General features: G+C 29.8%; 190 protein-coding genes, 1 tRNA gene, 3 pseudogenes, 1 CRISPR repeat array and 1 other annotated feature. Of the genes and pseudogenes, 157 read left to right on the top strand and 37 right to left on the bottom strand.

Translation table 11 applies throughout. The features are described 5' to 3' along the window. Nucleotides 1–866 (top strand): annotated as a pseudogene (locus B2S02_RS02980) (collagen-like protein); the annotation flags it as partial. Between the two features lie 121 nt (nt 867–987). Further along, the gene (locus B2S02_RS02975) at nt 988–2,073 is read left to right on the top strand and encodes a glycosyltransferase (RefSeq protein ID WP_346846652.1); all 1,086 of its coding nucleotides are present in this window, start codon (nt 988–990) and stop codon (nt 2,071–2,073) included. Nucleotides 2,074–2,275: 202 nt separating this feature from the next. On the opposite strand, the gene B2S02_RS02970 is transcribed toward B2S02_RS02975, so the two are convergent. Beyond that, nucleotides 2,276–3,388 (bottom strand): DEAD/DEAH box helicase, encoded by a 1,113-nt coding sequence (locus B2S02_RS02970; RefSeq protein WP_346846653.1) that lies wholly within the window; start codon nt 3,386–3,388, stop codon nt 2,276–2,278. Between the two features lie 202 nt (nt 3,389–3,590). Here B2S02_RS02970 and B2S02_RS02965 point away from each other — a divergent pair, with 202 nt between their 5' ends. Further along, the gene (locus B2S02_RS02965) at nt 3,591–4,313 is read left to right on the top strand and encodes a DUF434 domain-containing protein (RefSeq protein WP_346846903.1); all 723 of its coding nucleotides are present in this window, start codon (nt 3,591–3,593) and stop codon (nt 4,311–4,313) included. Between the two features lie 277 nt (nt 4,314–4,590). Here B2S02_RS02965 and B2S02_RS02960 read toward each other — a convergent pair whose 3' ends face one another. Next, on the bottom strand, nt 4,591–5,247 hold the full coding sequence (locus tag B2S02_RS02960; RefSeq protein WP_346846654.1) for an HAD family hydrolase: 657 nt from the start codon (nt 5,245–5,247) through the stop codon (nt 4,591–4,593). A 522-nt stretch (nt 5,248–5,769) separates the two neighbouring features. Here B2S02_RS02960 and abc-f point away from each other — a divergent pair. The 10 genes from abc-f to B2S02_RS02910 all read left to right on the top strand — a co-directional run bounded on the left by abc-f (nt 5,770) and on the right by B2S02_RS02910 (nt 20,410). Continuing rightward, nucleotides 5,770–7,422, top strand: a complete 1,653-nt coding sequence (gene abc-f / locus B2S02_RS02955) for a ribosomal protection-like ABC-F family protein (RefSeq protein ID WP_346879973.1) — start codon at nt 5,770–5,772, stop codon at nt 7,420–7,422. Between the two features lie 87 nt (nt 7,423–7,509). Continuing rightward, nucleotides 7,510–7,740 (top strand) — a binding site (T-box leader). 63 nt (nt 7,741–7,803) lie between these two features. Then, nucleotides 7,804–9,711: a threonine--tRNA ligase gene (gene thrS, locus B2S02_RS02950; protein WP_346920275.1), complete on the top strand. Its 1,908-nt coding sequence runs from the start codon at nt 7,804–7,806 to the stop codon at nt 9,709–9,711. A gap of 608 nt (nt 9,712–10,319) precedes the next feature. Then, nucleotides 10,320–11,045, top strand: coding sequence for an MBL fold metallo-hydrolase (locus B2S02_RS02945; protein WP_346920274.1), 726 nt, complete (start codon nt 10,320–10,322; stop codon nt 11,043–11,045). Between the two features lie 489 nt (nt 11,046–11,534). Continuing rightward, entirely contained in the window at nt 11,535–12,206 is a 672-nt protein-coding gene (hypB, locus tag B2S02_RS02940) for a hydrogenase nickel incorporation protein HypB (RefSeq protein ID WP_346846659.1), read from the top strand. Nucleotides 12,207–12,237: 31 nt separating this feature from the next. Further along, nucleotides 12,238–14,928 carry an FAD-dependent oxidoreductase gene (locus B2S02_RS02935; RefSeq protein WP_346920273.1) on the top strand — a complete coding sequence of 897 codons (2,691 nt, stop codon included), beginning with the start codon at nt 12,238–12,240 and terminating at the stop codon, nt 14,926–14,928. 94 nt (nt 14,929–15,022) lie between these two features. Further along, nucleotides 15,023–15,364, top strand: coding sequence for a hydrogenase maturation nickel metallochaperone HypA (locus B2S02_RS02930; RefSeq protein WP_346920272.1), 342 nt, complete (start codon nt 15,023–15,025; stop codon nt 15,362–15,364). A gap of 178 nt (nt 15,365–15,542) precedes the next feature. After that, nucleotides 15,543–17,300 carry an arginine--tRNA ligase gene (argS, locus tag B2S02_RS02925; protein ID WP_346920271.1) on the top strand — a complete coding sequence of 586 codons (1,758 nt, stop codon included), beginning with the start codon at nt 15,543–15,545 and terminating at the stop codon, nt 17,298–17,300. Nucleotides 17,301–17,445: 145 nt separating this feature from the next. Then, nucleotides 17,446–19,101: a GH3 auxin-responsive promoter family protein gene (locus B2S02_RS02920; RefSeq protein WP_346920270.1), complete on the top strand. Its 1,656-nt coding sequence runs from the start codon at nt 17,446–17,448 to the stop codon at nt 19,099–19,101. Between the two features lie 82 nt (nt 19,102–19,183). Next, nucleotides 19,184–19,774 carry an HDIG domain-containing metalloprotein gene (locus B2S02_RS02915; RefSeq protein ID WP_346877185.1) on the top strand — a complete coding sequence of 197 codons (591 nt, stop codon included), beginning with the start codon at nt 19,184–19,186 and terminating at the stop codon, nt 19,772–19,774. A 282-nt stretch (nt 19,775–20,056) separates the two neighbouring features. After that, a complete protein-coding gene (locus B2S02_RS02910; protein WP_346846663.1) occupies nt 20,057–20,410 on the top strand; it encodes a hypothetical protein in 354 nt (117 codons plus the stop codon). Between the two features lie 97 nt (nt 20,411–20,507). Here B2S02_RS02910 and B2S02_RS02905 read toward each other — a convergent pair whose 3' ends face one another. Further along, entirely contained in the window at nt 20,508–20,936 is a 429-nt protein-coding gene (locus B2S02_RS02905; protein ID WP_346846664.1) for a MarR family winged helix-turn-helix transcriptional regulator, read from the bottom strand. Nucleotides 20,937–21,090: 154 nt separating this feature from the next. On the opposite strand from B2S02_RS02905, the gene B2S02_RS02900 reads away from it, so the two are divergent. From B2S02_RS02900 to thiI, 20 genes are all read left to right on the top strand, one after another. Then, nucleotides 21,091–21,594, top strand: a complete 504-nt coding sequence (locus B2S02_RS02900; RefSeq protein WP_346876882.1) for a CarD family transcriptional regulator — start codon at nt 21,091–21,093, stop codon at nt 21,592–21,594. Between the two features lie 111 nt (nt 21,595–21,705). Further along, complete coding sequence (gene recA, locus B2S02_RS02895) at nt 21,706–22,728, top strand: recombinase RecA (protein WP_346920269.1); 1,023 nt, start codon at nt 21,706–21,708, stop codon at nt 22,726–22,728. Between the two features lie 151 nt (nt 22,729–22,879). After that, nucleotides 22,880–23,710 (top strand): endonuclease VIII, encoded by an 831-nt coding sequence (locus tag B2S02_RS02890; protein ID WP_346920268.1) that lies wholly within the window; start codon nt 22,880–22,882, stop codon nt 23,708–23,710. A gap of 281 nt (nt 23,711–23,991) precedes the next feature. Further along, the gene (locus tag B2S02_RS02885; protein WP_346877184.1) at nt 23,992–24,462 is read left to right on the top strand and encodes a MarR family transcriptional regulator; all 471 of its coding nucleotides are present in this window, start codon (nt 23,992–23,994) and stop codon (nt 24,460–24,462) included. Between the two features lies 1 nt (nt 24,463). Then, nucleotides 24,464–25,009, top strand: coding sequence for a cyclase family protein (locus tag B2S02_RS02880; protein ID WP_346920267.1), 546 nt, complete (start codon nt 24,464–24,466; stop codon nt 25,007–25,009). Nucleotides 25,010–25,175: 166 nt separating this feature from the next. Beyond that, nucleotides 25,176–25,544: a GntR family transcriptional regulator gene (locus tag B2S02_RS02875; RefSeq protein WP_035135482.1), complete on the top strand. Its 369-nt coding sequence runs from the start codon at nt 25,176–25,178 to the stop codon at nt 25,542–25,544. Continuing rightward, a complete protein-coding gene (locus B2S02_RS02870; RefSeq protein WP_035135480.1) occupies nt 25,544–26,245 on the top strand; it encodes an ABC transporter ATP-binding protein in 702 nt (233 codons plus the stop codon). The genes B2S02_RS02875 and B2S02_RS02870 overlap by 1 nt, the downstream gene beginning before the upstream one ends. Then, the gene (locus B2S02_RS02865) at nt 26,239–27,009 is read left to right on the top strand and encodes an ABC transporter permease (RefSeq protein WP_346846670.1); all 771 of its coding nucleotides are present in this window, start codon (nt 26,239–26,241) and stop codon (nt 27,007–27,009) included. Before B2S02_RS02870 ends, B2S02_RS02865 begins: the two co-directional genes overlap by 7 nt. 55 nt (nt 27,010–27,064) lie before the next feature. Beyond that, nucleotides 27,065–27,259: a hypothetical protein gene (locus tag B2S02_RS02860; protein ID WP_346846671.1), complete on the top strand. Its 195-nt coding sequence runs from the start codon at nt 27,065–27,067 to the stop codon at nt 27,257–27,259. A 146-nt stretch (nt 27,260–27,405) separates the two neighbouring features. Then, nucleotides 27,406–28,425 (top strand): MerR family transcriptional regulator, encoded by a 1,020-nt coding sequence (locus tag B2S02_RS02855; protein ID WP_346879153.1) that lies wholly within the window; start codon nt 27,406–27,408, stop codon nt 28,423–28,425. A 598-nt stretch (nt 28,426–29,023) separates the two neighbouring features. Beyond that, entirely contained in the window at nt 29,024–30,133 is a 1,110-nt protein-coding gene (locus tag B2S02_RS02850; RefSeq protein ID WP_346879152.1) for a peptidase S41, read from the top strand. 153 nt (nt 30,134–30,286) lie between these two features. Further along, complete coding sequence (locus tag B2S02_RS02845; RefSeq protein ID WP_346920266.1) at nt 30,287–31,480, top strand: phosphoenolpyruvate hydrolase family protein; 1,194 nt, start codon at nt 30,287–30,289, stop codon at nt 31,478–31,480. A gap of 157 nt (nt 31,481–31,637) precedes the next feature. Beyond that, entirely contained in the window at nt 31,638–32,846 is a 1,209-nt protein-coding gene (locus tag B2S02_RS02840; RefSeq protein WP_346846675.1) for a Tm-1-like ATP-binding domain-containing protein, read from the top strand. A gap of 38 nt (nt 32,847–32,884) precedes the next feature. Continuing rightward, a complete protein-coding gene (locus B2S02_RS02835; protein ID WP_346920265.1) occupies nt 32,885–33,715 on the top strand; it encodes a phosphoenolpyruvate hydrolase family protein in 831 nt (276 codons plus the stop codon). A 215-nt stretch (nt 33,716–33,930) separates the two neighbouring features. After that, nucleotides 33,931–34,920 (top strand): GNAT family N-acetyltransferase, encoded by a 990-nt coding sequence (locus B2S02_RS02830; RefSeq protein ID WP_346876876.1) that lies wholly within the window; start codon nt 33,931–33,933, stop codon nt 34,918–34,920. Between the two features lie 42 nt (nt 34,921–34,962). Beyond that, complete coding sequence (locus B2S02_RS18230) at nt 34,963–35,088, top strand: hypothetical protein (protein WP_414632272.1); 126 nt, start codon at nt 34,963–34,965, stop codon at nt 35,086–35,088. Nucleotides 35,089–35,365: 277 nt separating this feature from the next. Then, nucleotides 35,366–35,854 carry a helix-turn-helix domain-containing protein gene (locus B2S02_RS02825; RefSeq protein WP_346846678.1) on the top strand — a complete coding sequence of 163 codons (489 nt, stop codon included), beginning with the start codon at nt 35,366–35,368 and terminating at the stop codon, nt 35,852–35,854. A gap of 14 nt (nt 35,855–35,868) precedes the next feature. Then, nucleotides 35,869–36,231: a DUF4180 domain-containing protein gene (locus tag B2S02_RS02820; protein WP_346876875.1), complete on the top strand. Its 363-nt coding sequence runs from the start codon at nt 35,869–35,871 to the stop codon at nt 36,229–36,231. Between the two features lie 303 nt (nt 36,232–36,534). Then, a complete protein-coding gene (locus B2S02_RS02815) occupies nt 36,535–37,668 on the top strand; it encodes a cysteine desulfurase family protein (protein ID WP_346920264.1) in 1,134 nt (377 codons plus the stop codon). Nucleotide 37,669: 1 nt separating this feature from the next. Continuing rightward, nucleotides 37,670–38,818: a tRNA uracil 4-sulfurtransferase ThiI gene (gene thiI, locus B2S02_RS02810; protein WP_346920263.1), complete on the top strand. Its 1,149-nt coding sequence runs from the start codon at nt 37,670–37,672 to the stop codon at nt 38,816–38,818. A 155-nt stretch (nt 38,819–38,973) separates the two neighbouring features. Here thiI and B2S02_RS02805 read toward each other — a convergent pair whose 3' ends face one another. Further along, nucleotides 38,974–41,034 (bottom strand): catalase, encoded by a 2,061-nt coding sequence (locus tag B2S02_RS02805; RefSeq protein WP_346846682.1) that lies wholly within the window; start codon nt 41,032–41,034, stop codon nt 38,974–38,976. 256 nt (nt 41,035–41,290) lie between these two features. Between B2S02_RS02805 and B2S02_RS02800 the strand changes: the two genes are divergently transcribed. The 3 genes from B2S02_RS02800 to B2S02_RS02790 are packed head-to-tail and all read left to right on the top strand — an operon-like array spanning nt 41,291 to nt 44,007. Continuing rightward, nucleotides 41,291–41,866: a class I SAM-dependent methyltransferase gene (locus B2S02_RS02800; RefSeq protein WP_346920262.1), complete on the top strand. Its 576-nt coding sequence runs from the start codon at nt 41,291–41,293 to the stop codon at nt 41,864–41,866. After that, nucleotides 41,863–42,726, top strand: a complete 864-nt coding sequence (locus tag B2S02_RS02795; RefSeq protein ID WP_346846684.1) for a methyltransferase domain-containing protein — start codon at nt 41,863–41,865, stop codon at nt 42,724–42,726. Before B2S02_RS02800 ends, B2S02_RS02795 begins: the two co-directional genes overlap by 4 nt. A gap of 39 nt (nt 42,727–42,765) precedes the next feature. Beyond that, nucleotides 42,766–44,007, top strand: a complete 1,242-nt coding sequence (locus B2S02_RS02790) for a radical SAM protein (RefSeq protein WP_346890651.1) — start codon at nt 42,766–42,768, stop codon at nt 44,005–44,007. Nucleotides 44,008–44,047: 40 nt separating this feature from the next. Here the strand turns inward: B2S02_RS02790 and B2S02_RS02785 are convergent, their stop codons facing one another. Both B2S02_RS02785 and B2S02_RS02780 read right to left on the bottom strand, forming a co-directional pair. Beyond that, complete coding sequence (locus B2S02_RS02785; RefSeq protein WP_346846906.1) at nt 44,048–44,683, bottom strand: chloramphenicol acetyltransferase; 636 nt, start codon at nt 44,681–44,683, stop codon at nt 44,048–44,050. Between the two features lie 232 nt (nt 44,684–44,915). Further along, a tRNA-Met gene (locus B2S02_RS02780) sits at nt 44,916–44,991 on the bottom strand. Nucleotides 44,992–45,163: 172 nt separating this feature from the next. Here B2S02_RS02780 and B2S02_RS02775 point away from each other — a divergent pair. Next, the gene (locus B2S02_RS02775; protein WP_346892952.1) at nt 45,164–45,475 is read left to right on the top strand and encodes a hypothetical protein; all 312 of its coding nucleotides are present in this window, start codon (nt 45,164–45,166) and stop codon (nt 45,473–45,475) included. Nucleotides 45,476–45,696: 221 nt separating this feature from the next. Here the strand turns inward: B2S02_RS02775 and B2S02_RS02770 are convergent, their stop codons facing one another. Further along, a complete protein-coding gene (locus B2S02_RS02770) occupies nt 45,697–46,401 on the bottom strand; it encodes a DUF421 domain-containing protein (RefSeq protein WP_346846687.1) in 705 nt (234 codons plus the stop codon). A gap of 277 nt (nt 46,402–46,678) precedes the next feature. On the opposite strand from B2S02_RS02770, the gene B2S02_RS02765 reads away from it, so the two are divergent. Then, nucleotides 46,679–47,071: a hypothetical protein gene (locus B2S02_RS02765; RefSeq protein WP_346846688.1), complete on the top strand. Its 393-nt coding sequence runs from the start codon at nt 46,679–46,681 to the stop codon at nt 47,069–47,071. Nucleotides 47,072–47,391: 320 nt separating this feature from the next. After that, nucleotides 47,392–48,231, top strand: a complete 840-nt coding sequence (locus B2S02_RS02760; protein ID WP_346846689.1) for a hypothetical protein — start codon at nt 47,392–47,394, stop codon at nt 48,229–48,231. Between the two features lie 31 nt (nt 48,232–48,262). On the opposite strand, the gene B2S02_RS02755 is transcribed toward B2S02_RS02760, so the two are convergent. Next, complete coding sequence (locus B2S02_RS02755) at nt 48,263–49,612, bottom strand: DUF4317 domain-containing protein (protein ID WP_346920261.1); 1,350 nt, start codon at nt 49,610–49,612, stop codon at nt 48,263–48,265. Nucleotides 49,613–49,655: 43 nt separating this feature from the next. Continuing rightward, nucleotides 49,656–49,814 carry a hypothetical protein gene (locus B2S02_RS02750; RefSeq protein WP_346920260.1) on the bottom strand — a complete coding sequence of 53 codons (159 nt, stop codon included), beginning with the start codon at nt 49,812–49,814 and terminating at the stop codon, nt 49,656–49,658. Between the two features lie 169 nt (nt 49,815–49,983). On the opposite strand from B2S02_RS02750, the gene B2S02_RS02745 reads away from it, so the two are divergent. The 3 genes from B2S02_RS02745 to B2S02_RS02735 all read left to right on the top strand — a co-directional run bounded on the left by B2S02_RS02745 (nt 49,984) and on the right by B2S02_RS02735 (nt 53,394). Next, complete coding sequence (locus tag B2S02_RS02745) at nt 49,984–50,937, top strand: GNAT family N-acetyltransferase (RefSeq protein WP_346846692.1); 954 nt, start codon at nt 49,984–49,986, stop codon at nt 50,935–50,937. Between the two features lie 193 nt (nt 50,938–51,130). Then, nucleotides 51,131–52,396, top strand: coding sequence for an alkaline phosphatase family protein (locus tag B2S02_RS02740; RefSeq protein WP_346920259.1), 1,266 nt, complete (start codon nt 51,131–51,133; stop codon nt 52,394–52,396). 170 nt (nt 52,397–52,566) lie between these two features. Then, nucleotides 52,567–53,394 (top strand): class I SAM-dependent methyltransferase, encoded by an 828-nt coding sequence (locus tag B2S02_RS02735; protein WP_346920258.1) that lies wholly within the window; start codon nt 52,567–52,569, stop codon nt 53,392–53,394. Between the two features lie 173 nt (nt 53,395–53,567). Here B2S02_RS02735 and murC read toward each other — a convergent pair whose 3' ends face one another. Then, nucleotides 53,568–54,983, bottom strand: coding sequence for a UDP-N-acetylmuramate--L-alanine ligase (gene murC, locus B2S02_RS02730; RefSeq protein ID WP_346876864.1), 1,416 nt, complete (start codon nt 54,981–54,983; stop codon nt 53,568–53,570). 566 nt (nt 54,984–55,549) lie between these two features. On the opposite strand from murC, the gene B2S02_RS02725 reads away from it, so the two are divergent. From B2S02_RS02725 to B2S02_RS02700, 6 genes are all read left to right on the top strand, one after another. After that, complete coding sequence (locus B2S02_RS02725; protein WP_346920257.1) at nt 55,550–55,867, top strand: helix-turn-helix transcriptional regulator; 318 nt, start codon at nt 55,550–55,552, stop codon at nt 55,865–55,867. Further along, nucleotides 55,855–56,301: a GyrI-like domain-containing protein gene (locus tag B2S02_RS02720; protein WP_346920256.1), complete on the top strand. Its 447-nt coding sequence runs from the start codon at nt 55,855–55,857 to the stop codon at nt 56,299–56,301. Before B2S02_RS02725 ends, B2S02_RS02720 begins: the two co-directional genes overlap by 13 nt. A gap of 13 nt (nt 56,302–56,314) precedes the next feature. After that, complete coding sequence (locus B2S02_RS02715) at nt 56,315–57,139, top strand: GNAT family N-acetyltransferase (RefSeq protein WP_346920255.1); 825 nt, start codon at nt 56,315–56,317, stop codon at nt 57,137–57,139. Nucleotides 57,140–57,464: 325 nt separating this feature from the next. After that, entirely contained in the window at nt 57,465–59,696 is a 2,232-nt protein-coding gene (helD, locus tag B2S02_RS02710; protein WP_346920279.1) for an RNA polymerase recycling motor HelD, read from the top strand. A 218-nt stretch (nt 59,697–59,914) separates the two neighbouring features. Then, nucleotides 59,915–60,253 carry a DUF6054 family protein gene (locus tag B2S02_RS02705; protein WP_346846699.1) on the top strand — a complete coding sequence of 113 codons (339 nt, stop codon included), beginning with the start codon at nt 59,915–59,917 and terminating at the stop codon, nt 60,251–60,253. Nucleotides 60,254–60,275: 22 nt separating this feature from the next. Continuing rightward, a complete protein-coding gene (locus tag B2S02_RS02700) occupies nt 60,276–60,953 on the top strand; it encodes a class I SAM-dependent methyltransferase (RefSeq protein WP_346846700.1) in 678 nt (225 codons plus the stop codon). 120 nt (nt 60,954–61,073) lie between these two features. Here the strand turns inward: B2S02_RS02700 and B2S02_RS02695 are convergent, their stop codons facing one another. Both B2S02_RS02695 and B2S02_RS02690 read right to left on the bottom strand, forming a co-directional pair. Beyond that, nucleotides 61,074–61,310: a hypothetical protein gene (locus B2S02_RS02695; protein ID WP_346846701.1), complete on the bottom strand. Its 237-nt coding sequence runs from the start codon at nt 61,308–61,310 to the stop codon at nt 61,074–61,076. A gap of 9 nt (nt 61,311–61,319) precedes the next feature. Then, nucleotides 61,320–62,561 carry a DNA polymerase thumb domain-containing protein gene (locus B2S02_RS02690; RefSeq protein WP_346920254.1) on the bottom strand — a complete coding sequence of 414 codons (1,242 nt, stop codon included), beginning with the start codon at nt 62,559–62,561 and terminating at the stop codon, nt 61,320–61,322. A 141-nt stretch (nt 62,562–62,702) separates the two neighbouring features. Between B2S02_RS02690 and B2S02_RS02685 the strand changes: the two genes are divergently transcribed. Further along, complete coding sequence (locus tag B2S02_RS02685; RefSeq protein WP_346920253.1) at nt 62,703–63,407, top strand: XRE family transcriptional regulator; 705 nt, start codon at nt 62,703–62,705, stop codon at nt 63,405–63,407. Between the two features lie 302 nt (nt 63,408–63,709). On the opposite strand, the gene B2S02_RS02680 is transcribed toward B2S02_RS02685, so the two are convergent. Continuing rightward, on the bottom strand, nt 63,710–63,982 hold the full coding sequence (locus B2S02_RS02680) for a DUF3795 domain-containing protein (RefSeq protein WP_346920252.1): 273 nt from the start codon (nt 63,980–63,982) through the stop codon (nt 63,710–63,712). A 622-nt stretch (nt 63,983–64,604) separates the two neighbouring features. Here B2S02_RS02680 and B2S02_RS02675 point away from each other — a divergent pair. From B2S02_RS02675 to B2S02_RS02655, 5 genes are all read left to right on the top strand, one after another. Further along, nucleotides 64,605–65,072, top strand: coding sequence for a MarR family transcriptional regulator (locus B2S02_RS02675; RefSeq protein WP_346878952.1), 468 nt, complete (start codon nt 64,605–64,607; stop codon nt 65,070–65,072). Then, a complete protein-coding gene (locus tag B2S02_RS02670; protein WP_346920251.1) occupies nt 65,056–65,910 on the top strand; it encodes a DUF6544 family protein in 855 nt (284 codons plus the stop codon). Before B2S02_RS02675 ends, B2S02_RS02670 begins: the two co-directional genes overlap by 17 nt. Nucleotides 65,911–66,289: 379 nt before the next feature. Further along, complete coding sequence (locus B2S02_RS02665) at nt 66,290–67,453, top strand: MerR family transcriptional regulator (RefSeq protein WP_346920250.1); 1,164 nt, start codon at nt 66,290–66,292, stop codon at nt 67,451–67,453. Between the two features lie 129 nt (nt 67,454–67,582). Beyond that, the gene (locus B2S02_RS02660; RefSeq protein ID WP_346846713.1) at nt 67,583–68,068 is read left to right on the top strand and encodes a hypothetical protein; all 486 of its coding nucleotides are present in this window, start codon (nt 67,583–67,585) and stop codon (nt 68,066–68,068) included. Nucleotides 68,069–68,107: 39 nt separating this feature from the next. Beyond that, entirely contained in the window at nt 68,108–68,251 is a 144-nt protein-coding gene (locus tag B2S02_RS02655; protein WP_346878949.1) for a hypothetical protein, read from the top strand. A 124-nt stretch (nt 68,252–68,375) separates the two neighbouring features. Here the strand turns inward: B2S02_RS02655 and B2S02_RS02650 are convergent, their stop codons facing one another. Then, on the bottom strand, nt 68,376–70,466 hold the full coding sequence (locus B2S02_RS02650) for a peptidoglycan-binding protein (RefSeq protein ID WP_346920249.1): 2,091 nt from the start codon (nt 70,464–70,466) through the stop codon (nt 68,376–68,378). A gap of 407 nt (nt 70,467–70,873) precedes the next feature. On the opposite strand from B2S02_RS02650, the pseudogene B2S02_RS18225 reads away from it, so the two are divergent. From B2S02_RS18225 to B2S02_RS02625, 4 genes and pseudogenes are all read left to right on the top strand, one after another. Beyond that, nucleotides 70,874–72,153 (top strand): annotated as a pseudogene (locus tag B2S02_RS18225) (serine hydrolase domain-containing protein). Nucleotides 72,154–72,459: 306 nt separating this feature from the next. After that, nucleotides 72,460–72,915 carry a LytTR family DNA-binding domain-containing protein gene (locus tag B2S02_RS02635; RefSeq protein ID WP_346920246.1) on the top strand — a complete coding sequence of 152 codons (456 nt, stop codon included), beginning with the start codon at nt 72,460–72,462 and terminating at the stop codon, nt 72,913–72,915. A gap of 1 nt (nt 72,916) precedes the next feature. Then, entirely contained in the window at nt 72,917–73,615 is a 699-nt protein-coding gene (locus B2S02_RS02630) for a LiaF transmembrane domain-containing protein (protein WP_346846717.1), read from the top strand. A gap of 634 nt (nt 73,616–74,249) precedes the next feature. Further along, nucleotides 74,250–75,431 carry a GNAT family N-acetyltransferase gene (locus B2S02_RS02625; RefSeq protein WP_346878946.1) on the top strand — a complete coding sequence of 394 codons (1,182 nt, stop codon included), beginning with the start codon at nt 74,250–74,252 and terminating at the stop codon, nt 75,429–75,431. A 200-nt stretch (nt 75,432–75,631) separates the two neighbouring features. Here B2S02_RS02625 and B2S02_RS02620 read toward each other — a convergent pair whose 3' ends face one another. Continuing rightward, nucleotides 75,632–76,225, bottom strand: a complete 594-nt coding sequence (locus tag B2S02_RS02620; protein WP_346846719.1) for an ATP-dependent Clp protease proteolytic subunit — start codon at nt 76,223–76,225, stop codon at nt 75,632–75,634. Between the two features lie 406 nt (nt 76,226–76,631). Between B2S02_RS02620 and B2S02_RS02615 the strand changes: the two genes are divergently transcribed. Continuing rightward, a complete protein-coding gene (locus B2S02_RS02615) occupies nt 76,632–77,312 on the top strand; it encodes a DUF5680 domain-containing protein (protein WP_346876855.1) in 681 nt (226 codons plus the stop codon). A gap of 31 nt (nt 77,313–77,343) precedes the next feature. Then, the gene (locus B2S02_RS02610; protein WP_346920245.1) at nt 77,344–78,213 is read left to right on the top strand and encodes a methionyl aminopeptidase; all 870 of its coding nucleotides are present in this window, start codon (nt 77,344–77,346) and stop codon (nt 78,211–78,213) included. A 138-nt stretch (nt 78,214–78,351) separates the two neighbouring features. Here the strand turns inward: B2S02_RS02610 and nfsB are convergent, their stop codons facing one another. Next, entirely contained in the window at nt 78,352–79,005 is a 654-nt protein-coding gene (gene nfsB / locus B2S02_RS02605) for an oxygen-insensitive NAD(P)H nitroreductase (RefSeq protein ID WP_346920244.1), read from the bottom strand. A gap of 177 nt (nt 79,006–79,182) precedes the next feature. On the opposite strand from nfsB, the gene B2S02_RS02600 reads away from it, so the two are divergent. The 3 genes from B2S02_RS02600 (at nt 79,183) to B2S02_RS02590 (ending at nt 81,369) form a co-directional block, all read left to right on the top strand. Beyond that, a complete protein-coding gene (locus B2S02_RS02600) occupies nt 79,183–79,536 on the top strand; it encodes a helix-turn-helix domain-containing protein (RefSeq protein WP_346920243.1) in 354 nt (117 codons plus the stop codon). 56 nt (nt 79,537–79,592) lie between these two features. Then, nucleotides 79,593–80,072 carry a DNA-deoxyinosine glycosylase gene (locus tag B2S02_RS02595; protein ID WP_346920242.1) on the top strand — a complete coding sequence of 160 codons (480 nt, stop codon included), beginning with the start codon at nt 79,593–79,595 and terminating at the stop codon, nt 80,070–80,072. Between the two features lie 409 nt (nt 80,073–80,481). Further along, nucleotides 80,482–81,369 carry a hypothetical protein gene (locus B2S02_RS02590; protein ID WP_346920241.1) on the top strand — a complete coding sequence of 296 codons (888 nt, stop codon included), beginning with the start codon at nt 80,482–80,484 and terminating at the stop codon, nt 81,367–81,369. A 128-nt stretch (nt 81,370–81,497) separates the two neighbouring features. On the opposite strand, the gene B2S02_RS02585 is transcribed toward B2S02_RS02590, so the two are convergent. The 4 genes from B2S02_RS02585 to B2S02_RS02570 all read right to left on the bottom strand — a co-directional run bounded on the left by B2S02_RS02585 (nt 81,498) and on the right by B2S02_RS02570 (nt 85,078). Further along, nucleotides 81,498–82,490: a choloylglycine hydrolase family protein gene (locus tag B2S02_RS02585; protein ID WP_346920240.1), complete on the bottom strand. Its 993-nt coding sequence runs from the start codon at nt 82,488–82,490 to the stop codon at nt 81,498–81,500. A 180-nt stretch (nt 82,491–82,670) separates the two neighbouring features. Further along, nucleotides 82,671–83,111, bottom strand: coding sequence for a GyrI-like domain-containing protein (locus B2S02_RS02580; RefSeq protein WP_346879940.1), 441 nt, complete (start codon nt 83,109–83,111; stop codon nt 82,671–82,673). Nucleotides 83,112–83,177: 66 nt separating this feature from the next. Beyond that, complete coding sequence (locus B2S02_RS02575; protein ID WP_346879939.1) at nt 83,178–84,074, bottom strand: YafY family protein; 897 nt, start codon at nt 84,072–84,074, stop codon at nt 83,178–83,180. 92 nt (nt 84,075–84,166) lie between these two features. Continuing rightward, nucleotides 84,167–85,078, bottom strand: coding sequence for an AraC family transcriptional regulator (locus tag B2S02_RS02570; protein WP_346879938.1), 912 nt, complete (start codon nt 85,076–85,078; stop codon nt 84,167–84,169). Nucleotides 85,079–85,327: 249 nt separating this feature from the next. On the opposite strand from B2S02_RS02570, the gene B2S02_RS02565 reads away from it, so the two are divergent. The 10 genes from B2S02_RS02565 to B2S02_RS02520 all read left to right on the top strand — a co-directional run bounded on the left by B2S02_RS02565 (nt 85,328) and on the right by B2S02_RS02520 (nt 97,367). Continuing rightward, nucleotides 85,328–86,614 (top strand): Gfo/Idh/MocA family oxidoreductase, encoded by a 1,287-nt coding sequence (locus tag B2S02_RS02565; RefSeq protein WP_346879937.1) that lies wholly within the window; start codon nt 85,328–85,330, stop codon nt 86,612–86,614. A gap of 74 nt (nt 86,615–86,688) precedes the next feature. Next, nucleotides 86,689–87,534 carry a sugar phosphate nucleotidyltransferase gene (locus tag B2S02_RS02560; RefSeq protein WP_346876847.1) on the top strand — a complete coding sequence of 282 codons (846 nt, stop codon included), beginning with the start codon at nt 86,689–86,691 and terminating at the stop codon, nt 87,532–87,534. Further along, on the top strand, nt 87,524–88,597 hold the full coding sequence (locus B2S02_RS02555; RefSeq protein WP_346876846.1) for an aminoglycoside phosphotransferase family protein: 1,074 nt from the start codon (nt 87,524–87,526) through the stop codon (nt 88,595–88,597). The genes B2S02_RS02560 and B2S02_RS02555 overlap by 11 nt, the downstream gene beginning before the upstream one ends. Nucleotides 88,598–88,780: 183 nt before the next feature. Then, the gene (locus B2S02_RS02550; protein ID WP_346920239.1) at nt 88,781–89,785 is read left to right on the top strand and encodes a GNAT family N-acetyltransferase; all 1,005 of its coding nucleotides are present in this window, start codon (nt 88,781–88,783) and stop codon (nt 89,783–89,785) included. 271 nt (nt 89,786–90,056) lie between these two features. Further along, nucleotides 90,057–90,992, top strand: coding sequence for a nucleotidyltransferase domain-containing protein (locus B2S02_RS02545; RefSeq protein ID WP_346920238.1), 936 nt, complete (start codon nt 90,057–90,059; stop codon nt 90,990–90,992). Between the two features lie 35 nt (nt 90,993–91,027). Next, nucleotides 91,028–93,877, top strand: coding sequence for an excinuclease ABC subunit UvrA (gene uvrA, locus B2S02_RS02540; RefSeq protein ID WP_346920237.1), 2,850 nt, complete (start codon nt 91,028–91,030; stop codon nt 93,875–93,877). 69 nt (nt 93,878–93,946) lie between these two features. Beyond that, a complete protein-coding gene (locus B2S02_RS02535) occupies nt 93,947–94,954 on the top strand; it encodes a D-cysteine desulfhydrase family protein (RefSeq protein WP_346920236.1) in 1,008 nt (335 codons plus the stop codon). 135 nt (nt 94,955–95,089) lie between these two features. After that, a complete protein-coding gene (locus B2S02_RS02530; protein WP_346846737.1) occupies nt 95,090–95,854 on the top strand; it encodes a MerR family transcriptional regulator in 765 nt (254 codons plus the stop codon). Between the two features lie 51 nt (nt 95,855–95,905). Further along, entirely contained in the window at nt 95,906–96,637 is a 732-nt protein-coding gene (locus tag B2S02_RS02525; RefSeq protein ID WP_346846738.1) for an ABC transporter ATP-binding protein, read from the top strand. Then, nucleotides 96,624–97,367, top strand: a complete 744-nt coding sequence (locus tag B2S02_RS02520) for an ABC transporter permease (RefSeq protein WP_346878974.1) — start codon at nt 96,624–96,626, stop codon at nt 97,365–97,367. The genes B2S02_RS02525 and B2S02_RS02520 overlap by 14 nt, the downstream gene beginning before the upstream one ends. Before the next feature lie 161 nt (nt 97,368–97,528). Here B2S02_RS02520 and B2S02_RS02515 read toward each other — a convergent pair whose 3' ends face one another. Continuing rightward, complete coding sequence (locus tag B2S02_RS02515) at nt 97,529–98,938, bottom strand: YncE family protein (protein ID WP_346920235.1); 1,410 nt, start codon at nt 98,936–98,938, stop codon at nt 97,529–97,531. A 255-nt stretch (nt 98,939–99,193) separates the two neighbouring features. Between B2S02_RS02515 and B2S02_RS02510 the strand changes: the two genes are divergently transcribed. The 5 genes from B2S02_RS02510 to B2S02_RS02490 all read left to right on the top strand — a co-directional run bounded on the left by B2S02_RS02510 (nt 99,194) and on the right by B2S02_RS02490 (nt 102,902). Then, complete coding sequence (locus tag B2S02_RS02510; protein WP_346878941.1) at nt 99,194–99,541, top strand: TIGR04076 family protein; 348 nt, start codon at nt 99,194–99,196, stop codon at nt 99,539–99,541. A 209-nt stretch (nt 99,542–99,750) separates the two neighbouring features. After that, nucleotides 99,751–100,221 carry a DUF6323 family protein gene (locus B2S02_RS02505; protein ID WP_346878973.1) on the top strand — a complete coding sequence of 157 codons (471 nt, stop codon included), beginning with the start codon at nt 99,751–99,753 and terminating at the stop codon, nt 100,219–100,221. Nucleotides 100,222–100,229: 8 nt separating this feature from the next. Further along, nucleotides 100,230–101,477 (top strand): DUF6179 domain-containing protein, encoded by a 1,248-nt coding sequence (locus tag B2S02_RS02500; RefSeq protein WP_346920234.1) that lies wholly within the window; start codon nt 100,230–100,232, stop codon nt 101,475–101,477. Nucleotides 101,478–101,566: 89 nt separating this feature from the next. Then, nucleotides 101,567–102,190, top strand: a complete 624-nt coding sequence (locus tag B2S02_RS02495) for a class I SAM-dependent methyltransferase (protein ID WP_346846742.1) — start codon at nt 101,567–101,569, stop codon at nt 102,188–102,190. Between the two features lie 157 nt (nt 102,191–102,347). Next, entirely contained in the window at nt 102,348–102,902 is a 555-nt protein-coding gene (locus B2S02_RS02490) for a Type 1 glutamine amidotransferase-like domain-containing protein (RefSeq protein WP_346920233.1), read from the top strand. Nucleotides 102,903–103,375: 473 nt separating this feature from the next. Here the strand turns inward: B2S02_RS02490 and B2S02_RS02485 are convergent, their stop codons facing one another. Further along, the gene (locus tag B2S02_RS02485; protein WP_346920232.1) at nt 103,376–103,828 is read right to left on the bottom strand and encodes a VOC family protein; all 453 of its coding nucleotides are present in this window, start codon (nt 103,826–103,828) and stop codon (nt 103,376–103,378) included. 127 nt (nt 103,829–103,955) lie between these two features. Between B2S02_RS02485 and B2S02_RS02480 the strand changes: the two genes are divergently transcribed. From B2S02_RS02480 to B2S02_RS02425, 12 genes are all read left to right on the top strand, one after another. Beyond that, nucleotides 103,956–104,894, top strand: coding sequence for a YafY family protein (locus B2S02_RS02480; RefSeq protein WP_346920231.1), 939 nt, complete (start codon nt 103,956–103,958; stop codon nt 104,892–104,894). Nucleotides 104,895–105,105: 211 nt separating this feature from the next. After that, complete coding sequence (locus B2S02_RS02475) at nt 105,106–105,426, top strand: PadR family transcriptional regulator (RefSeq protein WP_156964363.1); 321 nt, start codon at nt 105,106–105,108, stop codon at nt 105,424–105,426. Between the two features lie 15 nt (nt 105,427–105,441). Further along, nucleotides 105,442–106,170, top strand: a complete 729-nt coding sequence (locus tag B2S02_RS02470; protein WP_346920230.1) for a DUF2812 domain-containing protein — start codon at nt 105,442–105,444, stop codon at nt 106,168–106,170. A 237-nt stretch (nt 106,171–106,407) separates the two neighbouring features. After that, entirely contained in the window at nt 106,408–106,854 is a 447-nt protein-coding gene (locus B2S02_RS02465) for a GNAT family N-acetyltransferase (RefSeq protein WP_346920229.1), read from the top strand. A gap of 243 nt (nt 106,855–107,097) precedes the next feature. Further along, entirely contained in the window at nt 107,098–107,796 is a 699-nt protein-coding gene (locus B2S02_RS02460) for a GNAT family N-acetyltransferase (protein WP_346920228.1), read from the top strand. Nucleotides 107,797–107,880: 84 nt separating this feature from the next. Beyond that, the gene (locus tag B2S02_RS02455) at nt 107,881–108,738 is read left to right on the top strand and encodes a GNAT family N-acetyltransferase (RefSeq protein WP_346920227.1); all 858 of its coding nucleotides are present in this window, start codon (nt 107,881–107,883) and stop codon (nt 108,736–108,738) included. Nucleotides 108,739–109,170: 432 nt separating this feature from the next. Continuing rightward, a complete protein-coding gene (locus B2S02_RS02450; RefSeq protein WP_346892968.1) occupies nt 109,171–110,154 on the top strand; it encodes an effector binding domain-containing protein in 984 nt (327 codons plus the stop codon). A 314-nt stretch (nt 110,155–110,468) separates the two neighbouring features. Beyond that, nucleotides 110,469–111,224, top strand: a complete 756-nt coding sequence (locus B2S02_RS02445) for a PHP domain-containing protein (RefSeq protein ID WP_346920226.1) — start codon at nt 110,469–110,471, stop codon at nt 111,222–111,224. A gap of 167 nt (nt 111,225–111,391) precedes the next feature. Beyond that, on the top strand, nt 111,392–111,904 hold the full coding sequence (locus tag B2S02_RS02440) for a DUF3189 family protein (protein WP_346920225.1): 513 nt from the start codon (nt 111,392–111,394) through the stop codon (nt 111,902–111,904). Nucleotides 111,905–112,132: 228 nt separating this feature from the next. Beyond that, entirely contained in the window at nt 112,133–113,068 is a 936-nt protein-coding gene (locus B2S02_RS02435; protein ID WP_346920224.1) for an AraC family transcriptional regulator, read from the top strand. A gap of 89 nt (nt 113,069–113,157) precedes the next feature. Then, entirely contained in the window at nt 113,158–115,446 is a 2,289-nt protein-coding gene (locus tag B2S02_RS02430) for an excinuclease ABC subunit UvrA (protein ID WP_346920223.1), read from the top strand. A 5-nt stretch (nt 115,447–115,451) separates the two neighbouring features. Then, nucleotides 115,452–116,432, top strand: coding sequence for a serine hydrolase domain-containing protein (locus B2S02_RS02425; protein WP_346920278.1), 981 nt, complete (start codon nt 115,452–115,454; stop codon nt 116,430–116,432). Nucleotides 116,433–116,620: 188 nt separating this feature from the next. On the opposite strand, the gene B2S02_RS02420 is transcribed toward B2S02_RS02425, so the two are convergent. After that, complete coding sequence (locus B2S02_RS02420; protein ID WP_346920222.1) at nt 116,621–117,208, bottom strand: flavodoxin family protein; 588 nt, start codon at nt 117,206–117,208, stop codon at nt 116,621–116,623. Next, nucleotides 117,175–118,407 carry a glycosyltransferase gene (locus B2S02_RS02415; protein WP_346920221.1) on the bottom strand — a complete coding sequence of 411 codons (1,233 nt, stop codon included), beginning with the start codon at nt 118,405–118,407 and terminating at the stop codon, nt 117,175–117,177. The genes B2S02_RS02420 and B2S02_RS02415 overlap by 34 nt, the downstream gene beginning before the upstream one ends. A gap of 125 nt (nt 118,408–118,532) precedes the next feature. Here B2S02_RS02415 and B2S02_RS02410 point away from each other — a divergent pair, with 125 nt between their 5' ends. The 23 genes and pseudogenes from B2S02_RS02410 to cas2 all read left to right on the top strand — a co-directional run bounded on the left by B2S02_RS02410 (nt 118,533) and on the right by cas2 (nt 145,202). Then, nucleotides 118,533–119,102 (top strand): TetR/AcrR family transcriptional regulator, encoded by a 570-nt coding sequence (locus B2S02_RS02410; RefSeq protein ID WP_346878929.1) that lies wholly within the window; start codon nt 118,533–118,535, stop codon nt 119,100–119,102. 456 nt (nt 119,103–119,558) lie between these two features. Continuing rightward, nucleotides 119,559–120,458: an Rpn family recombination-promoting nuclease/putative transposase gene (locus B2S02_RS02405; RefSeq protein ID WP_346920220.1), complete on the top strand. Its 900-nt coding sequence runs from the start codon at nt 119,559–119,561 to the stop codon at nt 120,456–120,458. 236 nt (nt 120,459–120,694) lie between these two features. Continuing rightward, complete coding sequence (locus B2S02_RS02400) at nt 120,695–121,453, top strand: NERD domain-containing protein (RefSeq protein WP_346920219.1); 759 nt, start codon at nt 120,695–120,697, stop codon at nt 121,451–121,453. A gap of 192 nt (nt 121,454–121,645) precedes the next feature. Further along, nucleotides 121,646–122,170 carry a GNAT family N-acetyltransferase gene (locus B2S02_RS02395; protein WP_346876834.1) on the top strand — a complete coding sequence of 175 codons (525 nt, stop codon included), beginning with the start codon at nt 121,646–121,648 and terminating at the stop codon, nt 122,168–122,170. 115 nt (nt 122,171–122,285) lie between these two features. After that, nucleotides 122,286–123,068, top strand: coding sequence for a GNAT family N-acetyltransferase (locus B2S02_RS02390; RefSeq protein ID WP_346920218.1), 783 nt, complete (start codon nt 122,286–122,288; stop codon nt 123,066–123,068). A 65-nt stretch (nt 123,069–123,133) separates the two neighbouring features. After that, nucleotides 123,134–123,304, top strand: coding sequence for a DUF4351 domain-containing protein (locus tag B2S02_RS18220; protein WP_414632885.1), 171 nt, complete (start codon nt 123,134–123,136; stop codon nt 123,302–123,304). A 177-nt stretch (nt 123,305–123,481) separates the two neighbouring features. Beyond that, the gene (locus tag B2S02_RS02385) at nt 123,482–124,678 is read left to right on the top strand and encodes a hypothetical protein (protein ID WP_346920217.1); all 1,197 of its coding nucleotides are present in this window, start codon (nt 123,482–123,484) and stop codon (nt 124,676–124,678) included. After that, on the top strand, nt 124,659–126,551 hold the full coding sequence (locus B2S02_RS02380) for a phospholipase D-like domain-containing protein (protein ID WP_346920216.1): 1,893 nt from the start codon (nt 124,659–124,661) through the stop codon (nt 126,549–126,551). Before B2S02_RS02385 ends, B2S02_RS02380 begins: the two co-directional genes overlap by 20 nt. Beyond that, nucleotides 126,514–129,483 carry a DEAD/DEAH box helicase gene (locus B2S02_RS02375; RefSeq protein ID WP_346920215.1) on the top strand — a complete coding sequence of 990 codons (2,970 nt, stop codon included), beginning with the start codon at nt 126,514–126,516 and terminating at the stop codon, nt 129,481–129,483. The genes B2S02_RS02380 and B2S02_RS02375 overlap by 38 nt, the downstream gene beginning before the upstream one ends. 237 nt (nt 129,484–129,720) lie before the next feature. Then, nucleotides 129,721–130,950 carry an HNH endonuclease domain-containing protein gene (locus B2S02_RS02370; protein WP_346920214.1) on the top strand — a complete coding sequence of 410 codons (1,230 nt, stop codon included), beginning with the start codon at nt 129,721–129,723 and terminating at the stop codon, nt 130,948–130,950. A 222-nt stretch (nt 130,951–131,172) separates the two neighbouring features. Continuing rightward, nucleotides 131,173–131,943, top strand: coding sequence for a hypothetical protein (locus B2S02_RS02365; protein ID WP_346920213.1), 771 nt, complete (start codon nt 131,173–131,175; stop codon nt 131,941–131,943). 486 nt (nt 131,944–132,429) lie between these two features. Beyond that, the gene (locus B2S02_RS02360) at nt 132,430–133,947 is read left to right on the top strand and encodes a PIN-like domain-containing protein (RefSeq protein WP_346920212.1); all 1,518 of its coding nucleotides are present in this window, start codon (nt 132,430–132,432) and stop codon (nt 133,945–133,947) included. Between the two features lie 163 nt (nt 133,948–134,110). Further along, nucleotides 134,111–134,404 (top strand): hypothetical protein, encoded by a 294-nt coding sequence (locus B2S02_RS02355; RefSeq protein ID WP_346920211.1) that lies wholly within the window; start codon nt 134,111–134,113, stop codon nt 134,402–134,404. A 274-nt stretch (nt 134,405–134,678) separates the two neighbouring features. Next, nucleotides 134,679–134,861: a hypothetical protein gene (locus B2S02_RS02350; protein ID WP_346920210.1), complete on the top strand. Its 183-nt coding sequence runs from the start codon at nt 134,679–134,681 to the stop codon at nt 134,859–134,861. 142 nt (nt 134,862–135,003) lie between these two features. Next, complete coding sequence (locus B2S02_RS02345; RefSeq protein ID WP_346920209.1) at nt 135,004–136,734, top strand: hypothetical protein; 1,731 nt, start codon at nt 135,004–135,006, stop codon at nt 136,732–136,734. 588 nt (nt 136,735–137,322) lie between these two features. After that, complete coding sequence (gene cas6, locus B2S02_RS02340) at nt 137,323–138,045, top strand: CRISPR-associated endoribonuclease Cas6 (protein ID WP_346920208.1); 723 nt, start codon at nt 137,323–137,325, stop codon at nt 138,043–138,045. Nucleotides 138,046–138,060: 15 nt separating this feature from the next. Then, a complete protein-coding gene (gene cas8a1, locus B2S02_RS02335) occupies nt 138,061–139,707 on the top strand; it encodes a type I-B CRISPR-associated protein Cas8b1/Cst1 (RefSeq protein WP_346920207.1) in 1,647 nt (548 codons plus the stop codon). Then, nucleotides 139,707–140,579, top strand: coding sequence for a type I-B CRISPR-associated protein Cas7/Cst2/DevR (cas7i, locus tag B2S02_RS02330; protein ID WP_346920206.1), 873 nt, complete (start codon nt 139,707–139,709; stop codon nt 140,577–140,579). The genes cas8a1 and cas7i overlap by 1 nt, the downstream gene beginning before the upstream one ends. Nucleotides 140,580–140,588: 9 nt before the next feature. Further along, a complete protein-coding gene (gene cas5b, locus B2S02_RS02325; RefSeq protein ID WP_346892994.1) occupies nt 140,589–141,332 on the top strand; it encodes a type I-B CRISPR-associated protein Cas5b in 744 nt (247 codons plus the stop codon). Nucleotides 141,333–141,376: 44 nt separating this feature from the next. Continuing rightward, complete coding sequence (gene cas3, locus B2S02_RS02320; protein ID WP_346920205.1) at nt 141,377–143,692, top strand: CRISPR-associated helicase Cas3'; 2,316 nt, start codon at nt 141,377–141,379, stop codon at nt 143,690–143,692. Then, entirely contained in the window at nt 143,692–144,222 is a 531-nt protein-coding gene (gene cas4, locus B2S02_RS02315; RefSeq protein WP_346892998.1) for a CRISPR-associated protein Cas4, read from the top strand. Before cas3 ends, cas4 begins: the two co-directional genes overlap by 1 nt. After that, a pseudogene (gene cas1 / locus B2S02_RS02310) lies at nt 144,215–144,924 on the top strand (CRISPR-associated endonuclease Cas1). The gene cas4 and the pseudogene cas1 overlap by 8 nt, the downstream one beginning before the upstream one ends. A gap of 14 nt (nt 144,925–144,938) precedes the next feature. Beyond that, complete coding sequence (gene cas2, locus B2S02_RS02305) at nt 144,939–145,202, top strand: CRISPR-associated endonuclease Cas2 (RefSeq protein ID WP_346893002.1); 264 nt, start codon at nt 144,939–144,941, stop codon at nt 145,200–145,202. A 190-nt stretch (nt 145,203–145,392) separates the two neighbouring features. Then, nucleotides 145,393–146,011: direct repeats of the CRISPR family, unit length 29 nt; unit sequence GTTTTTCATTAACTATGTGGTATGTAAAT. Nucleotides 146,012–146,461: 450 nt separating this feature from the next. On the opposite strand, the gene B2S02_RS02300 is transcribed toward cas2, so the two are convergent. After that, nucleotides 146,462–146,899 (bottom strand): GNAT family N-acetyltransferase, encoded by a 438-nt coding sequence (locus B2S02_RS02300; protein ID WP_346893004.1) that lies wholly within the window; start codon nt 146,897–146,899, stop codon nt 146,462–146,464. A 583-nt stretch (nt 146,900–147,482) separates the two neighbouring features. Here B2S02_RS02300 and B2S02_RS02295 point away from each other — a divergent pair. The 4 genes from B2S02_RS02295 (at nt 147,483) to B2S02_RS02280 (ending at nt 151,484) form a co-directional block, all read left to right on the top strand. Next, nucleotides 147,483–147,917 carry a DUF3788 family protein gene (locus B2S02_RS02295; protein ID WP_346879393.1) on the top strand — a complete coding sequence of 145 codons (435 nt, stop codon included), beginning with the start codon at nt 147,483–147,485 and terminating at the stop codon, nt 147,915–147,917. 260 nt (nt 147,918–148,177) lie between these two features. Next, on the top strand, nt 148,178–148,615 hold the full coding sequence (locus B2S02_RS02290) for a helix-turn-helix domain-containing protein (RefSeq protein WP_414632274.1): 438 nt from the start codon (nt 148,178–148,180) through the stop codon (nt 148,613–148,615). A 26-nt stretch (nt 148,616–148,641) separates the two neighbouring features. Next, nucleotides 148,642–149,397 (top strand): ABC transporter ATP-binding protein, encoded by a 756-nt coding sequence (locus tag B2S02_RS02285; RefSeq protein ID WP_346893008.1) that lies wholly within the window; start codon nt 148,642–148,644, stop codon nt 149,395–149,397. Between the two features lie 113 nt (nt 149,398–149,510). After that, nucleotides 149,511–151,484 carry an ABC transporter permease gene (locus B2S02_RS02280; RefSeq protein ID WP_346920204.1) on the top strand — a complete coding sequence of 658 codons (1,974 nt, stop codon included), beginning with the start codon at nt 149,511–149,513 and terminating at the stop codon, nt 151,482–151,484. 199 nt (nt 151,485–151,683) lie between these two features. Here B2S02_RS02280 and B2S02_RS02275 read toward each other — a convergent pair whose 3' ends face one another. From B2S02_RS02275 to B2S02_RS02255, 5 genes are all read right to left on the bottom strand, one after another. Further along, nucleotides 151,684–152,652 (bottom strand): site-2 protease family protein, encoded by a 969-nt coding sequence (locus B2S02_RS02275; protein WP_346920203.1) that lies wholly within the window; start codon nt 152,650–152,652, stop codon nt 151,684–151,686. Then, entirely contained in the window at nt 152,645–153,361 is a 717-nt protein-coding gene (locus B2S02_RS02270) for a flavodoxin family protein (RefSeq protein ID WP_346876808.1), read from the bottom strand. The genes B2S02_RS02275 and B2S02_RS02270 overlap by 8 nt, the downstream gene beginning before the upstream one ends. A gap of 14 nt (nt 153,362–153,375) precedes the next feature. Next, nucleotides 153,376–156,429, bottom strand: a complete 3,054-nt coding sequence (gene lanM, locus B2S02_RS02265) for a type 2 lanthipeptide synthetase LanM (protein WP_346920202.1) — start codon at nt 156,427–156,429, stop codon at nt 153,376–153,378. Nucleotides 156,430–156,587: 158 nt separating this feature from the next. Then, complete coding sequence (locus tag B2S02_RS02260) at nt 156,588–156,776, bottom strand: lichenicidin A2 family type 2 lantibiotic (RefSeq protein WP_346846774.1); 189 nt, start codon at nt 156,774–156,776, stop codon at nt 156,588–156,590. Between the two features lie 21 nt (nt 156,777–156,797). Next, on the bottom strand, nt 156,798–157,019 hold the full coding sequence (locus B2S02_RS02255) for a lichenicidin A2 family type 2 lantibiotic (protein ID WP_346846775.1): 222 nt from the start codon (nt 157,017–157,019) through the stop codon (nt 156,798–156,800). A gap of 426 nt (nt 157,020–157,445) precedes the next feature. On the opposite strand from B2S02_RS02255, the gene B2S02_RS02250 reads away from it, so the two are divergent. From B2S02_RS02250 to B2S02_RS02225, 6 genes are all read left to right on the top strand, one after another. Further along, nucleotides 157,446–159,617 (top strand): peptidase domain-containing ABC transporter, encoded by a 2,172-nt coding sequence (locus B2S02_RS02250; protein ID WP_346876806.1) that lies wholly within the window; start codon nt 157,446–157,448, stop codon nt 159,615–159,617. A 156-nt stretch (nt 159,618–159,773) separates the two neighbouring features. Further along, on the top strand, nt 159,774–160,421 hold the full coding sequence (locus tag B2S02_RS02245; protein WP_346876805.1) for a TetR/AcrR family transcriptional regulator: 648 nt from the start codon (nt 159,774–159,776) through the stop codon (nt 160,419–160,421). 78 nt (nt 160,422–160,499) lie between these two features. Beyond that, nucleotides 160,500–161,222 carry an ABC transporter ATP-binding protein gene (locus tag B2S02_RS02240; protein WP_346876804.1) on the top strand — a complete coding sequence of 241 codons (723 nt, stop codon included), beginning with the start codon at nt 160,500–160,502 and terminating at the stop codon, nt 161,220–161,222. Beyond that, on the top strand, nt 161,222–161,971 hold the full coding sequence (locus B2S02_RS02235; RefSeq protein WP_346876803.1) for a hypothetical protein: 750 nt from the start codon (nt 161,222–161,224) through the stop codon (nt 161,969–161,971). Before B2S02_RS02240 ends, B2S02_RS02235 begins: the two co-directional genes overlap by 1 nt. A 1-nt stretch (nt 161,972) precedes the next feature. Then, complete coding sequence (locus B2S02_RS02230; protein ID WP_346920201.1) at nt 161,973–163,211, top strand: MFS transporter; 1,239 nt, start codon at nt 161,973–161,975, stop codon at nt 163,209–163,211. Nucleotides 163,212–163,425: 214 nt separating this feature from the next. Then, a complete protein-coding gene (locus B2S02_RS02225; RefSeq protein WP_346920200.1) occupies nt 163,426–164,229 on the top strand; it encodes a RelA/SpoT domain-containing protein in 804 nt (267 codons plus the stop codon). Between the two features lie 231 nt (nt 164,230–164,460). On the opposite strand, the gene B2S02_RS02220 is transcribed toward B2S02_RS02225, so the two are convergent. After that, on the bottom strand, nt 164,461–164,805 hold the full coding sequence (locus B2S02_RS02220; RefSeq protein WP_346876800.1) for a hypothetical protein: 345 nt from the start codon (nt 164,803–164,805) through the stop codon (nt 164,461–164,463). A gap of 781 nt (nt 164,806–165,586) precedes the next feature. Here B2S02_RS02220 and B2S02_RS02215 point away from each other — a divergent pair. The 18 genes from B2S02_RS02215 (at nt 165,587) to B2S02_RS02130 (ending at nt 177,638) form a co-directional block, all read left to right on the top strand. Continuing rightward, nucleotides 165,587–165,988, top strand: coding sequence for a sigma factor-like helix-turn-helix DNA-binding protein (locus tag B2S02_RS02215; protein ID WP_346920199.1), 402 nt, complete (start codon nt 165,587–165,589; stop codon nt 165,986–165,988). Between the two features lie 80 nt (nt 165,989–166,068). Then, nucleotides 166,069–167,604 carry a virulence-associated E family protein gene (locus B2S02_RS02210; protein ID WP_346920198.1) on the top strand — a complete coding sequence of 512 codons (1,536 nt, stop codon included), beginning with the start codon at nt 166,069–166,071 and terminating at the stop codon, nt 167,602–167,604. A gap of 184 nt (nt 167,605–167,788) precedes the next feature. Then, nucleotides 167,789–168,151: a sigma-70 family RNA polymerase sigma factor gene (locus tag B2S02_RS02205; RefSeq protein WP_346876798.1), complete on the top strand. Its 363-nt coding sequence runs from the start codon at nt 167,789–167,791 to the stop codon at nt 168,149–168,151. A gap of 158 nt (nt 168,152–168,309) precedes the next feature. After that, nucleotides 168,310–168,609 carry a hypothetical protein gene (locus B2S02_RS02200; protein ID WP_346876797.1) on the top strand — a complete coding sequence of 100 codons (300 nt, stop codon included), beginning with the start codon at nt 168,310–168,312 and terminating at the stop codon, nt 168,607–168,609. Between the two features lie 184 nt (nt 168,610–168,793). Continuing rightward, complete coding sequence (locus tag B2S02_RS02195) at nt 168,794–169,276, top strand: GNAT family N-acetyltransferase (RefSeq protein WP_346846787.1); 483 nt, start codon at nt 168,794–168,796, stop codon at nt 169,274–169,276. A 105-nt stretch (nt 169,277–169,381) separates the two neighbouring features. Beyond that, nucleotides 169,382–169,825 carry a GNAT family N-acetyltransferase gene (locus B2S02_RS02190; RefSeq protein ID WP_346846788.1) on the top strand — a complete coding sequence of 148 codons (444 nt, stop codon included), beginning with the start codon at nt 169,382–169,384 and terminating at the stop codon, nt 169,823–169,825. 271 nt (nt 169,826–170,096) lie between these two features. Then, nucleotides 170,097–171,014, top strand: a complete 918-nt coding sequence (locus tag B2S02_RS02185) for a hypothetical protein (protein WP_346920197.1) — start codon at nt 170,097–170,099, stop codon at nt 171,012–171,014. A 122-nt stretch (nt 171,015–171,136) separates the two neighbouring features. Continuing rightward, the gene (locus tag B2S02_RS02180) at nt 171,137–171,616 is read left to right on the top strand and encodes an NUDIX domain-containing protein (RefSeq protein ID WP_346920196.1); all 480 of its coding nucleotides are present in this window, start codon (nt 171,137–171,139) and stop codon (nt 171,614–171,616) included. A 108-nt stretch (nt 171,617–171,724) separates the two neighbouring features. Continuing rightward, nucleotides 171,725–172,144: a GNAT family N-acetyltransferase gene (locus B2S02_RS02175; protein ID WP_346846791.1), complete on the top strand. Its 420-nt coding sequence runs from the start codon at nt 171,725–171,727 to the stop codon at nt 172,142–172,144. A gap of 174 nt (nt 172,145–172,318) precedes the next feature. Further along, a complete protein-coding gene (locus B2S02_RS02170) occupies nt 172,319–172,564 on the top strand; it encodes a hypothetical protein (RefSeq protein WP_346846792.1) in 246 nt (81 codons plus the stop codon). A gap of 374 nt (nt 172,565–172,938) precedes the next feature. After that, nucleotides 172,939–173,649, top strand: coding sequence for an HAD family hydrolase (locus B2S02_RS02165; RefSeq protein WP_346920195.1), 711 nt, complete (start codon nt 172,939–172,941; stop codon nt 173,647–173,649). Nucleotides 173,650–173,724: 75 nt separating this feature from the next. Then, nucleotides 173,725–174,237, top strand: a complete 513-nt coding sequence (locus tag B2S02_RS02160) for a GNAT family N-acetyltransferase (protein WP_346876792.1) — start codon at nt 173,725–173,727, stop codon at nt 174,235–174,237. 282 nt (nt 174,238–174,519) lie between these two features. Then, on the top strand, nt 174,520–175,155 hold the full coding sequence (locus B2S02_RS02155) for a class I SAM-dependent methyltransferase (RefSeq protein WP_346876791.1): 636 nt from the start codon (nt 174,520–174,522) through the stop codon (nt 175,153–175,155). Between the two features lie 229 nt (nt 175,156–175,384). Then, a complete protein-coding gene (locus tag B2S02_RS02150; protein WP_346876790.1) occupies nt 175,385–175,711 on the top strand; it encodes a hypothetical protein in 327 nt (108 codons plus the stop codon). A gap of 219 nt (nt 175,712–175,930) precedes the next feature. Then, nucleotides 175,931–176,389: a GNAT family N-acetyltransferase gene (locus B2S02_RS02145; protein WP_346878886.1), complete on the top strand. Its 459-nt coding sequence runs from the start codon at nt 175,931–175,933 to the stop codon at nt 176,387–176,389. Nucleotides 176,390–176,660: 271 nt separating this feature from the next. Next, nucleotides 176,661–176,849, top strand: a complete 189-nt coding sequence (locus tag B2S02_RS02140) for a hypothetical protein (protein ID WP_346876788.1) — start codon at nt 176,661–176,663, stop codon at nt 176,847–176,849. Nucleotides 176,850–177,115: 266 nt separating this feature from the next. Continuing rightward, a complete protein-coding gene (locus B2S02_RS02135; protein ID WP_346846800.1) occupies nt 177,116–177,331 on the top strand; it encodes a hypothetical protein in 216 nt (71 codons plus the stop codon). Nucleotides 177,332–177,335: 4 nt separating this feature from the next. Next, complete coding sequence (locus tag B2S02_RS02130) at nt 177,336–177,638, top strand: spore coat protein (protein ID WP_346846801.1); 303 nt, start codon at nt 177,336–177,338, stop codon at nt 177,636–177,638. A 329-nt stretch (nt 177,639–177,967) separates the two neighbouring features. Here B2S02_RS02130 and B2S02_RS02125 read toward each other — a convergent pair whose 3' ends face one another. Continuing rightward, on the bottom strand, nt 177,968–178,297 hold the full coding sequence (locus tag B2S02_RS02125) for a hypothetical protein (protein ID WP_346876786.1): 330 nt from the start codon (nt 178,295–178,297) through the stop codon (nt 177,968–177,970). 366 nt (nt 178,298–178,663) lie between these two features. Between B2S02_RS02125 and B2S02_RS02120 the strand changes: the two genes are divergently transcribed. The 3 genes from B2S02_RS02120 to B2S02_RS02110 all read left to right on the top strand — a co-directional run bounded on the left by B2S02_RS02120 (nt 178,664) and on the right by B2S02_RS02110 (nt 181,949). Next, the gene (locus tag B2S02_RS02120; RefSeq protein WP_346846803.1) at nt 178,664–179,134 is read left to right on the top strand and encodes an NUDIX domain-containing protein; all 471 of its coding nucleotides are present in this window, start codon (nt 178,664–178,666) and stop codon (nt 179,132–179,134) included. A gap of 211 nt (nt 179,135–179,345) precedes the next feature. Continuing rightward, complete coding sequence (locus tag B2S02_RS02115) at nt 179,346–181,250, top strand: S41 family peptidase (protein ID WP_346846804.1); 1,905 nt, start codon at nt 179,346–179,348, stop codon at nt 181,248–181,250. Nucleotides 181,251–181,469: 219 nt separating this feature from the next. Continuing rightward, entirely contained in the window at nt 181,470–181,949 is a 480-nt protein-coding gene (locus B2S02_RS02110) for a GNAT family N-acetyltransferase (RefSeq protein ID WP_346893035.1), read from the top strand. A gap of 217 nt (nt 181,950–182,166) precedes the next feature. Here B2S02_RS02110 and B2S02_RS02105 read toward each other — a convergent pair whose 3' ends face one another. Both B2S02_RS02105 and B2S02_RS02100 read right to left on the bottom strand, forming a co-directional pair. Then, nucleotides 182,167–182,433, bottom strand: a complete 267-nt coding sequence (locus B2S02_RS02105) for a hypothetical protein (protein ID WP_346920194.1) — start codon at nt 182,431–182,433, stop codon at nt 182,167–182,169. Nucleotides 182,434–182,463: 30 nt separating this feature from the next. Next, nucleotides 182,464–182,586: a hypothetical protein gene (locus B2S02_RS02100; protein WP_346846807.1), complete on the bottom strand. Its 123-nt coding sequence runs from the start codon at nt 182,584–182,586 to the stop codon at nt 182,464–182,466. 511 nt (nt 182,587–183,097) lie between these two features. Between B2S02_RS02100 and B2S02_RS02095 the strand changes: the two genes are divergently transcribed. The 5 genes from B2S02_RS02095 to B2S02_RS02075 all read left to right on the top strand — a co-directional run bounded on the left by B2S02_RS02095 (nt 183,098) and on the right by B2S02_RS02075 (nt 185,720). After that, on the top strand, nt 183,098–183,550 hold the full coding sequence (locus B2S02_RS02095; RefSeq protein ID WP_346920193.1) for an NUDIX hydrolase: 453 nt from the start codon (nt 183,098–183,100) through the stop codon (nt 183,548–183,550). 235 nt (nt 183,551–183,785) lie between these two features. Beyond that, a complete protein-coding gene (locus B2S02_RS02090; RefSeq protein WP_346846809.1) occupies nt 183,786–184,313 on the top strand; it encodes a GrpB family protein in 528 nt (175 codons plus the stop codon). A 117-nt stretch (nt 184,314–184,430) separates the two neighbouring features. After that, nucleotides 184,431–184,757: a hypothetical protein gene (locus tag B2S02_RS02085; protein WP_346920192.1), complete on the top strand. Its 327-nt coding sequence runs from the start codon at nt 184,431–184,433 to the stop codon at nt 184,755–184,757. Next, nucleotides 184,757–185,092, top strand: a complete 336-nt coding sequence (locus B2S02_RS02080) for a Type 1 glutamine amidotransferase-like domain-containing protein (protein WP_346920191.1) — start codon at nt 184,757–184,759, stop codon at nt 185,090–185,092. Before B2S02_RS02085 ends, B2S02_RS02080 begins: the two co-directional genes overlap by 1 nt. Before the next feature lie 127 nt (nt 185,093–185,219). Then, a complete protein-coding gene (locus tag B2S02_RS02075) occupies nt 185,220–185,720 on the top strand; it encodes a GNAT family N-acetyltransferase (RefSeq protein WP_346920190.1) in 501 nt (166 codons plus the stop codon). 404 nt (nt 185,721–186,124) lie between these two features. Here the strand turns inward: B2S02_RS02075 and B2S02_RS02070 are convergent, their stop codons facing one another. The 3 genes from B2S02_RS02070 to B2S02_RS02060 all read right to left on the bottom strand — a co-directional run bounded on the left by B2S02_RS02070 (nt 186,125) and on the right by B2S02_RS02060 (nt 188,230). Continuing rightward, a complete protein-coding gene (locus B2S02_RS02070) occupies nt 186,125–186,610 on the bottom strand; it encodes a hypothetical protein (protein WP_346846812.1) in 486 nt (161 codons plus the stop codon). Nucleotides 186,611–186,741: 131 nt separating this feature from the next. After that, nucleotides 186,742–187,533: a CPBP family intramembrane glutamic endopeptidase gene (locus B2S02_RS02065; protein WP_346846813.1), complete on the bottom strand. Its 792-nt coding sequence runs from the start codon at nt 187,531–187,533 to the stop codon at nt 186,742–186,744. 226 nt (nt 187,534–187,759) lie between these two features. Continuing rightward, on the bottom strand, nt 187,760–188,230 hold the full coding sequence (locus tag B2S02_RS02060) for a hypothetical protein (protein ID WP_346878882.1): 471 nt from the start codon (nt 188,228–188,230) through the stop codon (nt 187,760–187,762). A 387-nt stretch (nt 188,231–188,617) separates the two neighbouring features. On the opposite strand from B2S02_RS02060, the gene B2S02_RS02055 reads away from it, so the two are divergent. The 8 genes from B2S02_RS02055 to B2S02_RS02020 all read left to right on the top strand — a co-directional run bounded on the left by B2S02_RS02055 (nt 188,618) and on the right by B2S02_RS02020 (nt 194,782). Next, nucleotides 188,618–189,106 (top strand): topology modulation protein, encoded by a 489-nt coding sequence (locus tag B2S02_RS02055; RefSeq protein WP_346920189.1) that lies wholly within the window; start codon nt 188,618–188,620, stop codon nt 189,104–189,106. Nucleotides 189,107–189,227: 121 nt separating this feature from the next. Further along, nucleotides 189,228–189,986 (top strand): APH(3') family aminoglycoside O-phosphotransferase, encoded by a 759-nt coding sequence (locus B2S02_RS02050; protein ID WP_346920188.1) that lies wholly within the window; start codon nt 189,228–189,230, stop codon nt 189,984–189,986. 73 nt (nt 189,987–190,059) lie between these two features. Continuing rightward, nucleotides 190,060–190,443, top strand: coding sequence for a hypothetical protein (locus B2S02_RS02045; RefSeq protein ID WP_346920187.1), 384 nt, complete (start codon nt 190,060–190,062; stop codon nt 190,441–190,443). A 64-nt stretch (nt 190,444–190,507) separates the two neighbouring features. After that, nucleotides 190,508–191,077, top strand: coding sequence for a GNAT family protein (locus tag B2S02_RS02040; RefSeq protein WP_346876777.1), 570 nt, complete (start codon nt 190,508–190,510; stop codon nt 191,075–191,077). A gap of 201 nt (nt 191,078–191,278) precedes the next feature. Beyond that, nucleotides 191,279–192,403, top strand: a complete 1,125-nt coding sequence (locus B2S02_RS02035; protein WP_346878878.1) for a DUF4037 domain-containing protein — start codon at nt 191,279–191,281, stop codon at nt 192,401–192,403. A gap of 223 nt (nt 192,404–192,626) precedes the next feature. Then, nucleotides 192,627–193,085: a GNAT family N-acetyltransferase gene (locus B2S02_RS02030; RefSeq protein WP_346878877.1), complete on the top strand. Its 459-nt coding sequence runs from the start codon at nt 192,627–192,629 to the stop codon at nt 193,083–193,085. Nucleotides 193,086–193,377: 292 nt separating this feature from the next. Further along, nucleotides 193,378–194,037, top strand: a complete 660-nt coding sequence (locus tag B2S02_RS02025) for a UDP-N-acetylglucosamine pyrophosphorylase (protein WP_346878876.1) — start codon at nt 193,378–193,380, stop codon at nt 194,035–194,037. A 154-nt stretch (nt 194,038–194,191) separates the two neighbouring features. Next, on the top strand, nt 194,192–194,782 hold the full coding sequence (locus tag B2S02_RS02020; RefSeq protein ID WP_346878875.1) for a GNAT family N-acetyltransferase: 591 nt from the start codon (nt 194,192–194,194) through the stop codon (nt 194,780–194,782). Nucleotides 194,783–194,840 lie beyond the last annotated feature (58 nt).

Here is a 194,840-nt window from a genome sequence, read left to right as displayed (position 1 = left end):
CAGGAGCAACAGGAGCAACAGGCCCAACAGGACCACAAGGGCCACAAGGAGCAACAGGAGCAGCGGGGGCAACTGGTTCTACAGGCCCACAAGGACTAACAGGAGCAACAGGAGCTCAAGGTCCAACAGGTCCACAAGGACCGATTGGAGCAACGGGAGCAACAGGAGCAACAGGAGCTCAAGGCCCAACAGGCCCAATAGGACCAATAGGGTTAACTGGAATTCAAGGTCCAACAGGACCGCAAGGAGCAACAGGAGCAACAGGAGCTCAAGGCCCAACAGGCCCACAAGGACCGATTGGAGCAACAGGAGCGACAGGGCCACAAGGAGCAACAGGAGCTCAAGGTCCAACAGGCCCACAAGGACCGATTGGAGCAACAGGAGCGACAGGGCCACAAGGAGCAACGGGAGCACAAGGGCCAACAGGACCACAAGGACCAACAGGCCCTACTGGTGGAAATTCACAATTAAGAGGACTTCAAGTTTCTAGAAATCTTCAACAAGAAGTTCTAGCAAATGCTCCAATCATATTTGATGCTATTAATGCAAATTATGATGGAGATTTAGTTTGGAATACAAACACAACTATTACTATTAACAGAGCAGGAATTTACTACATTAGTTGGTGGGTTTCTTATGAGAGAACAACAGCAAGTTATGTTTCTTTTGCAGTCTTGCAAAATGGGTCCATACAGGGGCCAGCAAGTAATCCTAGTAATGTAAGAGATCAAATTTCTGGATTTGTAATAATAAATGGAGCTGTTGGAGATACAATTAACTTAACCAATATAAGTACGAGTTCAGTATTGCTGGCTACAGACGCAAATGTTCGTGCATCTTTATCAATAGTTAGCGTACACCTATAAAATTTACTCAGCTGGGGTTATAATAACCCCAGCTAAATTTAAAGATAGTAATAGAAATACTTAAAGATTATAAAAATAAATGTATAAATTGTAAAGATTTTAGAGCATAGTGAGGTGTTTTATGATGAATTCATATAAAATTTGTGTATATGCAATATGTAAAAATGAAGAACAGTTCGTAGAAAGATGGGTAGACTCAATGTCTGAAGCTGATAGTATAATAGTTTTAGATACTGGTTCAACAGATAATACAGTAAACAAGCTGAAAGAATTAGGAGTAAATGTATATAAAGAAATTTTTAATCCATGGAGGTTTGATGTAGCAAGAAATAAATCGTTAGAACTAGTGCCAGAAGACACTGATATTTGTGTATGCACAGATTTAGATGAGGTATTTGAAAAGGGTTGGAGAGAAAAGGTTGAGAATGCATGGAAAGAGAATACTCAACAGTTACGATATAGATATACTTGGAATTTTGATGAAGATGGAAATGAAGGATATGTATTTTTATACGAAAAAATTCATGCACGTAATGGCTTTAAATGGGTTCATCCTGTTCATGAAGTTTTGAATTATTATGGTGATCAACAATATATTGTTAGTACTGAACCCAAAATACAACTAAATCACTATCCCGAAAAATCAAAATCTAGGGCACAATATTTAGGTCTTCTTGAATTGTCGGTACAAGAAGATCCAACTGATGATAGAAACTTACACTATTTAGGTAGAGAATATATGTACATGGAGATGTGGGATAAATGTATTAGTACATTATTAAAGCACCTAGAATTACCAACAGCATTATGGAAAGCTGAACGTTCTGCTTCTATGAGATATATAGCAAAATCTTATATGGAGAAAGGAGATATTAGTAAAGCTAAGGAATGGTTTGCCAAATCCATTTTAGAGGAACCTAATTTGAGAGAACCCTATGTAGATATGGCAAATTTATTATATAGATTACAAGAATGGTCAGGGGTGCTTTATATGATAGAATGTGCACTTAAAATAGAAGATAGACCGTTATCTTATATTAATGAACCAGGACCATGGGGTTCAGAACCATATGATCTTGCTTCCATTGCTTGTTTTAATTTACAACTTTACAAGAAGTCATATTATTATATAACAAAAGCAGTTGAAATATCACCTAGTAATAAGCGTTTAAAGAATAACCTTGATTTAATAAAAAAATTTATCTAATAATAATTATTAGAGATAGATGAAGTTATATACAATATGATTAATAATAAAAATAGAAACCTTTATTTTTGATGTTAACCATTTGAAAAATGTGGAATTAAACTTGGGTTAATATAAATGTAAAAAATATAATTTAAAGATAGGTACTGAGGGAAATAAATCCCCTAGTACCTTATTATTTTATATCATGTTAAATTTCAAGTTACACTAAATCTATATTTCTTCTAGAAATTTTAAATCCTATTTTTTCTTCAATTTTTTCAAGTAAATAGGTATCTTTTGGGTCCATAAAACAGCAAGTATAACCACTTTCACCAGCTCTAGCTGTTCTACCAATTCTATGAATATAGCTTTCTGGAGATTCTGGAATGTCATAGTTATATATGTGAGTAATACCAGAAATGTCAATACCTCTTGCAGCTACATCCGTTGCAATTAGATATTGAATATCCGCATTTCTAAAGGACTTCATGATTCTTTCTCTTTTATTTTGAGGAACATCGCTATGAATTTTCTCGCAATTAAATTTTCTTTTACCCATAGCCATTTCAAGAGCATCGGCTCTTCTTTTAGTTCTGCAGAAGATTATTGCCATAAATGGGTTATCTTCTTCAAGAGCTTTGAAGAGAGAATCTTGCTTTAAGCGATCTGTAGTTTCAACGATTTCTTGATTTATAGTAGAAAGAGTTATGCTTTCTTTTTTTACAGACACCACAATAGGATCTTTCATATATTTATAAGCAAGTTTTTTAACAGAAGAATCCATAGTAGCAGAAAAACATAATGTTTGATGGTTTTTAGGGGTATGCTTAATTATATTTTCTACTTCATTTTTAAAACCCATAAGTAGCATTTGATCTGCCTCATCAAGAACAAAGGTTTTAAGCTTAGATAAATTGATTGATTTTCTCTCAAGATGGTCAAGAAGTCTTCCAGGGGTAGCTATTATTAAGTGAATGCTTCCCTTAAGCTTATTTAATTGGGAACCTATATCTTTTCCACCATAAGCAGCTAAAATATTTATGTTTACGCTCTCAGCTAATTTAGAGGCCTCGTTAGTAATTTGAATGGCTAACTCACGGGTTGGAGTCAGTATTAACACTTGTGTAGCATCAAGGTTCGGATTAATATTTTCAAAAATGGGCAATAGAAATGCTAAAGTTTTACCTGTGCCAGTTTGAGCTTCAGCTATAAGGTCTTTTCCATCTTTAATATATGGAATACTTTCTCTTTGAATATCAGTTGGATCTTTTATCCCAGACTTATTTAATATATCTATTATATTTGTACTAATTCCTAATTCTTTAAAATTCATTTACTCATACCTTTCATCCTTTATTCAACGCCTAATAGTAACACATATTAAAGTATTTATCAATTTAATAGATTCCATACAAATGAGATGAATAATCCTTATAATGTGGAGCATAATGAATGGTGAAAAAGAAAGGTAGTAGAAAAGGCCATTGCAAGGTAATAACACGAAATATATTACTGTTGAAAGTAAGGTGAAGATATTGAGTAAAACTACTAGAAGAGGATATGTCCCAAGGGATGAAAAGGAATTTGGAGATGAATACAGATGTAAATTACAAAAGGCAGGAGAAGAGCTTTTGTTTCTATTAAATAGGGGATATAACATAAAGGGAGCATCAACTTTTATAGGAAATCACTATCTTTTATCTGAAAGGCAGAGGCTTGCATTAGTCAGGGGAATTTCTAAAAGTGAAGATGTTACAAATAGAAAATCTAAAGAAGTTACTGATTCTTTATCTGGTAAAACAGTTAACATAGATGGTTTTAATACAATAATAACTCTAGAAGTTGCACTTTCTAATTCACTAATTATAAAGTCAATGGATGGTACAATAAGAGATTTAGCAGGACTTCGAGGTACATATTCAGTCATAGATAAAACAGATATAGCAATTAAACTACTAGGTGAAAGATTAGGACAATATAAAGTTAATAAAGCTATATTCTATTTAGATAAACCAGTTTCGAATTCAGGGAGACTGAAGATGAGAATCTTAGACTTGCTAGGAAATTTACAATTTGAAGTGGAGGTTGAGATTATTAACAATGTGGATAGTATATTAGAAACAAAAGAAAATGTAGTATCTAGTGATGCAATTATCATTGGTAAATGTAACAGTTGGATAAATATGAATAATAATATTATTGAGGATAAGAAGTTAGGGGGTAATTGTGTGGATTTTAGTAAATTTTATTTTTTGTAAGGATGTATGAACGCATAAGTAAAAACATTACTGTTTTGTATAAATCAACAGGTAAAAGAAGGGAAGCAATTTTGGAACCAAACGTAGTAAAAAGACGCATAAAAAAGCTGTTGAGGGAGTGAGTAAAATTCTACCTACTAGATAGTAGCAAAATAAATACTTCTGCCATAGTTATTTGGCAGAGGTATTTATTATTTTATTATAATACAGTACTGAAAAAAAGTTCCATGTACACCTTCTGGAAAGAGATATCTATTCATTAACTTTTGGATTAATGTTATTCAAATAAAAACTTTTCAAGTTCCTCAACCTTATTAAAATAATAATCACAGTTTTTTTTCATAAATTCTATAATTAAGCTATTTGTGTGTGACCATCCAGCACTAGCAAAATCTACATTACAACTCTTTGCCATATCAAAGCCTGGCTTTAAATCATCAATCATTATAAGTTCATTAGGTTTAAGATCATATTTACGCATAATTTCCTGAAGAGGATATGGATTAGGCTTACGCTCTTCTTCACAGCGTTCCCATCCGAAAATCATGTCTGGAGCAAGACTACAATTCTCTAAATAATCACGATTTATGTTTTCACTGTAGGAATGAGAGACAACACAAACTAGTCCATCTTCTTCTTTTTGCCTTTGAATAATTCTTTCGAATCCAGTATAGAAAGCAGGTACATTGTTTTTTACGTACTCATTCCATGTAGTAAGTTGATATTCCATTTCCTCCTCTGTAAACTTCAAAATATCAAAGCATAAAGAATTAAATCCAGGATCAAAACAATACATCATAAATTCATCTAGAGTTATTTCTGTATTTGGACGAAGTTTAAATAAGGTATTTTTAAATACTGGAAAATGTATTTCAGGTGTACTTCTAACAACGGTATCGTCATGGTCAAGGACTAAACATTTATATTTCAACATAGCTGACTCCTTTTATATTTTTATATTTTGGAATTTAATTTTTAACTTGTTAATATTATAAATACAAATGTATATTAACTAATATATATTATACATGAATATGAAAATATTTTGGAGATATTTTCATATAGATTGCAGAGATAGGTTTGGAATTAAATAAGTTGACATATCAATGAGTCATTTATATAATTATCATTGAGTAGTTTAAAACTCAATTTTAAGAAAGGCAAGGTATTTGCAGACATGAGAATATAATTCACTTTTATTTATGAGAAATCAAAATTAGAATGAGGCCTCAAGAAAGGCTTTGTTGTTATGCATTTTATTTGATTTTGTGAGTGGATAGTATTTTTGTAACTGTTGATGGTTTGTCAATATAGTGTGTTATTAACCTTAATTAAGACTTTGAATCCTAATATATACTGATTTTTTTGTATATATTTTAAGGTTTTATTTAGTGCAGATTAAAGGTTATGATATAGTTGCGATGCTATCCTCTCCAGGTTATAAGGAGGGGATTTTTTGTTATTAGTTGAATGTAGTAATATTAAAAAAAGTTTTGGTGATAGATCCATCTTGGATATAGAAAATTTAAAGGCTTGTTCCCAGGATAGAATAGGTGTTGTAGGTGTAAATGGAGTAGGTAAAACTACATTAATTAATATATTGTGCCAAAGATTGCATCCAGATGAAGGCCATGTTAAGTTATATGGAACATACTCATATATATCACAGTTAGAAGAACCAGAAAGTATATCAATAACTAGTGAAATGGCTTCTAGATTTAATGTAGAAAGTATTTGGAATGAGAACATGAGTGGAGGAGAAAAGACTAGATTTAAACTTGCTTATGCACTAAGTCAGAATAGCCAGTTGATATTTGCAGATGAGCCTACTAGCAATATGGATATAGAGGGCATTGAGCTTATGGAAAAAAGTTTTGAAAAATATAAAGGAGCTCTAATTCTTATATCCCATGATAGAAACTTCTTAGATAGGTTATGTAATAAGATTTTAGAAATAGAGGATGGAAGAATAAAAATATATTATGGTAATTACAGTGATTATGCTGCTTTGAAAGCTAAGGAGAGAGACCGAGCTGAATTTGAATATGAGGAGTATAAAAAAGAAAAGAAGCGACTTCAAAGTGTAATTATCCATGCAGAACAAAGGGTGAAAGGTATAAAAACTACTCCTAAACGAATGGGAAATTCTGAGGCTAGGCTTCACAAGATGGGAGGTCAAAAGGCCAGGGCAAACATTGAAAGAGCGGTGAAAAATATTGAAAAGAGAATAGATCACCTTGAAGTTAAAGAGAAACCCAAAGAACAAGTGGACATAAAGCTAGACATTGAGGATTCAAATAAGCTCCATAGTAAAATAGTTATAGAGGGTAAAAATATAACTAAGGCATTTGACAAGAAGATGATACTAGATAATGCTGAATTTAGCATATATAACACCTCAAAGGTAGCACTCATTGGTCCTAATGGATGTGGAAAAAGTACTTTAATAAAGATGATAATGGACAATGATAAATCTATTAGAATTGCTAAAGGAGCAAATATAGGATACTTTAGTCAAGCTATTGACATTTTAAAAGAAAATTATACTATTATAGAAAATGTAATGGAAAGTAGCATATATGATGAAACTTTCGCTAGGATACTACTAGCAAGATTATTATTTAAAAGAGAAGATATTTATAAAAAAGTAAGTGTATTAAGTGGAGGAGAACGAGTTAAAGTATCCTTTGCAAAAATGCTATTACAAAATATAAATCTTCTTATATTAGATGAGCCCACTAATTATATGGATATAAACTCTCTTGAGGTTGTAGAAAATGTACTTAAAGATTATTATAGCACTTTATTGTTTGTATCCCACGATAGAAGATTTGTAGAATCTATTGCAGACAATATAATGACTATAGAAAATCATAAAATTAAGATGTTTAAAGGTAATTATAATGAGTATTTAGAAAGCAAAAATAAAAATAAATATAATGATAAAGAAAAAATTGAAAATGAAATTTTCATATTGCAAAATCGTCTTTCAGAAGTTGTTGGAAGGTTATCCATGCCATCAAAAAAGGATGATGTAGTTGAACTGGATGAAGAATATAATGAATTATTGGGTAAATTAAAAACGTTAAAAACAAATTTATCAAAATAGTAAGAAAACTCTTTACAACATATTGCAAAAGTGATATTATTGTTTTCAATAAGAGGAAGTGCACAGAGCTCTTTAAAATTAAAAATAAAATGAACAATGAAAGGGACGAGTATTATAGAGTACAATTTATAGAGAGGGAGTGTTTTGGGCTGTAAACATTCCTAAATATGACTATAAGAAAACTAACCCTAGAGTTATGGCTGATTAGCTAATATTAGTAAAATGCCATCGGTAAATACCGTTATAAAATTTGAGATGAATTGAGTTATTTTAATTCAATTTGGGTGGAACCATGGATGTTATGCATTCGTCCCAAGGTGGGACGGATGCTTTTTGTCGTATAAAAGTAATTCAATAATTTTTGTTAAGGAGGGGATAAGTATGATAAGTATAAAACTTAAAGATGGTTCAATAAAAGAAATTTGTGATGATTCTAATGTTTATGATCTTGCAAGTTCAATCAGCAAAAATTTAGCTAAATCAGCAATAGTAGGTGAAGTAAATGGAACCTTGGTTGATTTAAGTTGCAAATTAAAAGATAATGACCAGGTAAATATTTTAACCTATGATGATGAAAATGCTGTTGAGGTAATTAGACATTCAACTGCACATATTATGGCTCAAGCAGTAAAAAGAATTTATAGTAATTCGAAACTTGCTATAGGACCTTCCATAAAAAATGGTTATTATTATGATTTTGATATTAAAAGTCCCTTATCTGCTGAAGATATAGATAAGATTGAAATAGAAATGAATAACATAATTAAAGAAAATTTAAAATTTCAGAGAATAGATGTTTCTAGAGAAGACGCAATTAAGCTAATGGAGGAAAAAGGGGAAACTTATAAAGTTGAACTTATAAGAGACTTACCGGAAGGAGAGAAAATTTCCCTATATAAGCAGGGAGAGTTTATTGATCTTTGTAGAGGACCTCATATACCATCTACAAAGTATGTAAAAGCCTTTAAACTAACAAGTGTAGCTGGGGCATATTGGAGAGGCAATGAAAAAAATAAGATGCTACAGAGAATATATGGTGTTGCCTTTGCAAATAATACATTACTTGAAACTCATTTGCATAATGTAGAGGAGGCTAAAAAAAGGGATCACAGAAAATTAGGCAAAGAACTAAAATTATTTAACTTTGTTGATGAAGGCGTAGGATTTCCATTTTTCTTACCTAAAGGAGTAGTTCTTAAAAACACTTTAATTGATTTTTGGAGGACTTTGCATGCAGAAGCAGGTTATGTTGAGATCGAGACTCCAATAATGCTTAATAAAAGATTATGGGAAGTTTCTGGGCACTGGGATCATTATAAAGAGAATATGTATACTTCAATTATTGATGATGAGGAATTTGCATTAAAGCCAATGAATTGTCCAGGAGGAATGTTAGTATATAAATCTGAAGCTCATTCCTATAGAGATTTTCCAATGAGAGTAGGTGAACTTGGTAGAGTTCATAGACATGAACTTTCAGGAGCATTACATGGACTTATGAGAGTAAGAGCTTTTACACAGGATGATGCTCATATATTTATGTTACCAAATCAAATAAAGTCAGAAATTAAAGGGGTAATAGAGCTCATTGATAAAGTTTATTCAAAATTTGGATTTAAGTATAATCTCGAGCTTTCTACAAGACCAGATAATTCCATGGGAAGTGATGAAGACTGGGAATTAGCAGAAGACTCCTTAAAAGGGGCTTTAGATGAATTAAGTTTAGACTATAAAATAAATGAAGGTGATGGAGCATTTTATGGTCCTAAGATAGATTTTCATCTTGAGGATAGTATAGGAAGAACATGGCAATGTGGAACAATTCAATTAGATTTTCAATTACCTCAAAGGTTTGAATTAGAGTATATTGGAAGTGATAATGAGAAACATAGACCAATAGTTATTCATAGAGTAATATATGGAAGTATAGAAAGATTTGTAGGTATATTAATTGAACACTTTGCAGGAAAGTTTCCAACATGGCTTGCTCCGGTTCAAGTAAAGGTACTGCCTATATCAAATAAATTCAATGAGTATTCAGAGAGTATTAAAAAGAAGCTAAGTGAAAATGGAATAAGAGTTGAAATGGACTATAGAGATGAAAAGATAGGCTATAAAATAAGAGAAGCTAGAAATGAAAGAATACCTTATATTATTGTTGTAGGAGAAAAGGAAGAAAAAGAAAATACAATTTCACTACGTAGTAGAAAAAATGGAGATGAAGGAACTTTTAAATTAGAATCTTTAATAGAAAGAATCAGTAATGAAATAAGGAATAAAGAATTATAAACAGAGTTCTTAGCTTCTATGAAGCTTTAGAAATCGTTATCCAGGGACATAACAGCTCTTTAGTCCCACTTTGAAGAAGATGGGAGTATTAGAGCTGATAGTCATCGGATAAAATAAGGTAAATATATAAAATAACATCCTGAAAATGGATGTTATTTTGTGTTTTTAACAAAAAGGGTATATTACTGTAAGAACTACAAATAAAGATGATATTCTTATTATATTTATTAGAGCAAGAGGAATTGATGAAATTGAATTAAAGATAAAAAAAGCTACCACAACGGCTCGTACATGCAATTTCAATAAACTACTTATTCAAACTTTGATGATGTGATTGACAACTGATAATAAGACTATACCTGCTGTTATTTATAGAACATAAAATATTGAGGTATGTTTTAAACTTAGGAGATAAGAAAATAAACATATAAATAATATTGTTCGTGTGGATATTATGCTATAAAATGTAAGTATGTATATCATAAATTTCAAATAAGATAATTAAAGCTTATTTATATTAATTACACGTAGATATGCCTCAACTGCTATTATACCTAACTAAATATAAAGTACTTTTTAATAAGTAAGAAAGAAGAGGAAGTTAGTTTATGGAATTAAAAAAAATATCTAATAGAATTTATTACTTACCTGCAGAAGAAGAAACTGATAGACCAGTTATTGGATATATCAAAGGAGATAAATATTCATTGGCTATCGATGCAGGTAATTCATCTAAACATGTAGAAAAATTTTATTGTGAATTAAATAATGCAGGTTTGAACTTACCAGATTATACAGTGATTACCCATTGGCATTGGGATCATACATTTGGCATGCATTCAGTAGTAGGAAAGACAATTGCTGGACAATTGACAAATAAAAAATTGAAAGAAGTTGCAACATGGCAATGGTCTGATGATGATATGAAAAGTAGACTTGAAACAGGTAAAGATATTGAAATGTGTGACAAATGTATTAAATTAGAGTATTCAAACAGACAAGATATAAAAGTAACTTCTGCAAATATAGAATTTAGCGGAAGTTTAAAAATTGATTTGGGTGGAATTTATTGCGAAATAACTGAAATTGAAGCACCTCATTCAGAAGATTCGGTATCGATTTATGTACCCGAAGAAAAAGTGGTGTTTATTGGTGATGCAGATTGTGAAGATCACTATGATAATAATGGCCAATATGATAAGGATAAGTTAGGGTGTTTTATTAAGCTAATTAAAGAAATTGATTTTAATACTTATGTTCTGGGACATGATAAACCTGGAACAAAGGAAGAAGCAATTTCATATTTAATGGAAGAATTAAAAAAGTTAAGTTGAGACATAAAGAGAGGAATCGTACCATAAGTAGGTGCGATTTTTTTGTTAGTTTAAGTGGTGAGTTGAAATTGAATATATATTAGTATTAAAAGAGAATTTTAGATGATTAAGATAATATATGAATAGGAACTTTGCAAAGGAGTATTAACACATGAGAGAGATAGTAATATGAATGATTGAATTATCAGTGAAGATATAAATTATATAGAAAAGTAGGTTTTACATATATGCGAGCCAACCATAACCATGGTGAAATATCGTCAATAGTCCACGGAGATAAAATGTTCAAAGTTTTGGTAGTAATCATGCTACAAAATTTTTAAATAATCAAAGAGAAAATAACAGATAGTATATAGTAAGATATATCATATTAAAGCATATATGGGAATATATTTCATTAATATGGATTACATGATACAATTTTATTGTAAGTAATATTTTTTATGTTTTAATGTAAAAAAGAAAAATTAAATGGGGGTGTAAAATAGTATGGATATGTATAAAGTTATCGAGATTAAGCAAAATGTTTTCGAAAACAATGATAAACAAGCAGAACTACTTAGAGAAGATTTAAAAAAAGATAAGACTTTTTTGTTAAATTTAATGTCATCACCAGGGTCAGGGAAAACAACAACTGTTTTAAGAACAATTGAAGCTTTAAAAGATGAAATGAGTATTGGGGTCTTAGAAGCTGATATTGACTCAGATGTGGATGCTAATACTGTTTCAAAGACTGGTGCAAAGGTAATACAATTGCATACCGGTGGCATGTGCCATCTGGATGCAGATATGACTAAACAAGGACTAAATGGATTGGGAACAGAAGATATTGATTTTGTAATATTAGAAAATGTAGGAAACTTAGTATGCCCAGCAGAATTTGATACTGGTGCATCAAAAAATGCAATGATACTAAGTATACCAGAGGGAGATGACAAGCCCTTAAAATATCCTTTAATGTTTTCCATTGTTGATGTTTTATTAATTAACAAGATAGATGCAATAGATTATTTTGACTTTGATTTAGAAGCAGTGAAAGAGCGTGTGAAAAAATTGAATCCCAATATTAAGGTCATCCCAATCTCTGCTAGAACTGGTGAGGGAATTGATGACTGGGTTAACTGGATACGTAATGAAGTAAAAGATTGGAATAAAAAATAGGGTATATTGAAAAATTATTGGGGGAATGGGTATGGTAAAAGTAAAAGTATTAGAACTTGCCAATCATATAAGTAAGATAAAGCCTGGTTCGAAAAATGAAATAAAGCCTAAAGATCCAGAATATAAAATTTTGGAACCAGTTGTTACAGAAGAAATGGCAGAAGTAGGACTTTGCGTTGAATTCCGTAAACCAAAGAGCGCAGAAGAAGTTGCTGCTTTATGTGGAAAATCTTTAGAGGAAACAAAGAGAATTCTATGGGAACTAGCCCTTGCTGGTGTTTGCTTCGTTGGTAAAGAAGATGGCATTGATAAGTATTGGTTTGAGATTTGGGTTCCAGGACACATGGAAATGATAGTTAACCACCCGCATAAGGAAAGTGTTGAGAATTATAAGCAAATTGCCGAGGCTTTTGAGGCCTATGGAAGAAAAAAAGCACCTATAACAGCAGGCATTTTTCCAGTTGGAACAGGTCCTATGCGTGTTATTCCTATAGAAACATCAATTCAAGGTGAAACAAAAAGAGCATCCTATGAGGAAGTTTCTAAATATCTCAATGAAAATACTGTTTTCTCCGTTTCGGATTGTTCTTGTCGTACATCAAGAGAAGCTATGGGAGAAGGTTGCGGCCACTTGAAGGAAGATATGTGTATTCAGCTTGGTCATGCTGCTGAATACTATATCCGAACAGGAAGAGGTAGAGCAATTACCCGCGAAGAAGCTTTTGAAATCATTAAAAGAGCCGAAGAAAATGGTTTAATGCACCAAATGCCAAATGCAGATGGTCCAGGAAAAACTCATGCCATTTGTAACTGTTGCGGCTGTTCATGTTACGCTACGAGAATTGCAGGAATGTTCTTAAATAATGATATGGTGCGTTCAAATTATGTATCAAGAGTTGATAAAGACAAATGTGTTGGTTGTGGAGAGTGTGTTCAAGTTTGTCCAGTTAATGCATTGAAATTAGGTCAAAAATTATGTGCTAAAACACCAATTATTGAGAAGAAGAGAGTTGACTTTGCCCACAATACAGAGTGGGGTCCAGATAAATGGAATGTAGATCATCGTATCAACAAGAAAAATGTTGTTGATACAGGTACAAGTCCTTGTAAAACACAATGTCCAGCACATATTTCTGTTCAAGGCTATGTTAAGCTAGCATCTCAAGGAAGATATAAAGAAGCGCTTGAACTTATTAAGAATGAAAATCCATTTCCAGCAGTATGCGGACGTATTTGTCCAAGAAAATGCGAATCTGCTTGTACTAGAGGCGATATTGATGAACCAGTCGCTATAGATGAAATCAAAAAATTCATTGCTGAACAAGATTTAAAAATGGATACTCGTTATGTACCAAAATTAAGACATGAATACGGTAATAAAATTGCAGTTATAGGTGCTGGTCCTTCAGGTCTCTCTTGTGCTTTTTATTTAGCTCTTGATGGTTATAAGGTAACGGTATTTGAAAAGCAAAAGGTACTTGGTGGTATGCTTACCCTTGGTATTCCTTCTTATAGATTAGAAAAAGAAGTTATAAATGCAGAAATAGATATTTTAAGAGAACTAGGAGTAGAATTTAAAACTGGTATTGAAGTAGGTAAAGACATAAGTCTTAAATACTTAAGAGGTCAAGGATATGAAGCATTCTATATTGCAATCGGTGCCCAGTTAGGCAGAAACCTTGGTATCCAGGGTGAAGATTCAGAAGGGGTTATTACAGGGGTTGATTTCTTGCGTAATGTAAACTTGGGTAATGAGGTAAACCTTGAAGGAGACGTGGTTGTAATTGGTGGCGGTAACGTTGCTATTGATGTTGCAAGAACAGCTACAAGAGTTGGAGCTTCAAAGGTTAACATGTTCTGTCTTGAAAGTCGAGAGGAAATGCCAGCCCTTGAAGAAGAAATTGAAGAAGCATTATCAGAAAGCATTGAAGTTAACAATTCTTGGGGTCCAAAGCGAATCCTTGAAGAAAATGGGAAAGTTATAGGCATAGAATTTAAAAAGTGTCTTTCAGTTTTTGATGATAATGGGAAATTTAGTCCTATATTTGATGAAGAGATCACTAAGATTGTGAAGGCAAATCATGTTCTAATTTCAGTAGGTCAAGGAATGGATTGGGGTAGATTACTAGAAGACAGCAAAATAGAATTGAATCCAAACAAAACAGTGAAAGCAGATTCCTTCACTCTACAGACAGGGGAGCCAGATGTATTTGCTGGTGGGGATGTATTAACAGGTCCTAAGTTTGCTATTGATGCCATTGCTTTGGGTAAAGAAGGTGCAATTTCAATTCATCGCTATGTTCAACCTGGACAGAGCTTAGTTCTTGGAAGAGATAGAAGACAGTACTCTGCACTTGATAAAGAAAACTTAACATTACAAGGATATGACCGCATACCAAGGCAGAAAGTAGACCATGTAGATGGAACGAGATCAAAAGAAACTTTTAAGGATTTACGCCCTACATTTACTGAAGAGCAAGTGATGAAGGAAACAGAACGTTGCCTTGGCTGTGGTGCTACAATTACAGATGAATATCAATGTATAGGCTGTGGTGCATGTACTACTAGATGTAAGTTTGATGCTATTACACTTTTTAGAAAATATGATGCACAAAGTGTACCACTTGAAAAGCTTAAACCTATAATTGTTAAAAATATAATTAAGCGTAAAGGTGTAATCACAGCTAGAAAGATTAAAAAGTTATTCACAAAAGATTCTTAAAAATAAAACGAAATAATTGACATATTACAGGAGAAAAGGTGAGGGAACATATAGTTGCCTCCACCTTTTTACCTAGATTAGAAGGGTGATTTTAATGCATGAATTAGGTGTAGTAATTGAAGTGGTTAAAACTGTTGAAAATTTCGCAGAAAAGAATGGATTAAAGAAAATAGATACAATAGTTTTACAAATTGGAGAACTTTCTTCAATGATTCCTAAATATATTGAATCTTGTTATCCAGTAGCAGTAGATGGTACAAGATTACAGGACACAAAATTAAAGATTGAAATATTACCAGGTAATGCAATCTGTAGAAAATGTAGAAAAGTTTTTAATATCATTGAGAATAGTAGTAAGTGTCCAAGCTGTACAAGTGAAGAATGGGAGCTATTATGTGGAAAAGAGTTTATGATAAAGGAAATAGTTGCTTTTTAAGGTAAGACTTAAAAGATAAGAGATGAGATAGAAATACGTATAAGATATTTTACTAGGGGCATAATATGGACAAGCGATTAACATTTAATGAGGATACTAGCATTTATTATAAATGGCAATGTTTTAAATGTTTATGACACCATAGATTTATATTTAGTAAGAAAATAGGAGGTATAGTGTGAAGATATTTATTGATGAAATAAGTGATGTAGTAAAAAGTACTTTTGAAGAGCTAGGATATGATAAAGAATCAGGAAAGGTAACTGTATCTAATAGACCAGATTTATGTCAGTATCAATGCAATGGTGCTTTAGCTAATGCTAAGAAATACAAAAAGGCACCCAGTGTCATAGCGCAAGAAGTTGTTGAAAAATTGAAAGAAAATAAGTTTTTCTCTAAATTAGAAATTGCAGGACCTGGGTTTATTAATATAACGGTTAATGATAAATTAATAATTGACTATGTAAATAAGATGAATAATGATGAAAAGTTTGGAACTTCATCTGCTACAAAAGTTAAAAAAATATTTGTAGATTATGGTGGAGCAAATGTTGCAAAGCCCTTACATATAGGTCATTTAAGATCAGCAATAATTGGAGAAAGTATAAAAAGAATTGCTAAGTTTATAGGTCATGATGTAATTGGAGATGTTCACTTAGGTGATTGGGGTCTTCAAATGGGTATGGTTATCTCTGAAGTTGAAAGACGTAATCCCAAATTACCTTATTTTAATGAAGGTTTTACTGGAAAGTATCCAAAAGAAGCTCCATTCACAATAGATGAATTAGAAGAAATATATCCTTATGCTAGTAGCCTTGCTAAAAATGATGAAAAAGTTATGAATGCAGCAAAACAAGCTACCGTTGAGCTTCAACAAGGTAGAAAAGGATATCTAGCATTATGGAAACACATATTAAATGTTTCTGTTAATGATTTAAAGAAAAATTATGGTGCATTAAATGTTGACTTTGAATTATGGAATGGTGAAAGCGATGCACAAAAGTTTATTCCGGATATGATAAAATATTTAAAGGATAATGGATATTGCTATGAAAGTGAAGGGGCCTTAGTTATTGATGTAAGTAAGGAAGAGGATAAGAGTGTACTTCCACCATTACTATTATTGAAATCAGATGGAGCATCACTATATGGAACAACTGATTTGGCTACAGTTGTAGAGAGAGTTAGAAACTATGAGGCTGATGAAATAATATACTTAGCTGATAAAAGACAAGGACTTCACTATGAGCAATTCTTTAGAGCAGCTAAAAAATCTGGAATTGCAGGTGAGAATGTAGAATTAGATTTTATAGGCTTTGGAACAATGAATGGAAAAGATGGAAAACCATTTAAAACTCGTGAAGGTGGAGTAATGAGGCTTGCAGATTTAATAAATTTAATTAAAGAAGCGGGTAAAGAAAAGCTTAAAGGTAATAAAAATATATCAGCAGGAGATGTTGAAGAAATCTCATCAAAGGTAGGTTTAGCAGCTTTAAAATATGGTGATTTATCAAATCAAGCTTCAAAGGATTATATATTTGATATAGATAGATTTGCTTCCTTTGAGGGAAATACAGGACCATATATTTTATATACAATAGTAAGAATTAAATCTATTTTAAATAAAGCTAACACATCTGAGTTAACGGAAAATGTATTAGAACCACAAAGTGATACAGAAAGAAACCTAATGTTACAATTAATTAAATTTAATGAAGTAATTGAGCTGAGCTTTAGAGAACGTGCACCACATAAGATATGTGAATACGTTTATGAATTATCAAATAACTTTAATAAATTCTATAATGATACAAGAATATTATATGAAGAAGATGAAAATAAAAAAATTTCTTGGTTAGTTCTTATTACTTTAGTTAAAGATTTATTAGAACAATGCTTAGATTTATTAGGCATGGAAAGTGTTGAAAAAATGTAATATACTGCAGTCCTTTTTTTAGTCATGGATGGGATTTAAAGCAATTCGCCTCCATCAAGGTGTAACATCATTTTATATTTTTTCATACATTAGATATATACAAATACTTAGGAAGTGTGTTATTACGAGCTTTATAAGCAAAGTCTTGTACAAAATCGCCATTGAAGGTGGGGGATTAGTTAAAAAGAAGTTTGATAAAGAAACTAGTAATTGCAAAAAAGTCAATGCAGAAGTGTTATTGAAAATATTAAGAGAAAATTGCAAAAGTGAAATCGGAATTAAGTTTAATTTTCGAGATATCAACTCCATAGATGATTTTAAAAAACATGTTCCATTAACCCAATATGATTATTACGAAAATTATATAAGACGAATGTCAAATGGTGAAAAGAATATTTTAATAAGTGAAGGTGTAGAATACTTTGGTCATACATCAGGAACCACAGGAAAGCAAAAGTTAATTCCATCTACTAAAACAAGTAGAAAACTTGCTTCAAAATATATGGCATTACTTACCAATAAGTTTTATTATGATAACTTTAGAGAAAATTGGAATTATGGAAGAGGCTTAATGATAGCTGATATAGTAATGACAACTTATACCCAAGGAGGAGTACCAATATGTTCTGCTACTTCTGGAGGGATGAATGGTATAAGATTTATATTACCATACTTATATACTTCACCAATAGAAGTCATGAAAATAAAAGATAAGGAATCCTCCCTTTATCTTCATCTGCTATTTGCATTAAAAGAAACTAATCTTTTATATATTAGTGGAGTTTTTATATCTAATATATTGGATTTATTTAGGATATTAGAAAGTAAACATCAGGATTTAGTTAGAGATATAAGGAGAGGATTTATAAGAAATACTTTGAATATTGATGAAAACACTAGAAAAAGGTTAAATTCACTTCTTTCTCCTGATGCTAGTAGAGCTGATAAATTAGAGTATGAATTTGGAAAAGGATTAAAGGGTATAAGTAGGAGAGTATGGCCTAATTTATCATATATTGCCACAGTAACTGGAGCAAACTTTTCTATATATGATGATAAAGTAAATTATTATACTGATTCATTGCCAATTTATTCACCAGCCTATGCAGCTACTGAGGCTATGATTGGAATTAATCCTTATGCAAATAAGATAAGATATGTAATTATCCCTGACACTGCATTTTATGAATTTATTCCACAAAAGGAAGGAAAAGAAGATAGTCAGAACACCCTTTGTTTAGAAGAGCTAGAAATAGGGACAAAGTATGAAATAGTTATTACTAATTATGCAGGCCTTTATAGATACAGAATGGGTGATGTTATTCAGGTAGTGGGATTTTATAATAATTGTCCTGAAGTGGAGTTTTTATATAGGAAAAATCAAGTGTTGAATATGGTATCTGAAAAAACTAATGAAGAACATTTAACTAATTCTATAAAAAGTACAATAAAAAAATTAAATTTAAACTTAGTAGACTATACTACAATGCCTGATAACTCAATTACACCTGGAAGATACACGTTTTACTTTGAATTTAAAAATAGTATATCTAATTATAAGATTAAATTATTAGCGGAAACCTTGGATAAGGAGATTAGAAGTTCTAACTTAGCCTATGATAGAGCTAGAAATAACAAGAATTTATCTATGGTAAAGGTAATACTTTTACAACCAAATACCTTCAATACAATTAAGGAATCTTTATATAAGAAGGGAATATCAAAAAATCAAATTAAAATTCCAAGGGTTATTTCTAATAATAGGAGTATATTAAATATTATTAATAGAAATAAGATATGATATACTTCTTTAATATTATTTGTATTTGTAATATTCTTAAAATATAATATTATTAATAAAGTTTTTATAGGAGGATATTATGATGATAACAAGAGAGGAAGCGTTGGAACTACTTACCGAATACAATAAAGAAGGATTTCATATTCAGCATGCATTAACAGTAGAAGGTGTTATGAATTACTTTGCAAAGAAACTTGGATATGAAGATGAAGCAGAGTTTTGGTCTAGAGTTGGATTGCTTCATGATTTAGATTTTGAAATGTATCCAGAACAACATTGTAGCAAAACTCAAGAAATAATGAGACAACGTGGTCTTGATGAAAGATTAATAAGAGCAGTAGCTAGCCATGGATATGGACTTTGTGCAGAAGAACAACCGAAACCAGAACATGAGATGGAAAAAATATTATTTGCGGTAGATGAACTTACTGGTTTGATTGGTGCAGCTGCAAGAATGCGTCCATCTAGGAGTGTTATGGATATGGAACTTTCAAGTCTTAAGAAAAAGTTCAAAGATAAGAAATTTGCTGCTGGATGTTCAAGGGATGTAATTAGACAAGGAGCAGAAATCCTTGACTGGGAATTAGATAAATTATTTGAAGAAACAATTCTAGCTATGCGTTCTTGTGAGGATTTCATTAATAAGGAAATGGAATTATATAACAATTGGTAGATTATATTGGATAATTTTTATACTTATGTAACCATATGGGTAAGTAAATTTGACAAGTAAAAGTAAAAATGATATTATTATATTGTCAGTGTGTATGAAAACTCAAGACCATCTGAAGGTGGTTTTGAGTTTTTTTATAATAAGGTTTCTTACAAAGATATGAGTCGTTGGTTTATGCCATAGGTAATGATATTTTAAAAGAAAAAATATCATGAAAGAAGAATGGCTGAAAGTAAAAATTATTAAAACACTAGTTTGAAATTAGAGAGGAGACGGTCAAGAATGAATATAAAAAATGAGCAAGTTAATCATATTAAATTCGGATCAGGAGTTATAACAGAGGTAGAGGGCGATAAGATATTAGTGCAATTTCAAGATGACCTTGGAGTAAAAGCCTTCGCATATCCAGAAGCATTTAAAATGTTTCTAGAAGCAGCAAATGAGGAAGTTCAGAATAGTATATTAGAAAAATTGTATATAAAGCAAGAGCAGTCAAAAGCTGAACTAGAAGAGAAAAGAAATGAAGAAAAACAGGAAAAAGAAATACTTGAAAAAGCTGCAAAGGAAGAGAAAAAAATATTACTTGCAGAAAAGAGAGCAGCAGCAAAACTTGCAAAAGCAAAAGATGCAAAATAATCAGTAGTTTTTGATAAATATAGAGTCATTGCATAGCCTTATGATTCTAAAGATATAATAAAAACACATTAGCAGAGGCATAAGGCTATTTTATTAGCTATATGTCCCATTCTAATTTTAACATATCTTTAAGTATTTCTACCTTATCAGTTCCAATTTTCTCACATAGTGTTTGCTCTATGGCTGCCTTTTGAGATAAATTTATCTCATAACATTCTTCACCTAAGGGAGTCAACTGCAAACATTTATCCCTATTATTGTTTGTTGAATTTGTAATTTCAATTAAGCCCTTTGCTTCAAGATTTTTTACAAATTTATGAGTTGCCTGTCTAGAGATATCAACATGTTTTGTAACGTAAGATAGAGTTGGTTTTTTATTATATATTCTTGCCATGATATACCATTCAGAGTTTGAAATATGTATATCACTACTATCATTCCATGATTTTTCACATATTCTACGAAGTAGAACGTGACGCTCACTTATTAAATCAATTAAATGTAAGTTTTGTAATTCAGAATTCAATGGCTTCACTCCAATCGTTATCTTTGCTAAAATAATATACAAATAATATACATAATTCATTAAGAATTGTCAATTTAATTGACAATTTGTTTAATTTAATGTACAATGAAATTAGTCAACTTAGTTGACAAAGTACAACAAGGGAGAAATTGAAATGTTTAATATTGGAGAATTAATAATTTATTCGGCCCATGGAATTTGCCGTGTAGATGACATATTTGAACAAATAATAGGGGGTAAAAAAAGAAATTACTATAAATTGCACCCAGTGGACGATAGTTCATTAAGTATAAGTGTCCCAGTTGAGAGTGATAAGGTAGCCATGTTACAGCTTGTAAACAAAGAAGAGGCAGAAGAACTTTTAGAATCCTTTAGGGAACCAGGTGTAGAGTGGATAGAAGCTAGTACTGAAAGAAATCAAGTATATTCTAAGGTTGTAAAGAATGGAGATCGTAAAGAAATCTCTAAGGTAATAAGTACTTTAATGAGAAAAAAGCTTAAAATTGAAGCAGAAGGAAGGAAATTTCATCAGCAAGATATCAAACTTTTATCTAATGTTCAAAGTATATTGTTTACAGAATTGGCATTCAAATTAAACACAACTTTTGAAGTAATAAATAGAAAAGTTGCTAGATTAATTAATGAAAATGACTACTAAATATGCTCATAATAGAAGTGTATGTTAAAGAGGGCTGTTTTACTCAGTAGAAGTTAAAAAAGTGAGACATAATTTAAGCTATAAGGGCTTTTGAAAGGGTAGTTGATAAAAATGAATATAAGTAATGATAGAAGTATGGCCATAGAAACAGTTATGAACCATATAGAAAAACAATTTGGAAAAGGTTCCGTAATGAAGCTTGGAGGAACCTCAACAATGGATATAGAAGCTATCCCAACAGGATGTCTTGCTTTAGATATAGCCCTTGGCGTTGGAGGAGTTCCAAAGGGTAGAATAGTGGAGATATATGGACCAGAATCTTCTGGTAAAACAACAGTAGCACTACATATAGTGGCAGAAGCTCAAAAAAGTGGTGGTGCAGCGGCGTATATCGATGCTGAACATGCTTTGGATCCATCCTATGCAAAAAAACTTGGTGTTAATACTGATGATCTGATTATTTCTCAACCTGATACTGGAGAACAAGGCCTGGAAATAGCTGAAGCGCTTGTAAGATCAAATGCTTTAGATGTCCTTGTGGTTGACTCTGTTGCTGCCCTTGTTCCAAAAGCTGAAATAGAAGGTGACATGGGGGATTCTCATATAGGATTGCAGGCAAGGTTAATGTCACAAGCCTTAAGAAAACTAACTGGATCAATTAATAAATCTAAATGTGTTGTTATATTTATAAACCAACTAAGAGAAAAAATAGGTATTATGTTTGGTAATCCTGAAACAACAACAGGTGGAAGAGCGCTGAAGTTTTATTCATCAGTTAGGCTTGATATAAGGAAAATAGATATTATAAAAGTAGGGGAAGATATTCTTGGAAGTAGAACAAGGATAAAAGTAACCAAAAATAAGGTTGCTCCGCCTTTTAAGCTAGCTGAATTCGATATAATGTACAACGAAGGAATTTCAAAGGAAGGTGCACTTATTGATATAGCAGTTAAGGAAGATATAGTTGAAAAAAGTGGAGCTTGGTTTTCTTATAAAGATGCTAGACTTGGTCAAGGAAGAGAAAATTCTAAGTTATATCTAAAAGAAAATCCTGAAATAGCTCTTGAAATAGAAAATATAATAAGAGAAAAATATAATCTTAAATTAGTAAAACAGACTAAGGAAAATGAATAAATGTTTTAAATATAAAAGAAAGAGAATCATCATATTATGGAGATTCTCTTTCTTTTATTTTCTTTACGATAAGTATATAATGGAATAATAAATAATAATTGGAAAAGCTAAATTTAGATAAACTATGTCTTAAATAATTGGAGGGATAACAATGATTGAGATACCGGAAGCTTTAACACTTGCAGGGCAGATTAACAATACAATTAGGGGAAAGAAGATTGTGAATGTTGTTGCTGCTCATAATCCACATAAGTTTGCGTGGTATCATGGAGATCCACAAAAATACCATGAAATACTTGTAGGAAAGACTATTAATATGGCAACTGCCTACGGAGGTATGGTTGAAATTAGTGCTGATAATACATCAATATTAATTGGTGATGGGGTAGGATTTAGATATAGGCGCAGTGGTGAAAAACGTCCGGTCAAACATCAACTTCTGTTAGAGTTTAATGATTCATCTGAAGTTAGTGCATCAATTCAGATGTATGGAGGAATATGGTGTTTTAATACCAAAGAAGGGTTTCCCAATAATTATTATCAGGTTACAAAGGAAAAACCATCTCCACTTTCTTATGAATTTAATGAAACTTATTTTGATAAACTGATATCCACACAGGATTTACAGAAGCTAAGTATAAAAGCATTTCTTGCTACAGAGCAGCGAATACCTGGCCTTGGAAATGGAGTGCTACAAGATATATTATGGCAGGCTAAAATTTATCCAAAACGAAAAATTAATACATTAAAGGATGAAAATAAGGAAGTTTTATATACTTCCATTAAAACTGTTCTTTCTAAAATGACAGAACTTGGTGGAAGAGATACAGAAAAGGATCTATATGGAAACAATGGTGGATATAAAACTATGATGAGCAAAAATAGTGTAGGCTCTTCTTGTGTTTCTTGTGGTGAAATTATAAAAAAAGAAAATTATTTAGGTGGTAGCATTTATTACTGTGAGAATTGCCAGTTACTTTAACTCAATATGATAAAATTAATAATGTACTTTTATAGTTAGATATAGAAAAAGTATATAAAGGCTAGTATAAAAATTAATAAGGAGTAGAGCTTTTAATTAGATGAGGTTTTACTAAAATATATAAAATGACCTAAAAGAAGCTATAAGAAGAATTATGCTTATGGCTTCTTTTATTAAATTATATTAATAATGGAATTATAATAGTAAATTAGTGCTTGTGCAAAATTGTTGACATGGAAACAAAAAGATGATAGTATTGTTTACAAGGAAACAATATGGAGGTGTTTAAAGTAGATAATATCAATATTATTATGAAAAGTTTTAAAGAAATATATGAAAAGGAAGAGATTTTAGGTAAGTTGGCTTTGGGTAGTGAATATGAAAATTATGGGGTTTCAGAAATACACTGTATAGATTTAATAGGGAAAATAGAAAATCCTAATGTTACTAAAATATCCCAAAGTATGAATATGACAAGAGGTGCTATTAGTAAGATAACTAAAAAGCTTCTTAATAGTAATCTTATTGATAAATATAAAAATCCTAATAATGATAAGGAGATATATTTCAAATTAACGGAGTCAGGTGAAGAGTTATATAAATATCATGAAATAAAGCATAAGCAATGGGAAGCAAGAAATAGGATATTTTTTAAAAATGTAGATAAGAAGGAAGAAAAAATTATAACTAATTTCTTGATTAAATTTAATAGTTATTTAGACGAACTAATAGAAACAGAAGGAGAAATATAATATGAATTTACACTTAACAGATTTTAACATTCCGGCAGAAATATTAAAGTGGGGAGACTCACAGCCGACACACCAAAGGCAACATATAGGAACTCATATAGATTGCTACAATCTATCCAATATAGAATTACCACCACAAATAGATGTTAAGGTAATAGATGCTAGGAAAATAGATATTATAGACGTTAACATATTAGAAAACTTATCAATTAAAGCAGGTTCTTTTGTAATATTTAGAACGGGTTACTTAGAAACCTATGGATATGGAAGTGATGAGTATTTTAATTCTAAGCCTAGTCCATATTTAACTAATGAGCTTATAGATAGATTATTAGACTGTAATGTAAAATTAATAGGCATTGATCTAAGTGGAATACAACATGGAAAAGATCACGTAGCAATAGATAAATATGTTGAAAATAAAGGATCCTATGTTATAGAAAATATATGTAATTTACATAAGGTTACTACAGAATTCAAGGCGAATTTAAAATGGATTCAACTAGAAGGTGCTACAGCAATAAAAGTTGAGATTGAAACTATATAAATTTATATATTATAAAGTAAAGATTAAAATTCAGAGAAAGATTAAACTTCCTCTGGATTTTATTTTTGATATTTATGTAAAAAACTATTGACAAGAATATTTGCAAGTTGTATTATTGTATTAAGATGTTAGTACAACAACACAATAATACAAGAGAGGTGATTAGATGGCATGGGAATTTAAGGACCAAAGGCCTATATATATTCAATTAATTGAGCAGATTAAACTAAAGATAATTTCAGGAGAATACAAGCCAGGACAAAAGTTTCCAACGGTAAGAGAGCTTGCTGAAGAGGCATCAGTTAATCCTAATACTATACAAAAGGCTTTAGCAGAGTTAGAACGGTCAGGGTTTGTTTATAGTCAAAGGACTAGTGGAAGATTTATCACGGAGGATATAGATATGATAAAAGAGATTAAACTGGATATAGCTAAAGACCAAGCAGTAAATTTTCTTAAGAGTATGAAAAGTTTAGGACTTAGTAATGAGGATATCATGGAATTTCTAGGGAAAATGGCAAAGGAGATGAAGTAATGGGTGAACCAATTTTTCAGTGTAAGGAATTAGTTAAAAAATATGACAATAAAGAAGCACTTAAAGGTATTAATTTAACTTTAGAAAAAGGTAAAATAGTTGGACTTTTAGGTCCTAATGGTAGTGGTAAAACGACTTTAATAAAGCTAGCTAATGGGTTGTTAAAGCCAACGTCGGGAGAAGTAAAGATAGCGGGACTTCCTCAGGGCATAGAAACTCAAAAAATAGTTTCTTACCTCCCTGAAAGAACCTATCTTAATGATTGGATGAAGGTATCTGATATTATAAATTTTTTCAAAGACTTCTATGAGGATTTTGATGAAAAGAGAGCCTATGATATGCTAAGCAAGTTAAATATTGAATCAAATGTTAAGCTTAAGACCTTATCAAAAGGAACAAAAGAAAAGGTTCAACTTATTTTAGTTATGAGTAGGCAAGCAGAGTTATACTTTTTAGATGAGCCTATTGCAGGGGTAGACCCAGCAGCAAGGGACTATATTTTAAATACTATAATAAGCAATTATAACGAAAATGCAACTGTAGTAATTTCAACTCATCTAATAGCAGATATAGAGAAAGTTCTCGATGATGTTGTTTTTATATCAAATGGAGAAATAATGCTACAAAAAAGTGTAGATGAAATAAGAGAAAGTAGCGGAAAGACAGTAGATGAATTATTTAGGGAGGTATTTAGATGCTAAGAAAATTAATAAAATATGAATTTAAGGCTACAGGCAGAATAATGCTACCTCTTTATGGAGCTTTGCTTGGATTTTCAATTATTAATAAGATATTTATTGGAACTAATATGGCTGAGGTAAATATGGATTTTTTAGGTGGAATTCCTGCCATTATAACAATGATAGGATATTTCGTAACTATGGTGGCAGTTTTTGTGGGAACACTTTTTATAACTGTACAAAGATTTTATAAAAACCTATTTGGTGATGAAGGATATTTAATGAATACTATCCCAGTAAAAAGTTCTCAAAATATAGTTAATAAATTAGTAGTATCTATGGTATGGACTATAATAAGTGGTTTCATAGCTGCAACATCTATATTTGTAATGGCCTATGAACCAGGGGTATTAAAAGAAGCAATTAGAGAATTTAAAAATATTTACTCTGAAATTGGATTAAATATTTTCGGTATAATAGAATTTACAATATTTGGAATTGTATCTTTAGCTCATCAAATTATGATGCTTTATGCATCACTTTCTATAGGTCAGTTGTTTAAATCAAAAAAATTATTAGGAGGATTTGCTGGATTTATGATATTAAGTATTGCTCAACAATCAATAATAGGAATAGGTATGACTATATTAGTTGCAAGTGATAGTTTTATTTATCTATCTGCACACTATGCAATACTTTGTGGAATTATAGTTTGTTTAATTTTCTTCACAATTTTATTCTGTATAACTAACTACATTATGAAGAATAAACTTAATCTAGAATAATAAAAAAATTTAAAGCGTCAGTTTTAGTAATAAACTTAAACTGGCGCATATTTTTATGTATATACAAATAATTCATTTACCGCATCTATGCGTTCTTTTAGTATGGTTTCCTAATTATGGTCATTGGGTAGTTTATTATAATGGAAAATTTTACGATCCAGAATTCGGCCTTATGGATGAATGTGCTCCAAATGGAAGAATAGGAGCATATCTTTCAGTTTATTTAGATGAAAGGAATGAAAATGAATAAATTCTTAAAACTGCTTAACTATGATACAGAACTATAATCTAATGAACAATAGTAAGAGTATTGGTAGTATCTAATAAATTATAACAATCAGTATTGACTCTAACCAAAGGTTAGGATTTAAAATAATATTGAAAGGGGTGTGAATCTTGAAGATTGGTGAGTTTGCTAAAAGATCAGGGGTAACTGTAAAAACATTGCTTCATTATGATAAGATTGGGCTGTTACAGCCATCTTTAAAAACGCAAGCTGGTTATAGAATTTATTGTGATGAAGATTTCATCAAGCTACAACAGATTATTACTCTTAAGTTTATTGGGTTGCCACTTGAAGAAATAAAACAACTTATAAATGAAAAGAATCAAAATATAGAGAATATAATAAGTGTTCAAACAAGAGCATTAGAGGAAAAGAAGAAACATATTGAGACAGTTATTACTGCTCTAAATAAAGCCGAAAAGCAAATACAAAATAATAGTTTTTTGGAAGTTCAACAACTTATTGATATTATCAAGATAACGAATATGGAAACAAGAGCAAAACAAAGATTCAATGACGCAAGTAAACAATATGTTACGGACAGCTATCACTGGAGGTCTAAAACTGCAGAACTAATAAATGAATTGATTAAACCTAACATAAATGATATTGTACTTGATTTAGGGTGTGGAACTGGAAAGCAAATTATTGAGATATCACGAAAAATAAAATTAGCAATTGGTGTAGATATTAGTGATGGAATGCTTAAACAAGCTAAAGAAAATATAGAAAATGAAAGAGCACATAATATTGAACTATATATAGGAACATTTGAAGAGCCTGAATTAAGTGTAGATTTACGAAAAAAATGTATTACAAAAATTATTTCTAATTATGCATTACATCATCTAACTACAATATATAAGCAAAAAGTAATAGAAAAAATGATTAATATAGGTGGAGAAAATTTGCAAAGTATTATTATTGGTGATTTAATGTTTTTTGAAAATCCTAATGATTATAAGGATGAATTTTCCTTAGTAGGATATGGACCAGAAGTAGATTTTCCATCCAGCGTGGAAGAGTTAAAAAATTGCTTTTTAAATTTTGATTTTACTGTTGAAGTACACAGATTGCATCCACTTGTAGGAGTTGTGGTTGCTAATAGAAATAAAGTGGATAATCTGTAATAATAAATAAGTTCTTATAATACGCAACAGCTATAAATCAAATAATTTCTTTAACTACTGTACATGCAGAAATAAATATTCGGTATTCTTATTAGAAGTAGTTTAAGACTATATCTAAAATCCAAATTTTAAGCCAATTAATAAAAATCCAACGGTTTAACCGGTGGATTTTTTACGCTATTCAATATTATGTTAAAACATTTAGTTAAAATTCTAATGAAGCTATTCATTTTAAAAACCAATTTTACATCTGAAAAAAATTATACTTTTAGCTAGTTCAAATATATACATAGGAATATATTAAGCTATTTATATAGATAACTATTAAACTATAAATATATGAACCTATTTAACTATTTAACTATTTAACTATTTGTTGTAGCCATGCGGGTTTCAGGGGTTTTCCTATTTTGAAAGTTAGATTAAGTATACCTAAATAAAAAGATGTGACAATGGAGTAAAAATGTGATTCAATATAGGAATCATATTTTAAAATATAATTGTTTAAGCATTAGATTTTATGTTAAAGTCTTAGTAACATGATTAATTTAGAAATTATTTACTAAGGGGACATAAATAAAGAGGTGAGCGTGATATTATGAAAAGTCAATGGGAAGAAAAATGGGTAGAAGATATTGAGTTTTTGAGGGAAAATCTCATAGAAAAGCATAAAAATTTATTTTTTAATATAAGTAGGGAAGAGTTTGATAGTAGGATAGATAAATTAAAGTCAATGATAGGTGACTTTGATTATGAAGAGATGAAGGTAGAGATTTCAAGGGTGGTTGCCTCGATTGGAGATGCCCATACATCAGTTGCATTTCCTGCTAATAAGTATTTGCCTATTATGTTTTATTGGTTTGAGGATGGGATTTATATTATAAGAACTAGTGAAGCTTATAAGAACTTATTATTTAAGAAAGTTATAGCAATTGAGGATGTTAGCATGGATAAAATTCTTCATGAACTTTCAGAAATCATATCTTTTGAAAATGAATATTTTTTTAAGGCTCAGAGTATGAAGTATATGCAGGTTGCAGAAGTTTTATATGGATTATTGATATCAGATTCTGTGGATAATATAAAAATAACAACAGAACACAATACAGTTAAAGTTAAAACAGTTAATATTAATGAATTAAAATACTTAGATAGTCAATTACCTTTATATGCAAGAAGACCTAATGAAAATTTGTGGTATGAATATTTAGAAGATAAAGAGGAACTTTACATAAAGTATAATTATTGCAGGGAAGACGGAAATAAAACAATTAGCACAAAAATAACAGAGATTATAGACTATATAGAGAAAAATTCTATTGATAAAATCACTATAGATTTAAGAAATAATCTTGGTGGTGATTCTAGATTATTAGGATCGTTATTATGCTATATAAAGAATAATCCTAGAATTAACAATAAGGAAAGGCTAAAAATAATAATAGGAAGAGAGACTTTTTCCTCAGGATTACTTAATGCTTATGAATTCAAATTTGAGACAAACTGTGTTATTTGGGGTGAACCTTCAGGAGGAAAACCTAATTGTTATGGGGAGATATTAAGATTTGTTTTACCAAATAGTAAATTTAGTGTTAGCTACTCAACTCGATATTATAAATTGATAGATGATGATAGTATCATGTCTCTATATCCAGATAAGACCTTACATGAAAAAATTGAGGATTATATAAATTTGAGAGAGATATAAATGAATAAATAAGATATACTATTTAAAAAATGAAGAGGGCGTGTTTAGTTATCGTAGTGAAGTAATGTTAATGAAAAAAAGCCTTTACCATTGAAATTTATCCGGGCTGTTTCTTTATAAAGAGTTTAATGAAAAAATAAGAGGTTCGAAAGTATGAAAAGAAAAAAGTTATTAGAGAATATTAATATACAAATAAAGAATGGAAATCATATTATTGGTGTAGCAACAGGTACAGGAATGACAGCAAAATATGCTGAAAAGGGTGGAGCTGATTTTATTTTAGTGCTAAATTCGGGTAGATTTCGGCAAATGGGGAGAAGTTCATTGGCAGGTTATTTACCATTTTGCAATAGCAATGATATGGTAATGGACTTTGCTTCAAAAGAGATAATACCATTGGTAAAAGATATGCCTATTATATTTGGATTCAATGCAACGGACCCTCTAAAGAATATGGAAAGTTATATAGATAAAATAAAGAATATGGGATTTTCAGGTATTAATAACTATCCTACAGTTGGACTTATAGACAGTCAGTTCGGTGAAGCTCTTGAAGAAGAAGGATGTAACTATTTAATTGAAGTAGAAGCAATAAGAATAGCCCATGAAAAAGACATGTTTACAGTTGCCTTTGTATTTAATGAATTACAAGCGGAGCAGATGATTATTGCAGGTGCTGACGTTATTTGCGTACATTTAGGTCTAACAGGAGGAGGATTGTTGGGAGCAAAAAAAGTCTTCTCACTAGAAGCTGCAAAGGTTAAAGCAGAAAAGATATTTAATAGATGTAATGAGTTAAAGCCACAGGTTATTAAATTAATATATGGTGGACCTGTAAAAACACCAATTGATGTTCAGTACATGTATAGTAATATTGAAGACTTAATGGGATATATAGGGGGATCAACATTTGAAAGAATTCCATCGGAGAAGTTCATTACAAACATAACAAAGGCTTTTAAAGTTTCAACTCAGTTAGATGAAGATGATTTAATGATTAAAATGTTAGATGGCATTACAAAGCACTATAATTATGTTGAATTTGTAAAAGAGTACGTTGCCCAAAATTATATGAATGATATTTCATTTCTAGATTTAGCCAAAGTAGCTCATATATCTAGAGGATACTTAAGCAGTTTATTTAAAAAAGAAGTTGGTTGTAGTTTTCCAGAGTATCTAGTTAAATTTCGTGTAAATAAAGCAGCAGAAATTATAAACAAAGAGAATATCCAATTGTCAGACTTAGCATCATTAGTTGGTTATAAAGATTATGTGCAGTTTAGCAAAATGTTTAAAAAGTATAAGGGATGTTCACCAAAACAATATAAATTTAGAAATATGACATAAACACAAAAATATAGTACATAGCAACGTTTACATAAAGAGATGAAAAAAGTATGATTAACTTATAAATATCATACGTTTTATAAGACGATTATCTTAGTCATTTATCTAATATTGTACAGACTAGATAAAAGAAAATTTATGTAGGGAGATTAAAGAAATGAAGACAATCGCTATTGCAGGAACATTTGACACTAAAGGCACTGAATATTTATACGTAAAAGAACTAATTGAAGGTTTGGGTTTATGTACTTTTACCATTCATACCGGTGTATTTGAGCCAGCTTTTGAACCAGATGTATCAAACAATGAAGTTGCAAAGGCAGCAGGCTCAGACATAGAAACTCTAGTTTCCAAAAAAGATAGGGCATTAGCAACAGAAGTATTATCAAAAGGCATGGAGAAGTTATTACCTGAATTATATAAACAGGGTAAGTTTGATGGTATTATATCCTTTGGTGGAACTGGAGGAACTTCATTGGTAACTCCAGCTATGAGGGCACTGCCTATAGGTGTGCCAAAGGTTATGGTTTCAACGGTTGCTTCAGGCAATACTGAACCTTATGTAGGTACCAGCGATATTATTATGATGCCTTCTGTGGTGGATGTTGCAGGTCTTAACTCGATTTCAACAAGGATCTTTACAAATGCAGTATTTGCAATTGCAGGTATGCTTAAGTTTGAAAATACAAAAGTCGTAGAGAAAAAGCCATTAGTTGCTGCAACTATGTTCGGCGTAACAACTCCATGTATAACAGCTGCAAGGGAATACCTTGAAAAGAGAGGTTATGAAGTTCTTGTATTTCATGCAACAGGTGTAGGTGGACGTTCAATGGAAGCACTTATCCATGGAGGCTTTATTGAAGGCGTATTAGACCTTACTACCACAGAATGGGCAGATGAAGTTATCGGTGGTGTTTTAAATGCAGGACCTCATCGTTTAGAGGCAGCAGGCAAAAATCAAATACCACAGGTTGTATCAGTAGGTGCCATTGATATGTGTAATTTTGGACCATATGAAACAGTTCCTGAGAAGTTTATAACACGTAACTTATATAAACATAACCCTTCAGTAACGCTTATGAGAACAAACAAAGAGGAAAATGAAGCAATTGGTATGAGACTAGTTGAAAAATTAAATCTAGCTAAAGGAAAAACAGCTTTATTCATACCTCTAAAAGGAGTATCTGCTATTGATGTAGAAGGTCAGCCTTTTTACGGTCCAGAAGAGGATGAAGTATTATTTAATATATTAAAAAATGGTGTAAACAGAAATGTTGTAGAAGTAGTAGAAATGAATTGCGCTATTAACGAAGTAGAGTTTGCAGAAGCAGCAGCACAAAAATTAATAGATATGATGAAAAAATAGTGAATAATAAATTTAAATAATAGAAGGAGGCTTTATTGATGAATACAATGACAAGAAACGAAATTATGACAAAGTTCAAAGAACAGGTTAAAAATGGGCAAACATTATTAGGTGTAGGAGCTGGTACAGGTATTACGGCTAAATTCAGTGAAGCTGGTGGAACAGATATGCTTATAGTTTACAATTCAGGCAGATACAGAATGGCAGGAAGAGGTTCTCTCGCAGGATTACTATCCTATGGAGATGCTAATCAGATTGTAGTTGAAATGGGAGCAGAAGTACTTCCGGTTGTAAAAAATACTCCAGTTCTTGCTGGTGTTTGTGGAACTGACCCATTCAGAGTAATGGAGATTTTTCTTAAGCAATTAAAAGCACAAGGTTTTGCAGGGGTTCAAAACTTCCCTACAGTAGGGTTAATTGATGGTGTATTTAGACAGAACCTAGAAGAGACTGGAATGGGTTATGATTTAGAAGTTGAAATGATAAGAAAAGCACATGAACTGGATATGCTTACAACTCCTTATGTATTTGACCCTGATCAAGCAAGAGCAATGGCAGAAGCTGGTGCTGATATATTAGTTGCACACATGGGATTGACTACAAAAGGTACAATAGGAGCACAAACAGCACTTACACTTGATGACTGTGTAGAGAGAATTGAAGCTATTATTAAAGCGGGAAGAGAAGTTAACCCTGATATTATGGTAATCTGTCATGGCGGACCTATTGCGGAGCCAGAAGATGCTGCATATGTAATAGAAAAAACAGAAGGAATTGACGGTTTCTTTGGTGCTTCAAGCATTGAAAGGTTTGCAGCGGAAAAAGGTATAAAATCACAAACAGAAGCGTTTAAAGCAATAAGTAAATAATAAATATAACATCACATCCACCACCTGTAATGGCTTAAATAGTTATTTATAGGTGGTGGTACTTTTTGCTGAGAGATGTTAACTTCTATTTATATTAGTAAAATTATTTTAAAGTAAGTGTATAGTAAATTTGATCTACAAAATGTATTGTTTACCTCAAATAAGTATGCTAAAATGTTATATATTGGTAAAAATCAAAAATGTGGAGGGTAGAGATGATGTATAAAATTTATAAAATTGACTCCAATAATTTGACAGCAGATGAAGTTGAAAACTTATATTTAATCAATAAGAATATAACAAAAAAATATAATTTTTTAGACCCATATAAAAGTAATGATGACTATAAAGCTCTATATTTATCGTCTTTTAATGGAAGTGATAATGAGCTATTTGTACTTGAAAAGAATTCTTTAATTTGTGGAATGATTAATTGTGGTAAGGCTGCTGACTGTAATGGAAATGAACAATATAAATTAAACATCACTTTATGCGATTTATCAATTGATGAACTTATGATTAAGGCTATAAATCAATTGGTTCAAGAGAAACTAGCTCAACATGGTGAAATTGTAATGGTTACATATAATTATGAATTAAATGAATTAATGAATCAATACAATAATAAGGTAAGCTTAAGGGCTAATTATTACACTTTAAAAAGAGAAGACATTGATATAGACATGCTTAATAAATTCATGAAAGAATTGGAAGCAAAAAATTCAGATCTTTCTATTAAATATACTGATATCATCTCAGAGAGCTATATCAAACAATATTGTGATTTGTTTACAGAAACTATGAAAGATATGCCGGATGTTATGGAAGAGGGGTATGTACAGTTTATTATAAATCCTGAAAAACAAAGGCAAATTAATGAGTCTAATAAGAAAAGAAATATAACTCATAATTGTTATATGATTTTTAACTCAAATAATGAAATGATTGCTAAATCAAATGTATCTGTCAATAATAACGACCCTGGTTTTCCTTACCAATTTATGATTGGAGTTAAAAGATCCTATAGGGGAAGGAATTTAGGAAAATGGCTTTATGCATCTATGTATAAGAGATTATTCGAGACTGTTAATTTTGACAGGGTGATTGTATGTCATCATCCTGCAAACAAACATGCAATTAATGTTAGTGAATGGGTTGGATATAAATTCAACTATTTAATGACAGCTCATATTTTATATAAATAACAAATATTTCACTATTATGATAGCCATCAGTTTACTAAACTGATGGCTACTATTCTTAAACCTATTGCCACAATCTCAAAGTACCTAGATTATTCATCCCAGAAATATTTTTCACGTGCATTTGTAACTTTTTATGGTATTTCACCCTATGAATATAGAAAAAAATAGTTGCCAATTTCAAAATAATAGTTGATAAAATACATTAATAAAATCCTCCGAAGTAATGCTAAGAGTTTTTGTTTTGTGCTCAAATAGTTGATAGAGTCATCAAAAGTTAAAAATTTTATAAGTAAATAGGTATTTTACAATATGTAAATAAAATAAAAAGCTGAACAAATAGAAACAAAATACAATAAAGTTAAGCAAAATACAACAAAATACTTTACAAGTGCAAAGAGAACTATTATAATTTAATCATAAACTAATTTTGAAAGGGTAGATTTTTATGGAAAATCAATTTTATACAATAGATAAAATCGCAGAAATATTAGGTATGCATCACAAAACTATAAGAAAATTTATAACAGAAGGGAAGCTTGGAGCAAATAAAGTTGGAAAGCAATGGAGAATTTCAGGTCATGATTTAAGTGTTTTTATGGAAAAAAATAATGTTAGTATTAATAATAAAAAGATTAGTGAAGAGTCAAATATTGATTTTGTTACTAATGGAGAAGTGAAAGATACTATAAAGCAAAAGGTAAATGTATCTACTGTTGTGGATATTAATGATGTAGATAAAGAAGAATATTTTAGAATATCAAATACTCTTATAGCACTAATGAATTGTAAAGATTCCGGAATGGAAAAATCAACAATTAATATGAAATATGATGAAAAAGTAAACAGACTAAGGGTTTTGTTATGGGGAAATGTAAGCTTTATTGAAGGTATGCTAAGTTCAATTTCTATGCTTGTGGAACAAACCAATTTATAAGGAGAGTGAATACTTTGAATTACAGAGTAGTAAACAAAAATAACAATAAATATATTGAATTTATTTCTGATTTGAGGAAACTTTCTTCAGAGCAAGATGTGCTAGATTACATATCTAAATGTATGGAAAATGACATTTATACAATAATACTGCATTCTAATGTATTATCTGAAGACTTCTTTAATCTTAAAACTGGACTCGCAGGCATGGCATTGCAAAAATTTATAAACTACAATGTAAAAGTCGCTGTTATTATTGAAGATGAAGAAAAGCTTAATGAGCGATTTAAAGAAATGATTATGGAAGCTAACAAAGGAAATCATTTCAGAACATTTAAGAATATTGCAGATGCTGAAATTTGGATTTCGAAATTATAATATAACAATGGCATGTATGTAAGTTATAACTCATATGGTTGTCATTACAAAGAGGTCTATTAGGGAGAAATATTTTTCAATAGGAGAGATATCTAAACTATCTATTATGAAAATACACATTATTTTCAGACTGTAATAAGATGTAATCTTATTACAGTTTTTTGCTTTAAAAAATTATGGTAGTCTTTTCTCTAACTATTTAATGTGCCAATATTAATGCTCTATCACACTTTTTTCAAAAGTTTGTTGCGGTGGAGGAATTATTTGATATAATAAGTAGAATAATAGATTAGGAGTGGTTTTATGCAAGTGTATTTTGATAATAGTGCCACCACTGAGCCTTATGATGAGGTAATAGATGCTGTGGTACATACAATGAAAAATAATTTTGGAAATCCTTCATCCGCTCATGGTTTAGGCCTTAAGGCAGAAATAGCTCTTAATGAATCAAGAGATAAAATAGCTAAGACTATCAATTGTACCAAGGATGAAATAATATTTACTTCTGGTGGAAGTGAAAGCAATAATTTTTTAGTAAAAGGTTTTACTGGGGTAGGTGCGCACATAATAACTAGTGAAATTGAACATCCTAGCGTACTTAATACCTTCAGGGATTTGGAGGCAGCAGGGGCTAAGGTTACTTATTTAAAGGTTGATAATAAGGGTCGTATATCTCTAGAAGAATTAAAAAACAGCATAAATAGTGACACTAGATTAGTGAGCATAATCCATGTTAATAATGAGCTGGGAGTTGTACAGGATATAGAAGCTATAGGGACATTAATAAAAGGAAAAAGTCCTAGAGTTAAGTTCCATGTAGATGCGGTCCAAAGCTATGGAAAGTTTAAAATAGATGTAAAAAGAGCTCAAATAGATTTGTTATCCGTCAGTGGACATAAAATTCATGGTCCTAGAGGAGTTGGTTTTTCTTACATAAAAAAAGGATTTAATCCTAAGGCTTTAATAAGCGGTGGTGGACAGGAGAGAAACTTTAGATCAGGCACAGAAAATTTACCAGGTATTATAGGCTTTGTAAAGGCTTCAGATATTATATATAATAATGTTCAACTTAATTATTCAAAGGTAAGTGAGCTTAAAGAATATTTTATAGAAAGACTTAGAGATATAAAAGATATAGTGATAAACAGTCCTTGTGAGGATTGCTTCAGTCCTTATATTTTAAGTGTTTCATTTAAAGGTGTAAGAGGCGAAGTACTACTACATCTTTTAGAGGAAAAGGGAATATATGTATCTACTGGTTCTGCCTGTTCCGCAAAGAAACAAGGAGATAGCCATGTGCTTAAAGCTATAGGCCTTAATACTCAGGAAACAAAGGGAACCATAAGGTTTAGCTTTAATGAGTTTAATACAAAAGAAGAAGTAGATTACACTATAGAAGTACTAGAAAAAAGTTTGAAATTTTTAAGGAGAAAATAATATGAGAAAACTATTACTTATTAAATATGCATCGGAAATTTTTTTAAAGGGATTAAATAGAAGAATCTTTGAAAAAAAGCTCATGAAGAATATAGATTCAGTACTTAAGGGATGTAGCTATGAATTTATAAGCGATCAAGGAAGGTGGTTCCTCTATAGTGAAGATTTGGAGGAGGTAATGTCAAAAGTAAAAAGGGTTTTTGGCGTTTCTGAAGTTTGTTTAGTTACTGAAGTAGAACCTACCATGGAAGCTATCAGTGCTCAAGCGGTTGTGGAAGCTGAGGATTTTGGAGAAACTACCTTCAAGGTTCAAAGTAATCGAGCAAATAAAGCCTTCCCTCTAAATTCTATGGAGATGAGTCGTGAAATTGGTGCTGTAGTATTAAACGCTGTAGAAGGATTAAGGGTAGATGTTCATAAACCACAAAGAATAATAAATGTGGAAGTAAGAAAAAGGGCATATGTATATTCTAAAAGGGTAAAAGCTGTTGGAGGAATGCCTTACGGCACAAATGGTAGTACTATGCTTATGCTTTCTGGTGGTATAGATTCTCCTGTTGCTGGATATTTGATGGCAAGACGTGGGGTAGAATTAAACGCTATTTATTTCCACAGCCATCCTTACACTAGTGAAAGAGCTAAAGAAAAGGTAAAGGACTTGGCAAGATTACTAAAGGGCTACACTGGGAAAATCAATCTTTACGTGGCACCTTTCACTGATATTCAAATGGATATAATAGAAAAATGCCCTGAGAATGAGCTTACTATAATAATGAGAAAATTTATGATGAGAGTTGCCTGTGCTGTAGCGGAAAAATATAATATAAACTCTGTAACCACCGGGGAAAGTATAGGCCAGGTAGCAAGTCAAACTATGGAGGGACTAATGGTCAGCAATGACGTGGCAGATAGGCCAGTGTTTAGACCTCTTATCGCCATGGATAAAATAGATATCATGGATATATCTAGAGATATTGGAACCTATGAAACATCTATACTTCCTTATGAAGACTGCTGTACAATATTTGTACCAAAGCATCCAAAAATAAAACCTAGAGTGGACTTAATAAGAAATTCTGAAAGTATACTGGATATAAATAGACTTGTTCAAGAATGTATAGATAATATGGAGATATACAACGATCTTTAATAATTGATGCCTAAATAAATAAAAGGATGCAGTAATTCTAAACTGCATCTTTTTTTAGATGAAAATTTGGCTAAACATAGTCAAATGTTGTTATATAATTAGAAATATCAAAACACATATGGAATGCTGTTGCTGCAAGTTTAATAAAATATCTATTATATAGTAATATTTCTATCCCAATGTCTATGAGCTGAAATATCAGTTATGAATTTATTTGTAAACTTATCCTTAGAATCCCCAACTGTAACTCCAGGTTGATCTTTCATCTCTGGCTTTAATAGCATAGTCATTGATTGTGAAACTAAAATTGGCTTGAAATGCTTATAGGTTTCTTCGATAAACATCTTAGTGCGCATTTTGAAGTCAGGGTCAACATTGCCTGAGCCAAGAACGCAGATAGCATCAAACAGTACGGGGTCTGCAGATAGCAAGGAATGTTTAGGTAGCTGACTTGTGCCATCAGAACCCTTTATTGGGCTTAAGTTACAACCTATTATTTCTGGCATAGTTTTTGCTGCGTTTAAAGCTTTTATCATTGTGTTAAATTCATCTGAATTATATCCTTCTGATAATATTATTCCAACTTTTAATGTATCCGATTTTTTAATAGTATTTTCTTGACTCAGTGCTGGTGATACTTTGTTATATTTTGATGCTTCACCTTTAGGAAGGTTAGCTCCGAGATATTGTGCTACTTGAGTCATCATGTTAATATTTACATTACCAAACATATCAATTATTTGTTGCCTAATATCTTTATTGTTTACCTTAGAAAGTTCAAATTTAAATGCATCAATGATATGCTTTTTCTCCACATCACTCATGCTATTATAAAACATTGCTGCTTGAGAAAAATGATCTTCAAAACTTTTACTTCGTGAGCGAACTATATTTCCTTCTACCTTTTCTTGGTAATTAGCAAAACCACCTTGGTCTTCACCTAGGGTTTTAGGAGTGTTGTTAGATAATGAATTATTATGGTAGCTCACATTAGTAGTATTTATTGTCTGCCTTGAATGTCCATCTCTTTGATTATTATGGACGGTGACTACAGGTCTGTTTATAGGAATCTCATGGAAGTTAGGTCCACCTAGTCTTGTAAGTTGAGTATCTGTATATGAGAATAACCTACCTTGGAGTAGTGGATCATTTGTAAAATCAATTCCTGGAACTAAATGACCGGGGTGAAATGCCACTTGTTCAACTTCTGCAAAGAAATTATCTACATTTTTATTTAAGGTTATTTTTCCTATAATCTTTACTGGAATATCCTCTTCTGGCCAAATTTTTGTAGGATCCAGTATGTCAAAATCTAAACTGAATTCTTTATCTTCTGGCAATAATTGTACACCTACTTCATATTCCGGATAATTGCCTGTATTGATAGCTTCTTGCAAGTCCTTTCTATTGAAATCTGGATCCTTTCCAGCTATTTTTTGAGTTTCATCCCAAACTAAAGAATGGACTCCAAGGGCAGGTTTAAAATGCACTTTAAAGAAAGTAGATTTACCACTTTCATTAATAAATCTAAAGGTATGTATGCCAAAGCCTTCCATCATACGGTAACTTTTCGGAATTGCTCTATCGGACATAGCCCACATAACAGTATGAGCAGATTCCTGATTATTTGCAACAAAGTCCCAAAAGGTATCGTGAGCACTAGAGGCTTGAGGAACTTCCGTATCTGGCTCAGGTTTCACTGCATGAACAAAATCAGGGAATTTAATTGCATCTTGAATAAAGAAAACAGGAATATTATTTGCAACTATATCATAATTGCCTTCTTGAGTATAAAACTTTACTGCAAAACCTCTTATATCTCTAACTGTATCTGCAGAGCCTCTAAATCCAGCTACTGTAGAGAATCTTACAAATATAGGAGTTTTTATAGAAGGATCTTGTAAAAATCCTGCTTTAGTATATTCCTTCATTGATTCATATAATTGAAATTCTCCGTGTGCTCCAGTACCTCGTGCATGGACAACTCTTTCTGGAATCCTTTCATGGTCAAAATGAGTAATTTTTTCTCTGAAATGGAAATCTTCCATTAAAGTTGGCCCTCTATCCCCAGCCTTTAATGAAAACTCATCCTGTGACATTGTAAGACCTTGATTTGTAGTAAGATTTTTTCCTTGGTTATCCACTTTAAATTCATCTAGTTGTTTCTCTTTTGCATTTTTTATCTGGTTATTTTCATTGTTGTTTTGATTTCCCATGGTATTCTCCTTTCAAAGTATCAACTTTAAAGTTAAAAATGTTGTTTACTATAATATTGTCAACTAAAAAGTATTTATACTACTAAGTGATAACTAAGTTTTATTATATTGAATTTGTGCATTATGATATGTTTTTTAAACAGAGTTTTAATAAAAGGTTTTGATTACCTTATAAGTTAATTGTTGTGTAATAGCTGGTGTAAGAATGTTATAATATATTTAGTAAATATTTTTCATGCTGAAGGGCAGGGTGTCTATGGGAAATACTAAGGATTTTGATAAGGTTTATAAATATTATGATAAGTTTATGGCTACTTTTAACTTATATAAGATTAAAGATATAGAAGATGCAGCCGGTATTAATGAGGATGAAGTGGTTGTAGATATAGGGGGAGGCACTGGCTTTTTGGCTAATCATATTTGTAATAGCTGTAACACTGTATATGTCATTGATGAAAGTGAGAAGATGCTTTCAAGAGTAGAGGAAAGAGGTAATGTTAAAGTTATAAAAGGTAATGCTTTAAGTACGCCATTTCACAGCGGTTCTATAGATACAGTTATAATGAGTGATGTTTTTCATCATATCAAAGAACAAGAGGAGCTCATTGCTGAAATAAGTAGGATACTAAAGGATAGTGGAAAAATAGTTATTATGGATTTCCATAAAAATCATATAAGAACCAGGTTGTTAAGATTATTTGAATTTATTCTCTTTGGAAGATTGTTTTTTGGAACTAAAGATGAAATTAAGGTTTTGCTTGAAGAACATTTTCATATAAGTAAAGTTTATGATAAGGGCTATTATTTTATATTTGTAGGTGAGAAAATATGATAAATAAAATGGTATTTTACTTAAAGGTTGGCTATAAACTCTTTAAAAAAGAAGTTGTAAGCAAAGAAGATTATAGAGCAGAGTATGATAAAGTTTCTGATACCTATAATCATTGGCTCGAAGAAATGGGAACACATTCTGATAATATTATTCATTCAAAGTATATAGATCCAAATAAGGAATTGAAAATACTAGATTTTGCTTGTGGAACAGGATATATAACTAAGGGTCTTTTAGATAAATCTGAAAAATATAAAATCACAGCTGTAGACCAATCAAGTAAAATGCTTGAGAAGTTAAACGCTGTTAATAAGGATAAGGTTACTATTATTAATAGTGATGGTATTGAATTTTTGAAAAAATCTAATGAAAAATTTGATGTGATATTTTTTGGTTGGGCACTTTCTTATTTCAATCATCATGAATTATTTAAGCTCTTTAATAATGCTTTAAAACCCCAGGGTATATTAGCTATAATTACAAATGTTCATGGAACTTTAGATAAGATAGAAGAAATATTTCTAGAAGTAATGAGAGAGAAGGAAAAGGAAGTAATTAAACCTATGGATATAAGATTAAATTTACCAAAGGGGAAGAAAGGCTTAGTTAAATGGTGCAGGCAGTACAATTTTAAGGTTTTAGAAGTAGATGAAGGTGAAGTGTTTTTTAGATTTAAGGAGCCAGAGGAACTTATGGAGTGGTTAAATATAACTGGTGCATTGGCAGGCACTAAGAAGATCTTTAATGATTATAATGAAGTTGAACCTCTTATAGTGGAAAAAATAAAGAAAGAGAAATATAAAAATGAAGATTATGAAATAAATCATAAATTTGCCTATGGGGTATTTAGAAAGGAATAGAAATGGATGAGCATAAATAATTTAAAAATCATGTCTCAAATGGCTATTGATAAAAATGTTATAAGGAGTATATTTGACATTTACAATATTCTAAGGGAAGATAAGCAGTTTAATCTATTAAAATATATAAAAATGATGAGAAGTTTTATAAAGGGTGAAAAACTAGTGAAGCATGAGGACAAGTATATACTGAGTACATTTTTACCACCCTTTCCATCTAAGTCCTTTGTACAAAATGTACTAGCAGTTGATGGGTCTAAAAACATATTTACAAAGCAAATCTATGCAGAGAGAACTGCACCTATTTCTATGTATTTATGTATAACACATAAATGTCCTAATAATTGTGTTTATTGTAGTGCAAAAAGTAGACAATTAGGAGAAGAGTTAACAAAGGAACAATGGATTAAGGTTATACAGGAGCTTCAAGAAATGTGCACTCCTATTATTGGAATTACAGGAGGAGAGCCCATGGCACGTGAAGATATATTTGATATAGTAAGAAGTATAGATAATAGAAGTACATCTATTTTATTTACCAGTGGTTTTAATCTAAGCTATGAAAAAGCAAAAAAGTTAAAGGATAGTGGTCTATTTGGCATTGGAATAAGTTTAGATTCTTATGAAAAAGATGTACACAATAAAAATAGAAATAATGAAAATGCCTTTGATTATGCTATTGAAGCTCTTAGAAATGCAAATAAAGCAGGATTATATGTAATGGCACAAACCGTTATATTGAAAGAAAATCTTGATGAGGAAGAGTTATTTAAGTTATTCAAATTTGCTAAGGATAATGGGGCCCATGAAGTTAAGATACTTGAACCTATCCTAAGTGGCAATCTTTTAACAGAAAAACAATTAAGTAGTGTAATGTATAGTGAAAGTGATAGAGAAAAGCTTATAAAATTGCAACATAAGGCAAATAAAAGAAGTGATTTACCTAAGATAAGTACCTTTGCTTATACAGAAAGTGAATTAAAATTTGGTTGTGGAGCAGGAAATCAACATTCCTATATAAGTGCTTCGGGAGAATTATATCCCTGTGATTTTGTGCCTATGAACTTTGGAAATGTAAAAAAAGAATCTGTAAAAAAACTATGGATTGAAATGAAAAATCATATAGGCAAGCCTAAAATTGGATGCTTTGCTCAAAAAGTAAATAGGGAAGTATTTAAGCAATCAGAAGGGATACTTCCACTTAATAAGGAAAAGGCAATAAATATCTGTAATAAGAATAAAAGTAATAGATATCCTAAATATTATAGGGATTTACAATAAGGAAATTAAAGGGGCTTTTGAAAAGCTCCTTTAACATGTTTTATAAATATTTTGAAGGATTATCTAAAATCTCTTGAATTACACTAAAATATTGTCCTACATGTAAGCCATCAACTAAGGCGTGGTGTACCTGAACAGACAGTGGCAACTTAACTTTACCATTTTCTTCAAAGTATTTACCCCAGGCTATTCTTGGAATACTGTCAACAGGATTCATCTGAATTGGGTGGGCTACACCAGTAAATGAAACCCAAGGAATACTGGTCATATATAAGAGATCATCACAATCAGATTCATCTTTAATAATGATATTATTTTTTATTTTATCTATTTCTTCAGATGCACTAATTTTAAAATCATTGAACTCATTTATGAATTTTGCTCTACAAAAACTAAATACTTCATCTTGTACCATTACAGTAAAAGCAGGGTTTATATATTCATGCTCAACTACCTTATCTTCTCTTATCCTATATCTAAATTCTTTTATATCATTGGCTGCTTTTGTAGCTACATATACAAAGGATATAAAAAATGGGATTTCATTTTCTTTAATATAACTATAAAATTTTGTAATATCTACATTACCGCAAATATTAAAATGTGGGTAATTAAAGCTCTTAAAAAAATTATAGTGGTCTTTTCTTTTCCAGTTTTCTATATCTATAAATTTCATTAATATATCACTCTCCATAAAAATAGTAAATTCCCTGATAAAATACCGGAATTTCCATTTTGTAAAATTAGCATTATGAACACTTAAAAATCTCATAGTTAACTTTTAAACTAAATTACAATGCATAACATTACAATTATATCATTTATACCACTAAGTTTAAATTAAGAAGTTAGACTTAAATATAATTCATAAATAAAAAAGATTCTATATTAAATATAGAATCTTTTTATGGTTGCGGGAGCAGGACTTGAACCTACGACCTTCGGGTTATGAGCCCGACGAGCTGCCAACTGCTCCATCCCGCGATATTAAGTTCTTAAGAGATTTCCTTAAGCTTCTTATTCAGTATAGTATTAATAGTGAGATAAGTCAATGGTATTAGCAAAAGAAATATTATATTTTTACGTGTATAATTTAATGAAGATATTTCATTAAGATTTATACATCTAAATAGCCATATTTAAAGGGGAGAAGGGCATGTTAGATTCATTAATAAAATCATCATTTATATTAGTACCATTGATGTTAAGTATGATAGTTTACCATAACTTTGATAAGGAATATGCCATAACTGATAAAATTAGTGCAAAAATAAAAATGGACAAGAAATGGCAACCTTTTTTAGTAGTATGTTCTGCTTTTGTATTGCAGATAATTATTGGAATTATAGGTATATATTTAATAGATATTCCTACTAATGTATTCTTCATATTTAGTGGTTTGATAACGGGGATAGCAACAGGGTTTTCAAATAAACTTCAAAATCAAATTAAAGACAAAGAAATATAAAATAATTTAAATTTATATAAGTGTACCATATGAAGTGTTAAGAGATACATTGAGTAACTTCAATGAGCTACTATTAGTATATAGCTTGTTGGAAAAATTAAATTAATATGGATGTTAATAGATATAAGTCAGTTAAAACGTGCTATAATAGGGAGTTTTTTAAATAAAAAGAGGCTTAAACGTATCTATAATATTAATGGATATGCTTAGTCCTCTAGGAATTATTTATATAAAAAAACTTTTAGGTTATCTTTATTGTCTAAGGTGGCAAGTAGAACGTTTTTTATATCAGTTTGATATAACTTTTTTAATTTGGAAACAACCCAACCTTCATCTTTATTAGTTTGCTTTAGCTCCTCGTAATTAATTCTACCATCCTTAATGATTGTCCTAGGCAAATCAAAGGCTTCTGTTTCCATTTGATAGAATGAAGGAGTAATAGGTTCATATTTTGGGTCTAAAAAAACAGAAAATTTTCCATCAGCTTCCCAAATCGCTAATGCTACTTTTTTTATATCTTCTACTTTTTCTTCACGTAATTCTTCTAATAACACATCAAGAGATATTCTTGCTTTTTTTAATCCTTTATAAATAATTTCTCCGTCTTTGATAATTGTGATTGGTTTATGATTAATAAGTATTTTTATAAATGGAAATTTTAGAACACAAAATACTCCAGCAATATATAGGACAACTAATACAATTGTTGAAATGACAGATCCCTTTAACCCAAGGTTTTCATCAGATAATGGATGAGCAATAATATTTCCAATTACTAAAGCAATGACAAAATCAAGGAGTCTTAATTGGGAGATGCTACGTTGTCCTAAGACTTTTGCAACAATAACTAAAAAGAAAAAAGCAATAATAGCACGTAAAGCCCACTCCATGATAGTAAGTGTTTCCTGACCTTGTAAAAAATCCATAATGATATCTCCTTTATACTAAAAATCTAATATGTAGTTTATCGTTGATGTTATTTTAACCAATAATTAATGAAAAAATTAGAATGAAAGTTTTTAATAATAAACTAAACTATTTTTAGATAAAAAAGGATAAAACTACTTACACATAGATATCACTAGGGCAGGATATATGTTATAATTAGGTAAAATAAAATTTTTGTAATATGTACAAGTAAATGGAATTATGAAATTCAGAATTGTTTCATTTAAGATTACTTTATAAAATAGGGGGTATAAAATGAATTTAAATGAAATAAAATTAGAACTAGTAAACATAGAATCAAAGGAAAAACTGGAGAATTTGATGAGTATATATTTACATGATTTATCAGAGTTTGCAGATGATTCAAAAATTAATGAAGATGGAAAATTTGAATATGATGGATTAGAAATGTATTTTAAATCAGAAGATTTAACTCCTTATTTTATAACATATCAAGGGGAAGTGGCAGGTTTTGTTCTTTTTAATACTGGGAAATATGTTCCAAAAGATATTGATTATGTTGTTCATGAGCTATTTCTATTAAAGAGTTTTAGAAAGAAAGAAGTAGGTAATGCTGCAATTAGAATTTTGTTAGATACAAGGGTAAATATAAAATTGAGCAAATATCAAGTAATAAGCCTGCGGTGAATTTTTGGAGAAAATTTTATGAAAAACAAGGCATTAAATATATAGAATCAAAAGAAAGAAACTATGATTTAGAATGTAGCGTTCAGATATTTAATATATAACTAAAAAGGAGATACCATCTTTAAGGGGGTATCTCTTTTAAGTTTATCTAAAGTTACAATGGCATTAGAGTTTTATCTTTTATAATCACTAATTTATTAATTCGGATTGTAATTGAAAACATAAACTGTAAATTTATGCTAGTTATGTTTAACTATACTATGTAATATATATAAGTATAGGATTATTTGTTACAATATTTAAAAGAGGAGATGTATAATATGAATATTCCTGTTTGGGAATATGTACTTTCCATGGGAACTTATTTTATTTTACTTTTATTCATGATTGAATATATGAGGAAACATCACAAATTTGCAGCTATCTTCTGGGTTGTATCTTTATTTACTTTTCCACTTTGGCTTATGGGAGGCATAAATGGTTGGTTTCGTTGGGCAAAAACATTCAGTGCTATATTGCCACTTATAATAGGTGGATTTTTCCGTGTAGCTGATCAGGAACAATATAAAGGAAAGTTCTGGGACTTTATGAGAAAGGATTGGATCGTTTGGTTCATTTATGCGGTACTATTCTTAAATATTGCAGAAGCTACTATAAAAGATGTTACTTTAAAAAACTATGGCAATGCGCTTTGTGGATTATTATTATGTTTTACTATTCCATTCCCAAATGGACGAAAATTCTTTAAATTAAGTGCTGAAGATAATAGTATGTTTATAGCTTATACAACTATAGCTTGGAATTTATTATATACAACTTGGAATTTATGCTTTGTTTATGGTGAAACTGGTAAATACTTTGCTAGCTCTATATGCATATTATTGGCGGCAGAAATATATCCAATTATTAAAAGAAAACCTGAACTTTATATAGCAGCTCGTATATATACCTTATCTGCTCACGTATTAATTAGAGCTTGTTTACCTAACTTATTCCCAGCTGTAATGGATGCATCATCATGGTTTAATGCAGATATATTATATGGATGGGGAATATTTAACGGTCTAATAATAATTCCTTATGCTTTCTGGTATATATGGCAACTACATTCAGGTAAGGCTGAAGTAAGCTTCATTAGAAGTAATACTTCAGCAATGTAGGTAAGTAAATCTATATTTATCCTTAGATACCTTAAACTAAATGATCTAAGCCATTAACTGCAGTTTGCTCATTCTCATTAATAGGAATAACTATGCATTTTTGACCATCAATTATTTGAGATTTTATTTGAGGTATCTTTTCAGGTTTTACTTGAAGTATAACGTCATAGTCAGGAGCATTCTTATTATCTTCTGAATTTATATCCAAATCTTTCTCTAAATTAGTTTCTAAAGTTTCTTCTAAAATTATATTATCTTCACTAACTTCTGTAGATGAGGGAGTTTCACTATCTACAGAAGTTTCTTGTTTAACTTCATCCAGTTTAGTTTGAAGTATTTCTACTTGTTTTTGAAGGTGTTCTTCCTTCTTTCTTTGGGCATTTACCTTAAGTGCCTTTGAATCAATTAAATTTTCTGCTAAAGGAAGATCATCACCAAAGTTTTCTACATAGGATTCTTCAATCTTAGAAGTGATTTCTTCAGGAACCCCACTTTCTATTAAAAGGTTTTGTATATCCTTCTTTGTTAAGCTTATAGGTTCACAATCTGCATCATCATATATAGCATTGTATTCCTCTACCATAGCACTTAGATTTTCTTGTACTTCCATAAAAATTTTATCAGCCTTCTTTTCTTCAGTACTAAAAGAATCTTTAATAATTGACTCAAATGTTTCTTTTTGCAAGGTAGCAGTTTGTTTTGAATAACAACCCAAAGCATTTTCCATTAATTCAGGATGGGTATCCTTTGCATTTTTCGTGTAATACATAATAGAGTTGACATCTGAACTACGCTCAATAAAAGCAGGAAACACAAAGCCATTAGTTGGAGCATCAACTACCCAATCTCTAATACGTGCTTTTATTTTATTTTCTTCTTCAAAGTATCTAAGACCAGGCTCAGAAAGTGAAACAGGGCATATTGCACATAACACATATTCATATACTTCTTCAGATTCATCTAACTTTGCATTATCAGTGGTTTTAGTAATAACATCATAAGCGTCATGAAAAATAAGTATTATAAAATTACCGGTAAAATCATAATTATCAATAATTAAATCATAAAAATTATCAAGGAGAGCATCATCTTTTAATTGACTTTTTTTAAGTTGCATAAGAGAAATTTGTCTTTCATTCACATAGTCTTCATTAATTGGAAAGTTAAGTTCTAAAATATTATTTCCAATAGTACCAGACAGTACTTTTTTAGCAATTTCTAAGTACTTAAAGTATTCATCCTCATCTAAATTTAGAAATGATTCTCTAAATTTTAAAATGATATTTTTTTCTCCATTAACATAGCAACCACACAACTTAGTGAAGGTGCAATGATCTTTTTTTAAACGTCTTTTTAACTCAAGTATATCTTTTTTTCTCATATATAAACTCCTCAATCTAGTATTTTTCTATTTGTAGGTATTATTAATCATAGAGAAAGGCATCTCTATATTCATTCCAATAAACAGAGTTCTTAGTATCAGTATTTTCCATACTTAGAACTCCTTGTCCCTTAGGATAAATAAGTCCATGTAAGCCAAACCAAAGATTTGGACACTCACTTAAGTATAATATTTTTTTCATCTTAATTAAAGGGTTTATTAGGTAAAGTAAATACAGATGATATGAAAATAATAAGCATACCTAGAATGTATCTGGTATAATAAGGGTATGATTCCATATAGAAGGTTAGTGGCAGAAAAACTAAAACAGGATTTTACTAAATAAGTTATATATTAAGAGGGGTAAGAGAATGGTATTTGAAAAGTTAAATGAAAAGTATTTAGAGGATGCAGTTAAGCTTGCACAAAAACAATATAATATGGAGCAGAAATATATAGAAGCCTTAAATGATAAAGACTATAAAGAGGTTCTTACTGATTTATTGAGTGATATTTTTAAGAATAATCATGGAATGGTAGCTATTGAAAGAGGAAAAGTATTAGGGTATTTAAGTTTTTGGAAAAGTGTAAACGGTCATTTTGGCAATGTTAAAGGTTCATTTTCTCCATTATTTGCAAATGCTTATGGCGGAGAAAATAGGGGTAAAATAGCATCACTTCTTTTTCAATATGTATCAGAAGAAATGATTAAGGAAGAAATTTTAAGTTATGCAATTTGTCTATATAGCCATGATGCTCAAGTTATGAAATCTTTGACAATGAATGGATTTGGCATAAGGTGTGGAGATGGAATCAGAAATGTTAACAAGCCGCTCAATATTGAAATTAACACAGAATATTCTTATGAAGAAGTACATTATAGCAAAGCAGGATGTTTGTTATCGTTAAGCAATAGTTTAGTAAGGCATATGAGAAAGAGCCCTACATATTTTCTGAATGAAGAGCTTTCAGAAGGGGAATTTGTAGAGAGATGCAATAATAGACAATCACGTTTCTTTATTGCCAAGGATAAATCAGAAATAATAGGATATTTAGAAGTCACAAATGATGGAGAAACATTTATCACTGAAGAACCAGACTATTTGCATATCTGTGGGGCATATTTGAAAGATAGCTATCGTGGGAAGAATATAATCCAGAGTTTACTTTCCGTTGTTATTGAAACATTAAAAAGGGATGGTATAAAGAGATTAGGTGTGGATTTTGAAACAATTAATCCAACTGCGTTAAGATTTTGGGAAAAGTATTTTGATAGTTATACGTATAGTCTTGTTAGAAGAATTGATGAAAGAATTCTTAGATAAAAACTAGAAGCAAATGCTGATTTCTATATACTCTAATATGGTATCCCGTTATTAATATATAATTACGTATTAATATATAGTGATATTTGCAGAAATCGGTTTCTATAATGTAGAAATAAGATGCATAGAGCTTGAAAGAAATAAATGGAAGTTTTAAAATATATTTGTAAACTCAAAGTTGAGAGGTGAGTATATGATAAATACAAATTCAATAAACCAAGTTAATAAAAGTAATATTAGTGGACTGACAATTCCTTTATATGATAGTTACTGTTTTTCTAATATTTGTGGAACTATAAAAGATTTATTTAATATTGATTCAGATAAAAAACTTCCTAGTGATGTTATCGGAAATAGCAATGAGAAACCTAATAAAATAGTATTTTTTCTAACGGATGCTTTTGGATGGTGTTTTTACGATAAATATAAAGAGCATTCTAAATTTTTATGTAAATTAGAAAAGAGCGGTGTAGTTTCAAAATTAACTTCACAATTCCCATCTACTACAACAGCACATGTAACAACAGCATTATCTGGTGAATCAGTTTATGAACATGGACTTTATGAGTGGTTTTATTATGAACCAAAAGCTGATGATATAGTAACATCATTTTTATTTAAGGAAGCAAGAAATAAATATAATGAAACCTTAACAAGGAAAAATATAAAACCCAGTGACTTTATACCACAAAAAAGCTTTTTTAAAGAATTATTAAACCATGGAATAAAGAGTACTGTTTATCAACCTAGTCATATAAATAATGGTACCTATACTAGATTCACATGTAGGGATGCTAATTTAAAGGGTTATGACACAAATGAAGATTTGTTTAAATCATTATCAAAGGATTTATTAAAGAATGATGATAAAGAATATTTTTATGTTTATTTACATGACATTGATGCTATAGCTCATGCAAAAGGAAATCAATCAGAAGAATTTAAAATAGTTATGGGTAATTTATTTAAAAATTTAGATAGGTTTTATGAAGAAGGAAAAGATAAGTTTAGTAATACTGCTATTATAATTTCTGCAGACCATGGTCAAATTGATATTGATCTAAAAAATCCATATTATATTAATAAACTAATTCCTGATATAGAGAAGTATTTAAAGAAAAATAAAAACAATGATATCATGTCACCGGCAGGATATTGTAGAGATTTATTTCTGCATGTAGAGGAGAAATATTTGATAGAGTTAAAGACTATTCTTGAAAAGGAGTTATATGAAATAGCACAAGTATATCTATTTGAAGATTTAAAAGATAAAGGCTTATTTGGAGTTCCTAGTGAAAAGTTATTAGAGAGAGTTGGAAATTTAGTTATATTGCCTAAAGAAAATAATACTGTTTGGTGGTATGAAAAAGATATATTTGAAGTTACATTCCTAGGAATGCATGGTGGAGCAAGTAAAGAAGAGATGGAGATACCATTTCTATTTTATATGTTTAAATAATATTGTAGTAACCTAAGTTACAAGCTACTTCGAAAAGTCCCCAGGGAGACATAAACAAGTTATGAACACAATCTGATTGTATCTGCCTGATGGAAAGGGGGGATGAATGGGAGAGGCTGTAATGACAAAGGTCAGGTTTTAATGTTGAATGATAGGAATGGAGTGATTATGTGTCTAGAGCAAATAACAGAGATATAGTTAGGGGACAGTATAATTCAGATAAGAATTTAAAAGCCAGACAAGCTTTACATGATGGTTTTAGTACAAATAAATATGGATGGTTTAATTGGGTATTTGATCAATATAAGTTTAAGCCTAATGATAAAGTTATTGAATTTGGATGTGGGAATGGAAGTACATGGGCTAATAATAGAAATAGGATACCAAAGGATATCCAGGTGATTCTCACAGATTTGTCTGAAGGTATGTTGAGATCAGCAAAAGATAACCTTTTTGGAATTGATGAAGTATTTGATTATTCTGTTAGTGATATACAAAATATTGAATATGAAGACAATTCATTTCAGTGTGCCATTGCAAATCATATGCTTTACCATGTGGAAAATAGAGATTTAGCAATCAGTGAAATTGCCCGTATACTTAAGGCAGATGGAACTTTTTATGCTACTACCAATAGTCTTTATAATATGAAGGGACTAAAAGACTTAGTGAGAAATTTTGATTCTCAACTTGATTATGAATCCTTTTCTGTTGCAAAGGAATTTGGTATAGAAAATGGGGCAGAGCAGTTATCAAAGCATTTTGATTCTGTTGAAACTTTAGTATATGAAGATTCCCTTCATATAACAGAAGCAAAGCCTTTAGCGGATTATGTTCTATCATTAGATGAACATGTGAACATACAGGATATAATGACGGAGAGCAAAGTACAGGATTTTTACAGATATTTGGAAGATATAATTTTAAGAGAAGGAAGTATTGATATACCTAAATCTAGCGGAATGTTTATAGCTAAGAATCCTAAGAAAGTGTTATAAAAGGAATGATTGCTATATTTGAACGCATATGAGTAGAGTTACATTTGAGTTATGCTTCAAATTTCATATTTAATTAGTAGAACTTACTCAGCGAACGCATATGAGTTGAGTTATAATTAAAGCAAATAGGGCGTGTAATAAATTATGTTGAATTTATTACACACCTTATTATTTTATTCTTTTAATACATTAATAATTTTTCTAGATAATTTATAAGATTCACCCGCTCCAAAAACTATAATTATATCTCCACTTTTAGCTTCATTAAGGAGTTTACTACATATTTTATCAGAGCTTTTTATATACTCAGCTTTATTTATATCTATTTCACTACATAGCATATCTAAATTAACTGGCTCTATGTTTTTATTTGCTTCTCGTCCTAAGAAGGGATTTGTAATAATAACTCTATCTGCCTTTTTTAATGCTATAGCAAACTCATTAAAAAACAGCTTTGTTCTTGAAAGTTGATGTGGTTCAAAGACAGCGAAAACCTTTTTTCCTGGATAACTAAGTTTAATTGAATCTAAGGTAGTTGCTACTGCTGTAGGATGATGAGCAAAGTCATCAAAAATCTTAATATCATCAATATCTGCTACTAATTCTAGTCTTCTTCCTATTCCTTTGAAATTTTTAAATGAATTCTTTATTGCATCTATATCAACACCTAACTCTAGGGCAGTAATTAACACCCCTAAAGAGTTTTCAACGTTATGCTTACCGATAAGTCCAAGGTTAAAATTATATTCTTTATCTCCATTTACTACTTTAAAGGAGGAATATTCAGGGGTGTTTGAAGTCAATTCTGCTTTATACTCCATGTAGAAAGGGAATTCGAGCTTATTATCTATATAATATCCAATAACTTTTACTCCTTCTTCATTTAGCCAATGTCTTAACTCACATAATATTTCTCTAATAGCTGTACTATCTTCATTAACAACTAAAATTTTTGGACCTTTAAGCCTTTCTATAAAGTTTTTAAAAGAATCCTTAACATGATTTATATCCTTGAAAAACTCTGGATGATCCATTTCCACATTGTTTATTACAGCTATTGAAGGACTATAATTTAAAAAATTATTATTGAATTCATCAGCTTCACATACAAAGTAATCTGACTTTCCTAACCTGTATCCACCACCCCAATTCTTAAAGGTTGTTCCGGCTTCAACAATTGGATCTAGACCACCATTTTCCAAAACAAGTCCCATTAAAATTGTAGTTGTAGATTTACCATGGGTACCTGCAATGGAAACAACAAACTTTTCATTTTGCACATATTTAGCTGAAAACTCCTGCCATGTCATTAAAATTCCTCTTCTTTTAGCTTCAAGTATTTCTGGATGATCCGGTGAAATATCTAAAATGGCAGGTGATATAGCTAAGATATCAATATCCTGTATATGGCTTGAATCGTGACCTTTTAAAATATCTATATTATTTTGTAAAAGAGCATCTTTATAATATCCTGATATATTCAAGTCACATCCTGAAACATCAAACCCCATGTTCTTTGCAATAATTGCTATAGGTGCAGCACCACTTCCGCATATACCCATGAAATGCACTTTTATTTTATTTTCCAATATAATTCACTCCTATCATAATGTAATTTAGATTAAGAATATGTTTTAGAAAAGCCTTTGTTCTGATATTTATTCAAAATAAAGTTGATTCACATTAAATTACAATTTCAAATTAATTATAACATGAATTTACTATTGTTTTCCAATGGGTGAAAAAGAAATGATTATAGACTTGTCACATGAAGCTCAAGAAACCATTCAATTCAATTTTAAAGTAATGTATAATAAGAATTAAGTAAAAATTTGATAATATGTGAAAAATTAAGTTGTATTTAAAATATAAATAAGAAGTTAAATTTAATGAATTTTTTCATCTTTGGCAAAGAACTAACAGAATATAAGGTAATTAATAAATTAATATAATCAAATTAGTATGGACAAAACAAAGCACAGTAAGACGGGAATAAAATCCTTTGTTACTATATACTTTAATGGAGGTTAGAATTTTGGAAATAATTAAGGATATTAATAATGCAATTGAATATATTGAAGATAATTTAGGTTCAAATATAAGTATTGATGAAATAGCGAAGGTTGCATTTACATCACGTTACCATTTTTAAAGAATGTTTCATGCATTAACTGGGGTTACTTTAACAGAATATATTAGAAATCGTAGGCTAACACTTGCTGGTGAAGAGTTATCTTCTAAAAATGTAAAGATTATTGATGTAGCTGCTAAATATGGTTATGAAAGTCCAGATACGTTTACTAAAGCTTTTCAAAGACTTCATGGTTCAACACCTTCTATGATAAAAAAGGGCAATACAAGACTTAAATCATTTACAAAACTCTCATTTCAAATATCAATTAAAGGGGAATGCGAAATTAATTATAGAATAGTTAAACAAGATGAATTTAAATTTTTGGAGTGGATTTTTTAACTACATTAATAGATAATGCATTGTATAAAGAGATACCAGAATTTTGTGATAAAATTTGGGAGGATGGAACCCATCTTAAGATTAATGAATTTTTAGGATATTCTAAAATGAATATACTTTATGGAATTCATTATGATTTTAAAGAAGATGGAAGTAGAAAATATATGATGGGGTGGAAAGTTCCTGATAAAGATATACCTAATGAATATAAAATAGTAAACATACCTTCATGTACATGGGCTGTTTTCGATGGCAGGGGAGATAACTTGAATACCCTTGCCATAGCAGATTTATGGAGGCTAATATATTCAGAATGGTTTCCATCATCAGGATTTGAACAAATAGAAGGACCATGTATAGAAAAGTATTTTTGGGATGATGATCAATATATTAATTATAGTTGTGAGTTATGGATTCCAGTAAAAAGAAAATAAAATGGGGGATAAAATGAGTATTGAAATAAAAAATCCAAAGGAAGATCAGTACGGTAATAGTAAAGAAAATATTTTTTTAGCCTTTAGTGATGATGGAAGCTATTTGGGAAGTGCCTATACATATCCTAATATAAATTATCATCAGGCCCATGAAACACCATACCTTATCTTTATAGATATTTATATAGAATCTAATATAGACAAGCTTTTAAAAGATGAAGTTAAACAAAAATTATTTGATAAGGTATTCCTAAGGGCTAAAGAGCTTCAGAGGGAAAGACCAGACTTAAAAGCAAGAATATATTCTGGATTTGGATATAACAATGAGAAGCTTGATTTCTATATTAAAAATGGTTTTGATGAAAACTACAGTATAATTATGGAAGCAGATATTGAAGAGAATCCTAAATATACATTCACTGAAGTGGAAGTAACTGAGATAAATTTAAGTTCTCAGAAGGAGCTTATGGAGTATAGTGCAATATATAATGAAATCTTTATATCACCCTTAGATGTAGATGCACTTTTAGAACAAAGTAAGGAAAAGCATTTTAAAAATCTATATTTTTTAGTTGATGGAAATATACAAGGTGGTTGCACAATCTTTGAAAAGGATGGTTACGGCTATATTGAAACTTTATATGTTTTATCAGAAGCACGTGGCAAAGGAATATCAAAAATTATAATTAAGTATATATTTAATTATTTCTTGTCAAAAAATTTAAATAAAACAAAGCTAGAAGTATGGGAACTTAATAAACGTGCTATAAATTTATATAAATCTTTTGGATATAATGAGGTTGAAAAGAACTTCATGTTTCCAGGTATAACTATTTAATTATGTAGAATAAATATAGGGAGGTTAAATGGAAAACACAAATTATAATAGTTAGGGTGAAGTGTATCTGTTGAGAAACAAAATAAATAAAAAGAAAAATTAGTATAGTGAGAAGAAATGATAAAGAGTGAGAAACTTCATATAAATGGAGTTTTTCACTTTTTACTATTTTTAAGCTAGAAAGTTTTAATATACTATCTCTACACTTTAATTATACCATATATAACAAAGTAATTATAGACTGGTAATTTAAGGTACATGTGATAAAATAGCAATGTTAATTCTAAAATGCTAAAGCTTATTACAAGGAGGAGATATTTTGTTAATAAATAAATCTGAATGGCTAGTAGAAATGGAATGGTTAGAAAAGGTGCTTAGGGAAGTAAAAAAGCAATTAAAAGAAAAGCAAAACTCCAAAGATAATTTTAAAAAGGAAGCTATTGAAACCCAAAGAGAATTATGGGAAAATCTTGGGGCTGTTTCAGTAGAAAATGGTATGCAGCATATAGGAGATTTTATGCAGTTTATTAATACCATGAAAATTCAAAAGAGGAACCATGAGTTTGAAAGAAAGCTAGTTGATAAATATGAGAAGATGATTTCATCTCCTTATTTTGCAAGAATGGATTTTGAGGAAGAGGGAGAAGAAAAAGCTGAAAAGTATTATGTTGGAATTTCTAATTTAATTGATGAAGACTTTAATTTCTTTATATATGATTGGAGGGCACCAGTTTCTAGTATGTTTTATGATTATGAAATTGGAAGTGCTAATTATAAATGTCCTGATGGGATTATAAATGGCAAAATATCAATGAAAAGGCAATATAAAATTAGTGATGGCAAGATTGATTATATGTTTGACAGTAATATAAAAATAGATGATGAAGTATTACAAGATATATTAAGTAAAAGTAGCGATAATAAAATGAAGGCTATAGTGACTACAATTCAAAGAGAGCAAAACAAGGCAATTCGTAATGAAAAATATAAAAATTTAATTGTTCAGGGGCCTGCAGGGAGTGGAAAAACTTCTGTTGCTCTTCATAGGATTGCATATTTATTATATAAGCATCGAGATACCATAACATCTAAAAACATAGTTATATTTTCCCCAAATAATATTTTTAATGATTATATTTCCAATGTTTTACCCCAGCTTGGGGAAGAGAATATGCTTCAAACTACATTTAAAGAATATATGCATAAAGTTCTAGAGGAGGTAGGAGATAAAGAAGATTATTGTGCAATGATGGAGACAATTTTTGGTGATAAGAGTGAGCAGTCTTATGATATTAGGGTTAAAAGCTTGAAGTTTAAGTCATCTGCTGAGTTTGTTAATTTATTAAAGATATATATAAAGCACTTAGAAAAAATAGGTAGAGATTTTAAAGATATTACTTTAAGAGGGAAAACTATAATTTCAGCAGTGGAAATACAGGAATTATTTTATAAGGACTATAAGAGGCTTCCTCTTAAGAGAAGGTTAGAAAAGCTAAAGCAAAGAATTCTATATGTTATAGAACCTTATGAAAAAACATTGGTTGATAAAGCAGTAAAAGAAATGGAAGAATCCGGTGAACACTTAGATAAAGATGAAATAGTTAAAAGAAGTAAATCTTTAGTAAATAGAGACATTAATTCTATAGTTAATGAGGTGAAAGAAAAAACTAAATTTGATTTGATGGATTGCTATAAAGCCTTTTATGAAGATTTAGAACACTTCTTAAAGATGGTAAATATTAAATATGATAATGAAAGTATTAGAGAAATTAAAAGATATACATTAGAGAATTTAGGGGTTAAAAAGATAAATTATGAAGATCAAATAGCTTTATTATTTATAAAAGGAGCTGTAGGTGATATTCTAAAAACAGAAGAAGTGAAGTATGTAATTATTGATGAGGCTCAAGATTACTCACCATTACAGTATGAAATCTTTAATCAGTTATTTAACAAAGCCAATAAAACAATCCTTGGCGATATATCTCAATCCATTAATCCTTATATGAATGTTAGAAGTTATAACAATGTTGTAAATATACTTAAACCTGAGGATACTTCTATAATAAATTTAACTAAAAGTTATAGATCAACAATGGAAATAACTAAATTTTCTCGAAAAATATTAAGTGATGAAATTCAAGATGAATACGTGGAAAGAAGTGGGGAGTGGCCTAAATTAACTGGTCTTTTAGATGAAGAAGATATAAATGAAAGAATAGTTGAAGAGGTAAAAGTTCATAAGGGTGATGGGCATAATTCCATAGGAATAATAACAAAAAATGTTGATGAGGCACAGAGGGTTTACAATCATTTGAAGGATAGGATTAATATTAAAATGATTATAAGTGAGGATGATGAGTATGTTAATGATATTTTAGTTATTCCTGCATATCTTGCTAAGGGTTTGGAATTTGATGTGGTTATGATATATAATGCCAGTGATTTAAAGTATAAAGATGAAGAGGATAGATTGCTACTTTATACAGCTTGTACAAGAGCCCTACATGTTTTAGATATATTTTATTTAAGGAATGTATCATCATTATTAAAGTGAAAAGAAATAAGGTAGACTGAAAAAGTCTATCTTTTTTTATATGAAAATGTAATCAAAACTTGAATCTGAAAATTAATTACAAAATATGTTATAATAAAAGGGAAAGATAACTATAAGGCATTAGATAAATAGGAATTTAAGGGTAGTGGTTTTTCATAAACATATAGTAGAGCAAATACAAATTGAATTAATTAAATATTTTATGGGAGACGAGTATTATGGCTGGAGATAATTTTAATGTTAATTTAAGCTTAAGTGAAGTAGCTGAATTATTAGATAAAGGAATAGTAAATGAAAGTATTACAGGTGAAAGGATAGATTATCATGTTGTAAATATTGATGATATTCATGCTATGATTGTAATAGTCTATGAAAAACATTTCTATAGGGCAGGGAACAGGCTTACATTAACAGTATGCATAAATAATGTTCATGATGTTACACATGTTCACTGCATAGGTGCCGGTGGTGGTGAAGGACTATTTAGATTTGACTGGGGAGCAAGTGATAAATTTACTAATTCTCCAAGAGAAATATTAAAAAATTATATAATATAAACAGTAATTGGGAGGTGTATTTGTGTATAATTACTATGAACAAAGTTTAAATTCTACAAAATTGTTTAAGGTTTATGATTCAAAATATCCAAGAATTAAGCGTTATTTAGGTGAAGAAATCAAATTTGTGGGTGAAAATTTACAGGGTAATGAGAAGGTGTTGGAGGTTGGAACAGGCTATGGACGTATAATTAAGGAACTGGCACCTTTTGCATCAAAGCTTGTAGGTATTGATATTTCAAAGGACTCTGTAGAACTTGGTAGGAATTATATAAAAGAAAGCCCTAAATGTAGTATTGAAGTTATGGATGCCCACGACCTTAAATTTGGTGAAGAATTTGATGTGGTATTATGTTTACAAAATGGTTTATCAGCTATGAAAGGATACCCTATGGATTTAATTAGACAATGTATGAAAGTGCTTATTCCTGGAGGAAAGGCTTATTTTAGCACATACAGCCCTAAATTTTGGAATCATCGTATAGCCTGGTTCTATGAACAGGCGGATAAGGGGCTACTTGGAGAAATTGATTTGGAAAAAACTCATGATGGTATGATTGTGTGTAAGGACGGATTTGTTGCTAATACATTTTCTGAAGATGAACTTAAAAAGTTTGGTGAGGAATTCGGTAGTGATTATAGCATTGAAGAAGTAGATGAGTCTAGTCTATTTCTTATTATTAAAAAGTCCATAGATTAATTTTAGTCTATCCTTAATTTTCATAAAAAAATATCATATTGAGATTTAGGTAGGGAGCATTTTACATTCATCCATGAAACCCTTCATAATACATTTCTATGTTATGAAGGGTTATTTTATCTACTTTCCCTCTACAAACCATTTGTAATTTGATTCGTAAAATACGTACTTTTCACGGCCTTGAATTTTGCAAGTGTATCTAATTCCGGCTCCTCCAGCTTTTAAGCTAGCAGCTGGTCTTATGTCTATTATTTTGTCTACTTCATAGTGGCGGCCATCTTCCCAAATTATTTCTCTGGGTTTTAATACACCTTCCTTTGTAAACTCTGCTAAAACATCCACATAAATCTTTGACATAATTACCTCCTAAAAATAACAATGAGGATGTATTGTATGATCCTCACAAGGATTAATCCTTGATAAATTCCTATCTGTATACATAATAGCTCTATGAATACTCTTATATCCAAAACGTCTTCTAATTTGGTCTAAAGCCTCATCTATTTTTTCCAGTTTAAGTCTTTTTTCATTGTCCATAAATAAATCTGTCTGTACTGGCATTGTATCAATTACAAGGTCAGCACCTCTTACACCAATACTTCTTACGGGATTTTTAAAGCTATAATTTTCTTTAAATAGCTTAAAGGCTGCCTGGGCAACTTCCTTGGTTATATTGGTAGGAGTTAGAAGTTTCCTTTGCCTTGAAAAACTGCAAAGCTTGGTATCTCTAACTGATATTTCAACTACGGTACATTTTAATCCATTTTCTCTAAGTCGTTTTGTAAAACTTTCAGCTAAAACTATTATAATAAGCCATACATCTTCATCACAAACTAAATCCCTAGGCGTAGTAGTGCTATTACCTATAGATTTTATGGGAGCACTATAACTTTCAACTAGTACTTCTGAAGTGTCATAACCGTTGGCGAAAGAATGTAGAATAAGTCCCATTTTCCCTAGATGCCTTTTAAGAAAATCAGGATGGGTTTTGGCTATATCTCCAATAGTATTTATGTTTATGCTTTTAAGTTTTGCATTGGTGCTTCTACCAACATATAAAAGGTCTGAAGCTGGCAAAGACCAAGCTATGTTCTTATAATTTTCCTTTGAAATTGCAGTTATAGCATCAGGCTTTTTATAATCAGAGCCTAGCTTTGCAAATATCTTATTCCATGAAACTCCTATACTAACTGTTATACCTAATTCTTCCTTCATTCTATTGCTAATTTGCTTTGCTATTTCAAAGCCATTGCCAAAAAGCCCACAGCTCCCTGTTACATCTAGCCAGCTTTCGTCTATTCCAAAAGCCTGCTGCATATCTGTGTAATGCCCATATATTTCATGGGCCATTCTAGAAAATCTTAGATAAAGATCCATCCTTGGTGGCAAAAATATAATTCCAGGACATAGCTGTTTTGCCTGCCACAAAGGCATTCCTGTTTTCACCCCAAATTTTTTAGCTATTTCATCCTTAGCAAGGACAATTCCATGACGAGCTTCAGGGTCTCCACCAACTGCCACTGGTTTTCCTTTTAGCTCGGGATGATGCAAAAGTTCAATACTTGCATAACAAGAATTAATATCTGAATGTAAAATTACTCGTTCCAAATAAAACCATCTCCATATATGATATATTAATATTATATATCATTATATGATAAGTAAATAGTTTTATATATCATATAATGATATTTTTCTATTGTAATTATCATTCCACTAATATACAATTAACATAAGGAGGTGTCTACTATGAAAAAGACCCTAGGAGAAAAAATAACAGCTGCAAGGGAAGCTATAGGTTTATCCCAATATGAAGTAGCTGAGTTTATAAAAAACAAAGGTATAGATGTGACGAATCAAAAGGTTAGTAAGTGGGAAACTAATTATACTACTCCCAATGCTTATCAGTTTTTAGCTCTTTGTGAAGCACTAAAGGTTAGTGATGTACTGGGAACCTTTGGGGATTGCAGTGTAGACTCACCTTTATCTAATCTAAATCAAGAGGGGAAAAATAAGGTAGAAGAATACATAACGCTCCTTATTGCCAGCGGTATGTATAGTAATGAGGTTAAAGAAGAAAAAGTAATATATATGAGAAAGCTTCCTCTTTATGATTTACCGGTATCTGCAGGAACTGGTAGATATCTAGATGACAACTCCTGTGAAATCATTGAAGTAGGTAGTGATGTTCCTATGGAAGCAGACTTTGGAGTTAGAATTTCAGGAGATAGTATGGAGCCTCGTTTTGTGAATGGCCAAATAGTTTGGATTCATAAACAGGACATTTTGGAGGATGGAGAAATTGGAGTATTTGCCTTTGAAAATAACTCCTACTGTAAAAAGATTTCTATTTGTGGAGATGGAATTAAGCTTATTTCCCTTAATGAAAAATATGCGCCTATAAGTGTTCCAAGAAATGTAGAGTTTCATTGCTTTGGGAAGGTTGTAGAGTAATAAATTTTTTATAGATACTCAAATCAATTAAGGGAATTCTTTTTAAGAGTTCCCTTAATTGATTTGAGTAGGAAACTATTTAACTATAAAAATATGAACCTATTTAACTATAGAAATATATAACTATTAAAATAGTTGTTGTGGTCATGCGGGTTTTAGGGAATTTCCAATTTTGAAGTTAGGATTAAGTATGTAAAAATATGAAAAATAAATAGCAATAGAATTATACTAAACTTTAATATTTACTTTGTAAATGTTGGAGAAGAATGAGTTTGAAAAAAATATAAGTTAACGCATCATGCCTATTTTTTAGTGATTTTCTTTGTTGCTTTCCATTGCAACCATCTGGTATCTAAAACAGTTGCCTTATCTCTTGTCATTATTTCATTGCATGGAAATTTATCGCAAGTTCCACAAAATTCTATTTTATGTATATCCACACAATCAAAAGTATAACAATCTCCTTTTTTATGTGCTGTACGGCAACCAGTACAATCTCCTTGAATATAATCTGGACAACTACCACAATAAAAGCCACATTTCCCTATCAGACTCATAACCTGTTTATTATCCATCGAAACTTATCCCCCTGTATGTTTTATACACAATAGTATTTAACTATAATCTAATAAATTATAGACTATTTACATACAAATTATAGCATTAATTGTAAAAAATCAATATAATTTCATAATTATGCTGATTTTTTATGTAGCCATAGGTTAAATAAGGGAAAATTTATTTAATATGATATGAATTACTGAGGTAGTTAATATATATGGTATAATATGGGAATGAGGTGATGTTGTTTATAGCGGGGATTAATAATGAAAAATATATATTATAATTAACAACAGTATTATAAAGCATCACAACAGTAATATATTGTGAGAATAAAAGGACGTGTATATTTATGAATTGGGAAACAGCATTGATACATGGATTGATTTGTTTTCTGCACTTGGCAACGTAAGTTCATTGTATTACCTGGTAGTGAGGGAAATAAAGTATACAACAATTATATTTATAAGTTTAAGATATTAGAGAAAGACTATAATAAAATTAAGTATACATTATCTCTTTGTAAGTATTGACACAAAGATAACTAGTTACGTATAATTATATATGTAACTAGTTACCTTTATGTTGCAATAAATAAATATTGGTTAATATAATTTTTATGGAGTGTGATGAATAGTGGATAAAAAAGAGGATAAGAAAATGGAGGCTTATATATATGGAGGTATATTTGCTTTATCTAATAAATTACAACTACTAGGAGATAAATTCGATTCTAATATATCTACAAAGCAATGGTTTTTGATTGCTATTATAGCTAGCTTTAAATATGAAGCTCCAACAATTTCAATGACTGCGGAAAGAATGGGGACTTCAAGACAGAATGTTAAAAAGATGGCTAGTATATTAGAAAGAAGAGGCTTCTTAGTAATAGTTAAGGATAAAGAGGATGGTAGAATACAAAGATTAGAATTAACAAAGTACTGTACAGACTATTTTGAACAAAGAATGGAAAGTGAAGAAAGGTATATTGAAAATTTGTTTGCAGATTTTGATGAAGAAATGTTATTAGGTGTATTTAAAGGAGTAAAGCAATTAGAGAAAAATATTATGGTATTGGAGAAACAAAATGAAGAGGAGAGTTAAGAGAAAAATGGGGTTAATTTTAGGCGCAATTTTATTATTAGTATCTATATTAGTTATTTATTTCAATGTACCTTATTCAAGATTAAAAACAAACTTTAAGGATTATTTAGTTGAAAGTGAAGAAAATATTAATGAAAATAAAAAAGCTGCTAAATATACATTGGAGGATTTACCACAATCCATGCAGAATTTTTATAGCTATACTAAGCTAGTTAATAAGGTTAGTAGTAACCATGTGAGTTTTAATTTTAAGGATGCTGATTTTGTAAATATAGAGATGAATAAAACATTGAAAATAGATTATTCAGAGCATATTTTTGGAGATGTTCCAACTAGATTTGCTTTTATAGATTCATCACTTTATGGCATACCATTTCAAGGCTTGGACTCATTTATTAATGGTGAAGGTGGGATGAAGGGAGTAGTAGCAAAAAATATTACTCTATTCAATCAACGTGGGAAAGAAATGAATAAAGCAGCCTTAGTGACCTGGCTTGCTGAAATTATATTTATGCCGTCACAGTTATTAAGTGGAGATGTAGACATAAAAGAAATAGATAAAAATACAGTGGGTGTATCAATAACATATGATAACATAAAGGCAAGTGGAATTTATAAATTCTTAGACAGTGGAGAGCTTGTTGAATTTATAACTGATGATAGAGCACTTACCTATAATGATGGAAGATTAGAACATAGAAAATGGTCTGCGCTATATGAAGATTATAAGAATAATGGTGATTTACTATTACCTAATAGATTAAAATCTAAGTGGCATTTTGATAATGAAGATATAATATATTTTGATGGTACTGATATAGAATATACATTCTATTAGTAGATTGGTAGTTACAGTAGATATGGTTTGAATCTATAGGTGGAAACTCTTTTCCTAAAATTATTATATGAAAATATAATATTATAAGTTTTACATTAGAGGTTCAAATATAGGGGAGAGTAGACAGACTTGTGAAACAGAGGTTGTGACAAAAGTATGAAAATACTTTGTCACAGCCTCTTTTCTCATGAGCTTTCTTTGCTTAAACTTGAAAAACAAGAAAACTAAAGAGTCTGTAAATTCTTTTATAAAGCGTTGACCCTAACACCACGTCATAGTGTAATATAAAAATATAGCTCGAATATATTAACCAAAACTCATAGCCGGCTGAGTATTAGATAATATTGATAGCTGTAAAATCAAACTTTGAGGTGTAGCAATGAGAACAGTAAAACAAGTTTCGGATTTGACAGGAATAAGTGTGCGCGCACTACATTACTATGATGAAATAGGATTATTAAAGCCAAGTGAGATTACAGAGGCAGGATATAGACTTTATGATGATGAAGCCCTTAAAACTCTACAGCAAATTTTATTTTTCAAAGAGCTTGATATACCTTTAAAAGATGTTAAAGAGATAATGTCGAGTCCATACTTTGATAAAATGCAAGCACTAAAAAATCAAAAAAAGCTGCTTATGTTAAAACGCAAGAGATTGAATGGCTTAATAGAGCTTATAAATAAAACCTTAAAAGGAGAAAGCACAATGAATTTTAAAGAATTTGATATGAGTGAATATTTTAATGTATTGGAAGAATTTAAAACAGAACACGAGGATAAGGTAATTGAAATTTATGGTAGTGTAGATAAATATAATGACCATATTGAAAAATGTAAATCCAAGGAAGATGAAATTGCTAAAATGGCTATAAAGAAATATGGAAGTATTGAGAAATATGCTATGGCTTTAAAGAAAAATCTTAACAATAGTGCTACGTTTACTTTAGCAGAACAATATGATGAGTTTAAAAGAGATTGCTTGGAAGATAAGCACCCTAAATTAAAAGAACTATTTAAAAAGCTTACATCTGACTTAAGTAAAGATACTTCTTCAAAGGAGATTCAAGAAATTGCTGAAGAAATAACAGATATAGCTAAAAAAGATTATGAAATTTTCAAAATGGATAATGGGAATGATCATTGGTACTATATGGTGCAAATTTATTTGGTATATCCTAAGTGGATAGAAGAAGTGGATAAGAAATATAGAAATGGTGCATCTAAATTTATCGGAGAAGCTCTAAAAAATTATTTGGGAGATAGGCAGCCTAAATTAGAAAAGCTATATAAAAAGCTTACATCGGACTTAGGTAAAGATCCTTATTCAAAAGAGGTTCAACAAATTGTTGAAGAAATATCAGATGCAACTAAAAAAAGTCAAGGATTTTACAAAGTAGATGAGGGAGAGAATCATTGGAGTTATACAGCAGAGCTTTATTTATCAAATTCCACATGGATAAAAGCCATTGATAAACAATATGGAAGTGGAGCATCTAAATTTATGGGGGAAGCTTTAAAGTTTTATGCTGAAAATAGTAAGTAATGAATTAAAAACTATGAAGGATTTGCCATATAGAAAGAAGGTTACAAGTATTAACGTATATTGGCGCTAGGATATATGTTATAATTAGGTAAAATAAAATTTTTGTAATATATACAAGGAGATGGAATTATGAAATTTAGAATTGTTTCATTACCACCGTTTAAAGCTGCTTCATCAGGGGTTGATAAAAATTTTGATTTTTCTGCAGAAGGAATATTGGGAAAGTTTGATGCATATTTTTCTGATATTAAGCCATTACCACGAGATGACTTTATGCCACGAGATTTTTTATTTTTTGATCCTGTCGAACAAGGTATGGTTTGGTGGTGGGCGCTAAATGATGACATGGATAGCGGTAGTAACGATGTAGTTGACTTTGATGGCGGGTATTATCTTACTTACACATATAGAGACGGTGATGAAGAAATGAGTAGTAAATTGTATAATGAGGCTATAGAATACATTAATAAATCAGAATTGTTTGAATTGGATGAACGCAATAATCATTATAGTATGGGACATATTATTACTCCTAAGGATATTATCAAGGCACAGGGATGGGCACAGATGGAAACATTTATACCAATTAAGCTAAGAATGAAATATGATAGATAAACAAAGCACGAAGTTGTTAATGATAAAGAAACTTATGATGTGATAACCTTTGGACCACTTTGTGTGGAAACTGATTTACAGAACACAGGTATTGGTGGTTTATTATTAGAAACAACAATGCAGCTTGCTAGAGAAGCAGGGTATAGGACAATTATATTTATTTTCCCAATCAGAAGATTATAATTTTATTAAAGTTTAATTTAGGTTAAGAGAGAGTAGGTAAATTTGTGTAAATACAAATTTACCTACTCTCTTTTTGTTGAAGTTAGCTGTTTTTCCATAGCTATATAAATTTTAAGAATGGACCTTACCTTCTACCAGTGAAGAAGTCGTTATAGGTTGATGCGATTTTTTCCCAGGTTATTCTATCCACAACTCCAGTTCTCCTTAGGTAAAATACCTTTTGAAGACTCTTAACATTTCTTTCCGTTGCTAAGTCAAATATATTATCTATAGGTAGAATTCTTATGTTATATCCGTTTTTAGCTAAAACATTCATATACTCTTTAAGAACAGCAACATACCCATTGTTATCTCCAAGTTTTAGTTCAAATGGGAATGGGAAAAGAATATATGAGGTATTTATATCCCTACCAGAGTCTAATGCCAAATATACAAATACAATATTCCTCCAAGTATTAATATCCACCTCGCCATTTTGAACTAATCCAAAGGTTCTTTGAAATCTTAACACAGCATTTTGTGTTCTTCCATCAAAATCTCTATCAACATTAACTTCTGGTATCTCTTTATATAATGTAGATATCTTTCTAAGCATTGTTTTAAGTCTTCTTACATCTTTATTGCTAAAATTTTTCCTTAAAACATACCCTGGATATCTAGTTAAGTCCTCTACTGAGTAAATGTCTTCTAAATCTACATAGGCACAGTATATAGTATTCCAAAGCCTTCTATCAACTGATTTTAAAATAGGCAAATTAAATGCCTTTTGAAATTCCATTAAGGTTTCCAGAGTTTCATAATCAAAAATACCAGTTATAGCATTTTTCTTTAATCCATAAGCCTCTGCTAGGGTACTTAAATATACTTGTAGCTCCCTTACTTTTCCTCCTTTAGAACCATATTTTAATCCTCCTAATGGATAATCTCCATCAAAACTTCCATCTAATTCTTCAATAATCATATTTTCTTCTGCTTCTTGATCTAATTCAGCTAATCTTTTTACAGCAGTATAAATTGCTGATAATTTATACCAGGTTGCTCTTCCCACTATTCCATCTTGAACTAAATTAAATATTCTTTGAAATACTTTAACGGATGCTTCAGTGTTAGGTCCAAAGATTCCATCTACAGGAATTAACTTAGGAATAGCAGGATAATTTTGTGATATTCTATTTAACTGTTGTTGTATTATAGTTACATTGGAGTTTCTATCGTTTCTCCTTATTGCTGATCCAGGATATGACTCAACTAACCCAGCAATTATTGGAGTTCTTTTTAGTATTTTATCATTACCATAATAATACTGTAATATTTCAAAAGCATTTCTACCACCATTTGCTAAGTCTACAGTTCCCCACTGAGATAACCCATTACATTTAGCTGTTGTACCATTGCAATATTGTGTAAAATATGGTGCATTACTATTAACTATAGAAAAATATTCATTAAAAATAGAATCTACAATTTCGCTTACATTCTCAAATACATTTCCTCCATATACAAAATATTGATCATAGGCTGTAGAATTTGTTATTTGAAATGAATAACCTCTACTTACATACCATTCTGTATAAACTCTGTTAAGGGCAAAGGTTATTTGGGCATAAATGTTGGCTCTTAGGGATTCTTCAGGCCATGTTGGGTAAACTTCATGGGAAGCAACATTTTTAATATAATCTACAAACCTGACAGTGACATTTTGCGCCCATGCACTAGGAGCTCCAAGGTGTACTGTAATATACTCTGGTATATATACTTCTCTTAATACAAAAGGTTGAGATAACACTCCAGTTTTCTGATCTCTTTGAACATCCAATAATAATTGATGAGGAGGTATAACAATCCTATTTTCCGTTGTGTTGTAAAATGCAGCTGCACCAACTTTAACTATCTCAGTTAATGATACATTTTGAATAGAAGTAGTTTCATCAAAAATACTAACACCTTCTATTAGTACATTATTATATCCTTCTGCCGTTACTAACACATCATATCTAGCATAAGGAATATATGTTTTATTCATTGGTTCTAATGACAAATTTTTATCGGGAGCATCTAACTCAATAATCTCACTTCTGCCACTTTCATCTACACCACTGTCTGTCTCAAAAATAACCTCTTTTGTTTTTTGATCTCTAATTTTTATCTTTGCACTTGTGATAGGTAAGGCTTCTTGTTCTTTTGAAAGTTGAACTATTATATATCCTTTTCCCATTTTACACCACTAAATATTACTCTAATATATTATATTGATGGATATTTGTTTTGATACTGTCACATTGCGGTATAAAAAATAATTATATTGTAATCAGCTATTAATGCTAAACTGTCCTAAAGGATAAGACTGCCTAAATTGATATTTGTTCATTGAGGGATAAAGATTAGGGTGATACAAGAAAGGTATTATTAAGTCTTATACATTTAAAAATAAGAGTATTAATACATAAAGGAGAAAATTATGATAGAAATTTTTAGGTTAAAGCTACTACTCTTATAATAGGTGGTAGCTTTATGTAAAAAATGATATAGAAATATTTTCTACTATTGTAATATAATTTTATTAACTCTAAAATTATATTAAATAGAACTAAAAAATAAAGAATGTAAGTAAGGAGTATAGTAATGAACAGTTTACTAGCAACAAAAATAAATGATTTTATGGAATTATACTGCAATACATGGGCATTTAGTGGTTCCATATTAGTAGCTGAAAAGGGTGAGACTATCATTAAAAAAGGCTATGGAAAGGCTTCTATAGAACATAGTATTCCCAATACATCACAAACAAAGTTTAGAATTTGTTCTATAACAAAACAATTTACCGCTATAGCAGTGATGATGTTACAAGAAAAAGGCTTATTAGATGTTAATGAAAGCATTACTAATTATTTTCCTGAATTTCATCAATTTGATAAAAGAATAACTATACATCATCTTTTAACTCATACTTCCGGTCTTCAATATTTATTTGGACCAAACTTTCCAATAATGTATAGTAAATCAAAGCATACACATGAAGATATGTTTAATATATTTAAAGATAAACCTCTTTTGTGTGAGCCAGGGGAAAGGTGAATTACTCTAATTACGGATACTATTTGCTTGCATGTATTATTGAAAATGTTTCAAGTGTGACCTATGATGAGTTTTTAAGTAAGAACATTTTTCAGCCTTTAAATATGAAGAATACTGGTATTGAAAAAAATAAAGCAATTATACCAGGGCTAGCTAATGGGTATTATCTAAATGATAATGATTTAATCCATACTGATTATGTAAACATGGATGTAACATTTGGATCAGGGGAAATCTATTCTACAGTTGAGGACATGCTAATATGGGATCAAGCTTTATATAATGGAGGCCTTGTTTCAGAGGAAACACTGAATACTATATTTTCACCATATGCAAATTCCGGAGAAAGAGGAACTGAGGATAATGATTATGGATATGGATGGTTTATAGATGAAATGTACGGACGCAAGAGGATAAGTCACGACGGCGGTGGATTGGGGTTCACAACTGGATTTGACAGATACATCAATGAACAAGTAAGTATTATTGTATTAAGTAATTATGGATTTACAGCAGTTTGGCGTATTACAGATATTCTTGCTGCTATAATGTTTCAAGAGGAATATCAATTTCCAAGTAGACCACTCGAATATGCTTTAGATTCCAAAATATATGAAGAATATATAGGGATATATAAAGGGGACGGCGAGAAACTCACTGTTGGAAGGGCCAAAGAAAAAATGTTTTTTGTTCTAGATGATGAATATATTATACCCATGTATCCAATATCAGAAACTGAATTTCATCATACTTGGATTGATGAGAGTTATGCCTTTTATAAAAACAAGAATGGAGAAATGTACTTTTGGGGAGCTAAAAAACAATAATTGATACACTTCAAAGCTTAAAGAGAATTATTTCATATAAAAATATAAATTGCTTGTTTAGAATTCAAAAAAGCAGTCTGAAAAAGGCTGCTTTTTTAAATTTAAAATGTTTTCTATTTACCTGGAACAAGTATTTTAGCAATAGGGTAACTTCTATATCAATACAGATAAACTTCTTATTTTATATATTTTAATATAACATATGTATAAAAACATACCACTTATAGACAATAACTAACCACTTACTGTTGTTATATTTACAAGGGAAAAAATAGTTAATATAATAAAAATATGGGGAGTGAAAATATGAAAATACGAATTGAGGTAGATAATAAAATAAGCGAAAATGAAGTTATTATTAGATGTAGTGAACTTAATGAAGACATTAAAAATATTCAAATTATGTTTCACGATATGCTATCATGCAAGAAATGTATAACTTTTTATAGAGGTAATACCGAATATTATCTTTCTTTGGAAGAAATAATATTTTTTGAAACTGAAGGAAATAGGGTTTGTGCACATACTATAGACAATATATATAACGTGAAATACAAGCTTTACGAACTTGAAGAGTTTTTGCCAGGATATTTTATGCGAGTTTCAAAATCAACAATTCTAAATACAAATCATATTTACTCCATAACACATAGTCTATCATCATCAAGTAAGGTCGAATTTCAAAATACTCACAAACAGGTGTATGTTTCAAGATATTATTATAAACCACTAAAAAATAAATTATTAGAAAAGAGGAGATAAAATGGATAACAGTAGACTTTCGGGAGGACTTTCTCTTATACTATGTGGAATTGCTTTAATTATCTATAAACTTGGATATTTTTCAGATACAAATATTTTTACAATTTTATTTACAATTTTCTTAGTTGGTATCATTATAAAGAGTGTATTAAAAGCTAATTTCGCAGGCATTTTATTCCCAATAGCACTCATTTGTATTGATTATGATGAACAGCTTGGTATAACAGCTATCACTCCATGGACAGTATTAATAGCAGCATTACTTGGAAGTGTCGGTCTTTCTATGGTTTTTAATAAACATCCTAAGTGGTCTCGCAGAAAAAGTAATTGGGATTCTTCTAAATTTAATACTATTGATACGGAAGATGAAAGTCATATAAAGTTAAAGACCTCATTTGCTGGAAGTATTAAGTATATAAATACAGATAAATTTGAACAAGCAGATTTAAAGTGTAGCTTTGGAGCAATGAAAGTGTATTTTGATAATGCTGTTCTTTATGAAGGAAAAGGATATGTTAATATAGAAGCTTTTTTTTCTGGTGTAGAGTTATATATACCTAGAAATTGGACTGTTGAAAATATATCTACTACATCTTTTAGTGCAATAACTGAAAAAAATAGAAATGAAGGAACAGCAGATAATATTCTAACTATATGTGGATGTATAGATTTTTCAGGAGTAGAAATAATTTATATCTAAATAAATATAATACCTATGCACTCTATGCATAGGTATTATATTTTAAATAGTATGTCTTATAACTGTTAGGGAGAAGCGTGTACTATAGGTAAATCTGTTTTTTAGCTAGAATGAAAAATTGCTCTAGCTAAAAGTACTATAAAACTAGGTAATTAGGAACACAATATGTTTTGCTACCTTAAAAATTTTCTTGACAACATAATTGTATATGTATATAGTTTACATATAATACATTATAAGGGGTAGGGTTAATGGATTTATTGTTACAGGTACACTATAAAGAAAAAAATAATCCTGATGTGGAAACATCAAGGTTTATTAATATTTTACTAAATACTTTAACCAAGAAAGAATATACGAAATTGAGAATTTTATTTTATATATTAAGTTTAATTAGCATAATAGCATTGATATATTTTATGTGGATTATGAATAATATTATAATTTCTATGTATGTCGTATGTGTTCTAGGATTTATAGTAATTTTTCTCCCAAACCTACACTTAGCAGTACGATTAATGTACATGTTAATAATATGTTATACAGCGATTGTTGAATTAATTAGAAGAATAGGACTTAAAAAAACATAGAAAATAAATATAATTGAAAGTATGAAAAGTTGGGGGTAAATACTATGGAATATGAAATTATACATTTAGCAAAGGATAAATGGAAGGAAACTATAATCCCGATAGGTTATACTACAGATAAATATTATGATGTTGTAGTAAATGAAACGGATAAAGGCTTTACTATTGATATAGAAAAGAAAGACTTTAGCGAGCCAGTAACCCATACACCAGAAGAGTATGATTTTCCAGATAAGTTATATGAAGACCACTGGGAGAATGCTTATGCTTGGGGAGTGTTAGTTAAAGATAAATTAATTGCTGCAATTGAAACAGATCAAGAACTATGGTCTAATCGTCTCAGAATTACAGAACTTTGGGTAGCAGAAGAATATCAAAAGAATGGAATAGGACATGCATTAATTCAGGTTGTAAAGGAACAAGCAAGAAGAGAACGTCGTAGAGCTATTATACTAGAAACACAGTCTTGCAATGTTAATGCAGTGGATTTTTATCAGCATGAAGGATTTACTTTGATTGGTATGGATGCTTGCTGCTATAGAAATAATGACTTACAAAGAAAAGAAGTTAGATTAGAATTTGGATGGTTTCCAGAAGAAAAGAAAAAGTTAAATGGTGAAGAGGTAGAAATTAGAATGGAAACAGAGGATGATTGGTACAATGTGGAGCTGATGACACAACATGCTTTTTGGAACAAACATCATCTTGGCTGTGACGAACATTACCTAGTGCATAAATTACGTAAGAATAAAGACTATCTTCCAGAGCTCAGCAGAATAGCAGTAAAGGATGGTAAAGTAATAGGATGTATAATGTATTCAAAGGCAAAGATTGTTGATGGTGTAGATACCCATGAAATTATAACCTTTGGTCCTCTTTGTGTAGAGCCTAAATGGCAAGGAAGTGGAGTTGGTGAGCTGTTATTACGGGAAACAATGAAGCTAGCTACAAATAAAGGGTATAAAGGTATTGTAATTTTTGGAGAACCAGATTATTATCCTCGAATAGGATTTAAAACCTGTGATAATTTTAATATTACGACTGCTGATGGTAAAAACTTTGATGCATTTATGGGAATTGAATTAGCAGAAGATAGTATGAAAGATATAAAAGGTAAATTCTACGAATCGGAAGTTTTTGAAAATCTACCTAAGGTAGAAGTTGAAGAATATAATAAAAAATTCCCAAAGCTACAAAAATTAAGATTTCCAGGTCAATGGGATTGATTAAATATTAAAGGATAAGGCAAAATAATATTAATACAAAAGGTAGATTGGCAGAAATGAATAAAGGAGTTAAGTTAGTTCAATATGTTGAGAAGAATAATGGAATATAAAGCAAAAACCTCAGATATAACTGAGGTTTTTATAAGTTTTAAATTAAACTTCTAAAGGATCTGTGGAGCCTGTGAAAAAAACTCTGTAAATTACTTCAAATCAGAATGATTTGATATTATTTTATTGACTATACCATATGTTATAGCATCATCAGAACTTAACCAATAGTTTCTATCAGTGTCTTTTTCAACTCTTTCTAGTGGTTGACCAGTAGCTTCACTTATAATTTTATTAATTCTTTTACGAACTCTTAATATTTCTTCAGCTTCAATACCGATGTCTGTAGCTGGACCATTAAATCCTCCTAATGGTTGATGAATCATATATCTTGTATTAGGAAGAGAATATCTATTTTCTTTATCAGCTGCAAGATAAATTGTTATACCAGCACTTGCTACCCAACCTGTACCTATCATTATAACTTTTGGTGTAATGAACTTTATCATATCATGTATTGTATCTCCAGCTTCAACATGCCCTCCTTGACTATTTATAAATATTTTAATAGGGTCATTTCCCATTTCTTCAAGGATTAAAAGTTGAGTAACTACTTTTTCTGCTAAAGATTGATTAATCTCACCAGAAATAACTATAGTTCTTGATTTCAATAATTTTTCCATGACTATATTGGGTGTGTCTTTTGAAATTTCCTCTTTTTCGCTCTCTTTACTATAAAAAATCATATTATTTTCCTCCTATAATCTTAAATATATTTAAGTTATGAATATATAGCTGTATATTTCTATAACCTAGTAGTTGGATTTAAATTGATTAATACGAAAAAATTGCCACTATATTATGAATCCGTTTTTATAATTTACTATATTTACTATATTTGTTTTAGTAATAACTATACTAACACTAATTTAATTTTTTTACAATATAGTTAAAATAATTGGTAAATTATAGAAAATAAATATATATTATAGAAACTAAATATATATTATAAAAGTAATAGGAAAGATATGATTTAACAGTATTAAAATTACCTTTTTATTTAAAGCAACTTTAGGTTGTCAAATTTGTTATACTTAATTGGTAGAAACATGATAATATTATCAGTATACTTATATAAGAGGTGATTAAACAATGAGTTTTCAAGAACAATTGCAAACACTTAGAAAAGCAAAGGGTCTATCACAAGAAAAGTTAGCTGAAGTTTTAGGGATATCAAGGCAAGCAGTTGCAAAATGGGAAGTGGGTCAATCTTATCCCGATATAGCTAGACTGATTGCACTAAGTGATTATTTTAAAGTAAGCATTGATAAACTAGTTAATGATTATGAAGAAAATTGCCGCTTATGTATAGAAGAGCATAGCGATAATCATATAAATGAAAATATAATTGATTTCTTATGTAGGGCTAAAAAAGCTACATATGCTGGAGAGGGGACAGAGAGTGAATCTTCAAGACCAAATTCTCATGATTTAAAATATGTAGAAGGAAACTTGAAATATATTGATACATATTTAGGTGGAGAGAGGTTCGCAGGAGAGGAAGCACTATGGCAAGATGATATTCCATTTTGGTCAATGAATTATATTGGGAGAGTTTTAGATGAAAGATTTTTAGGGAGCTTTTTAAAGGAAGCCTTGAGTTTAGTAACTAAGGAGAATCCATATAGAGGTCCTATTATTTATCAAAATGGGCAGTATAAATATCATTGTATAATAAATGGAGAATTTAAGTGGTTTCAAGGACATGAGGAAATATATTTTGACCATATTAAGGTTTATGAATGTCATTTCCATGGAGGATCAGTTAAATAATTAAAATGAATATATGAGAGAGGAAAAGATTATGAAATTAAACAGAAATAATTTATGTTGGTGCAAAAGTGGATTAAAATATAAAAACTGTCATTTAGAATCTGATGAAAAGTTAAGTGATTTAAAAAGAAAAGGTCATATAGTACCAACTAGAAACCTCATAAAAACAAAAGAGCAAATTGAAGGAATAAGAAAGAGTGCTGAGATTAATAATGGTCTTTTAGACTTAATTAGTGAAACCATTAAGGAAGGCATGGCAACAGAAGAAATAAATAAATTGGCACATGACTATACAATATCCAAAGGTGGAATTCCAGCTACTCTTAATTATGATGGATTTCCTAAAAGTATTTGTGTATCAATAAATAATGTTGTATGCCATGGAATACCTAGTAAAGATGTAATTCTAAAGAATGGTGATATTGTAAATGTTGATGCAACAACTATACTTAATGGATATTACTCAGATGCATCAAGGATGTTTATGATTGGTGAAGTAGATGAAGAAGCTAAGAAATTGGTTGAAGTAACTAAAAAATGTTTGAATAAAGGCTTAGAAGCAGTTAAACCTTGGGGGTTCTTAGGAGATATTGGAGCTGCAATTCAAGAATATGCAGAAAGTAATGGTTATTCAGTAGTTAGAGAATTCGGTGGACATGGAGTAGGCTTAGATATTCATGAAGAACCATTTGTTTCTCATTTGGGAAAAAGAGGAACAGGTATGGTTTTAGTACCTGGTATGGTATTTACCATTGAACCAATGATAAATGCTGGAAGTAATGAAATATTTATAGATGAAGATGACGGGTGGACTGTTCTTACCGATGACGATTCTCTTTCAGCACAATGGGAGCACACAATTCTTGTAACTGAAGATGGAATAGAAATAATTGCTAGATAGATCATGTGATAAAAGCCTGTAGGAAAAGAAACGTAAAATGAAATCTATTATAAAAGAAAGCTAATAAAATAATGGGGAATCTTTTGTATTAGCTTTCTTTAAATCTAGAGTAAGTTATATTAATGAGGGGATAATTAATTAAATTGTAGTAAATACTTCTTCTTCAGAAAGTCTTGATTTAGGTAATTGTGCATTGAAATCATCATTAGCTTTGTATCCTAAAGGAACTAATGCTACAGCGGTGAATCCTTTTTCAGTTAATCCTAATTCTTCATTTAAAACTTTAATATCAAATCCTTCCATAGGTACTGCATCTATTCCAAGAGCAGCAGAACCAAGTAATAAGCTACCCATATTTAAGTAAACTTGTTTATCCATCCAATATTGTAAGTCATTGTAGTCATTTTTATGGAAGTTAACAAATGTACTACGTCCTCCATGCATACCATTTTTGATTTCTTCGTTAGCAAAACGTCCATCTTGATCTTCTTTTTCTAAGATATGTTGTAAGTAATCTTCATCCATTGAAGTTCTTGCACAAAGTACAACTATATCTGATGCAGTAAGTACTTTTTCATCATTAAAAGCGTAGAATCCTTGAGTACTTTTGCTTATTTGTTTTTTCCCTTCTTCACTTGAAGCTATTATAAAATGCCATGGTTGAGTATTAACGCTTGAAGCACTAAGTCTTAAAAGTTCTTTAATTTGTTTCATATCTTCTGCTGAAATTTTTCTTGTATTATCAAATTTTTTAGTTGAGTAACGTCTTTCCATTATTTCTATTAAGTTCATATTATATATCTCCTTTTAATTCAAAAATAGTTTATATTAATTTTATAAATTTTCAAAGGCTTACTTGTTTGCCGCCCTTGTATGCTATAATAATATCAACATACTGTTATATGAACAAGTATGCACTTAAAAGTAAGTACTATCTAAAAGGATAGTGATATCAAAAAGGAGAGTTGTATGAATAATAAAGAAATAGAAATAAAAAATTGTAGTGAACTGTGCCCTATGGAATTTGCAATGACTCAGATATCAGGGAAATGGAAACTAGTTATTTTATGGCATATTTATGATAGTGAAGTTATGAGATATGGTGAATTAAAAAGAGCTGTAAGTGGAATTACAGATAAAATGTTAAGTAATCAGTTGAAAGAGTTAGTTAGTGATAACATAATACATAAGGAAGTTTATGAAGAGATTCCGCCAAAGGTAGAATATACTTTAACTGAATATGGAAAATCATTAATACCTATAATGGAAATGTTATTTAAGTGGGGAAAAGAACAATTAATAAGATTAAATAATTATAAATAGCTTTTAAGTAAAATTGATAATAATAATTTTAAAAGTTAATTATAAAGGAGAGAGTTATGAAGCATGTAGAGCATACCTTTGAAGCTGTATTTGATAAAAATTCAAAAATTCTTATTTTAGGAACATTGCCATCTGTTAAATCAAGAGAGGTGGATTTTTATTATGGTCATCCACAAAATAGATTTTGGAAAGTTATTGGAGCAATAACTCGATGCTCTGAATATAGAACTATTGAGGAAAAAAAGAAAATGTTATTAGAAAATAATATTGCAATATGGGATACAATAGCTTCTTGTGATATCATAGGTTCAAGTGATTCTAGTATTAAAAATGTAGTCCCATCAGATTTAACTAGTATTTTAGATAATAGCAATATTAAAAAGATATATGTTAATGGTGGCAAGGCATATCAACTTTATAATAAATATTCATTAAAAAAAACAGGAATAGAAGCTATTAAACTTCCATCAACTAGTCCTGCAAATGCAAGATATAGTCTTGATAAGTTAATAGAAGAATGGCAAGTGATTGTTTAATGAATACCACTGGTTATACTGGTGGTTCAAAAAGCTTTTAGCTATAAGTAGAAAAAAAGAACCCTCTTTGATAAATAGAAGTAGGTTTGCCAACCACATCTAAAATCAAGGAGGGATATCCAAGCGGATAATAAGGAATATGTAGAAGCAGTAGAATTTTAGAATTCTGCTGTTTTTTTATTGTAGGTACATGCTAAATAAAGGGAATATTTTGTTAATATGGTATAGATTTATTGAGCAGTGGAGAGTGAGGTGATACAATAAAGATGTTATTGATTAAATTTAAATAATAAGGATAAGGTAAAGTAATATCAAGACAAAAGGTACATTGTTATAAATAGAATAATAAAATTGAAAAAGATGAAGGAGTAATATTATAAATATCAATTATAATAAAGGAGGAGCTTAAATGAAAATTGTTAAATTAATAAAATATATAGCTATAGTTATTATTTGTTCTATACTTGATATGACACTTCATGGAATAACTTCGGAGATTAGTCCTTTTCCTAAAATTGCAAACTTCAGTTTTCTTGTTAAAACTATTGGAGCTGTTGGAGCAGCTACGGTATGGATTCTGGTTGCTTTTTCCAGTGTAGCCTATGTGTTTTATAGATATGAAGATAAAATTCTAGGAATAAAGATTGGAAAAGGACTGCGATATGGTAGTGCAATAGGTTTATTGTGGTTATGGGGTATGATGGAAGGTGTTTCTTTATCGGGTAATACTTTAACACATGAAATTGTAATGGGAATTTGTGATGCTGCACCGATAGTATTGATGGGATTATTATTAGGTAAATTTACAAGTGACTCCAGTCATATTAAACAAAAGAAGAGGCCTTTTAATAGCGGTAACATATTTTTATCTATTTTCATTTTTTCTATAATCTTTTTATTTGGACGTTACTTTTTCTATTTTACAAAAATTATAGATTCAGGTTATGAGAAAAGACCTTATTTTACTTTTATTTGGACTTTATTAATGGGTACATGTATAGGTATCGTATATCTATTATTAGGTAATACTACTAAATCACAATCAAAGCCTTTAGGTGCAATAAAATTTGGGATTACAATATTCGGGATTAATTGGTTTGCCTTTATTATTTTTATCCCAATTATATTTTCGGGGGCGTTTATTGATACACTTCTAAGACTTGGTATTGATATATTGCTAGTTAGTTTAAGCTGTTATTTATCTGAAACCTTAATAAAAACTAACTGTTATAAAAGGAAAGTTCATAGTAATTTACACAATTTGGAATTGTATGATGGTGCTGACGAAAGGGAATAGCAAGAGCACTATTAATTAGAAAAAGAAAGAGGTCTAAACTTACTCCATTAATGGTATAGGTTTAGACCTTTCAAGTTTAGGAAGAACCTAATCTAACAAAGGTATTAGGTAGGGCAAAAAAGTAAATTCTAAAGCTTTTCAAAGGTAACAGGACGTTTTAAATTACCAAGGTAGATAGGATGTGTACAATTTTTATAATCACTAATTAGTCTTGTAGTCGCTATTTGACTGTTATCATAGGTTTTAAAGTAATATTCACAGGTGTTTGTGTTTATAAATGCAGTATATTTAGTGTAATCAAAAGTACCTTTATCTGTAAGAACAATTCCCTTTGGAATTGAAACACTCTCCACAATGTGGAAACAAGTCATTATTGCATCGACTCTATCTTTAGGTACTTGACTATGGGTTTTTAGAAAGGCTGTTCTAACAAATCGTTCTGGAGAGGTGTATCCACCAGGTAATAACATTGTTCCACCAGCCTGACCAAAGGGTGTTAACTCAACATTCTCCCAACAGGTTTTCTTTTCTTGGATTGTAGATAATTCCATATAATTTCTTAGATTAGTCATATGCCACATAAAATCTGGACTATTAGTCATAACTCCTATAGGATTATCAAATATCTCAAGCCCATTTCTTGTTTGCTCAATAACTACACATTTGCCACTTTTATCAGTTGCAATCCAATGAAGAGGAGCAGCCGTTTTAGTAACAGGATCGGGAAGACCTATGACACATATATTTTTCAGTATCATACCTAGTTCATCTACTGAAGCACAGCGCCCTAAAATATAATGTAGAAAATCCAATGATGCAATAGGCTCTTTATTCTTATCCTCTACTGGTATATCATAATCGGCATAACCCGCAAAGTATAGAGCTGCGGCAGCAAAGCCTCTTTCATTTACCCCATCAAAAAAGCCTAGCACATTATCAGCTTCTTGCCCGATACCTATAAAGTTATAGCAATCATTATGCTTTTTCATGGTAATAGGATTATACCATGGGTTATTTCTAGGTATTATAAAAAATCCAGGTTCTATATCGTAAGAAAAATCCATAGTCCTACAAAACAAATTTTCCATCTGTAAAGATTTTAAAGTAAACGCTGTACACATATCTACACCTTCTTTTTTATATATCTATACTATAGTATTTACAACTTTATAATTTTTATAATATTATAATATATGTTTAGAATATGTTAAAGTTACGATACTTAGTTTATTTAGATCACTGGAATGTTGCAACTCAGTAGAATTAACTTAATTAGCTAAATATGATGAATCTTATCACTGTTATTTTAATGCTATATAAATATCAATATCTGCATTTTCAAAGTCACTATTTAGGTATTCCTCAAAGTCACCTGTAAAGCTTCTGTCTAAGTCCATTTTCCAAATTTTGTCCCAAGCTTTTGCTACTGCTGTTTCCATGTGTCCATGGACAGAGAATTTTGCATATTTCCCCGCAGGAATGATTTTTGTTGTAAACTCACTGTTTTCTGATTTTGATACTTCGTTGCCTGCGGTAACAAGATAACTGTTTTCTGTATAATCGGAATAAAGTCCAATTGCATATTCATTTACCTTATTCTTGATGTTTGCATTGATGCCACTTTGATATAAATCAACCCAAAGCTTGCCGATTTTCTCACCCATTTTAGGGTCTTCGTTGCTCGTTGTCACACTTACACCAACAATAATTTTTTCTTCAAGATTTACAATTTCATAGTTCATTTTAACTACCTCCATATATTTGATATATTTATAATAAATCAAATAATATGTCAACAGTATGTCATATTATAAATAATTGTTCATCATTTTTTGTATTTCTTCTTTTATGGAGTTTCTTATGTCCAATGGTTCTAATACCTCGCAATGGCTACCAAAAGAAGCTATATAAGGAAATAGCCATTCACCCATAGGATAAATTGTTTCAGTTATAAAACTGTCGTCAACTTCTTTAGTATAATTATCAAACTCGTCATATACTCGAAAAGCCATTTGGGGAGACAGTTTTAATTTCAAAGTGATATATTGCTCATTAAACATGTTGTCCTTCTTAAATATAGGTTCCATAACTTTTCGATGAAAATGTTTATCTGTAACCACAATATCCTTTATACGACTTAGTTTGAAAAATCGAAAATCCTGCCTTAAAGTACAATAGGCATATAAATAACGTGCCATACCTTTAAAACAAAGCTTTAAAGGTTCTACATCTCGTGTAGTTCTTTCGCCTTTTCCGCTTGAATAAGTAAAACTCATTATTTTCTTAGATAGGATTGCTGATTTAATATCATTAAAGAATTTAGATTCGTTCTCTGAATTGTACCAGGATGAAAAATCCACTTCAATCCAATCGGAGTTATTCTCTCCAAATAGGCTGCCTAATTTTTGTAATGCAGAATCTGTTTCATTAAAATTGATTGCACCAACTGCTTGTAGTGAGGATAAAATATCAGACTTTTCTTCTTCGGTTAATACAGCTTTGTTCAGCACAAATTCATCTAAAATAGATATTCCGCCACCTTTGCCTTTGGTCATATAAACAGGAATACCTGCTGATGATAATGTTTCAATATCACGATAAATGGTTCTACTAGAAACTTCAAACTTCTCTGCAAGTTCTCTTGCCGTAACAGTTTTTTTATCAAGAAGTATATATATTATTTCAAACATTCGGTTGATTTGCATATTTTCACCTCTATCATATTATAGCACATGAACATGACATCACTATGTCATATTTATATACTGTCAAATAAGGAATGGCAGCCACATTATGGCTACCACTTATAAGTTTGAGAAATCCCCTTTACAGATGAGATGTATTCCGTTGGTGACATTCCAGTTAACTTTTTAAATTGTTTGGAAAAATGCTGCAAAGAATTATAAGAAAGAAAATATGCGATTTCAGTGATATTCATATTCCCATCACGAATAATTTCCTTTGCGCGCTCAATCTTCATATATATGAAATAATCAATTACTCCACAGTTTTTATTTTTGTGGAAGAGTGAATGTAAGGTAGAACGGCTGATAGAAAATTCATTGCAAATATCTGAAATTTTAATTTGCTCACAAATGTGTAGCTGCAAATAATGCAAAATTTGTTCAAATACATAGGATTTATTAGAGCTATCCCAAGACTGTTTTGTAACAGAAGGTAGGTTTTTAACTTTTTCATCATCACAATGATGCCTCTTTATATGAATTAGAAATTGTTCCAGATATAACAAAATCAATTGTTGTGAGCCAAAAGGTGCACTAGTAGAGAGTTTTACTTGTTCAATGGAAGGGATATGGAGTGGAGTTGAAAATGCAGCGCGCGCTTCTGAAATAATTTTTGCAATTAAAGTTTTTTCTATAGAAGACAGAGTGGTAACTTTACCAGTAAAAAAATCCATTGATGGGGAATTGCACAAAAATGAAATTGCCACTAAATTAGGCGATTTCCTTCCTATTGCCTTCACAGCGTGAAATTCATTTGGTCTATGAAAAATCATATCTCCAGCATAGAGCTGATAATGCTCAGAGGCTGCTTGTACCATAACTGTTCCTTTGTCTACATATAGGAATTCCCAAAAATCATGAGACTCACCATGGAAAACAAAATCTTTCAAGTATTCAAAATAGTGAATGGTGATGATTTCAGTGATTTCAAATTCTTTTTTTAATCTAGTACTGATATAAGCCATACAACCAACTCCTTGCTTATGAATTATTATCAATTTATTTTAGCAAATATAACAAAAGAATACAATTTAACAAATAGATATTTTGGATGATATAACAATTATACTGGATGATTGTATAAGCTAAATTTTAAAAAAAACTATACAATATATGTAACAGTATGGAAGTTATAGAAAAGGTCTTCTCTATGCACATAGAAATACCTTTTAAAATATGAATGGAGAAAATAGAAATAAATAGGAGGAAATAAAATGAGTAAAAAATTAAAGGTAGCATTAGCTGGACTTGGTAGTAGAGGAAAAGACACCTATGCATTAACTGCTAAATTATTCCCAGAGAAAATTGAAATTGTAGCAATTGCAGACATTGATCCTGCAAAGGTAGAAGATGTGGCAAGGGAGTATAACATTCCGAAAAGGGCATGCTTTTACAGTGCAGAAGAACTAATTGCTCAGGATAAGCTAGCAGATGTTATGTTTATTACTACTCAGGACAAGGAACATGTAAGACAAGCAATCCCGGCCCTTAGAAAAGGCTATCATCTGTTATTGGAAAAGCCAATTTCACCAGACCTTGATGAGTGTAGGGAAATTGTAAAAGTAGCAAATGAATGTGACAGAAAAGTGGTTGTATGTCATGTGTTGCGTTATACACCATTCTATACAAAATTAAAAGAAGTAATTGACAGCGGTATAATTGGAGAAGTAGTTTCTGTTATGGCAATTGAAAATGTGGGATATTGGCATCAAGCACACAGTTTTGTACGTGGAAACTGGAGAAACTCAAATACTACTAGCCCTATGATATTACAGAAATGTTGTCATGATATGGACTTGTTATTATGGCTCACAGGTAAAACTTGTAATTCTGTATCTTCCTTTGGAAGCACCTATTTATTCAAAAAAGAAAATGCACCGGAAGGAGCAACGAAGCGTTGTATGGATGGATGCAAAGCAAAAGCAAATTGTCCCTTTGATGCAGAAAAGATTTATATAACAAATGAAAAAACTGGTGTGGCAAAGGGGAATACAAAGTGGCCTGTTGATGTATTGACCCTTCATCCTACTGTAGAAAGTATTACAGAAGCAATTCAAAGTGGACCTTATGGAAGATGTGTATATTACTGTGATAATAACGTAGTAGATCATCAGGTTGTAAACCTAAATATGACAGATGGTGCCACCATTTCATTGACAATGAGTGCATTCACTGCTACAGGTTCACGTTATCAGAAGATTATGGGGACAAAAGGAGAAATTGTTGCAGATTTGTCTGAAAAAACTATTAAAGTAACACCTTTTGGAAAAGAAACTGAAGTAATGGATATATCTAAGCTATCAACGGATTTTTCTGGTCATGCAGGGGGAGACAATCGTATGGTGGAGGAATTCATTGATATGATTGCAGAGGATGGAGAACCGACTAATGCCATTACATCAGTAGATAAATCCGTAGAAAGTCATTATTGCGCAATGGCAGCGGAACAATCTAGGCTGGCAGATGGCGTTGTGGTTGATTTGGATACTCTAAGAAAATAAAATGGCATGTAGTAATTAAGTAATGAATTTAACATAGATTAATATAAAGAAAGTATTGAAATATAGGTGGTAATATGAATGAAACAACATTAGTAGTAATGGCAGCTGGTATGGGAAGTCGTTTTGGGAGTTTTAAACAGCTAGAGCCTGTGGGTCCAAATGGGGAAATAATACTTGATTTTTCAATATATGATGCAGTAAAAGCAGGCTTTTCAAAGGTAGTTTTTATTATAAAAAAAGAAATGGAAAAGGATTTTAGACATGTTATCGGCAAGAGAATTGAAAAGATAATAGATGTAGATTATGCTTTTCAAACACTAGACAAAATTCCTAAGGGGTGTTCTATCCCTAATAATAGATATAAGCCATGGGGAACAGGGCATGCTGTGATTTGTGCTAAAAGTGAAGTTACCACTCCCTTTATGGTAATAAACGCAGATGATTACTATGGTAGCCATTCCTACAAAATAGTTGGGGATTATTTATCTCAAAATAAAGGTATGTGCATGGCTGGGTTTAGACTAAAAAATACACTAACTGAAAATGGCATGGTAAGCAGAGGATTATGCGAAATAGAAAAAGGGTATTTAAAAAGTGTGGTGGAGCATACATCTATTGATAAAAATAGTGGAATACCTCTTGATACTATAGTATCTATGAACATGTGGGGGTTTGACATTGATATATTTAATGTCCTTGAACAGGACTTCACTCTGTTTTTAAATGATTTAAAAAATCCATTAAAGGATGAATTTTATCTTCCGTCAGTAGTTGATAATATGATTAAAACACAAAGTGCAAAGGTGAAAGTACTTGAGACATTAGATAAGTGGTATGGAGTTACATACAAAGAAGACTTGTCTATAGTTAAAAATGCTATAAACCGAATGATTAGAGAGGGATTATACCATGGAATATAAATTGCATCAGGTTTTAAAACAGTTTAATATTAACACTGAAATGAGCTCTTATGGTAACGGATATATAAATGACACATATATTGCAAAACCATATATATTGCAAAGAATCAATAGTAATGTGTTTAAAAATCCTGAGGGTTTAATGGAGAATATTGCAGCTATAACAGAGCATCTGAGAAAGAAAATCCTTCTTAGTGGAGGAAATCCTGACAGGGAAACACTAACAATAATAAAAACTAAGAATGGTGAAAAGTACTATAAAACCAATGAAAATGATTATTTCAGGGTATATAAATTTATAGGTAATGCAGTGACCTACGATCAGGTTGAAGATCCTATGCAATTTTATTATGGCGCCAAGGCCTTTGGTAAGTTTCAAAATATGTTGTCTGATTTTCCAGCAGGTAAATTATATGACACAATACCTAATTTTCATAATACAGCCACAAGGTTTGAGGATCTGTTAAAAGCAATTGAAGATAATAAATGTGGCAGATTAGAAGAAGTGGGAAAAGAAATTGAATTTGTAAAAAAACGCAGAAGAGATGTGAGCATTATATTAGATGCAATGAAAGATGGAAGCATTCCTCTAAGGGTAACACATAATGACACTAAGCTGAATAATGTTATGATAGATATAGATACAGGTGAAGGGGTATGTGTAATTGATTTAGATACAGTAATGCCAGGGTCACTTCTCTATGACTACGGCGATGCACTGAGATATGGAGCTTCTAGCGGAAGGGAAGATGAAACAGATTTATCAAAAATATGGTTTGATATGAATCTGTTTAAGTATTTTACAAAGGGATATTTTCATGAAGTATTACCTATACTTGTGCCAAAAGAGATTGAACTTATGGCGTTTTCTGTGAAACTTATGACCTTTGAATGTGGTATAAGATTTTTAACGGATTATTTAAATGGAGATACCTATTTTAAAATTCACAAGGAGAAACACAATCTGCATAGAGCAAGAACACAGTTTAAGCTGGTTAGTGATATTGAAGGGAAAATGGATATTATGAATAAGATAATAGGGGAACTTATAGAGGGTAATTAGAATGATAGCCACTTTAGGATAGGTTGCTTATTAATAGGCGCTGAGAATCTATGTAATGAATAATACAGAATTGTTTTTTACATATTTAATGATAATTTACTATGTTAGAATATGTAATATAAATTTATTGAGAAAAGGATAGCCCTTAGTGGCCATATCATTATTATACTAGGAGGTACAGAAATGAAGAGATGTGAATTTAGAAAAATTACTATTGATGATATACCTGCAATGTCTGATTTGTTAATATGTAGGCAAAACCTTGAGAGTAAGTCATTTCCGTCCTTGAAGAACAGTTGTCTTAATGCAAAATATATAACGAGTTTACTTGAGAATTTGTTTGTTAATAGAAAAGCAATTGGAATAGGAGCCTTTGCTAATGATGAACTAGTAGGTTATTTATTTGGTGAGATGAAAATTGACGATAGAGGCAGACATATATGGGTGCCCTATGAGGGAATAGCAATTAGAATGGATCAATCCTCTGAGCTTATAAGGGAGCTCTATACAAAGGTTTCTGTTTTATGGCTTGAACATGGCTACTTTAGCCACCATACATTTGTACCTCTAGGAAATCAGGTGTACTATGAAGCCTTCCAAAGATTAAGTTTTTTTATTGATCATGTATATGGAATAATGAATATGGAGGATTACAAGGCTTTTGAAAACTTATCTGATGCAGAGATTAGATTTGCTAACAAAAATGATAGTGAAATAATGGGTAATATGTCTAGTATAATCTTATCATGCCTCAATTCAGCACCTACCTTTTTACCTGTAAAACCTGAACTTGTAATGAATATAAATGCTGGGTATAAAAGTTTAGTAGAGGATAATGATTCGATGATTCTTATTGCAGAAAAGGATATGAAGGAATTAGGATTTCAAGTATATGAGCCTATTACTCCAGATTTGATGGCACCTGATAATGGGGTAGAACTACATATTGCGGGCACTCACCATTCCCAAAGAGGAAGAGGTGTTGGTAAAAAGTTAATGAATGAAAGCTATAGGATTATGAAGGAAAAGGGATATAGTAGCATAATAACAGATTGGAAAATAACAAACCTTGGTGGTTCAAATTTTTGGCCTAAGTGTGGGTTTAAGCCAATAGCTTACAGAATGGTTAGAAATATTGACAATAATATAGCATGGGCAAACTTTAATAACCCAAGTATTATTTTGTAGTAGCTTAGAGCATTAGAAAAGTTAAAGCAGTATCTTTAATTAAGGCAATATCTTCTATAAAATTAGTAAATTTAAAACACATAGGAGCAGTAGAATTTCAGAATTCTACTGTTTTTTGTAGTTATTATTGAATGTGTAAACAATATTATTATAAATATGTAAAACATTTAATATTATTGTTCAGTTTGGAAATAAAGTATATAATTTAAAGTATGAATTTAGAGGTTAATATTTTAAGAGAGGAAGAGATTTAGTAATTATGAATACAAATATGTCATATATTAAAAAAAGGTATAATAGTGCCTTAGAGAAGTTTATTGAAAAGGTTAGAAGGGACAGTAACATTATTGCTGTCTTTTCCTATGGAAGTATTACAAATGATAATTTATGGGAAAAGTCTGATATAGATATATGGTTAATATCAAAGGAAAACAGCAAGAAGGTATATAATCAGTATTCACTTGTAGAGGATGATATAGACTTCCAAGTGGAACTATATAGCAGAAATTATTTTATTGAATTGATAGATAGTCCCCAAAATCAAAATTTTTTTAGAACAGTTTTAAATGAAAGTAATTTATTATTTTCAACTGATGAAACAATAGAACAGCTTTTTAATGGAGATAAATTCTTAGGTGATAGAGACAAAGAGGAGAATTTATTAAAGTCAGCAATCTATGGAATTATATGTATAAAAAAAGCAGAAAAGCTATTAATGGTTGAAGAAGGGCTTGTTGATGGATTCAGTTTAATTCAAAAACTAGTATGCCATATAGCATGTATAGAAATAGCATTAAATAATGAGTTTAGGGGCAGAGAAGTAATAAGTCAAGGATTAAATCTCAATCCTGATTTTTTTAATTGCACCTATATGACTTTGATTAAAAATGAAGTAACTATTTTAAGTTTAGTTAAAATATTAGAATTGTGTAAAGAGTATATAGAAGAGAGAAAAGATGTTCTTTTTCATCCTATTGTCAGATGGATGAAAGAAGAAGGTGAAATAAGAGGCGTATCAATGATTAATGAATACTTGAAAAAGAAATATAATATTAGTAATGATGGCAATGAACTTACAGATACTTATAATTGGCTTGCAGAAAGAGATGTACTAATTAAGGTTAGTGAATCAATAAAACTTATGGAAAAAAGCAAGGTTACCTTTGAAGAAGCGGCATATTATTATAATTTTGACAGTGATATATAACTTAGAAGCTATTTAGAAAGTAAAGGAGAATACAATTGATTAGAAAAAGTATAAGTATAAAAGGAGCAAGAGAGAACAACCTAAAAAATATTGATTTAGAGATACCTAGAGATGCTTTCACTGTAATTACTGGGGTAAGCGGTTCAGGAAAATCGTCTATTGCTTATAACGTATTATATGCAGAAGGACAAAGAAGATTTTTACAGTCTCTATCATCATCTTCTAGATCTAATATAATGAATATGGAAAAACCTGATGTAGATATGGTCACAGGGTTATCCCCAGTAATATCAATTCCACAGAAGAGAGGTATTAAGAATCCCCGTTCATCAGTTGCAACTATGGCTGACTTGTCAAACCATATTAGACTATTATATACAGTTTTAGGAACTCCACATTGTCCTATATGCCATAAGGAAATTCAGTGTTTGTCAACCAGTCAAATAGCTGAGCATATATTGAGTCTCCCAGAAGGTACTAGAATTGAAGTACAAGCTCCTGTTAATAAAATATTTGATAAAAGCTATGATTATTTATTAACTGAACTTAGAAGTAGAGGCTATAGAAGATTTGTGATCAACAATGAAGTATTTGATATTAAAAATAATATAGATTTAGATGAGACTAAAGCTTATAAAATTGAAGTAATAGTAGATGAGGTTTCAGTATATAAAAAGAATTACGAACAAATAGTTAGCGCAATAGAAAGAGGATTGGAAGTAGGGCAGAATTTTATAAGACTCCAGATCCTAAGCAAGGAGATTTCAGAAGATGAAGTAAGAAAGTTTACTAAGGGGTTTATTAACTGTGAACATAATATTATTACAGGGAAATTCCTCCCTAAATATTTTTCACCAAATGATGTCAGTGGAGCATGTCCTACATGTCAGGGACTTGGAACCTATAAAATGACAGAACCCTATCTTTTGATTAAGGATGAAAAGAAGAGCATGAGAATGGACCCACTTTATGTATCTCAATTCAGTTTAAGTGATAAAAATGGTGCAGCAAGATTACATAGCCTTGCAGCACATTATAATTTTAGTATTGATACTCCTTTTAATGAGCTCCCAGAGAAAATAAAAGATATTTTTTTCTATGGAACTAAAGGTGAACGTTATGAACTGCTGAAGACAACAGGAGAGAGAGAAATAGAAGGAAGACGAAGGTACGTAAGTTATGAAGGGCTAGTGAACTATATAACACGTCTTTATAAAGATAATTTAGATAAAGGAACAAAGAACAGGGATAACGAAAAACTCTTTGCCAGTCACATTTGTCCAGACTGTAAGGGGAAAAAGCTAAAAAAAGAAAGATTATTAGTAAAGATAAACGGAATAGACATAAATGAGTTTGGGAACATGCAGATACAAAAACTAAAGAAATTTATATCGGCCTTAGAAGTGGTGGAGTCTAAAAGGGAAGTTGCACAGCAGATTATTAATGAAATGATAGTAAAGCTAGAGCTTCTGGAAGAAATAGGACTTGAATATTTGAGCTTGGGGAGAAGTTCGGATACTCTCTCTGGAGGAGAAACTCAAAGAATACGTTTATCTTCACAAATCGGATCAAATCTAATGGGGATGATGTATATATTAGATGAACCAAGTATAGGACTTCATGAGAAGGATACATTTAAAATAATTAATACATTAAAAAAGCTAAGAGACATGGGTAATACTGTAGTTGTAGTTGAACACGATATGGAGACTATTGGGAACGCAGATTATATAGTAGAATTAGGACCAGGTGCAGGAGCAAATGGCGGCGAGATAATTGCAAGTGGAAATATTAAAGAGATTATTAATACAGAAAGATCTATAACAGGACAATATTTGGCTGGAAAGAAGAAAATTGTTATTCCTAAAGGAAGACGCTTAGGCATAGGAAAACATATAAGAATACATGGTGCAAGAGAAAATAATCTTAAGAATCTTAACCTAATCATACCCTTAGGAACCTTTATTTGTATTACAGGTGTATCAGGGTCTGGAAAAAGCAGTTTGGTAAATGAGATATTATACAAGAGCATATACTCAAAGCTGCATGATTCTAGAGTTAAGCCAGGACTCAATGATGGAGTTGAGGGCATTGAGAATATTAGTGATGTTAGATATATTGATCAATCACCAATTGGAAGAAGTTCACGTTCAAATCCAGCAACCTATATTAATATTTATGATAAAATAAGAGATATATTTGCAGGAACAGAAGAAGCAAAAGCTAGAGGGTATGACATTTCAAGTTTCAGTTTCAATAATAAGGGCGGTAGATGTGAGACTTGTATGGGAGAAGGAAATATTGTAACTGAGTTGCAATTTATGCAAGATATCATAACCATATGCCCAGTATGCAAAGGTAAAAGGTATAGAAGCGAGATATTAGAGATCAAATATAAAGAAAAAAACATAGCTGATATTCTTGAACTAACAATTGAAGAAGGAGTGGAATTTTTCAAGGATGTAAACCTAATACATTCTAAATTAAATGTATTAAACAAGCTAGGATTAGGATACCTAAAATTAGGACAATCCTCATCTACACTGTCTGGGGGAGAAGCTCAAAGGTTAAAGCTAGGAAGAGAACTGGGAAAAATTAAAAAAGAGAAGGACAATCTATATATCTTAGATGAACCAACCACAGGATTGCATATTAAAGATATTGAGAAATTGTTACTATCTCTTAATGAACTTGTTGATTTAGGAAATACTGTGCTGGTAATTGAACATAATTTGGATTTGATAAAAACCGCAGACTATATAATAGATATGGGCCCTGACGCGGGAGAAAATGGTGGTCATATTGTAGCAGAGGGAAGGCCTGAAGATATTATAATGTGTGATAAATCCTATACAGGAAAATATCTGAAAAAATATATCGAATGAAATATTATACCCTGGGTTTATGTATAATTACGTTCCAATCTTATAATTACTAAAGGAGATGAACAAAATATGAATAATATTTTAAACAAAATTCAAATTCCAGAAAGAATAGAACTTTCAAATATACCAACTAAAATTGAAAAACTTGAGAGGTTTTCTAAAATGTTAGGTGGACCCAATATTTATATAAAGAGAGATGATCAAACTGGACTTGAAGTATCAGGAAACAAAATTAGAAAATTAGAATTTACAGTAAAAGATGCTATTAATAAAGGGGCTTATGTGCTTATAACTTGCGGTGGAATCCAATCAAACCATTGTAGAGCAACGGCAGCAGTAGCAGCGAGGCTTGGGATAAAATCAGTACTTGTTTTAAGAGGAAGCAGCAGTATTGAATCTGATGGAAATTTATTTATAGATAAGCTTTTAGGTGCAGATATTCGTTTTATTACCGCAGAAGAATATAAAAATTCAAGATTAGAAATTATGGAACAGATTAAGACGGAATATGATAAAAAAGGTTATATGTCCTATATTATTCCAGAAGGTGCTTCAAATGTAATAGGCACATTTGGATATTATAATGCAATGAAAGAAATTATTGAGCAGGAACAGCAGTTAGGTGTTCATTTTGACAAAGTTATACTCGCCGTGGGATCTGGAGGTACTTACGCAGGAACTTTTTTAGCAAATAAAATATCAGAAAACAAGTGTGATATTTTAGGTGTTAATGTTTGTGATGACAGTGAATATTTTAAAAATCGAATCTACGAAATAGTACAAGATACCATGAAGTATATTAATGTAGATTTGGAATTGTCTAAAGATGAAATAAGAATTATAGATGGATATGTAGGAAATGGATATGCTTTAAGTAGAGAAGAAGAAATAAATTTCATTAAGGAATTTGCAAAATTAGAAGGAATAATTTTAGATCCTGTTTATACAGGTAAAGCTATGTATGGATTAAGTGAAGAAATAAAAAAAGGAAACTTTAAAAACAATGAAAATATTTTATTTATCCATACTGGTGGGGCTTTTGGAATATTTCCTCAAAAGGAGCTATTTAAATACTAACATATTGAATTTATCCTGTAATATTAGAAGATGAAAATGAGATAGCAAAAACTAAATAAGAATTAAATAGAACTCTACACTATATCACCAGACTTTCCATAAGTGTTATTATAATAACATGGAGGTGCACATAGTATGGATAAGGTATATAAAACATCAGAAGTAGCTAAAAGAGTTGGTGTACATTCCAACACTGTACGTTTGTACGAAAAGCTTGAATTAATACCAAAGGTGAATAGATTACAAAATGGTTATAGAGTATTTACTGACTATCACATAGAGCAATTTAATCTTGCTAGAACTGCCTTTAAAGTAGAGGTTCTACAAAATGGGCTAAGAAAAAAGATAATCAATGTTGTTAAGTTATCTGCCAAGGGGGAGTTTCAAGAAGCAATTAACTGTACAAATGATTATATAAGTCAGATAAAGCAAGAACAAAAAAATGCAGAGGAAGCTATAGACCTTTCAAAGAAGCTTTTATTAGATACGGATGCTCAAGATAATTATATATTTTTTACGAGAAAGCAAACAGCAGACTATCTTAAGGTCACAATGGACACATTAAGAAATTGGGAGATGAATGGTTTACTTACTGTTAAGAGAAGGCATAATGGATATCGAGTTTATACTGAAAGTGATATTAATAGACTTAAAATAATACGTACTTTACGTTGTGCTAATTATTCTCTTTCAGCAATTTTAAGAATGATTAATTCAATGTCAGAAAGTATAGAAATTGATATTAGAGAGGTAATTGATAAACCAAAAGAAGATGAGGACATTGTTACAGCATGTGATAAGCTTCTTACTTCCTTAAGTGATGCAGAAAAAAATGCAAAAATTATATTAAGGCAATTACAATTTATGAAAAACAAATTTAATACAAACTCTACACTTTAACACCAGACTTTGTGCTGGTGTTATTCTTTTATCAAAAGGAGGGAATAACACATGGAAGTAATAAAAGTTCATAATCTCTATAAATCCTATGGGGATGCTCAAGTGGTGAAGAGTGTTAGTTTAACAGTAAAGAAAGGTGAGGTATTTGGATTGATAGGTGCCAATGGGGCAGGGAAAAGTACTACCATAGAGTGTATTTTAGGTACAAAGAATTTTGATCATGGTCAGGTATCTATCCTAGGCATGAATCCTCAAAAAGAAAGAAAACAGCTATTTCAAAGGGTTGGGGTTCAGTTTCAAGAATCTAATTATCAAGATAAAATAACAGTGAAAGAGTTGTGTGAAATAACTGAGGTTCTTTATAAAAATCCATTAGATTGCAATAAATTATTAGAAGAATTTGACCTTCAAGATAAGGGGAAAAATTTAGTAAGTGAATTATCAGGAGGTGAAAGACAACGATTATTTATTATCCTAGCCTTAATTCCTAACCCAGAGGTAGTATTCCTTGACGAGCTTACAACAGGATTAGATGTAAAGGCTAGAAGAGATGTGTGGAAGTGCTTATTAAAATTAAAGAAGCAAGGACTCACAATCTTTTTAACATCTCATTTCATGGATGAGGTTGAGGTTCTGTGCGATAAAATATGTATTTTGAAAAATGGAGCAATAGATTTTTATGGAACAGTTGAAGAAGCAGTGGAACTGAGTCCATATGAAAAATTTGAGGATGCCTATTTATGGTTTGTAGATGAGGAGGATTTGGATGATGAGAGCATTTAAAGCAATGTTAAAAACTGAATTAAAATTATCACTAAGAGGCATGGATATGTTCATCTTTGCAATCTGTATGCCAGTGGTTATAACTATTATTTTAGGTATTATTTATGGAAATAAACCCGCGTTTCCTGAAGCAGACTTTACATTCATGGAACAATCCTTTGCAGCTGTATCAACTATTGCAATATGTGCAGGTGGTTTCATGGGATTACCATTAGTATTATCTGAGTATCGTCATAGAAAGATATTAAAAAGATTTAGAGTAACGCCAGTTAGCCCAGCTATGATTTTAGTAGTTCAAGGAATGATTTATACTTTATATGCCATTGTTTCATTAATACTTATTTATTTAACAGCAAAAATATTTTTCAAGTTTCAATTTAGAGGCTCATGGATAAACTTTTTAGGAGCTTATACATTAGTAATGGCATCAATGTTCAGCATTGGATTTATGGTGGGTGGAATAGCGAAAAATAATAAAATGGCAAGTGTTATTGCAAGTATTTTATACTTTCCTATGCTTATATTTTCAGGAGCAACATTACCCTATGAGGTTATGCCAACATCCCTTCAAAAAGTGGCAGATATCTTACCATTAACTCAGGGAATAAAGCTTTTAAAAAGCGCATCACTTAACTTAAGCATAGATAACGTAATGATACCAATTTTAGTTATAAGTATACTTTCTGTGATATGCATTTGGGTATCTATTAAGTTTTTTAGGTGGGAATAGTTTAAAACTGATAAAGAAATAGTGATAGTCTAAGCAATTAAAACAAATAAGTAATGGAATTGTAGCTAGTAAAAATATGATAAGTTTTACTAGCTACTTTGCATAAAAATATAGATGGTTGAATTTTATATATTTTTAGTTATGCAGTTATTAGAATAACATTAATTTGGTTCACAAGATCTTAAAACTGGTACTTCAATTTGAACAAGCTTTTGAGATTTAACAGTAGCAGTTACCTTTATAGTACAGCATAAATTTTTATTATGGCACCCAATTGAGTAGTTACTTGGTTGCATGCATGAACAAGTTACATTATTAATAGAGCAATATACATCAGCACCTTCAGGTTTTATAAGATTAACATTTTTATAAAAGCATACTACTTTTTTAAATAAATAACAATCTGGATAGTTACTTGTAAAATTAATAATTACTTTTATTTGCAACTTTACATTTACTAAATTAGTTTGTTTGTTTATTGTAGTTATATTTAATATATTACATCTAGTTTCTCCAACATCACATTGGATGTGTTCAGTATTATATAATGGTGGAAGTTTAAAGGTCTCTTTAAGTTCTTCTTCAAACTTATTTGAATCAAATATTCTTGTTGTTTCAATGCACATTCTATTTAAAGGTGTTGGGCATGGAAAATCAACATTTGCTATTGCTATACCAAGTGGTAAAGGAATATTAGGGATGGTATTTACCACTGTATTTGTATTTATATCAATTATAGAAATATCATTAGTACAGGAGTTTGTAACATAGGCAAAGCTACCATCTGGTGTAATTGCTATATCAAAAGGGCAATTTCCAACAGGGATAGTATTTACTACTGTATTTGTATTTGTATTAATTACAGAGACATTATTAGTAAAGACATTTGTGCCATAAGCATAATTTCCATCCGGTGTTATTGCTATATAACTAGGACCAGTACCAACAGTTATGGTATCTACCAATGTATTATTGGTTAGATTTATTACAGATACAGTGTTTGAGAAGGCACTTTGTCCTTGATTTGCAACATAGGCAAGGGTACCATTTGGAGTTATTGCTATGCCTTGTGGAAAATCTCCTACAGTTATGGTGTTTACTATGGTATTTGTAGTTGTATCTATAACTGATACATTATCTGATTTTGAGTTTGTAACATAAGCAAAGTTGCCATTTGGTGATATTGCCACAGCAATGGGATTTCTACCAACAGTTATAGTATTCACAATTGTATTAGTATTGGTATCTATGATTGATACTGTTCCTGAGGGAGAGGTTGCAAGGCCAGAGTTTACTACATAGACATATTTACCATTTGGGGTTACCGCAATGCCTGTTGGGGAAGTGCCAACTGTTATTGTATCTACTAACGTATTGGTGCAAGTATTTATAACTGCTACCAGGTTTGAAAGGTTTGTAACATAGGCAAAGCTACCATCTGGTGTTAGTGCAATAAATTTTGTTATATCACTTGGAGATAAAATTGGAATGGTATTTATTACCGTATTTGTACTTGTATCTATAACTGAAATTTTATTATTGTCATTTGCAACATAAGCAAAAATAGACATGTTTATCTACTCCTATATTTTTTTATTATTATAATATGAGGGAGTTTAGCAATAAGTTAATCTGTAGGTGGAGAAGTTTAAACTTTTTACTTGTGGTGCGGTGAAGGGTATCTGTGTATAACCAAACTTAAAAGGAATTTGTAAAGTATTTAAATTAAGCCAATGATATTAAAAGTGTCATTGGCTTGTGTTATAATTACGTTATTAAGCTATTGGAAAATTATACATAGATAAACAATAATTTGGAGGTTAATTATGAAAAAATGGTATAATGAGGAGTACGAATTTGAAATTGAGGTAACTGGTTTTCTTCGAAGTGACCATACAGAGCGGTATTGCAGAAACGGCGAAGAAGTGGGTGATAAGTATACCTGCACCTATGGCTGTCCCATAAATTCGGATGGACAGGGTATCTGTTCCAAGGTTATGATGATTATGTTTCCAATCATGGAGTCGGTGAGAAGTGGTGGAGATTTAGAGAACATTGGTGGCAATAGCAAATATAGCAAGGATATTGTATGCCCAGATGGCTGTGTCATATTCAGACTTATGGCAAAGAAACTTGACAATGAGAATTTTTATAAAGGAAAGTTTTTTGATTAGTTTTGATTTTATTGTGCTCAGTTTGAAGAGAAGCCGAAATATATATATCATTAACATAAGAAAAATCTATTATAATATAAGAAATACTTCCCAGATTGATTTTCAAACTGGGAAGTATTTTCTAAGTTTATATTACCACAAAATTACTAAAATTTCAAGTCTTGTATTGGGTTAGACTTAGGAGTACTGTGTATCTAGAGGTGATTATGGTGGATAAAAATATGACTTTAGCATTTCAAGATTTTCAGAAAAAACAAGCTGCAATTGAGTTAAAAGCGTGTAATGAAATAACAATAAAATATGGGTTAGCTTTATGTGATGTAGAAATTAATGAGCTGGTGGAGAATCGTTTTAAGTCATTAAAAGATACAGGAAGAATTGAGTTTTCTGAAGGGATTTTAAAAAAGATAGTGGAAGTTTTTTGTGATTCCCCTTATATAATGCAACAGAATTATAAAGAGACATTAATGGAGGTTCAAGAGTCTTTCTACTTTTTTAAAAATGAAGCCATGGATCAGATAGCTGATGATGAACTTATTGAGTTTATGAAAAAACATTTTGATGGAAAATGTCAAGGTTCTTTAGAATATTTAAGAGGAACTACTTTGGAAGAGCTTTGTAGAAATACAAGATACGGATATGAAGTGGATGATACAGATATGTACGGACATGAATTTTAGGAGGTATTATGGAAGAAAGCAACAAGAGTTTAATGGCGTTTTCAGATAATATTCAAATAGATAAAAATATAAGTGAAGAAGATAAAATGCTTATTGAGTTTAAAATATGGAATTTTATTGGTAAGCACACTGAACGATATACAATGGGTGATAGCACATCAGTTCCAATAGAAATAGCGGAAGAGTTACTTAATTCAATTTGTTTTTCATTAGGATTAGAATTAAGAGAGTTAATGAACGCAAAGGAAGTATTGATGGAAGAAGATATAAGTGACTTGTTAAAGACTTCTTGGAGTAAAATAGCCTCTTTGATGGAGAGAGGAAAGAACTTATTAGAAGAAGTTAGAAAAAGTTCATCTAATATAGAAAACATATCATATAAGGATACAATAAATGAAATAGATAGATTTTTTAATAAATATGACTATAGATATTTTGCTCATAAGATAGACTGTAGCATAGATTATCAACTTTCTAATCCCATATCAGAAAAGCTACAGGGAATTGAATATATAAATGAATACTTAAAAGCACTACTTATTGAAAATGAGTTTTGCATATGTTTTGATAAGGATAATATTATTTATGTTCTAAATAGCTATTGCTCTGATTATAAAGAGCTATTAATTAATATTTTTGAACCAATACTAACAAATGCCATAGGGCTTGATATTTTAGGCAGAGATATATTAACATTAGAGATTTCGGCATTGCAAAGAGAAACATTATTAGGGATTTTTATAAACTTGTCCAAAACTGAAATTTTAGTAAAATTAGAGAGCTCAGCAAAGAGAATCTGTGATATTTTAGGGATAGTTGATAATGAAAAGATAGAATATATCCAAAAAACAGCTGTAAATATTTATCCTAGAATTAAAGTAGGATTATCCATAGGAAATATTGATAATATATTTTTATCCTTTAAGTATGAAGAGGATTTAAAAGAAAGTGAATTTATAGATAATGATACTATGGATAATGAAAGGTTACGCAATTTAATCAATGAAATAAATGATTGTAGATTTATTTCAGATAAGATTGCAATGGTAAAAGAAGAGGTTAATAGCTTAAGCGACTTAGTTGAAGTGTTAAACCTGTGTTTTTGGGAAGATGAAGCTTTAGAATTATTTAAAACACTTTCAAAGGAAGAGATTTATATTATTAAACATTATTTAGATAATAAATATGAAGCATATAGTTCAGATTCACAATGGGAAATTAAATTTATGAATTATATAAGAGGTCTAAGTAAATAGTAATAAAAGCTTTAACATTACTTATCCATTTGCTTTAGGGGTTATTATTGTTACAGATTCAAAAAATATATTTTAAGGAGAGCGAAAATATGACGGAGTTTTGGGAAAAAAGTTTTATAGAAAAACAAACAATGTGGGGATTTAAACCATCAGAATCAGCCATTATTGCCAAGGATTGCTTTATTGAAAATAATATAAAAGATATATTAATACCTGGTATTGGTTATGGAAGAAATGCAAAGGTATTTATTGATAATAATATAAATGTTACAGGAATCGAAATCTCAAAAACAGCTATTGATTTAGCAAGGCAACATGGGATTGATATTAATATTTATCATGGTTCAGTAGGAGATATGCCTTTTGAAAATAAACTCTATGAAGGGATATTTAGCTATGCACTTATTCATTTATTAAATGAAAGTGAGAGGGAAAAATTTATTAGTGATTGTTATAATCAATTAAAACAAGACGGATATATGATTTTTACAGCTGTTTCAAAGAAAGCTCCTATGTTTGGAAAAGGAAAAAAACTTAATGAAAGTTATTATGAAACTAAAGACGGAGTAAAAATCTTTTTTTATGATTCTGAATCAATAAAAAAAGATTTTCAAAAATATGGACTTGTAGAATTTTCTGAGATTGATGAAATAGATAGTGATAATAAAGATAAACCTCCAATGAAATTTTTATTGATAAAATGTAAAAAATAAGTATAATTATTACATTTATTTAACTTATCTAAGGCTGTTTTAAGGCTTAAAATACCTACTATAAGTAATGTTATATTTACAAAATATGTTATAATTAAAAAGGTAAGAAAATTTTTAGTGACAGGCAAATAGTATTTTGTAGAGGAGATTTTTAATTATGCAAAATTTGATATTAACATCTACTGGATTTACTAATAGAAATATTAAAGAAAAGTTTTTAGAATTAGTAAATATGCCTAAGGATAAAATTAGAGCTATTTTTATTCCAACTGCTGCAATAACAGAAGACGCAAAGGTATGGATTCCAGAGTGTAAAAAGGACCTTTTAGATGCTGGTATTTTAGATGATAACATAGTTACATATGATTTAGAAAGAATTATGAGTTGTGATGAAATTTGTAATTTTAATGTTATATACGTTTGCGGTGGAACTACACAACATTTATTGAACAAAATGAACGAAACTAATTTTAATATTCCATTGAAAAAATTTTTACATAACGGAGGGGTATATGTAGGAGTAAGTGCAGGGAGTGTTGTTTTATCACAAAATTTACCTAACAATTTAGGTTATATCAATTGTACACTCAATGTTCACGCAGAAGAAGGTACAGAATGTGGATATTTAAATACAAGTGATTGTCCTAATATTAAATTAATGGACAGTCAAGCCATAATAATTACAGATAATGATATTGCTATAATAGAGTAAAAAATCAAAAGTTCGTATTATTAATATGTTATACACATAAAATAGTATATATTACAAGTAATAATATAGAATATAGATAGGAAACACACTCAGTCGAGCTGAGGAGTACAGAATTCTTAGAAAAAGTGCTAATCTTTACGGGATGTAGCACTTTTTCTGTACTTTTAACTTCTATATCAAGACCAAAAAATTTAATCATAATTTTTAAGTGATGCTCTAAATCTTTGATTTAGTTAGCAGAACTTACTCAGTGAGCGAATGTGAGTCGAGTTTTATTTTTGAAATAGTTCACCAATAGCCCAGGAGGACAAAACGTTCAAAATCGACCTAGCCATCCTACTACGAATTTTCAATATTGTACTTTAGAATTAAACTATATCTATGTAGAACATATACACAAGAATAAAATGGAAAAATCTCATTTGTAATAGTTACGGAGAACTGTGTCATATTATTTATTACAAGAGTAATTTTCACTTTAATCTTTCATCGAAAGATAATTGAATTTTAATACCAAATGGATCTTCAATGATTCCATATGCTTTACTAAATATATTACTAGCTAATGGTACAATTATTCTAACTCTCTTATCTGCGATTAAGCTTTCATAGAATTGATGGATTTCCTCCAAATCAGCACTTTGAACACATAGAGAGGTATTATTACCAACTTTGTACTCTTCATTGGCATCCATTGTATCTTCAGCAACCATAACCTTAGTATTGCCAATTTTTAAAACAGAGTGAGAAATATAATCTTTATTTTCATCATTAATTTCTCGTGACTTATCCCCCATCTTTAACATATCTGCATATGTTACAATCATTAACTGTTCTGCGTTAAAGTGTTTCTTATAAAAATTAATAGCATCTTGTGCTTTTCCATTCATTGAAAGGAAAATAGCTGTTTCTAAGGTTTTACTCATAATATTAATCTCCTTTTTGTAGTAAATTATATATCAATGATTATATTATTGATATAAATATATTATAATATTTAAAGGTGTCAAAATGTGAAACCTTTACTTAAGATAATTTAAAAACGGAGGATATATGAAAAAATCAGAAAGATTAAACCATATGATAATGTACCTAAATGACCTGGATTGCTTCAATTTAAGTGACTTAATGAATAAATATAACATTTCAAAAAGTACAGCTTTGCGTGATATTAGTTCATTAGAAGAATTGGGAATGCCTATTTATACAGAGCAAGGTAGATACGGTAAATATGTTATATTGAAAAATAGATTATTGTCACCTATTATATTTACCATAGACGAAGTATACGCGCTGTATTTTGCAATGCTCACACTAAATGCCTACGAGTCTACACCCTTTCATTTAAGTGTAAATAAACTAAATGAAAAATTTGAAAACTGTCTATCGGAAGAACAAATAGAAAAAATTAATAAGATGAAAAAGTCCTTACAATTTGAAGCCTCTAAACATAATAATGTCAGTAAATTCTTAGATAGGATTTTAGAAAGTATTATTAATGAAGTTAGTTGTACGATTAAGTATTTGAAAAATGATAAAACTATAAATTACCATATTCAGTTTTTAAAAATTTCATCTAAATTTGGACAGTGGTACGCTAGTGGAATGGAGCTTAATAGCAATAAATACAAAGTTTTTAGATGCGATAAAATAACCTCATTAGATTTTAGTAGTGAGAAGTTAGAATTTCTAATTGATGATGTTATAAACTCTCCCATAGAATTTTACCAATCTGATAAAAATATTCATTTTGAAGTAGAGATTTTAGATGGTGCATCGGATATTTTCTACAAGGAACATTATCCTTCTATGAAAATAGAAACAGGAACAAAGACAATTATAAAGGGATTTTGTAATGTAGGTGAAGAAGATTTTATATCTGATTATTTTCTTAGATATGGCACTTGTATTAAATCAGTAAAACCGCAATGGTTAAAATCCATTATTTATGAAAAGATCAAAAAAATTCTAAATCATTATGAAGAAATCTAAAATTCATCTACACTAAAATATTAATTCAATCATATCCTTTAGTTTATGCAAGAAGCCTTTTTTATCAGTATATTTATATATTTTAATAAAAATATATAAATAACGAAACCAATAAAGAAAAACTTGACAAGTATATCATTTATGGATATATTATATTTAATGATATATCATTTAATAATATATCATTAAATATAATATGAAGGAGAATTTTATGCCAAGAAAAGATTCTATTGATATAGGGGAATTAACAGATTCTGCTTTTTATATTTTATCTAGTGTTGTTGATGAAAAGCATGGATACCTAATTATGAAAACTATTGAGAAGTTTACTAATAATGAAGTTACTATTGGTCCTGCATCACTTTATACAACATTGAAAAAGCTTTTAGCAGCAGATTTAGTGGAGTTAAATTGTGACACAGATGAAAATAAAAAAATATATAAAATAACCAATAAAGGACGAGAGATGCTTATAAAAGAGATTGAACGTAAAAAGCAGATGATCAAATTCGCTGAAAATTTTTTGGGTTAGAAAAGAGGGATATTTTTGAAAAGTAAATATGTAATGATTAATGGGTTTGCATTTAGTGAAGAAAGTGATATGGAAAAATTAAAAGAATATGCAAGGAAAGGTTGGATATTAGAAGATATAGTAGGAGGGTTTTTCTATAAACTAAGAAAAGATAAATCTCAAGATATAATATATAACTTAGATTACCAAACAGAGGCAAATGAAGAATACTTCACTATATTTAAAGAAGCAGGATGGAATTGTATTGTTTCTATAGAAAATTATATGCACATTTTTTCAGCGCAAGCTGGAACTAAACCTATTTATAGTGATTGTGAATCAGAAATAGATAAATATACAAGTATAAGAAATCAAACAAGAAAAGGGACTTTATATTCTTTAATACTAGCTATAGCTCTAATGGGGTTGTTAGTTGTTTCTTTAGTTGCCATTAAACCTATATTTTTGATTATTGTTGGATTGTTGATAATTGATATATTTGTATTTGTCTTTAATTTTATGCCTTATTTAGCATATAGCTCTAGAATTAAGCAAATAAAAAAATATGGTACGTGTAATTGTAAAGCAATAGATAATAAAAGTTCATGGATATTAGATGCAATTTCAGGGGTTCTATGGTTGGCAATAGGAATATGGCATTTAACCGGGAAACTATATTTTTCTGCAGCATTTTTTATAATTTTAGGTGCTTTTTTTATTTTTTCAAGTTTAGTCTACTTTAAGAAATATAAAAAGTCTTTATAAATTATATAAAGTATGGGTAGAAGTATTTTTTAGGAACAGTAGAATTTCAGAATTCTACTGTTTTTTATGTAGTTATAGGTTAAACAAAGGAAAAATATGCTTTATATGGTATAAATTTATTGAGCAGTGGAAAGTGAGGTGGTACAATAAGGATATTGTTAATTAAATTTAAATAATAAGGATCATGTAAAATAATATTCAATTTAGGAATAGTATTAAAGGTGAGTGAGATAGGAAATGCTTATAAGAAGGTATGAACCATCAGATTGTAAAGATTTAGTCGAACTGTTTTATAATACAGTACATTCCATTAATGCAAAAGACTATACAGAAGAACAGTTGAATGTATGGGCAACAGGTGCTGTAGATTTAGAGAAATGGAATAAATCCTTATTAGATAATTTTACAGTTATTGCTATTGAAAATAATATTATAGTTGGTTTTGGAGATATAGATAAGAGTGGATATTTAGATAGATTATATGTTCATAAGGACTACCAAAATAAAGGGATTGCTACTGCGATTTGTGATGTGCTGGAAAAGGCATTTGATGTAGATAAGATTAGTACACAGGCATCAATTACTGCAAAGTATTTCTTTGAAAAACGAGGATATAAGGTTGTAAAAGAACAGAAAGTAGAAAGGAAAGGTGTTTTACTAACAAACTATGTTATGGAGAGGTAGTGCAATTCTAGTTTGCTTAATGAAAATATATAAAAAACCCACTTTAAGTAGATATGGAGAACTGTACCACAAGAAAATGCAATTTATACCCCCGGGGATTTATATGGCTTGGCTAAGGCTATTTTTAAAGCTGGAAATACCATACTAAAAATAATGTCATATTTACAAAATATGTTATAATTAAAAAGGTAAGAAAATTTTTAGTGACGGGCAAATAGTATTTTATAGAGGAGATTTTAAATTATGGATGATATTCAGAAAGTAATTAATTATTATATTACAAATTATAATCTGGAGTATAATGCATTTGATAATGATAAAAATGTATTCATGGAAAGCGATGTAGAAGTTTTTCGTATGATTTCATTTGGAAAATCAATGCTTTTTATTGGAAGGAGAAATTTAATTAACTGGGCAAAAGAAAATTTTATAGATACTTTAGCAGAAGATATTATTGATGGTAAAAATCTTCATAGAATTGAATGTAAACTAAGAGAAAATGATTTATGTCTTGCAGGTGAACATTTGAGATTTCTTTATAGTAAAAGTGAAGATATTATTTGCCCAGATAATGTAGTTCTTAAGAAAATAGAAAAAGAAAATATGAGTGAGTTTTACATAAAATATCCTGGATTTGAAAATGCATTAAACTATGAAAAGGATGAAATTGCAATTGCAGCTTTTGTTGAAGGAACGGTGGTAGCTGTAGCTGGGGCAGACAATTATCATGATCCACTATGGCAAATAGGTATAGATACCATTAAGGAATATAGGGGACAAGGATTAGCAAAATTGGTTATTCAACAATTAACAAAGGAGATATTGAAGCTAGATAAAATACCATATTATACAACGTGGAGTGCGAACCTTGCTTCAATGAGAACTGCTTTAGCCACAGGATTTTATCCAGCATGGGTAGAATATTTTGCAGAAAAATATTAACTTTTAATAGCAAAATATTATCTTGTCAAATTCCAATTTAAGATTTATTAATTGATTAAAATAATGTTTTAGAGGTAGTGAAAGATGAAGGTTGAATTAATAGAAGCTAGCAAGGCTGATAAAATGATATTAAAAAATATGATTGAATTATATAATTATGATTTATCAGAATATGAAAATCGTGATTTAAATGAACATGGGTTATACGATTACAGTTATTTGGATAATTACTGGACAGAAAAAGATAGATACCCCTTTATAATTAGAGTAGATGACAAATTAGCAGGATTTGTTCTTGTTAATAAACATAGTGTTGTTACCTCATCTCCAACTGATTATGCAATTGCAGAATTTTTCGTTCTAAAAAAATATAGGAAAAGAGGAATAGGTAAAATTGTGGCTTTTGAAGTTTTTAATAAGTTTCAAGGAAATTGGGAAGTAAAACAGTTGCGTTTACATAAGGTTTCTCATATTTTTTGGAATAATGTAATAAGCCAATATACTTTAGGTAACTTCATAGAACTTCAAAATGGTAATGAAGTTTGGGATGGTCCTATTCATAGATTTACTAATAAATTGAAAAAGGAAGATACTGAAATCAAGGAAGCAATGGATGTTCTATACAACATTAGTGGAGATAAAGAATTAATACAACTAGCTGAGATGAGAGATAAAGCTATAAGAGATGAGAAAAGTAGACTTCAAGGCGCTAGAGATGAAGGTAGAGAAGAAGGCAAAAAAGAAGGTAAAATAGAAGGAATAAAGCAAGGAGCAAGAGATGCTTTAGCTAAAAGTACTATAAAACTTTTAAGGAAAAAGTTTAAGGATATTCCAGATAATATAATAGAGTCTATACTTAAATTATCTTTAGAAAAGATAGAAAAAATTAATGGAGATTTGTTTGATATAGAGTCCATAGAGGAGTTAAAGAAGTATATTTAATTAGGGATATATTCCATATAAAACTAAGTAATTAGAAACACCTATTAACAGTAGAATTTCAGAATTCTGCTGTTTTTTTATGTAGTTGTGCCTTAAACAAAGGTATATTTATTGTACATAGAACTAGTTAAATCCTAATGTACCAGCAATTTTATTTAAAATCACAACACCAGAAAAGGGAGCTAAATAAAGTAACTAAATTTCTAAAGGTAAAAATACCGTATTATAAGCAATAACGCGTTTACATAGTATGGTACAATTATATTATTAACAAATATGATTAATATACAAATAGTAATTTATCTACCTGCTTATTTGAGATTAGATATGCAGTATGAGAAAATTTATATAATCCTCGGAAAATATTTTAAAAGTCTATTGACTCTGACATCGTGTCGTCCATTATTCTGATTACAGAAAGGAGTTGAGCATATGGGATTGATGACTATAAGTGAAGTAACAAAGGTCTTTAATGTTTCTACACGAATGCTTCGGTACTATGAACAAATGGGGCTATTATTCAGTCAACGCAAAGAAGATTACGCATATCGCGTTTATGATGAAAATGCTATTCTACGTCTTCAGTATATCATTGTATTACGCAAGCTGCGGATTCCAATAAAACAAATTGCGTTGATTTTCAAAACTCCTGAATTGACTAACATTATCGAAATATTCCAAAGAAACATAGTTGAGATTAATGATGAGATAACTGCACTTGATATCATTCGGTATGTGTTGGAGATTTTTGTATCACGCTTGAATAAAAGCACGGGAACAACAATTAAACTTGATTTATTACAAGATGCTGATATCATAAAAGTCATTGAACCGCTAACCCTTTCTAGAATTAATTTTAAGGAGGAACGTTCAATGGAAGAATTAAACAAGGCAAATGAGGTATTGGGTAAGTTACAAAATGTTCGAATTGTTGTGATGTCTCCATGTACTGTCGCTTCGTATCACTTTATTGGTGAGAATCCAGAGGAAGTAGTTGGAGGTGTGGTAGATAAATTTATTCGTGAGAGCAATCTGTACGAAAAGAAACCCGATGCAAGAATGTTTGGGTTTAATCATCCAAATCCATCGCATAATAGACCACATCACGGATATGAGGATTGGGTAACCATTCCTGATGACATGGAAGTCCCAGCGCCACTCGTAAAAAAGAGGTTTGAGGGTGGAATGTACGCAGCCCATACTATTGTATTCCCTGACTTCCACGAATGGAAGCTTTTAAGCAAATGGGTAGAAGAAAGTGATAAATATGATTCCAACTACAGAGAGCAAGGAGAAGAGATTATGGGCGGATGCCTAGAGGAGCATTTAAATTGGATTTATTCTTCCCATATGGGTTGGCCTGAAAATGGAATAGATGGTCATATTGATTTACTTTTACCTATAAAGTTAAAATGATACCTGTGTTGTGTAAATTGAGCATAACCTGTACCCCAATAAACTACAATTTTTTCTAAAGATGTATATTAACTAAAAGGATGCTAATCTTTTCGGGATGGAGCATCTTTTTGTTTGCTTTTAAATAAGAACAAGATGGAAAAACTTCACTTCAAATAGTTACGGTGAACCGTACCATAAATAATGAAGGTTTTTTTTATGGTAAAAAACAAATACTATGCAGAAGTAATGATATATATTGTTTGTGCAGAATTGTGATATATGGTAAGAATTATCCAATAATATGGGCAAAATAAAACTATGGAGGAGATAAAATGAGTTTTAAGATTATTGCAGACTATCATACTCATACTAATATTGCAAAGGGGCATATTCCCTTATTTAATATTATTTTTGGAGAACATGCAAAAGGAAGTATTGAATCAAATGTTAAAACTGGAATAAAAAAAGGATTAAAAGAAATAGCAATAACAGACCATGGTTATAGGCATAGTATCTACGGGATGAAACTAAATCAATATAAAGAAGTACGTAAAGTAATTGATGATTTTAATAAGAGTTCATTATTGAAGGAGAATGACTTTAAGATTCTTCTTGGTATAGAATGTAATATTGTTACTAAAAAGGGGGATATAGATATTAAAGATGAAATAATTGATTACCTGGACATAATTTGTGTGGGTTATCATCCTGGAGCGGTACAAAATCCACTTTTATTGAGAAATTATACAGAAGCTGCGATTAATGCTATTAAAAAATATGAAATTACAATATTAAATCATCCATTAGAGCATGTTAATCCAGATATTATTGAAATTGGAAAGGTAGCTATTGAAAGAAATACTGCTTTAGAAATTAACAGATCTCATAAGAATATGGATATTGAAACAATAAAAAAGTTAAAGAACATGGGCGTTAAATTTTCATTAGGAAGTGATGCACACAAATCAGAGGATGTAGGGTATTTTGGTAAAGCATATAATATTGCAGCTGAGGCAGGTCTTACAGATGATGATATCATTAATGCTGATGGAGATGCACATAAATTAATGAAATTATTAAGAGCTTAAGTTTGGTAGTGGTAACGGATTGGAACATATTTATTTTATGTATAAAGAATTGTAGAACATTGGGGAACTTGGATAAAATGTGTTCAAAGAATGTTTAATATAAATGTTTATTGCATATACTACAATTATTAAAATAAAGTAAAAAAAGAAGAAATTAGGTGATTTAAATGATATACATATATAATTGTTATGGAGGAACCCACTCGTCTATTCTAGCAATTGCTTATCACTTAAAAATGCTGGATGAAACTCGAGAACCAACTAAGGATGAAATATTGAAATTACCTAACTTTAATAAGTTAGTATATGGAAATCGTGGAGAACTCTTTTATTATGGAAGTGATGAAGATGGAAATAAAGTCTATGTTGTAGGTAGAGGACGTTCAAAGGTTTTAATTCCAGGATTATACAATTTAACTTCTATGCTTCATAAAGAAAAGCTATTAAATGAGAAAATTATATTTTCTAATACATCACCAACGGTTCCATTACCAATGACCTTTGGCGGATTACTTTCTAGGTGGCTAAAAATTGATTTTCTAGGAGTACCCTTGCTTGTAAAGGGAGCAAAACAATCATATAAGAACGTTATAAAACTTGTAAATCACACAAAGAAGGCATCAAAGGAAGATAAGTCAGAGGTTATTATTTTAGATAATAAGGAATTTAAGAAAAAATAATTTTTAAATAGATAACCAAAATTAAAAAAAGAGGTTATATATTAAATTCAAGCCAATGATATAAAAAGTATCATTGGCTTGTGTTATAACTATTTCTATTTGTACTGGAGATTATTTATATTAGCGTAACGTGATATGAAAGCAGTTCAAAGCAACTCTTCTGAGGATGGGTTGAAAAGATTTATTAAATACCTTATCCTATATTTATCAAGAACAGGAGGGTATCATATGCCAGATCAGAAGTGTCAAGATGAATATATACGAAAAATTCATAAGGTGCAGGACTATATTGAAGATCATTTAGGACAATCACTGTCTATCGAGGAACTTTCCAATGCTGCTGGGTTTTCAAAATATCATTTCAGCCGGATATTTCAGGGCATATTAAACGAGCCTTTAGCTCATTATGTGAACCGGATTCGCATGGAGAATGCACTTTTTTTGCTTGCACACCGGGCAGATAAAAATATTACGGATATTTCTTATGAACTTGGATATACTGATTCAGCCGTATTTTCCCGGGCATTTAAGAATTATTATGGCACTAGTCCAAGAGAATATCGGAATGAATATAGCAAGAATTGCAAAGATTCTTTTTTACTGTCAGAGTATAATAAGGACACTGTGAAGAAAGAATGGGCAGACAATCCGATTCCTGTGGCTGGGCAGATTACTATAGAAAATTTGGGAGAAAAGCAGGTTGCTTATGTGAGACATACAGGTACCTATGACACATTAGCAAAGAAGTATGTCAATCTTATTCAGATTTTATTTGATCATGCAAAGAAGCAGCATCTTCTTGTGAAGGGTCAAAACTGGGTGATTGCTATGTATCATGATAATCCGGAATTTGGAGAGGAGAATCAATTCCGTACCAGCCTGTGTCTCACGGTGCCAGAGGATATACGAGTTCATGAAGACGGTATTCTTGGAAGGATGAAACTAGAAGGCGGACTGTATGCGGTGGGACATTTTCAGATTCAGCAGGAACAGTATAGCGATGCTTGGAATTACATGTATCAACAGTGGATAACTAGCAGTGGTTATGTTCCAAGAAACTCATATCCATTCGAAGTGTATCGAAACGAACCTTATGCCAATGGAAATCCTATCCATGGGGTAGATATATATGTTCCTATTGAGCCAATGAATTATGTGAAGTAATCTACGATTTAGGCAATTAGGGTTGACATCTACCTTCCCATTGAACCCATTCATTTCTAACATGCTGCAATCTATTCAGAGGTGAGCATATGGAAGAAATCAAGATTCAAGGAGCACGAATCCATAATCTAAAAAATATTAATCTAACTATTCCTAAACATCAACTAGTGGTCATTACCGGTATCAGTGGTTCCGGTAAATCCAGTCTTGCATTTGATATCCTGTTTGAAGAAGGCAAGAACAAGTATCTAAGGTCCATTGGAATTCTGACTGGACTTGATAACGAGGACAGGTTCGATACTATGGAAGGAATCGGTCCAACGGTGGCGGTATGTCAAAATACAATAAGGCAGAGCAATCCCCGTTCTACAGTTGGCACAAAGACTGGAATCCTAAACCAGTTAGCCATGTTATATACCAGTGACGGAAAGCCTATAGATGAGCATAGTGGACATCTCTCCCTAGGCTTCTTTCTATATACAACGGCCGATGGTATGTGTATTAGATGCCAGGGCAGAGGTTCTTATTATGATATCAATCTGGAGAAGTTGATTCCAGATAAAACAACAACCTTATTGGAGGTCTATGAGAGTCTGAAGGTAACAGCTGGTTTCTTACGAATTTTAAAGAAGAAATACGGCGTATATTTTGCAACCCCATTCTGGGAACTTCCAGAAGATATCAGTAATGAAGTCATCTATGGCACATATGATAATGGCAAGCAAAGCTACTGTCTGGAGCGTATACTAAGAAATTCGTATGAAAAGGGCGAGGATGTGGAGGAAGTTTATGCAAAGACCCTTTGTCCAGATTGTCATGGACATCGAATCGGCGAAGAAGCAAGAGAAGTCTTCCTTCATGGAAAGCGCATTGGTGAACTGGGACAGATGACACTGACAGGTCTTCTTGATTTCCTAAAGGAAATACCGGAGAAAGAATTATCTCAGTTTGGTAAGAACGTGGTAAAGAATGTAGTGGAGAAATTGAAGCATTTGATTCAGTTTCGCTTAGGGCATCTGACTCTTTATAGGGAGATGTCTTCTTTAAGCGGTGGTGAGGTACAGCGAATCTTTCTCCATCTCCATTTGGAGTCTAAACTGAATTCTCTGATTTATGTCTTTGATGAACCCATGGCAGGATTACATTCATCGGAGAAGGAAAGCATGATCAAAGCGGTAAAGGAATTAAGAGACATTGGTAATACAGTGATTATGGTGGAGCATGATAGAAAGATGATTCGTCATGCCGACCATATTATTGAGATTGGTCCAAAAGCAGGCATAGAAGGTGGAAGGGTTGTCTACCAGGGAAATTATGAAGGATATGAAAATGTAGATACTATGCTTAGTCAGTATCTTTCAGGCAAATGTTTGATGCCGGAAAGGACGGCCAGAAAGAATGCCTTTGATAAGGAAGACTGTCTAATCTTAGAGCATGCAAATACCCATTATTTAAAGGACTTAACTGTAGCATTTCCACTTCATGCCATGGTTGGTATTGCTGGATTATCAGGAAGTGGGAAGAGTTCGCTTATTGAGGAGACGCTTTTGAAACGTCTTGCTAGTGCCAGAAAATATAGTATTGCAACTGATATAGCAGGAGTAGAACTGATTAGTGGCTTTGCAAAGATATCTCAGGAGCCTATTGGAAGAAATTCCAGTTCTACGCCAGTCTCTTATATTGGTATCTGGGATAAAATCAGGGAACTTTTTGCAAAACAGCCTGAAGCAAAAATAAGAAACATGAGTGGTGGACATTTTTCTTTTTATTCTAAAGGGGCATGTCCAGACTGTGGTGGTAGTGGTTATGAAAGAATCTTTCTGACCTCCAATTTTTCTGTAGATAAGCTTTGCCAGATGTGTCATGGCAAGCGGTTTCATGAAGAAAGTCTTTCTGTAGACTATAAAGGAAAAAACATTGCCGATGTGTTAGAGATGAGCGTTACCGAAGCCATTTCATTCTTTGAAGATCAGAATAGCATTGTGAGACCACTACGTATTCTAGATCAAATGGGCATGGGGTACTTAACCCTTGGTCAGCCATCTTCTTCTTTAAGTGGTGGTGAGGCACAGAGAGTGAAGCTTGCCAAAGAGCTGGGACGGCATCGAAAGGGCAATATACTATATGTGTTAGATGAACCAACCACTGGACTTAGCTTGTATGATACGGCATTGTTATTACAACTATTAGATCAACTTGTTGTAAATGGCAATTCGGTGATTGTCATTGAACACAATGTAGAGGTCTTAAAGAGCTGTGACTATATTATTGAACTTGGTCCGGAAGGTGGGGATAAGGGCGGTGAGATTATTGCCAAAGGAATACCAGAGCAACTGAAAGATAATCAAAATTCCAGAACAGGAGGGTATCTTGTATGAATCATATAAATCAAAGAAAAAAGATATTGTTAGAAAAGATAATAAACAGTAGCTATAACAATATTACTGGCATAATTGTATTAAAAAACGGTGAAACATTATATGAAAATTACTATAATGGTTATACAGCTAATAACACCAGCCATGTTTTTTCAGTGACAAAAAGTATTATTTCCATATTGATTGGTATTGCCATAGATAAAGGGTACATCAAAAGTATCAACCAGAAAGTATTGGATTTTTTCCCGGATTACACAGTTAAAAGAGGAGAAAAAACGATACAGAGTGTTACCATTAAGGATATGCTGACTATGACAGCCCCATATAAATGTAAGTCAGAACCATATGCGAAGGTTTTCGCAAGCGATAGCTGGATAAAAGCTGGGCTTGATTTATTAGGAGGGAAGAGGCAGAACGGAGAGTTTAGGTATTCTCCTATTGTAGGAACACATATTTTATCAGGAATTCTTGTAAAAGCAACAGGACAATCAGTACTTAATTTTGCAAGAGAAAATTTGTTTTCGCCATTGGAAATTAATGTTGAACACAATGTAGTGTTACAAAATAAAGAAGAACATCTTGCCTTTTCCAAAGATAAAAATGTTAGCGGTTGGGTTGTTGACCCAGAAGGTATAAATACAGCAGGCTGGGGTCTTACCTTAACCCCAATGGATATGGCAAAAATAGGTCAATTGTACTTAAGTAATGGAATATGGAAAGATAAACAAATTATACCGGCGTGGTGGATAGATGAAAGTATAAAGGAGCATAGCCAAGGAGGAAAGCTATCCTATGGCTATCTGTGGTGGATTATTGATGATAAAGAACATATATATGCAGCTTTGGGACAGGGAGGAAATGCGATTTATGTTAATACAAAGAAAAAAATGGTAGTTTCTATTGCTTCTATTTTAAAGCCATATGCGAAGGATAGTTTAAAACTTATTAAAGATTATATTGAACCAATATTTGAGAATTGTGTATAATATATATTAATTTATCAGTGAGATTATGAGGCTAATCCAAAGTTTTACAAATTACAATTTGTTCAGGTGAAGATACTCAAAGGGATAGGATAGGCTTAAAATCCTATCTTTTTTTCATGAAAAGTATAATTAAAACTTGAACTTTAAATATTATTAATTATATTGTATATGGATAAATCTAAATTTTTTTATATATTTTTTCCAATGGAAATTAGTTTTGATTGAAGTTTTACATCATTTTTAACTTTATCAATAGTAGTACAGCCATGAATTATAATATTTCTGTTATTAACTAATCCCATTGCTTTTAAAGATTTACCTGTACTTTTGATATATTTTGAAAAAATAAAAGGTATAGGTGCACCATATGTACAAAGCATTATAACATTTCGTTTTCCAAAACGTGGTTTATGGTATTTGTCGGTAAGTGGATAACACCTATCGAGAAAGGTTTTTGTGTATCCGTTAACTTGGTTAATATAAATTGGCGATGATATTATCACAGTATCAGCAGTTTTAATATTTTCAAAAATCTCAGTAAAATCATCTTTCAAAACGCATACACCACCATTTTCTACACATTTTCTGCAACCTAAACAGTTTTTTATGTTAATTTTACAAAGCTCATATTTTAAACATATTGCTCCGTTTTCTTTTGCACCTTTAAGTATTCTATCCAAAGCAAATGCACCATTTCCATTAATATGGGGGCTACCTAAAATTGCTACAATTTTATGCATATTTAATTTACCATCCTTATAATTAAATCTGCACAATGCTTTGCTCCATTTTCACTTGCAATATTTTTACCCAACTGTTTTGCATTTTGTGTGACTTTGTCAGATAAAGCATAGTTTATTGATTCTACAAGCTTTTTTGCTGATAGCTGTTTTTTGTATATAGGTTTTGCTCCTACTCCAATGTCATAACTACGATGTGCCCATGCAAATTGGTCGTTGGAAAATGGAATAATAATAGACGGCACTCCTGCAGCAAACCCAGCTGCTGTTGTACCTGCTCCACCGTGGTGGCAGACAGCCAAGCATTTTGCAAATAGCCATGTATGGGGGATGCTATCTATTGCAAATATATTTTCAGGTAAGTTCTTAACATTACCCATACCACAAATAATTCCACGCTTATTTGTTTTTGATAAAGCCTCTTTTACATAATATATAAACCTATCTTTATCTTTTTCGTTAAATACAGAACCAAATCCAAAATAAATAGGTTTTTCACCCTTTGATAAAAACTCCACAAGTTCTTTTGGTGGAGTATATTCATCATTTTCTTGAGTAAACCAATAGCCAAATTGATAAACATTTTTATTCCAATCTCCTGGACGTGGAAAAACATAATTAGAACAACAAACAATAGATGGATTTTTTTCATCTACTCGTTCAAAAGGACAATCAAAATTTTCTGGTAGTTTACCGAATTTTTCTTTCCAATAAAGCATAACGCCTGTTTTAGATGCAATCCATAACATCCCCTGTAGCATTTTGTAAGACAGAGAAATAGGCATTTTAGTTTTCCCATAAGCGATAATTGATGGCACTTTAGAAGTTTTCAGCATAGGAAAAGGAGATGCCATAACAGATGGTATCCCCATTTGTTGTGCAGCGAAATAGCCAATAGTGCAACCAGGATGATATACAACAACATCACTACCAACACATGACTCATACATTTCATCAACCATCATTTTCGAATATTTTTTCATTTTGTTAAAGGTAAAAAGCATTTTAAGTGGATTTGTTGAACTTTGAGCAGCCTCTAGAAGCTTAGGGTCAATATCTACAGATTTATAATCTGCTGCAAGGGGAAAATGTTCTATTCCATAACTTGTAATAAAATCTCCAAAGCTTTTACCTGCTGCAATTCGTACATCTTCCCCCTGTTTTTTTAACTTAATAGCCAGAGCAATATATGGCTGAATATCTCCACGAGAACCACTACATAAAATCGTAATCATTATTGCCTCCTAAAATCCATTTGATTTGCACAACAGCTTGTTGTATGATTTTAGTGTATTCTACATATAAAAATTATTCAACCGACAATATCGATCAATATGTCGGATCTTATAAAGGAGCAGTTATGGCAAAATATAAAGAAATATCTACACAAACAAGACAAAACCTTATAGACGCTTTTTGGGAGCTTTATTGTGAGAAGCGTATTGAGAAAATAACAGTCCGTGAAATAACCACAAAAGCAGGATACAATCGAAGCACTTTTTACGAGTATTTTAATGACGTTTATGATGTTCTTGAGCAGATTGAAGAATCTCTTTTACCAAACATTGAAGACATGCCACCGCTTTTACCAACAATGGGCAATGAATCGGTACCTATAGATTCATTTATAAAGCTCTATTCAAGTAGTAGTAAGTATTATACTGTGCTTTTAGGGGATAATGGAGACCCTGCTTTTGCAGGTAAGATTAAAAATGGTATAAAAGCAAAACTATTGGAGCAATTAGAAACAAGTGAGAGCAATATGGAAATTGATTATACCCTTGAGTATATGTTATCTGCTATGATTGGCATATTAACCTATTGGTTTAAAAATAATGAAAATATCTCAAAAGAAGATTTAGTTAAGTTAATGTATGAGCTTATGAACAGTGAAGGTATAAATAAATTGGTTATGAAATTAAAAGTGTAATTATTATTATATTGGAAAAAGATTATAAAGAGCTTGATGTAATGTAAACATGGAGATATAAAGATGGGAAATGAAAAGCTAAAAGCCTTAAAAGCAGAAACTCAAACTTAAGGGGAAATAAATAATCAAGAAGATACACAAAGTACAAATGAAAGTGAAATAATAATAGATATTCCAACACCGTATATTCCAACGTGGATAGAGAACATATATTTCAATTAATGTTGTGCTTACTTAGAATCATTAGAGGGTTAAAGAAGTATCTTTAATTAAGGATATATTTACTATGAACCTCAATAATTGTGAACACATAGAAACAGTAGAATTTCAGAATTCTGCTGTTTTTTATATATTCTAATTTTAAGTTAAATCATATAAAATATTTCCCGAACGAGAATAAGAACAAATGTTTGTGTCGATGATTTAAATAGTAATAAACTAAGGAGGAATTGAGACATGAACAAATTATTAAATCCTAAAAATGATGTTGTATTTCAAAAAATATTTGGAGTAAAAGAAAACGAAAAGCTATTAATAAGCTTCTTAAATTCTATACTTGAACCCATGGGAAATGGAAAAATAAAAAGTATTACTTTAGAGGAGAAAGCACTAAATGTATCTTTGATTGTCAGTGAAAAGCTAAGTATTTTAGATATTAATGTAACAACAGAAAATAGTACTCATATCAATGTAGAAATACAGCTGATAAATCAGTATAATATGATTAGAAGGACAATATTTTACTTATCTAAAATGATATTAAAACAGTTGGTTAAAGGAGATAATTATAATCAACTTAATAAAACTATAACTATAAATATCTTAGATTTTGATTATATTAATGATGAGAAGTTTCATAGTAGTTATCATCTATATGAAGATGTGACAAAGAAATTACTAAGTGATATTGTTGAAATTCATTTTATAGAGCTTAAGAAGTTCGAAAAATCAAAGAAAGACTATAATAATAAGTTGCATAGATGGTTAAGCTTTTTAATAAATCCAGAGGGAAAGGAGATAGATATAATGAAAAAGGAAGATACTGAAATCAAGGAAGCAATGGATGTTCTATACAACATAAGTGGTGATAAAGAATTAATACAACTAGCTGAGATGAGAGATAAAGCTATAAGGGATGAGAAAAGTAGACTTCAAGGTGCTAGAGATGAAGGGATAAAGCAAGGAGCAAAAGATGCTTTAGCTAAAAGTACTATAAAACTTTTAAGGAAAAAATTTAAGGATATTCCAGAGAATATAATAGAGTCTATACTTAAATTATCTTTAGAAAAGATAGAAAAGATTAATGGAGATTTGTTTGATATAGAGTCCATTGAGGAGTTAAGGAAGTATATTTAATTAGGGATGTATTACCTATAAAACTAAGTAATTAGAAACAGTAGAATTTCAGAATTCTGCTGTTTTTTATGTAGTTATACATTAAACAAAGGAAAAATATGCTTTATATGGTATGAATTTATTGAGCAGTGGACAGGGAGATGGTACAATAAGGATATTGTTGATTAAATTTAAATAATAAGGATGAGGTAAAATAATATTCAATTTAGAAATAGTATTAAAGGTGAGTGAAATAAGTGGAAGTAATTGTTGAACTTTTAATTAGATTTTGGTATTTATGGGTGTTGGTAATTGCAGTAGCAATATTAGATCTTTTTATGCCAAGAATAAAGGGCTTCTTTGGAGAAAAATCAGTATCATTTTTCTTATCAAGACTTGATGAAAATAAGTATATGGTTATAAATGATATAATGCTACAGTTGGGAAGTAAGACAACCCAGATCGATCATGTTGTTGTATCTAATTATGGTGTTTTTGTTATTGAAACTAAAAACTATAAGGGAAGGATTATAGGGAATGAATTTGATGAATATTGGAAACAAAGAATTTATAGTTATAAGAAAGATATGTATAATCCAATAAGGCAGAATTACGGACATATACAAGCTCTAAAAAAAATACTAGGTAACTTCCCAGATGTGAATTACATTCCTATTGTAGTTTTCACTATTAATGCGGATTTAAAAGTTAAATGTAAAACAGATGTTATATATACAATAAATTTATTGAAGACAATTAAAAAATACAATAAACAGACATTAAGAGATTCTGTAAAAAAACAAATATACTCAAAGCTGATTTCTTTGAGTATTGATGGTAAAGAAAATAGGAAAGCTCATGTAGCACAAATTCAGAATCGACTAATTGATAATAAAAATAAAATAAGTAATGATATATGTCCTAGGTGTGGAGGCAAGTTAGTTTTGAGAAAAAGCAAATATGGTGAGTTTAAAGGGTGCAGCAATTATCCTAAATGTAGATTTATTTTGAAATAATAAGATAAATACTATAATGCTGTGCTTGCTATGAATGATTAATTATCAAAGAGGAGTTAAAGAAGTATATTTAACCATTAGTAAAAGACAAAAGGAACAATGATCAATTGTATTCTAGTATCTGTGGCATTGGGGAGATTAGAAGCACTAGTGATTCAAAAATTATTAATGAACTAAATAGGGGGGGTTACAATGATTTATTATAATAATGATAATTTACTTATACGCTCTATGATAAAGAGCGATATTGAAAATTTGGTTCATGGTTTTGCAGAACAAAATTGGCATAAACCATATGAACTATTTAATGACTATTATAATCAGCAAGAGAATATTGAAAGGTTAGTGATTATTGCTGAAATAAAGGGTGATGTTGCTGGATATGTTACATTACTTCCATGTACCAAAGTTGGTCCTTTTGCACATAAAAATATACCTGAAATTGTTGATTTTAATGTCCTTATTAAATATCAAAAAAGAGGTATAGGTAATAAGATCATGGATGTAGTAGAGAGCCTTGCAAAAGAAAAAAGTGATTTTGTTTCTCTATCGGTAGGACTACATTATGGTTATGGCTCTGCTCAAAGAATGTATGTAAAACGAGGATATATTCCAGATGGTACAGGGGTTTGGTATAATGGAAATCAATTAGAACAATATGCAAAATGTGAAAATGACGATGATTTGACTTTGTATTTTCTTAAATCATTTTTATAGAGCTTAAGATGGTGGAATATATAAAAATGAGATAACAAAAGCACTTAAAAATAATTAATTTAGTTAGCTTATTAAGCATATATAATTAAGAAAAGATATTACAAGGGGGAATTTGATGATAAAAGTAGAGAAAGTAACATCACCAGAAGAAAGATTTATTTTGAATAAAGAGTATATTAAGACTTTAGCATCGCCAATAGATGGTTACTGGGAAAATGTAATTATAGGGAATTCACAGTGCTATATAATTATTTATAATGGAAAGAAAGCAGGTCATTTTTTCGTCGACTCTAAAAAAACTTTAGTACAATTCTATACTTTTACAGAGTATTTTATACATGCACCAGAGATTTTTGAATATATTATTGCGAATAATATTGCCGAAAATGCTACTGTTTCTACTAAAGAGACAGAATTTCTATCTTTGTGTCTTGATTATCAGAAGAATATATCTATAGATTGTTATCTTTTTACTGATAACAAAAATATAAAATATGAATTGGCTAATTTTAAAGATGTGTCCTTCAAATTAGCTAAAAGCAATGATATAGTCACTATAAAAGCAAAATGTGACCCTGCATTTGAAGGTTATTATGAAGATTTAATAGAAAACAATCAACTATTCGTACTATACAGTGGTGACATTCTACTAGGAATAGGTGAATTTAGAATATTTAAATCAAATGAACAATATGGTGATATAGGAATGATTGTTGCAGAGGAATACCGTAAAAAGGGTATCGGAGCATATATTATAACTCAGCTAAAGGAACATTGCTATAGGAATAATTTAAAGCCCATGGCTTGCTGCAACCCTAAAAATATAGCTTCAAGAAAAACATTGGAAAAATCCGGATTCATAGCCAATCATAGAATTATATATGTAACTTTAAAGTGATGCTGCCATGAATTATCAACTTAAGGTGACAGCCATCATATGAGTAATGAGTTTTAAAAAGTAACATATTATCAATACTGTTATTAAACATAGCTAAACTTTTAAGGAAAAAATTTAAGGATATTTCAGAGAATATAATAGAGTCTATACTTAAATTATCTTTAGAAAAGATAGGAAAAATTAATGGAGATGTGTTTGATATAGAATCTTTAGAGAAGTTAAAGAAGTACCTTTAATTAGAAACACCTAGAAACAGTAGAATTTCTGAATTCTGCTGTTTTTTTATGTAGTTACAGGTTAAACAAAGGAAATATTTGTTGAATATGGTATGAATTTATTGAGCAGTGGACAGTGAGGTGGTAAAATAGAAATTAGAAAATCATAAATTATATTTGGTGTAATAAGGTGGAGTTATGAGTATTTTTTTTACAGAAAAAGATGACGGTATTTTTAATGAAAATAAACGAGATCCATTAGGTTTTCAACCTATATGGTCTTATTTTGGTTCAAAAGTAATCAATAACCTAACAACAGTAAGTGATGATTTTAGAGGATTTAGAGAAGCCTTGCTATGTTTAGATTTAGTAAATGATTATTGCCATATAAGAAAAAATGGGGATAGACGAAACTTAAAAAGCTATGTTTTAGCCTTTGAACAATTATTTATGTACTCAATAATTGAGCATGATAAAGATAATAAATATGAAAAAGTACTAGGCTCGGATAACTGGAAAAAGAAAAAGCCTAAGGTGTTATCAGTAAGAAATACAATCTTATCTAATCAAATCAACTTAGGGTATTATGGAAGATATAAAACCCCATTATATAATATGAAAATTCTCAATGATGAAAGTGATATAGAGCAGGAGATAAAAAAAGAGATTCCTAATTTATATGGAGACTCCTATGAAAAAATAAAAGAGGGAATCTTTGATTTTTTTGAAAAACTAGAGGTTAAGTCATTTGAACTACCTTATAATAAATTTCAACCTGTATTAGAAATGCAAAATGCTATATGTGGAAATTTGCGTGAAGGAGAATATGAATTTTGGAAAACTAAACTTAATGTAACGGATGAGTATCCTATAGTCAAAGCTTTTTATGAAAGTGAAGATGAAGACCCACAAACCCTAATTGAATCCATCTATAATAAGACAAGTGATACGGAGCTATCTGAAATAATAAGTATGGAATATTATATGCTATGCATAGAAAGAGTGTTTTATTTAATGCTTAATTGTGAAAGTATAGATAAAGTACGGGAGAAATTAGGTGATATAGAAAATCATAGGAAAAGATATGATAATATAAAAGATATTAAGATGAATGATGTTTCTAATTCTTTGAGGTGTAGATTTGAAGAGTTGAAAAAGTGTAATCCTTATGAAAAAGATTATATCTATAATATCTATGAGTATCACAAAGTAGTAAGTGATCAAAAAAGAAAAGATAAATGGCTTGATGTAAATGACGGTAGTATACAAGGTTTTGGGAATATAGGTGAAGTGGATATTAATAGATGGAATAGAGGATATTATATTTATTCTTTAAAAAGTATAAAGAAAAAACTAGAAGAATTAAGGTGTCAAAATGGAAAAGTTAAGAGATAAAATAAAAAAAGTATATGATGGATTTGATAAGGGGAAAGTTAAAAATATAGTTTTTACAACCTATGGATTTTCACCTAAATTCTTTCAAGATTCTATAATAACCTATTTAATGGGTAAAGATAAAATTCAGACAATAAAAGACCTTAAAGATGCAGATAAATGGATTAAGGATAATGGAATTAATATATTTTATGATAAAAATGGAGCTTACGATTTAGATGCTGCCATAACATTAGATTCTAATGCAGTAAATATTAAAACAGGGGTTTTTCATCCTAAATTAATTGTTATATATGGTATGAAGAATGGAGAAGAATGTGTATGGTTATTTGTTTCCTCTGCTAATCTAACAGTATCAGGTTATGGAGTGAATATAGAAGGTGTTTATGAAGGGGAGGTTACTGAAAAACAAGTTGCAAAAGAACTTCGTAACTTTTTAAAGTATTTATATGAAGAGTGGGATATTAAATCACCTAATGGGGAAATAAGGAAAGAAGTAGAGCCTCTTTTAAAATATCTAAACAAAAGAAAATTTGATGATACTCAGGGTATTGAATTATTCTGCAATAATGGGGGAGCAGGAAGTAAAAGTTTAATTAAAAAGTTTTCAGGTATGAAAGGTGAGGTTAGGATAATATCACCTTATTTTAGTGAAGATATAGAAAGTTTGATTCGTGAACTTACAGAAGAAAGAAGAAATATAACAATAATACCTGCTTTAAACGGGGATAAGTTTCAAATTACTAAAGAAACTTATAAAAGATTAAAAGATAACGGGGTTTGTTTTAAAATGATTGACTCTACTAGGTTTCCCCATGTGAAAATGTACAAGGTAGGTAGTTCAATTGTGGTAGGATCACATAATTTTACCGGAAACGCTTTAAAGGATTTAAATTGTGAAGCTTCAATAATAATAAAAAATAAAAGATTTCCTGAAATAAGTCTTATAGATATCAATAATGATGAAATGTTCTGTGATGAATTTAATGAAGTAAATAATAAAGATGAAATAAGGATAACAAAGAACAATATTTATATTACTGTGGAAGTTGATTGGAAAGAAAAAGAAATTAAGATTAATTCAGAGAAACTCAGTAAAGATAGAAAGGTTTATATAAAAATTGGAGAATGTAAAATATCAAAAGAAAAATTTAATGAAAGCCTACCTATGGAATTATTAAAAAATTATGATAATACTAATGTGTTAGCAGAGACAATTTTGGTAAATAAGTATTTTGAAGTTTTTGAAGATGATATAAGAATTTATAGAGGTATAATTTATGAAAGAAATTGGGAGGAGTATAGACCTGAAATAAGATGTAATGGACTAGATGAAGCTCTTGAAGAATGGTTTTATTCTAACAATATAGATGACATTAGTAATAATCCAAGTTGGAATTTAAGGCCTATAGGTAATGGTATAGAGGATGAGTACATAAATAATATTCAAGTTAATGGAAGAGAAAAAAGTGATGTTTTTGATAATTATTTTTATATATTTAGATCTCTTCACTTTATAAATAAAGCCATAGAAAATATTAAGGATAATACTGAAAGAAAGCTTTATGAAATTTTTAGAACCTTACCAAACAGTATTTATAATATAAGAGAACTTGCTAAAAAAATTAAGTATGAAAATAATGGGAGCAAGGAAGATGAAAGAATAAAAAAATGGATTATTTTCAATGAATTATTAATGAGCACTTCTTTAATAAAAGAAAAGTTAAATACATCTGATGTTATATTTTTAGTTGAAATAAAAAAGATGAAAAAAGAGTTAACTAAAGATATATCTATTAATGAAAAGGCTTTAAACACTATGAGAGGTGTTAAATATGTTAGATGGCTTAAAGAAGAGTTTGGGTACAAGTAGAGGTGAGAGGATGAGCTTTATTGAAGATGTCACATTAGATAAGGTTAAAAGTGTAATTACTTTTAGGGGAAAAAGTGATTTGTTGAAGAGCGATGACATATCAGATATTCAGGAAAAAGGTACCTGTGCATTAATTAATATATTACAAAAAAGTCCTGTAGCTTATTTGGCAGACGAGGTAGGAATGGGTAAAACCTATCAAGCATTAGCAGTAGCTACAATGGTATTAAATGATAATCCAAAGGCTAAAATATTAATTATTGTTTCAAAGGAAAATATACAAGACAATTGGGAAAGAGATTTTGATAAATTTAGAAGTAACAATATAATAGAGCCTTTTGATTCAAAGGCTGTAGTTATGAAAAAATACAATAGACCTATTGATTTTATTGAAGACTATTTAAATAGAGAAAAGAGGTCATTATCACTAATGAGATTAACCTCTTTTAGTGCCGTTCTTAGAAGCATTTGTAAGTCTAATGATAATGGTAAATACTATTTCGAAAATCTTATAAAAGGATTAAAGGAGAAAAATTTAATTAAAGATGTTGACCATAAGAACCTTAATTATAGAGAATTGACACCAAAACAAGTAGCTGATTATTATGGGTATGTAATTAATCAAAGCGTAGAAAATTTTGATTTAGTTATTATAGATGAAGCACAAAATATAAGAAATGAAAATATTGCTACAACCTTTTTAAATTCTATGCTAGGGTTATCTCAAAACTTTTCAGATGAAAAAATGTTAAAATATTGTTTTAAAAACAGAAGATGTATTGCTAATAAGACGTTACTATTAAGTGCTACCCCAGCTCATAGATCCTTGAATGATATACATAGTCAGTTTAAATACTTTAATCTAGATGAAGAGAAGATAGATAGAAAATTTTTAGAAAAATATATGGTTCGTAGATTAAGAACTTATGGAGAGCTTACAAAATATGATTGCAGAGAGTCAAAGGCAGAGGATTTAAATGATATTATGAATGTTGATCAAAAGTTATTAGTGGCTCTGATTCAAAAAAAGCTAGTTTTAGAATTAGATAAAAACCAAAAGAAGGACAATAAGGCTAGTTATAAAATTGGATTTTTAGAGACTTTTGAAAGCTTTGATCCAAGCAATACCTCTTCTTTAAGTGATAATAATGATGAAGATAATGAATACGAGAATGATATACAAAAAGATTTTGAAAATGGAGATGAAAATAAGTCATCTTTAGGAACAATAGCACCAGATAAAGTAGTAATGGAGGAGTTATCAAAATCTTATAGGAAAAGATTCAAAGATGAAAGTAACTATCCACCTCATCCAAAATTAGATTATATGGAAAAAGAGTTACATAAGTTAATTAGAGTAGACAATGATGAATCCGAAAAAGCTTTAGTTTTTGTTAGAAGAATTGCATCTGTAAATGAATTGGAAAAAAGACTTAATACAAAGTATGAAGAATCTATTATAGAATATTGGAATAGGATATTGAAAAAGAGAAGTGTGAATGGAATTAAAAAATATTTTGAAACAGGATATAAAAATAAGATAAATGGTAAGAATGATGTAGATGATGATATTGAAGAAGATGAAGAAGTTGCAGTTTCAGAAGATAGTAACAAAGATGAGGGTAAAGGTGACTTATCGAAGTGGTTAGCTATTAAAAAAGAAAATGTAAAGAATGAATCTTCAGTATCCAAGTTTAGAAAGAGCTTAACCCTTAATAATACAAGAACATGGATATTTGAAGAAAACTATATTAAAACTATATGTAAAACTAAGAATATAAATTATAGTAATGAATTGAAGAAAATTGTAGATAAGGATTTTATCAGTGAATATAAAAGATACTTAGAAAGTAACTATGATTTTTTTTATAAAAATACAAAGAACAATGCTTTAAAGCCTTCAGTAACCTTCTTTTTATTAAACAATTTGGCATTAAAGAGAATATGTAAAAAGTATCCAAGCTATAAAAACTTGTATGATTTTCATACTAAGTTCTATAGTATAGATAAACTTTCATTTAAAGAAAATAGTGACAAAAAAGTAAGTGTAACAAAAAAAGATATTATAAAAAGATTAAACCATGGATCTATCTGGAATGAAATTATGAAATCAGATAGATATAAATTCTTAAAAGAATTTAAGAGTCAGGATGATTTTAAGAAAAGAGAAGTCTTAAAAATATGGATTTCAAAGTTTATAAGAAATAGTGAAATGATATTAGATCTTCTATACTATTATGTCACAAATGATTCAGAAGACTATTATAAGAAGTTTAGCAAGTATTTAATAGATAAACATAGTAGGAATACTTTTAGATTTGATAAACTTATTGAAAATTATGAACAGATACGAAGAAATCTAATAAAAAATGATGAATATGAGACCTTTGAAGCAATTAACTATAAGGATTTTAAAGCGACATTATTTGATAAACAAACAAGAGTAGTAGGAGCTGTTGGAGGTAAAAATAACAACCTTACTATTCAGAGATTTAACACTCCTTTTTATCCAGATGTAGTAATCTGTACTGATGTATTCAAAGAAGGAATTAATTTACACATGTTTTGTTCAAAGGTTTATCAATATGGATTTGCCTGGACACCTGGAGACTTAGAACAAAGAATAGGAAGGGTAGATAGGTATTTTAGTAAGACTCATAGAGAAATAAATAAGGGAAATAAGGATGCTAAGGTAATAATTCATTATCCTTACATGGGAAATACAATAGATGAGCAACAATTAAAAACTGTGTTAAAGTTTAAAATTCAAATAGATCCATTATTGGATTTTAAAGAGAGAGCGCAAGGTGATTGTAAAGATATTAATTTAGAAGTTATTGATCACAATACTGTTGAGGAATTAGTAAACTATAAACCTGGAGATTCTGAAAGAGACAAAATGCCTTATTCAGGAATAGAGTACATTAAATAAGTTCATCTTAAAAAACTAAATAGGTAATTTATAAAAAACAGTAGAATTTCATAATTCTGCTGTTTTTTATGTAGTTTCAGGTTAAACAAAGGAAATATTTGTTGAATATGGTATGAATTTATTGAGCAGTGGACAGGGAGGTGGTACAATATATGTGTAACGTGTAATATATTGGAGGATGGGTTAATGCATCTTTAAGATATAAGAAATAAAGAAGCCATAGGGAAGGGGTGGAGCATGAGTAACAAGGATATTATAAATGAAAATAATTCATTAATAGAAGACTTTCAGGACAATCAAATTCATGTTAAGGATATTACATCCTCAATTATTACTAATCCGTATGGTGCTATTACCTTACCTTATAATGGTGGTGTAGATTTAAATAGCTTTTCACGAATATTGGAAGATAAATTAAGCAGTAGCTATAAAATATTTTGGTTCTTTGGAATCTACGAAGAGATAATTAAGAGAAATAAGTACATATCCTTTAGAAAACTTGTATGTAGAATGATAGTGGGAGCATGGTATCCTGTTACTCAATACAAACTTAGTTTAGGAATTCAAGACAGGCTCTATGATTTAGTTATATTAATCCATGAAAAATATAATATACCTTGTGATATGAATAAAAATAAACTATTAGAGTTTATAGAAAATATAGAGGATGTTGAAGTTGAAAAAAGGATTAAAAAACTTCGTGATTATGTACCTTATAGACTTTTAACTCCCTTCTTTGCTAAGGAATTAGCATTAACAAAGGATATATTTAAGAAGAATGGTACTAAGAGAAATAAGTTTATAGCTGAGCTGACCAATCTAGATGAGAGAGCTATATATAAAATAGATACTCCTAATAAGATTATAGAAATTAATGAATCTTGGTATAAGTACATAAGAGCTAATCAAACTATAATATGTGGATGGATGCATTATAACCTGGTTTGTTATCTTCAAAAGAGAAATCCTAACGTACCAGCAATTCCATTTAAAATCACAGCACCAGGTAAAAGGGATCTAAGTAAGGCAACTAAGCTTTGGACAGAGATAAATAGGGATAAAACTGTTAGTGATATTTATACAGGAAAGGAACTAACAGAAGAGAACTTCTCTAATTATGGAAATCTAAGCATAGACCACTTTATTCCCTGGAGCTTTGTACTACATGATGAACTATGGAATTTAGCACCTACCTTTAAAAATATAAACAGCCAAAAGAGTAATAAACTGCCTGAACTTAGCTTATACATGGACAAGTTCTGTGAAATTCAATACAAAAGCTTTGATATAATGCAGAGAAATCCTAAAAGATATAAGAAATACTTAGAAGGATATTTATCCATAAATATGGCTGCAAACAATGAAAGGAAAATTGAAAAAGATGAGTTTAACCAGAAGTTAAAAGCAAATATAGAGCCACTGTATCAGATAGCTTTTAATCAGGGGTATGGGGTTTGGGAGAGGTAATAAGATATATTAAAATTTTATATGATGAAATTTAGGATGATTAAGAGTGAATCGTATCATAAATAAATGAGGTTTATTGTCTTAGGCATTGATATAACTTGTCTAAGACTATTTTTATAGATAAAAATATCGTATTATAAGTAATAATGTGTTTACAAAATATATTATAATAAAAAGTAAATAATATTAAGTAAAAGACAAATAGGAATTAGGAGGTAAATAATGAGCACACTGTTCAGAAATCATTCATATTTTTCACAAATATTAAAACATAAAGATTTACCAATATATAAGACAGATGAATTTGATTTTTTTAGATGTGTTAATGTTGATAATTGGGTATATGGAAAAACTATAAGTGAATTACATGCAGGAAATCTAAGAGTGAATAATAATAATAGAAGATATTCAAAGTTGTTCCCTGATGAAAAAATATCTTATTGGGCTGACAGTAAGTCTACTGCTTTATCTGAAATAAAAAAACATAATGGTAATAAAAATTATTTAACATTTTGGGCTTATGATGATGCAAGTAGTACTTTTCCTATATTAGATAATGAAGAATGTTTAGTAATTATTGATGGAATAAATTTGAATTTCCATAAAATACTTTTAAAGATAGAGAATAATAAAGAATTAACAATAGAAGAGACAGATTTGGTGGAATTAATTAAGAAAGAGAGACCTGATTGTTTGGCATACAAATCAGTTGCAAATAAAAATGGTGTAAATTTTTTGTTTTTTGAAAAAGGTTTTAAAAAACTCTCATTACGAGAAACAAGATTATACTTTGGTGAAAGAAAAAGTAAAAACACTATAACAATACCTTGTACTATAAGTTGCGATTATTCACCTATTATTAAAAATTATGGTAAGTATTTTGAACCTATAGTAAGGGAAAGAATGAATAGTGAATATGAGTATACAGAAGAATATAAGACACATCTTATTAATTATGAAAATTCTTTAAGTAAATTACGCAGAAATAATTAAAACAAATTCAAAGTTTTCTAAAGAAGCTAGATAATATTTTAAGGCTATAAATATAGAAAATATAGTTTTAATCAATGGTATCTAGTTAGCATAATATATCATTGAATTTAATGTTGGGGGTATTAATAGAAATAATATATGATATTAAAAAATTATGTGTATATTATTTTATTGAAGAATAAATGGTGGTTGGGGATTTAATGATAAAATTAAGAAAGGAAAATTATGAGCTAATTATGTAATAGCTATTGTTGATAGGTGGTAACTGTTCTAAATATCATGAAACTTAGTGATAAGTTTTTCATTATTAAAATAAATTAAATTTATGTATAGAAATGAACTAAATTTATTTTTCTCTAATAGCATGCTAATGGAAAATATACTATTTTGAAACGTTGCATAATTAGAGGTTTAATTAATTAAAGTGAGTACAGTACCAAGGAATTAATTTATCAAATATATGAATAAAGGGAGAGAGCTATAATAATGGATAAAAAGTTTGAAGAATTTCTTAATAATGATACAATAATAGTTTTTGATACCAATATATATTTAAATTTATATGAATATTCTCCGGAAGTTGCAGATAAATTTATAGAAGCTATATATTTCATAGAAAAGTATATATACATTCCAAGTACAGTTAAGAGAGAGGTTTTAAGAAATCATTTAGAGTGTAGTGGAAGACAAAAAAAGAAGTTTAAAAATGTTTCAAAGGAACTAAAAAAATTAACTGATAAATTATCAGTTCAATTAAATAAACAATTGAATATACTTGATAAATTTAAATTTCCTAAAATTGATGATTTGAAAAATAATAGTTTAGCAAAGTTATTAGAGGTAGAGAAAACTTTTGATAAGTATTTAGAAGAAAATGATGTATATGAAGTTATAAACAAGGTATTTTTGGAACAAGATAAGATATTAGAATTATTTAATGGAATTATGGATGATAAAAGAGTATTTGAAGAATTAACGGCTGATGAATTATATTCTATTTGCTCAGAAGGAAAGAATAGATATTATAAAGAGATACCACCAGGATTTAAAGATGGAAAAACTAAGGATGGAATAGATAAATATAATGATTTAATTTTATGGAAAGAAGTTTTAAAATATTGCAAAAAAAATGATAAAAATTTGATATTTGTAACTGATGATGTAAAGCCAGATTGGTGGATTGATGATGGAATAAAAAAGGAGTTTCATAGTTTTTTAATTAAAGAGTTTAAAGAAATTACTTATAAGGATATTTTTGCGCTGAATTCTCAACAGTTATATGGCATACTAGGAGAACTATATAATATATCTACACCGGATACTATTCAGACTGTTTTACAATATAGTTTACAAAAATATATTGATCAACTTATAAAGTATTCAGATTTAACATATGATATTCAATCAGAGATAGTTAATTCTGGGGAAAGATATGTTAATACAGAATCATTAACTAATTATGATGGGTCATATTTTGAGATGAAAGATGAAATTAATGATATCGATTTGATAGGTTATACATTAGAGGATTATCAAGATGGGATTGCAACCTATAATATAGTATTTGACATAAAAGTAAATGCAGAGTCTAAATGCTATTGGGGCAGAGATGATGATACAAAAGATGTTATATTGTCAGATAATTATCGTATTCATGAACTTTCAGGAGAACTTACTGTAGAAATAATGAGAGAAGTAGATAATGAATATATAGCTGATAATATAAATGATATAATAAATGAATTCAATTTTTCAGAGTTTAAGATAATGCAACTGGAATTGGAAGAAGTAGATTCCATTGATAGTGATGATTTATGTGTACAGTGTGGAAAAGATATAGGAACTGTTTTTTTTGGTGATGATGGAGAAATGGTTTGTGATGAGTGTGCTGTCCAAGATAGTGAAGGAGAAATATGTCCTAGCTGTGGAAGGAAAATGCCTTTTGAAAGCATGGCTGGAAATGGTTTTTGTATAGATTGTACAAATGAAAGTGATTATCTATAGCAAAATCGTATGCTGATAATAATGTTAAGTTAGTAAATTGTATAAGTAAAGAAATATTGGAATGAGTGTATTGAATTTAGATATTATAATATAAAAGTAATTTATTAAATTAATTAGTAAAAGGTGATATGATTAACTTATGTTAAGAGGGGAGTTGAGTGTAATGAGCGATATTAAGTCTGATATAAAGATGGAAGGGGATAGTGAAGGTTATATAACATTTGAATGTCCTTTTTGTGAGTCAGAATTTAAGCTAAATGCTGGTGAATTTCAGAATGAAGACAATGTTTTTACAGAATTATTTTGTCCTTGCTGTGGATTAACAGATGAAATCAATAAATTTTATTCAAGAGAAGTTATAGAACAGGCTGAAGCCATTGCATACAATTACATGATCGAGCAGTTAAATAAAGTGTTTAATGATTTTAAAGGAGTGTTGGAGGTAGCAAATTTATAAAAGTTGACTTTAAAGAATTAAAGAAAATATGAGAAATAAAATCAACAAAGAAAGGCTTATTAAAGATAGATGATAAAATATAAAGGTTAGATAAGAAAAACGCTATATTGTTTGAAGTATATAAAGATAGAATAATAACTAATGAAGAATTTAAAGTTATAAAAGATGAGTTAATTAGAATATACTATATGAATTTATAAAGAGTATCTTAGAGGACTTTAGTAAAGTATTAATAAAAGGTAAAAGTAGAGTGCAGAAGAAGAAGTTATTACATATGATAATTTCAGAAATTTCAATAAATGAGTTAAGAAAAATAGGGTCAATAAAACTAAAAATAAATGATAGTCTGGTAGGCTATTTAAGTAAGGAAGAAGGTGTATCTGTAAAGGGTACGCCTTCTTCTTCTATATTAAGAAATGTTGGATTAAATATACTAAATTTAAATATTGAAATATAGATTTAGCTATTTAAAAAATAAACAAAATTATAGAATTGTGAAGCTGGAAGTATATGTAGATTTTATATTAAGTGTGTTATGATAAGAAATATGATATATAAATCTATATGTGAAGACAAATTTTTTAATAAAGGATGGTTTTATGTTTGAGAATGTGTTAAATGAGACAAAGTTTAAGGATGCTATTGAATATCTAAAAAATGATAGTTTATTTACTGAGGATATAGAATATAGAATCAATAATAATATTACGATAAATTCACCTATTTATAGCTATTGTCAATCGCTTTTTTCAAGAATACTTTTTAGGTGTGCTAAATTAGAAAAGTTAGATAAGGTAATTACAATCCAAAAAAGATATTTTTCTAATATTATGATGTGTGGTATATATGACTATGAAAGTAAGATTAATAAATTAGAACAGTCTATACATTCAACACTTTGTTTAAATACAAAATATATGCGTTTTAATAAAGAAGATATGTTGAAACTATCGGAGTATAAACTATATGAATACAAGAATATGTTAAATAATTGTTTAAGAAGATGTAATAAGGAAATGCTTATACAATATTTATATATGTCTGCAAGTATAATATCATATATATCTATGAATTCTTTTTATATTTATAAATATAAATCACAAGATTCTAATGACGTAAGTAAAACATTTCTTAATTTAATTATAGATACAATAGGAATTATATTTGATGATGATTATATTTATTTAAATGATATCTTTGCTAAAGAAAAGAAAGTGTTTGAATATTTAATTCATTATATACTTAATACAGAAATAGATTATTTAGAATATTCTAATGAAGTTGATATACAACAATTAATAGAAATAGGTTCACTAATTGTTTTAGAAGTAATAATTAATGAGACATCAAAAAAGATATATAAAATTGGACATTATTTTGAATTAGTAGAAGGCAGAATATTACCTGATTCAGAATTTATAGAAAAACAGAAAAGGTATTTTGATAAATCATTAAGATACCAATATAAAACGAATAATAAAGATGTAGGCAATATAATAGATTTATTTCAAAACGTAGAGAACTATTCTCCTCTTATTTATGAGAAATATATTATTAGTAAGAATAAATTTTTAAAAGAAGATGTAATTAGTAATTTTATTGAAGCTGAATTACTTAAATTAGATATTCAGAAAGCTATAGGATTAACTAATGCTAACGTACAAAAACTATTAGATAGTCTAAGTCTTAAATCATCTAATAATGTAGAGAGAGAGATTTTAAAAGATAACAATAGATTATTTTTAACACCTCTTATTAATATAGGAAAATATTATTTAGTTTCATCTAATTTGATGATAGAGTCAGCTCATTATTTTAAAAAAAGAATCTTAAAAGGAAATTTAAGTAATAATAAAGTAAAGAAAAAAATAGAAAATAAATATGATGAAATAGAGTTACAAGAGTTAAATGATTTAATGACAACACATGGAATAGTGAATGGTATTAATAAATCACTGCAAGTAAGTGATAAGTTAAAGAAGTTATTTTATGGAAAAGGTATTACAAAAGAAGTAGATTTATATTTTATAAAATCTGGAGTATTAAATATTGTTGAATATAAAAATCATGAATTAGCTAGAAATATGTATGAGATAGTGAAATATTGTGATGAATCTGAGGATGATGTAAAAAAATATCTACGTATGGTTAACATAATAGATGAAAATAAAGAGCTACTTTTTGAGGTTTTTGGTGATGAATTTTATTCTATAAGAAAGTTTTTTGTATTTAAAAATCCTAATCCATATGTACAATTTTGTAATAGAAAAGATGTTATCCCAATGGAATATGATGACTTTTACAAAATGTGTTTGGAAGATGATATTTGAATATTGAGAGCATCAAAATTATAAATGTGTAGTGTAAGATAGCTTAGTAATTTTAAAAGTATACTATAAGTATATTAATAATACTTATATAATTAGTATTATTAAAAACCGCACTTACAACTGATACAGAGAACCTTACCATAAGTAAATTAGTTTTTGAAAATGAATTGAACCTATTCAAAGGCAGTAGTTGAGGTTAGCATAAGACAAGGGTGGCAATAGGGCCGTGTATATAGAAGGAAATCGTAGGCAAATCTCCGCACCAAGGAATACGAACTTCATATCCCTTTTTTATATTTTCCTTTTCTACCTTGGTCGACGATATCTTAAGATGAAATCTATAATAATTCTATTACTGATGTTTATGATAAAGATGATGAGTAAGTTACTATACAAGATTACCCTATTAAAATAAAAAAAGTATAATAGCCATATGATTGCAACTAGCATTCTGATGGCTATTTTTGTATTTTTAAGAGTTTATATTGTTTTATAATGTAATAATTTAAAGAAAAATGCATGGATACGGTTTGAAATTATTTCTTTAATATGGTATATTGTGGTTAATATTGAGAGTGGAGGATGATTATGAGAATAACATGTGTTTTATGCGGTGATAAAATACCAAGGCAGCCTAATATGATGTTTGTAAGCATAATAAAGGAAACTATTAAGGTTGCTAATAAAGATTACTATAATAGTTTATACACATATGAAGATAGAAGTAATAAAAAGGTTAAGCCATTCACATTTTCATATTATCTAGATAAATACGAGTTAAATGATGATGAGATAATAACTAATGGTAATATAGTGTTTAATATATCAACTTGTGATTATAAGTTTGGTATAAATCTGTACAATGGATTATTAAAGAGCTCGAGTTTTAATTATAAGGGATATATTTTAGAAAGAAAAAAAGTAAGTAATATAAAAGAGAAAGATGTAACAAGTACAGAGGAGGTTTTTAAAACTCAATCTCCTATTTGTATAAAAGATTTAAATGGAACTTTCTTAAAAATAGATGATGTTAATTTTAATGATGAGTTTAGTTATATTTGCAATGAAATAATCAAAGCAAACTTAGGAAGAGAAAGCATAGAACATATACAATTTGAACCTGTGTTGATGAAGAAGATGGTTATTAAAGAAGACATAAGAGGATATTCAGGTGATAAGAAATTTTTATATGTTAACTCATATAAGGGAGTTTTCAAATTAAAGGGACATAGAGATGATTTAAATCTATTATTGAAAAGTGGAGTAGGATTTAGAAGAAGTCAAGGGTTTGGCATGATAGAAAAAGTATAATAAGGGGGTGATAATTTGAAAATTTATTTATCAGATTGGCTATATAATTCTGGGATTTTAGGTTTATATAATGCTCTGAAGCATGGCGATAAGAATATTAAGCTCAAAAATAACTATATTGAGTTTGAAGAAGAAGAATTAGTAGGCTTTGAAGAAGATTACTTTAATTATTTGATAAGTAAGAACAATGATAATTTAACTAGCTCTAAAATAGTTGATAGGATTTTAAGTTTAGAAAGATTTAAAGATGTTGAGTTAACTGAAAAAGATATTGATAATATTAATGAATTAATCAAATACACTAAGGATAAATTTAACTCTAATAGCTATAAGAGTGCTTTTAACCTAGTCGGTGTTACGAATGAAGTAGAGTTAATTGTTAAAGAGTTAAAGGTGATAAAAATATCAAAAAAACAATGTGTTGATTCTGTTAAAGATGAAGTTTATTCACAAATAATCACTCTTTATAAAATTAAAGATATATTAACAAGAGAAAATACAGAAAAATATGTTAAAGCTAAAAATGTTATGTACGACATCATAGATAAGTTTTGGAGTGGAGTAGGAATTTTACATAAGACCAAAAATAATGATGATATGTACAAGGTTTATCAAGATTATTTTTTGAATAGTGCAAAAGTTTATAATAAGGATAATAAAGGTAAATATTGGTGTATGACATGTAATAATCCATTAAAAAGTCTTTCAGAGAGTTATAATTTAAGCTGGCTTGAAAAAATGGGGGCAGACATGAATAAAAAGAGTTCTCATTTTTGGAATTTAAATGGTGATAGTTATATATGTCCAATATGTAATTTAGTTTACTCATGTATACCGCTAGGATTTAATTTTGTACTTGGTAAGGGAATATTTATAAATAATAATTCAAGTGTGAAAAAATTATTAAATGCTAATAAGACAGCTGGAAAGATAAGTACAGTGGATGATGTGGAAGAACAATCATATTTTAATATTTTAGATGATATGGAGCAGGATGCTATAGAAAAGAATAGGTTTGAAATAGATAATATTCAAGTTGTTAGATATGACTCTGAAAATTCATCAAGACCATACACATTCAATATACTTTCAAAAAGTAAGCTAGAGGTAATATACAAATATAAAGATATTTTATCTAGACTTATAAATATGTATGTAGAGATAGATGGCTATTATATAAATCTTTACAGGGAAGTGTTAAAGAGATTATATGAAAATAGAAATATGTATGACTTAATATATTTATTGCTTAAGAAAGAACATGGAAGTAAGACATCAGATTACACATATGTGATAAAAAATATTCTAAGATTGAACTTAACATTAAATGAAAGGGGAGGAGAACGATCTATGGCAAATTATTACAAAATTGATAGATTTACTAAGTACGGTCAAAAGGTTAAAAAGGAATATGAGGATAAGAATTCAGAAAATAAATTAGCAGGCATATCATATAGATTATTAAATGCCTTAAAGGTGAACAACTCAGATAAATTTATGGATACTTTAATAAACTCATACATGTATATAGGAATGGAGATACCAACAGAATTTAGTAATGTATTGTTAAATGATGATGAGTTTAAGTCAGCAGGATATGCCTTCATGGTTGGATTACAGGGTAAAAATTATAAGGAAAATAGTGAGGAGGAGAGCAAGTAATGGAAGCAAAGGGATTAACTGTAAGTATGATATTTGAAGCACAAAGTGCTAACTATGGTGAAGGTGTAGGAAATGTAACTTCTCTTAAAAAATTAACAAGGGGAAATGGAGAAAGCTACACATATATATCACGTCAAGCTATGAGGTATAACATGGTTAATCAAATGGGTATTGATACGACTAAGTTAGATTTAGATAAAGAGGTTATACAATTTTCAGTTGATGCAACAATAATGGACAGTGCAGAAATTGATTTATTTGGATATATGAAAACTAAAAAGCCAGTAAGAACAAGAGCTGCAGCATGTAGATTATCAAATGCAGTATCCTTAGAAAGTTTTAATTCAGATTTGGATTTTTTAACTAATAAAGGGTTATTAGATAGATATAATGAAACAGCAGAGAAGAAAAAAGATGGAGGAAACATTGCTCAAACTGAAATTCATAAATCATACTATGCTTACACAATAACTATTGACTTAGATAAGGTAGGAATTGATGGAGAGTATGAAGTTAGCAATGAAGAAAAGTGTAAAAGAGTTAACTTGTTATTAGACACTATAAAATTTTTATATAGAGATATAAAAGGAAGAAGAGAAACTCTATCTCCTATATTTGCAATAGGTGGTATTTATAGTAGGAAAAATCCATTCTTTGAAAATAAATTAGTAATCAAAAATAATAAGATAGTAACTGAAGCTTTAGAGGGTGTATTATCATTAGATAATGCTATTAAAGATAATACAAGGGTAGGATTAATAAAAGGAATCTTTAATAATGATAATAATATAATGGAAAGATTAAATGCTATGGGCATGGGAGAATTCTTTAATGAATTAAACTCAGAAGTAACAAGCTATTATAATAGATAGGTGATTATAATGGAGAAAAAAGCTATAAGAATAAGGCTTAACCAAAACCTTGTAAATTATAAAAAACCTACAAGTTTTCAGTTAAAGGAAACTTATCCATTACCACCTTATTCAACAATAATTGGAATGATACACTATATATGCGATTTCAAAGAATATAAACCTATGGACATTTCTGTTCAGGGAGAATACCATTCAAAAGTAAATGACTTGTATACAAGATATGAGTTTGCAGGGGCAAAATATGAATCAGATAGACATCAAGTTAAAATAAATACAATTGAAAATGGCAAGGAAGTTGCTTATGGAGTTACAAGAGGAGTTACAACAGCAGAACTTTTAACAGATGTAAATTTACTTATACACATAGTTCCAGAGGATAAAACCTTAGTAGATAAAATCTATAATTCACTTTTAAACCCCAGAGAATACATTTCTTTAGGAAGAAGAGAAGACTTAGCAAGAGTTGATGAGGTGAAAATAGTAACAATAAGAACTGAAGATAGAGACGAATCTTCAACTCTAGCATTGGACGCATTTATACCTTTAGAAAAGAATGAAAATATTATAAATGATAAGACTGGTGGAAGTATCTATAATATAACAAAATGTTATGAAAAAGTAGAGATTAAAAAAAGTACTGAATTTAGAAAATGGAGAAAAGTAGAAGTTATCCATAGTAACAAAGGTAGAGATATTGATGATGGAGAAATAGAAGTAGATGAGGATGGCAATATAGTATTTCTAGCTTAAGGTAGGGTTTTACCCTATCTTTTATTTTAATGTGAGGTGTTTCCATGGAGAATATGTATATAGCAAAAAGTAACCCGATTCAAACTATACAAGAGCATACAGATGAGTTACTAAATCAATTAAAAGTTCTAAAATTTATATATGGTGATAAAATTAAGTTTATAGATTGGGAGATATTAAGACTTTCTTGTATATACCACGACTTAGGAAAGATGAACTCAAAGTTTCAGAATAAAATAATGAAAGCTCAAAAGTTTAATAAAAAACTAGAAGATTTAACAGGCGTTAGTGATGAAGTGACTCATGGATATCTGAGCGTTGCTTTTTTACAAAGAAAAGAATTAAAGAGGATTTATGATGAGGATGAGCTTAAAATACTATATCAAAGTATTTACTATCATCATGTAAGAGAAAAAGAAAAAAATGAAGATAATATAAAAGCTATAGTTAAAGGTGAATTAATAAATTACTTTAAAGAATTCCAATATGATAAATTGCCTGAAGGTAGAGAAATGTATCCTTCAAATTCAAGATACACCAGTAATAGAATTTCTATGGGTGACATTGATTTTGATAACTTAGAGGATGACAATGAAGAACAAGAGAAATTAAATTTAGCCTATAAATATGTTGTAAATAAAGGATTATTAAATAAGATAGATTTTGCAGCAAGTTCTAATAAAGATGTAATTGTTGAATTAGAAAATAAAGAACTGGAATTAAGAGTTAGAGAATTAATAGAAGGCTTTGGCACAATGAATAAATTACAAGAATTTATGTATAAGAATAATAATAAAAACATAATATCAGTAGCATCTACAGGAATAGGAAAAACAGAAGCTGGACTCTTATGGATTGGAGATAATAAAGGGTTCTTTATTCTTCCTTTAAGAGTTTCTATAAATGCAATATATAAAAGGATATTAGAGAAAATTAAATTTCCTAAAGAATTAACAGGGTTACTTCATTCTGAAACTTTATCGGAGTATGTAAAAATGTCAGACGTTGAAGTAGATTTAGATTATGTGGAAAGAACAAAACAACTAAGCTTGCCTTTAACAATATGTACCTTAGATCAGTTAGTAGATTTTATTTTTAAGTATGAAGGGTATGAACTAAAACTAGCAACATTATCATATTCCAAAATAGTAATTGATGAAATTCAAATGTTTTCACCACAACTGGTAGCGTTTTTAATAACAGCTTTAAGATACATAAATGATGTAGGTGGTAAGTTTGCAATATTAACAGCTACATTCCCACCAATATTCGAGTATTTTATAAAAAGAGAGTTAGGGGAAAAAGCATATATTAAGGCAGAAAAATCATTTATTAAGCTTAATAGTAAAGGTAAATCAATATTAAGACATAGAGCAAGTGTTTTAGAAAAACCCATAGATGTAGATGATATAATAGATAAACATCATAACAAGAAGGTTTTAGTAATTGTTAATACAGTTAAAACAGCTCAAGATTTATACGATGAAATTGTAAATAGAAATATTCAATGTAATGTGAACTTATTTCATTCTCAATTTATAAAAAGAGACAGAAGAAAAAAAGAGTCTGAGATATTATATATGGGAGAAAAAGATAATGATGATACTGGAATATGGATAACAACTCAAGTTGTAGAAGCTAGTGTAGACATAGACTTCGACATATTATTTACGGAGTTGTCCGATATTTGTGGATTATTTCAAAGAATGGGAAGAGTGTATAGAGGTAGAGATTATAACAGTGAACAATCTAATATATATATTTATACAGGTGGGGATGTAAAACCATCAGGAGTTTCAGAAAAGGTAGGAAAAGGCATAATAGACTATGATATTTTTAAGTTATCTAAAGAAGCTATAGCTGGATGGATCCATAAAGAAATTTTTGAAGAGTATAAAATGAAACTAGTAGAAGATATTTATACTGTTAGTAATTTGAAGAAATCAAATTACTTCAAAATTATTAAAGAAACTTTAGAAGACTTAAAACACATAGAGGACTATAGTATAGAAAAAAGCAACATAGACTTAAGAGGAATAGACAGTAAAACTATAATGCCTAAAGCAATCTATGATGCTAATAAAGAAGAAATAAAAGAAATTATTGAGATGCTAAGTGATAAAAATAGTAAATATACTGTATCGGATTCTATAAAGCTAAAAGATAAGATTATGGATTTAACAGTCTCCATAGATATTAGGAAGTATAAAGTTTTAGAAAGAGCAGGAAGAATTAAAAATAGAATTGTAATTAACAAATACAATGAAATCATTATTGGAGATACTGAATATACCTATGAAAAAGGGACAAGAATAGAGAAAGAAAAAAAAGGATTTGATGAGGAGGAGCAGTTTCTATAATGTTACAATATAATTTTGAAGATTATAAAACCAGTGGTACAAAAGTAAACTATTATTATATTTGCAAAAGAAAACTTTGGCTGTTCTCTAAAAATATATGCTTTGAAGAAGAAAATGATAGAGTGATTCAAGGAAAGGTTTTACATGAAAAAGCTTATAACAAAGAAAAAAATAAAGAAGTGACGGTAGATGAAAATATAAAATTAGATATATTAAATAGCAAATATATTAGAGAAATAAAGCTATCATCAAGGATGCCAGAATCAGATAGAAAGCAGTTAATGTACTATCTTTATTATTTAAAGAACTTAGATATAGAAAAAAAGGGAAAAATAAACTATACATTAGAAAAACGTATAGAAGAGGTAGAGCTAACACCTGAAGATATAGTAGAAATCGAAGAAACACTTGTAAATATTAGAAAAATAGAAAGTTCAGATAAAATTCCTAAACCCATAAATAGTTCCATATGTAAAAAGTGTTCTTATTATGAATTCTGTTATGTAAAGGAAGGTGAATTAGGTGAATAGAGATTATTTTATGTTCTCCAGTGGTAGATTAAAAAGAAAGGATAACACTATATGCTTTGATTCAGATGAAACAGGTAAGAAATATATACCAGTAGAGCAAGTGGATAGCATTAGCCTATTTGGAGAAATAGATTTAAACACCAAAATGATAAACTTTGCTGGAAGTAATGGAGTAATATTAAACTTCTTTAATTATTATGGGTTCTATTCAGGAAGTTTTTGTCCAAGAAAGAAAAATGTATCAGGACTTTTAGTAGTAAAGCAATCACAGCACTATTAAATGCTTTAATATCATTTGGAAATGGAATGATGTATTCAACTGTATTGTGTGAACTTTATAAAACACAGTTGGATCCAACAGTAAGTTACTTGCATGAGCCTTCAACAAAAAGATTTTCATTAACACTAGATATTTCAGAAATATTTAAACCTATAATTGTAGATTCTATAATATTTAGCATGGTAAATAACAATATGATTAAAGAAAGTGATTTTGATTATATGGATGAAATTTGCTATTTAAATGAAATAGGTAAGAAGAAATTTATACGAGAATTTGAGAAAAAGTTAGATACTACAATAAAACATAGAAGCTTAAATAGAAGTGTATCATACAGAACTTTTATAAAGCTAGAATGTTATAAGATAATAAAACATCTTATAGGTGATGAAATTTATAAGCCACTAAAAGTTTGGTGGTAAGGAGGTATATGTATATGTTTGTAATATTGACCTATGATGTTAATGAAAAAAGAGTTAATAGAGTTAGAAAGATATTAAGAAAATATTTGATATGGACACAAAATTCAGTATTTGAGGGTGAAATAACTCAAGGTGCACTAACCAAATGTGTTGAGGAACTTAGAAAGACAATGGATAAACATGAAGACTCATTATATGTTTATCGGGTTAAAAATTCAAATAATATAAAGAAAGAAGTAGTTGGAATAGATAGAAATGTAATGGATATTTTTATGTGATATTTTGATTTGCAGTAAACCTAGAAATTATCAAACTACCATCAAACATAGTAATAATGCCAAGAATAAAGAAAAAACTAGAATATAAAAAAACTTACTAAGGGTTAACTGCAAAAATCGTAATTTTAACATATTGCTGACCAGGCTAAATACATGTAAAATAGAGGGAAGAAGAGATATTATTATTTAGGTTTTTCATTAACTATGTGGTATGTAAATGGAGCACCAACCGCAGAAGAACTCCGAAGGGCAGAAGTTTTTCATTAACTATGTGGTATGTAAATGATACAGAAGAGAGTCATCTATATAAAGATTGGGAAGTTTTTCATTAACTATGTGGTATGTAAATAGAGTTGAAGTCTATTTGATTTAATAAACTAAAATGGGTTTTTCATTAACTATGTGGTATGTAAATCATTGAGAACACTTACTATATATAGCCATTACTTCTTGTTTTTCATTAACTATGTGGTATGTAAATTCGGATACAGTCCCATTGTCCTCAGTAATATTACTTGTTTTTCATTAACTATGTGGTATGTAAATATAATGAAGATAAATTTTTAAGTAATGAGTACTTGGGTTTTTCATTAACTATGTGGTATGTAAATTCTTTGGAGATAGTGGCTCACCACTTTCATTAATTGAGTTTTTCATTAACTATGTGGTATGTAAATTTAATAATGGATTACATGATAACTAAAAGGTCAAGTATGTTTTTCATTAACTATGTGGTATGTAAATTTAATTACAGCCTGTTCTGCTCTACTTATTTCCCTAGTTTTTCATTAACTATGTAGATATTAAATTTGTGACTTTTTAAAAAATTAAAAAAGAAGTAAAACAGATTATTATAAATATTTTAAGAAAAAAGCTTAAATATATTCAAGTAAATATGATATAAGCTGTAAATAACTTACATCAAAAAAATTTTAATCAAAAAAATCCTCCCACATCACCCCCTAAAATATATACATATTTAAATATATCCCTAGTTAAATATAGAAAATTTTATATAGTTTAATAGGGATATATTTAAAATTTTACCTAGGAAACTAGTTAAATATGAACCTAGTTAACTATATAACTAGTTAACTAGTTGTTGGCGCTGTGAGGGTTTGCGAGTTTTTTGAATATTTTTTATATGTATTTTAATAATTTAATAGGAACAAAATTTATTCATTTTGTTCCTAATTTGGGGAATGGGTAACATTTTAGTGATGACGTGTCTTGTTGGAGTCACTTGCTCATGGTTTTATTTATAATTGTACTATCATTACATTTTCATCCCATATTATTTCATCAGTTTCTTTAAAACCAACACTTTCATATAACTTCTTTGCAGATATATTTTGGGGAGAAACTGTTGTATAGAATTTTATATTGCCATATTCAACTTTTATTAAGTCAAGCAATTTTAGCATTGATTTTTTTCCTAATCCTTTACCTTGAAACTTTTTATCAATCATAAACCTAAGTAACATTGGTTTACTCGTATCTTCTTCAATTCCATATAAAAGAAGTCCAATTAGCATATCATCATCATAAATGCATTTTGCATTCCAATTTTCATATAATAAACTTAAAATGATTGAGTTATAATTTGGTGCAACAATTCCTTCTTGTTCTTTATAAACCTCTAAATTATTACATTCATACCAATTTTCTTTTGTTACTTGTTTTAGCATAATTCCCATAGAGTTTCCTCCCTATTTTTAGATTTGAGATAATAAAATCAAATAAATCTCTAGATGTTATTTTGATTTGTTATGGTTTACATATACGACCTATTTATTAGTGTATCATTATAGTAAATGTAATACAAATTATTATAAAATATTGAAATATATCCCTTATCCAGCAAGAGGAAAACAATCCTTTGAAGACTAGAAACTTATGAACCTTTATTTAACTCAAAAAGAGAAACACTATAATGAATAGCTATAAGTATTTATGCGACAAGTTATTGACAACTTACGTATAATATATATATGATAATACATAATAGTAAAAAATTATGCTATTTAATTTTAATCCGATGACTATCAGCTCTAATACTCCTATCGCACTCTGTGAAAGCGATTAGCACCAAATCAGAGATTTGGGCTCTCTGCTTTTCTTCAAGGTTGGAGTAAAGAGCTGTTACGTCCCTGGATAAGGATTTCCCCTAAAGGACAACGACTTCTAAGTATCAAAAATACTGATACTAAGAATTCTGTTAGTAAAGCTTTAGAGAAGCTTATAACTCTCTTTATATAATATATGATTGGAGAAGTTGATATGAGTAATAGGATGTTAGATAAAAATAATATACCTACGGAAAAAGAGATTTTTGAATTCATTGGAAATGATACGAAAAAGTTATTGAAGCAATTTGAAGAAACCTTTGATAAACAATATGATATGCAAAAGGAATTAAAGTTCCCATTTGGAAATAATTACGGTTGGGGATATAAGTATTCCCATAAAACCAAGCACTTATGTTATATCTTTTTTGAAAGTGGCGATATAGATGTAATGATGCAAATAAGTTCAAAAGATAAGGAAAAACTCAATGAAGTAATTAATGGGGGTTTATCTTTAACTAAAGAATTATGGAAGAATAAATATCCTTGTAGTGATGGTGGATGGATTAATTACAGACCTAAAACAAAGGAAGATATAGAAGAGATAATAAGATTATTAGCTTTTAAAAAGAAGCCTGTTGTAAAGTAATACTAAATTTAATCTCCGCTCTTTACCTATTATTTGAAGTCCTTCACTGGCAAATTTATTAGAATAGATTATTAATTGATTAAAAGAGTTGTTCTTTGCAGGAGGGGCACTTTTTTTCTTTGCTTTTAACTTCTATATCAAGACTAAGGAATCTAAGCTTAATTTTTAATTGATGCAACCACTGGTTTACAGCAAAAGTAACTAATATATGCTTGTATAATAGCAAATAGATAGAGATAATTATACATGAGGTGATTACTTTGAATTTTAAAGAAAATCTAAAAAAATTAAGGAAAGAAAAAAATATATCACAAGAACAACTTGCAGAAAAGTTAAATATATCACGTCAAGCAATTTCAAAGTGGGAATCAGGTAAAGCATATCCAGATATAGATAACCTTATATTATTAAGGGATATATTTAATGTTAGTTTAGATGAGTTGATAGTTAATGAAAAGGCAGATAAAGAAAAAAGCATAAATCAAGAAGAGCATGTATCTAGTGATAATAGTGATAGTTATGATGAAGAGGATGAGGATGAAGATTCAGTAAATTTAATGCTTGGAGGTTTTATAATCGGGACAGGTGTTGGTGTGATTACAGGGAATTTTATGTGGGGAACTGCAGGGACTTTTATAGGTATGGGAATAGGATATGTGTTAGAAGTTATTAGAAGAAAGAATAAAGAAAAGAGATAATTTTATTTTTTAGCGGGGTATGGTGTATGGAAATATTAAAAGTTAATGGGTTAACTAAAGTATATGCTTCATTTAAGGGAGCTAAAGAAGTTAGTGCTTTAAATGGGTTAAATTTCACTATTAATAGTGGTGAATTTGTAGGCATAATGGGGCCAAGTGGAAGTGGAAAGAGTACTTTACTTAACATTCTCTCAGGTGTAGATAAGGGTACTTCAGGTAATGTGATTATTAATAATAATGATATTAGTGAAATGAAAAAGGACAAACTTGCTTTATTTAGAAGAAAAAATATTGGATATATTTTTCAAGAGTTTAATTTATTAGATAGTTTAACTGTTGAAGAGAATATATCATTACCTCTTATATTAGATAAGAAAGATCAAAGTGAAATAGAAAATCGTTTAAATGATCTTATGAAGTATTTTAATATATTAGATTTAAAGAAAAAGTATCCTTATAATATTTCAGGTGGTCAAAGGCAAAGAGTTGCTGCTGCAAGAGCACTAATTAATAATCCTAGTATAATCTTTGCAGATGAGCCAACAGGAAATTTAGATTCAAAATCGGCAAATGATGTTATGACAACTATAGCCAAAATGAATGATGAAAAAAGTAGTACAGTGTTAATGGTAACCCATGATCCCTTTGCAGCTTCTTTCTGTAAAAGAATTATATTTATAAAAGATGGAAAAATAAAAATGGAAATTACCTCTGATGGGAACCGAAAGAAATTATTTGATAAAATTCTAGAAGTTCAAAGTCTTATAGGAGGAGATAATTAATGACCTTTCATGCTATCATAAAAAAGAACTTTTTCTATAATTTTTATAAATATATATCCTTCTATTTTGTTAATTCCTTAATATGCGCAATGCTATTTATGTATGGAAGTTTAATGTACAATTCTGACATAATCAGAGGTGTTGGGAAAACATCAACATATGACATAGTAAAGTTGGCATTAGTGGGAATTATCATATTTTCTATAGTTTTTATTACTTATACCAATGTATACTTTTTGAAAAATAGAGGTAAAGAATTTGGTGTGTATTTAACATTAGGAATGACATACAAAGATTTAACTAAAATGGTTATTATGGAAAACATCGGGGTTATGATAGCTTCTCTAGTTACGGGAATTGTTAGTGGCACAGTTTTGGGGAGAATGTTCTATATGGCTCTAAATAAAATGGTTAGTGGAGCTAATATCCAGTACACATTGAATTATGAGAGCTTTTTATTAAGTGCTGGTGTATTTGCAATAATATTTTTGGGGAATGTAATTTTCAACATATTTTATCTTAGAAGTATATCTATTGTTGAAGGAATTAAAGCTGATGTAAAAAAGGAAGTTGGACATACTAATGTATTTATTGGCGTAGTAACTATAATGATTTTTGTGGCAGCTTTATATTATTTACCTATTATTATTCTAAAGGGAAATATTGAGGATGTTGCACCTATAATATTAGGATTATTTTTAGTAATTATAATTTGTCCATATATAATAATTGGTGCAATCATTACCTTGATCAAAGCTATTTTAAAGAAGTTTCCTAATATATATAATAAGAACTTGTTGGTATTAAGCAACTTATCTCATAGATTTTTAGCATATAAAAACATATTGTTTATTACTTCTCTACTATTAGCTGGAGCTATGCTATTTGTAGGATATAGTTATTCAATTTATGTTTCAACTAGAGAATATATTTCTAATGAAAATCCATATGATATTATGTTTGTTGAAAGTAATAAGTATAACAGTGTAAATAGAGAAGATGTTATAAATGTTGTTAAAGATAATGGTGGAAGCGTAAATGAATACAAAGAATTAGAATATATTGAAGTACCTCTTTTTAAGGAAGAATCGGGTAATCTTAGTGTCTTAAATACTAGACATTCAGTAATTAGCCAGTCAAACTATAATAAACATATGGGAATAAATATTAATATAAAACCTAATGAGGCGTTATATGTTACAGTTGAAAATGAAAGTAAAGACTATAAGATTCCAAATCTGATTTTTTTAACTCTTAAGGATAATAATCTAGAAATAGTGGATAAGCTAGCACGTAAACATGGGACTTTGATAGAGAAAGAGCAATTTCATGACCTTGTTAAAGAATCTTACTCTTTGAAAATAAGGGCTGATAAAATTAGAAAAGAAAAAGGTGTGCAATTCACTAATTTTAGGTATGGTGGAGAATATGATTCAGGATTCGCATTTGTTCTTAACGATAATGACTATAATATGATAAAGAAAAATGTAAAAGAAGGAGCAATTAAAAACTTACATTTAATGAATGTAAGAAATAAAGATGTTGCCTTTAAAGGGTTACTAAACTATTTAAAAGGTGTTAACGATTTAGATAGCACCTATTGGAATGAAGGGCAGCTATGGGGTGGTAAGATATCTGAGGATAAAAGAGGAACCTTGGAAGCATATAGGCCACTTTATAGAGAAGAGTTAATCAGAATGCAATTAGATGATAATGGTATGTTATTATTCACCACAATTTTTATAGGAATACTATTTCTTATAACTAATGGAGTAGTGTTATATTATAAAGTAATTTCTGATGTTAATGAAGAGAGAAAAAGAAACAGTATCCTATTTAAAGTTGGAATTTTGGAGAATGAAGTAAAATCGGTAATTAAGAAGGAGTTAAGAATAATTTTCTTTGTTCCCATATTTATAGGAGGAATGTTAGGGGTATATTTCTTATATATTATGGTATTTAATAGTGGGATGACTGAACTGTTAATGAAGAAGTCAATTATTACTCTTCTTTTAGAAATTTTAATTCAGTTTATATTCTATAAAATAAGTAAAAATAAATATATAAAGGAAGTAACTAGTGTTTAATCAATAGAAAATACTTCTACTAAATTTAAGGCATGGGATTATAGGATAATCACCATGCCTTTAAAATCATTATCATGGAAAGCTATTTACAGAAATAATTTCACACTCTATTACTACGATTCCTGGAATAGATTTAAAAGACTGAAATTAAGCCAATGATATTAAATTACCATCGGCTTATACAATAAATACTCTAAAGCTACCTTATCCTAGACAGAATAGTATCAATGTACTCTCTAAATCGATTGTCTATAGTCGCTCTTTGATATTCTTTTGCTGTTTTTATTAATTGTGATTTGTCAAAATCATTGAAGTTTTCTATATCCGTATTTTCCTCTAGTAAAGTAAGCAATTTTAATTGAAAATCTACGACTTCAATATAACTCTTTGCTTCCATCCTGTTAGTTTTATTTTGCTTTTTCATAATATTAATAATTTCCATAAAGTAATCTTTCCCTAAGTCATAATTACTGTTTTTTATATAGTGTAATGCTAATAGACTACCGCAAGTGAAAATATCACTTATGTCTTCATGGTTATTAAATACTTGAAATAAATTATCTATTTCAGCCTCTGTTAACTCACTAGCATCAATATCACTTAAATATATATTTTGAAGCCAAACTTTATTTTTAATGCCCTTATCATTTTTTAGTAATAAAAATGTCATCCATCCATCGTTTCCTTCAAAGGGCAGTGACGTTGCTAATGCAATAACAAAATTCATTATACCAAAGGTGGTAATAACTGTTTTAAAGTAAAATTCAGTTTCTATTCTACTTATAAGAATGGCAGGAATAAATAATAATAAATTAGTAAATATGCCCCCTAAATAATAAAGTGAAAAATTCCTTGATACCTGGTTTTTATCAATGCATTTAAACATTTGACATAAGCCATTACTTAAGGAAAAAATGCTATTTTCTTTAAGTTTAACCTTGTTATTCACAACACAAATTTTTATGGGCCCAGCATAAAGGGATTCCAGCTTCATTCCTATGATTTTACCAAAGGCAAAATGTCCAAGTTCGTGGAAAGTAACGGCGATTAAAAATAACAAATAGTAAAGGGTTATTTCATTTATTATTGTTATCCGTAGAAAAAAACTAATTAAATTTAATAATATTAGTATTAAAAGAAAACTTGTATAGTTGAAAAATTTATTCATTATGGCTGTTATCCTTAATTAAAAGTTCTGAAAAACTGTTTGCATTAAAATATCCGTGACTATCCCAATATTTATATTCGTAATGTTCTTTAGGGAAAAATAAATAAGTATACTTTAATTGCTGAAACATAGCCTCTTGCATTGGAGACGATTCTAAAACAATATTTCCTTCAAGAGCATCTTTTATGATACTTCTTATTGATTGGAGCTTATGAAAAATCTCCTCCTGTGTATCATATGCAAAGAAAGTTTCATTTGAAATAATTACTGCTCCCATATACTGAAACATTTTAGTTAAATAATCATTAACAAAGCTTTCACCATTTGTATCTGTTGTGGTTAGTATTATAACTGGCTTTCCTAACAATTTAAAAATGTGCAACCAATAAGAAAGTCTGTCAAAAATTAGTTTAACATCAGAGGTTACATTATGGGCATACACTGGTGAACTAATAATTATTAAATCTGCAGATAAAAGTAGTTGTTTAAGTTCACTACCTTTATCATCTTTAAGATTATCAAAAATACAAATACCATTACTAAAACAATTTTTACATCCAGAGCAAGGATTAAGGCAATATTTTGTTGGGTCTAAAATAGTATTATTGTATTCACTTTCTACATTGAGTTCATTGAAAATCTCTTCAACATATTTATAGGTTCGAGTATTTAAATTACGTGTACCTATTAGTGTTACAATATTTTTCATATAATATCACCTCTCTAACTTAATACTGAAGGAACAATTTCAGGATTAATCAAACGAATTAGCTCAAATAAAATACCAGTTTCTCCAGTGAATAATCCTATTGAAGAAATATGCTCAAGTTGTTTCAAATGGAATTTACCCTTTGCCTTTTGGGTTGTCATAATCTTGTTCATTATTATTTTTGCCATGTCATAATCATGTAAATCCAATGTTAAAGAATATCTAGTCAAGAAATATTCTACTAAACCTGAATTACCATGGCATAAACAATCATTTTGGAACATGGCTGACTTCATAATATGGTCATTGATTTTTTCAATTTCTTCTAAAACTTCAGTATAATCTAAATTTGCTTTTTTCATAGTTTTGCAAATTTCAATACGAGAAATTGCCAGACCAGTTAAACCTCTACACCATGATAGTGGCATTTCTTCATAATTGGAGTAGAGATGCTTGTCCTTATCTAATATATCGGCTGCAAAATTAAGGTACTTTATTGACTTTGTAATACTATACAATTTATAGAATATTAAAGAAATAGGTCCTAAGCCATGTGCAAAACCAGCCTGAAAATCCTTTACCTCATCTTTTTTAAAGCATGCTAATATTTTTTCAGCATAGGTGATAATATGGGATAAGTATGTTGTATCATGAGAGTTATCATATAATCTAATTAAAGAATTTACAAGGGAAGTTGCTCCATTAAGATAATCAACATCAATTTCAATATTATTCTCTAATTTTTTTAAATACTTATTTATATAACCTTTAACTTTACTTTTTTGTAAATCTTCTTTTTCTAAGAAGGATGCCATGTGTATAAAACTAAAGGTGCTGGTATATCCAATATTTTTTTCAACATATATTATTTGATCTTCCGTATTACACTCATCAATTATTTTTTCAAAATAGCTATAATATTTGGTCTCATTTGTTACTTTATATAAATAGTACATAGCTAATGCAATTCCATAAACACCGTCATAAAAGTCTGCTGATATAACATTATAGGAGTCTTCTTCATATTTACTTGTGTTTACTGTCATCCATAGAAGGAGATCCTCACTTTTAATTCGCTCAGATAATATTTTTTTGCTAAGATTAATGGCACATTCTAAGAAAGTGTTTTCAGTTGAAGAATTTTCTTTAAGGGATTGTACTGTCATTTCATATTCCTTAATTTTATTAGGTATATCATAGTTTCCATATGCTAATTCTATTAAGGAAACTTGTTTCAAGATATCTTCATTACTAATCCTTATAATATGCTCTATAAGATACTCATATGAAGTTTTTGAAGTAAACTCTCCCAGATTTCTATTTGAGCTATATATTTCTAATCCATGGGTGTAATAAGAAAAATAAGGGACATCATTAAACATCATATCTTCAATTTCACTAATAATAAATGTTGAATTGTTAAATTCAATGCTCCACATGTTTTCTAATATTTTTTCTCTATCTAACATATCAGATAAAAAGTCAGGATGATAGGAGTGACCCAGTATCTTAGCATATTGATTAGTATTTCGTAATAATTGCCTTACCTTTAACCCTTTAAAGCTTTTAAACACATCTGAATTTAAAATTTCTTCTCTATTATTTATAAAATAATTACATATAGTAGTAAAGCCATCAATTACGTTATTTTTATATTTTTTAAAATCAATCTGTTTTAATGGGAGATTTTGGCTTCCTGGTAGTACAGCAGTTTCTTCTACAAATCTAATCTCATCAGTATTAAGATTAGTGATTTGTAGTACCTTTTCATCAAGGGTTTTCTCTGCTCCAGATAAAGCACTAATGTCTATTCCCTTACTGTTATCACTATTTTTAAGTCTGCTAGTTAATAGCATTATTCTATCAATATTTTCAAACACTTTTCGTTTGATTAGCTGTGTAGTTTTATCATTATCCTTACCATTGAATAATGTAGGTTGCTGCACTATTGTTTCTAAGTCAATAATAACTGGATGTTCGCCATGGGCAATTAAATTTTCCATATGCATATCAGTGCCGTTAAGAAGATACATAAGACCTAATAAATAACCAAATCTTGTATAATATCTTTTTACTTCCTCTTCTGATTGACAATCTATATGATCAATAAAATCTTCATAGCCATGATCATTGACAGCAAGAGAATTTACAGTTTTCAAAGGCAGAATTGGAGCTCTATCGTTAAGATAATCACATAACTTAGAAAATGCAATATTTACATGTAAATTCTTTGGCTTATACAATATTTTTCTATTATTTTCAAAAGCTAATGTCATTACGGTTTTATTTCCATTATGTGAATCACCGAGTCCGTAATATATTGTATCAATAATAAAATCTTTTTCATCTATATGAAAATGGCTCTTTAGCTTTATTTTATCTTCATTAATATGGTCAAATACTTCAATGGTATTCTTAATAAACATTGTGGTCATTTCTACAAGAACACGAGCTAATACTGGATATTTATCAAAGAAATTTAGAATGTCTTCTGGATTTTCATATTTGCTAATAAAATATTTATATCTGTCCTCAGTAGTATCTCCAAGAAGAAGGCCTTTTTCTCTTTGCATATTAATTTCAAGGGTAATAGCCTTTATTCCTATGTCACTAATTTGTGAAAAAAAGGATAATAAAATAGACTGAATTGATTCTTGTTTAATAAATTTGATTATTTCTGGTTTAAGCTTACTTCTGATTTCTTTATCAGCATATATTATATAATATCTTAATAAATATGAAAGTTTTGTGTTATCAAAATCAATACATGAGTTGGATAATTCATGTATTTCAATGAGCTTATTATACCAATCAGAATTTTTTGTATAGTCTATGTATAATTCTTTTAATTCCTGATTTGGATTTTTCTCAACAGCAAATGAAAAAATATTTTGGTTATACTTATTTATTTCTAGCATCTTTGAAAATTCAGCATTACTTAATATAGACATATCATTTCGCCAAAGCATAAAAGCTTCTTTATTAAAGTTATTTTTATATTTTAATTGATTTTCTATTATTGAATATCTTTCTTTTATAGTAAGTGCATTATAAAAATTATAGTACATAATATTTTCTCCTCTACCTATTTAGTTACGTACTTCCACAACCTACACAATGCTAAAAGTGGGTACTTTTATTTAGTTATAAATTTTATATTATTACATAAGTAAGAGGTGATGGTGAGCCAACACCTCTTACTTATGATTATTCTATATTTTAATTATTATTTATTGTCCTTACCGCATTTAGTCACTGCAGAACCAAGGTATGAGCCTACAAAAGTTATTAATGCAGAGCATACCATGGTAGATTGAGGTTCTGACATTCCACGTCCACCATAAACGTCCATTAATTCTTTTTCTGACAATTCCTTTAAGCTCTTTCCAACAATTTTATCTTGTTTCATTTCCATAACCAGTCTCCTTATTTTTTATTAGCCTAAGCAGTCTTTGTTATATGAAAGAATACCACTTATAGCAGATGCAGATGCAGATATGCACGCCTTTGAGCTTTTTGTTACAAATTTTGATATTGCACTAACAACAGTAGCTGGTGTACCATTTGTTTCAGATGAAGCACCATATATATCTTGCATTTCATTTTGTGACATTTCCCTTAAGCTCTTTCCACAAATTTCATTTGACATTTTTTGCATTTTTATTTCCCCCCCTTTTAATTTGTTAAATTCATCTAACATGCATGTACTTTTGAATTTACATGTTAAATATATCACGAAGATTTTATAATTTCAATATTGTTTACATATTATTAAATATTTTACATTTTTGTTTTTATATATAATATGGTATATTAAAATTGAATTATTGTATTTACAAGGTTTCCCAAATAATAGCCATATAAATCTTGTAAATTAAATTATTTATTTTTCATCAGAGCAATGTTTAATTTTTAACAAGTACACAACATGTAAAAAGTACAGTATATATTATTTACAGCAAAAGAAGATTACATTGACAATTTTACATATATTTGGGATAATACAACCATAATTTTTAAATAAATAAGGGTGCTTTTTTATTTATTTAGCTCTTTAAGTTAATGGAAAGGGATGGACACAAATATGGGAAAGTTAAGTTTAGTAGAACAATCTGAACATAGTGAATGTGGTATTGCTTGTATAACAATGATATTAAATTATTGGGGCATTAAATCTACATTAAATGAAATAAGGGATCATTATGGGGTTCCTAGGGGAGGTTTGAGTCTATACAATTTAATTGAGATCATATCTGATCATGGGATAAAAGGTAAAGCCTATAAAATTAACTCAGATGATTTGATGTCGTCAAAAATTAAACATCCAATTATTATTCTATGGAATAATAATCATTTTGTTGTGGTTAAAAGTATTAAAAATAAAGTAACATTATTTGATCCTGATAAGGGAATCTTGAAGGTTTCAAAAATGGAATTTGAAGAATCATTTAGCCAGGTTATTCTTAGTTTTGAACCAACTGATATGATTATTGATACGGGGAAAAAACAGAAACAATCACATGTAGAGACTTTGCAAAAAATCATTATGAATTTCTTTGTAAAGCAAAAAAAATCACTAATATTCTTACTTGTATCAATGATAATTTTACAGTTATTTTCAATAATTGTGCCTACCTTTATTAGACTTCTCATTGATGGCAACAATGTTGTAAGATCACTACTTCAAAGAACTTTATTAATAGTGCCTGGGTTTATTATAATTTTTATAATTTATACTCTGATGCAATTTTTAAATGACTTATTGCTGGCAGAATTAAAATATAATTTTAATGGGAAGATGATAGATAAGCTGATTAAGAAGATTTCGGAAATCCAATTTAAGTATTTTATAAATCGTGCCTCTGGTGATTGGATTTATCGAGCAAATTTAATAAGTTACATTCAGCAATTACTAAGCCAACAATTTTTAAAATCAATAATTGAAATTATTTTAGTGGTTGTATATCTCTTTATAATGTATTCTTATTCTCCAATTCTTACTTTCATAACTGTTGGAATAGGTGCTATTATCATTTTTTCATCCTTATTCTACACAAAAATGCTATTTAATTTTAATAGCAAAGAAATGATTTTGCAGAATCAAACTCAAAATATTATTATTGAACTTTTTGAAGGAATGGAAACAATAAAATCTCTAAACCTAGAAAATATTTTTCTAAAGAGATGGTCAGAAAAATTCAAGCTAGAACGCGATCTTACTTTAAAGAAGGATATAAAAATTTCTGTCTTAGGTAGTTTTATAAGTTCAATATATTACTTTACTCCTATTATTTTAATATTGATTGGTACAACATTAATTTATGGACAAGGAGTATTTTCAATAACCCTTGGAAAATTAATAGGGTTTATAACTTTATCTCAATCTTTTCTCTCACCCTTGAATGGGGTTATGAGTACATTTATACAGATGACTGTTATTAAGATACAGTTTAAAAAGATAAATGAAATATTTGCTATAAACTCTACAAAACATCTTAATTCAGATACACACATGCTAGAAAGAATTGATCACATTGATTCTTATAGGTTAGAAAATATATCTTTTAAACATTCAATATTTGATGGGCTAATACTAAACAATATTAATCTATCCATCCATAAAAATGATAAAATTGCTGTGGTAGGTTCAAGTGGTTCTGGGAAGAGCACATTATTAAAAATTCTTGATAATTTATTAGAACCTACTGAAGGTGAAATCTATATTAATAATCTAACTATAGATAAATACTCTAAAGAGGCTATTAAAGATGCTATAGGAATGGTTAATCAAAATCCTATTATATTTAATGAAAGCATTCTTTACAATATTACCCTTGGAGAAGAAAATTATGATCCTGATTTTTTACAACGAGTTATTTGTGATTCAACTTTAGATACATTGATAAAAGAATTACCAATGGGATTATCTACTACCATATCAGATCAAGGAATGAATTTATCTGGAGGTCAAAAACAAAAAATAATACTAGCAAGAATATTATTTAGAAACACTAAGATGCTACTATTAGATGAACCAACCAGTGCCCTTGACTCTTTATCAGAAACTAAAATAATTGATAATCTCTTAAAAAAATCAATTCCATGTATATTAGTATCGCATAAAGCAAATTTAGTTAAGCGATTCGATAAAATCATTGTGATTTCAAGTGGAACTATAATGGAGTGCGGTAATCATGAGAGTTTGATTAAAAAACAAGGTATTTATGCAGAAATGTTTGCAGCAGAAAAAGAATAATTTCTTATTAGGTGCAATCTATAAATTTCATAGAACCATATTGAATGACAAATACTATAGTTTATTATATTTAGATTAATAGTATATTAGTGCTTGACAAGAAAAATCATCAATGATAATATAGATACCAACGGTAGGTATGGAGGTGGATGCTGTATGGCACGAAATAAATATCCAGAAGAAACAGTTAACCTAATCTTAGAGGAAGCATTGAAGCTCTTTATAGAAAAAGGTTATGAACACACTTCAATTCAAGATATCATCAATAATTTAGGGGGGCTTTCCAAGGGGGCAATCTATCATCATTTTAAATCCAAGGAGGAAATTTTTCAATCAGTATGTGAGAAGATTGGCAATGAAAATACGGCTTATTTCAATAAACTCCGTGATGATAAGACAATTACTGGCTATGAAAAGTTAAAAACAATGATTAAAGCCGGCTACGCTAATCCGGGTAGTAATGCGATTATAGCAATGTCAAACAAAATTATGAATGATCCTAAATTTGTGATGAAACAAGTTATAGAAATCTATGAATTGATTGTCCCATGCTATATAGAGCCTATCATCAACGAGGGAATAAGTGATGGTTCAATTGAAACCGCTTATCCAAAGGAACTTGCTGAGGTGATCATTACACTAATGAACATTTGGGTAAACCCTGCCATTGCAAAATCTACACCTGAAGAAATGCGTAGGAAAATGGAATTTTTCAGTGTGATTTTGAATGGAATAGGAATTGATATTTTAGATACAGAGACTATCTTACAATATGTTGAGTACAGTAGTCGCTACAATGGGTAGAAATAACTGCTCCTCAGGGGGCAGAATATTTTTGGCAAAATACATACCGAACGTCGGTATATGAATAAGGAGAAGTATATGGAACATCAATTTGCAGTGCATACAAACAGACTATGCAAGGAATTTTATGGCAAGACCGTATTAAATCGTCTAGAAATGAAAGTTAAACAGGGTGAGATTTATGGCATATTAGGTGTAAATGGAGCGGGGAAAACAACCCTCTTAAAGCTTATGGCTGGGCTGCTTGAGCCAACTGAGGGTGGTGCATATGTTCTGGCAAAAAATGCTTGGGCCCAACGAGACCAGGTACTCGGTAACATCGGTAGTCTTATTGAGGTACCATATTTTTATGAGCATCTGAATGCTACTCACAATTTGTCCATTCATCTTAGATATATGGGGATGGATGCAGATATATCAAAAGCCCTTGAACGTGTCGGTCTTGGTGATGTGGGCGATAAACCAGTATCAAAGTTTTCTCTTGGCATGCGTCAGCGTTTAGGCATTGCTAGAAGTATGATACATAGTCCCAAGGTATTGCTCCTTGATGAGCCCATTAATGGACTTGATCCTGTTGCAATTAAGGAAATGAGAGATTTATTTATTTCCCTTAAAAATCAAGGGATGACAATTTTACTTTCAAGTCATATTTTAAGCGAAGTTATACAAACCGTTGAAAGAGTTGCGGTCATTGCAAATGGCACGTTAACCCTTGAAGCTAATGTGAAGGACTTAATTGTAGAGCATGAAAACAATCTTGAAGATTTCTTAATTGAAAAAATGAGAGGAGGGAAATTATAATGATAAAACTTATAAATTTAGAACTTGAAAGAAACAAAATTAGATCTTATATTGTGGCATCCTTTCTTATCTTGATTTTTGGATTTGGATTTTGCTTTTTAACAGCATATATACCACAAATTGAACAATCACAGCAGATGATCCAAATTAGAGGAGGCGTTTCCCTGCCTACAGATTTGAGTATGTTTAGTCAATGGAATAATTTTATATCTTTGATTTCCATACTGTTTGTTGCTGCATTCGGTGTCTTATCTGCTATCATGCACGCTAAATTTACAGTTGAAGAATATACTGGGAAAAGAGCAATTCTATTGTTCTCATACCCAATAAAGCGAAGCAAAATTCTCTTTGCGAAATGCAGCTTTGTGTTTTTCTTTATTGCCATTGCGGTATCTATATGTAATATTGTTGCAATCAGTATGTTTGCTTTTTTATCAAATACTTTTCACATTTTACCCAATATGTTTACAGGTGAAATGTGGCCAAACCTACTTGTTACAACAGGAGTTTCAGCACTGCTGGCAGCTTCAATAGGTCTTATAGCAATGCGTATAGGATTTTGGAGGAAGTCATTGGTAGCTACTGTAGTAACATCCTTTCTGTTAATTATTCCATTTGGCAATATGATGTCGTTTGTACCTGAAAATTCTTTGCAAATCAGGCTAATAGGAATGGTTGTTTTACTAGTGTTAGGTCTTGTAGTATTTATGGAGCTGTTGTCAAAGGTAAATAAGATGGAGGCATTGTAATATGGAACAAACAAAACTATTTAATAGGAACTTTACACTTGTAGTAATCGGACAAATCATTTCAATGTTTGGTAATGCAATCTTGCGATTTGCGCTTCCTCTCTATCTTTTGCGAGAAACAGGCTCAGCATCTCTTTTCGGAATTGTAACAGCGTCCTCCTTTCTTCCCATGATTTTTCTCTCATTTTTAGGAGGTATTTTGGCTGACAGAGTGAACAAGCGAAATATCATGGTAGCACTTGATTTTTTAACGGCAAGCATTGTTTTTCTGTTCTTTATGGCTCTTGGAAAACTGCCCATAGTTCCACTGTTTATTGCTGTTTTAATGTTGCTTTATGGCATTAGTGGCACCTATCAGCCAACAGTGCAAGCAAGTATTCCATTGCTGGTTTCAGGAGATAAAATTTTATCAGCAGGTGCGGTAGTCAACCAGGTTGGTGCACTGGCAGGGCTTTTGGGGCCTATTATTGGTGGTATGTTATTTGGTGCTTTTGGCATTGTACCCATCCTTCTCATTAGTATTGCTTGCTTTGCTGCCTCTGCTATAATGGAGATTTTTATACACATACCCTTTGAAAAAAGAAATAATGCAATGAAAATATCTGCAATTATAAAAAGTGACTTTCTTGACAGCACAAATTATATGAAAAAAGAAAAACCGGTCCTCATTAATATCATTGGTCTGGCTACTATTTTCAATCTGGTACTATCATCAATGCTGATTGTTGGCATGCCTATTCTAATTATTGGCATACTTAAAATGAGTGATGAGCTGCTTGGGTTTTCACAGGGAGCCATGGCACTTGGCGGACTTTGCGGAGGAATCTTAACCGCTGTATTCAGCAAAAAACTAAAGCTTACAAGTTCACACATTTTGATGTTTCTTTGCAGCCTATCCGTGTGGGTCATGGCAATTCCACTGCTACTAGGCATGGCAAATATGGTCAGTTATGTAGTAATTACAGCCACAAGCTTTGTCATCATGGCACTTGCCACAATGTTCAGTGTACAGATGATTGCAGCAGTTCAAAGTGAAACACCGCCAGAGCTTGTGGGAAAAGTAATCGCAGTGATGATTTCTCTCTCCATGTGTGCACAACCGATTGGGCAAGCCATATATGGGGTAGCTTTTGATGAATTTTCAAATCATACAGGGATTATTCTGCTAGTGGTTGGAATTCTATCTGCAGCCATCTCCCTTACATCAAAGGATATATTTAAAAATATGGATGCATCATGATAGTTCTTATTATGAGCAATCCCTCTAAAACTAACCTAAAGTCCCTACTAAAGTAAAGCTTATTTTAGTAGGGACGTGATAATGCTATTTTTTACGTTTTTATATGGGCAATACAATTTGTTATCTTTTATCATTTTGAGTTACAATAAGTTTAAAATATCATAAAATATATTTATTATGGACAAAATAAGTAAAACTGAAGGTGGCAAGATTTATGATTTTAGATAAAGAAACTTTTTTAAGTAAATATCATCTTAAGAATGAAGAGATTATAAAGAGTGGAATAGTTTGGGACACTTTAGAAGAAATATATATGGATTTCAATATGTATAAAGAGGCTTATGAGACACAAGCAGAATTTATAGCAAATACACTTAGGGCACATAAGAAAATACATACGGTAAAATCTAGAGTAAAGGATTCTGAAAGGCTTATTGAAAAGATTATTAGAAAGACAGAGGATAGAAAATCAAAGTATGGAGAGGATTTTCAATTTTCCGTTTCTAACTATAAAGAAGAGATAAATGATTTGATAGGTATTAGAGCCATACATATATTCAAGGATGATTGGGAAGATATACATAATTATATTCTGGGAACTTGGAAGGTTGTTGAGATAACTGCTAATGTACGAGAAGGGGATGATACAAAAATATTTGAGGAATTAAATATACAAATTAATTCTAGAAAATCAGGATACCGTTCTGTCCATTATCTTATAGAATTTTTTCCAACTAATCAAAAGGTTATAGCGGAAATTCAAGTAAGAACCATATTTGAAGAAGGTTATGGAGAGATTGACCATCAACTTAGATATTCTCACAAAGAGATCCCAGAGGTCTTAAAATTAAATCTTTTGCTATTTAACCGTATAGCAGGAAGTTCCGATGAGATGGCATCCTTTATAAATATGTTAAGCAAAAACTTGATGGAAATGGAACAAAAGTATGAAAAGATTATGGATCTTAAGGATAAAGAGATAGAGGATTTAAAAAGACAGGTAACCACAAATAAATAAATGTTACTAACACCAATAATTGTCAGGTAGTATGTCCTATAATGATTAATGGATTAAATTATTTATTGTATCGAAATTAAGGCATGGGACCATCTTATGATCTCCATGCCTTTAAAATAATTCTTATAGAGATATATTTTCATTAAATTATTTATACTCACAAACTTCTAATCTCTACATCCATTAAGGCATCTGAAAATAAATAATAAGTGAAAGTTGATTTTAATATGCCTATTTTTTATCTTTCCTAACCACAATTACAGTTAATACAAAAATGATAAAACTCACAATGGATATGACTAAAAGTGCCATAAACCAAGTATTGTGCCCTAATGCATTATTATCTGCCAATACCCCTTGAAACATTAAACCTGCAGTCATTGCTAGTCCACAAAAAATATCAATAACCAAATCAAATCTTTGAATTAACTTGCCAACTGAATTATCTCTCTGTAAATTCTTTCTAATATGTAGGGATTTATAAAAATTCAAAACTATAATTATAAACAATACTACATAGGCGGAAAATACAAATCTAAAATGAGACATAACATCATTTAAAGGCTCCACTACCATTCTATAACCTCCTAAAAGAATAAAATTAAAATATTATATACTTTAATTTTATTGTAACTATCCAGTTACTCCTACTAATTGTAAAATATATACACGTATATAGCAACATATTTGAAAAACACTTTTATGGATAAAAACAATAAATTTTCAAAATAATTCAAATAATTCCTTGACCTTCCCTTAAAAATGTCATATAATGTAACTATACTTTTATGGAATTCGGGTTAATGATAAAAGTATTTGGTAGAAAAGACATAAATAAAAGGATATGTTAGGTTATATTAAGGGGAAATGTAGGTAAATGATATATTATCTATATTATGATTAAGTAATTTAAAGGGGAAATTAGTATAGAGAGGGGGATTAGATGTAATTGATTCAGGTGAGATGCCCAATTTGCAATAATAGATTATTCGATGTGGAAAATAGCTACGTTGGAATTATAGAGATAAAGTGTAATAAGTGTAGAAAACTTCTGGGGGTAAAAAATAATATTAAATTAAGAAAAATAGAATTTTCATATACAATGAGTTAAGATATAGGTTAAAGTATAATAAAACATACCGAGCAATGGAGTGATTAACTACCGAATAGCCGGATGGTTGCTAAATTAGCAGTCATCGGCTATTTTTTTATTTTAACAGAATTTAATCCATCTAGGGTTAGTTTTTAAAGCCTTTCACTGTGGAAGGCTTTTTTTATCCCTTTATAAGCATCTCCACCTAGGCTTTGAATAGCTTCATAAAAGTTTCAAAATAATTTGAAGCTAGGAGAGATGAATATGAAAATTAAGTATGAATTTATTACAGGTGAAGTTCAGAAGGTAGATATCCCTGATGAGCTTATTAAAGTTGTCATGGAGATAGAAAGGCAGGTTCATAATAATAATCGCAAGGAGAGACGCAAACACAATTTTCTTGAGGAAATGGAGGAGCATGGTTTTCAATTTAGATCTAATGATATTGAAGTTATTGAGAATGTAGAAGAAATATTAATTAATGAGAGTCTTTATAAAGCACTAGGTAAATTAACTTTCGATGAGAGAAAGTTAATTTACCTAGTGTTTTTTCAAAGGAAAACCATTGTGTCCATTGCCAAAGAGAGAGGGGTTAGTGAGGGAAATATAAGAAGGATTCTTAAGCTCATATATAAGGAAATAATAATCCTTTTAAAAAAACTTTAAGAAATTTTCAAAAATAGCTACGAATTAATTGCTACGAAGGCTTTATATATAGAGGGTATTTTTTTGAAGGAGGTTTATTTATGGATATTAATATTAATGTGAACTTTAATTGCAGGGAACTTATCAAGGTTTTAACATTGTCAGCTAGGTTTTTTAAAGCTTTGGATGAGAAGGAGTCTGAGGCTTTAGGTGCTGACGGTGAATTACCTAAGGATCAGGAAGAGGGACTGATTTGGAAGTTAGAGGATGTTAAGGGGGAAAGTGAGGAAAAGGATGCTAAGGAAGAAAAGGCATCGGTGAACTTTACAAAGCCAATGACTAAGGACGAAATAGAATCTGAGAATTTTAAGAAGCCAATAACTAAGGAAGAAAATCTAAAGGGGAAAATAGCTTTAAATGAATTTTCCCATAGAACTATGATTAAGGGTAATCTACCCTGGCATAGGCTTCTTAATAAAAAAGAAGGGGATCAGTGGAAGGACAGTGACGATTCATCTTTAAGGCATTATATAGAAAAGGTTTATAGGATAACTAGTCCCATGAAGATTAATGATGGTCTTTTAATTGTAGAGGAGAAAAATAAGTTTCATCCCATTAGAGATTACTTTAACTCCTTAGTGTGGGATGGAGTTAAAAGAGTGGACAACCTATTTATAGATTATCTAGGAGCTAGTGATACTAAATATAACAGAATGGTTACAAGAAAAGCTTTAGTTGCTGGGGTGGCTAGGATTTTTAATCCAGGAGTGAAGTTTGATTATATGCTGGTTTTGGTTGGAAAACAAGGTGTAGGCAAGAGTCATATTTTAAGCCTTCTTGGGCAAAACTGGTACTCAGATTCCTTTAACACAGTGCAAGGGAAAGAAGCCTATGAACAACTTCAAGATGCTTGGATTATAGAAATGGCAGAGCTTACTGCTGCAAAAAAAGCAGAGACGGAGGCAGTTAAACACTTTATATCTAAGAGGGAAGATATCTATAGAGTTGCCTATGGAAAGAGGGTTACAAAGTTTCCAATGCAGTGTGTATTCTTTGGCACCACCAATGAAATGGACTTCTTAAAGGATAAAACAGGGAACAGAAGGTTTTGGCCTGTAATGGTAGAGAAACATAGAATTAAAAAGAATTTATGGAGAGAGGATATAAAGGCTGAAATCCACCAGATTTGGGCAGAAGCTGTGGAGCTTTGGAAGATGGGAGAAGGGTTATACTTAGAGCTAGAACTAGAAAAGCAAGCAGTTAAAATCCAAGAGAAGCATACAGAGAGAAGTTCCATAGAGGGATTGATTCATGAATACCTTGAAATGCCTCTTCCTGAAAATTGGGAGGACCTTGATGTGGCAGCTAGAAGAAGTTATATTCATGGAACTAACTTTAAGGAAAATATAATACCCACTAAAAAAAGAGATAAAATATGTGCCATGGAGATATGGGTGGAGCTATTACAAGGAGATCCTAAATACATGAAACCTATGAATTCTAGAGAAATTAATGATGTGCTCCGTGTCCTTGAGGATTGGGAACCCTATAACATGGGCACAGGAAAGCTGAGATTTGGTAAAAATTATGGATGTCAAAGAGCCTTTATAAGAAAGAATAATTATGAAAACACTTAAAAGCTGTATCCTTGATTCCAAAGACACAGGGAAAGACACAGTTAAGGACACGCCTCAAACCTAGTAATAATAAGGGCTAACCCCCTATGTATCTATTATGTCCATGATATTCTATTAGAGCATATTTATAATATAAATAATATATATATACTATATATGTATATATAGGGGAAAAAATGGACACATGGACACAGGAGGAAATAGCCTAGGAGAAAGGATTTTTGTTATGGATAATTGTGCTAAAATTCAAGAATTGGTGACAAAGGCAAAAGCAGGGGAGGATACTGCCCTTGAAGAGCTAATAAAAAATTTCAAGGCTTTTATATCTAGCCAAGCTGTGGCTATAAGTGTAAAGGGCTATGACATAGATGACCTAATTCAAGTGGGTATTATTGCCCTATATAAAGCAGTCCATGGCTATGATATAACCAAAGGTCACTTCCCATGTCATGTAGCTATAGCTATAAAAAACAACCTTGAAGGTCTAATTTACATGGGCAGAAACACCGATGGAAAGAATTCTGTTAGTAAGCTTCAGAGAAGCTAAAAACTCTATTTATAAGGTTTTACTGAATGTATATAGAAATTTAAATTTAAGTTAATACCATTGGTCGTACAATATGGTAAAATTGTAAATTATAATAGAATATTGCAGCGTGCTAAATAAGCACCTTGCATTACCATGGAATATCTAGGAGGTTCAGTATGAAATTAAGGTTAAATATTTACTCATTCATTTTATCATTGATATGTGTAATATTATTCTTTTTATCAATAGAATCAAATAAGGTAATTAACTTTACAATGGATCTATTGCAAGTGCATCCATTAGTTATAGTTATGATACTTTCTATAATCACACTATTACTAGGGCTACTTGGATTTTCGGCAGCCATCAGCTGGTTTCAATTATTTAGAGGAGTCTTTACAGTAGCCATAACCATTATAATGACAGGATTTATAATTTTTATCTTAACTGTTGGTAGGGTAGTTTCATTTACTTAAACTAAAAAGTGGTTGCTTCTAGAAAAAAGTAGCCACTTAATTTTATGACCTTTTCTTTAATTGGATGCTTTTTGTACATAAACATACACTTTATAGAAATTATGTTACAATAAGTTTATAATATAAGTGAATAATTGTAGGAAAAACGTGTCAAAGTACTAAACAATAAGAAGGAGAAGTTATAATGAATAACAAGATTTTGTATCAAAAGATATATACTGATGACTATAAAGAATTAACAAAAATCATGACTTCTGCATTTAATGAAGATACATCAATGCACACGGATATAAAAGAGGATGGACCTAAAGGATATAATGATGGCAGTTTGATTAAATGGCTCAATGAGCACACAGATTTTGAAAGTTATAAAGTTATTTATGAAGGAAATACAGTTGGTGCTTACACAGTTGGAATTAAGCCCAATAATGAATATAGTTTGGAAATGCTCTTTATTGATCCAAATTACAGAGGACATCATCTTGGAACTATAGTTTGGAATGACATAGAGCAAAAATATATAAATGCTAAGATATGGACAGTTGAAACGCCGGATTATTCAATAAGAAACCATAGATTTTATACTAAAAAATGTGGATTTACATTTTTAAAGGAAAACATATATAATGATGAATGCAAATCTTTTGTTTTTAAGAAGGAAAAATAATATTATAAACAGATTGAATTAAGATAAGAAAGAAGATTAATCAAGTAATTCATTGGTTAAGATGCATGAATTTAAATGTTTTGAATTTGGGGGATAAGTAATTATATGAATAATATATATTTTAAAGATATAGATAATACTAATGAAAATATTGTTAGGAAAATAAAATTAAAGTCAGACCAAGAGAAATTTATTGAAACTGTAGATGAATGCTTAGAAGAAGCAAGAACTTGTAGTCAATGGAATCCTGTAGCTATATATCATAAGGAGGCAGTAATTGGATTTGCAATGTACGGATCCTTTGGGCCTAATAAAGATACTTGGATTGATAGAATAATGATAGATGAAAGATACCAGGGAAAAGGATTTGGAAGAATTGCAATGACCAACCTTATTGATATAGTTTCGAAAAAATATGATGTTAATACTATCTACTTAAGTATAGTTGAGCAAAATACATTAGCTTATAGTTTATATAAAAGCATTGGATTTGAGTATATAAATGAAAAGGATGTTAATGGAGAACTTATATTTAAGTATACAATTTAAAATGATTGTTTAAGCAAGGTGGAGTCGGAGAGCTTTTATGTTTTAAAATCTCATCTTTTTATATGGTGAAATTGATATATAATTAAATAACTTATTAGTAATACTGTTTATTTTAGAGCATCTCTATATGGAGGTGCTTTTAATATGCTCATACAGTTTATTTCAATTGTGCTATAATAAGTATGTTAAGGAATAATTGTGTTAAATTACGAAGTAAATAAAATACGTATATTGCAAAAGTATAAATTTGTATTTATTAGAAGGAGGTAGTATGAGTACAAACAGTATAGAGATGTTAAAACTTATTGACTTGAAGCCTGTGAGTAGCAGAATAAATTATGAGGTTTTAGAAACATTCCAATGTAATGGATACAGAAGGGAACTTATTCAATATTTCATACATGGACGTAAAAACACTGCCTTTTTGCTTTTGCCAGATGGAGAAGGAAAGCATCCAGCAGTTTTAATAAATCATCAACATAACAGAGAAAGAAATCTTGGCAAAAGTGAAGTTTGTGGTCTTGCTGGGAATCATCTTCAAGCCTTTGGTCCTGCACTTGCAGAGAGGGGATTTGTTGTCATAGCATCAGATTCATTGTGTTTTGAGGATAGAAGAGTTAATGCCTCGGGAATCAATAAAAATGATGAAGATGATGACTGGCAGCATTTTCTTACAATGTGCTACGGAATACTCACAGGTCAGACTCTGGCAAAAACAGTAATTGAAGATGCAATGGGAGCAATCAGTGTGTTAAATGGATTGGATTGCGTTGATTATAATAAAATAGGTTGTTTAGGACATTCATATGGAGGTAATACAACGATTTATCTTACTGCATTTGATAAAAGAATACATTATGCTTGTGCTAGCGGTAGTGCAGCAACATTTAGAAATAGAATTAAGAATAATGTTGGCATTGAAATGGCAAGTGTTATACCAAATTTTATGAGATATTATGATATTGACGATGTAGTATGCGAGATTTGCCCAACTAAATTTCTAATTGTATCAGCAACAGAAGATAAATACTCGAAAGATGCAATGGATATCTATAAAAAGGCAGAAAAGGAATATAAAAAATGTAATGCAGGAAATCAAATTAGTATTAAACAATATGAAGGTGGTCATGCACTTACATCAGAAAGATTTAATTATATAGTTGACTGGATTATTGAGGCTGCAAAATAAATATAGGAGTTTAATTAGTTCGTAATCTTCTATAATTAAGAAATTATATTGATAAGTTTCGCATAGGGGTATAAGAAAGTGAACTTAAAGTCTAAAAGAAACTTAAATGAGGTGTTTTAGATATGTTAAGGAATATGACTACAATTTATATTATATTTAAAAATAAAATGTTACTGCTTTATAGAGTTGGTTCAAGAGTTGTGCAACCTTCTTGGTGTGGTATAGGTGGTCATTTTGAAAAAGGCGAACTAAATAATCCAAAGGCATGTGTTTTAAGGGAAATGTTTGAAGAAACAGGTATTACAGAAAACGATATTGGAACTGTAGATTTAAAATATGTTACACTTCGTATGAAGAATAATGAGATTAGGCAAAACTATTACTATTTCACTGAACTACAAAACACTGAAATAGACATTAATGAATGTGATGAAGGCATATTGGAGTGGGTTAATATGGATGAAGTTTTAGATAGAGAAATGCCTTTTACTGCTAAAGAATGTTTGAGGCATTATTTGTCTATAGGTAAAGATAATAATAAGTTGTATGCAGGAATTGCAAGTGAAAATGGTGTTGATTTTATTGAATTAAAGGAATTTTGATGGTTGTCCTTTTCTTAAAACGGAAAATAAGAAATTATTAGTGAGTGGTAGAAATTAATTCTCCACATAAAGTAGCTAGTTCAAATATATATGAAATGGAGAATAAAAATGAATATAAAATATAAAGAAAATGGAACGTTTGAATTAAAACAATTGATAGAATTATATAAAAATGTTGGGTGGACAGTATATTCAGATAAACCTGATAAACTATTTAAGGCAGTAAAAAATTCCTTATTCAATATTGGAGCTTTTGATGGGGAAGAGTTGATTGGATTAATTAGGGTTGTTGGTGATGATGCTTCTATTATTTATATACAAGATATCTTAGTAAAAGAAGAGTATCAAAGACAAGGCATAGGAAATTATCTTTTACAATCAGTATTAGATAAATATAAGCATATTAGACAAATTGTACTGATGACTGATAATACAGAAAAAACTAAAGCCTTTTATAAGAAAAGTGGTATGTCCACATCATGTGAACTTGAAGGAATTGCATTTGTTAAATACAATTTTGAGGCATAGATTGATCAGGTTTTAATGGCTTTGATTAAAAATCAAAACTGTTTATTTTAAAGCATCTCTATATAGAGGTGCTTTTATACATTTTATTGAAATTGTGTTATAATAAGTATATGAATAAGAATGTGAAGGAATAATTATAAATTGTTACGCACTATCATATAAGGGGGTATATATTTGAGAGATATATTAAGAGAATTTCCTGTTATTCTAGAACTACTTTCTTTGATTCCTTATTGTATAATACTTTGGGGATATATAAAGCATATAAAGATATCTAAAAAACTAAAGAGGCATGATGATACAGAAATAGTTAGTAAGGAAACGCTAGAAGAACTTAAGGTAGCAAATAGATTAATTATAATTGGATTTATTACAGTAATAGTTTTGAGAATAATTGGGGTATTAATTTACATTGAATAATTTGAAAACTTATTAATGGTTTAATTTTAGCTTATTTTAGTCTATTATAAAATCCAAACTCTACTAACAAGACTTCTTTTGCTTTAGAGGAATTTATGGTATTTTATAGAATATGTTACCATAAAGCGATCAGCGATGGTTGTGCAAAAAGCATATATACAAATGCATTTAAGCAACGAAGCTAAAAGGAGGATTGAAGCATGCTAAAAGTGGAGGAACTTCTAAATTTCGATTTAGACCCGATACCTAGATATCTTTTAATTTTCCTTTATCTAATTCATGGAGAGACCATGTTAATAGAAAGATTGATTGTACGGTTAGGATACAAAAAATATTATCAAGGCTAGATAAATAATAATTTGCGGAGGGGTTTTATGGCTAAAGTTAGAGCTATTGTCTTTGATTTATTTGACACATTGCTTCATGATATTAAATTTGATTTTAATTCGGGTTTATCTTATCTACATAAAAATATTTTATCAAAAGACACTGTTAAAGCTGAATTTCTAGATTATGCAGCTACATATTGGAAAGAACTTTATGATAAAAGAAGCGAGGATAATTCAGAACTGGCATTTGAAGATGAACTTTTAGATTTTAAAAATAAATATGGTTTTAAAGTGAATTATCCCCTAGAAGAAATTTTATTTAATTGTGCACTTGAAATAAATACTACTGAATTGTTTAATGACACTATTTCTACCTTAGAGCAACTTAAGTTATTAGGAATCCCAGTATATTTATTAAGTAATTCCATATTTAAAAAGAATGTAATGAAAAGATTCATTAACCAATATGATTTAGAAAAATATTTTGCTAATATACATTTCAGTGCGGATTATAAGATAAGGAAGCCCCATAAAGATTTATTTAAAATTGTATTTGATGATATTAAAAAGTATGATACTACCATCGAAATAGAACAAGTTTACTTCATTGGAGATAACTTTGAAGCTGATGTTCTGGGGGCTGAAAAATTTGGTTTTACACCTGTTTTTATAAACCGTAAACATGATACCCATATTAATAACAAAAATTTTATTGAGATTAATTCCCTAAATGAATTATTAGAGATAATTAGATAAAAATAGGCATGTTAGACAAATTGTAGGATGACTGATAATGATATATAAGCAAGAGTGAATAATGCTTTAATGAGAATGTCAAAAAATATGGATTTACTAGATAAAAAGATAACTAATTATATTGTATATGAGGGTGATTGTATGAACTATAAAATTGTGAAAATAGATGCACGGAATTATTCATTATTTGATGATATGATATATTGGAGAATGAACGGTAGTGAAAGATTACCATTGAAAGAAGCAATTAAGCAAAGTATTATAAATGAATTGTCAAATCCTAATTTGTTTATATATGTGGTTGAAGTGGAAAGACGATATGTTGGTTGGATTTCATTAATTTATATGCCTAAAGTTGGTAAATATAATGGTTTTGGACATGTTTATGTTGATGAATTATGGATTCATCCTTCATATCGCAGAAATGGGTTTGCCTATGAATTAATGAAAAAAGCAGAGATATTAAGGCAAGAAAAGAATGCTACAGGCATTAGGCTATACGTAGATGTTGATAACATTAGTGCAAAAAAATTATATGAACAATGTGATTTTAGTGTTTCATGTTCAGCATACTTAATGGAAAAGTAGTTGCAATTATAAATTGCATTAAGTTGAAAGTTTCTTAAATTAGGTAATGAAATTAATAAATAATAAGCAATTGAATAAAAACCTATATGATATCGTAATTAAATCCATAAATATTGATAGGTCTAAAAGATATAATTCAATGGTTGATTTTTATATTGAATGGAACAAATCATTAAGGACATTATAAACACAATCTTATATAACATAAGACTAAGTAAAGGTTGTTTATATAATATTTCATCATAAATTATAATTCAATAAAAAGAAACTAGGAGGTTTGTCATGACACAGAAGAAATATTGGAATACAGTCGCAGAAAACAAAGAATTTACAACACCTTTTCACTTTGAAGAGTTTGCTAAGTTTGTTAATAAGGAAGGTATTATTCTAGATGTGGGTTGTGGTTATGGAAGAACATTAGAACAGCTAAATTTAGAAGGGTACAGCAATTTAATAGGAATTGACTTCTCAGAGAAAATGATACAACGAGGCAATGTAAAATATCCTCATTTAGATTTGAGGGTAATGCAAGGAGATAATATTGAATTAGATAGTGAAAGTTGTGATGCGGTTATTTTATTTGCAGTGCTAACGTGTATTGTTAACGATAAAGAACAGGCAGCATTGCTAAAAGAAATAGAGCGTGTTTTGAAACCTAATGGGATTCTGTATATTAATGATTTCTTACTAAACACAGATGAACGCAATATAGAACGTTATAAGTTATTTCAAGATAAATACCAAAAATATGGTGTATTTGAATTACCTGAAGGTGCTATAGTTAGGCATCACGATATAAAATGGATTGATCAATGTTTGCAGCCATTTGATAAATTGATTTTAAATCAGGTGGTATATACAACTATGAATGGAAATAAATCAAACGGTTATTATTACTTAGGTAGAAAAAGAGGATAATCATAAAGCTAACGATAATAATTATTAGTTAGGATAATTGACACTCTTTTCATTTTGAATTTTTTCATAAGTTGTTTAGTTAATACCTAAGCCTTGCCTTCTTCTTAATTTGTCCACCTTATAGAGTACATTTTATATTGCTCCTATTTTATAGTGCAAAATGATATAAGTGAATAATTGTATATTATTATTAATAATACATAAAATATCACTGAGAGGTGGATATTATATGAAAAAATTTATTATGATCTTACTAATTTTAGTAACTATTATATTTGGTACATCTATTACAACTTATGCATCTTCACGAAATATGTATAAAGAGGGGTTTTATAAAGTATCGGATTTTAATCATTCAAAAGATGGTTCTTATCATGTTCAAAATATATCAGCATATAGTATTTCTGTTATTGTTTTTAATGAAAATAATATTAAAACACAAGTCTTATATCTAGAACCTAAATCACCAAGACATTATTTAGTTTCTCTTAAATCTGAATATAAAATCGTAATAGTTGGTGACGGTGAAGTACATATTGATGCAGGTATAAAATAATTAGATCTTATATTTTTTAACTAGTTATTATAAAATAAGTATACTTATCATTAAATGGCTTTGATTTGAAATCAAAGCTATTTATTTTAGAGAATCTCTATATAGAGGTGCTTATTTGCATACATTTTATTGTACTAATGTTATAATAGGTATTATATTTATGATTGCAAATGAAAAAATTAGGAAATTGTGTTCAAATTAATTTTAGGGGGGGATTTAATGTATCAATATTATAAAGGATTGATTATTAGAGAAGGTGCAGATGGGATTAAGGGGGATATCATTAAAAAAATGTACAATGAAGTTGGTTGGGTGTCTGCAAATCAACCATTATGGCTAGATGAAAAGTATGAAATCTGCTTTAAAAATTCATCATGGGTTTTCACTGTCTGGGATAAGGAAGATATGATAGCTATGGTAAGGGTTGTATCAGATAGAGTCATGACAGCAACAATCCAAGACCTGGCTGTGAAAGAAGAGTATAGAGGAAAAGGCATAGGTAAAAAACTTATAGACTTGTGTTTAGAAAAGTTACCCCATGGAAATTGGTGGGTGCATACTACTCCAGAAAATTATGATTTCTATAAGAAATGTAGATTTGAGATTCCTCAAATATCTGATAGTTCATCAATGATATATATGGGATATATTAAGGCTAAATTAGAAGGACATAGATGAGGATGTGGAAGATAGTGTTAGGAAATAAGGGGAATACTAGAAGCAAATAATAAAAGATTATGAAAATCTAGCTAATTACGAACTAGAACTTACTAGCATAGAAGAAATATTACCAATAATCATTAATAATGATAAATCAAAAATTATATTTAGTGATAATGAAAATGATGAATATTGCAATTCATTTGTAGAGGTTTTTAGGAAATACGCTCAAATAGCAAGGAATTGGAGTATTAATATAGATGCTGAAGAAGTTTATGGTTATCCTAGTATGGATGATTTGAAAGAATTGCTCAATGACTTAAATCAGTACTATGATTTATTCTGTTTAGAAGAAAGGGAAAATGAATATTATGTTGGAAATATTCATTTAAAAGATTTTAATTATTCTTACGTAAGTAAAGCTATAACTAAAGTAATTAATAATTCATATTTTGAAGAAATTAAGAAATTATATTAATATATGATTCTATTAAGACATTTAATAAATCTATAGATTAGTATTTAATAAACCTTGATTTGCGCATCTCTTTTTAGAGGTGCTTTTTGTATTTTAATATATCTTATTGTAGTTGAGCTATAATAAGTATTATATTAACAAACCTACCTCATAAAAAAGCAAATGATACTTATTTGAAAATGAAATGGATAGATATAACATGGTTATTAATCTTCTTAAAATCACATAATATAAGTGCTTATAATTTATATTATGGAGGTAAGAACATGAGAAAACTTTCAGAAGCAGAAGTACTATCTTTAACATCACTTTTGAAGATGGAACAAGATGGATTAATTGTACAAAGAGCAGTAAATGCACTAATAACGGATGAAAATCTAAAAAGACAAGGTGAATCTAGCACGCTAGCATGCGAGGGTAGGATAAAAGGATTACAACAATTTATCACCGAAAATCAAGTAACAGTTCCAAGGGAGGTATAATGGAATGGCAAATTTAGTTGGAAACCTAATTAAAAACAACATTAATATCAATGATGAGGTTATATCTACAAATATGCTTTCTTCTGGAAAAGCTGCAGCTGACGCTTATCTAAATGCTACATTAACAAGCAGTACTCCAGAGTTAAGATCCATTTATTCTTCTGGTTTAAATCAAATAGTTGGAGGGCACACTGCTCTTACAGAACTAGCTGTAAACAAAGGTTGGGCTAAACCTTATAATTCACCTATGCAACAATTGACTGATACCTATAATGAATCAAAAACTGTAACTGATCAAACTGAATAATAAATTATAAATCTATTATGATTAATTGGAAGGGCTGTTACACAATAGAAAATTACTTCTAGGTGCGACAGCACTTCTTATTTTTTGTATATAAAAGAGGTAGTTACCATTGTAATAACTAGAAGAGTTATACTTACAAATAAAAAAATATATTATAACTCTTCAGCATTCTGAATAGTTTACTGCATATTAATAACTGAAAAATATACTTGGAGCAAATAATAAATGATTATGAAAATCTAGCTAATTACGAAATAGAACTTAATAGCATAGCAGAATAATTTACTAGCATAGAAGAAATTAAGAAATTATAACAATAAAAGGACACCCTATTGTGTCCCTTTATCAATAAATATTTGACCGTTACCAACTATAACAATTCTATAGTCAGGCTTAAGAGGAATTAAATTATACTTAGCTGACTTAGGTTCAAGACGAATAGATTGTATTATAACTTGATTTTCATCATAAAGAGTAAGAAAAACACTATCATTTGCTGAAACATTTTGGACTATATAAGATTCATTTGGGGATATATTGAAATCAGTTGCTTTATAAACACCTTCTGTAAATATATTTTCAGCAAATACACGTGTAGAAGCAAAAGTACTTAATACCAATGTAATTAAAATTAACAATATAACGGTAAACTTTTTCATAGCACAGCCTCCTTTCGTCTTTAGTTTGTGTAATGGAGCTAATAATATACAGATTTGTAATTTAAGGAAATGAATTAATTAGGATAAATAAATTGGTAGTTTATTGCAATTGTCTTATAATGAGTATGTTATATAATTATAAGATATTATAAAAGTAATGAATGCAAATTTAAAATACATTAATAAATCTATAGATTAATATTTAATAAACTTTGATATGAGCATCTCTTTTTAGAGGTGTTTTTTGTATATTGGTACATTTTATTGTAAATGTGCAATGATAAGTATTATAATTATGATTGTAAATGAATAATTGTGTTATAGTGCATAACATTGTAGATTTTAAATATTGGAGGATGGAATAATATGATTGAAGCAAAATTTTATTATAAAAATGAAAATGCACCAAAGCCTAATAAGCCAAACCATATAGGTGCCTGTGCAATTATTAAGTATAATAATAAAATATTATTAGAAAAAAGAGCAGATAGTAACCGTTGGGCACTTATAGGCGGAGGTTTGAAAATTGATGAAAGTTTAGAAGAAGGAATAATTAGAGAAATTAATGAAGAAACAGGAATTATAATATCAGAAGAGTCTTTGTTCTTTTGGAAAATGTTTTCAGACCCATCAAGAATCGCAGCATATCCAGATGGAAATATTGTTAGAATAATATCTGCTGCTTATATAGTAAATTTAACAGAGAATCATAAATTGGTATGCAGTGACGAATCAGAAGAATTGAAGTATTTTACTTACCAAGAGCTAGAAAAATTAAATATCGCTGAAACACATAGACATATAATTAAAGAGTATTTTTCATCAATGATAAGTTAACTGTTGATTTTTTTAAGTGAGCATATTTCAAATCACCTAACAAAAATTATAATATATTCCATAAATGGTTTTCACATTAGTTACTATGTGATATAGTGTTTTTATGGTATGTTTACAATATTATAGACAATATTGTATATATTTGTACTTTATCAAAGATAAAATCTTATTGAAAAAGATTTTAAAGTACTAAAGAATGTAGGTGGAAAGTATGAAAAAAAAAGAAGTTAAAATGAATGTATTTAGTAAAAAAGTAATAATTAGTTTTATACTTATAGTTATGGGTCTAACATTTGTAGCTTGTACTAGTTCAGATAAAACTAAAGAAAAGAATCTTAAAAGATCCCAAGATACAGAATTTGCATCAGATAGTGGAGTTAGGATAGAAAAATTAAGTGAAGTTCAACAGAAGAATTTGCATACTTTAGCAAAGGTCTGGGGATTTACTAAGTATCGTCATCCAGAGATTACAGCAGGGAATGTTAATTGGGATGCAGAATTATTTAGAGTTATTCCCAAAGTGCTTGAGGCAACCACCAAGGAAGAAGCTGGAGATATCATGGCTACATGGTTAAACCAGTTTCCATTTCAGGTTAATACACTTAGTAAAGAACAGGAAGATCTATATCGTCAAGTAAAAGAGAAAGTATACTTAGATGTAGAATATTCATGGATAAAGAATAGACAAGTCCTTGGAAATAACCTTGCTGACTATCTTGAAAATTTATCAGAGGTAAAAGTAACTGATAATGACAATGGATATGCTGTTTTTGAAGAAGGGGATATTGTTAATGTATCTTCAGATTCTTTTATGGACAATTCTATTAACTATGAAGACACAGGAATGAGATTGCTCGGGTTGTTTCGTTATTGGAATATTATAGAATATTTCTATCCATATAAAAATCTCATGGATGAAGATTGGGATCAAGTACTTTATGACAAGATTCCTGAGTTAGCACTTCAAGGTGATAAGGAATCATATGTATTATCCATTGCAAATCTTACCACATATATTCATGACTCTCATGGCTTTTTTAATGATAACTTTAAGGTGCTACAACAACACTTTGGAGCATACAAAGCAAAAGCATCAATATTTAATATAGATGGTCAGATTGTCATTGCTGGCAGGGAAGATAAGTCCCCTTTAAAGGTAGGAGATATTGTGGTAGCTATTGATGGAACTACTATAGAAAAGATAATAGAGGAGTGCAACAAATATATATCAGTATCAGATAAAAATCGTTTTACAAATGCTTTTGACTATTACCTTTTGCGTTCTACAAAAGAAATAGCTGAAATAGAGGTAATAAGAAATGGTGAAAAGTTAAGCTTGAATGTTCCATGCTATTATAATAGCAAGTATGATGTAAAAAGACTGGGCCAAGATGAGAAAAGTTGCTTTATGGGAGACAAAAAAATAGGTTATATTAATATAGCTACACTTGAAAGTGGAGATTTAGATAAATTAATGAAAAAATTTAAAGGGACAGAAGGGTTGATTATTGATGCGCGATTCGATAATGTAAAAATGAGTGAATATTTAAAATTTATTAATTATCCTATAGGGGAATATATAAAACCTAAAGTTTCTGAATATCAACAATTTTATTCAAGTAATAGTTTCGAACCAGGGAAATTTATCAAATCAACCAGTAATAGTTCAGGAAGAGGATTCATAGCGGAACAATTGGACAAAGGTATAGATTCAACTACATTTAGCAAAATATTTGATAACGGCATTATTAGAACCTCATTAGGAAAAGTAAAAGATAGATATCAGTATAATGGGAAGGTAATAATACTGATGAATGAATGTACACAAAGCGTCTTGGAGACAATGGTTATGTCTTTTATGGATGCACCAAATGCAACGGTAATAGGAACTCCTTCTGCAGGAGCTAATGGTAATATTATGGACATTACACTTCCAGGGTGTATACAGACATCTATATCAGGGCTAGCAGTAACATATATGGATGGAAGCCAGACACAAAGAATAGGTCTTAAACCTGACATAACTGTAAAACAAACTGTGAAAGGAATTGCAGAGGGTAAGGATGAGGTTATAGAAAAAGCAATAGAGTTAATCACGAAACCAGAGAGTAAATAGCAATAGTGTAAAATAAGTAAGAACATGTGAAATAATATTATGATAAATTCTATTTTGTGGCTTCAAAAGTTGCTAAGTATATATAATTATGATTGTAAATCAGAAATTGTAAAATGTTGTGAAGTAATTAAATATGACACCTTGTGGTGGATGTGGTGAATTTATTCATGAAAGTATCATATTGTAATGTAAATGGAAAATTTTCTAGAGGTGTACGAAATGAATTTGAGATTGGCAGGTCTTACAGAGCTATATGCAAAAGAAGTTTGCGATTGGAAATATGACGATATATATTCTATATATAATTATCCAGGATGGGATAAAGTATCTAATGAAAAATGGGGGATTACAATAGAAGAAAAGAGAAAGAGTGAATTTAATGCTGTGATTGATCATTGCAATTGCTTATGTGGATACATAAGGTTACTGGATAAAAATGAGTGTGTTTTTATTGGAATTGGTTTAAAACCATCTCTATGTGGACAAGGATTAGGAAAGGTCTTAATGGAAATAGTAAAAGAACAATGCAAGAAGATATATACAGATAAAAAGATTGCTTTAGAAGTTCGGTCTTTCAATGAAAGGGCGATTAAATGTTATAAAAGTGCAGGGTTTAATGTAGTAGATACTTATAGGAAAGATACGCCCCTTGGTTATGGAGAATTTGTTAGAATGGAATTTTATGAGCACTCTTCTTAATAGAATTCCTAATAAAGACTATTGTAGTTTATAGAATTTTATTTTACAATCAGCCTTAGGAAAGTACAATATTGAGGCATAAAGTGACTAGATATTTAAATTTTAATTTATATTAGGGGTAAAAAACAAATGGAAGATTGCTCTTCCATTTGTTTTTATATTTCATTTTACATATTGTCTTTCATATCTGGATATTGTCTATAAATATATATTTACTTCAATTAAACTTCTTATTACAATATGGACATTGATATACCAAATCAATATCACTATCTTTGTCAAATTTCATTGGTAACCTGTAATTACAATAAGGACATTTCCAAAACAAAAGAGATAATACTATAAATACTGGCAATAAACCTATACCAATAATTGTAAATAAGGTAAAAGGAAAAAAACATCCTATAAAGCATAGAGGAACAGATAAAAATAAGCAGGCCAAAGAAATTTTACGAATTTTTAGTAAATTTTCTATCTTATTCATGATACACCTCCCAATATATATTAAAGTTAATCAATCTGATCTATTATCTTCTTGTATTTCCTTTTTCCATCTTTCCATAGATTCCTCATGTTCTTTCTTTTGAGTTGAATTTTCTCCTTCTGCATTAAATATAATCTTTGTTCTCTTTTTCATCTACTTACTCTCCTCATAATTAATATCATAACTCAAATTAGAAAAAAATACTAAAAAATCAATTTATGGATTAATTATACTATGAATAGTTTACTACAAAATAATGAAAAATAAAATAATTTTAAATTTACCGTAGAGGATATATTAACTTTAACTTTTTTGCCCTTAATGAAGACTAAAAGGAATAAGGGGAATATAACCATTGAAAGTATTGAGTTAGCATAAAAAATGCCAGAAGGATTTGAAGTTCAAAAGAATCTTGAGGATTATGCTTATAGAATATGAGAAGCAATATTAAGACGAATAGTATAAGCATAATATTGAATTTAATGGCTTTGATTAAAAATCAGAGCCATTTATTTTAGAGCATCTCTTTATGGAGGTGCTTTTTTCATATACATACATTTTATTGTAATCGTGCTATAATAAGTATTATATTTATGGTTGTAAATGAAAAAATGTAATTTATTATTCGTTAAATACAAATAAATGTAAAAGGGAAGTGTATATTATGAGAGCGCCTATACAGGTATTAGTAATACCATATAAATTAGTTAATGAAATCCCATTATATTGTATTTTTAAGAGAAATAATGGAGATTATTGGCAATTTATTGCTGGCGGAGCTGAAGACGATGAAACTCCTTTAGAGGCTGCAAAGAGAGAATCATTTGAAGAGTCTGGTATAGAAAGTTTAAATAAATTTTATCAATTAGTATCTACATTTTATGTGCCTGCTAACTGCATATCAGAGAAATGTAGACAATATTGGGATAAGAATGTATTTGTAATACCTGAATATTGTTTTGCAGTTAATATTAACAATAACCATATAGAATTATCATTAGAACATACTGAATATTTCTGGGGGACATATCAAGAGGTTTTTAAAAAGTTATATTGGGAAAGTAATAAAGTTGCACTATTTGAACTAAATAGTAGAATTGAAACAAAATTATTTTAGATTAATCAATTTACAAATTCAATATATTGTCTATAAGTTATGTAAGATATTAAAATTTAAAAACTATACCCTTACCTAGTTTAAAATACATATAGGTATATACTTAACTATCTAATATAGGTAAAAATGCATATAGAGACCTATTTAAATATAAAAACATGAACCAGTTTAACTATAGATATATTTAACTATTAAACTAGAATATTTAGTGCATCTCTTTAAGGAGGTTAAATAAATGATTGGATTAGCAAGGGGAACCGTTAAGATTGTTCCATATAGCTTTAATTGGAAAGAGATTTATAAGGAAGAAGAAAAACTATTGTATCATTTGTTAGGCAAAACTGCTATAGACATACAACATGTAGGAAGTACATCAATAGAAGGACTTGATTCAAAACCAATTATAGATATTGCTGTAGGAGTTAAATCATTGGATGATGTAGATAAGCATAGAAACTTATTAGAAGCAAATGGATATCAATTTAGAGATAATGCAGGGATTGAAGGTCGTGTAATGTTTGCTAAAGGAAGGGAAGATTTAAGAACTCATTATTTGCATATAGAAATAATTAACGGAGAACTGTGGAAAAATCACATCTATTTTCGTGATTACCTTAGGCTAAATAAGGAAGCCGTTGAGGAATATTCAAGGCTAAAGAAGAATTTAGCTTCAAAGTATACTAATGATAGAGGTTCATATACAAATGCAAAGAATGAATTTATTAATTCTGTATTAAAAAAGGTAAAAGAAGAAGTGGATTGACACGCTCTTTAGTAAGGAATACATAATGGAATTTATGTTTGTAGCAGAAAATAAAAACGGTTATATTAAATTGTGAAGCATTATGAATTTTAAAAAGTTTCATTGAGGGGGAGTATTATGAATATTTTATTAGATGGATTAGATTTTAACGAATCATGGGCATATAAAACATTAAAGAATATAATTAGACCTGAGTACAAAATTTGTGTGATTCCTTTTGCTTTTCATGAGGATTGGATAAAAAATGAGGCTGAGTGGGAAAAATCCTATAATAAAATAAGTGGTGAGCATTACAAAAATATAGCTGCTCCATTTTACACTTATGGAATAGATGATAATAATATAACATTGATTAATTACTTTACAGACAATTCAGAAAGTGCTAAAGCAAAAATTAATTCAGCGGATATAGTTTTTTTTACAGGTGGATTCCAGATAAAATAATGAGTAGGCTATCGGAGTTAGGATTGATTAATACCGTAGAACAGCATAGTGGAATAATAATGGGATGGAGTGCTGGTGCTATGATGCAATGCTCGCAGTATTATATTTCTCCAGATAAAGATTATCCAGAGTTTATTTATGAAAAAGGACTAAGATGTATAGACAATTTTGCAGTTGAAGTACACTATAAAAATACTGATTCACAAAATAAAAGTATTGAAAAATATATAAGAGAAAATGGAAAGATGGTATATACTACACAACAACAAAGTGCAATAATTGTTGACGGTTATAACCTATCATTGTTAGGAAATGCAAAAGTTTATCAAAAATAACTTTAATATTAAATTTTCAATAAGAAGGAACTGTAGTATAGAGGAAAGATTGCCAGATTACTTGAGGATTATGCAATAAAAGCAAAAAGGTCTGCACCTATAAATGAAATATAAAAGAGGTATTAGAATGTTATATGAAATTAGATTAGCAGAGGAAGATGATATAAGGATAATAGTTGAGTTACTAAATAAAGTAACGTTAAACTTACATCAAAAAAGTATTAATCAATGGACATATCCTTGGGATATTGAAGAAATAAACATAGACGTAAAAAATAAAAACATCTATATGATGACAATAGACAAGCTAATAGTTGGAACATTTTCTATAAAAGACATGGATGTTAATGCTGTACTTCACATCAACAAACCCAATAATTTATATCTTTACAGAATAGCAATATTACCAGGGTATCAAGGAAAAGATATAGGACTTAAAATTGTTAATTATGCCTTTAAGATTTCAAGAAATTTAAGAAAAACACTATATTTAGACTGTTGGGCTAGAAATGTAAAATTAAAAAACTATTATTCTAAAGCGGGATTTGATTATTGCGGAGATTTTCAAGAAAAAGATTATATGATTAGTGTTTTTAAATATACATTTCCATTAAACAATTTACAATAAGTGTATTGATCAATTCTATTTTAGTATTCTGGCGCGAGAATATTATAATAATTATAAGTAAGGTTAATACATCACCCCGGATATTTTTGGTCAACAGCACTTGAAACTGGAGATATAATTAAAGTATTAAATAACAACAATGAATACGAATTAAATAAAGTGGTAACTTCTGTAAGATTAATAGAATCTATAGAATAATAGAAAAATTATATTAAATGGTTAACTCAATATTTGCTGATTTTTCATAAAATAATAAATTGGATTTTAATTATATTGCGAACTAAAAATACCGTATATTCAGTTTTGAATAGTACGGTATTTTCATAAAATATTTGATTTTATTTTTAGTGAGCTATTTATATCTTTTACAGCTTTACATTTCAATTACTTCACTGTAACTTTCATTACAAGTTGGAGGTTGATTTTAATTTAATGGGTATAAACGCTTCCATTTGTGCCCATCCTTGTGCTTTTATAATCTCTGGTGGTGTAATAATATGTCCCATACCATAATGATTTTGACGGATATCCAGTTCGAAAATATCAGAATTCTTAATATATTCCAAGGCTTGATTATATAACTTACCACGTGTTTCTTCATCTCCATCTTTGAAGAAATAAGTTACATAGTACCCGCCTTCAAAATCAACAATTTCGTTACTGCCATCATCCATATCATCACTCAATGCCCACCACCATACTAGGCCTTGTTTTTCTTCATCAAAACATAAAAAGTCTCTGGGCATAAAACTATCTCGTTCACATAGATTAATTGCAGAAAAATACTTATTGAACTTTCCTAAAATACCGTCAGGGGAAAAGTTAAATTCTTTATCTATCCCAGATGATGCTGCTTTGAATGGTGGCAATGATATTATCCTAAAATCCATAAAAATACCTCCCGTTATTTTTTATCAACTGATTTAAACACGCTTACTTTGACCATATTATAACATATTTCCCAACACCGTACTATTCAATTTTCAAAGAAAAGTTTGTATAAGGATGCAGGGTTGTACTATTACACTATACTTTTGTTGTACATCACAACAGTTACAATTGAAACAACAATAATCATAGTATTTGCCACAACAGTTCCTAACCAAGTCATAGTCATGGTGCCAAAGATGGGGGATGCTGCATTAAACATGGTATGGAATAATACACACATAAACACACAGCCTTTTCCCGATATTTTGTAGATTGCTCCATTAAAAAAACGAAACGCCATGAGTTGAACTGCAAACATCCAAAAGTTAATGAGTCCCTCTCCATGATTAGTCCCCGGAATAAAAAAGAGAGGAATATGCCAAAAAATCCAAACTATACCTGTAAAAATGGAAGAAAAAACAAAGCCATAATCTTTGTCAAGCTCAGGCTGCAATATGTACATCCAGCCAGCTTCTTCCAAGCCACCGATAATAAGCCCCCCAGGTAGAGAAAGGAAGAACGTATAAAACGGAAGCACCATTTCCGTATGGCCTGAAACTGCAATATGTATCAAAAAATACAGTGCAAGCCCTGCAACAACGAACAAATAGAGGGAAATTTTATTTTTAAAATAAAAAACAGTTTTCAACCATTCCTTAAAATCTGCTATTTTGTTATTCTTCTTGAGAACGATATATGAAGCAATAGCGGGTGACAAAATATAGATTGCAAAAGGAATGTTCATCCCGAATTGCTGTAACGAGTGAACCCAATTGTAAACCGAGTATCCGAACTGCCCAAGAATAATCAAAGCACCTGACACAATATAGGCTATGCAAAATGTCAGCATCGTAAATTGTACTATAATTTTTTTATCTGTCATGATTTCTTCACCTCACATTTTGAAGTATCCATTAAATTTTATGGATGGATGATTCTACTTGAAATATTTAATGAATTTATTAATAATGATATTTTGAAAAATTAGGTTACACTTGCTTATATTCATGTATAATTATTTTATAGGTGATGTGTAATTATAATGAATTGTATTTATTTGAAATTACTCCTCTATATACTATAAAATGGGGACTTATCCCGCATTACAATTAATTTTTGACAGTATCTACAACTATTTCTATTGCTTTCTTAACAAAATTTATTTTTCTTTCACTAATTACTTCTCCGCTATAGGATATTATTATATCAGATATGGCTATTTGATTTTCTTTCGTAGCATCCTCAGAACCCATTAGAGTCAACCATTTTATATCTATATCTGATTTAGAAATCTTCTTATCATATTTAATTATATATTGCATATCATCAAAAAACTGTGAATTTGAACTTGAATTTACAATGATAGAATTATCTGATTTTTGAAATACTTGTACCACAAAAAATACTTTATCTTTCTCCAAACTAACATAGTTTTCGTTTGGATATTCTTTCGATTCATATATTAATTCTGAATTATCTACAGATATATTTGATGAATAATCTTTGCTTACAGATGAACATCCTGTTATCATGGCACACACAATTAATATAAAGCAAGTTAATAATGCGTTTTTCCTCATTACTAATCCTCCTTACTTCTAGCCCAATGACTCCCATTTATCCAGTACAATTCGATACTATTATAACATATCTTACCAATAAAGTACTATTCAATTTTCAAAGATCAAACTTTCTTAATTAGTTCCCAATATCTACATATGACGAGGGCAAATTTCACTTTAAAATTAAAATGATTCTGATTGAAATATTTAATAAATTTATTAATACTGATATTTTGAAGAATTAGATTATACTTGCTTATATTCATGTATAATTATTTTATAGGCTATGTGTAATTATAATAAATTGATCGAAGGAGATTAAGAAATATAAAACTGAATAATTTCTTTAGACATGCCCCATTAATAATAGGTATTAAATTATTTATATTTTAGGAAGTGATAGTATTGAGTATATTAGGATACAATCGCATTATTATTGTTGGTAATAATGGTAGTGGAAAAAGTTTTTTATCTAAAGAATTGTCTGTTATCACGGGTTTGCCACTTATTCATCTTGATGTTGAGTTTTGGCGTCCTAATTGGGAACAACCTCCGAGAGAAGAATGGATAAAGAAGCAAATGGAACTTACATCAAAGGTAAAATGGATAATTGAGGGAAATCATACTGACACAATGGAATTGCGATTTAAAGCAGCAGATTTAATAATATTTCTTGATATAAATCGTTTCATATGTTTGGTTAGTGTATTAACAAGAAATGGTAAAAAACGTTCGGATATACCCCAATATCTTGAAGAAAAACTTGATAAGGAGTTTTTACGTCTTTGTAAAGGCTTATGGAGTTTCTCTAAAACACGTAAACATACTATAATGAATTTACATAAAAAATATCCTAATAAACCGTTTTGGGTTATTGATAGCAGAAAAAAATGAAAAAGTTGTTAAAACTATGGAGAGATGAAAAAATAAATAGATCAACAGAATCACAAGGATAGATTTAAATGAATATAGAAAACCAGATATTTATATAGAAAAAGGATTGGTGGGAAAATATATGTATTTACCAAATAAGTTAGAAAAAATACTTGCAGGTATGCACTTTGAAGTAGATAAAGAAGGTATGTCTAAAGCAAAAGTAATTAAGTGCTTTGATATGGAAAAATCTTATTATTTAAAGATAGAAAAGATTAATGATGAAGTGATCAGAGAATATGAGATGTACCAGTGGTTGTATGGAAAACTATCAGTACCAAAAGTGATTTATCGTGTGATAGAAAATGACATTTCTTATATGCTGATAGAGAATGCAAAAGGTCAGATGCTAGAAGATGAAGCATATAGAAAAAATCCAGATAGATTAGTTCATTTAGCAGCTATTGGTATAAAGAAATTGCAGAGTGTTGATATCACAGAATGTAATTTTAACAGTAGAATAGAGGAAAAATTAGAAAAAGCAAAATACAGGATTGATCATAATTTAATAGGAAGAGTGGATAGAAATAAATATACGGAAAGCCTTGAAACATCTAGGGATGTATTTAATTATCTCCTAAGGAATAAGCCAGTAGAACAATTAGTGTTTACACATGGAGACTATTGTTTTAACAACTATTTTACAGATGGTAAAGATATTACATCCTTTATAGATATGGGACGAGCAGGAGTTGGCGATCTATATCAAGATATTGCATTATGTGTTCGTGAATTAATGGATTTTGATTCAAGATATACAGATATGTTGTTTGAAGAATTAGAAATAAAACCTGATTATGCAAAAATAAAATACTATATTTTATTAGATGAGCTATTCTAATTATGTATAAATTGCGGAGTAGTAACTACAAAGCTGGGTTATCTTATGAATACAAGTATTAGGGGGGATAATGTTGGCGAAAATCAAATTGCAAGACTTAATAACAGTACTAAAAAGTGATGTAGTAAAGTATAATTCATGTATTGAAATTAACTTTTGTATTGATGATGACACAGAATATGAAGATTGCTGGCTTGGGAAAATGCCAGATAGAGATAATCCAGGTAAAGAAGTATACTGGTATGGATTAACATCAAATGGCTTACAAGCCTATGATTATGCTAAATTAGAGGATATTTTAAATTCCAAAGTATTTCATGGCAAAAGTTTGTGTGATGTCATTGAAAAAATAACTTGGTATTCATTAGATGGATGTAGTATAGAGGAAAGATTACCAGATTACCTTGATGATTATTCAATAAAAGCAAAGAGGTCTGCACCTATATATGAAATATAAAGAGGGATTAGAATATTATATGAAATTAGATTAGCAGGGGAAAATGAAAAAGTGGGGGATAAGAATGGAAAATATAAATATAGAAAAACAATTACATCATCTATTAAAAGGAAAATCTATAGAACTTGTACCTGTAACTGAAGAATATATGGAGTTTATATGTAATGAAGAAAGTGATGAAGAATTATGGTGTTATGAGGAACATGTTGAGACTGACAAAAATCGTATTCGAAAGAAGTTTATTAAGCGAATTGAAGAAAATGATGTTTTTGATTTTATAGTTAAACGCAGTTCAGATGGGGTACAGATGGGAGTAGTTTATATATGGGAATGTATTACTTCACGTAAGAGCTGGGAAATTGGATATGTTATGCTGCCTGAGTTTCAAGGTAATGGTTATTGTTTAGAGAGTGTACAGATTTTGCTATCCTTTGCATTTAATGAATTGAAAGCTCATAAGGTATTAGGTATGTGCCATTGCGAAAATAAAAAATCTGCATCAATAATGGAAAAAGCAGGTATGTCAAAGCAGGGTGTATTTAGGGAAGAGTATCTATGTGGAGGTAAGTGGGTCGACCAATTCTATTTTAGTATGCTGGATCGAGAATATCATAATAATTATAAAGAAGGTTAATATATCACGACAGTATTTTTTATTTAATAACTCAAATTATAATAAACGTTATTCATACACTGACTAGAGCATCTCTTTATAGAGGTGCTTTTTGTATTTTAAAACATTTTATTGTAATTGTTCTATAATAAGTATTATAATTATGATTGTATATGAATAATTGTAAGATATTATTCACTAATTGATAAAAGGAGTAGGAATATGAGTGATATCTTTGTATGTAAAAGTGAGAATGAATTTATTCCAGGATTAAAATTAAATAAAGGATTTTACTTTGATATTATAAAACCACTAATAGATAAGCAATATCCGGATCTTCGATATGCAGCAGCGCTCGTTGGACATTGCTCAGATGTATTGGGGTTTGATGACTATAAATCCACTGACCATGTTTGGGGGCCCAGATTACAAATTTTTTTAGAGGAAGAAAACTTTAATGATGTAAAAACTAAGTTAGATACCCTCTTCAAATATAACCTACCCTTTGAATATAAGGGGTTTCCAACTAACTACAAGGCTGTCGAAGGATGGACTAATAATAGTTATATGCAATATAAGAATACATATCCTATTAACCATTTTGTAGAAATAAATACGGTAAATTCTTTTTTTAACAATGATATAGTTGTTAATCAACATAGAGAAATAGATTTTAAGGACTGGATATCCTTCCCAATACAGCATCTACTAGAACTAACAAGTGGAGAAGTATTTTATGATGGAATTGGAGATTTAACTAAAGCAAGACAAGCTATTCAATTTTTCCCAAGGAATGTTTTGCTCTTACGTTTATTTATACTATGGAAATCAATTAATGAGGAACAAGCTTTTATAGGTAGATGTGCAGAAAAGGATGATAGAATAGGTGAAAGTATTATTACGAATAGAATAATAAATAAGCTAATGAAGATATGTTTTTATTATGAAAAAAAATATTATCCCTATAGCAAGTGGTTCGGAGTTGCTTTCAAAAGGCTTGAAATATCGAGTGCTATATCTGATTTAATAGAGACGGCGATAGCTTCACCTGAAAGAAAAGAACGGGAAGCAGCTTTATGTAACTTATACATTAAGATAATAGAGAAACATAATTCTATAGGCTTAACAAGTTATGTAGAACCTAAAATTATAAACTATTATAGTAGGGGTTATCTTGGTTTTGATTCAGAAATAATATTAAAAGAATTAAGCAGCGAAATTAACTGGAGTAATATAAAAGATATTGATTTACTATCGAGAATAGAATTGTTTGATGATTCTAATTTTGGATGTAATTATTCTATTAACAAAAGAATAGTTGAAGCGTCAGTAAATAGAAACAAATAATGTAAAGCAATAAACATAATATTTAAAATCGTAATCTTAATAGATTAGGTAATAAAATTTAATATAAATAACTACTGTAAAAAATTATAAGTATGATTATCTTATAAATACAAGTACTGAGGGGAGAGTAATATCCCATAGTCTTTTTATAATTAAGAGGTGAAATTAATGATTTTATAATATTTAATAATAAATATGCTTTACCAAAATGGGGGGATAAAAAATGAATTTAGAATTTAAGGAATTTAAAATAGAACATATACGTGAAGTTAACAAGTGGCACTATGATGGAATTTATTCATTTTATGATATGCCATCAGAAGATGGTTTAAAGGAATTTTTAGCACCAGATAGCGAGGTAAGATATTTTGCCTGTTTTAATGGAGAATATATGATAGGATTTTATTGCCACTGGTTAGAGGATGGACAAATGACCATAGGGTTAGGGATCAAACCTGAGTTAACGGGACAAGGCTTGGGCAAAGAATTTACCAGAGCATGCATTGAGTTTGGTATTAAAAGACTAAACTATAAAGGAAATAATGTTAAGCTAATGGTAGCATCCTTCAATGAAAGAGCAATAAAGATATATAAAAAGTTAGGTTTTAAAGAAACTGAAAGAAATGTATTGGAGACTTCTGATGGATATACGGAATTCATAATAATGGTTAAAAAACTGTAATATATTTTTGTATTTTTATAATCTGGTTACAATATTTTTATATTAGTTATAAGTCATGTGAGATATTAAAATGAAAAAAATATCCTTGCCTAGTTTTAAATATAAATAGGTATATACTTACCTATTTAACTATGGATATATTTAACTATTAAACTAGTTGTTGTCGCCATGCGGGTTTCAGGGTTTACTTATTTTTGAAAGCGACATGAAATTGTTTATCAATGAGTTAGTAGGTTGAATTTACAAATGAATAATTGTAGGATATGACGAAATAAATCAGAGGAGGATTATAATGAAAGTTTCTGTAAACGAACTATTAAACATTGAAGAATTAGATGCAAGAGCCATATTTGAAGGAGTTAAGTATCCTTGGGAAGCTCTTACAGAAATTAAGGATTTCATTTTTGAATACGCAAAAAATCTGCCAAGCGATTTTGAAAGAATAAAGGAATTTGTATGGGTTGGCAAAGGCACTACTATAGAAAAAAGTGTTCTTATAAACGGTCCAGCGATTATCGGTTACAATTGCGAAATCAGGCATTCTGCTTACATTAGAGACAATGTTATTATTGGTAATGATGTTGTAATTGGAAACTCAACTGAAATTAAAAATTCAATCCTCTTTAATAAAGTGCAAGTTCCCCATTACAATTATGTTGGTGATTCAATATTAGGGTATAAAGCCCATTTGGGGGCAGGTGCAATAACCTCCAATTTAAAATCTGATGGAACATTAGTAAAAGTAAAATATGGTACAGATATTGTTGAAACTGGTTTAAGGAAATTTGGTGCAATTCTAGGCGATTCAGCTGAAGTAGGATGTAACTCAGTTTTAAACCCAGGGACAATAATAGGAAAAGATAGTATTGTTTATCCATTAAGTTCTGTAAGAGGTTATATTCCAGAGAATAGTATTTTGAAAAGTAGTGGTGAAATTGTAGAGAGAAAATAAAGTCAAGGAACCAGGATATCGTATTAATTCAGAAGTGAATTTTACTGTGTTTTAATTCGTATTTTGTAGATATTGCGAAGTAGTGATACCTATTTAACAAACAGATAAACAGGAATTTGAATTGTAAGTTATTTATATTACTGGAGGTAAATGAATGGATATTGAGATACGCAAGTTAATACCAGAGCTTGCAGAAGATTACGTGCATTTTTTTGACACTACGCCACACGATAACAATGTGGACGAGCATAAATGTTATTGTGTGTGTTGGTGTAACGATGATTATGAGGGCAAAGATCTTTCAACAGTAGCGAAAAGAAGAGAATGTGCCTTACAATATGTTAAAGGCAATAACATTCAAGGTTATCTTGTTTATAGTGGTGATACAGTCGTTGGATGGTGCAACGCAAATACGAAATCAGATTGTTTGAAATGCGCTAGTTGGCGAAGATTTATGGATTATGTACCTTTAGGACAATCCAACACGGGCATAAAGGTGAAATCCATATTTTGTTTCGTGATTGCTCCGGAGATGAAAAGAAAAGGCATTGCCACACTGCTATTGGAGCGTGTGTGTAAGGATGCGGTCCAGGATGGATTTGACTTTGTGGAGGCATACCCATACAAAGAATCTAGTTATCAGTCATCAGATTTTGGCGGCCATTTTGAGATGTATAAAAAAAGTGGATTTAATGTGTCTTTTGAGACTGAACAAGGGCTTGTTATGAGGAAGCAGTTAAAGTAGTACTTTTCAAAATAAGCAATATATTAAGCTGACAAATTCCAATTTATCGGTTAGCTTG

Origin of the sequence: Clostridium sp. UBA7339 (genome assembly GCF_002470865.1) — a bacterium.
Taxonomy (GTDB): domain Bacteria; phylum Bacillota; class Clostridia; order Clostridiales; family Clostridiaceae; genus Clostridium_J; species Clostridium_J sulfidigenes.
The sequence above is the reverse complement of the archived record's forward strand: the minus strand, read 5'-3'. Positions and strand labels throughout refer to the sequence as shown.

Bases quoted from the DNA above. Each gene is read 5' to 3' on its own strand.
- B2S02_RS02445 (WP_346920226.1), top strand. From the start codon at position 110,469: ATGAGTTTTAAGATTATTGCAGACTATCATACTCATACTAATATTGCA.
- B2S02_RS02635 (WP_346920246.1), top strand. From the start codon at position 72,460: ATGAAAATACGAATTGAGGTAGATAATAAAATAAGCGAAAATGAAGTT.
- B2S02_RS02020 (WP_346878875.1), top strand. From the start codon at position 194,192: ATGGATATTGAGATACGCAAGTTAATACCAGAGCTTGCAGAAGATTAC.
- B2S02_RS02500 (WP_346920234.1), top strand. From the start codon at position 100,230: ATGGAAGAAAGCAACAAGAGTTTAATGGCGTTTTCAGATAATATTCAA.
- B2S02_RS02750 (WP_346920260.1), bottom strand. From the start codon at position 49,814: ATGAAAAAAATATTATACTTAAGTGAGTGTCCAAATCTTTGGTTTGGC.
- B2S02_RS02130 (WP_346846801.1), top strand. From the start codon at position 177,336: ATGGCAAATTTAGTTGGAAACCTAATTAAAAACAACATTAATATCAAT.
- B2S02_RS02880 (WP_346920267.1), top strand. From the start codon at position 24,464: ATGAATTTACACTTAACAGATTTTAACATTCCGGCAGAAATATTAAAG.
- B2S02_RS02625 (WP_346878946.1), top strand. From the start codon at position 74,250: ATGGAATATGAAATTATACATTTAGCAAAGGATAAATGGAAGGAAACT.
- B2S02_RS02615 (WP_346876855.1), top strand. From the start codon at position 76,632: ATGAGTTTTCAAGAACAATTGCAAACACTTAGAAAAGCAAAGGGTCTA.
- B2S02_RS02395 (WP_346876834.1), top strand. From the start codon at position 121,646: ATGATTTATTATAATAATGATAATTTACTTATACGCTCTATGATAAAG.
- B2S02_RS02465 (WP_346920229.1), top strand. From the start codon at position 106,408: ATGCTTATAAGAAGGTATGAACCATCAGATTGTAAAGATTTAGTCGAA.
- B2S02_RS02380 (WP_346920216.1), top strand. From the start codon at position 124,659: ATGGAAAAGTTAAGAGATAAAATAAAAAAAGTATATGATGGATTTGAT.
- B2S02_RS02125 (WP_346876786.1), bottom strand. From the start codon at position 178,297: ATGAAAAAGTTTACCGTTATATTGTTAATTTTAATTACATTGGTATTA.
- B2S02_RS02095 (WP_346920193.1), top strand. From the start codon at position 183,098: ATGAGAGCGCCTATACAGGTATTAGTAATACCATATAAATTAGTTAAT.
- B2S02_RS02115 (WP_346846804.1), top strand. From the start codon at position 179,346: ATGAAAAAAAAAGAAGTTAAAATGAATGTATTTAGTAAAAAAGTAATA.
- B2S02_RS02915 (WP_346877185.1), top strand. From the start codon at position 19,184: ATGATAACAAGAGAGGAAGCGTTGGAACTACTTACCGAATACAATAAA.
- B2S02_RS02755 (WP_346920261.1), bottom strand. From the start codon at position 49,612: ATGAGAAAAAAAGATATACTTGAGTTAAAAAGACGTTTAAAAAAAGAT.
- B2S02_RS02945 (WP_346920274.1), top strand. From the start codon at position 10,320: ATGGAATTAAAAAAAATATCTAATAGAATTTATTACTTACCTGCAGAA.
- B2S02_RS02835 (WP_346920265.1), top strand. From the start codon at position 32,885: ATGAATACAATGACAAGAAACGAAATTATGACAAAGTTCAAAGAACAG.
- B2S02_RS02155 (WP_346876791.1), top strand. From the start codon at position 174,520: ATGACACAGAAGAAATATTGGAATACAGTCGCAGAAAACAAAGAATTT.
- B2S02_RS02295 (WP_346879393.1), top strand. From the start codon at position 147,483: ATGAGTAATAGGATGTTAGATAAAAATAATATACCTACGGAAAAAGAG.
- thrS (WP_346920275.1), top strand. From the start codon at position 7,804: ATGATAAGTATAAAACTTAAAGATGGTTCAATAAAAGAAATTTGTGAT.
- B2S02_RS02085 (WP_346920192.1), top strand. From the start codon at position 184,431: ATGAATATTTTATTAGATGGATTAGATTTTAACGAATCATGGGCATAT.
- B2S02_RS02410 (WP_346878929.1), top strand. From the start codon at position 118,533: ATGGCAAAATATAAAGAAATATCTACACAAACAAGACAAAACCTTATA.
- B2S02_RS02430 (WP_346920223.1), top strand. From the start codon at position 113,158: ATGGAAGAAATCAAGATTCAAGGAGCACGAATCCATAATCTAAAAAAT.
- B2S02_RS02210 (WP_346920198.1), top strand. From the start codon at position 166,069: ATGGATATTAATATTAATGTGAACTTTAATTGCAGGGAACTTATCAAG.
- B2S02_RS02415 (WP_346920221.1), bottom strand. From the start codon at position 118,407: ATGATTACGATTTTATGTAGTGGTTCTCGTGGAGATATTCAGCCATAT.
- B2S02_RS02360 (WP_346920212.1), top strand. From the start codon at position 132,430: ATGGATAAAAAGTTTGAAGAATTTCTTAATAATGATACAATAATAGTT.
- B2S02_RS02910 (WP_346846663.1), top strand. From the start codon at position 20,057: ATGAATATAAAAAATGAGCAAGTTAATCATATTAAATTCGGATCAGGA.
- B2S02_RS02260 (WP_346846774.1), bottom strand. From the start codon at position 156,776: ATGGAAATGAAACAAGATAAAATTGTTGGAAAGAGCTTAAAGGAATTG.
- B2S02_RS02120 (WP_346846803.1), top strand. From the start codon at position 178,664: ATGATTGAAGCAAAATTTTATTATAAAAATGAAAATGCACCAAAGCCT.
- B2S02_RS02440 (WP_346920225.1), top strand. From the start codon at position 111,392: ATGATATACATATATAATTGTTATGGAGGAACCCACTCGTCTATTCTA.
- B2S02_RS02390 (WP_346920218.1), top strand. From the start codon at position 122,286: ATGATAAAAGTAGAGAAAGTAACATCACCAGAAGAAAGATTTATTTTG.
- B2S02_RS02435 (WP_346920224.1), top strand. From the start codon at position 112,133: ATGCCAGATCAGAAGTGTCAAGATGAATATATACGAAAAATTCATAAG.
- B2S02_RS02650 (WP_346920249.1), bottom strand. From the start codon at position 70,466: ATGGGAAAAGGATATATAATAGTTCAACTTTCAAAAGAACAAGAAGCC.
- B2S02_RS02200 (WP_346876797.1), top strand. From the start codon at position 168,310: ATGAAATTAAGGTTAAATATTTACTCATTCATTTTATCATTGATATGT.
- B2S02_RS02555 (WP_346876846.1), top strand. From the start codon at position 87,524: ATGGAATATAAATTGCATCAGGTTTTAAAACAGTTTAATATTAACACT.
- B2S02_RS02550 (WP_346920239.1), top strand. From the start codon at position 88,781: ATGAAGAGATGTGAATTTAGAAAAATTACTATTGATGATATACCTGCA.
- B2S02_RS02725 (WP_346920257.1), top strand. From the start codon at position 55,550: ATGTTTCATGCATTAACTGGGGTTACTTTAACAGAATATATTAGAAAT.
- B2S02_RS02145 (WP_346878886.1), top strand. From the start codon at position 175,931: ATGTATCAATATTATAAAGGATTGATTATTAGAGAAGGTGCAGATGGG.
- B2S02_RS02070 (WP_346846812.1), bottom strand. From the start codon at position 186,610: ATGGATTTTAGGATAATATCATTGCCACCATTCAAAGCAGCATCATCT.
- B2S02_RS02185 (WP_346920197.1), top strand. From the start codon at position 170,097: ATGAGTACAAACAGTATAGAGATGTTAAAACTTATTGACTTGAAGCCT.
- B2S02_RS02235 (WP_346876803.1), top strand. From the start codon at position 161,222: ATGATAAAACTTATAAATTTAGAACTTGAAAGAAACAAAATTAGATCT.
- B2S02_RS02695 (WP_346846701.1), bottom strand. From the start codon at position 61,310: ATGTCAAAGATTTATGTGGATGTTTTAGCAGAGTTTACAAAGGAAGGT.
- B2S02_RS02405 (WP_346920220.1), top strand. From the start codon at position 119,559: ATGAACAAATTATTAAATCCTAAAAATGATGTTGTATTTCAAAAAATA.
- B2S02_RS02745 (WP_346846692.1), top strand. From the start codon at position 49,984: ATGGTATTTGAAAAGTTAAATGAAAAGTATTTAGAGGATGCAGTTAAG.
- B2S02_RS02775 (WP_346892952.1), top strand. From the start codon at position 45,164: ATGTTAGATTCATTAATAAAATCATCATTTATATTAGTACCATTGATG.
- B2S02_RS02610 (WP_346920245.1), top strand. From the start codon at position 77,344: ATGAAATTAAACAGAAATAATTTATGTTGGTGCAAAAGTGGATTAAAA.
- B2S02_RS02715 (WP_346920255.1), top strand. From the start codon at position 56,315: ATGAGTATTGAAATAAAAAATCCAAAGGAAGATCAGTACGGTAATAGT.
- B2S02_RS02665 (WP_346920250.1), top strand. From the start codon at position 66,290: ATGAGAACAGTAAAACAAGTTTCGGATTTGACAGGAATAAGTGTGCGC.
- B2S02_RS02530 (WP_346846737.1), top strand. From the start codon at position 95,090: ATGGATAAGGTATATAAAACATCAGAAGTAGCTAAAAGAGTTGGTGTA.
- B2S02_RS02515 (WP_346920235.1), bottom strand. From the start codon at position 98,938: ATGTCTATTTTTGCTTATGTTGCAAATGACAATAATAAAATTTCAGTT.
- hypB (WP_346846659.1), top strand. From the start codon at position 11,535: ATGGATATGTATAAAGTTATCGAGATTAAGCAAAATGTTTTCGAAAAC.
- B2S02_RS02795 (WP_346846684.1), top strand. From the start codon at position 41,863: ATGATAAATAAAATGGTATTTTACTTAAAGGTTGGCTATAAACTCTTT.
- B2S02_RS02025 (WP_346878876.1), top strand. From the start codon at position 193,378: ATGAAAGTTTCTGTAAACGAACTATTAAACATTGAAGAATTAGATGCA.
- B2S02_RS02510 (WP_346878941.1), top strand. From the start codon at position 99,194: ATGAAAAAATGGTATAATGAGGAGTACGAATTTGAAATTGAGGTAACT.
- B2S02_RS02105 (WP_346920194.1), bottom strand. From the start codon at position 182,433: ATGAATAAGATAGAAAATTTACTAAAAATTCGTAAAATTTCTTTGGCC.
- B2S02_RS02845 (WP_346920266.1), top strand. From the start codon at position 30,287: ATGAAAAGAAAAAAGTTATTAGAGAATATTAATATACAAATAAAGAAT.
- B2S02_RS02385 (WP_346920217.1), top strand. From the start codon at position 123,482: ATGAGTATTTTTTTTACAGAAAAAGATGACGGTATTTTTAATGAAAAT.
- B2S02_RS02370 (WP_346920214.1), top strand. From the start codon at position 129,721: ATGAGTAACAAGGATATTATAAATGAAAATAATTCATTAATAGAAGAC.
- B2S02_RS02060 (WP_346878882.1), bottom strand. From the start codon at position 188,230: ATGAGGAAAAACGCATTATTAACTTGCTTTATATTAATTGTGTGTGCC.
- B2S02_RS02195 (WP_346846787.1), top strand. From the start codon at position 168,794: ATGAATAACAAGATTTTGTATCAAAAGATATATACTGATGACTATAAA.
- B2S02_RS02270 (WP_346876808.1), bottom strand. From the start codon at position 153,361: ATGAAAAATATTGTAACACTAATAGGTACACGTAATTTAAATACTCGA.
- B2S02_RS02230 (WP_346920201.1), top strand. From the start codon at position 161,973: ATGGAACAAACAAAACTATTTAATAGGAACTTTACACTTGTAGTAATC.
- B2S02_RS02220 (WP_346876800.1), bottom strand. From the start codon at position 164,805: ATGGTAGTGGAGCCTTTAAATGATGTTATGTCTCATTTTAGATTTGTA.
- B2S02_RS02365 (WP_346920213.1), top strand. From the start codon at position 131,173: ATGAGCACACTGTTCAGAAATCATTCATATTTTTCACAAATATTAAAA.
- cas5b (WP_346892994.1), top strand. From the start codon at position 140,589: ATGGAGAAAAAAGCTATAAGAATAAGGCTTAACCAAAACCTTGTAAAT.
- B2S02_RS02805 (WP_346846682.1), bottom strand. From the start codon at position 41,034: ATGGGAAATCAAAACAACAATGAAAATAACCAGATAAAAAATGCAAAA.
- B2S02_RS02065 (WP_346846813.1), bottom strand. From the start codon at position 187,533: ATGACAGATAAAAAAATTATAGTACAATTTACGATGCTGACATTTTGC.
- B2S02_RS02535 (WP_346920236.1), top strand. From the start codon at position 93,947: ATGAATAATATTTTAAACAAAATTCAAATTCCAGAAAGAATAGAACTT.
- B2S02_RS02110 (WP_346893035.1), top strand. From the start codon at position 181,470: ATGAATTTGAGATTGGCAGGTCTTACAGAGCTATATGCAAAAGAAGTT.
- B2S02_RS02590 (WP_346920241.1), top strand. From the start codon at position 80,482: ATGAAAATTGTTAAATTAATAAAATATATAGCTATAGTTATTATTTGT.
- nfsB (WP_346920244.1), bottom strand. From the start codon at position 79,005: ATGAACTTAATAGAAATAATGGAAAGACGTTACTCAACTAAAAAATTT.
- B2S02_RS02770 (WP_346846687.1), bottom strand. From the start codon at position 46,401: ATGGATTTTTTACAAGGTCAGGAAACACTTACTATCATGGAGTGGGCT.
- B2S02_RS02355 (WP_346920211.1), top strand. From the start codon at position 134,111: ATGAGCGATATTAAGTCTGATATAAAGATGGAAGGGGATAGTGAAGGT.
- B2S02_RS02450 (WP_346892968.1), top strand. From the start codon at position 109,171: ATGGGATTGATGACTATAAGTGAAGTAACAAAGGTCTTTAATGTTTCT.
- B2S02_RS02870 (WP_035135480.1), top strand. From the start codon at position 25,544: ATGGGTGAACCAATTTTTCAGTGTAAGGAATTAGTTAAAAAATATGAC.
- B2S02_RS02815 (WP_346920264.1), top strand. From the start codon at position 36,535: ATGCAAGTGTATTTTGATAATAGTGCCACCACTGAGCCTTATGATGAG.
- B2S02_RS02865 (WP_346846670.1), top strand. From the start codon at position 26,239: ATGCTAAGAAAATTAATAAAATATGAATTTAAGGCTACAGGCAGAATA.
- B2S02_RS02825 (WP_346846678.1), top strand. From the start codon at position 35,366: ATGGAAAATCAATTTTATACAATAGATAAAATCGCAGAAATATTAGGT.
- B2S02_RS02300 (WP_346893004.1), bottom strand. From the start codon at position 146,899: ATGGGAATTATGCTAAAACAAGTAACAAAAGAAAATTGGTATGAATGT.
- B2S02_RS02480 (WP_346920231.1), top strand. From the start codon at position 103,956: ATGAAAAAATCAGAAAGATTAAACCATATGATAATGTACCTAAATGAC.
- B2S02_RS02570 (WP_346879938.1), bottom strand. From the start codon at position 85,078: ATGGCTTATATCAGTACTAGATTAAAAAAAGAATTTGAAATCACTGAA.
- B2S02_RS02490 (WP_346920233.1), top strand. From the start codon at position 102,348: ATGCAAAATTTGATATTAACATCTACTGGATTTACTAATAGAAATATT.
- B2S02_RS02680 (WP_346920252.1), bottom strand. From the start codon at position 63,982: ATGGATAATAAACAGGTTATGAGTCTGATAGGGAAATGTGGCTTTTAT.
- B2S02_RS02175 (WP_346846791.1), top strand. From the start codon at position 171,725: ATGAATATAAAATATAAAGAAAATGGAACGTTTGAATTAAAACAATTG.
- B2S02_RS02280 (WP_346920204.1), top strand. From the start codon at position 149,511: ATGTACAATTCTGACATAATCAGAGGTGTTGGGAAAACATCAACATAT.
- recA (WP_346920269.1), top strand. From the start codon at position 21,706: ATGAATATAAGTAATGATAGAAGTATGGCCATAGAAACAGTTATGAAC.
- cas6 (WP_346920208.1), top strand. From the start codon at position 137,323: ATGAGAATAACATGTGTTTTATGCGGTGATAAAATACCAAGGCAGCCT.
- B2S02_RS02875 (WP_035135482.1), top strand. From the start codon at position 25,176: ATGGCATGGGAATTTAAGGACCAAAGGCCTATATATATTCAATTAATT.
- cas3 (WP_346920205.1), top strand. From the start codon at position 141,377: ATGGAGAATATGTATATAGCAAAAAGTAACCCGATTCAAACTATACAA.
- B2S02_RS02520 (WP_346878974.1), top strand. From the start codon at position 96,624: ATGAGAGCATTTAAAGCAATGTTAAAAACTGAATTAAAATTATCACTA.
- B2S02_RS02545 (WP_346920238.1), top strand. From the start codon at position 90,057: ATGTCATATATTAAAAAAAGGTATAATAGTGCCTTAGAGAAGTTTATT.
- B2S02_RS02670 (WP_346920251.1), top strand. From the start codon at position 65,056: ATGAAGAGGAGAGTTAAGAGAAAAATGGGGTTAATTTTAGGCGCAATT.
- B2S02_RS02765 (WP_346846688.1), top strand. From the start codon at position 46,679: ATGAATTTAAATGAAATAAAATTAGAACTAGTAAACATAGAATCAAAG.
- B2S02_RS02030 (WP_346878877.1), top strand. From the start codon at position 192,627: ATGAATTTAGAATTTAAGGAATTTAAAATAGAACATATACGTGAAGTT.
- B2S02_RS02215 (WP_346920199.1), top strand. From the start codon at position 165,587: ATGAAAATTAAGTATGAATTTATTACAGGTGAAGTTCAGAAGGTAGAT.
- B2S02_RS02800 (WP_346920262.1), top strand. From the start codon at position 41,291: ATGGGAAATACTAAGGATTTTGATAAGGTTTATAAATATTATGATAAG.
- B2S02_RS02790 (WP_346890651.1), top strand. From the start codon at position 42,766: ATGGCTATTGATAAAAATGTTATAAGGAGTATATTTGACATTTACAAT.
- B2S02_RS02860 (WP_346846671.1), top strand. From the start codon at position 27,065: ATGTATATACAAATAATTCATTTACCGCATCTATGCGTTCTTTTAGTA.
- B2S02_RS02160 (WP_346876792.1), top strand. From the start codon at position 173,725: ATGTCAAAAAATATGGATTTACTAGATAAAAAGATAACTAATTATATT.
- B2S02_RS02785 (WP_346846906.1), bottom strand. From the start codon at position 44,683: ATGAAATTTATAGATATAGAAAACTGGAAAAGAAAAGACCACTATAAT.
- B2S02_RS02850 (WP_346879152.1), top strand. From the start codon at position 29,024: ATGAAAAGTCAATGGGAAGAAAAATGGGTAGAAGATATTGAGTTTTTG.
- B2S02_RS02580 (WP_346879940.1), bottom strand. From the start codon at position 83,111: ATGAACTATGAAATTGTAAATCTTGAAGAAAAAATTATTGTTGGTGTA.
- B2S02_RS02930 (WP_346920272.1), top strand. From the start codon at position 15,023: ATGCATGAATTAGGTGTAGTAATTGAAGTGGTTAAAACTGTTGAAAAT.
- B2S02_RS02575 (WP_346879939.1), bottom strand. From the start codon at position 84,074: ATGCAAATCAACCGAATGTTTGAAATAATATATATACTTCTTGATAAA.
- B2S02_RS02140 (WP_346876788.1), top strand. From the start codon at position 176,661: ATGGATGATTTGAAAGAATTGCTCAATGACTTAAATCAGTACTATGAT.
- B2S02_RS02035 (WP_346878878.1), top strand. From the start codon at position 191,279: ATGAGTGATATCTTTGTATGTAAAAGTGAGAATGAATTTATTCCAGGA.
- B2S02_RS02150 (WP_346876790.1), top strand. From the start codon at position 175,385: ATGAAAAAATTTATTATGATCTTACTAATTTTAGTAACTATTATATTT.
- B2S02_RS02225 (WP_346920200.1), top strand. From the start codon at position 163,426: ATGATTTTAGATAAAGAAACTTTTTTAAGTAAATATCATCTTAAGAAT.
- B2S02_RS02600 (WP_346920243.1), top strand. From the start codon at position 79,183: ATGAATAATAAAGAAATAGAAATAAAAAATTGTAGTGAACTGTGCCCT.
- B2S02_RS02165 (WP_346920195.1), top strand. From the start codon at position 172,939: ATGGCTAAAGTTAGAGCTATTGTCTTTGATTTATTTGACACATTGCTT.
- B2S02_RS02525 (WP_346846738.1), top strand. From the start codon at position 95,906: ATGGAAGTAATAAAAGTTCATAATCTCTATAAATCCTATGGGGATGCT.
- B2S02_RS02960 (WP_346846654.1), bottom strand. From the start codon at position 5,247: ATGTTGAAATATAAATGTTTAGTCCTTGACCATGACGATACCGTTGTT.
- B2S02_RS02975 (WP_346846652.1), top strand. From the start codon at position 988: ATGATGAATTCATATAAAATTTGTGTATATGCAATATGTAAAAATGAA.
- B2S02_RS02460 (WP_346920228.1), top strand. From the start codon at position 107,098: ATGGATGATATTCAGAAAGTAATTAATTATTATATTACAAATTATAAT.
- B2S02_RS02485 (WP_346920232.1), bottom strand. From the start codon at position 103,828: ATGAGTAAAACCTTAGAAACAGCTATTTTCCTTTCAATGAATGGAAAA.
- B2S02_RS02630 (WP_346846717.1), top strand. From the start codon at position 72,917: ATGGATAACAGTAGACTTTCGGGAGGACTTTCTCTTATACTATGTGGA.
- B2S02_RS02240 (WP_346876804.1), top strand. From the start codon at position 160,500: ATGGAACATCAATTTGCAGTGCATACAAACAGACTATGCAAGGAATTT.
- B2S02_RS02970 (WP_346846653.1), bottom strand. From the start codon at position 3,388: ATGAATTTTAAAGAATTAGGAATTAGTACAAATATAATAGATATATTA.
- B2S02_RS02760 (WP_346846689.1), top strand. From the start codon at position 47,392: ATGAATATTCCTGTTTGGGAATATGTACTTTCCATGGGAACTTATTTT.
- B2S02_RS02100 (WP_346846807.1), bottom strand. From the start codon at position 182,586: ATGAAAAAGAGAACAAAGATTATATTTAATGCAGAAGGAGAAAATTCA.
- cas7i (WP_346920206.1), top strand. From the start codon at position 139,707: ATGGAAGCAAAGGGATTAACTGTAAGTATGATATTTGAAGCACAAAGT.
- B2S02_RS02205 (WP_346876798.1), top strand. From the start codon at position 167,789: ATGGACACAGGAGGAAATAGCCTAGGAGAAAGGATTTTTGTTATGGAT.
- B2S02_RS02660 (WP_346846713.1), top strand. From the start codon at position 67,583: ATGAAATTTAGAATTGTTTCATTACCACCGTTTAAAGCTGCTTCATCA.
- B2S02_RS02890 (WP_346920268.1), top strand. From the start codon at position 22,880: ATGATTGAGATACCGGAAGCTTTAACACTTGCAGGGCAGATTAACAAT.
- B2S02_RS02040 (WP_346876777.1), top strand. From the start codon at position 190,508: ATGGAAAATATAAATATAGAAAAACAATTACATCATCTATTAAAAGGA.
- lanM (WP_346920202.1), bottom strand. From the start codon at position 156,429: ATGTACTATAATTTTTATAATGCACTTACTATAAAAGAAAGATATTCA.
- B2S02_RS02075 (WP_346920190.1), top strand. From the start codon at position 185,220: ATGTTATATGAAATTAGATTAGCAGAGGAAGATGATATAAGGATAATA.
- B2S02_RS02620 (WP_346846719.1), bottom strand. From the start codon at position 76,225: ATGATTTTTTATAGTAAAGAGAGCGAAAAAGAGGAAATTTCAAAAGAC.
- cas2 (WP_346893002.1), top strand. From the start codon at position 144,939: ATGTTTGTAATATTGACCTATGATGTTAATGAAAAAAGAGTTAATAGA.
- B2S02_RS02840 (WP_346846675.1), top strand. From the start codon at position 31,638: ATGAAGACAATCGCTATTGCAGGAACATTTGACACTAAAGGCACTGAA.
- B2S02_RS02285 (WP_346893008.1), top strand. From the start codon at position 148,642: ATGGAAATATTAAAAGTTAATGGGTTAACTAAAGTATATGCTTCATTT.
- B2S02_RS02135 (WP_346846800.1), top strand. From the start codon at position 177,116: ATGAGAAAACTTTCAGAAGCAGAAGTACTATCTTTAACATCACTTTTG.
- B2S02_RS18230 (WP_414632272.1), top strand. From the start codon at position 34,963: ATGGCTACTATTCTTAAACCTATTGCCACAATCTCAAAGTACCTAGAT.
- B2S02_RS02830 (WP_346876876.1), top strand. From the start codon at position 33,931: ATGATGTATAAAATTTATAAAATTGACTCCAATAATTTGACAGCAGAT.
- B2S02_RS02345 (WP_346920209.1), top strand. From the start codon at position 135,004: ATGTTTGAGAATGTGTTAAATGAGACAAAGTTTAAGGATGCTATTGAA.
- B2S02_RS02050 (WP_346920188.1), top strand. From the start codon at position 189,228: ATGTATTTACCAAATAAGTTAGAAAAAATACTTGCAGGTATGCACTTT.
- B2S02_RS02740 (WP_346920259.1), top strand. From the start codon at position 51,131: ATGATAAATACAAATTCAATAAACCAAGTTAATAAAAGTAATATTAGT.
- B2S02_RS02375 (WP_346920215.1), top strand. From the start codon at position 126,514: ATGTTAGATGGCTTAAAGAAGAGTTTGGGTACAAGTAGAGGTGAGAGG.
- B2S02_RS02560 (WP_346876847.1), top strand. From the start codon at position 86,689: ATGAATGAAACAACATTAGTAGTAATGGCAGCTGGTATGGGAAGTCGT.
- B2S02_RS02080 (WP_346920191.1), top strand. From the start codon at position 184,757: ATGAGTAGGCTATCGGAGTTAGGATTGATTAATACCGTAGAACAGCAT.
- B2S02_RS02495 (WP_346846742.1), top strand. From the start codon at position 101,567: ATGACGGAGTTTTGGGAAAAAAGTTTTATAGAAAAACAAACAATGTGG.
- B2S02_RS02475 (WP_156964363.1), top strand. From the start codon at position 105,106: ATGCCAAGAAAAGATTCTATTGATATAGGGGAATTAACAGATTCTGCT.
- B2S02_RS02900 (WP_346876882.1), top strand. From the start codon at position 21,091: ATGTTTAATATTGGAGAATTAATAATTTATTCGGCCCATGGAATTTGC.
- B2S02_RS02250 (WP_346876806.1), top strand. From the start codon at position 157,446: ATGGGAAAGTTAAGTTTAGTAGAACAATCTGAACATAGTGAATGTGGT.
- B2S02_RS02255 (WP_346846775.1), bottom strand. From the start codon at position 157,019: ATGCAAAAAATGTCAAATGAAATTTGTGGAAAGAGCTTAAGGGAAATG.
- B2S02_RS02275 (WP_346920203.1), bottom strand. From the start codon at position 152,652: ATGAATAAATTTTTCAACTATACAAGTTTTCTTTTAATACTAATATTA.
- B2S02_RS02350 (WP_346920210.1), top strand. From the start codon at position 134,679: ATGATAATTTCAGAAATTTCAATAAATGAGTTAAGAAAAATAGGGTCA.
- thiI (WP_346920263.1), top strand. From the start codon at position 37,670: ATGAGAAAACTATTACTTATTAAATATGCATCGGAAATTTTTTTAAAG.
- B2S02_RS02245 (WP_346876805.1), top strand. From the start codon at position 159,774: ATGGCACGAAATAAATATCCAGAAGAAACAGTTAACCTAATCTTAGAG.
- B2S02_RS02705 (WP_346846699.1), top strand. From the start codon at position 59,915: ATGGCTGGAGATAATTTTAATGTTAATTTAAGCTTAAGTGAAGTAGCT.
- B2S02_RS02595 (WP_346920242.1), top strand. From the start codon at position 79,593: ATGAAGCATGTAGAGCATACCTTTGAAGCTGTATTTGATAAAAATTCA.
- B2S02_RS02180 (WP_346920196.1), top strand. From the start codon at position 171,137: ATGTTAAGGAATATGACTACAATTTATATTATATTTAAAAATAAAATG.
- B2S02_RS02685 (WP_346920253.1), top strand. From the start codon at position 62,703: ATGAAAAAGACCCTAGGAGAAAAAATAACAGCTGCAAGGGAAGCTATA.
- B2S02_RS02585 (WP_346920240.1), bottom strand. From the start codon at position 82,490: ATGTGTACAGCGTTTACTTTAAAATCTTTACAGATGGAAAATTTGTTT.
- cas4 (WP_346892998.1), top strand. From the start codon at position 143,692: ATGTTACAATATAATTTTGAAGATTATAAAACCAGTGGTACAAAAGTA.
- B2S02_RS02190 (WP_346846788.1), top strand. From the start codon at position 169,382: ATGAATAATATATATTTTAAAGATATAGATAATACTAATGAAAATATT.
- B2S02_RS02455 (WP_346920227.1), top strand. From the start codon at position 107,881: ATGAAGGTTGAATTAATAGAAGCTAGCAAGGCTGATAAAATGATATTA.
- B2S02_RS02090 (WP_346846809.1), top strand. From the start codon at position 183,786: ATGATTGGATTAGCAAGGGGAACCGTTAAGATTGTTCCATATAGCTTT.
- B2S02_RS02565 (WP_346879937.1), top strand. From the start codon at position 85,328: ATGAGTAAAAAATTAAAGGTAGCATTAGCTGGACTTGGTAGTAGAGGA.
- B2S02_RS02935 (WP_346920273.1), top strand. From the start codon at position 12,238: ATGGTAAAAGTAAAAGTATTAGAACTTGCCAATCATATAAGTAAGATA.